This is a genomic window from Mycobacterium sp. URHB0021, from assembly GCF_054057895.1.
Genome location: NZ_JBSRZT010000001.1, coordinates 115,344 through 346,029 on the forward strand (window position 1 = coordinate 115,344; position 230,686 = coordinate 346,029).

At 63.5% G+C, this 230,686-nt stretch carries 187 protein-coding genes and 54 pseudogenes (2 of these 241 only partly in view); 127 read left to right on the top strand and 114 right to left on the bottom strand.

Translation table 11 applies throughout. The annotated features are described in order from the left end of the window. A pseudogene (gene car / locus ACVWWN_RS00470) lies at nucleotides 1–2,659 on the top strand (carboxylic acid reductase) (its annotated part extends 101 nt beyond the left edge of the window); the annotation flags it as partial. 52 nt (nucleotides 2,660–2,711) lie between these two features. Here car (ACVWWN_RS00470) and ACVWWN_RS00475 read toward each other — a convergent pair. From ACVWWN_RS00475 to ACVWWN_RS00490, 4 genes are all read right to left on the bottom strand, one after another. Then, nucleotides 2,712–3,314 carry a helix-turn-helix domain-containing protein gene (locus ACVWWN_RS00475; RefSeq protein WP_457142152.1) on the bottom strand — a complete coding sequence of 201 codons (603 nt, stop codon included), beginning with the start codon at nucleotides 3,312–3,314 and terminating at the stop codon, nucleotides 2,712–2,714. Between the two features lie 4 nt (nucleotides 3,315–3,318). Next, nucleotides 3,319–3,429, bottom strand: coding sequence for a hypothetical protein (locus tag ACVWWN_RS00480; protein WP_457142385.1), 111 nt, complete (start codon nucleotides 3,427–3,429; stop codon nucleotides 3,319–3,321). Nucleotides 3,430–3,503: 74 nt separating this feature from the next. Continuing rightward, entirely contained in the window at nucleotides 3,504–3,629 is a 126-nt protein-coding gene (locus ACVWWN_RS00485) for a tautomerase family protein (protein WP_457142153.1), read from the bottom strand. A 454-nt stretch (nucleotides 3,630–4,083) separates the two neighbouring features. Beyond that, nucleotides 4,084–5,286, bottom strand: coding sequence for a hypothetical protein (locus ACVWWN_RS00490; protein WP_457142154.1), 1,203 nt, complete (start codon nucleotides 5,284–5,286; stop codon nucleotides 4,084–4,086). Between the two features lie 308 nt (nucleotides 5,287–5,594). Here ACVWWN_RS00490 and gndA point away from each other — a divergent pair, with 308 nt between their 5' ends. The 3 genes and pseudogenes from gndA to ACVWWN_RS00505 all read left to right on the top strand — a co-directional run. Continuing rightward, nucleotides 5,595–7,058 carry an NADP-dependent phosphogluconate dehydrogenase gene (gndA, locus tag ACVWWN_RS00495; RefSeq protein WP_457142155.1) on the top strand — a complete coding sequence of 488 codons (1,464 nt, stop codon included), beginning with the start codon at nucleotides 5,595–5,597 and terminating at the stop codon, nucleotides 7,056–7,058. A gap of 265 nt (nucleotides 7,059–7,323) precedes the next feature. Continuing rightward, nucleotides 7,324–7,587: pseudogene (locus ACVWWN_RS00500) on the top strand (isocitrate lyase/phosphoenolpyruvate mutase family protein); the annotation flags it as partial. A gap of 78 nt (nucleotides 7,588–7,665) precedes the next feature. Beyond that, nucleotides 7,666–7,803, top strand: a pseudogene (locus ACVWWN_RS00505) (IS3-like element ISMysp3 family transposase); the annotation flags it as partial. Here the strand turns inward: ACVWWN_RS00505 and ACVWWN_RS00510 are convergent. The 11 genes and pseudogenes from ACVWWN_RS00510 to ACVWWN_RS00560 all read right to left on the bottom strand — a co-directional run bounded on the left by ACVWWN_RS00510 (nucleotide 7,783) and on the right by ACVWWN_RS00560 (nucleotide 17,974). Then, entirely contained in the window at nucleotides 7,783–8,031 is a 249-nt protein-coding gene (locus ACVWWN_RS00510) for a group II intron maturase-specific domain-containing protein (protein WP_457142386.1), read from the bottom strand. The pseudogene ACVWWN_RS00505 and the gene ACVWWN_RS00510 sit on opposite strands and share 21 nt — an antisense overlap. A gap of 6 nt (nucleotides 8,032–8,037) precedes the next feature. After that, nucleotides 8,038–8,553, bottom strand: coding sequence for a reverse transcriptase domain-containing protein (locus ACVWWN_RS00515; protein WP_457142156.1), 516 nt, complete (start codon nucleotides 8,551–8,553; stop codon nucleotides 8,038–8,040). Between the two features lie 720 nt (nucleotides 8,554–9,273). Further along, nucleotides 9,274–9,693, bottom strand: coding sequence for an IS30 family transposase (locus ACVWWN_RS00520; RefSeq protein WP_457142157.1), 420 nt, complete (start codon nucleotides 9,691–9,693; stop codon nucleotides 9,274–9,276). A gap of 423 nt (nucleotides 9,694–10,116) precedes the next feature. Continuing rightward, nucleotides 10,117–12,261, bottom strand: a complete 2,145-nt coding sequence (glgX, locus tag ACVWWN_RS00525) for a glycogen debranching protein GlgX (protein ID WP_457142158.1) — start codon at nucleotides 12,259–12,261, stop codon at nucleotides 10,117–10,119. A 2-nt stretch (nucleotides 12,262–12,263) separates the two neighbouring features. Next, nucleotides 12,264–12,734, bottom strand: a pseudogene (locus ACVWWN_RS00530) (SGNH hydrolase domain-containing protein); the annotation flags it as partial. A 47-nt stretch (nucleotides 12,735–12,781) separates the two neighbouring features. Next, nucleotides 12,782–13,523: pseudogene (locus tag ACVWWN_RS00535) on the bottom strand (FAD-binding oxidoreductase). A 3-nt stretch (nucleotides 13,524–13,526) separates the two neighbouring features. Continuing rightward, on the bottom strand, nucleotides 13,527–14,126 hold the full coding sequence (locus ACVWWN_RS00540; RefSeq protein ID WP_457142387.1) for a molybdopterin-dependent oxidoreductase: 600 nt from the start codon (nucleotides 14,124–14,126) through the stop codon (nucleotides 13,527–13,529). A gap of 528 nt (nucleotides 14,127–14,654) precedes the next feature. Continuing rightward, the gene (locus ACVWWN_RS00545; RefSeq protein WP_457142159.1) at nucleotides 14,655–15,185 is read right to left on the bottom strand and encodes a YkgB family protein; all 531 of its coding nucleotides are present in this window, start codon (nucleotides 15,183–15,185) and stop codon (nucleotides 14,655–14,657) included. A gap of 225 nt (nucleotides 15,186–15,410) precedes the next feature. Beyond that, nucleotides 15,411–16,010 carry a sigma-70 family RNA polymerase sigma factor gene (locus tag ACVWWN_RS00550; protein ID WP_457142160.1) on the bottom strand — a complete coding sequence of 200 codons (600 nt, stop codon included), beginning with the start codon at nucleotides 16,008–16,010 and terminating at the stop codon, nucleotides 15,411–15,413. A gap of 1,551 nt (nucleotides 16,011–17,561) precedes the next feature. After that, nucleotides 17,562–17,825 (bottom strand): hypothetical protein, encoded by a 264-nt coding sequence (locus ACVWWN_RS00555; protein WP_457142161.1) that lies wholly within the window; start codon nucleotides 17,823–17,825, stop codon nucleotides 17,562–17,564. Then, complete coding sequence (locus ACVWWN_RS00560; RefSeq protein ID WP_457142162.1) at nucleotides 17,822–17,974, bottom strand: hypothetical protein; 153 nt, start codon at nucleotides 17,972–17,974, stop codon at nucleotides 17,822–17,824. The genes ACVWWN_RS00555 and ACVWWN_RS00560 overlap by 4 nt, the downstream gene beginning before the upstream one ends. Before the next feature lie 360 nt (nucleotides 17,975–18,334). On the opposite strand from ACVWWN_RS00560, the pseudogene ACVWWN_RS00565 reads away from it, so the two are divergent. The 5 genes and pseudogenes from ACVWWN_RS00565 to ACVWWN_RS00585 form a co-directional block, all read left to right on the top strand. Continuing rightward, a pseudogene (locus ACVWWN_RS00565) lies at nucleotides 18,335–18,781 on the top strand (IS1380 family transposase); the annotation flags it as partial. A gap of 489 nt (nucleotides 18,782–19,270) precedes the next feature. Further along, nucleotides 19,271–21,782, top strand: a pseudogene (locus tag ACVWWN_RS00570) (glycogen/starch/alpha-glucan phosphorylase). 836 nt (nucleotides 21,783–22,618) lie between these two features. After that, entirely contained in the window at nucleotides 22,619–22,798 is a 180-nt protein-coding gene (locus tag ACVWWN_RS00575) for a hypothetical protein (protein ID WP_457142163.1), read from the top strand. Nucleotides 22,799–23,885: 1,087 nt separating this feature from the next. Continuing rightward, complete coding sequence (locus tag ACVWWN_RS00580) at nucleotides 23,886–24,317, top strand: transposase (RefSeq protein WP_457142164.1); 432 nt, start codon at nucleotides 23,886–23,888, stop codon at nucleotides 24,315–24,317. Then, nucleotides 24,314–24,496: a hypothetical protein gene (locus ACVWWN_RS00585; protein ID WP_457142165.1), complete on the top strand. Its 183-nt coding sequence runs from the start codon at nucleotides 24,314–24,316 to the stop codon at nucleotides 24,494–24,496. The genes ACVWWN_RS00580 and ACVWWN_RS00585 overlap by 4 nt, the downstream gene beginning before the upstream one ends. A 57-nt stretch (nucleotides 24,497–24,553) precedes the next feature. On the opposite strand, the gene ACVWWN_RS00590 is transcribed toward ACVWWN_RS00585, so the two are convergent. From ACVWWN_RS00590 to ACVWWN_RS00620, 7 genes and pseudogenes are all read right to left on the bottom strand, one after another. Continuing rightward, complete coding sequence (locus ACVWWN_RS00590; protein ID WP_457142166.1) at nucleotides 24,554–26,476, bottom strand: transketolase; 1,923 nt, start codon at nucleotides 26,474–26,476, stop codon at nucleotides 24,554–24,556. Between the two features lie 51 nt (nucleotides 26,477–26,527). Further along, nucleotides 26,528–26,605, bottom strand: a pseudogene (locus tag ACVWWN_RS00595) (hypothetical protein); the annotation flags it as partial. Next, nucleotides 26,602–26,760, bottom strand: a complete 159-nt coding sequence (locus ACVWWN_RS00600; protein ID WP_457142408.1) for a hypothetical protein — start codon at nucleotides 26,758–26,760, stop codon at nucleotides 26,602–26,604. The gene ACVWWN_RS00600 and the pseudogene ACVWWN_RS00595, both read right to left, overlap by 4 nt. Beyond that, a pseudogene (locus ACVWWN_RS00605) lies at nucleotides 26,753–27,102 on the bottom strand (peptide-methionine (S)-S-oxide reductase); the annotation flags it as partial. The pseudogene ACVWWN_RS00605 and the gene ACVWWN_RS00600, both read right to left, overlap by 8 nt. Further along, nucleotides 27,102–27,260 (bottom strand): annotated as a pseudogene (locus ACVWWN_RS00610) (SDR family NAD(P)-dependent oxidoreductase); the annotation flags it as partial. The pseudogenes ACVWWN_RS00610 and ACVWWN_RS00605, both read right to left, overlap by 1 nt. Before the next feature lie 398 nt (nucleotides 27,261–27,658). Then, entirely contained in the window at nucleotides 27,659–27,880 is a 222-nt protein-coding gene (locus ACVWWN_RS00615) for a DM13 domain-containing protein (protein ID WP_457142388.1), read from the bottom strand. 267 nt (nucleotides 27,881–28,147) lie between these two features. Continuing rightward, on the bottom strand, nucleotides 28,148–28,372 hold the full coding sequence (locus ACVWWN_RS00620) for a hypothetical protein (protein WP_457142167.1): 225 nt from the start codon (nucleotides 28,370–28,372) through the stop codon (nucleotides 28,148–28,150). A gap of 176 nt (nucleotides 28,373–28,548) precedes the next feature. Here ACVWWN_RS00620 and ACVWWN_RS00625 point away from each other — a divergent pair, with 176 nt between their 5' ends. Further along, entirely contained in the window at nucleotides 28,549–28,737 is a 189-nt protein-coding gene (locus ACVWWN_RS00625; protein ID WP_457142168.1) for a hypothetical protein, read from the top strand. A gap of 123 nt (nucleotides 28,738–28,860) precedes the next feature. On the opposite strand, the gene ACVWWN_RS00630 is transcribed toward ACVWWN_RS00625, so the two are convergent. Next, entirely contained in the window at nucleotides 28,861–29,364 is a 504-nt protein-coding gene (locus ACVWWN_RS00630; protein WP_457142169.1) for an IS630 family transposase, read from the bottom strand. 338 nt (nucleotides 29,365–29,702) lie between these two features. On the opposite strand from ACVWWN_RS00630, the gene ACVWWN_RS00635 reads away from it, so the two are divergent. Together ACVWWN_RS00635 and ACVWWN_RS00640 are read left to right on the top strand one after the other, a co-directional pair. Continuing rightward, nucleotides 29,703–29,975, top strand: coding sequence for a hypothetical protein (locus ACVWWN_RS00635; RefSeq protein WP_457142170.1), 273 nt, complete (start codon nucleotides 29,703–29,705; stop codon nucleotides 29,973–29,975). Between the two features lie 236 nt (nucleotides 29,976–30,211). Continuing rightward, a complete protein-coding gene (locus tag ACVWWN_RS00640) occupies nucleotides 30,212–31,678 on the top strand; it encodes an NAD(P)/FAD-dependent oxidoreductase (RefSeq protein WP_457142171.1) in 1,467 nt (488 codons plus the stop codon). 357 nt (nucleotides 31,679–32,035) lie between these two features. Here the strand turns inward: ACVWWN_RS00640 and ACVWWN_RS00645 are convergent, their stop codons facing one another. Next, nucleotides 32,036–32,284: a hypothetical protein gene (locus ACVWWN_RS00645; RefSeq protein ID WP_457142172.1), complete on the bottom strand. Its 249-nt coding sequence runs from the start codon at nucleotides 32,282–32,284 to the stop codon at nucleotides 32,036–32,038. 197 nt (nucleotides 32,285–32,481) lie between these two features. Between ACVWWN_RS00645 and ACVWWN_RS00650 the strand changes: the two are divergent. Continuing rightward, nucleotides 32,482–33,884, top strand: a pseudogene (locus tag ACVWWN_RS00650) (IS1380 family transposase). A 142-nt stretch (nucleotides 33,885–34,026) separates the two neighbouring features. Here the strand turns inward: ACVWWN_RS00650 and ACVWWN_RS00655 are convergent. From ACVWWN_RS00655 to ACVWWN_RS00675, 5 genes are all read right to left on the bottom strand, one after another. Beyond that, complete coding sequence (locus ACVWWN_RS00655) at nucleotides 34,027–36,348, bottom strand: MMPL family transporter (protein WP_457142173.1); 2,322 nt, start codon at nucleotides 36,346–36,348, stop codon at nucleotides 34,027–34,029. 40 nt (nucleotides 36,349–36,388) lie between these two features. Continuing rightward, on the bottom strand, nucleotides 36,389–37,525 hold the full coding sequence (locus tag ACVWWN_RS00660) for a type III polyketide synthase (RefSeq protein WP_457142174.1): 1,137 nt from the start codon (nucleotides 37,523–37,525) through the stop codon (nucleotides 36,389–36,391). Nucleotides 37,526–37,534: 9 nt separating this feature from the next. Further along, on the bottom strand, nucleotides 37,535–37,966 hold the full coding sequence (locus tag ACVWWN_RS00665; protein WP_457142175.1) for a hypothetical protein: 432 nt from the start codon (nucleotides 37,964–37,966) through the stop codon (nucleotides 37,535–37,537). After that, nucleotides 37,860–39,131, bottom strand: a complete 1,272-nt coding sequence (locus ACVWWN_RS00670; protein ID WP_457142176.1) for an AMP-binding protein — start codon at nucleotides 39,129–39,131, stop codon at nucleotides 37,860–37,862. The genes ACVWWN_RS00665 and ACVWWN_RS00670 overlap by 107 nt, the downstream gene beginning before the upstream one ends. 175 nt (nucleotides 39,132–39,306) lie before the next feature. Continuing rightward, a complete protein-coding gene (locus ACVWWN_RS00675) occupies nucleotides 39,307–39,534 on the bottom strand; it encodes an acyl carrier protein (RefSeq protein ID WP_457142177.1) in 228 nt (75 codons plus the stop codon). A 577-nt stretch (nucleotides 39,535–40,111) separates the two neighbouring features. Here ACVWWN_RS00675 and ACVWWN_RS00680 point away from each other — a divergent pair. The 3 genes from ACVWWN_RS00680 (at nucleotide 40,112) to ACVWWN_RS00690 (ending at nucleotide 43,144) form a co-directional block, all read left to right on the top strand. After that, entirely contained in the window at nucleotides 40,112–40,285 is a 174-nt protein-coding gene (locus ACVWWN_RS00680) for a hypothetical protein (RefSeq protein ID WP_457142178.1), read from the top strand. A gap of 568 nt (nucleotides 40,286–40,853) precedes the next feature. Then, nucleotides 40,854–41,519: an ATP-dependent DNA ligase gene (locus ACVWWN_RS00685; RefSeq protein ID WP_457142179.1), complete on the top strand. Its 666-nt coding sequence runs from the start codon at nucleotides 40,854–40,856 to the stop codon at nucleotides 41,517–41,519. Between the two features lie 215 nt (nucleotides 41,520–41,734). After that, on the top strand, nucleotides 41,735–43,144 hold the full coding sequence (locus ACVWWN_RS00690) for an IS1380 family transposase (protein ID WP_457142180.1): 1,410 nt from the start codon (nucleotides 41,735–41,737) through the stop codon (nucleotides 43,142–43,144). A 1,494-nt stretch (nucleotides 43,145–44,638) separates the two neighbouring features. Here ACVWWN_RS00690 and ACVWWN_RS00695 read toward each other — a convergent pair. Then, nucleotides 44,639–45,010 (bottom strand): hypothetical protein, encoded by a 372-nt coding sequence (locus ACVWWN_RS00695; RefSeq protein WP_457142181.1) that lies wholly within the window; start codon nucleotides 45,008–45,010, stop codon nucleotides 44,639–44,641. A 180-nt stretch (nucleotides 45,011–45,190) separates the two neighbouring features. On the opposite strand from ACVWWN_RS00695, the gene ACVWWN_RS00700 reads away from it, so the two are divergent. The 4 genes and pseudogenes from ACVWWN_RS00700 to car (ACVWWN_RS00715) all read left to right on the top strand — a co-directional run bounded on the left by ACVWWN_RS00700 (nucleotide 45,191) and on the right by car (ACVWWN_RS00715) (nucleotide 49,868). After that, the gene (locus ACVWWN_RS00700; RefSeq protein WP_457142182.1) at nucleotides 45,191–45,412 is read left to right on the top strand and encodes a hypothetical protein; all 222 of its coding nucleotides are present in this window, start codon (nucleotides 45,191–45,193) and stop codon (nucleotides 45,410–45,412) included. Continuing rightward, nucleotides 45,409–45,921, top strand: a complete 513-nt coding sequence (locus ACVWWN_RS00705; protein WP_457142183.1) for a cupin domain-containing protein — start codon at nucleotides 45,409–45,411, stop codon at nucleotides 45,919–45,921. Before ACVWWN_RS00700 ends, ACVWWN_RS00705 begins: the two co-directional genes overlap by 4 nt. Before the next feature lie 39 nt (nucleotides 45,922–45,960). Then, a pseudogene (locus ACVWWN_RS00710) lies at nucleotides 45,961–46,238 on the top strand (thiamine pyrophosphate-binding protein); the annotation flags it as partial. A 117-nt stretch (nucleotides 46,239–46,355) separates the two neighbouring features. Continuing rightward, nucleotides 46,356–49,868, top strand: a complete 3,513-nt coding sequence (gene car / locus ACVWWN_RS00715; RefSeq protein ID WP_457142184.1) for a carboxylic acid reductase — start codon at nucleotides 46,356–46,358, stop codon at nucleotides 49,866–49,868. A 240-nt stretch (nucleotides 49,869–50,108) separates the two neighbouring features. Here the strand turns inward: car (ACVWWN_RS00715) and ACVWWN_RS00720 are convergent. The 3 genes and pseudogenes from ACVWWN_RS00720 to ACVWWN_RS00730 all read right to left on the bottom strand — a co-directional run. Beyond that, a pseudogene (locus ACVWWN_RS00720) lies at nucleotides 50,109–50,885 on the bottom strand (LuxR family transcriptional regulator); the annotation flags it as partial. 366 nt (nucleotides 50,886–51,251) lie between these two features. Next, complete coding sequence (locus ACVWWN_RS00725; protein ID WP_457142389.1) at nucleotides 51,252–52,004, bottom strand: cutinase family protein; 753 nt, start codon at nucleotides 52,002–52,004, stop codon at nucleotides 51,252–51,254. A 374-nt stretch (nucleotides 52,005–52,378) separates the two neighbouring features. Further along, a complete protein-coding gene (locus ACVWWN_RS00730; RefSeq protein WP_457142185.1) occupies nucleotides 52,379–52,894 on the bottom strand; it encodes a YkgB family protein in 516 nt (171 codons plus the stop codon). Nucleotides 52,895–54,048: 1,154 nt separating this feature from the next. On the opposite strand from ACVWWN_RS00730, the gene ACVWWN_RS00735 reads away from it, so the two are divergent. Both ACVWWN_RS00735 and ACVWWN_RS00740 read left to right on the top strand, forming a co-directional pair. Next, nucleotides 54,049–54,213, top strand: coding sequence for a hypothetical protein (locus ACVWWN_RS00735; RefSeq protein ID WP_457142186.1), 165 nt, complete (start codon nucleotides 54,049–54,051; stop codon nucleotides 54,211–54,213). Nucleotides 54,214–54,372: 159 nt separating this feature from the next. After that, nucleotides 54,373–55,476: a histidine kinase gene (locus ACVWWN_RS00740; RefSeq protein WP_457142187.1), complete on the top strand. Its 1,104-nt coding sequence runs from the start codon at nucleotides 54,373–54,375 to the stop codon at nucleotides 55,474–55,476. Between the two features lie 165 nt (nucleotides 55,477–55,641). On the opposite strand, the pseudogene ACVWWN_RS00745 reads toward ACVWWN_RS00740, so the two are convergent. Then, nucleotides 55,642–55,804: pseudogene (locus ACVWWN_RS00745) on the bottom strand (sigma factor-like helix-turn-helix DNA-binding protein); the annotation flags it as partial. A gap of 108 nt (nucleotides 55,805–55,912) precedes the next feature. Between ACVWWN_RS00745 and ACVWWN_RS00750 the strand changes: the two are divergent. Next, nucleotides 55,913–57,169, top strand: a complete 1,257-nt coding sequence (locus tag ACVWWN_RS00750) for an IS30 family transposase (protein WP_457142149.1) — start codon at nucleotides 55,913–55,915, stop codon at nucleotides 57,167–57,169. Between the two features lie 83 nt (nucleotides 57,170–57,252). Here ACVWWN_RS00750 and ACVWWN_RS00755 read toward each other — a convergent pair whose 3' ends face one another. Together ACVWWN_RS00755 and ACVWWN_RS00760 are read right to left on the bottom strand one after the other, a co-directional pair. Further along, complete coding sequence (locus tag ACVWWN_RS00755; protein ID WP_457142384.1) at nucleotides 57,253–57,798, bottom strand: transposase; 546 nt, start codon at nucleotides 57,796–57,798, stop codon at nucleotides 57,253–57,255. A gap of 213 nt (nucleotides 57,799–58,011) precedes the next feature. After that, nucleotides 58,012–58,482: pseudogene (locus tag ACVWWN_RS00760) on the bottom strand (IS110 family transposase); the annotation flags it as partial. Nucleotides 58,483–59,409: 927 nt separating this feature from the next. On the opposite strand from ACVWWN_RS00760, the gene ACVWWN_RS00765 reads away from it, so the two are divergent. The 7 genes and pseudogenes from ACVWWN_RS00765 (at nucleotide 59,410) to ACVWWN_RS00795 (ending at nucleotide 65,116) form a co-directional block, all read left to right on the top strand. Next, entirely contained in the window at nucleotides 59,410–60,330 is a 921-nt protein-coding gene (locus ACVWWN_RS00765) for an NADP-dependent oxidoreductase (RefSeq protein WP_457142188.1), read from the top strand. Nucleotides 60,331–60,491: 161 nt separating this feature from the next. Continuing rightward, nucleotides 60,492–60,793, top strand: a pseudogene (locus ACVWWN_RS00770) (cupin domain-containing protein); the annotation flags it as partial. Nucleotides 60,794–60,886: 93 nt separating this feature from the next. Continuing rightward, nucleotides 60,887–61,303 (top strand): annotated as a pseudogene (locus tag ACVWWN_RS00775) (hypothetical protein); the annotation flags it as partial. A gap of 125 nt (nucleotides 61,304–61,428) precedes the next feature. Next, nucleotides 61,429–61,950 (top strand): annotated as a pseudogene (locus ACVWWN_RS00780) (FAD-dependent oxidoreductase); the annotation flags it as partial. 100 nt (nucleotides 61,951–62,050) lie between these two features. Next, nucleotides 62,051–62,866, top strand: a complete 816-nt coding sequence (locus tag ACVWWN_RS00785; protein ID WP_457142390.1) for an FAD-dependent oxidoreductase — start codon at nucleotides 62,051–62,053, stop codon at nucleotides 62,864–62,866. A gap of 182 nt (nucleotides 62,867–63,048) precedes the next feature. Further along, nucleotides 63,049–63,684: a nitroreductase family protein gene (locus tag ACVWWN_RS00790; protein ID WP_457142189.1), complete on the top strand. Its 636-nt coding sequence runs from the start codon at nucleotides 63,049–63,051 to the stop codon at nucleotides 63,682–63,684. Between the two features lie 676 nt (nucleotides 63,685–64,360). Next, nucleotides 64,361–65,116 carry a transposase gene (locus ACVWWN_RS00795; RefSeq protein WP_457142391.1) on the top strand — a complete coding sequence of 252 codons (756 nt, stop codon included), beginning with the start codon at nucleotides 64,361–64,363 and terminating at the stop codon, nucleotides 65,114–65,116. Here the strand turns inward: ACVWWN_RS00795 and ACVWWN_RS00800 are convergent. Continuing rightward, nucleotides 65,113–65,706: pseudogene (locus ACVWWN_RS00800) on the bottom strand (Chromate resistance protein ChrB). The gene ACVWWN_RS00795 and the pseudogene ACVWWN_RS00800 sit on opposite strands and share 4 nt — an antisense overlap. Before the next feature lie 127 nt (nucleotides 65,707–65,833). Further along, nucleotides 65,834–66,863: pseudogene (locus ACVWWN_RS00805) on the bottom strand (IS630 family transposase); the annotation flags it as partial. A gap of 1,014 nt (nucleotides 66,864–67,877) precedes the next feature. Here ACVWWN_RS00805 and ACVWWN_RS00810 point away from each other — a divergent pair. The 4 genes and pseudogenes from ACVWWN_RS00810 (at nucleotide 67,878) to ACVWWN_RS00825 (ending at nucleotide 72,035) form a co-directional block, all read left to right on the top strand. Further along, a complete protein-coding gene (locus tag ACVWWN_RS00810) occupies nucleotides 67,878–68,711 on the top strand; it encodes a DUF4440 domain-containing protein (protein WP_457142190.1) in 834 nt (277 codons plus the stop codon). A gap of 140 nt (nucleotides 68,712–68,851) precedes the next feature. Next, a complete protein-coding gene (locus ACVWWN_RS00815) occupies nucleotides 68,852–71,068 on the top strand; it encodes a LuxR C-terminal-related transcriptional regulator (protein ID WP_457142191.1) in 2,217 nt (738 codons plus the stop codon). A gap of 301 nt (nucleotides 71,069–71,369) precedes the next feature. After that, a pseudogene (locus ACVWWN_RS00820) lies at nucleotides 71,370–71,558 on the top strand (transposase); the annotation flags it as partial. A gap of 9 nt (nucleotides 71,559–71,567) precedes the next feature. Continuing rightward, complete coding sequence (locus tag ACVWWN_RS00825; RefSeq protein WP_457142192.1) at nucleotides 71,568–72,035, top strand: transposase; 468 nt, start codon at nucleotides 71,568–71,570, stop codon at nucleotides 72,033–72,035. 327 nt (nucleotides 72,036–72,362) lie between these two features. Here the strand turns inward: ACVWWN_RS00825 and ACVWWN_RS00830 are convergent, their stop codons facing one another. Both ACVWWN_RS00830 and ACVWWN_RS00835 read right to left on the bottom strand, forming a co-directional pair. Then, entirely contained in the window at nucleotides 72,363–75,161 is a 2,799-nt protein-coding gene (locus ACVWWN_RS00830) for a helix-turn-helix transcriptional regulator (RefSeq protein ID WP_457142193.1), read from the bottom strand. 768 nt (nucleotides 75,162–75,929) lie between these two features. Further along, nucleotides 75,930–76,409, bottom strand: a complete 480-nt coding sequence (locus tag ACVWWN_RS00835; protein WP_457142194.1) for a monooxygenase family protein — start codon at nucleotides 76,407–76,409, stop codon at nucleotides 75,930–75,932. A 204-nt stretch (nucleotides 76,410–76,613) separates the two neighbouring features. Here ACVWWN_RS00835 and ACVWWN_RS00840 point away from each other — a divergent pair, with 204 nt between their 5' ends. Then, nucleotides 76,614–76,844 carry a transposase gene (locus ACVWWN_RS00840; RefSeq protein ID WP_457142195.1) on the top strand — a complete coding sequence of 77 codons (231 nt, stop codon included), beginning with the start codon at nucleotides 76,614–76,616 and terminating at the stop codon, nucleotides 76,842–76,844. Nucleotides 76,845–76,922: 78 nt separating this feature from the next. Further along, on the top strand, nucleotides 76,923–77,348 hold the full coding sequence (locus ACVWWN_RS00845; RefSeq protein ID WP_457142196.1) for an IS3 family transposase: 426 nt from the start codon (nucleotides 76,923–76,925) through the stop codon (nucleotides 77,346–77,348). On the opposite strand, the gene ACVWWN_RS00850 is transcribed toward ACVWWN_RS00845, so the two are convergent. Beyond that, nucleotides 77,343–78,761, bottom strand: coding sequence for an IS30 family transposase (locus tag ACVWWN_RS00850; protein WP_457142392.1), 1,419 nt, complete (start codon nucleotides 78,759–78,761; stop codon nucleotides 77,343–77,345). The genes ACVWWN_RS00845 and ACVWWN_RS00850 overlap by 6 nt on opposite strands. A gap of 195 nt (nucleotides 78,762–78,956) precedes the next feature. Between ACVWWN_RS00850 and ACVWWN_RS00855 the strand changes: the two are divergent. The 3 genes and pseudogenes from ACVWWN_RS00855 to ACVWWN_RS00865 form a co-directional block, all read left to right on the top strand. Further along, a pseudogene (locus tag ACVWWN_RS00855) lies at nucleotides 78,957–79,412 on the top strand (IS3 family transposase); the annotation flags it as partial. Nucleotides 79,413–79,812: 400 nt separating this feature from the next. After that, on the top strand, nucleotides 79,813–80,802 hold the full coding sequence (locus ACVWWN_RS00860) for an AraC-like ligand-binding domain-containing protein (RefSeq protein ID WP_457142197.1): 990 nt from the start codon (nucleotides 79,813–79,815) through the stop codon (nucleotides 80,800–80,802). A 571-nt stretch (nucleotides 80,803–81,373) separates the two neighbouring features. Further along, nucleotides 81,374–81,871 (top strand): hypothetical protein, encoded by a 498-nt coding sequence (locus ACVWWN_RS00865; protein ID WP_457142409.1) that lies wholly within the window; start codon nucleotides 81,374–81,376, stop codon nucleotides 81,869–81,871. A gap of 127 nt (nucleotides 81,872–81,998) precedes the next feature. Here the strand turns inward: ACVWWN_RS00865 and ACVWWN_RS00870 are convergent. The 4 genes and pseudogenes from ACVWWN_RS00870 to ACVWWN_RS00885 form a co-directional block, all read right to left on the bottom strand. Beyond that, nucleotides 81,999–82,794: pseudogene (locus tag ACVWWN_RS00870) on the bottom strand (ATP-binding protein); the annotation flags it as partial. Then, entirely contained in the window at nucleotides 82,791–83,024 is a 234-nt protein-coding gene (locus ACVWWN_RS00875; RefSeq protein ID WP_457142198.1) for a hypothetical protein, read from the bottom strand. The gene ACVWWN_RS00875 and the pseudogene ACVWWN_RS00870, both read right to left, overlap by 4 nt. Before the next feature lie 64 nt (nucleotides 83,025–83,088). Further along, complete coding sequence (locus tag ACVWWN_RS00880; RefSeq protein WP_457142410.1) at nucleotides 83,089–83,823, bottom strand: hypothetical protein; 735 nt, start codon at nucleotides 83,821–83,823, stop codon at nucleotides 83,089–83,091. Nucleotides 83,824–83,881: 58 nt separating this feature from the next. Then, nucleotides 83,882–83,980, bottom strand: a pseudogene (locus ACVWWN_RS00885) (hypothetical protein); the annotation flags it as partial. Between the two features lie 1,276 nt (nucleotides 83,981–85,256). On the opposite strand from ACVWWN_RS00885, the gene ACVWWN_RS00890 reads away from it, so the two are divergent. Then, nucleotides 85,257–85,781: a sigma factor gene (locus ACVWWN_RS00890; protein ID WP_457142199.1), complete on the top strand. Its 525-nt coding sequence runs from the start codon at nucleotides 85,257–85,259 to the stop codon at nucleotides 85,779–85,781. A 386-nt stretch (nucleotides 85,782–86,167) separates the two neighbouring features. Next, nucleotides 86,168–86,596 carry a LuxR C-terminal-related transcriptional regulator gene (locus ACVWWN_RS00895; protein ID WP_457142393.1) on the top strand — a complete coding sequence of 143 codons (429 nt, stop codon included), beginning with the start codon at nucleotides 86,168–86,170 and terminating at the stop codon, nucleotides 86,594–86,596. A gap of 88 nt (nucleotides 86,597–86,684) precedes the next feature. Here the strand turns inward: ACVWWN_RS00895 and ACVWWN_RS00900 are convergent, their stop codons facing one another. Then, nucleotides 86,685–87,026: a hypothetical protein gene (locus ACVWWN_RS00900; RefSeq protein WP_457142200.1), complete on the bottom strand. Its 342-nt coding sequence runs from the start codon at nucleotides 87,024–87,026 to the stop codon at nucleotides 86,685–86,687. A 71-nt stretch (nucleotides 87,027–87,097) separates the two neighbouring features. Between ACVWWN_RS00900 and ACVWWN_RS00905 the strand changes: the two genes are divergently transcribed. The 4 genes and pseudogenes from ACVWWN_RS00905 (at nucleotide 87,098) to ACVWWN_RS00920 (ending at nucleotide 92,448) form a co-directional block, all read left to right on the top strand. After that, the gene (locus tag ACVWWN_RS00905; RefSeq protein WP_457142201.1) at nucleotides 87,098–87,454 is read left to right on the top strand and encodes a phosphoenolpyruvate carboxylase; all 357 of its coding nucleotides are present in this window, start codon (nucleotides 87,098–87,100) and stop codon (nucleotides 87,452–87,454) included. Between the two features lie 1,622 nt (nucleotides 87,455–89,076). Then, nucleotides 89,077–89,436: a hypothetical protein gene (locus tag ACVWWN_RS00910; protein ID WP_457142202.1), complete on the top strand. Its 360-nt coding sequence runs from the start codon at nucleotides 89,077–89,079 to the stop codon at nucleotides 89,434–89,436. Between the two features lie 274 nt (nucleotides 89,437–89,710). Next, a pseudogene (locus ACVWWN_RS00915) lies at nucleotides 89,711–91,781 on the top strand (DUF4118 domain-containing protein); the annotation flags it as partial. Next, a pseudogene (locus ACVWWN_RS00920) lies at nucleotides 91,778–92,448 on the top strand (winged helix-turn-helix domain-containing protein). The pseudogenes ACVWWN_RS00915 and ACVWWN_RS00920, both read left to right, overlap by 4 nt. Before the next feature lie 877 nt (nucleotides 92,449–93,325). On the opposite strand, the gene ACVWWN_RS00925 reads toward ACVWWN_RS00920, so the two are convergent. Then, nucleotides 93,326–94,288, bottom strand: coding sequence for a DUF389 domain-containing protein (locus tag ACVWWN_RS00925; protein ID WP_457142203.1), 963 nt, complete (start codon nucleotides 94,286–94,288; stop codon nucleotides 93,326–93,328). 139 nt (nucleotides 94,289–94,427) lie between these two features. On the opposite strand from ACVWWN_RS00925, the gene ACVWWN_RS00930 reads away from it, so the two are divergent. The 5 genes and pseudogenes from ACVWWN_RS00930 to ACVWWN_RS00950 all read left to right on the top strand — a co-directional run. Further along, on the top strand, nucleotides 94,428–94,625 hold the full coding sequence (locus tag ACVWWN_RS00930) for a hypothetical protein (protein WP_457142204.1): 198 nt from the start codon (nucleotides 94,428–94,430) through the stop codon (nucleotides 94,623–94,625). A 59-nt stretch (nucleotides 94,626–94,684) separates the two neighbouring features. Beyond that, nucleotides 94,685–95,829, top strand: a protein-coding gene (locus ACVWWN_RS00935; protein WP_457142205.1) for an IS3 family transposase whose coding sequence is annotated in 2 segments (ribosomal slippage) — nucleotides 94,685–94,952 and nucleotides 94,952–95,829 — 1,146 coding nt in all. Because the reading frame shifts where the segments join, the coding sequence is not laid out codon by codon here. A 66-nt stretch (nucleotides 95,830–95,895) separates the two neighbouring features. Further along, on the top strand, nucleotides 95,896–96,324 hold the full coding sequence (locus ACVWWN_RS00940; RefSeq protein ID WP_457142394.1) for a class I SAM-dependent methyltransferase: 429 nt from the start codon (nucleotides 95,896–95,898) through the stop codon (nucleotides 96,322–96,324). Nucleotides 96,325–96,512: 188 nt separating this feature from the next. Further along, the gene (locus tag ACVWWN_RS00945) at nucleotides 96,513–96,818 is read left to right on the top strand and encodes a transposase (protein WP_457142206.1); all 306 of its coding nucleotides are present in this window, start codon (nucleotides 96,513–96,515) and stop codon (nucleotides 96,816–96,818) included. A gap of 50 nt (nucleotides 96,819–96,868) precedes the next feature. Then, nucleotides 96,869–97,063: pseudogene (locus ACVWWN_RS00950) on the top strand (hypothetical protein); the annotation flags it as partial. Nucleotides 97,064–97,080: 17 nt separating this feature from the next. Here ACVWWN_RS00950 and ACVWWN_RS00955 read toward each other — a convergent pair. Continuing rightward, a pseudogene (locus tag ACVWWN_RS00955) lies at nucleotides 97,081–97,558 on the bottom strand (helix-turn-helix domain-containing protein); the annotation flags it as partial. 189 nt (nucleotides 97,559–97,747) lie between these two features. Continuing rightward, entirely contained in the window at nucleotides 97,748–97,993 is a 246-nt protein-coding gene (locus ACVWWN_RS00960; RefSeq protein WP_457142207.1) for a hypothetical protein, read from the bottom strand. 710 nt (nucleotides 97,994–98,703) lie between these two features. On the opposite strand from ACVWWN_RS00960, the gene ACVWWN_RS00965 reads away from it, so the two are divergent. Next, on the top strand, nucleotides 98,704–98,880 hold the full coding sequence (locus ACVWWN_RS00965; protein ID WP_457142208.1) for a hypothetical protein: 177 nt from the start codon (nucleotides 98,704–98,706) through the stop codon (nucleotides 98,878–98,880). 375 nt (nucleotides 98,881–99,255) lie between these two features. Next, the gene (locus ACVWWN_RS00970; protein WP_457142209.1) at nucleotides 99,256–99,522 is read left to right on the top strand and encodes a hypothetical protein; all 267 of its coding nucleotides are present in this window, start codon (nucleotides 99,256–99,258) and stop codon (nucleotides 99,520–99,522) included. A gap of 216 nt (nucleotides 99,523–99,738) precedes the next feature. Here ACVWWN_RS00970 and ACVWWN_RS00975 read toward each other — a convergent pair whose 3' ends face one another. The 13 genes and pseudogenes from ACVWWN_RS00975 to ACVWWN_RS01035 form a co-directional block, all read right to left on the bottom strand. Further along, complete coding sequence (locus tag ACVWWN_RS00975) at nucleotides 99,739–100,656, bottom strand: TIGR03564 family F420-dependent LLM class oxidoreductase (RefSeq protein WP_457142210.1); 918 nt, start codon at nucleotides 100,654–100,656, stop codon at nucleotides 99,739–99,741. A gap of 7 nt (nucleotides 100,657–100,663) precedes the next feature. Beyond that, entirely contained in the window at nucleotides 100,664–101,044 is a 381-nt protein-coding gene (locus tag ACVWWN_RS00980; protein WP_457142211.1) for a nuclear transport factor 2 family protein, read from the bottom strand. Nucleotides 101,045–101,584: 540 nt separating this feature from the next. Continuing rightward, the gene (locus tag ACVWWN_RS00985) at nucleotides 101,585–102,250 is read right to left on the bottom strand and encodes a nitroreductase family protein (RefSeq protein WP_457142212.1); all 666 of its coding nucleotides are present in this window, start codon (nucleotides 102,248–102,250) and stop codon (nucleotides 101,585–101,587) included. 103 nt (nucleotides 102,251–102,353) lie between these two features. Continuing rightward, the gene (locus ACVWWN_RS00990; RefSeq protein ID WP_457142213.1) at nucleotides 102,354–102,743 is read right to left on the bottom strand and encodes a RidA family protein; all 390 of its coding nucleotides are present in this window, start codon (nucleotides 102,741–102,743) and stop codon (nucleotides 102,354–102,356) included. A 52-nt stretch (nucleotides 102,744–102,795) separates the two neighbouring features. Beyond that, nucleotides 102,796–103,725 (bottom strand): NADP-dependent oxidoreductase, encoded by a 930-nt coding sequence (locus ACVWWN_RS00995; protein ID WP_457142395.1) that lies wholly within the window; start codon nucleotides 103,723–103,725, stop codon nucleotides 102,796–102,798. Nucleotides 103,726–103,798: 73 nt separating this feature from the next. After that, nucleotides 103,799–105,268, bottom strand: coding sequence for a dihydrolipoyl dehydrogenase family protein (locus ACVWWN_RS01000; RefSeq protein ID WP_457142214.1), 1,470 nt, complete (start codon nucleotides 105,266–105,268; stop codon nucleotides 103,799–103,801). Further along, nucleotides 105,265–105,742, bottom strand: a pseudogene (locus ACVWWN_RS01005) (hypothetical protein). The gene ACVWWN_RS01000 and the pseudogene ACVWWN_RS01005 overlap by 4 nt, the downstream one beginning before the upstream one ends. Before the next feature lie 81 nt (nucleotides 105,743–105,823). Next, nucleotides 105,824–106,270, bottom strand: a complete 447-nt coding sequence (locus ACVWWN_RS01010; protein WP_457142215.1) for a cupin domain-containing protein — start codon at nucleotides 106,268–106,270, stop codon at nucleotides 105,824–105,826. A gap of 122 nt (nucleotides 106,271–106,392) precedes the next feature. Continuing rightward, entirely contained in the window at nucleotides 106,393–107,313 is a 921-nt protein-coding gene (locus ACVWWN_RS01015) for an NADP-dependent oxidoreductase (RefSeq protein WP_457142216.1), read from the bottom strand. A gap of 482 nt (nucleotides 107,314–107,795) precedes the next feature. Then, on the bottom strand, nucleotides 107,796–108,848 hold the full coding sequence (locus ACVWWN_RS01020) for an alpha/beta hydrolase (protein WP_457142217.1): 1,053 nt from the start codon (nucleotides 108,846–108,848) through the stop codon (nucleotides 107,796–107,798). Next, nucleotides 108,845–109,387: a hypothetical protein gene (locus ACVWWN_RS01025; protein ID WP_457142218.1), complete on the bottom strand. Its 543-nt coding sequence runs from the start codon at nucleotides 109,385–109,387 to the stop codon at nucleotides 108,845–108,847. Before ACVWWN_RS01025 ends, ACVWWN_RS01020 begins: the two co-directional genes overlap by 4 nt. A gap of 8 nt (nucleotides 109,388–109,395) precedes the next feature. Continuing rightward, nucleotides 109,396–109,869 carry a phosphoenolpyruvate carboxylase gene (locus tag ACVWWN_RS01030; RefSeq protein WP_457142219.1) on the bottom strand — a complete coding sequence of 158 codons (474 nt, stop codon included), beginning with the start codon at nucleotides 109,867–109,869 and terminating at the stop codon, nucleotides 109,396–109,398. A 1,987-nt stretch (nucleotides 109,870–111,856) separates the two neighbouring features. Then, nucleotides 111,857–113,329 (bottom strand): hypothetical protein, encoded by a 1,473-nt coding sequence (locus ACVWWN_RS01035; protein WP_457142220.1) that lies wholly within the window; start codon nucleotides 113,327–113,329, stop codon nucleotides 111,857–111,859. Between the two features lie 63 nt (nucleotides 113,330–113,392). Here ACVWWN_RS01035 and ACVWWN_RS01040 point away from each other — a divergent pair. Continuing rightward, nucleotides 113,393–113,555, top strand: a pseudogene (locus tag ACVWWN_RS01040) (ATP F0F1 synthase subunit C); the annotation flags it as partial. A gap of 410 nt (nucleotides 113,556–113,965) precedes the next feature. Here ACVWWN_RS01040 and ACVWWN_RS01045 read toward each other — a convergent pair. Both ACVWWN_RS01045 and ACVWWN_RS01050 read right to left on the bottom strand, forming a co-directional pair. Then, nucleotides 113,966–114,208 (bottom strand): hypothetical protein, encoded by a 243-nt coding sequence (locus ACVWWN_RS01045; protein WP_457142221.1) that lies wholly within the window; start codon nucleotides 114,206–114,208, stop codon nucleotides 113,966–113,968. A gap of 431 nt (nucleotides 114,209–114,639) precedes the next feature. Beyond that, entirely contained in the window at nucleotides 114,640–115,110 is a 471-nt protein-coding gene (locus ACVWWN_RS01050; protein ID WP_457142222.1) for a hypothetical protein, read from the bottom strand. A gap of 254 nt (nucleotides 115,111–115,364) precedes the next feature. Here ACVWWN_RS01050 and ACVWWN_RS01055 point away from each other — a divergent pair. Next, nucleotides 115,365–115,888, top strand: a pseudogene (locus ACVWWN_RS01055) (Imm61 family immunity protein). Next, nucleotides 115,885–117,657, top strand: coding sequence for a hypothetical protein (locus ACVWWN_RS01060; protein WP_457142223.1), 1,773 nt, complete (start codon nucleotides 115,885–115,887; stop codon nucleotides 117,655–117,657). Before ACVWWN_RS01055 ends, ACVWWN_RS01060 begins: the two are co-directional and overlap by 4 nt. Before the next feature lie 65 nt (nucleotides 117,658–117,722). On the opposite strand, the gene ACVWWN_RS01065 is transcribed toward ACVWWN_RS01060, so the two are convergent. From ACVWWN_RS01065 to ACVWWN_RS01085, 5 genes and pseudogenes are all read right to left on the bottom strand, one after another. Next, nucleotides 117,723–118,187 carry a hypothetical protein gene (locus ACVWWN_RS01065; protein WP_457142224.1) on the bottom strand — a complete coding sequence of 155 codons (465 nt, stop codon included), beginning with the start codon at nucleotides 118,185–118,187 and terminating at the stop codon, nucleotides 117,723–117,725. A 238-nt stretch (nucleotides 118,188–118,425) separates the two neighbouring features. Continuing rightward, nucleotides 118,426–118,881 (bottom strand): annotated as a pseudogene (locus ACVWWN_RS01070) (glycogen/starch/alpha-glucan phosphorylase); the annotation flags it as partial. Nucleotides 118,882–119,325: 444 nt separating this feature from the next. Beyond that, nucleotides 119,326–119,505, bottom strand: a complete 180-nt coding sequence (locus tag ACVWWN_RS01075; RefSeq protein WP_457142225.1) for a thioredoxin family protein — start codon at nucleotides 119,503–119,505, stop codon at nucleotides 119,326–119,328. A 376-nt stretch (nucleotides 119,506–119,881) separates the two neighbouring features. Further along, nucleotides 119,882–121,273 carry an NAD(P)/FAD-dependent oxidoreductase gene (locus ACVWWN_RS01080; RefSeq protein WP_457142396.1) on the bottom strand — a complete coding sequence of 464 codons (1,392 nt, stop codon included), beginning with the start codon at nucleotides 121,271–121,273 and terminating at the stop codon, nucleotides 119,882–119,884. A gap of 1,058 nt (nucleotides 121,274–122,331) precedes the next feature. Further along, on the bottom strand, nucleotides 122,332–122,748 hold the full coding sequence (locus ACVWWN_RS01085; protein ID WP_457142226.1) for a four-helix bundle copper-binding protein: 417 nt from the start codon (nucleotides 122,746–122,748) through the stop codon (nucleotides 122,332–122,334). A 291-nt stretch (nucleotides 122,749–123,039) separates the two neighbouring features. Between ACVWWN_RS01085 and ACVWWN_RS01090 the strand changes: the two genes are divergently transcribed. Then, nucleotides 123,040–124,268, top strand: a protein-coding gene (locus ACVWWN_RS01090) for an IS3 family transposase (RefSeq protein ID WP_457142227.1) whose coding sequence is annotated in 2 segments (ribosomal slippage) — nucleotides 123,040–123,352 and nucleotides 123,352–124,268 — 1,230 coding nt in all. Because the reading frame shifts where the segments join, the coding sequence is not laid out codon by codon here. 369 nt (nucleotides 124,269–124,637) lie between these two features. Here the strand turns inward: ACVWWN_RS01090 and ACVWWN_RS01095 are convergent. Together ACVWWN_RS01095 and ACVWWN_RS01100 are read right to left on the bottom strand one after the other, a co-directional pair. Next, complete coding sequence (locus tag ACVWWN_RS01095) at nucleotides 124,638–124,952, bottom strand: RrF2 family transcriptional regulator (RefSeq protein WP_457142228.1); 315 nt, start codon at nucleotides 124,950–124,952, stop codon at nucleotides 124,638–124,640. Nucleotides 124,953–125,291: 339 nt separating this feature from the next. Beyond that, entirely contained in the window at nucleotides 125,292–125,693 is a 402-nt protein-coding gene (locus ACVWWN_RS01100) for a nuclear transport factor 2 family protein (RefSeq protein ID WP_457142229.1), read from the bottom strand. 676 nt (nucleotides 125,694–126,369) lie between these two features. On the opposite strand from ACVWWN_RS01100, the gene istA reads away from it, so the two are divergent. The 3 genes and pseudogenes from istA to ACVWWN_RS01115 all read left to right on the top strand — a co-directional run. Next, on the top strand, nucleotides 126,370–127,605 hold the full coding sequence (gene istA, locus ACVWWN_RS01105) for an IS21 family transposase (protein WP_457142230.1): 1,236 nt from the start codon (nucleotides 126,370–126,372) through the stop codon (nucleotides 127,603–127,605). Then, on the top strand, nucleotides 127,605–128,402 hold the full coding sequence (istB, locus tag ACVWWN_RS01110) for an IS21-like element helper ATPase IstB (RefSeq protein ID WP_457142231.1): 798 nt from the start codon (nucleotides 127,605–127,607) through the stop codon (nucleotides 128,400–128,402). Before istA ends, istB begins: the two co-directional genes overlap by 1 nt. A gap of 72 nt (nucleotides 128,403–128,474) precedes the next feature. Continuing rightward, a pseudogene (locus ACVWWN_RS01115) lies at nucleotides 128,475–129,725 on the top strand (IS30 family transposase); the annotation flags it as partial. A gap of 107 nt (nucleotides 129,726–129,832) precedes the next feature. Here the strand turns inward: ACVWWN_RS01115 and ACVWWN_RS01120 are convergent. Together ACVWWN_RS01120 and ACVWWN_RS01125 are read right to left on the bottom strand one after the other, a co-directional pair. Beyond that, nucleotides 129,833–130,159 (bottom strand): annotated as a pseudogene (locus ACVWWN_RS01120) (integrase core domain-containing protein); the annotation flags it as partial. Next, nucleotides 130,132–130,940 (bottom strand): annotated as a pseudogene (locus tag ACVWWN_RS01125) (IS30 family transposase); the annotation flags it as partial. The pseudogenes ACVWWN_RS01125 and ACVWWN_RS01120, both read right to left, overlap by 28 nt. 228 nt (nucleotides 130,941–131,168) lie before the next feature. Between ACVWWN_RS01125 and ACVWWN_RS01130 the strand changes: the two are divergent. Both ACVWWN_RS01130 and ACVWWN_RS01135 read left to right on the top strand, forming a co-directional pair. Beyond that, complete coding sequence (locus ACVWWN_RS01130) at nucleotides 131,169–131,342, top strand: hypothetical protein (RefSeq protein WP_457142232.1); 174 nt, start codon at nucleotides 131,169–131,171, stop codon at nucleotides 131,340–131,342. 16 nt (nucleotides 131,343–131,358) lie between these two features. After that, complete coding sequence (locus tag ACVWWN_RS01135; protein WP_457142233.1) at nucleotides 131,359–131,691, top strand: hypothetical protein; 333 nt, start codon at nucleotides 131,359–131,361, stop codon at nucleotides 131,689–131,691. Between the two features lie 305 nt (nucleotides 131,692–131,996). On the opposite strand, the pseudogene ACVWWN_RS01140 reads toward ACVWWN_RS01135, so the two are convergent. Beyond that, nucleotides 131,997–132,969, bottom strand: a pseudogene (locus tag ACVWWN_RS01140) (IS481 family transposase). Nucleotides 132,970–133,583: 614 nt separating this feature from the next. On the opposite strand from ACVWWN_RS01140, the gene ACVWWN_RS01145 reads away from it, so the two are divergent. From ACVWWN_RS01145 to ACVWWN_RS01160, 4 genes and pseudogenes are all read left to right on the top strand, one after another. After that, nucleotides 133,584–133,889 carry a transposase gene (locus ACVWWN_RS01145; RefSeq protein WP_457142206.1) on the top strand — a complete coding sequence of 102 codons (306 nt, stop codon included), beginning with the start codon at nucleotides 133,584–133,586 and terminating at the stop codon, nucleotides 133,887–133,889. A gap of 14 nt (nucleotides 133,890–133,903) precedes the next feature. After that, complete coding sequence (locus ACVWWN_RS01150; protein WP_457142234.1) at nucleotides 133,904–134,512, top strand: IS3 family transposase; 609 nt, start codon at nucleotides 133,904–133,906, stop codon at nucleotides 134,510–134,512. Between the two features lie 52 nt (nucleotides 134,513–134,564). Then, a pseudogene (locus ACVWWN_RS01155) lies at nucleotides 134,565–135,940 on the top strand (IS30 family transposase). Nucleotides 135,941–135,965: 25 nt separating this feature from the next. Further along, the gene (locus ACVWWN_RS01160; RefSeq protein WP_457142235.1) at nucleotides 135,966–136,232 is read left to right on the top strand and encodes a transposase; all 267 of its coding nucleotides are present in this window, start codon (nucleotides 135,966–135,968) and stop codon (nucleotides 136,230–136,232) included. Nucleotides 136,233–136,669: 437 nt separating this feature from the next. On the opposite strand, the pseudogene ACVWWN_RS01165 reads toward ACVWWN_RS01160, so the two are convergent. From ACVWWN_RS01165 to ACVWWN_RS01185, 5 genes and pseudogenes are all read right to left on the bottom strand, one after another. Further along, nucleotides 136,670–136,966 (bottom strand): annotated as a pseudogene (locus tag ACVWWN_RS01165) (DUF2510 domain-containing protein); the annotation flags it as partial. A gap of 604 nt (nucleotides 136,967–137,570) precedes the next feature. Beyond that, on the bottom strand, nucleotides 137,571–138,389 hold the full coding sequence (locus ACVWWN_RS01170; protein WP_457142236.1) for an isocitrate lyase/PEP mutase family protein: 819 nt from the start codon (nucleotides 138,387–138,389) through the stop codon (nucleotides 137,571–137,573). Between the two features lie 152 nt (nucleotides 138,390–138,541). Next, nucleotides 138,542–138,934: a nuclear transport factor 2 family protein gene (locus tag ACVWWN_RS01175; RefSeq protein WP_457142237.1), complete on the bottom strand. Its 393-nt coding sequence runs from the start codon at nucleotides 138,932–138,934 to the stop codon at nucleotides 138,542–138,544. A gap of 569 nt (nucleotides 138,935–139,503) precedes the next feature. After that, nucleotides 139,504–139,653 (bottom strand): annotated as a pseudogene (locus tag ACVWWN_RS01180) (IS256 family transposase); the annotation flags it as partial. Next, a complete protein-coding gene (locus tag ACVWWN_RS01185; RefSeq protein ID WP_457142411.1) occupies nucleotides 139,605–139,799 on the bottom strand; it encodes a hypothetical protein in 195 nt (64 codons plus the stop codon). The gene ACVWWN_RS01185 and the pseudogene ACVWWN_RS01180, both read right to left, overlap by 49 nt. Nucleotides 139,800–140,575: 776 nt before the next feature. On the opposite strand from ACVWWN_RS01185, the gene ACVWWN_RS01190 reads away from it, so the two are divergent. The 3 genes from ACVWWN_RS01190 (at nucleotide 140,576) to ACVWWN_RS01200 (ending at nucleotide 141,757) form a co-directional block, all read left to right on the top strand. After that, nucleotides 140,576–141,043, top strand: a complete 468-nt coding sequence (locus tag ACVWWN_RS01190; protein ID WP_457142238.1) for a hypothetical protein — start codon at nucleotides 140,576–140,578, stop codon at nucleotides 141,041–141,043. 127 nt (nucleotides 141,044–141,170) lie between these two features. Continuing rightward, the gene (locus ACVWWN_RS01195; protein ID WP_457142239.1) at nucleotides 141,171–141,377 is read left to right on the top strand and encodes a CopG family transcriptional regulator; all 207 of its coding nucleotides are present in this window, start codon (nucleotides 141,171–141,173) and stop codon (nucleotides 141,375–141,377) included. Beyond that, nucleotides 141,374–141,757: a type II toxin-antitoxin system death-on-curing family toxin gene (locus ACVWWN_RS01200; RefSeq protein WP_457142240.1), complete on the top strand. Its 384-nt coding sequence runs from the start codon at nucleotides 141,374–141,376 to the stop codon at nucleotides 141,755–141,757. Before ACVWWN_RS01195 ends, ACVWWN_RS01200 begins: the two co-directional genes overlap by 4 nt. 308 nt (nucleotides 141,758–142,065) lie before the next feature. Here the strand turns inward: ACVWWN_RS01200 and ACVWWN_RS01205 are convergent, their stop codons facing one another. Next, the gene (locus ACVWWN_RS01205) at nucleotides 142,066–142,287 is read right to left on the bottom strand and encodes a hypothetical protein (protein ID WP_457142241.1); all 222 of its coding nucleotides are present in this window, start codon (nucleotides 142,285–142,287) and stop codon (nucleotides 142,066–142,068) included. Between the two features lie 172 nt (nucleotides 142,288–142,459). Between ACVWWN_RS01205 and ACVWWN_RS01210 the strand changes: the two genes are divergently transcribed. Further along, nucleotides 142,460–143,104, top strand: coding sequence for a TetR/AcrR family transcriptional regulator (locus ACVWWN_RS01210; protein WP_457142242.1), 645 nt, complete (start codon nucleotides 142,460–142,462; stop codon nucleotides 143,102–143,104). A gap of 80 nt (nucleotides 143,105–143,184) precedes the next feature. Here ACVWWN_RS01210 and ACVWWN_RS01215 read toward each other — a convergent pair whose 3' ends face one another. Continuing rightward, on the bottom strand, nucleotides 143,185–143,472 hold the full coding sequence (locus tag ACVWWN_RS01215; RefSeq protein WP_457142243.1) for a hypothetical protein: 288 nt from the start codon (nucleotides 143,470–143,472) through the stop codon (nucleotides 143,185–143,187). 1,050 nt (nucleotides 143,473–144,522) lie between these two features. Here ACVWWN_RS01215 and ACVWWN_RS01220 point away from each other — a divergent pair. The 4 genes and pseudogenes from ACVWWN_RS01220 to ACVWWN_RS01235 form a co-directional block, all read left to right on the top strand. Then, nucleotides 144,523–144,936 carry a VOC family protein gene (locus ACVWWN_RS01220; protein WP_457142244.1) on the top strand — a complete coding sequence of 138 codons (414 nt, stop codon included), beginning with the start codon at nucleotides 144,523–144,525 and terminating at the stop codon, nucleotides 144,934–144,936. Between the two features lie 170 nt (nucleotides 144,937–145,106). Continuing rightward, nucleotides 145,107–145,343: pseudogene (locus ACVWWN_RS01225) on the top strand (transposase); the annotation flags it as partial. Between the two features lie 656 nt (nucleotides 145,344–145,999). After that, nucleotides 146,000–147,463 carry a group II intron reverse transcriptase/maturase gene (gene ltrA, locus ACVWWN_RS01230; RefSeq protein WP_457142245.1) on the top strand — a complete coding sequence of 488 codons (1,464 nt, stop codon included), beginning with the start codon at nucleotides 146,000–146,002 and terminating at the stop codon, nucleotides 147,461–147,463. Between the two features lie 110 nt (nucleotides 147,464–147,573). Beyond that, nucleotides 147,574–148,235: pseudogene (locus tag ACVWWN_RS01235) on the top strand (IS3 family transposase); the annotation flags it as partial. A gap of 7 nt (nucleotides 148,236–148,242) precedes the next feature. Here ACVWWN_RS01235 and ACVWWN_RS01240 read toward each other — a convergent pair. Next, nucleotides 148,243–148,474, bottom strand: a pseudogene (locus ACVWWN_RS01240) (transposase); the annotation flags it as partial. 92 nt (nucleotides 148,475–148,566) lie between these two features. Between ACVWWN_RS01240 and ACVWWN_RS01245 the strand changes: the two are divergent. Further along, a complete protein-coding gene (locus ACVWWN_RS01245) occupies nucleotides 148,567–149,067 on the top strand; it encodes a helix-turn-helix domain-containing protein (protein WP_457142397.1) in 501 nt (166 codons plus the stop codon). Between the two features lie 99 nt (nucleotides 149,068–149,166). Here ACVWWN_RS01245 and ACVWWN_RS01250 read toward each other — a convergent pair. Beyond that, nucleotides 149,167–150,262: pseudogene (locus ACVWWN_RS01250) on the bottom strand (acyl-CoA dehydrogenase family protein). Nucleotides 150,263–151,652: 1,390 nt separating this feature from the next. Here ACVWWN_RS01250 and ACVWWN_RS01255 point away from each other — a divergent pair. Next, entirely contained in the window at nucleotides 151,653–152,789 is a 1,137-nt protein-coding gene (locus tag ACVWWN_RS01255; RefSeq protein WP_457142246.1) for an SPFH domain-containing protein, read from the top strand. 421 nt (nucleotides 152,790–153,210) lie between these two features. Here the strand turns inward: ACVWWN_RS01255 and ACVWWN_RS01260 are convergent, their stop codons facing one another. Continuing rightward, nucleotides 153,211–153,483 (bottom strand): hypothetical protein, encoded by a 273-nt coding sequence (locus ACVWWN_RS01260; protein WP_457142247.1) that lies wholly within the window; start codon nucleotides 153,481–153,483, stop codon nucleotides 153,211–153,213. Nucleotides 153,484–154,772: 1,289 nt separating this feature from the next. Between ACVWWN_RS01260 and ACVWWN_RS01265 the strand changes: the two genes are divergently transcribed. Next, a complete protein-coding gene (locus tag ACVWWN_RS01265) occupies nucleotides 154,773–154,910 on the top strand; it encodes a hypothetical protein (protein ID WP_457142248.1) in 138 nt (45 codons plus the stop codon). A 625-nt stretch (nucleotides 154,911–155,535) separates the two neighbouring features. On the opposite strand, the gene ACVWWN_RS01270 is transcribed toward ACVWWN_RS01265, so the two are convergent. Next, nucleotides 155,536–156,048, bottom strand: coding sequence for a hypothetical protein (locus ACVWWN_RS01270; protein WP_457142249.1), 513 nt, complete (start codon nucleotides 156,046–156,048; stop codon nucleotides 155,536–155,538). 61 nt (nucleotides 156,049–156,109) lie between these two features. Between ACVWWN_RS01270 and ACVWWN_RS01275 the strand changes: the two genes are divergently transcribed. From ACVWWN_RS01275 to ACVWWN_RS01300, 6 genes are all read left to right on the top strand, one after another. Continuing rightward, entirely contained in the window at nucleotides 156,110–156,241 is a 132-nt protein-coding gene (locus ACVWWN_RS01275) for a hypothetical protein (RefSeq protein ID WP_457142250.1), read from the top strand. Then, nucleotides 156,238–156,372, top strand: coding sequence for a hypothetical protein (locus ACVWWN_RS01280; RefSeq protein ID WP_457142251.1), 135 nt, complete (start codon nucleotides 156,238–156,240; stop codon nucleotides 156,370–156,372). Before ACVWWN_RS01275 ends, ACVWWN_RS01280 begins: the two co-directional genes overlap by 4 nt. A gap of 271 nt (nucleotides 156,373–156,643) precedes the next feature. Continuing rightward, nucleotides 156,644–158,137 carry an ABC transporter substrate-binding protein gene (locus tag ACVWWN_RS01285; protein WP_457142398.1) on the top strand — a complete coding sequence of 498 codons (1,494 nt, stop codon included), beginning with the start codon at nucleotides 156,644–156,646 and terminating at the stop codon, nucleotides 158,135–158,137. Beyond that, nucleotides 158,134–159,228: an ABC transporter permease gene (locus ACVWWN_RS01290; RefSeq protein WP_457142252.1), complete on the top strand. Its 1,095-nt coding sequence runs from the start codon at nucleotides 158,134–158,136 to the stop codon at nucleotides 159,226–159,228. Before ACVWWN_RS01285 ends, ACVWWN_RS01290 begins: the two co-directional genes overlap by 4 nt. 3 nt (nucleotides 159,229–159,231) lie before the next feature. Continuing rightward, entirely contained in the window at nucleotides 159,232–160,185 is a 954-nt protein-coding gene (locus ACVWWN_RS01295; RefSeq protein ID WP_457142253.1) for an ABC transporter permease, read from the top strand. A 1-nt stretch (nucleotide 160,186) separates the two neighbouring features. After that, nucleotides 160,187–161,845, top strand: coding sequence for a dipeptide ABC transporter ATP-binding protein (locus tag ACVWWN_RS01300; RefSeq protein ID WP_457142254.1), 1,659 nt, complete (start codon nucleotides 160,187–160,189; stop codon nucleotides 161,843–161,845). Between the two features lie 89 nt (nucleotides 161,846–161,934). Here ACVWWN_RS01300 and ilvA read toward each other — a convergent pair whose 3' ends face one another. Next, entirely contained in the window at nucleotides 161,935–163,098 is a 1,164-nt protein-coding gene (ilvA, locus tag ACVWWN_RS01305; protein WP_457142399.1) for a threonine ammonia-lyase, read from the bottom strand. Between the two features lie 59 nt (nucleotides 163,099–163,157). Beyond that, nucleotides 163,158–163,319 (bottom strand): hypothetical protein, encoded by a 162-nt coding sequence (locus tag ACVWWN_RS01310; RefSeq protein WP_457142255.1) that lies wholly within the window; start codon nucleotides 163,317–163,319, stop codon nucleotides 163,158–163,160. A gap of 263 nt (nucleotides 163,320–163,582) precedes the next feature. Here ACVWWN_RS01310 and ACVWWN_RS01315 point away from each other — a divergent pair. The 3 genes and pseudogenes from ACVWWN_RS01315 to ACVWWN_RS01325 form a co-directional block, all read left to right on the top strand. Next, nucleotides 163,583–163,639 (top strand): annotated as a pseudogene (locus ACVWWN_RS01315) (hypothetical protein); the annotation flags it as partial. Nucleotides 163,640–163,646: 7 nt separating this feature from the next. Further along, a complete protein-coding gene (locus tag ACVWWN_RS01320; RefSeq protein WP_457142412.1) occupies nucleotides 163,647–163,898 on the top strand; it encodes a hypothetical protein in 252 nt (83 codons plus the stop codon). Further along, nucleotides 163,895–164,788, top strand: a complete 894-nt coding sequence (locus ACVWWN_RS01325; RefSeq protein ID WP_457142256.1) for an IS3 family transposase — start codon at nucleotides 163,895–163,897, stop codon at nucleotides 164,786–164,788. Before ACVWWN_RS01320 ends, ACVWWN_RS01325 begins: the two co-directional genes overlap by 4 nt. A 141-nt stretch (nucleotides 164,789–164,929) precedes the next feature. Here ACVWWN_RS01325 and ACVWWN_RS01330 read toward each other — a convergent pair whose 3' ends face one another. Continuing rightward, on the bottom strand, nucleotides 164,930–165,331 hold the full coding sequence (locus ACVWWN_RS01330; protein ID WP_457142257.1) for an ATP-binding protein: 402 nt from the start codon (nucleotides 165,329–165,331) through the stop codon (nucleotides 164,930–164,932). Between the two features lie 202 nt (nucleotides 165,332–165,533). Here ACVWWN_RS01330 and ACVWWN_RS01335 point away from each other — a divergent pair, with 202 nt between their 5' ends. Together ACVWWN_RS01335 and ACVWWN_RS01340 are read left to right on the top strand one after the other, a co-directional pair. Further along, nucleotides 165,534–165,680, top strand: coding sequence for a hypothetical protein (locus ACVWWN_RS01335; RefSeq protein ID WP_457142258.1), 147 nt, complete (start codon nucleotides 165,534–165,536; stop codon nucleotides 165,678–165,680). Between the two features lie 348 nt (nucleotides 165,681–166,028). Beyond that, nucleotides 166,029–166,355 carry a hypothetical protein gene (locus tag ACVWWN_RS01340; RefSeq protein ID WP_457142259.1) on the top strand — a complete coding sequence of 109 codons (327 nt, stop codon included), beginning with the start codon at nucleotides 166,029–166,031 and terminating at the stop codon, nucleotides 166,353–166,355. 107 nt (nucleotides 166,356–166,462) lie between these two features. On the opposite strand, the gene ACVWWN_RS01345 is transcribed toward ACVWWN_RS01340, so the two are convergent. Continuing rightward, complete coding sequence (locus tag ACVWWN_RS01345) at nucleotides 166,463–167,866, bottom strand: IS1380 family transposase (protein ID WP_457142260.1); 1,404 nt, start codon at nucleotides 167,864–167,866, stop codon at nucleotides 166,463–166,465. 155 nt (nucleotides 167,867–168,021) lie between these two features. Between ACVWWN_RS01345 and ACVWWN_RS01350 the strand changes: the two genes are divergently transcribed. Beyond that, entirely contained in the window at nucleotides 168,022–168,360 is a 339-nt protein-coding gene (locus ACVWWN_RS01350) for a VOC family protein (RefSeq protein WP_457142400.1), read from the top strand. A 2,304-nt stretch (nucleotides 168,361–170,664) separates the two neighbouring features. Here the strand turns inward: ACVWWN_RS01350 and ACVWWN_RS01355 are convergent. The 4 genes and pseudogenes from ACVWWN_RS01355 to ACVWWN_RS01370 form a co-directional block, all read right to left on the bottom strand. Continuing rightward, nucleotides 170,665–171,129, bottom strand: a pseudogene (locus tag ACVWWN_RS01355) (AAA family ATPase); the annotation flags it as partial. Between the two features lie 679 nt (nucleotides 171,130–171,808). After that, nucleotides 171,809–172,177 (bottom strand): helix-turn-helix transcriptional regulator, encoded by a 369-nt coding sequence (locus tag ACVWWN_RS01360; RefSeq protein ID WP_457142261.1) that lies wholly within the window; start codon nucleotides 172,175–172,177, stop codon nucleotides 171,809–171,811. A 556-nt stretch (nucleotides 172,178–172,733) separates the two neighbouring features. Next, the gene (locus tag ACVWWN_RS01365; protein WP_457142262.1) at nucleotides 172,734–173,297 is read right to left on the bottom strand and encodes an ANTAR domain-containing protein; all 564 of its coding nucleotides are present in this window, start codon (nucleotides 173,295–173,297) and stop codon (nucleotides 172,734–172,736) included. A gap of 669 nt (nucleotides 173,298–173,966) precedes the next feature. Continuing rightward, nucleotides 173,967–174,656: an ANTAR domain-containing protein gene (locus tag ACVWWN_RS01370; RefSeq protein WP_457142263.1), complete on the bottom strand. Its 690-nt coding sequence runs from the start codon at nucleotides 174,654–174,656 to the stop codon at nucleotides 173,967–173,969. A gap of 584 nt (nucleotides 174,657–175,240) precedes the next feature. Here ACVWWN_RS01370 and ACVWWN_RS01375 point away from each other — a divergent pair. After that, complete coding sequence (locus tag ACVWWN_RS01375; RefSeq protein ID WP_457142260.1) at nucleotides 175,241–176,644, top strand: IS1380 family transposase; 1,404 nt, start codon at nucleotides 175,241–175,243, stop codon at nucleotides 176,642–176,644. 330 nt (nucleotides 176,645–176,974) lie between these two features. Here the strand turns inward: ACVWWN_RS01375 and ACVWWN_RS01380 are convergent. Beyond that, nucleotides 176,975–177,540, bottom strand: a pseudogene (locus ACVWWN_RS01380) (transposase); the annotation flags it as partial. Here ACVWWN_RS01380 and ACVWWN_RS01385 point away from each other — a divergent pair. Together ACVWWN_RS01385 and ACVWWN_RS01390 are read left to right on the top strand one after the other, a co-directional pair. Further along, nucleotides 177,539–177,992: pseudogene (locus ACVWWN_RS01385) on the top strand (arsenate reductase ArsC); the annotation flags it as partial. The pseudogenes ACVWWN_RS01380 and ACVWWN_RS01385 overlap by 2 nt on opposite strands. A gap of 103 nt (nucleotides 177,993–178,095) precedes the next feature. Next, a pseudogene (locus ACVWWN_RS01390) lies at nucleotides 178,096–178,419 on the top strand (CoA-disulfide reductase); the annotation flags it as partial. 1,045 nt (nucleotides 178,420–179,464) lie between these two features. On the opposite strand, the gene ACVWWN_RS01395 reads toward ACVWWN_RS01390, so the two are convergent. After that, entirely contained in the window at nucleotides 179,465–180,133 is a 669-nt protein-coding gene (locus ACVWWN_RS01395; RefSeq protein ID WP_457142264.1) for a PAS and ANTAR domain-containing protein, read from the bottom strand. A gap of 289 nt (nucleotides 180,134–180,422) precedes the next feature. On the opposite strand from ACVWWN_RS01395, the gene ACVWWN_RS01400 reads away from it, so the two are divergent. Then, nucleotides 180,423–180,701, top strand: coding sequence for a hypothetical protein (locus ACVWWN_RS01400; protein ID WP_457142265.1), 279 nt, complete (start codon nucleotides 180,423–180,425; stop codon nucleotides 180,699–180,701). Nucleotides 180,702–180,866: 165 nt separating this feature from the next. Here the strand turns inward: ACVWWN_RS01400 and ACVWWN_RS01405 are convergent, their stop codons facing one another. The 4 genes from ACVWWN_RS01405 to ACVWWN_RS01420 form a co-directional block, all read right to left on the bottom strand. Then, on the bottom strand, nucleotides 180,867–181,139 hold the full coding sequence (locus ACVWWN_RS01405; protein WP_457142266.1) for a WGxxGxxG family protein: 273 nt from the start codon (nucleotides 181,137–181,139) through the stop codon (nucleotides 180,867–180,869). Nucleotides 181,140–181,744: 605 nt separating this feature from the next. After that, complete coding sequence (locus tag ACVWWN_RS01410) at nucleotides 181,745–182,566, bottom strand: GAF and ANTAR domain-containing protein (protein WP_457142267.1); 822 nt, start codon at nucleotides 182,564–182,566, stop codon at nucleotides 181,745–181,747. Nucleotides 182,567–182,569: 3 nt separating this feature from the next. Beyond that, nucleotides 182,570–183,064: a hypothetical protein gene (locus ACVWWN_RS01415; RefSeq protein WP_457142268.1), complete on the bottom strand. Its 495-nt coding sequence runs from the start codon at nucleotides 183,062–183,064 to the stop codon at nucleotides 182,570–182,572. Between the two features lie 942 nt (nucleotides 183,065–184,006). After that, nucleotides 184,007–185,023 carry a Ppx/GppA phosphatase family protein gene (locus tag ACVWWN_RS01420; protein WP_457142269.1) on the bottom strand — a complete coding sequence of 339 codons (1,017 nt, stop codon included), beginning with the start codon at nucleotides 185,021–185,023 and terminating at the stop codon, nucleotides 184,007–184,009. Nucleotides 185,024–185,169: 146 nt separating this feature from the next. Between ACVWWN_RS01420 and ACVWWN_RS01425 the strand changes: the two genes are divergently transcribed. Further along, entirely contained in the window at nucleotides 185,170–185,841 is a 672-nt protein-coding gene (locus ACVWWN_RS01425; protein WP_457142401.1) for a Crp/Fnr family transcriptional regulator, read from the top strand. 9 nt (nucleotides 185,842–185,850) lie between these two features. Here the strand turns inward: ACVWWN_RS01425 and ACVWWN_RS01430 are convergent, their stop codons facing one another. Then, nucleotides 185,851–186,114 (bottom strand): hypothetical protein, encoded by a 264-nt coding sequence (locus ACVWWN_RS01430; RefSeq protein ID WP_457142270.1) that lies wholly within the window; start codon nucleotides 186,112–186,114, stop codon nucleotides 185,851–185,853. 18 nt (nucleotides 186,115–186,132) lie between these two features. After that, nucleotides 186,133–186,861, bottom strand: a complete 729-nt coding sequence (locus tag ACVWWN_RS01435) for a GAF and ANTAR domain-containing protein (RefSeq protein WP_457142271.1) — start codon at nucleotides 186,859–186,861, stop codon at nucleotides 186,133–186,135. Between the two features lie 634 nt (nucleotides 186,862–187,495). Here ACVWWN_RS01435 and ACVWWN_RS01440 point away from each other — a divergent pair. From ACVWWN_RS01440 to ACVWWN_RS01460, 5 genes and pseudogenes are all read left to right on the top strand, one after another. Beyond that, nucleotides 187,496–188,086: pseudogene (locus ACVWWN_RS01440) on the top strand (hypothetical protein); the annotation flags it as partial. Nucleotides 188,087–188,115: 29 nt separating this feature from the next. Continuing rightward, nucleotides 188,116–188,694: pseudogene (locus ACVWWN_RS01445) on the top strand (ornithine decarboxylase); the annotation flags it as partial. A gap of 129 nt (nucleotides 188,695–188,823) precedes the next feature. Next, nucleotides 188,824–189,066: an Orn/Lys/Arg family decarboxylase gene (locus tag ACVWWN_RS01450; RefSeq protein WP_457142402.1), complete on the top strand. Its 243-nt coding sequence runs from the start codon at nucleotides 188,824–188,826 to the stop codon at nucleotides 189,064–189,066. A gap of 428 nt (nucleotides 189,067–189,494) precedes the next feature. Beyond that, nucleotides 189,495–190,349, top strand: a complete 855-nt coding sequence (locus tag ACVWWN_RS01455) for a carbon-nitrogen hydrolase family protein (protein ID WP_457142272.1) — start codon at nucleotides 189,495–189,497, stop codon at nucleotides 190,347–190,349. Nucleotides 190,350–190,673: 324 nt separating this feature from the next. Further along, nucleotides 190,674–191,801 carry an APC family permease gene (locus ACVWWN_RS01460; protein WP_457142273.1) on the top strand — a complete coding sequence of 376 codons (1,128 nt, stop codon included), beginning with the start codon at nucleotides 190,674–190,676 and terminating at the stop codon, nucleotides 191,799–191,801. 751 nt (nucleotides 191,802–192,552) lie between these two features. Here ACVWWN_RS01460 and ACVWWN_RS01465 read toward each other — a convergent pair. The 3 genes and pseudogenes from ACVWWN_RS01465 to ACVWWN_RS01475 all read right to left on the bottom strand — a co-directional run bounded on the left by ACVWWN_RS01465 (nucleotide 192,553) and on the right by ACVWWN_RS01475 (nucleotide 196,377). Beyond that, nucleotides 192,553–193,266, bottom strand: coding sequence for a DUF1942 domain-containing protein (locus ACVWWN_RS01465; protein WP_457142274.1), 714 nt, complete (start codon nucleotides 193,264–193,266; stop codon nucleotides 192,553–192,555). Nucleotides 193,267–193,592: 326 nt separating this feature from the next. Further along, nucleotides 193,593–194,484 (bottom strand): annotated as a pseudogene (locus tag ACVWWN_RS01470) (NAD(P)/FAD-dependent oxidoreductase). 489 nt (nucleotides 194,485–194,973) lie between these two features. Next, the gene (locus ACVWWN_RS01475) at nucleotides 194,974–196,377 is read right to left on the bottom strand and encodes an IS1380 family transposase (RefSeq protein ID WP_457142275.1); all 1,404 of its coding nucleotides are present in this window, start codon (nucleotides 196,375–196,377) and stop codon (nucleotides 194,974–194,976) included. A 137-nt stretch (nucleotides 196,378–196,514) separates the two neighbouring features. Between ACVWWN_RS01475 and ACVWWN_RS01480 the strand changes: the two genes are divergently transcribed. From ACVWWN_RS01480 to ACVWWN_RS01525, 10 genes are all read left to right on the top strand, one after another. Then, nucleotides 196,515–197,324, top strand: a complete 810-nt coding sequence (locus tag ACVWWN_RS01480; RefSeq protein WP_457142276.1) for a tyrosine-type recombinase/integrase — start codon at nucleotides 196,515–196,517, stop codon at nucleotides 197,322–197,324. A gap of 861 nt (nucleotides 197,325–198,185) precedes the next feature. Then, the gene (locus ACVWWN_RS01485) at nucleotides 198,186–198,506 is read left to right on the top strand and encodes a DUF2742 domain-containing protein (protein WP_457142277.1); all 321 of its coding nucleotides are present in this window, start codon (nucleotides 198,186–198,188) and stop codon (nucleotides 198,504–198,506) included. After that, the gene (locus ACVWWN_RS01490) at nucleotides 198,506–199,891 is read left to right on the top strand and encodes an AAA family ATPase (protein ID WP_457142278.1); all 1,386 of its coding nucleotides are present in this window, start codon (nucleotides 198,506–198,508) and stop codon (nucleotides 199,889–199,891) included. The genes ACVWWN_RS01485 and ACVWWN_RS01490 overlap by 1 nt, the downstream gene beginning before the upstream one ends. A gap of 166 nt (nucleotides 199,892–200,057) precedes the next feature. Beyond that, a complete protein-coding gene (locus tag ACVWWN_RS01495) occupies nucleotides 200,058–200,312 on the top strand; it encodes a WhiB family transcriptional regulator (RefSeq protein WP_457142279.1) in 255 nt (84 codons plus the stop codon). Continuing rightward, nucleotides 200,309–200,662 (top strand): hypothetical protein, encoded by a 354-nt coding sequence (locus ACVWWN_RS01500; protein ID WP_457142280.1) that lies wholly within the window; start codon nucleotides 200,309–200,311, stop codon nucleotides 200,660–200,662. Before ACVWWN_RS01495 ends, ACVWWN_RS01500 begins: the two co-directional genes overlap by 4 nt. Nucleotides 200,663–200,884: 222 nt before the next feature. Continuing rightward, nucleotides 200,885–201,625 (top strand): hypothetical protein, encoded by a 741-nt coding sequence (locus ACVWWN_RS01505; RefSeq protein WP_457142281.1) that lies wholly within the window; start codon nucleotides 200,885–200,887, stop codon nucleotides 201,623–201,625. A gap of 137 nt (nucleotides 201,626–201,762) precedes the next feature. Further along, nucleotides 201,763–202,056 (top strand): hypothetical protein, encoded by a 294-nt coding sequence (locus ACVWWN_RS01510; protein ID WP_457142282.1) that lies wholly within the window; start codon nucleotides 201,763–201,765, stop codon nucleotides 202,054–202,056. Nucleotides 202,057–202,140: 84 nt separating this feature from the next. Continuing rightward, nucleotides 202,141–202,521, top strand: coding sequence for a hypothetical protein (locus ACVWWN_RS01515; RefSeq protein WP_457142283.1), 381 nt, complete (start codon nucleotides 202,141–202,143; stop codon nucleotides 202,519–202,521). Nucleotides 202,522–202,647: 126 nt separating this feature from the next. Next, on the top strand, nucleotides 202,648–202,902 hold the full coding sequence (locus ACVWWN_RS01520; protein WP_457142284.1) for a hypothetical protein: 255 nt from the start codon (nucleotides 202,648–202,650) through the stop codon (nucleotides 202,900–202,902). A gap of 228 nt (nucleotides 202,903–203,130) precedes the next feature. Then, nucleotides 203,131–204,275 (top strand): IS3 family transposase gene (locus ACVWWN_RS01525; protein WP_457142205.1). Its coding sequence is split into 2 segments (ribosomal slippage): nucleotides 203,131–203,398 and nucleotides 203,398–204,275, totalling 1,146 coding nucleotides; the frame shifts between segments, so codons are not numbered across the junction. A gap of 556 nt (nucleotides 204,276–204,831) precedes the next feature. Here ACVWWN_RS01525 and ACVWWN_RS01530 read toward each other — a convergent pair. From ACVWWN_RS01530 to ACVWWN_RS01570, 9 genes are all read right to left on the bottom strand, one after another. Next, on the bottom strand, nucleotides 204,832–205,875 hold the full coding sequence (locus ACVWWN_RS01530) for a hypothetical protein (protein WP_457142285.1): 1,044 nt from the start codon (nucleotides 205,873–205,875) through the stop codon (nucleotides 204,832–204,834). A 338-nt stretch (nucleotides 205,876–206,213) separates the two neighbouring features. Continuing rightward, nucleotides 206,214–207,998 (bottom strand): AAA family ATPase, encoded by a 1,785-nt coding sequence (locus ACVWWN_RS01535; RefSeq protein WP_457142286.1) that lies wholly within the window; start codon nucleotides 207,996–207,998, stop codon nucleotides 206,214–206,216. A 116-nt stretch (nucleotides 207,999–208,114) separates the two neighbouring features. Then, entirely contained in the window at nucleotides 208,115–208,639 is a 525-nt protein-coding gene (locus ACVWWN_RS01540) for a DUF2510 domain-containing protein (protein ID WP_457142287.1), read from the bottom strand. Nucleotides 208,640–208,883: 244 nt separating this feature from the next. Next, on the bottom strand, nucleotides 208,884–209,150 hold the full coding sequence (locus ACVWWN_RS01545; protein WP_457142288.1) for a hypothetical protein: 267 nt from the start codon (nucleotides 209,148–209,150) through the stop codon (nucleotides 208,884–208,886). A 357-nt stretch (nucleotides 209,151–209,507) separates the two neighbouring features. Beyond that, nucleotides 209,508–210,467, bottom strand: coding sequence for a non-homologous end-joining DNA ligase (gene ligD / locus ACVWWN_RS01550; protein WP_457142289.1), 960 nt, complete (start codon nucleotides 210,465–210,467; stop codon nucleotides 209,508–209,510). 36 nt (nucleotides 210,468–210,503) lie between these two features. Next, a complete protein-coding gene (locus ACVWWN_RS01555; RefSeq protein ID WP_457142290.1) occupies nucleotides 210,504–210,824 on the bottom strand; it encodes a hypothetical protein in 321 nt (106 codons plus the stop codon). Nucleotides 210,825–211,067: 243 nt separating this feature from the next. Next, nucleotides 211,068–211,358, bottom strand: coding sequence for a hypothetical protein (locus ACVWWN_RS01560; protein ID WP_457142291.1), 291 nt, complete (start codon nucleotides 211,356–211,358; stop codon nucleotides 211,068–211,070). Continuing rightward, on the bottom strand, nucleotides 211,355–211,657 hold the full coding sequence (locus ACVWWN_RS01565; protein ID WP_457142292.1) for a hypothetical protein: 303 nt from the start codon (nucleotides 211,655–211,657) through the stop codon (nucleotides 211,355–211,357). Before ACVWWN_RS01565 ends, ACVWWN_RS01560 begins: the two co-directional genes overlap by 4 nt. 33 nt (nucleotides 211,658–211,690) lie before the next feature. Next, complete coding sequence (locus tag ACVWWN_RS01570; protein ID WP_457142293.1) at nucleotides 211,691–211,969, bottom strand: hypothetical protein; 279 nt, start codon at nucleotides 211,967–211,969, stop codon at nucleotides 211,691–211,693. Between the two features lie 732 nt (nucleotides 211,970–212,701). Here ACVWWN_RS01570 and ACVWWN_RS01575 point away from each other — a divergent pair. From ACVWWN_RS01575 to ACVWWN_RS01610, 8 genes and pseudogenes are all read left to right on the top strand, one after another. Then, complete coding sequence (locus ACVWWN_RS01575; RefSeq protein ID WP_457142294.1) at nucleotides 212,702–213,163, top strand: VOC family protein; 462 nt, start codon at nucleotides 212,702–212,704, stop codon at nucleotides 213,161–213,163. After that, nucleotides 213,135–213,419, top strand: coding sequence for a hypothetical protein (locus tag ACVWWN_RS01580; RefSeq protein ID WP_457142295.1), 285 nt, complete (start codon nucleotides 213,135–213,137; stop codon nucleotides 213,417–213,419). Before ACVWWN_RS01575 ends, ACVWWN_RS01580 begins: the two co-directional genes overlap by 29 nt. A gap of 376 nt (nucleotides 213,420–213,795) precedes the next feature. Further along, nucleotides 213,796–214,640, top strand: a pseudogene (gene nadE, locus ACVWWN_RS01585) (ammonia-dependent NAD(+) synthetase). Between the two features lie 187 nt (nucleotides 214,641–214,827). Next, complete coding sequence (locus tag ACVWWN_RS01590; RefSeq protein ID WP_457142296.1) at nucleotides 214,828–214,989, top strand: hypothetical protein; 162 nt, start codon at nucleotides 214,828–214,830, stop codon at nucleotides 214,987–214,989. 244 nt (nucleotides 214,990–215,233) lie between these two features. Next, the gene (locus ACVWWN_RS01595; protein ID WP_457142297.1) at nucleotides 215,234–215,494 is read left to right on the top strand and encodes a hypothetical protein; all 261 of its coding nucleotides are present in this window, start codon (nucleotides 215,234–215,236) and stop codon (nucleotides 215,492–215,494) included. Between the two features lie 431 nt (nucleotides 215,495–215,925). Beyond that, nucleotides 215,926–217,353 (top strand): purine-cytosine permease family protein, encoded by a 1,428-nt coding sequence (locus ACVWWN_RS01600; RefSeq protein ID WP_457142298.1) that lies wholly within the window; start codon nucleotides 215,926–215,928, stop codon nucleotides 217,351–217,353. Then, a complete protein-coding gene (locus tag ACVWWN_RS01605; RefSeq protein WP_457142299.1) occupies nucleotides 217,350–218,741 on the top strand; it encodes a hypothetical protein in 1,392 nt (463 codons plus the stop codon). The genes ACVWWN_RS01600 and ACVWWN_RS01605 overlap by 4 nt, the downstream gene beginning before the upstream one ends. 316 nt (nucleotides 218,742–219,057) lie before the next feature. Further along, nucleotides 219,058–220,374 (top strand): ISL3 family transposase, encoded by a 1,317-nt coding sequence (locus tag ACVWWN_RS01610; RefSeq protein ID WP_457142300.1) that lies wholly within the window; start codon nucleotides 219,058–219,060, stop codon nucleotides 220,372–220,374. A gap of 248 nt (nucleotides 220,375–220,622) precedes the next feature. Here the strand turns inward: ACVWWN_RS01610 and ACVWWN_RS01615 are convergent, their stop codons facing one another. Next, nucleotides 220,623–221,162 (bottom strand): cysteine hydrolase family protein, encoded by a 540-nt coding sequence (locus ACVWWN_RS01615; RefSeq protein ID WP_457142301.1) that lies wholly within the window; start codon nucleotides 221,160–221,162, stop codon nucleotides 220,623–220,625. A gap of 257 nt (nucleotides 221,163–221,419) precedes the next feature. On the opposite strand from ACVWWN_RS01615, the gene ACVWWN_RS01620 reads away from it, so the two are divergent. The 11 genes and pseudogenes from ACVWWN_RS01620 to ACVWWN_RS01670 form a co-directional block, all read left to right on the top strand. Further along, the gene (locus ACVWWN_RS01620) at nucleotides 221,420–221,629 is read left to right on the top strand and encodes a hypothetical protein (RefSeq protein WP_457142302.1); all 210 of its coding nucleotides are present in this window, start codon (nucleotides 221,420–221,422) and stop codon (nucleotides 221,627–221,629) included. Nucleotides 221,630–221,710: 81 nt separating this feature from the next. After that, nucleotides 221,711–222,358 (top strand): phosphate signaling complex protein PhoU, encoded by a 648-nt coding sequence (gene phoU / locus ACVWWN_RS01625; protein ID WP_457142303.1) that lies wholly within the window; start codon nucleotides 221,711–221,713, stop codon nucleotides 222,356–222,358. Nucleotides 222,359–223,136: 778 nt separating this feature from the next. Beyond that, nucleotides 223,137–223,360, top strand: a pseudogene (locus ACVWWN_RS01630) (acyl carrier protein). Nucleotides 223,361–223,594: 234 nt separating this feature from the next. Further along, on the top strand, nucleotides 223,595–223,903 hold the full coding sequence (locus tag ACVWWN_RS01635) for a hypothetical protein (protein ID WP_457142304.1): 309 nt from the start codon (nucleotides 223,595–223,597) through the stop codon (nucleotides 223,901–223,903). A gap of 64 nt (nucleotides 223,904–223,967) precedes the next feature. After that, nucleotides 223,968–224,201 (top strand): DUF7218 family protein, encoded by a 234-nt coding sequence (locus tag ACVWWN_RS01640; RefSeq protein ID WP_457142305.1) that lies wholly within the window; start codon nucleotides 223,968–223,970, stop codon nucleotides 224,199–224,201. Nucleotides 224,202–224,249: 48 nt separating this feature from the next. Then, nucleotides 224,250–225,351: pseudogene (locus ACVWWN_RS01645) on the top strand (M42 family metallopeptidase). A 239-nt stretch (nucleotides 225,352–225,590) separates the two neighbouring features. After that, nucleotides 225,591–226,058 (top strand): hypothetical protein, encoded by a 468-nt coding sequence (locus tag ACVWWN_RS01650; RefSeq protein WP_457142306.1) that lies wholly within the window; start codon nucleotides 225,591–225,593, stop codon nucleotides 226,056–226,058. Further along, complete coding sequence (locus tag ACVWWN_RS01655) at nucleotides 226,058–227,287, top strand: NRAMP family divalent metal transporter (protein ID WP_457142307.1); 1,230 nt, start codon at nucleotides 226,058–226,060, stop codon at nucleotides 227,285–227,287. Before ACVWWN_RS01650 ends, ACVWWN_RS01655 begins: the two co-directional genes overlap by 1 nt. Then, on the top strand, nucleotides 227,284–227,691 hold the full coding sequence (locus ACVWWN_RS01660; RefSeq protein WP_457142308.1) for a PRC-barrel domain-containing protein: 408 nt from the start codon (nucleotides 227,284–227,286) through the stop codon (nucleotides 227,689–227,691). The genes ACVWWN_RS01655 and ACVWWN_RS01660 overlap by 4 nt, the downstream gene beginning before the upstream one ends. Further along, nucleotides 227,678–228,052 carry a PRC-barrel domain-containing protein gene (locus ACVWWN_RS01665; protein ID WP_457142309.1) on the top strand — a complete coding sequence of 125 codons (375 nt, stop codon included), beginning with the start codon at nucleotides 227,678–227,680 and terminating at the stop codon, nucleotides 228,050–228,052. The genes ACVWWN_RS01660 and ACVWWN_RS01665 overlap by 14 nt, the downstream gene beginning before the upstream one ends. 218 nt (nucleotides 228,053–228,270) lie before the next feature. Then, nucleotides 228,271–230,686 carry the 5' portion of a molybdopterin oxidoreductase family protein gene (locus ACVWWN_RS01670; RefSeq protein WP_457142310.1) on the top strand. The gene runs 26 nt beyond the window's last position, so 2,416 of the gene's 2,442 nt are visible here — the first part of the coding sequence; the start codon lies at nucleotides 228,271–228,273; its stop codon lies off the right edge, out of view.

The following is a 230,686-nucleotide window of genomic DNA, read 5'->3' on the forward strand; positions in this document are numbered from 1 at the left end:
CGCCATGCATACCGTGAAGGGGGTCATCACCAATCTTTGGCGTCGGTCCAACGTGTCGGCGGTGAGCAGTGCAGGTGCGCTTCCCGATATCACGCTGAACTATCTGCCGATGAGCCACATCATGGGACGTCGCGTTCTCTACATCACCCTCGCCGCAGGCGGAACGGCGTATTTTGTGGCGCAAGGGGATGTTTCGACGTTCTTCGAAGACCTGGCTTTGGTGCGGCCCACCAAGTTGAGTTTCGTTCCGCGGATCTGGGACATGCTGTTCGAGCGGTTCCAGAGCGAAGTCGACCGCCGATCCGCCGATGGCGCCGACCGGCGGACCGTCGAGGCCGACGTGTTGGCCGACATGCGCACGAACGTGCTCGGCGGGCGGGTCGTCTCGGCGATGACGAGCTCGGCGCCCATCTCCTCGGAGATGAAGACATTCATCGAATCGCTGGTCGACATGCGCTTGACGGACGGGTACGGCTCCACCGAGGCCGGGCCGGTCTTCGTCAATGGGCAGGTGCAACGCCCGCCGGTGATCGACTACAAGCTGGCCGACGTACCCGAACTCGGCTACTTCCGCACCGACCGCCCCCATCCCAGGGGCGAGCTGCTGGTCAAGTCCGAGACTATGTTCCCGGGCTACTACATGCGACCGGAGATCACCGCGGACGTGTTCGATGCCGACGGGTACTACCGCACCGGCGACATCGTCGCCGAGGTGGGTCCGGACCAACTCAGGTATCTCGACCGCCGCAACAACGTATTGAAGCTGTCGCAGGGCGAGTTCGTCGCCGTCTCGAGGCTGGAGGTGGTGTTCGGCGAAAGCCCGCTGGTTGCGCAGGTCTTCATCTACGGCAACAGTGCCCGGCCCTATCTGCTGGCCGTCGTGGTGCCGACCGAGGACGCGCAGTCCCGTTACGGCGCCGACGAACTGAAGCCCGTCATCAGCGCCTCGCTCAAGGTCGCGGCGCGCTCGGCGGACCTGCAGTCCTACGAGATCCCACGCGACTTGCTGATCGAGACAACGCCGTTCACGATGGAGAACGGATTGCTCACCGGCATAGGGAAGCTGGCCTGGCCGCGGCTCAAGGAACGCTACGGCGCCGAGCTCGAACAGCTCTACCTCGACCTGTCCGACGCCCAGGCGGGCGCACTGCGCGCCATGCGGCAGAGCGGCGCCGACCGCCCGGTGCTCGAGACCGTCAGCCGGGCCGCCAGCGCACTGCTCGGTGCAGCCGCCTCCGACGTGCGGGCCGACGCCCAGTTCACCGACCTGGGCGGAGACTCATTGTCGGCGTTGACATTCGCCAACCGGCTCAACGAGATCTTCCACGTGGACGTGCCCGTCGGCGTCATTGTCAGCCCGGCCAGCGACCTGGCCGCCATCGCCGCCTACGTCGAGGCGCAACGCGCGGGCGGCAGCAAGCGACCGACGTACGCATCCGTTCACGGCGCTGACGCGACCGAGGTACATGCCGGCGATCTGACGCTGGACAAGTTCCTGGACTCTGCAACCCTTACCGCTGCGGCGGCCCTGCCGGGCCCTAACCCCGAGGTGCGCACGGTGCTGCTCACCGGCGCCACCGGCTTCCTCGGCCGCTACCTGGCGCTGGAGTGGCTGGAGCGGATGGACCTGGTCGACGGCAAGGTCATCTGCCTGGTCCGCGCCAAGGACGACGCTGCGGCACGCGCCCGGCTGGACGCCACGTTCGACAGCGGTGGCCCGAAGCTGTTGGCGCACTACCGTTCCTTGGCCGCAGAACACCTCGAGGTCCTCGCCGGCGACAAGGGTGAAGCCAACCTCGGCCTCGACGACGCCACCTGGCAGCGGCTCGCCGACACAGTCGACCTGATCGTCGACCCCGCCGCGTTGGTCAACCACGTCCTGCCCTACAGCCAGCTCTTCGGCCCCAACGCACTCGGCACGGCCGAGCTGATCCGCATCGCGCTGACCACGAAGAAGAAGCCGTTCGTCTATCTGTCGACGATCGGCGTCGGCGACGGCATCGAGCCAGGCAAGTTCACCGAGCACGCAGACATCAGGATCGTCAGCGCCACCCGAACGGTCGACGAAAGCTACGCAAACGGCTACGGCAACAGCAAGTGGGCCGGCGAGGTGCTGCTGCGCGAGGCCAACGAACACCACGGCCTACCCGTCGCGGTGTTCCGCTGCGACATGATCCTGGCCGACACCACCTACGCCGGACAGCTCAACCTGCCGGACATGTTCACCCGCATGATGCTGAGCCTGCTGACCACCGGCATCGCGCCCATCTCGTTCTACGAACTCGGAGCCGACGGCAACCGGCAGCGAGCACACTACGACGGGCTGCCCGTCGAATTCATCGCCCAGGCGATCTCCACCCTGGGCACACACGTCGATGGGTTCCAGACCTATCACGTGATGAACCCGTACGACGACGGTATCGGACTCGACGAGTACGTCGACTGGCTCATCGAAGCGGGCTCTCCAATCGAGCGCGTCGCCGGTCACTACGGCGCGTGGTTGCAGCGGTTCAAGACGGCGCTGCGAGCCCTACCCGAGCGACAGCGCCAAGCCTCGCTACTCCCGCTGCTGCACAATTACCAGCGACCGAAGACACCGACCTGCGGCTACAGGGACTACTGTAACCACCGCGAAGTCAACGCCATCATTCGAGTTGGGTGCACGAACCACCATCACTACGACGACGACACATCCCTCGTGACTACGTCGTTCACGATGTCGACCATCCGTCCAGCGAAGCCGGCAACGGCGGTTTCGTCCACTCCCTCGATATCGTCGACGGTACCCGGCCGAGTTGGACGGCGATCCTCCGGATACTCAGGCCCCTGCGGCGGAGGTCGGCGATGGTGATCGGTTCTTCTTCGAGCTGATATCGATTGCTGATTTGGCGCACAGTCAAACGATGTAGCGCGGGCACGAATTGACGACTTCGCCATGCCGATAGGTTGTTGTAGCTGAGGGCTGATACTGGCCGTCGCAGTAACTGTTGCGACCCATGAAGCCCACCGCTGGTCACTCCAGCGCAACACCCGTCGTCACCTGCGGCGGATCGACAAGAATCCGGCCCCATGGGAACCGATCGCCGAGCGACCCACGCAACGGTGGAGTGCTCAGCAGGTCGCCCGCCACCTGCGACGCATATACCCCGAGGACAGGTCGATATGGTTGTGCGGTAAGAACTTCCCCTTTGGGAAACCCGGAGCTTCGACGGCCGGGATATCTGGCCAGCGACCCACGTAGACAGTCGCACCGATCGGCGGAGTCGCCGCCGGAACGGCTTGGTCGGCGTAAGTCGAATGGTGGGGGTGCTCATGGCGTCAGACTCTCTCGTGCGGGACGGGACGGTCTTCTCGAACCCACAGCGTCTCGCCTTCGGACTTAGGCGTCGGTGGCACCAAACCCTGCACCTGCCAGAAGTCGAACGGCATTTCGTCGATGTGGATTTGCCAGTCGTACCGGCGATCCCTCACATGGAGAGCGATCTATGCTTCGATGAGTTGCATCACCGCTTGCGAAGTTCGGTAGTCGGTAGGTGTCGGGCGATGTGCTCTCCGACCAGGCGCACGAAGTTGTTTCGCGGCTCGGCGCCGATCAAGAAGTCCTCCTCGGCGATCTCGTGGAAGAGCACGTTGACATAGAACCTCGGCGGGCCCGCACCAACATGGACGCTCGGCAGAGCAGCAGGGCCTTCTTGTCCTCGGCGCGGTACGCGCCAACCGGGCTGTAGATGTGCACAGGGGCATGCATTACTCTTTGATTCGTGGTCCCGGTCGTGCCGGAACGGCTTTCGCTTCATCGAAGAATTTGAAATTCATTTTCTACCAAAAAGTGCTGGGTCCAGTTGGCGCGGTCAACTCAAGCAGGCAAGGCCACCGGTGAGGGACTTAGAAAACCCCGCACCGGTGGCATGCCACAAAGCCACAACACTTGCGCACCAGACAGGAGAGAGCCGTCATGCAGGTGGTCAGCATAATTCAGCAAACACCACTCCCGAAGAAGCAACGCTGCGAACACCTGCAATGCACCCCTATGGGTACTCTGCGATCCGTTTCCGGGCCGGCTGGGTGTCGTAGAGCCGTCGGTTACTTACCGTGCCTACCGCCGCCATGCGCGCCGCTGCCATTCTTGGCACCGGAACCGCCCGCATGCGAAGACGCTCCAGGCGTGCGGTGGGTCCGCGCGGACGTGCCGGACCGCGTCGAGGGGCCCTTCGCCGCAGATGAGACCGTGCTGTGCTGAGCACTCGACGCTGTCGACCTCGAAGACCCCGTCGACGCTAAATGGGCACTCGGCTTCGCAGTGTCACCCTTGCCGGTGTCAGCCTTCGTTGTCTCACTCTTGGCAGTGTCACCCTTGGCAGCGTTAGCCTTCGCGGTGTCAGCCGCTTTCGTGTCACCCTTGGTGGTGTCCGGTTCGTTGGTGTGACGTTGCGGGGCCTCGACGTTTGTCGTGTCACCCTTGACATCCGGTTTGGCGTGGACAGCACCTGGCTTCTCTACCGATTTCGGTGCCACGTTGACCAAGGACCCTGCGCCGGCGACACGACTCGCCGTACTGGTACCAGCAGCCAGCGTAGCCATAGCGTTGCCACCAAAACCATTGGCATCAAAGCCGAGCGCCGCTCCAATTGACCGGATATCTGCCGACACGTCAGATGCCAGGAGCCCTAGGTCATGCGGAATGACATTCGCGATAGCCCGCAGGTCGTCTTGGAAATCGCCCTGGTGAGTAACCAGGTGGAAAACAAGCGCACCGGTGTTGGAAAGCAGGTTATTCGGGATGGCGAAGAGAGCAAAGGTAATGTCCAACCCAATGTCGGCCACCAGGAGCGGGACGGCGATAAGCGCCGATGGGCTGGCCCCCGCGCCCGCGGCCGACGCTGCGGGATTCGGTTGCACCGCAGCAGCACCCGCCACATGCTGGGAGCTCGGGCCGGCATCCACCGCAAGGGCAACAGTGGCCAGCGCGTGAACAGTTGCCGTCTTTGCGTCCGGTGCACTGACGGCAGCGGTTGCCGCCGACACCGCAGCAGGTGACGCCGAACCGCCCGGCGCCTTCTGCCGCCCGGCCTTTTCAACGTCGGTCACTGGGTTGATTGCCAAATCCGCCACTGCCATCTCGGTTTTCGACAGCGCCGTCGCGGCACTCGACAGCTTGGCATTGGCCGATAAGACATTCGGAAGATGAATCTGCCGCTGCGCTGCCAAGGGACCGATCACCACCGCTCCCGCCACCGCGGTGACCAACCCAGCCGCCACATAGGAACGCGCCGATACACTAACCACACGGACTCCTCGATCGTTTTATGGGTTTCCCGGGAGGGAATAGAAAGGACCATTTGGTCCGTTGAGAGTAACATGTCGCATGGTACGGATCTGACGCCCAGGGAGCTTAAGGTTCTTGGGCGGCCGGCCGTCCGGTTATCGCGCCGTGAGATCGGCCAGCGGCGGCTATCTCGCCGCGACAGCCGTGCTCGTCGTGCCGACCCTGGCGTTGGTGGTGCCGTGACTGACCGAACTACGCCAACTGTTCATCGCCTAAGCACTCAGCTGTCGAAACCACTCGGCCACAACCAAAGATGAAAGGCCCCCGTATGAGCTCGTCTGCAAACTCCGACACCACGGCAACCGCTCAGATCGGGGTCACCGGTCTGGCCGTGATGGGCTCCAACATCGCCCGCAACTTCGCCCACCACGGTTATAGCGTCGCACTGCACAACCGCTCGGTCGCCAAGACAGATGCGCTGCTCAAGGTGCACGGCTCGGAGGGCACCTTCGTGCGTAGCGAGACGATCCCGGAATTTCTTGCCGCACTGCAGAAACCGCGCCGGGTGCTGATCATGGTCAAGGCAGGCGACCCGACCGATGCCGTCATCAACGAGCTCGCCGACGCCATGGAAAAAGGTGACATCATCATCGATGGTGGCAACGCGCTGTACACCGACACCATCCGCCGCGAGAAGACCGTTCGCGAACGTGGCCTGCACTTCGTCGGCGCAGGCATCTCCGGCGGCGAGGAGGGTGCGCTGAACGGGCCGTCGATCATGCCCGGCGGCCCGGCGGAGTCCTACAAGTCGCTCGGCCCGCTCCTCGAGGAAATCTCAGCGCACGTCGACGGCGTGCCGTGCTGCACGCACATCGGCCCCGACGGCTCGGGCCACTTCGTCAAGATGGTGCACAACGGGATCGAGTACTCCGACATGCAGCTCATCGGCGAGGCCTACCAGTTGCTGCGCGACGGGCTGGGCAAGACCGCACCCGAGATCGCCGACGTCTTCGGCGAGTGGAACAAGGGTGACTTGGACAGCTACCTCATCGAGATCACCGCAGAGGTGCTCAAGCAGGTCGACGCCAAGACCGGCAAGCCGCTCGTCGACGTCATCCTCGACGAGGCCGAACAGAAGGGCACCGGCCGCTGGACGGTGAAGTCGGCGCTCGACCTCGGGGTGCCGGTCACCGGTATCGCCGAAGCCGTCTTCGCCAGGGCCCTGTCCGGCTCGGTCACGCAGCGCAAGGCCACCACAGGACTGGCCTCGGGCAACCTCGGGCCCAAGCCGACCGACGCCGCAAGGTTCACCGATGACGTCAGCAAGGCGCTGTACGCGTCCAAGATCGTCGCGTACGCCCAGGGCTTCAACCAGATTCAGGCCGGTAGCAAGGAGTACGACTGGGGCATCACGCCCGGTGACATGGCCACCATCTGGCGCGGCGGCTCCATCGTGCGCGCGAAGTTCCTCAACCGGATCAAGGAGGCCTACGACGGGGACCCGAATCTGCCGACGCTGATCGTGGCGCCCTACTTCCGCAGCGCGATCGAGTCGGCGATCGACAGCTGCCGCCGCGTCGTGATCACCGCCACCGAATTGGGCATCCCGATTCCCGGCTTCAGCTCCGCGCTGTCCTACTACGACGCGCTGCGCACCGAGCGGCTTCCCGCCGCGCTGACCCAGGGCCTGCGCGACTTCTTCGGAGCCCACACCTACGGTCGCATCGACGCCGATCCGAGCCAGAAGTTCCACACCCTGTGGAGCGGGGACCGCACCGAGCTGCCTGCCTAATCGGGCCGATCACCCGCAGACTCGATGAGGACGGGGCACGCAGCAGTCATCAGCGGTGGAGCCGATTGCGGTGGGCCGGCGTCGAGGCGCGAACGGGATTGCGACGTTGCCAGTAAGACGGCGCGACGGATCTGACTCTATCCAGGAGGTACAACCGAGTACATAATCGCCGCGTCCACGGCACCGAAACGACGAGCCACTTGCAGCGAACACTGAACCGCACGAAGAAGGAACTAGAAATGAACGACACCAACTCTACGCGCCGAACCTGCCGGACATGGCCGCCATTAGCGCAGTCATCAGGGCCGTCACCCCCAAACCAGTCAACGTCCTAGTCAGCCCACACGATACGGCTACCCTCGCGGAACTGCAGACGATCGGTGTCCGCCGGATCAGCCTCGGGGTCGATCCCTATGCGCACGCGCTCGGAGCTACACAGGAGGCTGCCGCGAAGCTCGCAAACGGAGACTTGACGGCACTCGCATCAAAACTCAATTTCGGCCACATCATCGACCTGATCAACGGCTGACACAGCCGCTCTCACCGCTGTGGCTGCTATGAACCGTCCCGCATGTGATGCACCTCCTTTCCTGGGAAGGTGCATCACATGCCGAGCAAATACGACCCGGCGACGGGGGCCAAGGCGGTCCGTTTGGGGTTGGAGCATCGCGATGACTATCCAAGCGAGTGGGCGGCGATCACGGCGGTATCCAAGCGGCTGGGATTAAACGCCGAGACGCTGCAGCCAGCCTGCCGTGGCTTGCCTGGTGGTGGGCAGCCGTTTGTACTCTTTGCGAATCCAACGCATCACGTAGGCGTCAATGCGCGACAGGAGGGGATTCAGTGCGGAACGATAGAAGGCTCCGTAGTACTGCATCCATCCCCGCACGACGGGGTTGATCTGTCGGGCGATCTTGCCGAGGTTGAGCCCGATCCAGCGGTGCAGCTGCCATCGGCGGATCTGATCGCTGATCTTGTTCTAGGCCTCCTTGCTAATAGCTGGCTGGAACGCGACGAACATCGTTCCGTGTTTCGTGCGCGCGGTACGGGCACCAAAGGTGAACCGCAGGAACGTAAACGCCGTGAGCCCGTAGTCGAGCCGGCGGTTGGCCTCTTGGCAGTACAGAACTTTCGTCTTGTCGGGATGCAGCCGCGGCCCGACCTGTTCCATCCTGTCCCCGATCGCGGCCACCAGAGTCGCGGCTTGCCGTTCGGTGACGCAGTGCACGACCGCGTCATCGGCATAACGTTCGAGCCGGATGTCCGGATACTCCCGGGCCATCCACATATCGAACGCGTAATGCATGACAAGTTGTCCAGCACCGGCGAGACCGCGGACCCTTGCGGGATGCACCGGTCTCGCTGTCGCACGTCGGGCAGTGCTAGCGGCGCGGACAGTCACCGTCTTTACCATGAGCGAGTGATCCACGGAGTCGAAGAACTTCTGGATATTCAAATCGATCACCCAGTCGCCCTTCCAGTACGGCTGCGGCATGCCGCCACCGCGTCCAGAGCCGACCGGTACGGTCGGTAGGCGTAGGAGTCTGGATGAAGATCGGTTCGACCTTTACCTCCAGCGTGCGGACCCCGCAGTTTGGGCCACTCTCTCCGAGAACGTTGGCACGTCAAGAAGTCTCGTTCCACCGCCGTGGATTTCGGTATCTCCACAGCCTCCACCGGAGGCGGAGGGTACGGTCCCGAGAACAGCCGATTCCAGATTTTGTACAGGTTGTTCTTCAGATCTTCTTAAACACCTCGAGCGTCACGCCATCCACATCCCGGCGTAGCCTGATTGGCCTTCACCTGCCGATAGGCCTCCCATACCTCCCACTTCGAAATATCAATCGAATTACCTGACGGCTTCAGCTTGTCCACCCAACTCCTCCCGGAAAACACGCTCCCGGTTGATCGGACGAACACACCGCAGATGACCCGGCCCCTTTGCTCTACCCCCACCCGCTCCCAGCAGGGGGCTTCTCGGCTACTCCGGGCCGGTCCGCCAGCACGCCCCGCGACGGTACTCAGTGCCTTTAGCATTTCAGCCGCTCGGCAACTCCCTCTCGCCATCCTCGGCAGCAGTGCGCGGCGTGCCTTCCCACGTTCCATGCAAGAGCCGCCGACCGGGCTCACGTCGCCTACATGCCCGACACCGCCTGGCCAGAAAAGCGCACGCCCGCCAGAGTCATCTCGAGCTGACCTACTACACGCCGGATAGTCAACGTCGCAACACTGACGGACCATTCGAGGCTAACAGGGCGGCGAATAAGTCAGCCGGACAACGATCTTGAAGGACCATACGGGGACGCTGGTTGATTTCGCTTTCAACGGCCAACAGGTGCTCCGGTGGATGGTTGATGAGGGTGACACCCTTAGGGAAGTAGTCGCGCAACAGGCCGTTGGTGTTCTCGTTCGTCCCGCGTTGCCAGGGTGATCGGGAATCGCAGAAGTAGACGGGCGCGCCGAGCTTGTCGGCGGTGGCGAGGTGGCGCGCCATCTCGGTGCCCTGGTCCCAGGTGATCGATCGCATCAACGTTGATGGCAGGTCCTGCATGCGAGCGACCAGGGCGGCGTGCAGGGAGTCGGAGTCACTGCGAGGCAGGTGGACCAACCGCAGCATCCGGGTCTGGCGTTCCACCAGAACTCACCTTGCCGCGCCGGGGTCAGATTTCACGTGCCGCCGACACACTCTTCATGCGTGTTGCATACCGCGCCAGTTTCGGCACCGCTCGCAGCAACCAATCGAAATCGTCAAGTTTTGAACTCGCCTTGGATTCGTGGAGATCATGCCGACGGCAACCAGCTGCTTGCGAGTGGAACAACTCGAGGCCGCGTCGGCGTCCCCTCGGTCTATGGACAGACGGCGGTAACACCCACCTCATAATCAACGGTTAACAAACACTCTGATTAACCGGGTGCCCGACCATCAAATCCGCTACAGCGACACAAATTCGTCGTCAGTGAGTCGCAGCGCGCCGACGTCGATCCGCGGGAGTCCTCTGCGCACTGGTTGGATAGCTTATCGAGTGGCAGACTCGCTATGCCTTGCTGCTCTTGATCGCTACTTCAGATTGGTGAACCCGGCAGTCTTGCGCAGCACAAGCAGTGATCGTGCTGGCAACGAGAACTTTTCGCCTGCGTTGGCGACCAGATCGGTCGCTCCGGTGGGGTCGGCGGTGTCTATCGCGCCTAGCCAGTGCCGTGCGTAGTCGCGGTCGGGAGCGATGAAGTTCAGGGCCTTGCTGTGCGCGTTGAAACACATCAGGAAGGAGTCGTCGACCACCCGTTCACCGCGGGCATTAGGAGTCGTGATTGCGTCTCCGTTCAGCAACACCCCGACGCATTGGAATCCCGAGGCCCAGTCCTCGGGGGTCATCTCCTCGCCGGCAGGCGTGAGCCAGGCGATGTCTCGGACCTGCTCACCGGTGCGTATCGGCTTGCCGGCGAAGAAGCGGCGCCGACGGAACACGGGATGCGCCTTGCGCAGCGCGACGGCCTTCCTGGTGAACTCGACGAGGTCGGCGTTCTTCTCACACAATGACCAGTCCATCCAGGACAGCTCGGAGTCCTGGCAGTAGACGTTGTTGTTGCCCTTTTGACTGCGACCGATTTCGTCGCCGTGGCTGATCATCGGCGTGCCCTGCGACAACACCAGCGTGGCCAGCACGTTGCGCATCTGGCGGGCCCGCAACGCCAGGATCGCCGCGTCGTCGGTGGGCCCTTCGACGCCGCAGTTCCACGACCGGTTGTGGCTCTCGCCGTCGCGATTGTCCTCGCCGTTGGCCTCGTTGTGCTTCTCGTTGTAGGACACCAGGTCGTTCAGCGTGAAGCCGTCGTGGCTGGTGACGAAGTTGATGCTCGCGCCGGGCCGTCTGCCCGTCGCCTCGTAGAGGTCGGCCGACCCGGTCAGACGGGACGCGAATTCACCAAGGGTTGCGGGCTCTCCCCGCCAGTAGTCACGCACAGTGTCGCGGTACTTCCCGTTCCACTCGGTCCACAAACCGGGGAAGTTGCCGACCTGATAGCCGCCCTCGCCGACGTCCCACGGTTCGGCGATCAACTTCACCTGGCTCACCACCGGATCCTGCTGGACCAGATCGAAGAACGCACTCAGCCGGTCGACGTCGTAGAACCCACGGGCCAGCGTGGACGCGAGGTCGAAGCGGAACCCGTCGACGTGCATCTCGAGCACCCAGTATCGCAGCGAGTCCATGATCAGCTGCAGGGTGTGCGGATGCCGCGCGTTGAGGCTGTTGCCGGTTCCGGTGAAGTCCTTGTACAGCCTCAGATCGCCGTCGAGCAACCGGTAGTAGGCGGCGTTGTCGATGCCGCGGAAGTTGATCGTGGGGCCGAGGTGGTTTCCCTCCGCGGTGTGGTTGTAGACCACGTCGAGGATCACCTCGATGCCCGCCTCGTGGAACGACCGCACCATGGTCTTGAATTCGGCCACCGCGCCTCCGGCGTTCTGGTTGGCGGCATACTGGTAGTGCGGGGCGAAGAACCCGAAGGTGTTGTACCCCCAGTAGTTTCGCAATCCCAGGTCCAAGAGCCTGTGATCGTGCTGGAACTGGTGCACAGGCATCAACTCGATCGCGGTCACGCTGAGGGACTTGAGGTGCTCGATGATCACCGGATGACTCAGCCCGGCATAGGTGCCGCGTTGGTTCTCCGGGATGTCCGGGTGTGTCTGGGTCATGCCCTTGACGTGGGCCTCGTAGATCACCGTCTCGTGGTACGGCGTCTTGGGTGAACGGTCCGACGCCCAGTTGAAGAACGGGTTGATCACGACGCTGGTCATGGTGTGCCCGAGCGAATCCACCATCGGCGGGGTTCCGCCCGAGGCGAGGTCCGCCGCGTTCAGGTCGTACGAGTACAGCGCCTGGCTGAAGTCGAAGTCGCCGTGGAAGGACTTCCCGTAGGGATCGAGCAGGAGCTTCGACGGGTCGCACCGGTGGCCGGCAGGCGGGTCCCACGGCCCGTAGACGCGGAAGCCGTAGCGCTGGCCGGGCGTGACTGTTGGCAGGTAGCTGTGCCAGACGTAGCCGTCCACCTCGTCGAGGGAGATGCGTTCCTCAGTGCCGTCCTTGGCGATCAGGCACAATTCGACCTTCTCGGCGCACTCTGAGAACAGCGAGAAGTTGGTTCCCGCACCGTCATACGTGGCGCCAAGCGGGTATGCCGTACCCGGCCAGACGGTTGTGACCATCGTCACCACCAGCCGGTCGCTACGGCGACCTGACGGCCAAGTCCGCTGGTCATGGTGCGCATGTAGGTCGCGGAGATGTGATGAGAATCTTTATAAAGCAACACATTTCCCTCCACGGCACGGCAGAAGTCCTCGCGGCACACTGCATCACTCATGTCGAGCGGTTTAAGCATAGGGAACTGCGCGACGAAATCCAGCGTCGGATTGTGGTCGGACAGTACCTTAGAGCGCTTGCCGCAGGAGACGGCATCGCTGTCCTTGGCCAGGCAGTCGGAGGGGAAGAAGGGCCTTCCGTCGCGGACCAGCCACGGGGTGTCACGAATGGCGAGTACCGGGATCCCGGCGTCGGCGGAGTCCTGCCAGATGCCGATGTAGGTGCCCGGCATCACGTCGCCGTCCTTAATGTTCCACGGCCGGGTCGAGGTGGTGAACACATAGTCCGGATGGTCAGAGACAAGCTTCGGCATGACGGCGTTGCCGTCGACATGCGTCGGTTCTGTCATCATTCCTTCTTCCTCGTTTAGCCGCTCGGCCCGAATCGCTCGGTCCGGATGACCGCTGGCCGATGCCCTTGCCCGATCAGCTTCGTGGCCACCGATTCCACGAATCCCGTCGGTCGGCAGGCGTAGATGCGCAATTCTTCGTCGGGGGTCCACCCGGGCATTGCGAGATCACCGACGCCGATCCGGCCGGGCGGGCGGGCGGTCTGGGGGCGCGGCCGCCCGGGTGTAGGTCAGAGCGACCTGCAGCCTGTCACAGTCGCGCTCGAGGTGGGCCAACTCCTTGGCGTAGTAGACGTCGGCTGGACTGCGCACAGAGTAGACAAGCCGAAACTCCGTGCAGCCCATCAGTATACGCTGGCGCAACATCGCCATCAACGGCACAACGCCCGATCCGCCGGTGACCAACAGAATCCGGGCCTCCTCGGTCGGCCGCCACACGAATCAGCCGCCAATGGGTCCGCGTAGTTCAATCTCTTCGCCGGGGCACACGCCCATGAGATAGGGCGAGACCTCGCCCTCGACGATCTGCTGCAAGGTGAGCTCGATGAGCTCACCGTCGGAAGTTCTGCTCAGCGAATAGCTGCGTTGTGCGCAGTACCCGTCCTCAGCTGTTAGCTTGAGATCGATGTGTTGGCCCGCCAAGTGGCCGCCCCAGCCCGGCACGGCGAGCGCGATCGTGCGCGCAGATTCGGTCTCGGGCGTCGAGTCCACCACCCGCGCAACCCGCCACCGCAACTTGCGTGTCAAACCATCGTCCACGGCTCAATCACCAGCGTAGGTTTGTTCCCGCCACGGGTCGCCGTAGCCGTGATAGCCCAAACCCTCCCAGAATCCCGGTATGTCACTGTCGCGCAACTCGATGGATCTCACCCACTTCGCCGACTTCCAGAAATACAAGTGCGGCACCAGCAGACGCGCCGGGCCACCATGCACGACGGGCAGCGGTTGACCCTGGTAACCGTAGACGACCCAGGCCTTGCCGCCGAGGAGATCGGCCACCGGGATGTTGGTGGTGTAGCCGCCGTAGGAACCGATCAGTGCGAATTCGGCCGCCCTGTCGATCGATTCGAAAAGCGTGTCCAACGACACGCCTTCCCATTTGGTATCTAGCTTCGACCACGTGGTGACGCAGTGAATGCCGACAGAGACCCGCTCGCTAGGCAATAGCTTCAGTTGGCCCCAGGTCCATACGTGATCGGCGCCACGCTCGTCGCGGATGGTGAACCGCCAATTGTCGAGATCGATCCGCGGAGTCGGTCCCGCGTGCAGGACTGGGAAGTCCGCGGTCAGATGCTGACCGGATGGCAACTGGCGGCCTGACTCAGCGCGGCGCCCGCCAAAGCCCTTGTTGACGATACTCATTGGTGCTCCCGTCGTGGTGATGATCATTCCAACAAAGAGTTGAATATCTTTCTGCCCCTGCCGCCTTCGGTAGCTTAACGACTTCGCTGGCCGTGAATTGGGCGTCGGCACCGGAAAGGAATCCCATTGACAACACGGTGCGGGCTGTAGCTGGTTTCACTGAGCTCCCGCGATGAGTGCCACTGGCGGCTGGTATCGAATCGGCGAGTGTCCAGAGGGAAAGCCTTAGCAGCGGAATGCCTTTGAGCAGAAACTCGCCCAGCAGCGATGGAAACCCGCCGCCGGCCGGCTCACTACACCTGGAGTGATGAAGAGAAAGGAGCGGTGGACACGACGAGCACGATGGCCGGTAGGCTGCCCACGATGGACAGCTTCGCGGATAGCGGCTTGATCACGAGCAACACCGCCGCCGCGAGCTTCGAGCAGGCCCAGCAGCGCTGCCAACCCCGCAGGTCTACCTCTTCGCCGGGGCCGTTTACTAAATCTTGCCAAGTATTTGACGACAAGTGCCTATCCATCATACGACTGTCATTTCGGTGACTCTCCGTACGCTGTGGTTGACACTGCGCGGCATGCGATCGCCCTCAACGCGTCAGCCAGCGTCAATATCGACACCCCCAATAAAACAATATCCTTGATGAGAAACTGGCCGGTCATGGACAACAGCGGAAAGCCGCCAGCCGACGCCTCTCCCACACCCGGTGTCGTGATGACAAATGTCAATGTGCACACGAAAACCAATATCGCCATCACACTCCCCAACAGCGACACCGCCGGATACCACGGCTTTATTACCAACAGAAGGGCAGTGATTACCTCTACAATGCCAAGCATCAGCGAGAACGTCTCAACGCTAAACAAACTGTAGAGCCACCCCATGAAGGGACTATTGGACACCAGAGGTTGGATGTTGTGAGCCTCGTACGGGTAGAACTTGAAAATTCCGATCCATCCAATAACGATCGCCAATCCATAACGGGAAACATTATTTGCAACCGATCTCACTACCGGCTCGGCATTCAGAAATGCCGCCGGCAACACGGTACTTTTCACGGTCATAGAGAGCACCTCTCAACGAAACGTTCTTGTACAGAAAAGCCTCATCTAAGGTTGCCCGAAAGGGTGACCACAGATTCGGATGAAAATGCCACCTGCCCCTCGCCCCGGAGAGCAGAGATACACTGAAACGGTGGACGTCGCGGCCACGCATCAGCCGAAATCTGCCAAGGCTGAAAGCGCAGCTTAGACCGAGCTCGCGATTTGGTTAGATTTCCTCTTTACGGCTCATATCCGATCATGGGTGGTTCGCAAGAGGGTTCGTAATCGTTGGCGCCCGCGGTGCAGGCGTGACATGACGGTGCCTTCGCAGCACGCCATGATGTCGGCGATCTCTCGGTATCGGAGTCCTGCGACATCGCGATAGTAAACAGCCAGCCGGAATTGCACTGGCAATGTCGCCAACGCGTCGGCGAGTTCGAGGTCGGGCAACGCATCCAGTGCATCGAGTTCGGTCGATCGGGGCCCTTGCGAGAAGTGTCGATCCTGGGCGGCTAGTTGCTGGTCGGTGATGTCGTCGGTGAGGTACTCGCTTGGGCGGCGTTGGGCGCGGCGCAGACCGTTGATGTGGGTGTTGGTCATGATGCGAAACAGCCACGCCCGAAGGTTGGTTCCCTGGGAGAAGGTGTTGAAGCCGGCGTAAGCCCTTAGCATCGTTTCCTGCACGAGATCTTCGGCGTCCACGGCGTTGTGGGTCATTCGGCGTGCGTTGGCATAGAGTTGGCTCAGATACGGGAGCGCTTCGTTGACGAACCGCGCGGCGAGCCCTGAGCTGCGTGAAGCCAGCAACGAGTCGCTGTCTGCCGGGTGGTCAACTGTTGTAGCCATGGGCCTAACCCTGTCTAAGGTCGGGGTGAGTTGTCATCGTCCGGGCCGCAGATTCACCCGGGTGATTCTGCCGCAACGGCTTTCGGCTCCGACGCACCGAATTCCAGCTTCCCGCTCAGCAGCCCAACGCCGACACGACGAACTGTGGAAGCGCATCGAAGGGTGCGCGTGAGACTGCCGATGGTCGCGTTGCCGCTCGCGGGCCGACCGGCGACCAGTCTCGGACCCCTTCGCATACGGCCAATTCCGGTGCGAAGCCTCCAGGCGTGTCAGGTGCCAAGGGTGGCCACGGCGGCAAGGCACTCTCGACGGTGAACGCGATCGCCGTGGTGGCGAGGTCACTGGGCTGGCAGAGGTCGAGGGCTGCACCGCATCTGACCGCCGGTCCAGCCGGGAGCGCATACGTGCTGCCAACACGTTCGCCAGCTGTGTGCCGTGATCATCGCCATCGCGACTCTCGTCGCTTGTCGTGAGGCCGGCCGACGCCGGATATGTTCGGCATTCCGCGAACCTGAGGAGCACGAGAGGCGCTGGGGCGGCATGGAGTATCAAGCCTGTCTGGGGAGCCCTGAATGTTCGGCCTGTCGTGTTCGGGGCGCTCGGGGAGTGGAAGGCTCACCGCTACACAGGCGACATGCGTAGGCCCGACCACAACACGAAGGCTATCGTCATTGCGGTACCCATGACCATGCTTATGGTGGCCGTTGCGCGTCACCAGTGACGAGCACCTTGGTCAGTGTGATCGGGAGTGGCGTGCTGATATTGCCGAACGCGACCGGCGCTGCTCGCCGCATGGAGTCCAGAGGCTTTGCGGCGCAATCAAATTTGGATGCCCGTTTACGGCATTTGCCTGGCACCGTCGATCATCATCGGGTTTGCGACCATACTTGTGCTACCCAAGGGCAGTGGCCCAAACGGCGTGGGATCGACACTCAGCAGCACGCTGCGGCCATCGTCGCCGCTTCGGTGTTCGAGTCGCCGTACATCGGCAGCTTCACCGACGAGCCCGGATATTCGGCAACACTTCAGGTGCCGCCCGAGCTCTTTGACCGCGCCCGCACCGAATTTGATGAACCGATTACCGCCGGGTGCGCCGCGGTCGTTGTCGGCGTATCATGTCTCGGGTCACATTCCGGGTACGCCGTCCCCCGTACGACACGGATTGAGTCGCCACGATCATCAACACTCAACAACCTCGGTGGATTGCCTCCGAGCGTCTGCCTCAACAGAAGTCACTAAATGAGGAGGGCCTCTTGAACCGAGATACTGTGCGAGATGCTGAATCTGTTCATGGACAATGACGAATATTGATCAAATGTGAAGGAAGATGCTGGTGGACAATATTGTTGGCCATGCTTGAACCGTCACATGATTGATAGCTGTACGCGTAATGATGGTAGGTGGCCATCACGAATAGGCCGACGCTTCGCAGCCTCCAGCGCGGAGGTAGCCCGTTAAATTTCGGATAGCAGGCGACAGATCATCGCGCTCGTCATGATCATCTGGAAAGTGCCAACTAGACCGGGAATGGACAGCGGCGTCTTAAGCACTTCAGTCGTTCCCGATGCCAGCTGGCGCGCGACGCAGTCCGCGGCTCAGCCGAAAGGACGGCGCCACAGCCCGCTGGATCGCTTCCACTTGCGTCGGATAGCAGTGGATCACCGCCGCCAGCTGCGCGGGCGTCATCTTCTCGGCCACGGCCAGCGTCAGCAGCGGCACGGATTCGCCTGCGTGTTCCGCCATGTAAGTTGCCCCCACCAACCGCCCGTCGTGCGTGTACAGGACGGCGAAGCCGTGGGCGGCGCCGTCGATCACAGCGCGCTCGACTTCCCCAGTTCCATCCGCTGCGTCTCGATGACCATCCCCCACTGTTCCGCTTCCTGTGGAGTGACCCCAACCTGGGCCACCTCCGGGTCGGTGTATGTGCAGTGCGGGACTAGCTCGGATAACCGCTTCCCAGCCACGATTCGGAGCATCGAAAGGGAGAATTGAAGGGGCGCGGATGTTCTTCTTTTTGGATGACGAAGCGCGAGCGCTCGGACGGGTGCAATCGATGCGGAACCGGGACTCAAAGTCGATAGACCCGCGTATCGCGGTACGCAAAGACGGTAGACGCAGCGGCCGCGGGCAGCGTTGTCTCCCGTTGCCCACGGTCGGCATCGTGACAACAAGACACTCCCTCCCCCGGTGCCGGCGCTCCGGCTCAATGAACTTCCGGCGAGTTGTGCCCGTAGCGCGCGCTCGCCCGGCAGAGTTACTGAGACGAGTCATTTCCATGTTGTGGGATCGGCATGGGTCGTCCCGGTTCGACTAAGCGGCGATGTCGCGTCGTTGCAGCCGCCCGCTTCCGAGACGCCCTGTTCCCGGTGTGGCGGTATCACCCGTTCTTCACCAACACCGACCTCCCGGTCGCCGAAGCCGACATCACCCACCGTCAGCACGCGATCATCGAAACCGTCTTCTCCGACCTGATCGACGGACCTTTGGCCCACATGCCCTCGGGGCGCTTCGGCGCCAACTCAGCGTGGGTGTTGTGCGCGGGGATCGCCCACAACCTGCTGCGCGCCGCCGCTGTCCTGGCCGGGGGCGCGCATGCGGTAGCCCGCGGCGCCACGCTGCGCCGCACAGTCGTCAACATCCCGGCCCGGCTGGTCCGGCCCCAACGCCGAGCGATCCTGCACCTACCCAGTCACTGGCCCTGGACCGATCATTGGCTCGAATTGTGGCGCACCATCATCGGCTACAGCCCACCAACGCCCGCAATCATCTGACCACCGCCGAAAGGCCCGACCGGACAACCACAGGAAAAGCTGGACAGACCAGCGACTACCACCTGCTCACACGCCGGCAGCCCCCGCAATCACCCTCCAACCACACCAATCACTTCAATCCACGGATCCAGGCTAAAGCGTCATGGCTGTGACCCCCCAGCGGGGGATCTGTTCCGCGTCGGCCTCTCACCCGGGTGAAATACGCAGCCGGATGACGACAATTCACCCCACGCGCACAGATAGTGATCGCTGATCCGAGCCGCAACGGCCAAACAGCTGGACCACCTCAACCTTCTGCGCCAGGGAGACAGTGAATCTTCGGCAGGGCCACAGCGGCGCAATGAGATACGAATGGAGAGAGAGAATGTCACACGATCAGGCCACAGGCATGATGGCTGATGAGCCGAGAATCTCCCGAATGACCGCCACGCAGTTCCTCGACGGTGTTGCGTTCACTTTGCGGACGTCCACGCCTGCCACATTCCACCGATGACCGACGTCGTTCCCGCGCCAGCCGGCGACGCTGCCGGCAGCCACGAACACAGTCGCACCGGCCTGTCCGCCGATGCGCTGCGGCGAGGCATTCTCGACCATCTGCGCTACTCGATCGGTCGACCGGCGGCCGCACTGCGGCCCGAGCACTACTACCGGGCGACGGCACTGGCCGTGCGCGACCGCATGCAGGACAACCGGGTGGCGTCCACCCAAGACATCGCTTGATCTCGGCCGCAAGGTGACGTGCTACCTCTCGGCCGAGTTCCTGATGGGACCGCAGCTGGGCAGTAACCTGCTGAACCTCGGAATCGAGAAGCAGACCCGGGCTGCGCTGGCCGAACTCGGCCAGGACCTCGACGAGGTGCTGGCGTGCGAAGAGGAACCCGGGCTGGGCAACGGCGGTCTCGGGCGGCTGGCCGCGTGCTACCTCGATTCGCTGGCCACCCTGGAGCGCCCGGCCATCGGCTACGGCATCCGTTACGAGTTCGGCATCTTCAACCAGCAGATCCACGACGGCTGGCAGGTCGAGAAGACCGACAACTGGCTGGTCAACGGCAACCCGTGGGAGATCCCCAAACCCGATGTGAACTACCTCGTCAAATGGGGCGGTTACGCCGAGCACTACCCCGATGACGCGGGCGAGGACCGGGTCCGGTGGGTGCCCGGGCGGGTCTTGAAGGGCGTCGCCTACGACACGCCGATTCAGGGCTACGGCGTGCACACCTGCAATGTATTGACACTGTGGAGCGCCCGGGCCGTCGAGTCGTTCGCTCTGGACGCCTTCAACACCGGCGACTACTACAAGGCGGTCGAAGACGAGGTCAACTCGGAGACCGTGACGAAGGTGCTGTACCCCAACGACGAACCCGAGGTGGGTAAGCGGTTACGCCTGCTGCAGCAGTACTTTTTCGTATCGTGCTCACTGCAGCACGTCCTGCACATCATGGATGATCTGGCGGACGCGTCGGTGTTGGACCTGCCTGAGCGGTTCGCGCTGCAGCTCAACGACACTCACCCGTCGATCGGCGTCGCCGAACTGATGCGGTTGCTGGTCGACGAACGCCGGCTGGACTGGGACGAGGCCTGGGACATCACGGTGGCCACGTTCGGCTACACCAACCACACCCTGCTGCCGGAGGCGCTGGAAACGTGGCCGCTGCCGATGTTCGGCGAATCGTTGCCCCGGCACCTCGAGATCATCTACGAGATAAACCGCCGATTCCTCGACGAGGTGCGCGCGATGTTCCCCGGTGACGACGACCGGCTGCGCCGAATGTCGTTGATCGGCGAGGACGGCGGCAAGAGGGTGCGGATGGCGCATCTGGCCACTGTCGGCAGCCACGCCGTCAACGGCGTCGCCGCGTTGCATTCCGATCTGCTGAAAACCAGTGTGTTGAAGGACTTTTACGAACTCTGGCCGGAGCGGTTCAGCAACAAGACCAACGGCGTCACGCCGCGCCGCTTCCTCGCGGTGGCCAACCCGGGCTTGCGTGAACTGCTCGAGGAGACCATCGGCGGCGGCTGGCTGTTCAACCTGCAGAAGCTTCGCGGCCTCGAGGCCGTCGTCGACGATGCTGCATTTGGTGCGAAGTGGCGCGCGGTCAAGCGCGCCAACAAGGCGCGCCTCGCCGACTACGTCCGCGCGAACACCGGTGTCGAGTTGGATCCTGACTGGCTCTTCGACATTCAGGTCAAGAGAATCCACGAGTACAAGCGCCAGCACCTCAACGTGTTGCACATCGTCGCTCTCTACCACCGGCTCAAACAGACCCCCCGCCTCGAGATCCCGCCACGGGCCTTTGTCTTCGGCGGTAAGGCTGCGCCCGGGTACTTCATGGCCAAGCGCATCATCAAGCTGATCAACGCGGTCGGCGAGACGGTCAACGCCGATCCGGAGGTGAACCGGTATCTGAAGGTGGCGTTTGTCCCGAACTTCAATGTGCAGAACGCCGAGCTGATCTACCCGGCCGCCGACCTCTCCGAGCAGATCTCGACCGCGGGCAAGGAAGCGTCCGGCACGGGCAACATGAAGTTCATGATCAACGGCGCCCTGACCATCGGCACGCTCGACGGAGCCAACGTCGAAATGCGCGACGAAGCCGGCGCCGAAAATTTCTTCCTCTTCGGGCTGACCGAATCCGACGTCGAGCAGGTCAAGCGTGATGGATACCGGCCGGCGGACTACGTGGACGGCGACGACGAGCTGAAGGCGGTGCTGGGACTGATCGGCAGCGGCGCGTTCTCCCGCGGTGACACCGAGGTGTTCCGCCCCCTAGTGGACAATCTCTGCTACGACGACCCCTTCCTCGTACTGGCCGACTACGCGTCCTACATGCAGTGCCAGGGCGCCGTAAGCGCAGCGTGGCGGGACACGGACGGGTGGACACGGATGTCGATTCTGAACACCGCGCGCAGCGGCAAGTTCTCGTCGGACCGCGCCGTCACGGAGTACAGCGAGGACATCTGGAACGTCTTGCCGGTGACCGTGTCACGGACTGGTTTATAGCGGAGCGCAGGTCGGCGTCAATCCGGAGAAGTGAACTGCAGGCATGCCGTCAACAGTGACGAAATCGGCTCCGGGAGACCCGTTTGTACCCGATTGATCCAGGGCTGAAGGCCTTTGGAATACGCGATCGTCATGTCGGAGTAGAACCGAACGTTCGGCGGGCACGCGGACCTCGTCGGGCGAGCGGGTTCCACGCATGGACGACGATCGGATTGAACACCCGGGTGCTCTGCGCGCAGTTGGGATGGCACTCCAGCGCGCTGTTCGTGCCAGTGCCGCGCGCGCCGTCGGAATCCCGTGACATCCAAGTCATGTCTTGTAGCACACCGGTCGAATCGCAGTTGTACGCGAAGGTGGCGGGTCGTTGCGGTGGGGGCTGGCTGGCGTCGTAGCACTTGCCGATAGCGAAAACGACATCGCCCTGCTTGGTAGGGTCCGCGTGCACCGCACGCTGGCCGCCGACAGCGAACCGGCGCAAGCTATCGCGGTGTTGGCGCAAGCCCAGCAGAACGCAGTCTGCCGCCGCAGCAAAGCAACCAACGAGTTGCGGTCGATCCTGCGCGAGTACTACCCAGGGTTTTTGGATGCCTTCGCCGGAAAGTCCGCCATCAACCTGGCCAAGCCAGAAGCCCGTGCGGTGCTTACCATCGTCTCCACCCCGCGGACACGGCCAAGCTCACCAAGGCCCGTGTCGGGGCCGCGTTGCGCCGCGCCGGACGCAAGGGCGGCATCGACGAGCTCGCCGCCGACATTGTGGAGCGCCTGCGCGCCCCGCAACTGCGCCAGCCGGAACTGGTCGAGAAGGCGATGGGCCGCCAGGCGCTGCCCTGCTGGCGATGCTCGATGCCCCCTGCGCGGGCGCCGACGCACTCGAACAAGCAGCCACCCAACAATTCCGCAACCACCCCGACCACGCCGTCATCACCAATTTCCCCGGTCGAGACTACCTGACCGGCGCACGGATGCTCGCCGAGATCGATGACGGCCGCGCCCGATTCGCCGACGACGGGGGTTGAAGGCATATGGCGGATCCGCGCCAGTCACTCGAGCCTCGGGCAGACTCACCTCGATCACCCACCGCCGCATCAAGAACGACCACTCGCCGCTGTCGGCTAGGTATGGGCCACCTGCGCGCCATCAACTTAAGCCCAGCCCGCGGGCACTACCGCAGACGCCGAGACCATGGCGACCGCCACGCCGCCGCCCTGCGCAACCTATTCAACAAGATGCTCGGCCGGCTCTACCCTGCCTGCAACCCCGCCAAACCTTCGACCCGATCAATGCTTTCGGAAAACCCAGCTTCACACCGCCACAACCGGCTGCCGCTTGACAGTTAGCGGAATCGGAGGTCTGTGGATGAGGCTCGAAGAGATGCAATCACCGCACGCAACCGCAAACAGGGCACCAGCGCCGGCCGTGTTGTAACCGACGACCCAGCCCTTCGCGTGACGCACTGATACCTGCGTAAGCGCGATATAGGACCTCCGGATGGTGCTTTCCTGGCGTTTAGTTATCCGCTCGGAGCGCTACAACGGGCCTTCGTCGCCTTGGGAGGCGCCCTTCTGGAAGCGAGCGGGGTCGACAAAGGGTGCGCACGCTACCACCCATCACACTACTGAGATGTCGATTTTCCGCCGGCGACGCATCAGGGATTCCGACACTTTGGTTTATGTTGTTCCACTCCGGTCAGCAGTCACTCGAGGGCGTCGCCCTCCTACGTCGCTCCGAACCACCACCGCCGCGCGCTCCCTGACCGGCCAACCGATAATAGCGGCTCAGGCATCCAGTGTGGCCGGCGCTGCGCTGGCCAACCCGTCGCGCCAATGGCACAAGCATCGAACATCGACACGCCGAGAGAACACCTATGACTATTCCTAACCGCACCGAACCGCCCCAGGTCGACACCAGGGCCCGGCGCGTCACCCGCATAGCGCCACGCGTACCAGGACACACCGCCGCCACTGGACCCGCCCGAAACCGCATCGCCCCGCTAGGTGACATCATTGCCGTCGCCGGTCGTGGAGCATCGGTGGGCAACCGGGGACGCCTGCATGAGGGCCGCGGCACACGCGACGTCGTACGCACCTATCAGAGTAAGACCTGGTGGTCTATCGATTTACGGTTCGAGAGAAACTGGTCGATGTCGTTGGCCCGTATGTGAATCCGCCTGCGCGCACAGTGGTGTTCAGCTTCGAAGAGAAGACCCACTGCCAGGCGTTGGACCGCACTCAACCTTCGCTGCCGATGAAGGCGGGCCGCGCCGAAACCATGACCCATGACTACAAACGCAACGGCACGATCGACCTGTTCGCCGCGATGAACGTCGCCACCGCCGAGGTTCTCACCGATCTGCGCAAAGGCCACACCGGTGCCGACGTGCTGCGGTTCTTCAAACAGATCGACGCCAGCGTGCCACGCGGCTTGGGTGTGCACGTCGTGCTCGACAACCTGTCGGCTCATTCCACCCCGGAGATCGCGAAAGGGCTTGCACATAAGGACCACGCCGCTGGCACCTGCACTACACCCCGACCTTGAGCTCCTGGGTAAATCTGGTCGAACGATGGTTCAAGGAGCTGACCGACAAACGCCTTCGCCGAGGGATCTTCGCTAGCGTCGCTGACCTCACCGAGGCCATCACGACCTCGGCCACCCACTGGAACGCCGACCCCAAACCCTTCATCTGGAAAGCCACCACCGAGGACATCATCACCTGAGTCCAACGCGGCCGGGCCACCCTGAACCAGATCAAAACGCAGACAGACCACTGTCGATCAACTGGGCGGCGTCGGGGTCGACGCGCCTTGTCTGTCGTTGCCGTTCAGCAATTGTCGGGCGGCCTTTTCGATACTTACCGCGTCGATTTCAGCGGCCGCGAGCAGTTCGGCCGGTTCGCCCGACCCCGGCATGACGCGGACTGCCAGGTGCTTGAGCCGCAATGGGAGTGATTGCTGCCCGGCGAGGACTTCGAGCACGGCCGAGCCGAGTCCGCCCTCGGGATGATGGTCCTCGGCGATGACCATGCGTCCGCCGGTATGGTGCGCGGCCTTGATCAGCGTTTCCCGGTCGATCGGTTTGATGGAATATGCATCGATGACACGGGCGTCGATCCCGTCGCGGTGTAGCGATTCGGCCGCGGCCAGGCATTGGTGGAGGGTGACCCCGGCGCCGATCAGTGTGACCTGATCATCCGTGGACGATCGCAGTGTATGGGAGCCGCCGACGGTGAAGGTCGTTGTCGGCGGGTAGAGGACAGGGTAGGCGCCGCGGGTGGTTCTCAGGTAGCGGATGCCGTCAGTGTTGGCCATGACATCGACCAGTGCGGCGGCGCTTGTCGCGTCGCTGGGATAGAGGACGGTCGCTTCGTGGATGGACCGCATCATGGCGAGGTCCTCCAGGGCCATCTGGGATGGCCCGTCCGCGCCGATTTCAACGCCGGCGTGGGATCCGACCAGGCAGATGTTCGCCCCGGAGACGGCCGCCATGCGGATGAAATCGTGGGCGCGGGTCAAGAACGCGGCGAACGTCGACGCGAACGGAATGAACTGCCGCACACTGAGTCCGACGGCGGAGGCGACGAGTTGTTGCTCGGCGATGAACATTTCGAAATATCGGTCAGGATAGTGATGGGCGAATGCTGCCGTGCCGGTGGAATTGCTGACCTCACCGTCCATCGCCACCACGCGCGGATTGTCTGCGCCCAGCGCGACCAACGCGGCGCCGTAGGCGACTCGCGTGGCGACCTTGTCTCCCAGTGCGTAGTGCGGTCGGCGTTGACCATTCATCTCCCCGCCCAGGCGGGATGGTGGGCTGGCTTGGCGCGGTGCGGGTTTGGGTCCGATGATGGTTACGTCATCGATGTTGCCGAGTTCGGCCAAGGCGCGTTGCGCCATCTCGGGTGGGAGGGCCTTGCCGTGCCACCCTTCCTGGTCTTCGATCTCGCTGAACCCGCGTCCTTTGATCGTTCTCGCGAGGATCACCGTGGGAGTCGTCGTGGCCTGACGCGCGGCGGTGAGCGCGCGGTCGATCTCCTCGAGGTTATGGCCGTCAACAATGATGGCGCGGGCGCCGAAGGCTTCGGCGCGTCGCGCGTATGTCGCCAAGTCCCAGCCCAGTTCGGTCGGTCCGCGTTGACCGAGCCGGTTGACATCGACGATGACGGTGAAGTTCGTCAACGCGTAGTGGCTGGCTTTGTCGAGCGCCTCCCATACTGATCCTTCCGCGGTTTCACTGTCACCGCACAACACCCACACGTGAAACGGCGAGTGCTCAAGGAACTTTCCGGCGAGCGCGACGCCGACCCCATTGCCGATGCCCTGGCCCAGCGAGCCGCTGGCGACGTCGACCCACGGCAGGACCGGGGTGGGGTGGCCCTGTAGGCGGGAGCCGAACTGGCGGTAACCGCTCATCAGTTCGGTATCGGTGATGACGCCGGCCGCCTTGAACGCGGCGTACAACAATGGGGACGCGTGTCCTTTGGACAAAATGAAATGATCGTTGTCCGGGTGGTCGGGCTGGTCCCAGTCGTAGCGCAACTGGCGCGCGAGCAGCACCGCCATCAGGTCGGCCGCCGACATGCTCGAGGTGGGGTGCCCGGAGCCGGCTGCGGTGCTGCAGCGGATAGCGTCCGCCCGCAACTGGGTGGCCAGCTGCCCAACCATGGTCGTGTCGATGTGTCGATCGGCGAGATCACTCAACGGGATCCTCCTGAGTAGATGTGTTGGGCCGTCATCAGGGCACGGTTAGCGGCGGGGCCGGGACAGGTCGTCCAACCACACAGACACCCCGGCCGCCGACGGCGCGGCGAGGATGGGGTTTTGGGTCATCGCGCACCGCCCTCGTGCCGGTATCGGCGCATACCTACAATTCGGGCGATGATCAGCACGGTGGCGAACACGATCACCGGCCAGTAGCCGGCAGCCAGCATCTGCCGATCGGGCGCCGACAGGTGATCACGGCGTGGGGTGCGGCGCTCACTCATGGCGGCTCGCCTCCACCGCGGTGGAAGACGGGTTGCCGGATCCGTTGCGAGAAGCCAGTTTCCAGTCCGGCCGAACGTAGTGGCAGGTGTATCCGTTGGGGTAGCGCTGCAGATAGTCCTGATGTTCTGGCTCGGCCTCCCAGAAGACGGTCGCCGCCGTGACCTCGGTGTCCACCGCACCCGGCCACAAGCCCGATGCATCGACATCGAAGATGGTGTCGCGCGCGATGCGCATCTGTTCGTCATCGAGATAGAAAATGGCCGACAGGTAGCTTGTCCCGAAATCGTTGCCCTGCCGGTTCTTTGTGGTCGGTTATGGATGTGGAAGAAGAACTCCAGCAGCCGGTCAATTCGGCAACGGTCTGATCGACGCGGTCTTTGGAGCGTCCGACGATCACCGCGCTGCCACCGCTATCCACAACATCGACCGCGGCCTGTCGTCCCATCCCAGCGCTCCCACCCACGACAACGACCTTCTTTCCCTCGAACTCTGCGCCCATCGGCGATTCACTTTCCCGGCCATGTTCACCGCCGCGGCGCGTTGAACGTTTGGTTGTCTAGCGCCGAAACAATCTGTCCTCGCCGCACAGGTCTGTCGAGAATCAGCCTGGCCCGCACGTGGGTGAGCTGTCCTCACCCCACAGCACCAATCACCCGGGTGAGGACAGGGCCAAGCCGCGACCCGGGTGATCGGACTGCCCCGGCACGCTGGAAACGCGAATTACTGTCCACGCTCTGAGGTGATATGGCCTCGACGGGCACGATGGAGAACTTTTAGGCAGTGAGTCACAAATGCTGGTGCGCCGCCGCGGGGCCCGGGTCGCCGCGGCAGTTCACGGCAGCACCGCATGACCGCTGTGAGCGACCGGAATGGCTGTGCAGGATGGGCGCCTTGCCGTCAGGGGTGATGCAACGGCGCTGCGCCAAAGGACACACCGAACCGATTGCACCACAGAATCACGCTGTTGATTCCCGCGGTGTCGGCGTCGCCGGGTATGACGTAATTGGTGTTACCGCGGTTGGCCCGCAGGGGCCCGAGATCGATGTGCCGGCTGCGACCAAACCTCCGAAACCGCGTACCTCCGTTCAATACTCGCGCATCGCTGAGCCATACGCGCAGTTGGGGCTTGCGTGGCGTGCAGCTTCTCGATCCGCAGTATCCGTCCGATCGTCGAGCAGGGTCACGAGCCGAGCAGTGCCGGTGGTTCGGTGGATGTGACTGGTGAACTGTCCTAAGTAAAGGGTCTGTGCGTCGGCCGGCAGCGTGTCATCGATTGTGGTCCTAATGAACAACTTCCACGGCTGCAGCCACCCTAAGGCGACAGGCATCGCGACTATGACCAGCGTGGCGGGAATCCCGCGGCGCGTCGGTCAGCACCTCCAGCAGTTAGCCGCGGGCCCGCAGCCGCACCAACGGGAACATTGGATCCGAACGGGTGGCGATCACCAGTTGCAAAGGCTGCGGCATCCGCTCGATCAGGAACGCCACCTGCTGGTGAACGGTTCGGCTTTCAACGAGGTGGTAGTCGTCGAGGATCAACGCGATTCGGTAGTCGGCGGCCAATTCGTTGAGCAGAATAGGCAAAACCACCTGCGAGGGGTCTGCGCCCATTCTGGCGAGCTTGAACGCACACGCAGCCACCCCGGGACAGACCTTCTGCAGCGCCGCGAGTGCGCACGTCCAAAATCGCAGCGGATCGTTGTGGAGGCATCAAGCGACAACCAGCCTGGTGGTCCGTGTGCGTATTGATCTGGTGGAGGGTGTCGCGTCCGCGTTGGACTTTGGCGATGATCTCGTCGGCGGTGGCTTTCCAGACGAATGGTCTGGGGTTAGCGTTCCAGTGCTGGGCCCAGGTCGTGATCGCGGCGGTGAGTTCGGCGACGCTGATGAACACGCCGCGGCGCAAGCGTTTGTCGGTGAGTTCTTTGAACCAGCGTTCGATCAGGTTGACCCAGGAACTGGAGGTTGGCGTGTAATGCAGGTGCCATCGCCGACGATCTTTGTTGGACCAACCATTTCGCGATCTCCGGAGTGGAGTGCGCGGACAGATTGTCCAAAACGACATGCACCCCCAGCCCGCGCGGAACGGCTGCGTCGATCTACTTGAAGAACCGCAGCACATCGGTGCCGCTGTGTCCCTTGCGCAGATCGGTCAAGACTTCCCCGGTGGCGATGTTCATCGCCGCGAACAAGTCGATCGTGCCGTGGCGTTTGTACTCATGAGTCATCGTTCCTGCCCTGCCGGGCTTCATCGGCAGCGATGGCTGAGTACGGTCCAACGCCTGGCATTGGGTCTTCTCATCAAAGGAGAACACCGCCGCCCGGGCGGGCGGATTCACATACAAGCCAACAACATCGACGAGTTTCTCCTCGAACCGAGGGTCGTTGCTGACCTTAAATGTCTCCATTTTCCACGGCTTAAGATTGTGGTCGGCCCAGATCTTGGCAACCGCGTCCTTGCCGATCCCCACCCGCGCCGCCATCGAGCGTGTGCTCCACTGCGTCGACCCGTCAACCGGGCGTTCCTGATGTGTCAGACGCAGCACCTCCTCTACAGTGCCCGCCGACAGGCCAGGCTTGCGGCCTCGGCCCTTCGCGATCACACCAACAGATGCTCATCGTCGAACACCGCCGACGCGGCGGCGAAGTTATGGGACACTTACACCGGAAGTGCCTTTCTGACCTGGTTCGATTGATGCGTAAGGAACACCAATCATCCCAGTTCAAAGGGCACTTTCCTCATTACGACACACGTCGACCATCACAATCCGTCGGTGAATCGAAGCTTAGTAACCGCTACTCGATCGAATCGGTTTCGCGCTGGTGCCCTGGCTTCTGCAGATACTCGGGCGAAATCACCCGGGTGAATCCGCTCGCCGGGTGGTGAGCATTCCTTCCGCGCCGGTGAATCGTGATACAACAGACGGCGACCGGAGGATAAGTGAAGCCGACGATGTACCGGATCTGCGTTCGGGGCCGATTGACCGAACAGCTTGCCGCCGCGTTCGAAGGGATGCGAGTCGAAGCCGGCGGCGCGTGTACCGCGATCACCGGTTGCGTTCGCGATCAGTCTGAACTGTACGGACTTCTCGACCAGGTCAGCGACCTCGGCCTCGAACTCATCAGCGCGCAGCCACTGACATCACCACCTGCATACAGCATGAACTGCGACCCGGTTTCGGCGAGCGTCACGGCGCAGATCGACGACTGTTAACCTCGACCATTGGTTGCTAACACGCAGCGAAGGATCCGCCGGCCGATCCACTTCGCACGGACCATCCGGGTGACGCTGATCGTTGGGTGATGACCACTCACCCCGCGCAGCGGCAGACTCGATCGACAGAGTGCAGACACGGGTTGAGCAACCCGACGGCATACATCCCGTTATAGGGCCCGCAACTGTGGCCGTGCGCGACGGTGCCTGCATGACCAGCGACCAAAGGAGAACACATGCCTCCAACGTGGGCACGTGGCCGTTCGATCAAGAACCGGCAGCGCGAAGGCGCCGTGCCGCAGCCCCGGTCAATCGTTATCGTCGGCAGCGGATTCGCCGGATTCGAGTGCGCACGCAGACTCACCAGGCTGCTACGCCAGCACCGCTCCGACGACATCGTGACCCTGATCTCGCCGGTCGACTACCTGCTGTACACACCACTACTACCCGAGGTCGCCGGCGGAGCGATTGATCCCCGCTTGGCGACGGTGCCCTTAATCGACATGCTGCCGGGAGTGCGGCTCGTTCGGGCTTACGCCGATTCGGTCGACCTATCCGCGCGGACACTGCACTGTCGCGACCAAGAGAACACCTCCCACGAACTGTCGTGGGATCGGCTTGTCTTGACTCCCGGCTCCATCAGCCGCCTGTTTGACATTCCCGGCCTGGCCGAACATGCACGCGGCCTGAAATCGACCGCGCAAGCGCTGTACCTCCGCGACCACATCATCGAGCAGTTCGAACTGGCGCGCATCGACGATGATCGCGAACGCGCTGCCGCGCGCAAAACAATCGTGGTTGTCGGATCTTCCTACTCCGGAACAGAACTCATCGCACAGCTGTGCGCCATGGCCACAGTGGCCGTACACGACTTCGGGTTCCAGCCCGGTGATGTCCGATTGATTCTCGTAGAACGCTCAGGACGCATGATGCCCGAACTCCGACCCGAGTTAGCCGCGCAAGCCGAGCGAGTACTCAGACGCCGAGGGGTGCAGATCCGTGTCGGTGTCACCCTTTCGCGGGTCGCACCCGATCATGTCGTTCTCAGCGACGGCTCACGTATCGGCACCTACACCGTCGCGTGGGTGGCCGGCGTGGTCGCGAGCCCGCTCATCGCAGCCACCGGCCTGGCCACCGAAAAAGGCCGACTCAAGGTCGGATTGGATCTGCAGGTCCCAGGATTCGACGGTGTCTACGCCGGCGGTGATGCCGCGGCCGTGCCAGATGCGACCAACCCCGGAACCATCACCCCACCGACCGCTCAACACGCCAACCGGCAGGCCAAAGTCCTCGCCCGTAACGTCGCCGCCAGCCTGGGCTACGGCAGGCCATCCGAATACCGCCACCGCAACCTGGGAACCGTTGTAGACCTAGGTCCTGGCTTCGCCGTCGCCGATCCGTTCAACATCCAGCTATCAGGATTCGCTGCAAAGCTCGTGACCCGGCTCTATCACCTCTACGCCATACCCCGTAACGCCAATCGCTGGGCCGTCGCCCTGGGATACCTCACCAACCTTCTTTTTGTCCGCCCGCTAGTGTCGATCGGGTTCGCTCAATCGTCACTAGCGCGGTTCTCGGCCAGCGAGGAGTTCGTCGCTGCATCGCCAGTGATGCGCGCACGGGACGAACAGATGCACGCCGATGACTTCCGCTACCAAAAGGCTGCGGCTGACAGCAGCGTCCCCTCGTCGAAGATTGACTGAAGGGACGTTCCAACAGCGGTGGTCTTCATCAGCTGAAACATGTTCCGAGGCAGCCTTTTCACGCGATTAAAAAGTGCTGAAACGTGGTGTCACAACCGACAACCCCTCGCTGAGCTCGCTGAAATGCCACGCGGCTACACATCGGCAACGGTATGACGTTGTTGATCGAGAGTCCGCACGTGCACCACGACCTCTGCGAGAACCCGGGGTAGGCGTCCGGCAGAACTGGTGTGCCCAAGGTCGTCATCTTTGGCGGGGTGACACCAAGCCCCAGAAGGCAGCTTTCAAGGTGACGGTCAAGGGGGCCCGGAAGGACATCGGCGCGCCGCTTACATAGGTGCCCTTGTGTTCCTGGCGCTAACCATGGTCGGTTGCCGGCGGCAGCCCGGCGAAGAAAGGGGCGCCGTCATCGCGGCTCAGATGCAGCGCCGTCGTATCGAGCATGATGATGGGCGGTCGTTCGGAGCGGGGACCGAACAGCGTGGGCAGGGCCCCGAAGAAGAAGTCGTCAGCCAGCATGCCGTCGGCGGGAAAGTGTTGCAGGACTTGCTGTACGACGTCGTGCTGGGCAGGAATCGAGTCGATGAATGTTTCTTTATTATCCACAGAAACCACGCCGCGCCATCGGGATATCCGAGTAGCCCCTGCAGACGCTCGTCAGCGTCGGCGTCGGCGATCTCTAAGCCTGAATTCATGGATGAACTGGCTGGTCATCGGGTGTCGGAATGAGGGAAGTGCCCTCTGAGCTGGAACGATTGGTGTTCTCTACGCAGCAATCAGGTCCGGCGAGAAAGGCACTTCCGGTGCGAGTGTCCCATGGGTTCGCCGCGTCGTCGGCGGTGTTCGATGATGAGCATCTGGTGTCGTGCGCCGGGCTGGTTCCAGTCATGACGCTGGCCACCCAAACTGGGCTGCCACAGCTGTTGGCCGACAAGGTGTGCATCCCTGCGCCGAAGATCAGGTCCGGGGCAGCCAACCCGTCACCGAAGCTGACCACGTTGATCGCCGGGATGTGTGTGGGTGCGGACTGCATCGATGACATCGACGTGGTCCGCTCGGGTGGGATGAAGACACTCTTCAGCGGCGTGTACGCACCATCGACCATAGGAATCGTGCTGGGGGAGTTCACTTTCGGGCATGCTCGGCAGTTGGAGTCGGTACTGCGCCATCATCTGGTGCGCCTGTGTCAGCGGGTGGATCTGCTGCCCGGGGCCGACGCCGCCGCGTTCATCGACATCGACTCACTGCTGCGCCCGGTCTTCCGTTACGCCAAACAAGGCGCGAGCTACGGGCACACCAAGATCGCCGGGAAACAGGTCCTGCGCAAAGGACTGTCCCCGTTGGTGACCACGATCAGCACCCCCGCCGCTGCCCCGGTGATCGCCGGGATGCGTCTGCGCGCCGGGAAGGCCAACTCCGGTAAAGGTGCCGGCCGCATGGTCGCCCAAGCCATCGCGACCGCCCGCGCCGCCGGGGCGAGCGGCCAGATTCTGGTGCGTGGTGATTCGTCCTACGGCACCCGCGCGGTCGTGGGTGCCTGCCGAGGCCACGGTGCCCGTTTCAAGGTGGTGATGACCCGCAACACCCCCATCGACCGGGCCATCGCTGCCATCGACGAGCACGCCTGGACCCCGGTCAAATATCCCGGTGCAGTGCGTGATCCCGACACCGGCGTCTGGATCTCTGATGCCGAAGTCGCCGAGATCGCCTACACCGCTTTCGCGTCCACCAAAGATCGGATCACCGCCGCCTGGTGGTGCGCCGGGTCAAAGACACCCGCTACCGCGACGCACTGTTCCCGGTGTGGCGGTATCACCCGTTCCTCACTGACACCGACCTGCCGGTCGACCAGGCTGACATCACCCATCGCGGCCACGCGATCATCGAAACCGTCTTCTCCGATCTGATCGACGGCCCCCTGGCGCACATGCCCTCGGGGCGCTTCGGCGCCAACTCCGCCTGGGTGTTGTGCGCGGCGATCGCTCACAATCTGCTGCGCGCTGCTGGGGTCCTGGCCGGGGGTGCGCACGCGGTAGCCCGCGGCGCGACGCTGCGCCGCAAAGTCGTCAATATCCCGGCCCGGCTGGCCCGACCCCAGCGCCGACCGATCCTGCACCTGCCCAGTCACTGGCCATGGATAGATCATTGGCTTGCACTCTGGCGCAACACCATCGGCTACAGCCCACCGGTCGCCGCGACCCACTGACCACCCCGCCGAAAGGCCAAACAAACATCACAGGAAATGCTGGGCAGACCAGCGGCTACAGACTGCCCACCACCACCAAAGCACAACCAAAAAATCAGCCCCGCCATACCTCAACGGAGTCGCTCCACGGATCGAAGCTAAACTAAGTCACTGTGTAGGTCGCCATCTGGTCGGGCTCATTTCCGGCGCCGCTGTCCTCTAGTCGCCGAGGCGGTCGGCCACATATCCTCTGCCGGGGCGTTGATGCACGGGCGGATTGACTGATTCCGAGCCGCTCATGCAGCCGCGCAAGCGGTTCGGGTGCCCACCAATTGAATCGGCCCATCACGTGCATGAATGCCGGGACGAGCAGCATGCGCACCAGCGTGGCGTCCCCCAGCACCGCCAGCGTCAACCCGACACCGAACATGCGCATGAACGACACCTGGGCGGCGATCATCGCGGTGAAGGAGATGGACATGATCAGTGCGGCGGCGGTGATCACCCGGCCGGTGTGGGCCAGCCCGAGCGCCACGCTTTCGTCGTTGTCGGCCGGGGTGCGGTTCGAGGCTAGCCAGTGCTCCTGGATCCGCGATACCAGCATTACCTCGTAGTCCATCGATAGGCCGAACGCGATGCAGAACAACAGCACGGGGATGGTGACGACGAGCGTGCCGGTGACGGTGGTGCCAAATGCCCCGAGATGCCCGTGCTGGAAGATCCACACCAGTGCGCCGAAGGCGGCGGTCAGCGATAAGACGTTGAGCGCCAAGGCCTTTAGCGGCAACGCCACGCTGCCGGTGAGCAGGAACAACAACACGAACGCGATCGCGGTGATCACTACGAGCACGGTGGGCAGCCGCGAGGTGACCGCGCGGGCGGTGTCGCGGTTGATCGGTGCTGTCCCGGTCAGCAGTGCCTGCCGGCCGCCGGGACCGGGCACGGCGTGCAGCCGGTCGAGCTGGGTGTCGGAGGCCTGCGAGTACAGCGGTGCGCTGCTGGCCACGGTCAGAAAGGCACTGCCGTCGCGGGCTGCGGTTGCCGCCGTGGGTGGCCCGACAAGCGCGCCGACGACGAACGTGCCGCCCGGCGCGGACACCGACGACACCTCGGGCACCTGGGAGAGCTGTGCGGCGTAGCCAGCCAGTTCGGCGGCCGTGACAGCGGCAGCATCTGGGATGACCACCGTCACGTTCGTCGCCAGGTCGTCAGCGAACTCGGTGCGGAGCTGGTCACCGACCTGGCGCGCCGAGGTCGATGTCGGTAACACGCGATCATCCGGTAAGCCCCACTTGGCCCCGAGGAACGGGATGCCCAGCGTGGCCAGCAGCGCGACGACCGCGAGGCCGATCGGGATGGCCCGGCGCATCACGAATTTCGCTAGGCGGTAAAAGAATGCCTGCTCGGCCGGGCGTGGGACGGGTTCCGGCCGTCGCCGCAGCCGCCGCACCAGCCGGCGGACATCACCGGAGTCGAGTCGTTCGCCGAGCAGCGCAATGGCTGCCGGGGTCACCACGATGGCAGCGACCGCCGCGAACGCCACCACCGCGGCGCCGGCGTAGGCGAATGACTTCAGGAAGTACATCGGAAACAGCGCCGTCGTCGACATCGACAGCGCGAGCGTCACCGCCGAGAACAGCACGGTGCGCCCGGCGGTGGCCATCGTGCGCACCAGGGCCTCGTCCCGGCCGGCGCTGTTGGCCAGCTCGTCGCGGTACCGGCTGACGATCAGCAGCGTGTAGTCGATCGCCAACGCCAGCCTCATCGCGACCGACAGATTCAGCGCGAAGATCGACACGTCGGTGGCGAACGTGATCGCGCGCAGCACCGCCATCGAACCCAAGATCGCGAACCCACCGACCGCCAACGGCAGCGCCGCCGCCACCAGGCCGCCGAACGCCCACACCAGCACCATGAAGCTGAGCGGGATCGCGATGGATTCCATGAGCTTCAGATCTTTTTCGGTCTGCAGGTTGATCTGGTTGTCGATCATCGCCTCACCGCCGGCGCGCACGCTCACGCCGGCACGGTCGTGCACTAATTCGTCGCTCAGCGTCTTGGCGTGATTCTGTGCGCCGTGCTGCCCGCCGGTGATGCCCGCGGCGATCAACCCGGTTTTGCCGTCTTTGCTGACCAACGACCGCGACGCCGACGGCGGCGCGGTCCACGCTGAGGTCACCTGCGCCACAAGGGGCGAGCCCTGAAGCTGATGCACGATGTCGGTGCCGACAGCCCGGGCGGCGCCACCCTCTGCGCCGTCGTTGGAGCTGACCGTGATCAGCATCTGCATGTCACCCTGATGGAATTTGTCGAGCAGCAGTTTCTCCGCGTGCGCGGAGTCCGCGGTCGGATCTTGGAAGCCGGCCGCGGACAGGCTGTTGGCCACCGGGACGCCGAACAGGCCCGTGCCGACCATGACCAGCAGCGCGATGGCGATGATCCGCCGCGGCGCACGAATGGCAAGCCGAGCAAGACCGGCTAACACGTATCCTCCGACCCGGCCGCGACCTGGGCATCGATCTGGCTCAAAAGCGAAGGACCGCGCCTTCGATGGTGAGTCCGGGCCCGAATGTCACCAGGACGCCGTACTCGCCGGGGCTGGGTCGATCGACCGCCAGAATGTTTTCGAGCACGAGCAGCACGGTGGCTGAGGCGCAGTTCCCGGCGTTGGCCAGGATATCCCAGCTGGCGCGTAAGCGCTCCGGCTCCAATCCCAGCCGTTTACCTAGCACTCGCAGGATTTTCGGGCCGCCCGGATGAATTCCCCAGTGACCGATATCACGGTTGGACAGGCCTAGCGGTTGGAGGAGTTTGACGAGGAAGCTCTCGATGTTGTCTTGCAGCGCCGCTGGTACACCGCCGGCCAGCGTCATCCAGAACGACTGGTTGCCGATGTTCAAACTCATCATCGTGTGCTGGTCATAGAGTTGCTCTGTGTGCGTTCGCAGAAAGTGGATGCCGGCGCCCTCAGGTGCCGATCCCATCAGCATCGACACGCTCGCATCGCCAAACAGCGCCTGGGTGATCAGCGATTCCATCGGGTCCTCGTCAGGCATCGGGCTGTTGCGCACGTGAGCGGAGCTGAGTTCGGTGCAGTTGCCGATGACCAGCTCGTCGGGTCTGGCGGCCACACTGTCCATCGCGACCTTGATCACGTTGAGCGCCGCGTAGCAACCCATGTGGCCGATGAACGTGCGTCGCAGATCTGAGCGCAGTCCAAGCGCTTTGGCGATCAGCAGATCGGGCCCTGGATTGACGTAACCCGTCGAGCAGGCCATCACCAAGCTGCCGATACGGGCCGTGTCAAAACCCTCGATCACCTGGTTGACCGACCGGGACGCCACGTCGAGTACCGCCTCGGCATGCGCGGCCATTCGGTCACCGGTGCGCATGGCGCAGACTTGCGGCAACGTATCGGGGTTCCACATAATGTGGCGCTTGTGTACGGCTGTCGACTGAATGATGCGCTGCGCGAACGGAACCGGCGGGGACATATGCTGAAAGAGCAGCTCCCAGCTCTCGTCCATGGTGACCTCAAAGGGAGGGTGCGCCGACGAGATGCCCAGCAGCGTGGGCCGCAGGCGTACAGCCTTGGGCGCCGGGTACCCCGGCGAGGGCGCGCCCCCCGACGGCGCGTCGATAACGGTGTTTGCCTGGTACATTCGTATCCCTTAGCTGGCCGACGGTGCCTTGGCCGCCGTGTGCCGTGTCAATGTTGCGCGCGCGTGGCGCAGCTCTCCGTGGGCCGCCTCGACCAGTAGCCGCACGGCGGAGACCTTGTTGGGAGGGGCCAGCGTCCCGGCCAGCCACTGAGTGCGGGCTTCTCGACGTCGCAGCTTTCCGCTGCTGGTCCGCGGCAGCGTGCCCGGTGCCAGCAACTCCACATGCGCCGGCCGGATGCGGGTGCGTTCCTCGACCCGCGACGCGACATCGTGTGCCAGCGTGGGGGCGGCATCGGAAGCCGTCTCGACCAGCATGGCCAGCGCCTCGTCGTCCTCACCGGTGGGAATGAATCCGAGGGCGACTGCGCATCCGGTGCGGACACCCTGCAGTCCGTCCAGCGCGGCCTCGAACTCCTCGGGGGCGTGGTTGGCGCCGCGCACAATGATGATGTCCTTGTGCCGGCCGCACAAATAGAGCTCGCCGTCGTGGATGAACCCGAGGTCGCCCGAGTCCAGCCAGCCGTCGTGTAGCGCGTGATCGGTCAGGTCGGTCCGGCCCAAGTAGCCCACCATCACGCTGGGCCCCCGAACGACGACGTGACCAACACGGCCAGGCGGCAGCGACCCCGGCCGCGCCACGGATCTCTACCTCCACACCGGCCAGCGGGCGGCCCACGCTGACCAGCTCTTCAGCGCCCGGCTCGACGATGCCCTTGAGCGCCAGTTTCTCGGCATCCACGCCAAGGGTGCGAAATGAGGTGCCGGCCGGTTTGAATGTCACGCCCAACGAGGCCTCGGCCATCCCGTAGCACGGGGTGAGCGCCGATGCACGCAGGCCCCAGCGCCCGAATCGCTCATCGAATCGGCGCTGCGCTGCCGCGGTGACCGCCTCGGCTCCGTTGAGCGAGACTCGCCAGGAGGACAGGTCGACTCCGTCGAGTTCCTCGTCGCGGATTCGTTTCAAGCATAGGCCGAACGCGAAGTTGGGTGCCGCGGTGACGGTGCCCCGGTGTCGAGAGATGGCGCGCAGCCACGCCGCCGGAACCGCGACGAACAGCTCGGGTGGCAGCAGAACCAACTTGGCGGGAACGTAGAAGGCGGACAGCAGATTTCCGATCAGTCCCATGTCGTGGTAGAGCGGCAGCCAGGTGACGCCGACCCGGTTCGGCACTCCCTCATCGGCGAGGTAGCGGTCGATGGCAGCCAGATTGGACAGGAGATTATCGTGGGTTAGGGCCACCGGCTTGGGATCGTTGGTGGTGCCCGACGAGAATTGGATCAATGCCACGTCGTCGTCGGCGACTTCCATCTCGACCGAGGTCGTCGTGCCGCCCAGGCTGGATGCGATCACACAGCCGACGCGTGGAGCTGAGATATCAACGGTCACACCGAGGAACCGCCTGATCCGTTGGTCGGTCACGACCAGGGCGGCATCCACCGCTGCCAGCATGGCGGCGGTCTTGCGGTGATATTCCTCGAGTCGTCCCAGCCGCACCGGCGGATACAGGGGAACCGGGACCGCGCCCGCGTACAACACACCAAAGAAGCACTCCACAAACTCCGGGCAGGTCGGCAACACCAGCGCGATCCGATCGCCCTTGCGCACCCCCCATCCCGTAGATCCGCAGCGATCAACCGCGCGCGCTCCCGAATCCGAGCCATTGGGACTTCGTGGTCCTGTTCTTTGCGGTTTACGAAGAACAGGCTCGCGCCGCTCTGCGCGGCCACGGCGAGCATCTCATTAAGGGTGTCGTACTTCGGATGGATTGCGGGAGCGCCTCTCACAGTTGCTCCTCAATGCGGCGGACCACCACAGCTGCCAGATCGCCAACAGTGCGAACATCGTCCGCGTCCTCGTCGTCAAGGCAGATGTCGTAGCGCGCCTCAATCTCGAAGATGACTGAAACGACCTTCAGCGAATCCAGCCCCCCGCTCTGCAGCGTCGAATCAGCGCTTAGATCCTTAGCCCCCACTTCAGCTTCGACGATGCCGATGATCTGCTGGGTCACCGCTTCAAACGTGACGGCCTCTCGTGTTGGCATATATTTCATTCTCAAACCCTTCTACGTTCGTATGTCATTGCGCCGCTGTGGCCCTGCCGAACATTGGCGGTCTCCTTGGCGCAGAAGGTTGAGGCGGTCCAGGTATTGCCCGTTGCGGCTCGGATCACCGACCACTATCTGTGCGTATGGGGTGAATTGTCGTCATCCGGCAGCGTATTTCACCCGGGTGAGAGGTCGACGCGGAGCTGATCCCCGTTGAGAGGTTCACAGCCATGACGCTTCCAGGCCGGTCGAGCGATCCGCCGCTGCGGTGATGAAGGGCCCGCGCCTACTCCATGATGGCGCGGAGGCTGATCGTCTTGTCACGGGTCATCGCATGTTCGAGACGGTGAACAATCCGACTGCGGCTGTTGAGGATTCCGACGTCCAGCGAGTCCGCAAGCTGATACCCCTGTCTGGGGCGGACTATTTGGGTGCCTGGCCGTCAGCATAACGCTTCAAGTGAACCATCCAGTCCTTTGCGGTGATTTCGTGAGACTAATGTCGATACCGGCGGCCGGGCCGGTGACGAGGAGTAATCGATGTGCGAAGGCGCCCATGTCCACGTGGTGGCGGTACCGACGAGCTGATCACCAAGCCCTTGCGGTTGCGCCCGTGGACGGGTGACGCCGCCAAGGCCGCGCTGGGGATCTTGGGTCGGCGGGAAGTCGCGCGCTGGCTCACCCCTGCGATGCCGCGCGTGGCCGATCGCGACTAAAGGCGGCGACTGCTGACCCCTCTGGATCACCGAACACCACGAAGCTGGGCAGTCACTGGGCCACTGGCGATCGAGATCCGTGACAGCGGCCTCGTCATCGAAGCGGTCTCCCGGCACAACGACAGGACATCGCCGCCGGCGACGTCATCTCGACCGAACCCTGCGTCAAGCACCGGCACGGCGGCACAGCCGATATGGCCATGACCCACATCGCCATTCAAGGACTCGTCGACGGCACGCCCGTCGACTGGATGGAACACGTCACCGACGAGCAGTATCTGCAGTAGACAAAGCGGCGGCGCCCATATTTGAGGTACGGCCGTTCTTATCGGCGGCATCGTGATATTGGCGCAGTTGTCAACCGTCACCGTGACGAACGATCATCCCAAGAGTGCCCCCGACATAGCCCTGCAGCAATCGGTCCGGTGGCTCCTTAGACGGGTTCCAGAATTGACACGAACATGAGAGCGCCGCAGCTCCGACAACCCAACACCACCGACGTCCCCGTTGACCTGCGGCAAAGCAGGACGCCCGTCGACGCGGTTCCTCGAACCGGCACACTAGATTGGTGACGCGGCCCAGCACCGACCTACGAAGCCCCGTGCCGCCAGCGCCGATGTTAGCCCCGGCGGGACAACCGCCCTGTGGTCCGGAATGGGTTGTCGAGTCCAAGTTTGACGGGGCTCGATGCGCCGCGCGGATCGGCGGTGGACGGGCGGAACTGTTCAGTCTCAGTCGTCAAGCCAACACCCTGTCGGCATTCTTTCCGGACGTGGTGTCGGGGTGCTCGGCCGTAGGCCATCGCGATGTCGTTCTCGACGGTGAAATCATCGTCATGAATGACCGCACGCGGCCGAACTTTCAGCTTCTTCAGCGGCGCCTGCACGTACCGCTGCCATCAAAGACGCTGCAGAGCTGGCTTCCCGCTCGCCTCGTGGTGTTCGACGTCCTGCACTTGGATGGCTGTGACCTGACACGTCTCCCATATCAGGAGCGTCGCAGCATCCTCGAGAACCTCGAGCGGGATGCTGTGACGTGTTATCTCGCAACATGGCCGGCCTGGCTTGGCGTCGACGGGCGGGAGATTCTGGCAGCGATGGCCGACGTGGGGATGGAAGGTGTCGTCTGCAAGGTTGCCGACTCGTGTTACTGGGCAGGCCGGCGCAGTCGGCAGTGGATCAAGAACGTTTCTGTCGGAGCAGAGGCGTTTGAACTAGCACCCAAAGCCCAATAGCGGTGGCGGTCAGTCTAATTCGATTCCGCTGGTCGTGCACGACAGCTGTTGCGCACGCGGCATCATCGGCATCGGCAGGGGACTTATTTACTTAGCTTTGATTCACCGACGGATTGTGATGGTCGACGTGTGTCGTAATGAGGAAAGTGCCCTTTGAACTGGGATGATTGGTGTTCCTTACGCATCAATCGAACCAGGTCAGAAAGGCACTTCCGGTGCAAGTGTCCCATAACTTCGTCGCCGCGTCAGCGGTGTTCGACGATGAGCATCTCGTGTCGTGTGCGGGGTTGGTGCCGGTGATGACGCTGGCCGTCCAGACTGGGCTGGCTGGTCTTTTGGCCGAGAAGGTCCATATCGCCGAACCGAAGATCAAGTCTGCGTCGGCGAACCCGGCGTCGAAACTGGCCACATTGATCGCAGCCATGTGCGCTGGCGCAGACTGTATCGAGGATGTCGATATCGTGCGCTCGGGCGGGATGAAGTCGCTGTTTGGCGGCGTATACGCACCGTCGACAGTAGGAACGTTGTTGCGGGAGTTCACCTTCGGGCATGCCCGCCAGTTGGAGTCGGTGCTGCGTGAACATCTGCTGGCGTTATGCGATCGGGCCGAGCTGCTGGCCCGATCCGATGCGTGGGTGTTCATCGACATCGATTCGCTGCTGCGCCCGGTCTACGGACACGCCAAGCAAGGCGCCTCCTACGGGCACACCAAGATCGCCGGCCGCCAGGTCCTGCGCAAGGGACTCTCGCCGCTGGCGACCACCCTCAGCACACCCGGTTCGGCGCCGGTGATCTGCGGAATGCGGCTACGCGCCGGCAAGGCCGGCTCGGGCAAGGGCGCTGGGCGCATGATCGCCCAAGCGATCAGCACCGCCCGTTCCGCCGGAGCAGACGGGCAGATTCTGGTGCGCGGCGATTCGGCCTACGGAAACTGCTCGGTGGTCAGGTCGTGCCGACGCGCAGGCGCCCAGTTCTCGCTGGCGATTACCCGCAACCTGGCTGTCGAACGCGCCATCGCCACGATCGACGCCGACGCCTGGGCCCCGGTGTCCTATCCCGGTGCGGTCCGCGATCCCGACACGGGTGCCTGGATCTCCAATGCCGAGGTCGCCGAAATCCCCTACACCGCATTCGCTTCCACCGCCGATGCGATCACCGCCCGCCTGGTGGTACGCCGCGTCCGCGACGCCCGCTACCGCGACGCCCTGTTCCCCATCTGGCGGTATCACCCGTTTCTCACCAACGCCGAGCTACCTGTCGCCGAGGCCGACCTCACCCACCGCCAGCACGCGATCATCGAAACCGTGTTCGCCGATCTGATCGACGGACCACTGGCACACATTCCGTCGGGCCGGTTCGGCGCCAACTCGGCCTGGGTCCTGTGCGCGGCGATCGCCCACAACGTGCTGCGCGCGGGCGGCGTGCTCACCGGTGCGGCCCACGCGGTCGCACGAGGTGCCACGCTGCGGCGGCGCATCGTCAACATCCCTGCCCGACTGGCCCGCCCACAACGACGACCCGTCCTGCACCTACCGACGCACTGGCCCTGGGCACAGGCATGGACCAGGCTCTGGCACAACACGGTCGGCGCTCGACACCCACCACCGCTGACCACGACACCCTGACCACTCGCCGAACAGGCCCAACCGGAGCGCACAGGAAAAGCTGGGCAGACCAGCGACTATCCCTTGCTCACCACCCGCCAGCCGAAAGAATGACCCCTTGAGCCACATCAATCACTTCAATCCACGGATCGAGGCTTAGATCCGACCGACCGTCAGTACCTGGGATGGACGACTGAGTTTTATCGGACCTTTTGAGGTCTTCTACACACCGACGCGGTTCTCGGGACTGATCGTTGTTCGCCCCCAGGTCTCATTTTGGGGAACCTCGGCGGCAAACACCCTTCGTGCCACCGTAATGCGTGCCGCGTCGGAGTGGCTGGCAGGTGGGTTAAGGTCGTGATTTCAAGCCCGCTCACGCGGAGGCAACGTCTCAGTCTTCTCGAGCCTTCGAGCTCTCGACACAGACCGACGCCGTGCAGGTCACTGGAATCGCGAACAGCTCATCGGAGGGAAGCCCATCGAGGCTCGTAAGTAGAGCGCTGCGCATCCTGCACGGGTCAGAACCCGCCATATCCGCACCACGGTGGGAGGCAATCACACAGACACTGTTCTGCGGCATCGACTGGGCCGAAAGGCACGATGTCGCTAGGCGTCATGAAGAGCAGAACGAGCGGACACCACCGACCGAACAACAGCCGCCCCGCCGAAGCACCCCAGAACATCAGCACTTTTTCAGGTCGAAGTAGCTATACGCCGACCCGGTCCTATAGATCGACCGCTGGGGCGATGTACGGCGGTGCCCGCGCTGCCAACGTAGTCATTGAATTCTGGATCACCGCGACCGCCGCCGCTCAACCGGGAACCGGCGCCATAGAGCATCGATGCAGAGGTTGAGAAAAGTGATGATGAGCACAGTGTTAAGCATTGTTGGTGATGATGCCGGTGGTGTTCGGCGTCGGTGGGTACGTGTTGGTGTCGCGACGACCGTGAGCACGCCAAATGGGCACCGCGAGCGTGCGCCGGAGGTAGTCGCGGAGAACGCATCCGATCTAATCGAGTCTCCGCAATCACCGGTAAGGGCGAGCCTTCCCGGTCCTGTCGGGAACAACGGGGATGCCGGTCGGGAACAACGGGGACGCCGTGAAGCCGGCACATCTCCACGAAGTCGGTCACGTTCCACGATCTCCTCGCCAACCCAGGTCCCTTCCAGGCCCCGGGCGGGCGGTCAAGTTCAGGGACTTGGTGTACGTCGTCGTCCGTGTGATTCTTTGAGGTGATGGTTCAGGCGGTCAGTGCCGCGGGGGCTCACCCGGGCTCAGACTGGTTGCTCGTTGCGGGTTGCGACGGCTGACGCCCGGACAGATACGGAGAGTTTGCGCGGTGACAGTCCAGATGACTTTCGGTGTGCGATGGGTCTGTGCCCGTCGGGTGTGCGAGGGGCAGATCACTTGCGGCCCTGGCCTTAGGCCGGTCTCATTCGACGAGATTCGGGTATTGCTATCGCCCGTCGTGTCGCTCGTTCGAGTCTCCCGGACGACTGCAGCGTGGCCGCCGTTACCGCTGACCGGATGGGTTCTCCGGCGACGTTGCGACCGGGTTCACATCCGACACCGCGGGCTGGCCGGCGTGCGCGGCCCAGATCGCATCGCCAGATGGGCGCGTGGATGGGCCGGTTTGCAGAGGGTCTGGTGTGTCTGCGACGGCGATCGTGTCGGACTCGGGCATGGTGACCGACCCGTTCATTTCTAACGTGGCCCGTCGCCACTTGCTGTAGACCTCATCCACGGACAGGGTGATGCTGAAGGTGCCGTCGAAGGTGGCGAAGGATTCTTCGAATTTGCCATTGGCCGAAACTTTGTCCACACCGGAGAACAGCGCGTTGCGGCACTGCTCCAGTCGCGTGGTGCGCGCCAGGTCGATCAGCACCTGCGGCGTTTCCCGCGTCACCCGCGCCCCGCAGGGTCCCTACGAGATCTCGTACCTGGAGACGTTTGCGAAGGACTAGTTAGTCCATTGTTTGTTATGCTCGGTCCGCGGCCGTTAGACGCTCAACGTACTGTTGCCTCGGCCGTGACCGCGCCCGTCGATTGACAAGGAGGCCAACAGATGTCACGAATAACTACTCCAGCTGATGCCGATTTCCACGCCCACCCGCCCCTCGATGCCGCCGCTGGCCGACTCGGATTCGTGCCGACTACACATCACGCGCTAGGAGCCGGCCACAAAGCTCTTAACACCTGGCCGGATTCGAAGAAGGCGATGAACGCCGCACTGTATGCCGCGAACCGCCAGGGCGGCGCACACGCTGTCGAGGAAGTCAACGCATGAGTGAAACCGGAACCCCCCCACCGCTGACCATTGTCCGCCCAGGCCAGGGCAGGGCGGGCAACGTAGGCCCGCACGGGGTGGTGTTCAAGCTGTGGGGCGAGGACACCGGCGGCGCGGTGGCGATCGTGGAGCACCCGTTCCCTGTGGGCGCCCTCGTACCGCCGCACCTGCACACCAGAGAAGATGAGTACTCGATCGTCACCGAGGGCGAAATCGGCTTCCGCTCAGGTGACCGCGAGGCCGTACTTGGTGCGGGCGGCTACATCACAAAGCCCAGAGGCGAACTACACACGATGTGGAACGCGGGCTCCGCCCCGGCCCGCATGATCGAGGTGATCAGCCCAGCCGGCTTCGAAAAGTACTTCCGCGACCTGGTTGACCTGACAACCGAGGGCGCCCCACCCGTCGAGGCAATCGCGACACTCGCAAAGGCGTACGGACTGCAATTCGGCGAACCCCCATGGCTACCCGACCTTATCGCCCGCTACAACCTCACCCCGCCGAGATGAACGTGAACCAAACCCGCAGGAGCGAAAGGTGTTGCAGCGGTGCCTATTAAGCGGCGGGCGGTCGACCACATCGTCGACCGTCTCGCGTCGATTGGCGGCGACTACTTCTTTGCTGTGGACGGCGCTAACATCAAGATCTGTACGACCCGGCGCACTTGCGGTCCGACATCACCGCGGTGTCGGCCAAGCACGAGTTCTCCGCCGCGACCATGGCTGACGGATACAGCCGCGGCGGGGCAGGGCTGGGCCTGGTCGCAGCGACCTTGGGCGGCGGGGCGCTGAATCTTCTGGCTGCCCTTGGAGAGTCGCTGACAAGTTGGGGTTCCGGTGTAGGCGCTGGTCGGTCAAACTTCGTCCTGAGTAGCGAGGTGCTTCGTCATCGACGTGGCGAGCCGACAGCCGCTGGGACTCTCTACAGATGAACAGGATTGTTGATGTCGACTGACGCCCGAGAAGAACGCCTCCAACGTCGGATCTCCGATCTGCACGCCACCGACCGACAGTTCACCGGTGCGGGACCGAGCGAGGTGATCACGCAGGCGATCGAGTCGCCCGAGCTGCGGCTACCCGAAATCGTTTCGACCATTCTCGACGGCTACGCCGACCGGCCGGCACTCGGGCAACGGGCCGTCCAGTTCGTCGCCGACCCGGCGACGGGCCGGACGTCGGCGGAACTGCTCCCCCGGTTCGACACCATCAGCTACGGCGAGCTGTCGGACAGGGTCGTCGCCGTCGCGGCCAGCTTGACTCGGAATCCGGTGCGACCGGATGATCGGGTCGCGGTCCTCGGAGTCACTAGCACCGACTACACGACCGTCGACATGGCGCTTCTTCGCCTCGGGGCGGTCGCGGTTCCGCTCCAGACCGGCGCACCGCTCACGGCGCTGCGGCCCATCGCCGCCGAGACCGCTCCTGTGGTCATCGCGTCGAGCGTCGGCTTCCTCGACGACGCCGTCGAGCTGGTGCTCACCGGTCATCTCCCGCAGCGGTTGGTGGTGTTCGACTACCACGGTGAGGTGGACGACCACCGCGACGCCGTGGCGGCCGCCGCCACCCGACTCGCAGGAACTGCGGTTGTCGTCGAGACATTGGCCGATGTCATCGCCCGTGGTTATGTGCAGCCGGTGCCGCCGTGGTCCGAGTCCGACAATGATGCACTGGCCCTGCTGATCTATACGTCGGGTAGCACCGGCTCCCCCAAGGGCGCCATGCATACCGTGAAGGGGGTCATCACCAATCTTTGGCGTCGGTCCAACGTGTCGGCGGTGAGCAGTGCAGGTGCGCTTCCCGATATCACGCTGAACTATCTGCCGATGAGCCACATCATGGGACGTCGCGTTCTCTACATCACCCTCGCCGCAGGCGGAACGGCGTATTTTGTGGCGCAAGGGGATGTTTCGACGTTCTTCGAAGACCTGGCTTTGGTGCGGCCCACCAAGTTGAGTTTCGTTCCGCGGATCTGGGACATGCTGTTCGAGCGGTTCCAGAGCGAAGTCGACCGCCGATCCGCCGATGGCGCCGACCGGCGGACCGTCGAGGCCGACGTGTTGGCCGACATGCGCACGAACGTGCTCGGCGGGCGGGTCGTCTCGGCGATGACGAGCTCGGCGCCCATCTCCTCGGAGATGAAGACATTCATCGAATCGCTGGTCGACATGCGCTTGACGGACGGGTACGGCTCCACCGAGGCCGGGCCGGTCTTCGTCAATGGGCAGGTGCAACGCCCGCCGGTGATCGACTACAAGCTGGCCGACGTACCCGAACTCGGCTACTTCCGCACCGACCGCCCCCATCCCAGGGGCGAGCTGCTGGTCAAGTCCGAGACTATGTTCCCGGGCTACTACATGCGACCGGAGATCACCGCGGACGTGTTCGATGCCGACGGGTACTACCGCACCGGCGACATCGTCGCCGAGGTGGGTCCGGACCAACTCAGGTATCTCGACCGCCGCAACAACGTATTGAAGCTGTCGCAGGGCGAGTTCGTCGCCGTCTCGAGGCTGGAGGTGGTGTTCGGCGAAAGCCCGCTGGTTGCGCAGGTCTTCATCTACGGCAACAGTGCCCGGCCCTATCTGCTGGCCGTCGTGGTGCCGACCGAGGACGCGCAGTCCCGTTACGGCGCCGACGAACTGAAGCCCGTCATCAGCGCCTCGCTCAAGGTCGCGGCGCGCTCGGCGGACCTGCAGTCCTACGAGATCCCACGCGACTTGCTGATCGAGACAACGCCGTTCACGATGGAGAACGGATTGCTCACCGGCATAGGGAAGCTGGCCTGGCCGCGGCTCAAGGAACGCTACGGCGCCGAGCTCGAACAGCTCTACCTCGACCTGTCCGACGCCCAGGCGGGCGCACTGCGCGCCATGCGGCAGAGCGGCGCCGACCGCCCGGTGCTCGAGACCGTCAGCCGGGCCGCCAGCGCACTGCTCGGTGCAGCCGCCTCCGACGTGCGGGCCGACGCCCAGTTCACCGACCTGGGCGGAGACTCATTGTCGGCGTTGACATTCGCCAACCGGCTCAACGAGATCTTCCACGTGGACGTGCCCGTCGGCGTCATTGTCAGCCCGGCCAGCGACCTGGCCGCCATCGCCGCCTACGTCGAGGCGCAACGCGCGGGCGGCAGCAAGCGACCGACGTACGCATCCGTTCACGGCGCTGACGCGACCGAGGTACATGCCGGCGATCTGACGCTGGACAAGTTCCTGGACTCTGCAACCCTTACCGCTGCGGCGGCCCTGCCGGGCCCTAACCCCGAGGTGCGCACGGTGCTGCTCACCGGCGCCACCGGCTTCCTCGGCCGCTACCTGGCGCTGGAGTGGCTGGAGCGGATGGACCTGGTCGACGGCAAGGTCATCTGCCTGGTCCGCGCCAAGGACGACGCTGCGGCACGCGCCCGGCTGGACGCCACGTTCGACAGCGGTGGCCCGAAGCTGTTGGCGCACTACCGTTCCTTGGCCGCAGAACACCTCGAGGTCCTCGCCGGCGACAAGGGTGAAGCCAACCTCGGCCTCGACGACGCCACCTGGCAGCGGCTCGCCGACACAGTCGACCTGATCGTCGACCCCGCCGCGTTGGTCAACCACGTCCTGCCCTACAGCCAGCTCTTCGGCCCCAACGCACTCGGCACGGCCGAGCTGATCCGCATCGCGCTGACCACGAAGAAGAAGCCGTTCGTCTATCTGTCGACGATCGGCGTCGGCGACGGCATCGAGCCAGGCAAGTTCACCGAGCACGCAGACATCAGGATCGTCAGCGCCACCCGAACGGTCGACGAAAGCTACGCAAACGGCTACGGCAACAGCAAGTGGGCCGGCGAGGTGCTGCTGCGCGAGGCCAACGAACACCACGGCCTACCCGTCGCGGTGTTCCGCTGCGACATGATCCTGGCCGACACCACCTACGCCGGACAGCTCAACCTGCCGGACATGTTCACCCGCATGATGCTGAGCCTGCTGACCACCGGCATCGCGCCCATCTCGTTCTACGAACTCGGAGCCGACGGCAACCGGCAGCGAGCACACTACGACGGGCTGCCCGTCGAATTCATCGCCCAGGCGATCTCCACCCTGGGCACACACGTCGATGGGTTCCAGACCTATCACGTGATGAACCCGTACGACGACGGTATCGGACTCGACGAGTACGTCGACTGGCTCATCGAAGCGGGCTCTCCAATCGAGCGCGTCGCCGGTCACTACGGCGCGTGGTTGCAGCGGTTCAAGACGGCGCTGCGAGCCCTACCCGAGCGACAGCGCCAAGCCTCGCTACTCCCGCTGCTGCACAATTACCAGCGACCGAAGACACCAATCCGCGGGTCAATCGCCCCGACCGACCGGTTCCGCTCTGCGGTGCGGAACGCGAAAATCGGTCCCAACAAGGATATCCCGCACATCACGCCGCAGGTCATCATCAAATACGTCACCGACCTGCGGCTACTCGGACTACTGTAACCACCGCGAAGTCAACGCCTTGTACTCATCCCCCCGCCTGTACTCTCAGCGGTGTCCTCCAGACGCGGGACGGTGCCAGACCGCGTCTCGGAACCGACACCGTACAGCGCACGCACCTTGATCCGCACCGACCTGACGGTATGCCCATCAGTTACTGGGACGTGGTAGCGCGTGGTCGACGTCTGGACTGCCCAATACCTATCATTCACGACCCAGAGGATGAGGTGGTGCCGGTGTCGGGGTGACCTCGCCGATACCGCTCAACTGCAGCGCTCGGCGGTTCTCCTCTACCCGCCAGGGGGTGCTGTGCTTGGTATGCGTCGGAAGCCGGAGGCGGATCTCAGCCTCGACTTCGGGCGAGGCCGCCCCCGCGAGCGCCACGACGGCCAACTCTTCGGCCTCGCCATAGCGGCTGGCCCGGTTGTGCCACTCCACCGTTTCGGCGACCAATGATCCGTAGTCATGGTGCACGGCGGGCAGTAGTTCCAGTGCGCGCTTGCTCAGGTCCGCGGCCGCGCTGGCATCGCTGTGGCCCACCGATTGAGCGGCCCGGCGCAGCGCATCGACTGCTTCCATGTCTCCGGGCTCGGCGCTGCGAGCGAGCTGAGTTGCGACCTCCTCGGGCGCCGCACCCAACCGCAGCATGACCGACGCCGACTGGCGCTCCATCGCCCGCCGCAATGACTGCGGCAGGGACTGCCGGGTGGCCTCGCGCAGCAAGTCATGCCGAAACCGCAGCCGCTCACCATCGTCGACGAGCAGATCCGCACGCACCGCCTCCTCCAACGCCAACAGCAATGACACCGGCTGACGGTCCAGCATCGCGGCCAACAGTCCGGCCGAGAACCGGTCCGGCAGTACCGCGGCCACCCGCACCACCTCCGAAGCACTATCGGAGAGCAGGTTCAGTCGCTGCCCCATACCGACGCCCAGCCGCCGCGGCAGCGCATATCCGGTGGCCACCGCACGCCCACGGGAGAAATCGAGCCGACCCTCCTCGCCCAGACCCCCGACCAGCGGTCACACGGTTCTGCGCCGCGCTCATTTCGGATTGTGATTCCCCCGTCGTCAAGGTCGATGCGTCGTACCGCAGCTTGGGGACTCGAAGAAATCACGCGATGACCTTCAATCATTCAGCTACGACACGTCGAACCCGGTAATCACGGCCGATTCGTACACCACTCTGCTGGATGCAACCCTGTGCAGGCCCAGGTTCACCATTTGTTCGTGCGCCGGGTCAGCTTCCGGTTCCCAGAGTGAGGACATGAACCAGCAGGTGCAGCCATGGCCTACAGACAGCGCGCCGCGGCTAGATACGGCGAAGACCGGAAGGGCTCCGATAAGGACTCACTTCCGGCCGTCGGTCGCTTCAGCTCGGTTGGTTCAGTTCACGCCGACCTTGCCTGCCGTCTGCACCATCGCCGCTGAGGCAGCGCTGACACCCAACTGGCCGGCCACGAAATCAGCTGCCTGGATTGCCATCCCGTTGTCCTTGTAGGAGCTGTGTGCGGCGCGGCTCAGACCACCCGGAAAACACACCGGGTCACCCGTTGCGCACAGCTGAACAGTCTTGGCCGTGTAGGACTCACCGATGGGGATCGGGGGCGCATCGTGGGCAACCAGATTCAAGAACCACTCATCGGGCGTACCGAACAGGGCGACAGCCGCGACGTGGGACGCGATTCCAGCCGGCATTGGACCGGAGACGCCGGCAGGCAGGACGTATCCGGCAGGTACGACGCTCGACGTGGTGTAGCCAGCCACTGCGGCACCCTGCGAGTAACCGCCCAGCACGATCTTGGTCGCCGGGCAGCTCGCCGCGACCGACTGGATGCGGTTGCTGGCATCGGCGATGCCGTCGACCGCCTGCCCGAAGTTCAACGAGGCCGGGTAGTTCACTCCGTATACGCCGACGCTTTTGCCCGGAAGCTTCGCGGTCAGCGCGTCGACGAACGCCTGCCCGGTCGCGCCGACACCGGGGGGCTCATTGGTGCCGCGGGCGAAGACCACCTCGACGTCGGCACATACGTCGTCCGCGGCGCTGGCTGTCGTGACCGGGCCGGCCAATGAGCCCACCACGATCGCCGCCACCGCTAGCATGGTGAAGACGGTGGACTGAGCGCCCTTGGTGACCATGGTGCCCATCCGGCATAGCTGGGATCTGTTCATGGGTTTGACCCGATTCCTGTTCTCGTTTGCCATCGCTCGGTGCGGTCGTGGCAGCTACCCGCTACAAGCGCTCGCAGACGGCGACGATTCCGCGTGGCAACGTGATGTATGCCACCTGCGTGAGCGGTGATTTTCCGGATTGCTCAGACACGTTTTGGGTGTTGGTAAAGCGATCTTCGACTGCTAGCGAGCTGCCGAGAGCCGCCTTGAGCTACGAATGCGTTGGCGTAGCTGATCTGCCTAATAGAAGTGGGTGCGTCTCGATGATGGCCGAAGGACATTGGTGAGCAGTGCGCGGCCGCCGGCTTCCTCACCGCGGGCATTTTCATCGGTGGGAGCTGTCAGGTTGCTTTGGCGGCTATCGCCCGTCTGCGGGTTGCGTCAATCGCATCCGCCAGCAGCCACAGCGCTAGGCCGAGGTTCGCGATGTCCTTCATCAAAAACTCTCCGTCGGCAGACAAAACGGGAAAGCCACCGGCAGAAGCCTCGCCGACGCCGGGGGTCGTGACCATAAAACTCAGCGTGGTCACGAAGAACAGCGATGCGAATACGCCGCCCACCACGGAAGCCTTCGGGAACCACGGCTTGACCGCCAGCAATGCTGCAACAATCAACTCTATCGATCCGTTCAATCGACCAAAGGCGTCGATGGACATGATGTTGTAGGCCCAACTCAAGAGGGGACTATTGGCTACCCAATGTGAAATTCCCTGAGATTCATAGGAAGTGAACTTCATGGCACCGAACCAGGCCAAGACTATGACCAGACCATACCGCGCCACGAGCGCCGCAACGGCGGTAATTCGGGAGCTTCCCAGCTCATCAGCCATGATGCCTGTAGCCCATTTATAAGACATGCGATCTCCGTTCGTATTTCGTTGCGCCGCTGCGGCCCTGTCGCACACTCTCTGCCTCCCTCACGCAGTAGGTTGATGATCAGTGCTACCGCTCGCGGCTCAGGTCAGCGACCACTATCTGCACACAGCGGGTGAGTTGTCCTCATCCAGCTGTGCAATTCACCCGGGTGAGAAGCAGCGAGAACGGTCCTGCGGCGCAGGTCCTCGCTTGTATGCCTCTGAGGCGGGCGACAGTCACAATCGCCGGCCGGCCGCGTCACCGAGGCTGGCGTCGATGACAGTAGGTCGTCGTTCGGCCGCACTGTCCAGAGCACGGCGATCTGCCCCACAAGCGACCACACCGGGTCGCTAAATACACCACAGTGAGGAGTTTCATATTGCACTGGCTATTGACCTCGCCGCAATGTGGCCGTTGCTCGCCGCGACGTCTACCGCTCCAGTGTGCGTTTCGCCACGGGGCGTGACAGACCGCTAATCCTGGTGGTTGCAAACGGCTTTCTAAAGGAGCACCTGCGCGCCAAGCCGACAGTCGCTCGGCGCCAAGGTGGATTCGGCGCTCTGGCCACCGAATGGACGGCGACCGCTTAAAACGGGCTACTTAGCGCCTGAATGCGCACCTCGAGACCTCTGCCCGAGCAGCTGCGCACACCTAATTCGCGACCGCGATACGCTAACTGCGCTTCAGCGACCGGTTGCCCACACAAGCCGCCGCCCGAAACCTCGAAGTTGCCGACAGGACACGCGCCGTGAAACGCGGCCGCGAGCTCGGCATCCTTTAGCCGCCTGCCCCAGTGATTTTCAGCGCAGCGTGCATTGATCGAGGCAAATCGCCCGGGTGAATCGGGGGGTCGGATGAGGACAACCCACCCAGCTCTCACCGAGTGTTAGGTCATGGCACATGCGGCCAGTCCCAAGCGGCTCCCCACATCGCGGTTCGAGGAAGTTCGCCATGATGGCATTGTGCTGGCTGCTGGCCAGTCGGGAGCACCTGGGACGGCCGCGCTCACAGGGCAGAAAACGGAGTCGAATCGAGGGTGCACATACCGACACCGGGATCACCCGCGATCCAGGCCATTGCGTCCGCGTCCCATGAGTGGTCCACCCCATCCCCGAGACTGTGGTGTAGTGCGCCTTGCCGATTCAAGGAGCCTCACATGCCACCGTTGATCTCCGCTCAAAGCCTGTTTCTGTTTCGGCCCGGGCCCCGATGGGCGCCGCACTGGGCGGTCTGGCCGGCCGAGTGCCGCAACCGCGACGTCGCCCACCTGATCGCCTCCTTCGAATGGTGTCCGACAGATTCGGCCGAGCGGCACATGTAGAGCAGCCACAATGAAAATCGACCAGCCTTTTCGCCGCGTACCGAGATCGCTTACTTTCGTGGCCCGCGTAGGGCGAACCAATGGCCTGACCGGCAACAGGCGCCAGCGTGGGGGGACGTTCTCGCTACGGACCACGTCCGTCTGCGAGTTGTCGACTGCTTGGCCGGACCGCTCGCCAGCATCACCGCCATCGCGGTGCTGACCGCCCTGGCCGTCATGCGCAGCGCGCACGTTCCGGGGTTGTTCGTCCTGGTGCTCTACCTGCTGGTGATCGTGCCGACTGCTATTCTGTGTGATACCAGGGTTGCGGGAGTCATCGCCGTGCTGGGTGCGGCGGTCTACGAAAACGTTTTCACACTGTCCTTTACTCCCTCGGCATTACGAACCCGGAACGTGATCGCGTTGGGCATCTTCCTGGTTGCGGCGGTCGTCGTGGGAAAACTCGCGGTTTCGGTGCGGCAAGCGGCCCGGGAATCGGCGCGACCGAATGAGGCGCAGTCCGCGTTGTTGCGGGTGGCGACGCGAGCGGCGCAGTCAAAGCCGCCGGCGCCGGTCGTCGACGTCGTGTGTCGGGAACTGGGTCCGCTCTACAGCGTCGACCCGGCAGAGCTGTCCGCCTCACGGGCACGGGTGGTCGCCGCGGCCGACGAGGTGCGGCGGCGCCTCGGCCGCGACCTGCATGACGGAGTCCAGCAACGGCTCGTCTCGGTCGGGCTCAAATTGCGCCTGGCTTGCGACGCGGTGCCCGCGCAAATGTCAACGCTGCATACAAACCTGTGGCAGCTCAGCGAGGAGTTCAACGAAGCACAAGAAGAGCTGCGCGAACTGGCACGTGGTCTTCACCCGTCGATTCTTTCCAAGCACGGCCTGGTGCCGGCGCTACGGACATTGGCGCGGCGCTCAGCCATCCCCATGACGCTGCACGTCAACACTGAGGCCAGGTATCCGGCGCCACTGGAGCTAACGGCGTTTTACGTGGTTTCCGAGGCGCTCACCAACACGATTAAGCATGCCAACGCCTCATGGGTACAGGTCGTCGTTGAGGATCGCAGCACCGCGTTGGTGGTGTCCATCCGCGATAACGGCGGTGGCGGAACGGACCCGCGAAGCGGGTCGGGTTTGATCGGGTTGCGCGACCGGGTTGAGGCGATCAGCGGCTCCATGCAAATCACCAGCCTAGTCGCCGCCGGCACAACCATACACATTTCGCTGCCAATCGATCAGATCGACGGCGCGGCATCTGATGCTCGCCGCAACTCCTAGCTTGACGCCGGGCTGGACCACCGCGCGGAGCCAGGATGCCCACTCGGTCCCGACTATCACGAGCAGATTGGCTTCTCACGTGATTCGGCTGAGCCAGTGTCGGATATCGTCAGATAATCCCTGCCAGCTCTTTTGCGTCGGATTTGTCGGCGCCTATGCCGCCACCGACCCAGCCGCAGCACGCTGATACTTCGGCGGCTCATCACAGGCCAACGCCGACTTCACCGTGTTCCGCGAAAATCCCCAACACCCGCGCGATCTCCGAAATCGGCAAGCACTCCGACCGACGCAACCGCCGGATCTCTGCCCAGTCCTCCACGTTCAACACTCGCTTCCTCCCTGGCTCGCCCGAGCCAAGGGTCTCCAGGAAGCTGGTCAATGTTCCCTTGGGTGGTTTCTAGGGGCGGTCGCAACACTTCTCTAGATTCTGGAGGTTGTGTTGTCATCGTCGCGTCGCGTGAAGAAAGGCCCGGGCCGCCGGCCCCAATCGGCCAAGCGTCAGCGGTTTATGGAGCTACGTGCCCGGGGCTGGTCTATCTCGGCGGCGGGGCGGCAAGTCGAGGTGTCCCGTACCTCAGCAAACAACTGGGCGCGAGGTTACAAAACGTATCGGCGTGGCGAAGCCGTCGGATTCGTGCCCGCGCTTGATCGTTTGACTGTGCGCCAAATCAGCGATCGGTATTTGTCCGAACAAGAGCGGATCGACATAGCCGACTTACGCCGCTCGGGGCTCAGTATCCGGGGGATCGCCGCCGAGCTTGGCCGGGCTCCATCGACCATATCGAGGGAGTTGCGCCGCAACAGCCGCCGCGACGGCACCTACCGGCCGTTTGAAGCTCACGGCTGGGCAGTCCACCGCAGAGCGCGTCGTCATCGGCGGCGGATCGACAACAACCCCGTCCTATGCGAACGGATCGCCGAGCTGCTCGCCCAACGTTGGAGCCCGCAACAGATCGCTCGGCATCTGCGGCGCAAGTACGCCGAGGATCAGTCGATGTGGTTGTGCCACGAAAGTATCTATCAAGCGGTCTACCAGCCCCAATCACGCTTGATTCGCTCGCCGCAGGTCAGGTCACCACACCGCGGCCCGTTGCGCACGGGCCGAAGTCATCGCCGCGCTCACCAGCGCCCTGGCCGGCGTCGTCCGCGGTTCGCCCATCCGATGTTGTCGATCCATCAGTGGCCATTCGATCCGGCCGACCGCGGCCAGCCAGGCCACTGGGAGGGTGACCTCATCGTCGGCAAGAATCAACGCTCGGTGATCGGCACCCTCGTCGAGCGGCAGACCCGCATGATCCGGCTGATGCACCTTCCCACTCGCGACGCCGATACCTTGCGCATCGCGATTTCCACGACCATGAGCGGGTTGCCCACCACATTGATCCGATCGATCACCTGGGATCAGGGCATCGAAATGGCAAGCCACACCGACATCACCGCAGACCTGGGCGTAGCGGTCGACTTCTGCGACTCCCGCTCACCCTGGCAGCGTGGCAGCAACGAGAACGCTAACGGTTTGCTGCGACAGTACTTCCCGAAAGGCACCAGCCTGAACACCTACACACCCGACCACCTACGCGCTGTCGAATACGAGATCAACAACAGGCCCCGCCGCGTCCTCGGAGACCGCACTCCCACTGAACTTTTCACCGCGCTGCTAACCTCACCAGACCATCAACTGTTGCGACGTTGACTAGAACCCACCTTGCCGCGCAGTGGTCAGACACCCGATGGTAGTAAGGGCGCAACCTCAGGCGTCACCGCGCTGGTGACGTCTTACGCAGCGGCTGAGGTGCTCGGGACAGCGAATGCCTTGTATGGGTCGTAATTTTGACCAGTCGCAAGGCAGTGGTGTAGCTGACTGAGGAATCGGTTGAACAGGTTGCGTAGCGCCGCGGGATGGCCATCACCGGCAGCGCGGCGGCGGTCGTAGTGGGACCGGGCCTCAGGGGAGGCGGTGAGCGCGGCGAAGGCCCAGACGTATCCGGCGGCGGCCAGACGCTGATTCTTGATCCTGCGTTGCATGACCACGATGCTCTTTCCGGAGGCTCGGGTGACTGGAGCCGAGCCGGCGTAGGCACGAAGATTTCGAGCCTCGGCGAATCGGGACCGGTCATCACCGATCTCGGCCAGGATCCTGGCACCGGTCAGTGTTCCCACGCCGGGGAAGCTGATGAGGATCGCTGCGTCGGGGTGTTCGGTGAAGATCTCTTCGGTTGCCGCGGCGAGATGCTCGGCGGCTCGGCAGGCGGCGTCGAGTTGCAGGACCAATGCTCGGGCCTGTTCGCCGAAGGCGGCTTCCACGCGGGGCAGCTGGCGCATCTGCTCGGCGGCGAAAGCGGTGTGCAGTTGATCGACCCGTGCTTCGATGTTGCGCTGGCGGCCAGCGGCGATGAGCAGTCGGCGCAATCGTGCTTTGGTGAGTTTGGCGGCCAATGCCGGGGTGGGTGCGGCGGCCAGGATGGTGCGCGCCTCGGCAGAGGCAAGTCCTGATCTCGAGTCCTTGAAGGCTTCGATTGCCGCTGGAAAGTATTCTCTCAGAACGGATCTGAACTGGTTGGCGATCTGCTGCCGGTTCCACACGGCGTCCTGGCCGCCACGAGCGAGCACTGCGATCGACTGGACCAGCTCGCTATCTGACGGCAACAGCCGATGAACGTCGGCATCGGTGCGCAAGATGTTGGCCAGCACGACGGCATCGGCGTGATCCGATTTCGCTCGCCACGGTGTGACGCTCTCGATAGCGTGACACCGCCAGCGGATTGATTGCATACATCGGTCGGCCCGTCGCCCGCACAGACGCTACTAACAACCCACGACTGGTTTCGATGCTACCGGGATTGGGTTGGTGGCGTTGTCACCGTGTTCGGCCAGCAGCGTCAACAAGGTCGCCAAACCGGCAGCGTCATCACCAATGTGGCATTTGGCCACCAGCTTGCCGCGCTCGTTGATCAGTGCGACATCGTGGTGGTTTTCGGCCCAATCGATCCCGCAGAACACCTTCATCGAATGCCCCTTTCTCTGTCGTTTTCGGTCATCGAACCGAGTTGGGGCATGCGCCTCACTAATGGAAGGACTCGTCGGTCCGACACCCGATCAGCCGTTCATGACCCCAGCGCACCGCAGGGGCCTCGGCCTTCCACCTCAGCGGTCCAAGAATGGCCGCGCGTCATGAGAAGAGATGGTCCCTGCGGCTGGCTCGACTCAGGAATCGTCCGACCCAGACACCCAGCGCCAGCGCCGACACGCCGACACGCACGCCATCCGTCTGACGCAAGACCGCCGCGCCGGTCTGACCAAAGACGTCCAGCGCCTGTATTCAGTTGGGCGTCGACGGTCTTGCAGCACCATTAGTATTCAGTTGCCGCCGACACACTGCGCCAGGTCGGCGGCTACATCCACGAAGCGACCGGATAACCAAAGGGCCCTGAAGGCATCGATGGTCCGCCGCTGGTTCGATGACGGCACGCCCATACAGATCTGAGTCCTGAACGCATCGCTGGGCCTCACTGTTGATGCTTCGAATCGCCCAATTGTGCCTTTGCACTCACCCGGGTGAATTAGCTCGCCGGGTGATGACCGCTCACCCGACGTCCGTGAATGCTGGCTCAGCAGATGGCGAGCGGAGGGCCGATGCAGGCAGCCATGTACTGGATCGGCATTCGAGGCTGCGTGACCGAGCGGACCGGGTCCGCATTAGAAGGAGTGTGCCTCGAGACCGATTCGGCCGAAACCGTGTTCACTGATGAAATCCACGACCCGTCAGAATGTTACGGACTTCTCGACCGGGGCCGTGACCTAGGCCTTGAGGTCGTCAGCGTGCCTGGTGCCCGGCATCGACGTACCGTTCCAACCACAGCCCGCGACTGAACCCAGAACAGACACGACGAGGCGATCGGCCTCAGGAGCAACCCACCTTAGGAAGGACCTGTAATGCAAGCGATCACTGTTTCAGTTCGTGAGGCCGGTGTCGCTGGCCTGAAGCTGACAGACCTGCCCTATCCCGTGGCGTCCGAAAACGATGTCATCGTGCAGGTACGTGCCGCGGGTTTCACACCGGGGGAACTTGACTGGCCAGACACCTGGACCTACCGCGACGGCCGGGACCGCACACCCAGCGTGCCCGGCCACGAACTGTCCGGTGTCATCGTCGAATTGGGAGATGGGGTAACGGCGTTCAGCATTGGGCAGCGGGTGTTCGGTCTCGCCGACTGGGCCCGCAACGGCTCGCTGGCGGAATACACCGCGGTGGAAACTCGTAACCTGGCACCGCTGCCGGTGGACATCGATCACACGGTGGCCGCCGCGCTGCCGATCTCCGGATTGTCCGCCTGGCAAGGGCTGTTCGAAAACGGCCGCCTCGGCCCTGGACAAACGGTTCTGATCCACGGCGCCGCGGGCGGGGTGGGGTCGGTCGCAGTGCAACTCGCGCGTGAGGTAGGTGCGCGCGTGATCGGCACCGGAGGGACCGCAGATCGAGACCAGGTGCGAGAGCTCGGCGTTCACACCTTTGTCGACCTGGAAACCGAAAAGCTGGAGCATGCAGGGGAAGTCGACGTGGTTTTCGACGTGATCGGCGGAGACGTTCTCGCCCGCTCGGCGGCTTTGGTGCGGGCCGGCGGAACGCTGGTCACCATCGCCGAGCCGCCACAGAACCGGCCGCGCGACGGGCGGGCGTTGTACATGCTTGTCGAAGCTGATCCCGCCCGACTCGTCGACCTGGCCGCGCGAGTGCGGGATGGACGGCTCAACCCGGTCGTCGGCGCCGTGTTGCCCCTGGCTGAAGCTGCCGCCGCATTCGCTTCCGACAAACGCATCCCCGGCAAGACGATCCTGCGGGTGTCCGAAGACTAGTCGTAGTCTCCCAGCTCGTGGCCTGGCGGTGAGGAGAGTGCGACACCACGTGAGTCACCAAATTGTGCGATTGCATCACTAGTCGTCAAGACATCCGAAAAGGGAAGGCAGCGGAAATAGCTCGCAGAACACTATTGGCCGGACTGATCGCCGATGCGGCTCAACCTAGCAACGTTGCGGCCAAATCGCTGAAGGCAGTGACCGTCAGCTATCCGCCAGGAGCTAAAGCCGAAGCTCACGCGAAAGCAGCGTTCATCACGGCCAACGTGATCTCGGTGCGATCCGCAGCCAAGTCGAAGGTGAGCCTGCACGTGTGTATCACGGCGGTGAGACATGGAGTGAGGCTCCCGGTGCGCGGCACGCAATCAGTGAAAATGCCAGCGCCACTGCATCCGCTGAATTACTCGCAGTCTTCCTGATAGATACCGGTGACCTCCCGCTCACGACCGACGACACGACCTAAGCCGCCGCGATAACGATGCAACACCTTAGGCAGGTTCGACGTGAAAGTTTGAAGACCAGGGAGATCCCGCCGTGCGGCACAGCAGGAGGAGCCATGCACGCACCTGATCGCATCTGGATTGTCAGGACCACACTACGTTTGTCGCTCGCGACGGCGTTTCTATCTGCTGTTGCCGAGCGATTCGGTTGGTGGGCGCCTTTTCGACAGGGTAACTGGGGCAGCATGAGGGCCTTCGCCAACTATGCCCACCAGCTTGTTCCGATTTGTCTCTGGATGGTTATTGACCGTCATCGTGTGGACTGCTACCGCCACCGAAGCCCCCCTCGGCGTCTTCCTCCTGATCGGCTGGCGGCCGAAACTCGTGCCGCAGCCAGTTGTTTGGTGCTCATGATATTGGAGACCGCCATGGCTGTATCCCTCGGTGTGGAATCACCGTTGAGCTACAGTGTCTTCTCCGCGGCAAGCGCGGCAGCGGCCTACGCGATACTTGGGACATCATCCCCGCACACCACTGACGCCGGCCGTCGATGCCTACCGGGTCTCGATAATCGAAATCGTCGCAAGCCGAGTGATGGCGCTGCTGCCGGGCTCACACAAACACAGGTGTACGTACCGATCACCGAGAGTGAGGGTAGATGAACGGTGGCAAAGACTTTGACGTGGTCGTCGTGGGCGGTGGGGTGGGCGGTGTGGCCACGGTGCGGAAGCTCGCATCGGTAGGCCTTGCGGTAGCGCTCGTTGAGGATCGTCTGGTCGGTGGGGAGTGTCATTATTTTGCCTGCAATCCGAGCAGAACACTGCTTCGCCCGATCGAGGTGTTCAATCTGGCGAAGGCGGTTCCCGGTGTCCGAGAAGCTATTTCGGACGACAAACTAGACATTGCGGCCGTCTTCGCGAAACGCGACGCGATCATCGAGCACCTCTCAGACCAAGACCGAACTGCATCATTGCGCCAAGCCGGTGTAGCAGTGTTTCATGGGTTCGCCCGGTTGAGCGGCGAACGAACGGTGCGTGTGGCTTACGCCTGGGGAGATACCACCGAAGCCGTCTTGACTGCACGCCACGCGGTCGTGGTGGCTACCGGCACTCGTCCTAACGTGCCCGCGATACCTGGATTGGCGCAAGCACGCCCGTGGACCAATCGGGACTTAACGACCATGACACAAGTGCCACCTCGCACGCTGGTGGTGGGTGGCGGCCCGGTCGCCGTCGAGTTCGACCATCCTGACCGGTTTGGGCTCCGCGGCAACACTTCTGGTGCGTGGGAACACCCTACTTCCCAATTTCGAACCCGAAGCCCGCGAGCTAGTCGCGCAGTCACTACGAAGCAAAGGTGTCATGATTCACTTTCAGACAGAGTTGTCCTCGGTAGCCCGCCCCGTCGCGGGCGGGCCCGTCACCGCAACCTTCGACGGCCAGACCATCGAGGTAGACGAGATCGTCCTAGCCGCCGGACGGCGCACCAACACCGACAACATCGGACTGGAAAGCCTTGGCCTGCGAGGCGGGATCGTTTCTGTGAACGACCATCTACAAGCGGTCGGCGTCGCCGGCGACTGGCTCTACGCCCTGGGAGATACCACCGGGCGGGCTCGGCTGTCTCATATCTCCACCTACCACGGCCGCCTCGTGGCCGACATCATCACGGCCCGGGCCGCAGGGCGAGAACTGTCCGACAAGGAGTTGGCTGCCCGTGATGCCGGCAGCCTTGCGCAGGTGATCTTCACCGACCCTCAAGTAGTCAAGGTTGGGCGCACCGAAAGTCAGGCACGAGCAGAAGGGTTCGCGGTAAGAACCCCAACCGCTCGTTACCCCGACGCGGTGTCATTCCTCGCCCTGTACCGGGATGGCTTCGAAGGATGGGCGAAACTGGTCATCGACGCCGAGACCAACACACTGCTCGGAGCGACATTTGTCGGCCCCGAGTTCTCCGAACTGGTTCAAACAGCCACCCTGGCTATCGTCGCGAAGGTCCCCACCAATCTCCTACGCCACGCTGTCGCGCCACAGCCAACGGTCAATCAGATCTGGGATCCGCTACTCGCACAAGAATCTTGGTTCCCGATACCTTGACAAACAGACGATATTGGTCCTCTAACGGCTGGGTTTCACGCACTGCGCTCCGCGTAGTGCACCACCCGCAGAAGGGGTGCAGCCCGTTCCATGAATTGCCACTACGATACCCAACTCGCCGCTACGACCCACGACTCAACGCCGCCGTACTTCAAGCAATCTCTTCACTCGTAGGAATTACCATGACCGACGGAATCACCATGACTAACCCCATCATCAATAGCCTCGTGAGCCGCAGCACGACGAGCCTGTACGATCCGGCCGTCACCTTGACAGACGACCAAATTCGCGAACTTGTCCGAATCGCCACCGCCGCGCCGACGTCTTTCCACTTGCAGAACTGGCGCTTCATCGCGGTACGCACGCCCGAAGCCAAGGCTCGACTGCGTCCGATCGCGTGGAATCAACCCAAGATCACCGCCGCGGCCGTTACCTTCATCATCTGCGGTCAGTTGATCGATCACAGGGTAGTGCGTCACCGCCTGGCACCTGTGGTCGAAGCGGGCATCATGCCGCCAGAGATGGTGCAGAATTATGAAAACGCGGCACGCCGCTTGTATTTCGGAAAACCGCGGTGCCAACGCGACCAGGCGATATGCAGCGGCGCCATTGCCGCGACGGCCATGATGTACGCGGCCAACGCGCTGGGCCTAGGTTCGACGCCCATGATCGCTTTCGACCCGGAACCGCTCGCCCGCGAGTTCGCACTTGCAGAGGACGAAGTGCCGGTCATGCTGGTGGCCGTAGGGGCGAAGCTTCCGACCAACCGGCCGCAGAAGCCGCGCCGTCCGGTGGCCGATGTGCTGGAACTCGTATAGTCGAAAAGGCTGATCATGAGTTCCTCCGGAAATGGCGCTCGCGACACCGACGCGGTGGCGTGGCGATCACGTTGGAAGTGCCGAACAGTTTGATCGGCCAGGGACAGGTAGCGATGTGCTCATAGGCATCCATCGTTTGTCGCTCGCCACCGGTCCGTGCCAACAACGACACGCCGAGCATCCGATCGAGACAGCGGGGAGCATCGTGACGTGTTGCGCGCTCATATCGTGCTGACCCCGCCGACGGCGCGTCCAACGCCGCGATCGCCCGGACCGTGGGTGTCTGTGATGACGCCGTCCGAAAGTGGCTGCGCCGGTTCTGCCGGGCACGGCATCGACGGTTTACGGGACCGGCCCCATGTCGGACGGCCCCGCCGGTTCCCGGCCAGGGTGGCGGCTGAAGTGAAGGCCCTGGCGTGTTAGCTGCCAGCGAATTCGATGTGCCACCGGCTAAGTGGAGCTGCCCGCACCTGGCTGGTAGGCGGCACGCCGCGGCGTCGTCGAGTCGGTGTCAGCCTCGACCATGCGACGCTGGTTGAGCGCTGATGCGGTTAAGCCGTGGCAACATCGGCCCTGGATCTTCCCGCACGGCAGGTCTTTTTGCCGTCAAAGCTCCCAGGTGCTCGACCTCTACGCACGGGTCTTCGACGGCGAGCCACTCGGCTAGAACGACTACCTGCTCAGCGCCGACGAGAAGCCCGGCGTGCAAGCCCGTAACCGCAGGCATCCCAGCCGCCCGCCGGGACCGGGCCGGCGGCCGATGCGCGTGGAAAGCGAATACCGCCGCCACGACACGCTGGGCTACCTGGCCGCCTATGACGTGCACCGAGCTCATGTCACCGGCCATTGCGCATCCCGCACCGGTATCGAACCGTTCAGCGCGCTGGTCGACAAGGTCATGACCCGCCAGCCCTACGCCTCGGCGCCGCGGGTGCTTTCGGTCGTTGACAACGGCGCCTCGCACCGCGGCTGGACCGCCGCCGCACGGCTCCGAGATGCCTTTCCCCACGCGAGGATGATTCACCTGCCGGTCCTCGCGTCTTGGCTCAACCAGATCGGCATCTTCTGGGGCGCCGAATGCGCGGGGCCCACTGGCCCGGCCAGGACGCCGCGCTGCTCCTGCTGGCCCCGCCGTTGCGCTCTGCGCACTGGCGCTGGTGGTTATCTTCCGCCGCAGGCAACCTGCCGCGCCCGACAGCACCGTCGCGGGAAGGACCCACACATGATCCGCAGAATCCGGGCGTTCGGCGCATTCTGGTACGACTTCGTCATCGGCGATGATTGGCGCGTGGCGCTCGGTGTCGTCGTCGCCTTCGTCATCACATTCGCGCTCAGCCGCACCACCCACCTCCCGGTCTGGTGGATCATCATCGCCGCGGTGGCGATCCTGCTTCCGGTCAGCGTCCGCCACGCCGCGCGCCACGCGCTTTAGCTGCCCTCGTCCTCTTCGAGGTACACCCGGGCCGCGTACTCCTCGAGCGCCACCTCGCACTTGTCCAGCGCCGCCAGCGCCGCGGTCCGTTTGGGAGCCACGTAGACGTCGCGGGCCACGACCTTGCCGTACCAGTTCCGCAGTTTCACCAGCTCGACCTCGTTCTCCTCGAGTTCGCCGTAGGTGAAATGGTTTGCGACGTACTACTTCTCGAGACCGGTGTGAAAATCGGCGCACTTATCGAGGATCTCCCCGTATTCGCTGTCCCTCGCCGCCTGGAACAGCGCCACCACGTCCTGGCCGCCCGCCAACGCCGAACACGACAGCAACACCGCGGAGCCCTGCATCTCCAGGATCTCGCGGCGCAACTTGCGCAGCGCCCGCTCGGCGCCATCGCTGGCGGGCAGCGCGGCCGCCGAATTCTGCAGGTAGTCCGCACCAAGCGATTTCAGCCGGCGCCAGACCGTCGCCCGCAGCCGAGTGGGATCGGACGGAATCCGATACACCAGCAGAAACCAGCTGTCGCAGATTGCAGACACCGGACCCGACGACTCAGCCGGTTCCTCGTCCTCGCCGCCGTCGGCGCTCACCCACCTAGTCTGCCGGACCGGTGAGCAAACGTATTTCGTGGGGCCGCACCGGTGAAGAGCCCGACGAACGGATGTGCATCATTCTGGTGAGGGGTACCCGGCCAGCGCACTGGTGGTCCGTCTGCGTATTGATCTGGTGGAGGGTGTCGCGTCCGCGTTGGACTTTGGCGATGATCTCGTCGGCGGTGGCTTTCCAGACGAATGGTCTGGGGTTAGCGTTCCAGTGCTGGGCCCAGGTCGTGATCGCGGCGGTGAGTTCGGCGACGCTGATGAACACGCCGCGGCGCAAGCGTTTGTCGGTGAGTTCTTTGAACCAGCGTTCGATCAGGTTGACCCAGGAACTGGAGGTTGGCGTGTAATGCAGGTGCCATCGCCGACGATCTTTGTTGGACCAACCATTTCGCGATCTCCGGAGTGGAGTGCGCGGACAGATTGTCCAAAACGACATGCACCCCCAGCCCGCGCGGAACGGCTGCGTCGATCTACTTGAAGAACCGCAGCACATCGGTGCCGCTGTGTCCCTTGCGCAGATCGGTCAAGACTTCCCCGGTGGCGATGTTCATCGCCGCGAACAAGTCGATCGTGCCGTGGCGTTTGTACTCATGAGTCATCGTTCCTGCCCTGCCGGGCTTCATCGGCAGCGATGGCTGAGTACGGTCCAACGCCTGGCATTGGGTCTTCTCATCAAAGGAGAACACCGCCGCCCGGGCGGGCGGATTCACATACAAGCCAACAACATCGACGAGTTTCTCCTCGAACCGAGGGTCGTTGCTGACCTTAAATGTCTCCATTTTCCACGGCTTAAGATTGTGGTCGGCCCAGATCTTGGCAACCGCGTCCTTGCCGATCCCCACCCGCGCCGCCATCGAGCGTGTGCTCCACTGCGTCGACCCGTCAACCGGGCGTTCCTGATGTGTCAGACGCAGCACCTCCTCTACAGTGCCCGCCGACAGGCCAGGCTTGCGGCCTCGGCCCTTCGCGATCACACCAACACCAGCGGTGCCCTGCTCGACGAACCGGGAGCGCCACCGCCGCACGGTGTCCGAGTCCACACCGCAACGGCGCGCAATCTCCTCATTAGCCACCCCGTCACACGCCAACAACAGCCCCTTGGCCTGAACCACCCGTCGATGGGGCAACGACGTAGAGGACGCCATCCGCTCCAACTCAGAACGCTGCTCAACACCCACCGACAAAGCCGCTGCAACCACAACTGCCACACTACAAAACACCGCAATAACTCACAGACAGACCACTGGGCGATTGCCGACCGCAAGTATGCCTTGCTCTCCGAATACGACTTCTTCGACGGCTCCGTCGTCGACCAGCATGGTGATCAACGTCACTGCCGCAGGCTTCCGCGACGTGCGCACCGGCGTTGCGCCCTGCTGGACCACGACCACAGCTGGCTCTCGATACGCTTCGCCTTCGGGCTGTATAGATCGCTGTGCCCAGTGGTTACGTGTACCTAGGTACATGACTAGTTGCACGGTCTATTTCGTTCACAGAGCGACGAGAATTGAATCGGTTCTCAGCGTCTGCTCTGGCGGGCTTCCTCGGCTATACAGGCGATGGCAGTCTATTGTTGCAGGGCGCGGCTGTAACCTTGCCATCAACCGGCCGGCCTCGCGGGGACGCTGCCGTGGCTGCGCTCGCGCTCCGACCGCTGTGATCTCGTAGCTGGTCGGGATCGTACTGCACTGTAGTTAAAAGAACTATGTGGTTCAGAGCGATCGGCTCAGAAAGCTGTCGCTTGCCGTGTGCACTTTGCACGCCAGATCCTCGAACATTGTCTCTGCGCAAGTTGTGTCGGAGCAGGGCACAAAAGCGAACGCCACTTGCCGGAAAGTGACGGGACACCTAAGCTGGACTAAATCGTCCCTTTTTGTACAGTGGACGGATCGAGCGGAGTCATCGGCCGACCACCCGCCGCAACCCGAGGACGGAGCGGAAATGCCGTCCGCCAGAGAGCCTACGGTGGGTGGGCGTCGTTGCGCTAGCGAGTTTGCAACGCTGTGGGTAAGACGGACCCGTCTCACTCTAACCAAGAGGAACAACCGAAACATATGCACCGTGCGTACGGCGGCGAAACGCCGACTCACCTGCAGTGAACGCCGAACCGCACGTAGAAGGAACAAGAACTGAACGACACCAAGCAGTCTGCTGAAGATTTGACGATCCTCGCGAAGCTCAATATTGACTACGCCCGTTCCGATCGGTTCGACGATGTCAAGCGCTTCAGCGAGTTCCTTGCCGAGGACTTCCTCGTGCAGCTTCCGGGCATCACCAGCAACCGTGCCGAGTTCCTTGACTACATCGCTAAGCCGCGCCCCTTCGAGGACCCAACGATGCATGACGTCAATATTCGCATCCTCAGTGGCGTTGCTCTGATCCATGGCCGCGGCAGATACACCATCCTCGCCGATGGAGTGGACCGAGAGGCTCTACACGCCGACACCCACCAGAAGCGTGATGGCACCTGGATCTGTGTCGCACCCTATGCGATCGCCCGGGCGCCTGACCCATATGCGGGAGGGTCCTGGTCGCAAGGCAAATCCGCGTCTCGGGTCAACTGCGTGAGCGCGAATATGCCTCGTGTACCCCGGCAGGCCGGTGCGGATAGCCCGCCACTGCGGCAAGAATTTCGCCCACCTTGGAAGGAGCAGCCCCGCCAGTCTGACATTGCGGCCCCGTTACGTCACGAAGAGTTCGACGAACTTCACCGTGGCCCTAGTACATTCATCATGCCCAACGCATGGGACGGCCCGTCGGCCCTGTTGTTCATGGAGGCAGGAGTCAAGTCCATCGTGACCTCTTCAGCGACCCTCGCCGCGAAGCCCGCCGGCCTTTCTGTGATGCTCGAACTTGCCGCTAGTGACGAGAGCGCGCTGTCTCGTCAACGCGTGTGGCGACGGCTCGGCGTGGAAGGCCTTGATCGGTATCACCAAGACCACGGATCTGCGGTGCGTCACGCCGCCCCAGTACCCCAGGCGCACACTCGATGACACAGCTAGTTGAGCTTGCCCCCTCCGACGCCGGATTTGGGCCGCATCGACATTCGGGACCGGTCGTCGGATACGTACGGCACGGAAGAACACCCTTCGAGCTCGACGGCGAATCATGCTCTGAAGGTGGCGGGCCGCCAGTGCTGCTTGGCGCCAAATCCGCGCTACCGGCCATCCGCCCTCAGCTCATCGAACGGGCGGCGCTGATCGAGATCCTTTCGGCGGAACCCTCTCGCAAGGTCACGTTGCTTAGTGCGCCGGCGGGCTGGGGCAAGACGACGCTTTTGGCGCAATGGGTGATCCGCGGCGATGACCGCCGTCGGCGCGGCTGGCTGTCCCTTGATGCATCTGATAATGATTCGGTGCAATTTTGGGCCGGCGCGATCGCGGCGCTGGCCAAGGTCAGTCCCGGGGTGGCGCCGCGTGCTCTCGAGCTCATCAAGAGGGGCGCAGACCCTCGGCAGGTGGTTCTGCCCACCCTCCTCAACGAGTTGGCCGCCATCGACTACCAGATCGCGTTGGTCCTCGACGACTATCACCTTGTTGAAAATCGGACCGTGCACGAGCAGATGGATTTCGTCGTCGAACGGATGCCTCAGACTTTCCGGCTGGTCATCGCCACCCGCTCGGACCCGATGCTGCCGTTGGCGCGGCTGCGCGCCCGCGGCGAGCTGCTGGAGATGCGGGCCGAGGAGCTGCGCTTTCAGGCTAGTGAAGCCGCGGACCTGCTTGACGGCGTGCTTGATTTGAAGTTGACCGACGCGCAAGTCCAACTGCTGTTTCGCCGCACGGAGGGGTGGGCCGCCGGCCTGTATCTCGCCGGGCTGTCGTTGGCCGGTCGCACCGATGTGGCAGCGGTTATCCAGACCTTCGCCGGCGGCAACCGTCACATCGTCGACTACCTGATCGCCGAGGTGCTCGATGGTCAGCCGCAACACATCCGCAGCTTTCTGCTGCGGACCTCGCTGCTGGGTAGGTTGACCGGGGCGCTGTGCGACGCGGTGCTGCAAACAAGCGGCTCGGCGTCGGTACTGGAGACCATCGAGCGGGACAATCTGTTTCTGTTGCCGCTGGATGTTTCCCGGCGCTGGTATCGATATCACCAGCTGTTCGCGGACTTGCTGCGCACCGAATTACACCGAAGCGAGCCAGGTCTGATCGCCAGCCTCCACCAGCGGGCCTCGGACTGGTTTGCCGGCGAGGGCCTCACTGACGAGGCCATACACCAGCTGGTGGCCGCTGGTGACATGCAAGGCGCGGCAGAGCTGATCGCCGCCAGCTGGGCCACCGCGTTCAACTTAGGCCGACTGTCGACAGTCTCAGGCTGGCTGGACGTGCTGCCACCCTCGACCGTGTCAGGTAGCCCGCGGTTGAGCTTTGCCCGGGCGTGGGTTGCTCTGGACTCGGGCCACCTCGACGACGCCGGCGGCTGGATGGAGACGGTCCAGGCCGCGCGCGCAGGCGTTAGCACAGACGTTGACAACATCGGCGAGAAGGGCGTCGTGCTGCGGGCAGTGCACCGTTTCAGGTCCGGCGACCTTCCTGCGGCACTCGATACGGCGCGACGGGCGATCAGTCTCGACCTTGGCGACGCGCCGGTTGGCGGGCCGGTCGCCTACTGTGTTTATGGAGCTGCGCTGTACTTCTCCGGCGACACCCACGACGCCGAGGGCGCCTTCCGGACGGCCGTGTCACTGGCCGAGAAAGTCGGCAACCTGGTCGCGCACCGCTACGCGTTGGGCTATCTGGCAATGATCTCGGCCCACCAAGGTGAGCTGGCTGCGGCCGACGAATTGATCCGGCGTGCCAGCGGCAACAGCAGGGACTTGGCCGACGGGGAGCACTTCGTGGACATGACCGTGTCTCTTGCGACGGCCATCATCCTCGATATGCGCCGCGATACAGCCGCAGCCGCGGAAGCCGCCGACATGGCTGTCGCGTTGGCACGGCGCGGCGCAGGAATCCTCGAGGTGGCCAACGCGCTGCTTACCCGGGACGAGATCCTCGGACACCTCCAACACTCCCAACGCCAGGCTGGCTGCAACGAGGCGGCGATGCTGTTGCGGCGCTGCACTGATGCCGGCATCGTTGGCAGGCTGCTCACCGCGGCACAGCGCAGTACGGCGGTCAAGGTGGGTGCCGGTAATCCGCGGGTCACGGTCGCAGAAGCGCTCACCGCCAAAGAACACGAGGTCCTTGGGCTGCTGGCCACCCGGCTGTCGCGCCGTGAGATCGGCCAGCGACTCTACGTCTCACTGAACACCGTGAAAACCCACCAACGCGCCCTGTACCGCAAACTGGGCGTTAAGAACCGCACCGCGGCGGTCACACGAGCGCGCGAGCTCGGCCTGCGCTAACCCTGACGTGAGCAGCCTCGCGCCGTAGATCGAGGGGTCGGACAACCCCTCCCGCCGGGGAACGTGCCGTATCGCCCTGCACAAAAAGTCCCGTATGTTTCGGAAAGTCAGCCGGCCCCGCCGGCCGCGGCGCATCGCCAGCATCATCATCGTCGCCTAGGGCGTGTCTGACGAATGTTTCTGGTGTTTCGGCTGAGACTTAGGGGATATCACCTTTACAGTTGCTCACCGATGCCCAGTGGTCGTTGATCGAAGAGCTTCTACCAGCGCGAACCGGTAAGAAGGGCAGGCCTTTCGAGATGCTCGCCAGGTCGTCGAGGGGATTATTTACCGGTACCGGTGTGGGATCGCCTGGCGAGAGGTGCCCGAGGTGTTCGGACCGTGGCAGACGATCTGGACCTGGCACCGACGGATGAGCGCCGAAGGCACCTGCGATGTCGTGCTGGCTCGGTTGCTGGCCACTGCCGACGAAGCCGGGGCCATCGACTGAGCGGTGGCGGTGGATTCCACGATTGCCCGTGCTCACCAACACGCCACGAACATCACCCGCGGCACCAGGGCTGGGTCGAATTACACGAATCTGGCCAGCGCGCCGCCTGACCATGGCATTGGCCGCTCCCGCGGCGGGCTGACCAGCAAGATTCATCACCTCGTCGACGGACGAGGAAGACCTTTGGTAGTGCTCGTGGGCGCCGGCCAAGCCCACGACGGCCCCGTGCTGGAGCATTTGCTTGCGCACTTGAAAGTCGACCATTACCGCGGTGGCCGGCCACGCACGCGCCCGGCCCGCATCCGCGGCGATAAGGCCTACTCCAGCCGAGCAACGCGAACGGCTGCGGCAGCGCGGGATTGTCGCGGTCATTCCCGAACCCTCCGACCAGATCGCCCACCGCAAGCGCCGCGGCGCTCGAGGAGGCCGGCCCCCGGCCCTCAACGCCGAGGATTACAAAGGACGCAACGTCGTTGAACGAAACTTCAATGACGTCAAGCAATGGCGCGGCTTGGCAACCCGCTACAACAAACTCGCTATCGTATACCGCGGCGCAGCAGTCCTACGCGCCATCACCCTGTGGCTGCCCCATTTATTAGACACGCCGCAAGCGGCACCGAGTCACTATCTTGCACGCTGCCGCCGGCGCTCAAGTAGCCCTTCACCCCAGTGACGATCACGACAGAAACTGATACCGACGATATCCAATGGGCACGAGAAGCGCCGCGTGAGGCGGCGTGGAACTGCTCGCTGTAGCACTTCGGCAGTAACGGGCCCGTGGTGAGAAGCGGGGATCGTTGGGTCTCATCGCCGGCTGCGGTGTTCTCCGCTGCCTGCGAGCGTCGCCTTCAGCTGCCTTCTCGAGGCGATGCCGAGCTTTCCGTAGGTTCTGCTCAGGTGCCATTCGACCGTGCGTGGGCTGAGGAACAGCTGCGCGGCGATGTCGATGTTGGAGTGACCCTCGGCAGCCAGTTGCGCGATGTTGGTCTCCTGTCCGGTCAGCTGTTCCGTCAGCGACACCACGGGTGCTTCCACGACGTCCCCGGCGGCGCCGAGCTCGCGGCGCGCGCGTTCCGCGAACCCGTCGGCGCGCACGCGCCGGAATGTTTCGCGGGCCCGCCTCAGCTGGTTGACCGCTTCGTTGCGACGGCGTTGCCGGCGTAGCCATTCGCCATAGAGCAGCTGAGCCCTGGCTTGCAGCACGTCGACTTTGCTGCGCCCAAGGTGCTCGATGGCGGCGCGGTACAGCTCGTCGGCTGCGGCTCCCTGGGCCAGCAGGGCGCGCGAGCGAGCCGCGACGCCGAGCGCCAGCTCGGTCCCCGCCGCACCGGCGCGGTCGGCCAGCTCCCGCGCGGCGTCGGTGGCGATCCGGGTCTCCCCGCAGTGAGCGGCGGCCTCGACCCGCTCCAGGAGAACGTAACCGTACATACCGATGTCGTCGTGCTCCACGGCCCGGTTGGTGGCGGTCAGCGCTTCGCGGTACTGGCCAAGGCTGTTGTGTAGCACGGCTGCCGCGTACTGCACGAACGGGATCACCAATCCCTCGCCCCGCACGGTGGCGCTGTGCAGGCTTGTGCGCACGAGCTGCAGCGTGCGGGCCTGCTGCCCGCGGTAGGCGGCGAGCATCGGCTCGATGTATAACGGCGGCGGTGTACCTGTGGCCTGGCTGATGGCGCCGGACTCCTCGAGCAGTGCGGCGGCTTCGTCGAACCGGCCCGCGTGCACGCACACACCGGCGCGGTAGGCCAGCGCAACAGGCAGCAGCGTCAGCACACCCTGTTCCCGCAGAATCTGTACCTGGCGGACCGCCAGGTCATCCCATGACTGTTGGTCCCACAGGTCGAATGCGATCCGGCCGACGAATGCATACCAGCGCAGTCCGGCGGTGCCGGAGTCGTCGTCCAACCGGAACTGCCGCACGGCGCGCGTGAGGGTAGGGGCCGCGGACACGTAGCCTTTGGTGAACCGCAGCACGAGGCCGTCGAGCAGCAGATCGACCGCCCGGGGCGGCGAAGGCGCCGGCGGGGCCCACTGCGCGGCGCGAGCCACCCCGGCTGAGTTGCAGTCCTGCGCCCATACGAGCCGGCCGGCGAACACCGAAGCCATCAGTGCCTCGAGGTAGGTCTCGCGCGCCAGCGGCGGATCGAGGTCCCGCAGGTGTTCTGCGGCAGACAGAAGTAACGCGGGCACGTCGCGACCGCGGTTCATGGCGAACGCGATCTGCGAGCGCACCACCTCAATCTGGGCCTGCAGCATGGGTTCCGGCGGTGCGGCCTGCGCATGCGCGACCAGCTGCAGCGCCGCGTCCGGAGCCCCGGCGTCGATCTTCGCCCGCGCCGCCGCCAGAGCGCGGCGCGCGCGCTCGACAGGATCCGGAGTTAGCTCGGTCGCATCCGCAAGGAACGCCGAGGCCGCAGCCACTCCGCCGCGGGCTCGGGCGCGCTCGGCCATCCGCTCCAGCTCGGCCGCGATCGCCTCGTCGGGACCCGTCGCCGCCTTACCGCGGTGCCACGCGCTGTGCTCGGCGTCGACCGCGCGATCGATCGCGTCGGCGAGCACTTCGTGTACGCGCCGACGGTCAGCGCCGCACGCCGACCAATAGACGGCGGACCGTACCAGCGGGTGGCGGAACCGCACCCGACGGCCGATGGTGATCAGCTCCGCTGTCTCCGCCGGTTCCGCGGCCGATTCCGCCACACCGAGGTGTTCGGCGGCGCGCCAGAGCAGCGCCGCCTCGCCCACCGGTTCGGCGGCCGCGATGAGCAACAGGAGCCGGGTGTCCGCGGGCAGTGCGGCCAGCTGCGCGGCGATGCTGCGTTCGATGCGTCGCGCCAGCGGCCGTCGTTGGCCAACCAGTCCAAAGCCTCCGGCGAGCGCGGGTGAGTTCGCCGCACGCGGCAGTTCCCACAGGACCAACGGGTTGCCCCGCGCCTCGGCGAGGATGCGCTCGCGCACCCGCTCGTCCATCGGACCGGGTATCGTCGTCGCCAACAGGGCCCGCGAATCCCGGTCGTCAAGCCCGTTCAGGACCAGCTCAGGCAGCCGCTCCAGGTCCGCCAGATGCGGGTTCTCCTCGCCGTCGCGGACGGCGAAGACCATTGCCACGGCATCAGCCCGCAGCCGCCGCGCGACGATCGACAGCGTCCGCACCGACGCACTGTCGAGCCACTGCGCGTCGTCGACCACGCATACCAGGGGCTGCTTGGCGGCAGCATTTGCAAGCAAAGTCAGCACGGCCAGCCCGACGAGGAACCGGTCCGGCGGCCTTCCCTCCTCGAGGCCTAGGGCGGTGGTTAGCGCCGCACGTTGCGGAGCCGGCAGATAATCGAGCCCGTCCAGATGCGGCGCGCACACCTGGTGCACGCCGGCGAAGGCCAGCTCCGCCTCCGATTCGGCCCCCGAGACATGGGTAACGTGTAGATCAGCGACGTGCGCAACCGCCTGGTTGAGCAGCGCGGTCTTGCCGACCCCCGCCTCGCCGCGAACGACCAGCACGCGGCTGTATCCCAGCCGTACCTCGCCCAGCATCTCGGCGAGCATCTCGAGTTCGCGACGCCGACCGATCAGAACATCCCACCGAGCCTCGACAGCCAGTCTTGTCACATCCCCACGTTGGTGATTGCGGTGCAATGCAAGGTCATTCACAGTGATGCGCCCAGTGTTGTTGCAGTAGCGGTAGGAATTCGCCGGCGCGGTAGGCCGGGAAGTGCTTCCGCGCACCATCGAGTGTGGCGACTTCGGTGCTGTCTGGGATCACGTCGCTGAAGTGTGGCGCACATTTGAGGAGGAAGAACACATCGCCGGTTGCCCAGGCGATGAGTGCGGGCAACTTGAGTTGTGCCAGTGGGGTTCTTACAGTGGCCAGGTCGACTGACGACAGGGCTGCGCAACCTGGATGCGGATAGTCCGCAGTCAACCCACGAAACATTAGCCCCGGCGGCTGGCAGCGAGCCGTGGACCCCACTCTCGCCAAGAGAACTAGGCGTCCTGCAGCTGTGACGGGTATGAACGGGGAGTGTGGGGTGTTTCCTTCGGTGTCGCAGTTAGTCAGTGTCAGCGTCGACAATTGGTCGCTGAGGTGAGCGGCGACGTGTTGTGTGACCGGGCCACCAGTGTTGTTGGCCGCCAGGTCAAACGAGCCTGGCCCAGGTGATCGCATAGCTCGACCACCCGTCGTGCCAGGCCGGTCAGTGACAAGTCGCGATGCGGTAGGGAAACGGGCCAACCATCGGGTGTTCAGTTTGGCAACGACTCGGGTCCCCCAAATGCGGTCGTCCTTTGCGGGCGCGCTCCGCTCGGACGTCTGTGTGTGGCTTGGCAGAAATCTCATGGCGCTTTCCCGCCTGGTCTGGCGAGTCTTGTAATCCTGGTCTATGACAACGGGTGGTTTGCAAGCGAGTCGTCCTGGCCGCTCGTCGACGAGATGAGGAGTGCGCATTTCGTGCTGTAATAAGCGGCGCGACACGGGAGGCCTGTTGGATTTGTATCGTCGTAGACCGCCTCTATGCCACCGCTTCTCAGATGCGTTTCGTGCCAAAAAAGGCCGGTTTCGCCGGCTTCCTTAATGAACTGTTGCCACCACAGCCGATGCGGTTCTGAGCGGCACCACCGATTCAAACTGTCGAGGTCGCGCCAATATTGGCACATTCCGAGATGCGGCGGGATCAGCGACCAGATCAGATCCTCGTGGAGCAACAATCCATCAGGTGGCTGGCACCGCGACTTCTGGATTTGGGGACCGAACCTCAGCAACGGCGATAGCCCACGTCGTCGCCGCACCCGCAGGCCGAAATGGATCACGACGAGATCGGGATACTCGCTGAGATCGACCGTTTGGCGGTCGAGAGTCATGAGCCCTCCGTTAAACATGGATTTTTTAGTGGCCAGACACCAGAATCCGACGGCAGCAGCCGGAAGGCTTGTGTGTGAGCGAACCAGTCTTTGCAAAATCACGAACAAGAGCTTGGAACAGTCGCGGCGACCGCGGCTGATGTGCCCCGGGTTGCACGGAGTTGGTTTGCTTGACTTTTGGTCAAGACGTCCGTCGAAGGAGCCGTGTCCGTGCCGAAGCGTTATCCCGAGGAGTTCCGCCGTAAGGTGCTCGATCTGGTGGCCTCTGGCCGCCCCGTCGCCCAGATCGCTGCCGATCTGGGCATCAGTGACCAAACGATCTACGGCTGCCGCAAACAGGAACTGATCGATACCGGGCAACTACCCGGTCTGAACCGCGCCGAACAAGCCGATGCTGACTGCGGCCGCCAAGCGCATCCGCGAGCTGGAGAATGAGGTAGCCATCCTGAAAAGGGCTCGTGAGCTGCTGCGGGAGCCGGATGACCCAAAAAGCGGTATGCGGCCATAGCCACGATGGCCGCAGGAGGACTGCCCGTGCAGCTGGCGTGTCGACTGTTCGGTGGCCGAATCGGGCTATTACGAGTGGCGCTTACGCCCGCCGTCAGCGCAGGCCGTCCGTCATGCGTGGCTGGCCGAACAGATCCGTGCCGTGCACAGCGCCTCACAGGCACCTACGGTGCCCGCAGGGTCCACGCTGAACTGACCCTCGGGTTCGGACTGCAGGTCGGTCACACCCAGGTCGAATTGTTGATGGCGCGGGCAGCGATCAAGGGGCTGCCGGGCAACCGCCGTCCTCGGCCCCGTCACGAGACACCGACGGCCGCCGATCTGGTCGAGCGAATGTTCACACGCGAGGCGCCAAAACGTTGTGGGTCACCGACATCACTGAGCATCGAACCTCTTGAATTCCAGCAGTCGTTGCAACGGTCGGCATTATGACGCGTTCATTAAAGCAGCAAGACGTTCCGTTGGGGTCTGCCAATCGAGTGACTTTCGTGGCCTGGTGTTGAGTTCGTCGGCGACCGCCTCAAGATGCTCGACGGACTGATGCGACAGGTGAAGTCCCTTCGGGAAGTACTGGCGCAGCAACCCGTTCGTGTTCTCGTTGCTGCCGCGTTGCCAGGGAGACGCCGGCTCACAGAAATAGACATCCATGTTGGTCGCGACGGTGAATGCGCGATGCTCTGACAACTCGGCGCCTTGGTCCCAGGTCAGCGTGCCGCGCAGCGTTTCGGGCAGCCGGGAAACGGTCGTGATGAGGGTGTCACGAACAATCTCGGCGCTGCGGTCGCGCCCAACCAGCCCGAGCATCACAAAGCGGCTGGACCGTTCAACCAAAGTGGCGATCGCTGATCCTTGGTTGGCGCCGATGATGAGGTCGCCCTCCCAATGGCCCGGGATGGCGCGATCGCCAACCTCGGCCGGTCGCTCACTGATTGGTTTCATCGGGTCGACGAACCGGGGCCGACGCGCATCGGATCTTCTCTGCGGCTTACGGACTCCGCGACCGCGACGCAACCCGCTAACCAACTCGCGCTTGAGCTCAGCGCGGGCATGCACGTAGATCGCCTGATAGATCGTCTCGGTGCGCGCCTGCATCTCCGGCCGGTCAGGGAAGTCTCTGGACAGCCGATTGCTGATCTGCTCCGGCGACCACTTCTTCTTCAGTTTGGCCTTGACGTAGGCCAGCAGCTCAGTGCTGGCAAGCACTTTCAGCGGGCGCTCGCGAATCCGGCGCTGCGCGGACAACCGATGCGCGGTGTGTGGAAGGTACCCGGACTTGGACACGGTGTTGCGCTTCAATTCTCGGCTGATCGTCGACGGCGCCCGCTGCATCGCGGCCGCGATCTTGCGGATCGAGATACCCGTCGAGTGTAGGTCCTTGAGGTGCTCGCGCTCGAGCAGGCTCAAGTAACGCGGATCAATAACCTTTTCAACCCGGTTCAAGTCGACGGTGCCGCCGATGTGGCGCTTGGGACGTGCAGGCTTCATGGTTGTGATTGTCGGCTCCGGGTAGCGCACAATGCGACCATCCGGGTAGACCCGGCCACGATGGATGATCGTGATGCCTTTATCCCAGTCGGTAGCCGAACGGTTGTCGGCACCGACCTTCCTGGCGGCTTCGCGCCGCGTGAGCCCCTCGGAGCGAAGTCGCAGAAACTCCTCCCGGCGCGGATTGACCTTGCGGGCCTCACTGGTGAAGATCCCGGCCTTACGCGCCCAGGCGTACGCCGTGGGGCGATGAATCCCCGTGTCGCGAGCAGCGGTCGAGATGTTTAGCCGCTCCGCTACCAGCCGTAGAAACTCGGCCTTCTCCTGTTCGGTGTACCTGCGTGGTGCACGCCGCTGCATCACCAGCCCGGCCTGTCGGACCCAGCTATATGCCGCATGGACGTTCACCCCTGCCGCATCAGCGGCCGCCCTTACACTGCCATCTCTGTCGAGCAGCTCAAAGAACTGCGCCTTCTGTTCCTTGCTGTACTTCGGTCCCGACAACATCGCCACCCTTCGTGAAGTGTTGCAACGACTACTGGAACCCAAGCCTACGAAGGCAAGGTGTATTGCGCGGTGGTGCTCGACACCTTCTCCCGCCGGGTCGTCGGCTGGTCGATCGACTCCAGCCAGACCGCAGCGCTGGTCACCAATGCGCTGAGCATGGCCATCGCCAACCGCGATCCGCAGGGCGGTGGCATCATCCACTCCCACCACGTCGTGCAATTCACCTCTTGGGCATTCACCGATCGGGCCAAGCGCTCAGGGCTGGTGCCGTCCATGGGCTCGATCGGGGATTGCTATGACAACGCAATGATCGAATCATTCTGGGACAGAATGCAAACCGAGTTACTCAACCGCAAACGCTGGAAGACGCGCATCGAGCTGGCAAACGCCATCTTCGACTACCTGGAGATCTTTCACAACCGCCAAAGACGTCATTCCGCTCTCGGAATGCGCACTCCGATAAAGTTCGAACTGCACCATCAAACCGCCCAACCCGTGGCCTGAAACCAAGTATGACGACACCACCGAACCCGGGGCACATCAGAGCCTCCGGCAGAACTAGGGCGATTCACTGAGCAGAATGGTCGAGGTTGTGTCGGGGAAGACTCGGTCCGACGACAGTCCAGACGGCGCGGCGAGTGAGTTCTTGTGTCGCTGGGTGCGAGATACGTGCTGATTGCGCAGTCGGGATCGTCGTACGCCGCAACGCTACGGCGACGCCTCCGGCGACCAGTTGGCGGTGCAGGACCACCACAAGGAGGTACCTACGTGGACTATATAGTCCGCGATAGTTTAGACTACCCCCGGGGGACAATTGTGAGTTCGACGGGACGACTGTGAGTTGCGAGTGGCTAGCGATGTACTTGAGAGATGGCGCGAGCATTACAACGCCTCCGCCCTTCCGATGGAGTTTGTGCCGAACGACAGATGTCGTGACTGTCAGTGTAGGTGCAATGACATCGGCTTCCCCTCCGACGGTGGTCTGACTCTGGGAGCGCTCGGATCGCTGCAACTCCAACAGGTCAGGGCCGGCTCGTTCGATGTCCACCGCACCCGCTCGACCATTCGTAGGAGCGACCCAAGCCTGATAAAGGTTGGTGTGCAGATTCGTGGTAATGGACTGCTAGTCCAACACGACCGCGAGGCAGCGCTGACTCCCGGCGACTTTGTCATCTACGAAACAAGCCAGCCCTACGCGTGGCGCTACGAGAACCACTTCACCATGCTCTTCTTGATGATCCCGCGCGATCGGCTCCGACTGCCGTCGAGCGTGGAAACGTTTGCAGCGCTGGCCATCCGAGGTGGCGAAGGCATGGGTTCATTGCTATCTCCGTTATTATCCGGTCTAGGGCAGAGCTTGTCTAACACCGCCGTGTCGGTGCCGCCGCTGTTCGAAGACGCCGTCCTGGACCTCATCTCCGCGACGTTCGGTGGGTACACAATGCAAGTCAGCACCGCACCCGGCGCGGCAGTCCTGCACAGTGCCAAGTCTTTCATCGAGGCTCACCTCGCCGACCCTGGGCTCGACACATCGATGGTGTCCGCAGCACACCACATCTCAGTTCGCTATCTACAAATGCTATTCAAGGCAGAGGAGCTGACCGTGGCCGGATGGATCCGACGACGTCGGCTCCAGCGTTGCCGCCGCGATCTCCACGACCACAGGCTGACCCGAGACAGTATCGGCACCATATGCGCACGTCACGGCTTGGTCGACCATGCGCATTTCTCACGCCTGTTCAAAGAAGCTTACGGGGTGTCACCACGAGAATTCCGGCAGCAGAACAGAGAACCCGCACAACCGTCTGCTGATGCGCACAATAAGACTGCCAACGACTCGTCGACGAATCCCGCCGCCCACCGCGGGGTAACCGTTCAAGCGCAACCAGAATAGGGGTCGTAATTCGGCATGGGATCGGTTCGAGCCGCACCCCGCACGCGCGTAGCCGATTCACGATCGGCTCAACGCCGCAGGCTATCACGCTGTCATCGTTGGCGAGGAGGCAAGTCTGAGAGGAGATTTCAGCCCCGAGAAGAAGGCCAACGGATACCTCCAAGTGTCCGCACTCGCCACTCCCCCGGCGGGGGACGCCACGCCAACGAGATCGGTAACCGAGGATGCGGCATGATGATATGTCAGCTTGGTCCGTATTATGCTGTACTGCAATAGTTTTTCGTCGCCAAACGTGTCCGGTCCAGGTCCATTTTTACAGATGATCATGACAAGCGACGGCGTGTCGCCTGGTATCCGCAATTAAATGCGCATACCTCCACGACTGGAGGCTGCGACGCGTCGGCCTATCCGTGGTGGCTGCCCAACATCAGCATGCGTACAGCTACCCCTGCTGAAATCAATTCGTCACGGTGACGGGTCGAGCACGCTGATGATGTTGTCTGCCAGCACGCCACAAGCACTGGATCACCCTCATCGCTGCTGACCCAGGCATGGCCGACGTCCTCGCCTTGTGCCCGACAACACCGCGCTCATCAAGGAGATCGGCCACAGCGTCAGCAATGAGGACGGCATCGCCGACACCGCGGAGTGGTTCCGCGCTGAGAGTCAGGCGCTGCCTGCCAACACGCGCTCTAGCTCCGCAATCCTGCTTTCCAGCCTGAAAATTGCTTCACCCAGATACAACGTTCAGTCATCAGCCCCAGTGGCAGACCGGCGGTCGGTGCCGTACGACTCCCGCAGTTCGGAGAAGGCTTTTCGCAGATCCCTAGTGATCGGCAAGTCGTCAGGCAGCTCTGCTTTGTGCCACCTGTTGTCCATGAAGGGAAACGTTACCCTCGCATCCGCTACCAAGATTATTCAAGGCACCGGGGTACCTGACCCTCGGGCCTGGTCAGGATTTTGTTCTTTCGCGCAGTTGAAACGCGCCGTGCGCAGCAAACGTCGAGCGCAGGCGAGCGCCGCTAGGATCGAGTTGCGGGCCATGAGTTACATGAGGAGGCGGCAGTGACGAATTGTCGCCTGCCAGGGTGATGGGACCTCTGGTTTGCCATGAGCATGGGACCGGGTTGTTCTGGTTGTAGGCCGTGCGTTGATAGTGGCCGAAAGGGTGGTTGCCGGTCAATCCGACGGAGTCGGAGGGGCCGGCTTTTTCGGTCGGGCTTTTGACGTTGTCGGTAGGACTCGCCTTCGACGACGATTTCGTAGGCCGCTGACTGCAGTCGGTCCCATCGCGGATTGGGCCAGCAGCGGGTCGGCCATCATGGTCAGGATTTCGGGTGGTTCGCGGTTACTGGTGATGACGGTCGATGCGGTGCGGTGGCGTTCGACGATGATTTCGTAGAAGTCGGTGGTCTCGGTGGCTTCCAGGCGGTGCAGCGCGCGGTCGTCGATGATCAGTGGTTCGACGCGGTGCAGTTTGCGCATCTCGTCTTCGTAGCTGCCGTCGAGGCGTGCCCCGCGTAGGCGTTTGAACAGTTTGTCGGCGCGTTCGGTGTGCACGCTGTGATGCCGCCGTACCGCGATGTGACCTAATGCCTTGGCCAGGAACGTCTTTCCCACGCCGACCGGGCCCATGACGAGCACGTTGTAGGCATTGGCGAGAAACCGCAGTGAGGTCAGCTCGGCCCATAACTGTTGATCGAACGCCACGGCGGCGGAGTGGTCCCAGGCCTGCAACTGCATCGCCGGATCGAGGTGGGCGGCCTTGGCGCGCCGTGCCGCGGATTCGCGGTCACGACGGGTGACCTCATCGGCGAACAACAACTCCAGAAAGTCGTGGTGGGGCAGTCGGTTGGTGCGGGCCAACGCCAACCGCTCCGGCAGCGTGTCGAGCAATTGCCCGAGCTTGAGGCGGCGCATCAGGGCTTTGAGTTCGGCAGAGACTTCGATCGGCTTGAGCGCCGGTGCGGCATCGGGACGTTGCGGGGTCATGACGGCCTCCGCACCGCGAAATCCGAGCCGTCCCGGACGAACCGGGACGGCGCACCGTGCGGTTTCGGTATCAGGGGCAGTTGTTCACCGCCGCCGCGGGCCAGGATCAGCTCGATCAGCCCGACGTCGATTACCTCGGCGTCCAGGGCGCAGCGGCACGCATCGTCTACCTCCTCGGCGCCGCGGCGGCGGACCAGCCCGAGCAGCCGGTAGATCGCATAGATCGACACCTCCGAGGGAAGATCGGCCGGATCGGTGTGCCGGCGGCCCGGGCCACGACCGGATGCACCTTGATCAGCTCACCACGCCAGTACAGCTTGACCGAGTGTGCATCAGCACGGGCCTCGATGCTTGCCGACCAGCTCCCCGGGCACCGCTGTAGAGGGCCTTGGTGATCTGCACATGCCGGTCGGGAGCCACCTTCGAATGCGTCCAGACCGGAACGTCGAACACCTCCTCGGGCGCGGGGGTGAGTGTGGGCAACTCATCGGTGGTGAACACCTCGGCCGGACGGCACCGGGTGGTCCCGTGGATGCGCAGCCCGGCGATGTCTGAACACCACAGCTCGGCGCGACTGCGACAGTCGTCGAGATCCCGGAAGTCTTCTCCGGCATAGAAATTCGACCGCACGTACTGCACCATGCGTTCCACCCACGGCTTGTCTTTGGGGCTGCGGACCCGCGTCGGGTCGACGGCGAACCCACGCGTCTGCGCATACTCGCGGAACGCATCGTTGAGCCGGGGCTCGGTCGCGTGCGCGGTGGTGACGATGGCTTTCATGTTGTCAGGGATCACCACGGCGGACACCCCATCGAAGAACGCCCACGCCGCCTCGAACCCGGCGATCACGTCTTTGAGCGCCTGGCGGTAGCTGGGCCAGACGAACATGTGCCGCGAATACACCGCGGTAAAGATCAACCCCTGCACGACCCGGCGCCGACCATCGCTGGCGTCGGTGAGCATCCCGAGGCGGCCGAAGTCGACCTGCACCTCGGCGCCCGGTTCGCAGTCCGTGACCGTCTCCGCCATCGCGGTCCAGCCCACTGGCACGGGCTCGGTCGACGTAGCGTCGCGCCGTTTTGCGGTCGGTGCCCGATAGCCGGGCCACCTCCCGCAACCTTAATCCCTGCAGCCACAGCTGCAGCATTTCTACGATCTCGATCACCGATACCTCCCGGTAGCTCATTGGGCCAATACAGCGGCCCAACAACCGGAGAAACCCGCGCCACGCCGGGGTGGTCCCATAACTGGCAACCCAGCCAGCCAGGTGGTCCCATCAATGGCAAACAGGTGGTCCCATGCTCATGGCAAAACCAGCTCTGAAGTGGTCCCATTCACCTGGCAGCCGACACGAATCCAGCTGACAAGCGCCGAGGGCCAAGGCGGATCTGATCAGGGCAGTGACACGCGGTCTGGATCCGAGGCGACTTCGCCTCCGGATTGGTCGTGGATCGAGTTCGATATCGGGTTCAGGGCCAGGACCCCGACGCAATCTTTCGTAAGGGTTGAGCCGGCCGCGCCACGATGGCTGAGCCGGGTAGCAAGATCTACGCCGCGTTCATCGAGGCTGAGCTGAAGGCCGAAAAACGCCTACGCAGCTGGGTGACTTCGCGCGCTGCTGCCGCCCTCACCGGGGCAACTGGTTTGATGACGTTGGCGCTAGCTGTCTTCGCCGTGCTAGCGGTACGTCTTCACGGGATGGGCGCGCGTTTTCTTAATCGTGGCGTTCGCCTGCCTACCGGGTGCGGGCGCGCGCCGTGCTTGCAGGCTTTCCGTGGCGTCAGGAACTCACCAGCACGCGAACGCTCGAAAAGATGCTCAACCGCATCGCGGGGACTCCGAGGAAGTCGCGCGGGACGCAGTGGCTTACTGCAATGCGGTCGCGATTCAGTCGTTAAGGTCCGGAACGTCGATCAAGGTCGGCTTTCTACTTGCGGCAGGAAGTTGCCAGAACGCAGCCGCCGCGGCTCTCCGTGCTTCCTCGTGGGCGGTTGTCACAGCCCACAGCTGACATGGTGAGCGCCTTTGGCCCTATGGTCTAGCCGCTGGACGTAGGTCGCCGCGATGCCGAGGCAGACGGCCCCCAGCGGCGCGAGGGTCATCGATCGCTGCACCCACGATTGTTCCTTTCACCCATGTTGCATGAAGCAGCTGTCGTCGGGTCAAACGCCGCGCACCGCGACTGTGAATTCCCGAAACCCCCGGGTATCCACAAACCCGGGTTTGCACGTGGTCGGTGGCTGGCCCTTCAGCAAGGGCACGGCCCGCTTCATCACCGGCTCCTTTGCGAGTTCGGTTCGGCATCCGACTACGGCTCGTCGAGGCGCCCGCAAACACTGGGCATCTGGCACCCGGGGTGATCACGGGTTCGGCGGCAGCGTGAGCAATGCGAACGTCGGGGCTACCCGCGAATGGAGACGACCAGGCGGTCAGGCTCAACAACCTCAACCACAGGAGGACTAGTGAACATCACAGCCGCAGTTACCAGAATTGCCAGCAATACATATGCGAGCTCGCCACATCCAGTGCCCGAGACCGAACTTGCCGCACGATTTGAGCGCGACGTGACTCCGCTGCTCGATCGGCTCTACGCCCGCGCAGTGCGCCCGACGCGCACCAAACAAGACGCCGATGACCTTGTGCCGGAAACGATGTCACGTGCGTATGCGGGTTTCCAGTCGTTCCGCGACGGCGCAAACCACGCAGCGTGGTTGTTCCGTAACCTGCACAACACCTGGATCAGTGAGCACCGGAAAAAGAAGCGCAGGCCCGTGGAAGTATCCATCGATCACCTCACCGATCAGCAGCTGACCGGAAATGGGCTCCGCACCAACAACGCAATGCACTCGGCTGAAAGCGCTGCCCTGGAATCTCTGCCGAACATGGAGATCAAGAATCCAACTTTTGGCGTTGCGGGAAGCACAGCGAATGGCCGTCTACTACGCCGACGTGGAAGGCTTCTCCTGCAGAGAGATGCAGCATCATGAACACTCCGGTCGCCACAGTGATGTCGCGGCTGCATCGCGGGCGGCGACAGTTACGGTCGGCCCTGGTCATGCATGACAATCGAAACAGATAACCGGTCCATACCCACCGTGACGCACCTTTGCGGCCGCGAACGGTATTCGGCGCGCCCGACCCTCTAGCGATACATAAGCGCACCGCCAATGAAAATTAGAGCCATACTACGGCCTCTGTTAGTGGTATGACGCCGAGTGGTGGCTCACCGCGAAAACCGTTGCTGCTCTGCTCAAACCCTCTGACCGACAACAAGCACAGCCCGCCACCCGGGCGCGTCACAGGAAAGGAGAATCCCAATGATAGAAACCCCCCTGCCGTCTCCGCTGCATGTGATGGGTACCACCGCCGCGTGATGTTGACGCCTCGGGAGCGTGAGTGGGTGCTTGCCGAGCTGGCTGACCTCAGGCACCGCAGGGACCGGCTCGCGGCGGCGCTCGCCGATGAGATCGGTGATCGTGTGTACCGCGACGGTGATGTTGTCCGTCTCAACGATCGAATGACCGAACTGACCTGCAGACTCGAGACGGCGGCGGCGGAGCCAAGCGCTAGCGTCCCGCTCACCACGCGCAACGAGGGGTGCGCGGTTGGTGAGGAATTGACGGCCAAGGAACTCGAGGTCCTTGGGCTGCTGACCACCCGGTTATCGCGCCGTGAGATCGGCCAGCGGCTCTACGTCTCACTGAACACCGTGAAAAGCCACCAGCGCGCCCTGTACCGCAAGCTCGCCGTAGAAGACAGAAACACGGCAGTCAAACGCGCCCGAGAACTCGGCCTACTCTAACCCGGCTGCGACACCCGCCCGATCCAGGCCGATCCCACATCGACGCGGGGCGAAACAATCCGCCAGTATTCACCCGGGTAAACACACGCTACGGGTAATGACGATTCACCCCGCCCGGCGGAAACCTAAGGGAGATCAGCCGTTGGTCAGTCATGACCACACCGGCACAAACAAAGCCTGGCCGCCGCCATCCCACGTCGGTAAATGCTGACTCAGCAGATGGCGACCGGACGGTAAAATGCAGCCGACCATGTACCGGATCTGCGTTCGGGGCCGCATAAGCGAGCAACGGGTCGCGATGAAGGTGGACGAACTGGCTGCCGTGATCATTGCGTAACGCCATCGCCACATATTGGAGAAAACCAGATGAAACGTCGCCAATTTCAACGATCACCGACTGAATACGGCTGCGGCGCCGCGCGAACACCACGGCTACTGCATCAAATGCGGGGCGCGGCTGCCTTCACCCGGCGATCGGCGCATCGGAAAGGAGATGCGGCGATGGACACCGTCCCGGCGATCGACGATCAACTTCACACGCTGAGGCCCATCTGCAGTACCCAGCGGGTGTCGACCGGCATTCCATGCGGTGCGCCGGCGGGGGCGATCGACGACATACACGCCATCGACGGATGCAACCCGATAGGGCTAAGCCCAGACGGCGACCTCGTCGAGACGCTCTGCCAAGCCTGCCTGGCTACTGTGCATCGGGCGATGGCGACCTACGTGGGCGACAAACGCGAAATGGCGTCCCGGTGCGGCACTCACCCGGTGTGCAGCGCCTGCGGGCGTCCCACTCGATACCTGCGCAGTGTCTTCGCTGTGCGTCCGATCGGGCCCGAGGTACTGGCATCGTGACCCCACTACGCATGACCGCCCTGTTTGTGGCTGTGGTGGCCGGTGATTGCGCGGCCCTCATGTTGATCGACGGTCAGCTAATCGATTTTGCCGTCGCCGCAACCATTTGTGCGGGATCCTCGGTCGCGGGCGGGCTGATCGGCTACGTCGACGACGAGGACGCCCGGCGGCAGCATGAACTGGGCAGACGACGCAAGGTAGTGGCGCGGCGACGAGCGGCCGTCTGGGAGCGCCGTGACCAGCAGGCGGCTATCGCGCCCGACCCACAGTGCCCCTCGTGTGGAGGCGCGCGCCAAACACTAAGTGACTCACCCAGGTTCGCTGACCGGCAGGGCGCGCGCTCATGCGAGGCGTGCGCGACACTGCGGCAACAGCACGTTGCTGATCCCTGATGTGTTGCGGACGTGTTCGAGTTTTACGCACCACGTCGCCGAAGAAAGTCCATACCGGTAGCCCCACGCGCGCACCTTATAGTCCGCTTAGTAGCAGCGCCGATCTACGGCTTGTAGAGCCGATTACTCCAAATCGCCACGGACTTCCGTGGCAACCAGCTATCCAGCGCGACATGTCGACACAAAGGAAGCTGTGTCGCGATTCGCCCGATTAGCTGGCACTTCGATTGGGTAGCGGCGACAAGCGGTCGACGCCACGTCCATGGGTGACAATGGAGCCGCAGCCCCGCAGGAGCAGCAGGAGATCGCGCCCAGGGATCAAGCGTTAAGGACTATTTAGTCCGCTGTCTGTTAAGCTCGCTCTGACTCTCCGAGGCCTCAACTTCTTGTGGCTGCCCAGCCGGCAATCATCGATAGGGTGCGCAGCGCGCTTCGCAACTCGAAGGCAGCGTGGCGTATACCTCGGTCGCTGGCCAAAGAACTTGAGGTGAGCGAGCCTGAGGTCCGAAAGGCCCTCGAATCGATGGCTGATGAAGTGAGACAGCCAATCGCCCCCAGAGGCGATGAGTTGAATTACTACAGGCTCACCAAACGGGGGAAGACCTGGCAGGAGCGACTTAGGTGGGTGCTCCTGGCAATGGGAGGGACGCCACCCCACAAGATTCGATGAACTGGTGGCAGCTATTGCTGTGGGGGCTACTCGGTGGCCTCATCCTGCAGTTCGTTGCTCTTGCCGAGTACCGATTCCACAGGGTGGAGGAGCTGCCTAGCTGGCTTAAGGGACCTGTTTACTGGCCCTTTGCGGCGGGCTTCGTCCTCCTCGGCGGGTTCTCGGCAACGGGCTGGATTCCGCACGGTGTCATCACCGATTTTATGGTCCCCATCCAGGTGGGCATGGCGGCCCCAGCCATCTTGAACATCGGCAGCAGAACAGTGGAACGTCGCACTGGCGTCGGGCCAGCTGACTAGTTCTTCAGCTAAGCCCGCAGATTGGGCTCGGCGTTTACTTTCCGAATAAACACGGCGTCGCCGTTGCGCGCCGCGCAGAATTTGGAGTCGACCACTTCAGGCCGCTGATTGGCTTCCGTTGATGATCCCACGGAACGCTCCTGATGGACGATTCTCGCGTTCACCAACGCGGGCGGAGAAACACCGATCCGGGAGGCTCAGGCGCTGGCCAGCTACCGAACTTTGAGTCCCCCTACCTGCTGGGCGGCGTGGTGGCGTGCCGTGCGGGCGCTGTGGTCGCCGCTGCGGCTCGCTCGGGTGCTGGCCTGGCGTAGGTGGTTGGCGCCGTGCTGCGCGGCCTCGGTGGGGCTCGGCGCGAGCGGCCAGGTTGATCGTCGCGCCAGGCTGGCCGCGCAGCACGGTGCGCAGGTGGGTAGCGGTGCGGGCCACTCCTCTGGACCCGCACCGCACCCGTTGCCGCCGCACCGAACGCCCGCAACAAGTACCTCGACGACTTCGCAACGCTACGTCGACGGAGCCGGCACCGACACCCGCACCGCGGCCGAACTCAACCCCCTCTACGGACTTCTCGACGCTAGCGCTTCGCGAAACGTTTGGGTCGGAAGCCGAAGCTCGCCGTGACGCCCCCTCTGCCAGATACCGACGTTACGTCAACCTAGCGGTGGATACGTTGCTGCGCAGCAGTTTTGTCCGGTCTCGATGTATCTGGCGGTAATCGCACTGAATCCGGCGGGCTTCGGATTAGTCGTGGTTTCTCGGTGGATCTGGCGGTCACAGTTCATCTCCGCGACTGCGACGGCCCCGATCGTTGGTTCCACGATGCTGGGAGCGGCGGACCACAACGATATTGGCCGCTCCCCCGCCGGGATACCGCGCGGGTTTCGACGACGGAACCGACGAGGTCGTTCGCGCCCCCGACCAGATCGAGCTCGTCGAGATCACGCCGGAAGCCTTGCGCCGCAGGCTCGCCCCCGGCAACGTCTACCCTGCGGAGCGGGTGGATGCGGCGCTGTCCCAATTACTTCCGCACCGGCAATCTGACCGCGCTGCGCGAACTCGCGCTGTTGTGGTTTGGCCGACCAGGTCGATGCGGCCCTTGAGCAATATCGGTCCGACAACAAGATCACCGAAACCTGGGAGGCGCGCGAACGCGTGGTCGTCTCGGTCACCGGCGGCCCGGAGTCAGAGACCCTGGTGCGTAGGGCATCGCGCATCGCGTCGAAGTCCAGCGCCGAATTGATGGTGGTGCACGTCGTTCGTGGCGACGGACTCGCCGGCGTATCCGCTCCGGCGATGGGCAGGGTCCGCGAACTGGCCGCCAGCCTGGGCGCCACCCTGCACACCGTGGTCGGCGACGACGTGCCAACGGCGCTACTGGATTTCGTTCGCGAGATGAACGCCACACAGTTGGTCCTCGGCACCTCCCGCCGGTCGCGCTGGGCCTGGATTTTCGCTGAGGGCATCGGTGCGACCGTGGTGCAGCGCTCCGGAACGATCGACGTACACATGGTGACCCACGAGGAGGCCCGCCGCGGCTTCCCGTGGTCGTCGACCTCGCCCCGACAACGGCACGTGGTGTCGTGGCTGGCCGCGGTAGTGGTCCCGTCGGCGATCTGCGCGGTAATCGTCGGACTCCTTAACCGGTTCCTGGGCGTCGGCGGCGAAAGCGCGCTGTTCTTCATCGGGGTCCTGGTGGTGGCGCTACTGGGCGGCGTCGCACCGGCCGCATTGTCTGCCGTGCTCTCCGCGCTGCTGCTCAACTACTTCCTGGTCGAGCCGCGGCACACCTTCACGATCGCCGAACCGGACAGCGCCGTGACCATCGTGGTGCTGCTGCTCGTCGCCGTCGCCGTCGCCGCACTGGTCGACGGCGCCGCAAGCCGCGCCCGGGAAGCCAGGCGTGCGTCGCAGGAGGCCGAACTGCTCGCGTTGTTCGCCGGATCAGTGCTGCACGGAGCGGACCTGAACACCCTGCTGGAGCGGGTCCGTGAGACCTACTCGCAGCACGCGGTGAGCCTGCTGCGCGAAAGCCCCGGTGGGGCAACGATCGTCGCGGGTGTCGGCGAGGACCCGTGTGTGGAGATCGACACCGCCGACACCGCCATCGAGGTGGGCTACGACGAATTCTGGATGCTGATGGCCGGCAAGAAACTGCCAGCCCGAGACCGCCGCGTGTTGACCGCGGTCGCCAAGCAGGCCGCGGGTCTGGTCAAGCAGCGCGAGCTGACCGAGGAGGCCGGTAGGGCCGAGGTCATCGCGCAGGCCGACGAACTGCGCAGCTCACTGCTCTCGGCGGTCAGCCACGACCTGCGGACACCACTGGCGGCCGCCAAGGCCGCGGTGTCCAGCCTGCGCAGCGACGACGTCGACATCTCGGCCGAAGACACCGCAGAGTTGCTGGCCACCGTCGAGGAGTCCCTCGACCAGCTCACCGCCCTGGTCGGCAACCTACTGGACTCGTCGCGGCTGGCCGCCGGCGTGGTGCGACCCAAACTGCACCGGGTGTACCTGGAGGAAACCGTGCAACGAGCACTACTGGGAATCCGTAAGGGCACCAACAGGTTTGGCCGTGCCGGACTCGACCGCGTCAAGGTCGAGGTCAACGACGAGGTGGTGATGGCCGACAGCGGTCTACTGGAGCGGGTACTGGCCAACCTGATCGACAACGCACTGCGATACGCACCCGACAGCCCGGTGCGCATCACCGCCGGCCGCGTCGGCGATCGCGTGCTGATCGCCGTCGTCGACGCAGGACCCGGCATCCCCCGCGGCACCGAGGAGCAGTTGTTCGCACCGTTCCAACGGCTCGGCGACCGCGACACCATAGCGGTGTCGGACTGGGCCTTTCGGTCGCCCGTGGGTTCGTCGAAGCCATGGGCGGCACCGTCACCGTCACCGACACTCCCGGCGGCGGGCTCACCGCCGAAATAGACCTAGCCGCGCCGGCAAAAGACCGCGCGCCATGACCCGGGTGCTGGTGATCGACGACGAGGCGCAGATCTTGCGGGCGCTGCGAATCAACCTGTCGGTGCGCGGCTCCGAGGCGCCGCGACCGGAACCGATGCGCTGCGTTCGGCCGCCGACCACCGCCCCGACGTCATCGTGCTGAACCTCGGCCTGCCCGATATGTCTCGGGAACGAAGTGCTCGCCTGGCCTGGGCTGCTGGCTTACCATACCGGTGATCGTGCTGCGGCGCGCACCGACTCCTCCGACATGGTGAAGGCCCTGAACGCCGGCGCCGACGACTACGTGAGAAAACCCTTTGGGATGGACGAGTTCCTGGCCCGACTTCGCGCCGCCGTGCGACGCGCGGCCGCCTCCGACACCCACGAGCCGGTCATCGAAACGTCGTCGTTCACAATGAAGCTGTCGGCGAAGAAGGTGACCAAAAACGGCTCGGAGGTGCACCTGACGCCTACCGAGTGCGGCATGCTCGAGATGCTGGTGCGCAACCGCGGCAAACTGGTGGGCCGCGAGGAACTACTCAAGGAGATGTGGGGACGCGCGTATGCGAAGGACACCCACTATCTGCGGGTCTACCTGCAGGGCTGCGTCGCAAGCTGGAAGATGACCCGTCGCACCCGGTCCACCTGCCGACCGAAGCCGGCATGGGATACCGATTCCACCAGTAATGTCTCCTCAGCGTCGAGTACCGCCTTCGCGCGAGACATCAGACCCGACCACAAGCTACGCCCCATCGGCGAACCGACGAACGGGCCCTGCTCGCCCGCGTGATCACACGGGCACCCGCATTCGACGCGGCATAACGAGCCACGAATCCGGTCGGCGCGGACGAACTCGCCGCACCGTTGGACTTGCTGACAAGTTCGGCCGTCGGCGTGGCCGAGCGGGTGATGCCCACGTTGCGCGGAGCCGATTCGCGCTGAGCCTGGCCGGGAAGCTACGCCGGCGGCGTCGGGGACAGCCTCACGGGGCCGGGAATTGGTCTCCATTGCCGGGGGTCGTTTCGACGTTGCTCCGGCCAAGGGCGACAAGCGCTTCACTGACCCGGCGTGGCAGGACAACCATTACTCAAGCGGACGATGCAGGCCTACCTGGCCACCTAGGCGACGGTGGACAGTTGTGTTCGGATGTGCGCCAAGGCGTGCAGGTGTTCGCCGTCTCGTGGCGCAATCGCATTGCCGAACAGCAGACGTGGGGGTTCGACACTTACTGGTGCGGTCCTGGACGCGCGTTGGACGCGGTGCAGGAGGTCACTGGCACGGATTGCGCCCGCCTGCAGGGATTGTGTTGCGGCGGTATCCTCGCGGCGATGACCGCGGCGCATCTATTCCTGGCAACGTTATCCCGCTGGGTCCAAGTTAGACCCCGACGGCGACGGTATTGTGGCAAATGCAGTTGACGGCCTGAGCCACAAAGACGCTTGATACTCAAACGTCTCGGTCGGGGTTGACCAATCAGGACGAGTTGTTCGCGTCGCGGGGTGGCTGACCCGGGGAAAGCCATTGCAGCGGAAGCGGTTCAACTGGTGGTGTCCGAGGAGCCGCGTCACAGCATTCGCTTCGGCCGGATCATGGCCTTCGCCCGGCGAACCGACACCCTCGACCACACCGCGTGCTGCAGCGCCAGTGCGGCCCAACCGGCCAGCGCCATACCGGACACGTTGACCAGCAGCTGCAGGGTGCTGCCCCAGATCTCCGCTCCGACGCCAAATGCTGCTCCCAACGCGATGTTGCCGGCGGCCGGCACCGTGGTCACCGAGATGAAGACGCCCGTCAATCCGTCGGACTTCCTCGAGGTGAGTGACAGCACTCCGGCCGTCGCCGCGATGATCGCGACGATAAACGACCACTTGTCCGGGGTGTAGATGAAGGCGGTGGCCGGCCGGGGCCCGATCACATCGTCAAGGGTGATCCAACCCAGTGCCCGCCCTATCAGGGCGAGAACCGTTGTGACGGCGATTGCCACGATGAAACCCAAGATGAGGGTGCGGGTGGCAAGCGCGAGTAGGGCAGGTCTGCGCCGAACCAATGCGACTCCGAGAGCCGCGATGGCCCCGAATTCGGGCCCCAGGACCATTGCGCCGATCACCAGGATCTGTGAATCCAGGACGATGGCGATGGCGGCGATCACCGTCGCGAGCGTCAGAAAGGTCAAGTAGGTCCAATTGAGTTCGGTTTCCTCGTATGAGCGCTGTGCGACCTCGGCCCACACCACCGCGTCCGCGCTGCTGCCAGGAGCTTTCAATTCGCAGTCGAACCCGCCACTGGATAGCCAGGTGGATACCGGTTGGATCTCGATCGTGCCCGCGCGATGCAGGCCCGCAGCGCGCAGCCGCTCAATGACGTCGTTTGCGCCTTCACGGGCAATGTCGGCCAACACCAGGTCACCGGGTGGTCGGACGGCGGCGCCCCGCACCACGGCGAGGCCACTCACGGACGGGTCGTCCTCAAGGATCTGGACCACGTCGTCGGTCAACCGGTTAGGTGACAGAATCCGCAACTGCAACATTGCCTTAGTGTGCGCCGAACATCCGGGCTTCGATGTAGTTGCCGCAGAGCCGCAATCGGTCTCGTCAGCCGCCCTCCCGCGGTCGCTTGATCCGAACCCGTACTGAAGGGTGGTCAGCGTGCCGGGATAACGTTCGCTGATGCGGCTCTCCTCGGTGCAACAAATCTACGGGCATCTCGCGAAAACATATGATCGCGAGCTGCGCGACAACATGGGATACACCGCGTATGTGGACATCCCGCGGCAGATCATCGATGCGTTGGGCGACAGGCAAGCACGCATCCTCGATCTGGGCTGCGGCACGGGGCTGTCGTCGTGGCGTGTTCCCACTGAATGAGTCCAGCAAGTTCTAGAGTCCTGTGGCCCGATGTCGGGCCAGAAGGGACGATGAAACGTATGGCTGGTCGGAAGCGGCATTCCGCGGAGGACATCGTGCGCAAATTGCGCCGTGCGGATGAGCTGACCGCGGAGGGCAAGACCGGCGAGGAGATCGCCGCTGAGCTTGAGGTGTCGGCGGCGACGTTGTACAACTGGCGCCGCGCCTACGGCGGGATGGACACCGACGCCGCCAAGGAACTCAAAGAACTGCGTGAGCAGAACGCCCGACTCAAGCGGCTGCTGGCCGAAGCCGAGCTGGTCAAAGACGCCCTGCGGGAGGTCGCCAAGGGAAAATTCTGAGCCCAACTGCCAAGCGCCGCGCCGTCGACATGCTCACCACCACGTTGGGTATGTCGGAACGGTTGGCGTGCAAAGCCGTTGGGCTAGCCCGCTCCACCTGCCGCCGCCTTCCTCAGGCGCAGACCCCCGCTGATCCCGACACCGAAATGCGGGCCTGGCTTCGCGCCTACGCCACCAAACATCCCTGTCACGGGTTCCGCCGTGCCTGGGCGGCATTGCGTTACGACGAGCGCCGTGAGGTCAACAAGAAGAAGATCCATCGACTGTGGCGCGAGGAGGGCCTGCAGGTGCGGGTGCACAGTCCGCGTAAGCGGGCCGGGGTGTCGTCGATCCCGCCGGTCGAGGCCGACGCCGCGAACGTGGTGTGGGCGATCGACTTCCAGTTCGACTCGACCATCGATGGCAAGGCGATCAAGATCGCCTCGATGATCGACGAACACACCCGGGTCTCGCTGCTCGATATCGTGGAACGGTCGATCACCGCCGACAGACTGGTCGACGAGCTCAAGAAGGTATTCGTGGCGGCGGGCGGGCCGCCGAAGGTGTTGCGGATGGACAACGGGCCGGAGTTCATTTCTCAAGCGCTGCAACAGTTCTGCGACGGCAAGACGGGCATGTCGTATATCCCGCCGGGAACGCCGTGGAACAACGGACACATCGAATCGTTCAACAACCGACTACGCAAGGAGTGCCTCAACCGCAACCACTGGAACACCCTGCTCGAGGCCCGGGTGGTCATCGGCGACTTCAAGGAGGAACACAACCACCGACACCGCCACTCGGCGCTGGGCTACCGCACGCCGGCTGAGTACGCTGCGGTCTGCAGGTGCACCCACACCCCGGTGGCCTGCAGCATCAACTGAATCTGGATCAAACCAACCCGACTCTAGAAACGGGTGGACTAAGAAACGGGGACTCGCCAGTCGCTGCTGTTCTTCGAACAGGGTCATCATGTGACAGGCATCGACGGCGTCGGCGCCATGGTTCGACGAGCGCGGAGGCTGCCCTACAAGAAGGTCATCCAGCAAGACCTCGAATCACGTTGGCGCGTCAAAGATGACGCGTTCGACGCCGCCGTGATGCTTGGAGTCATGGAGTACATCATTTATCCGCACGTGCTGCTGCGACAGGTGCACGACAAGCTTGCTCCAGGCGGTCTGTTTGGATTCACTGTCCCGCACAAGAGTGCACTCTATGAGAAGGACGGACTCAAGTCGTATTACGCGAAGGAGATCCGCCCGGTCATTGTCAAGTCGGGCTTCGAGATCCTGAGGTCGGAGAAGACGCTCGGTTATGTCGATGAAGGCGACAAGGTTGTGTATTGGAACTACCTCGTGCGTAAACGCACACACGCGTAATCAATGCGTTCTCGCCGATCTCGGTCTCTGGTGTGCTGGTGCGTGACGTCGTGGAATCCAGTGGGCTGAGCGTCGCGCCGTGGACGCTGTTTGTGGCCAGCTACGGCATCAGCCTGCTGTTTGAGGCTCCCCCCGAATGGTGGACATCGAGATAGCGGGATGAATGGTCTCGCTGGAAGGATGTCACCATGTCCCGAACCCGCCGGTCGTTCACGACCGAGTACAAGGTCGAGGCCGCTCATCGGGTGATCGATTCCGGGCGCACGATCGCTGAGGTCGCTCGCGAGCTGGTCGTGAACGAGGGTCTGCTGGGACGGTGGGTTGCTGAGGAGCGCCGCCGTGTGGAGGCTGCCGCAACTCGTCAGGACGTGCCGTTGACGCCGGCGGAGCGCGCCGAGCTGGCGCGGCTGCGCAAGCAGGTCGCCGAGCAGGAGAAGGACATCGCGTTCCTGAAAAAAGCCTCGGCGTACTTTGCCGCCAGCCAACCGAAGTAGACCGGTTCGAGCTGATGGCCGCAGAGTGCGCGACCACCGCGATCACCCGAATGGCACGACTGCTGGGGGTGTCCACCTCCGGTTACTACAAGCGTGCGAAGCGTTCGGTAACCACACAATTGACTGATCGAGAGCAGCGGAAGGCCGACCTGACCGTGAACATCATCGACCATCACCGCGACTCCGGCGGGACCTACGGCTCACCGCGGATCACCGCCGACCTTCGTGCCGGCGGCGAGCAGGTCTCAGAAAGGACGGTCGCCAAGATCATGGCCGAGATCGGGCTGGCCGGGATCAGCCCGCGCACGTTCAAGGTGCGCACCACTGTGGTTGATCCGACTGCGTCGTTTCCACCCGATCTGTTGGACAGCTTGAACGTCTCGACCCGGTGCGGTTTGAGGCCACGCGCCGAACACACCTGCTGCACAGTCGATTCGACACTCAGGTAGCCGCGGCCATGGTCCGGCAGCTCCAATGGGTTTCGCCCTCGGGACGGTAGTTCGGTCTCAGATCCACGATCTCATCGATCTTGTCCTGGCGGATCGTCTTCTTGCGACCCGGCCCTCGCGGACTTGGGCGGACTTGACCAGCCCCTCCTCGGCGAACAGGGCGCGCCAGCTGCTGACCGACCCCGGCGACACCGACAACGATTCCGCGATCGCCGTGTTCGCCCGACCGTCGGCCGCCATCAACAACGCCCGCGCTCGGACCACCTCGCGATGCGGCGCGGACGCCGGGCGCCAGCCGACCGCCGGGCGCGCTCCTAGGACGCGACGGACAGCGCGATTGACCTTGTGACGAGGCGGGTCGTTCTGATCTGCACATTTGGCGCTACCCCGGCGACTATTTCACCCGCCCAAGGCGACCCGGGTCCTTTTGCAGCCCGAGGCCTTGTCCGCCGTCAGCCTCCATACGTCTAGGGCGCCGGGTTACCAGCCCAAGCCGATGCCACCAAGACCGATGACCAACCCGCCGCCATACGGCCCGAAGCCGCCGTAGTAACTGTGCTGCTGGGGCGAGGTGACGATTGAAGAGCTGCCGTTGGTCTGGCATTGCGTCGTGCTGGGGGCAACGCTCATGCACTGTGGTGCCGCCGTGGCGATCGGTGCCATCGCGATCGCGGCGGACACGCCTGCCGTCGCGAGGATTGTCAAAACTGGGATTTTGGTTCGCATGGTCGGCCTCCTCTAGGCCATAAAACTATCGGCGGACTTCGCCACCACCTATATCAACGCAGGTTCGTCGAGTCGTAATCCCACGGTTACAGATAGGTTCACCCTAACGGTGAAACTCACGTCCGACGTGGAGAAAGCCAAGTCGAAAACGCCCACGCCCGTAGGCGTCGCCTTCGTGACCAACCAGGAGCTACGCCTGGCCGAGTGCGAAGCACTTGGCAAGGTCGGCTGCAATACCAAAGTCGAGTTGTACCACTTGAAACGCGTCACAACCGTCCTCGACCGCCCACATATGGCAGGGATCCGAGAACAGTTTCTGGGCATCCCGGGGGGACCACCGCCAATCCTGGTTACCGCCGAGGTAATTGGGCACGCGCGCACCTTCCTTCGTGGCGATGACATGTTGGCCGCCTTGGTGGATATCGAGGAGAAGTCGTTGCAGGAGCGCAACGAAGGACTACGAGCCAACCCACCGAATCCGGTGACGGCGTGGCAGGCTGTTTCGGTATTGCGGTCAATGGGCTACGAGGCCTCGGATGAGCCGGCCCAACCGATTTCGGACGAACAGATCGCTGAGCAAGTAGCCACCCTGCGACGCGACCTGGAAAGACGGTGGGCCGCCTGCGAAGATTACCTCGCGTCAATCTGCTGGCCTGGCTTGAGCCTTCACAACCCCAACCAAAGGACAGTCATTCCTCACCAACGTGCAGGTGATTTTGACGTTCCATGGCGCGGACGGCCTCGGGTTCGAAGACATCGACACTTTCGAATGGGAGAAACTCGAGGACCCCGACTGGGAGCTACCGCCGTACGGCCCGTTCGGCAGCATCACCGAGCAGAATTTCAAGCCGGCGCGGCCCGCCGACTACCCCGTCGAACCCAACTGAGCCAGAGATCACACCGGCCTCTGTTGCAGCCAAGTCGAACGATGTTGCTGCGTCACCGATGCACCGCTATCCAATGGCGTCGCTCCGTGCGTATTTCGGGGTGGAAAGCTGCGCGGGGGGTGTGGAGCTGCAAGGCGGCGTAAACGAGATCCCTTATATGCAGCGCTGATTGCGACGTGGGTCATAGCCGCGGACTAGTCGTCCAGCTGCGGCGGGACGAGTTCGTCAGCAAACTCGGTCGGCGAAACTTCCGTTCGTCCATCACGCAGCAACTGGCTTGGCCGGAAGGCCTGGGTTGGCGCCGACCGGTGGGCAGCACATGCCTGCAGCGGCGCCTCACACGCGACATGCAGCCAACACACGAAACCGCCCGTTTTGCAGACAGACCGCGACGACGCTGCCGGGTGGCAGACCAACTTCGCCGCCAGAATCCCGCCGGACACGAAAATAGCGGTGCTATCGACGCGCCTTCGCGCGCGCGCCGACAAGGACATCCCCTTTACCCTCGTCCGCGGCGAGGAAGTACTAGATTTGTTGGCTAGCAACGAATCGACGTTAATGATCATGCTCGTGCCACAGCCGCTGCACACTCAACGGCGTCTGTCTCGCATTGCCGGCCAGGTAGGCAACATCGCCGACTGATCGACCCATCCCCAGCGGAAATGGTCATCGCCGATGCACATTGCCGCCAGACATCGCCGAAGCAATGCGGCTGCACGGTCCTCAGGGTCGATGGGGCGTGCGTCGATTAGCCCACTACCGCCAATGACCACTATCTTCATGACGAAACCTTTCAGAGTTGCAATTGACGTGTTAGCCGCCGAATTTTCTTGGGGGGAAACTAGCCGGCCCGGTCGGTCAGAGCGAGGCGGCGACAGCCCAAAGCTCCTCAGCCGCAGCGGCACCCGCCCACGCCAGTCCGCTCAGCACCACATCGATCGCCCCCGCATCCAGATAGCTCTGAAGCTGCCACCTGACCGCTTCCGCTGAACCCACCGCGGCAAGGTCTGCTGCGCTAGCGACACCCTCTCGCGCAATCACCTTCTGATACGACGGATTGGCCTCGTAGTAGCTCAACTGCTCAGCCGCGAAATCCCCTGCTGTACCAACGTTATCGGACACGATTGCGGGCACCTCTGCAATGATCCTGGGTTTGCGCCGTCCATCGACGGCTGCCGACTTCGCGATAACCGGTTCGATGAACTCGGCGATGGTCCGCGGACCGGCGAGATACGGCAGGGTGCCATCGGCCAGCTCACCGGTGACCTGCAACGCCTTTGGGCCCATCGCGGCCACGAACACCGGGACGGGCGTGCCACCGGCGACCCGCACCGGCCATCCGGGCTGTGCGCTGATCTCGCTGCCGCTGAAGTCCACCGCTCCGGTATCAAAAATCGACCTCAGCACCGTCAAGTGCTCACGAAGGCGTGTGATCGTGTTGGGCCACGACGTCCCGAAGGCCTGCCGCTCCGGGGCGTGCGCGCCGAGACCCAATCCGAGGCTGAAGTTGCCGTGCGACGAGGCCTGCGCCGTCTGTGCTAACGACGCAACGATCAGCGAGTGACGCGGGTTGATCGGCACCACCGACGTGCCGACACCCAGCCCCGGTACGGCCGCGCCAACCACAGCGGCGAGCGCGATCGCGTCATGATCGTGTTGCTGGCTCAGCCAGACCTGTTGGACGCCGAGGTCATACGCACGCGCAGCCTGCGCCACCACGTCATCGACACGATTGCTTGCGTGCGGGTTGGGAAACAACACGATTCCAGTCGGCATAGTGCGGTTATGCGCCCGGAGCGATCGCACAGGCGGCGACGCAGACCCAGGTGCCGTCGCGCTTCTGATAGGTGTCTGTGTAGAGCGCTTCTTGGACCACTCCATCAGCGAGCATGGTGTATGTGGCGCGGGCGTGGATCAGAGCAACGTCACTGAGGATGCGGATATTGACGTCGTGCACAGCGAGATCCTTGAAGGGACGCGGCTTAGCGATGTAGTCGAGGAACTCATCACGGTTCCGGGTGACGCCCGGAGTCTGCACAATGAAGTCTTCAGCGAGGAACTCGCTGAAGCGCTTGACATCGTTGAACTGGTCGGAGTGCACGTAGTCAAGGTTGAGCTTCTCGAGGATCGCCAGATCTTCGGCGGACTGCTTGGTGTCGTTCATTTTCTTGTTCCTTTTCTGTGCGGTTCGGCTTTCGCTGCACGCGGGATGTCGTTTCGGTTCGCTTCTGGTTCTCCTGACGTCTCCTACTCGAACGCCGTTCTTCGTATCGACGACCCGTGAGGCTCAGCTGGGGCGTCGCGCATTGGTGGTGACGATCGCACCGGGTTCTGCCAGTACTGAGACTGCGGCCAGGCCGGGTGAGCTGTCATCACCCCAACCACCTATTCACCCGCGGTGAGGAATCGACCGCAAAGGAACCGACGCGTGAATGGAAAAGGCTGCGCTGGCGCGCGTCGGGCTCTCACGGGGCCACGGCGCATCTCATGCAATACAGCTAGGCAACGGTAGGAGTGCCCTACAGGTAAATGCGGCGGATCGCTAGTGTGTCGCGCCTGAAATTATTCCACCGCCGCATTTTCCGGGCCGCATCGAGGCCGATACCCCGGAGGCGCCGGCCGCAAGGATGGTCATGGTGTCGTTCTTTTCAGCGGGTGAACAATTACTGCGCACACGCCCCGCGGGCCGCCTTCGATAGGCGGCTCACCACCGGTCGTAATGCAGCACGTTGTCGAGCGGAATCCGTTTAGCGCGGCCGAACTGTGTGCCGGTGTAGTAGGCGGTCGGGATGGTTGTGGCGTGATAGACGTTGTCGGGCAGACCCAGGATGGCCCGCATCTCGTCGTCGGCCATTATGGTCACCCCGGTCCACGTGGTTCCCAAGCCCCGAGAGCGCGCGGCGAGCATGTAGCTCCACGTGGCAGGCATGATCGAACTCCAATACTGGTTGGCGTTTTCGCCCGTCAGCGTGCCATCACCGTCGATGACCTCGACGCACGGGATCATCAAGACCGGGACCTCGCCGATGTGCTGTGCGAGATAGGCCGCGCTGTCGGACACTTTGCGCTGCTCCCGGTTGCGGGCGGGGTTGTCCTTAAATCGGTCGGCGACCGCGAACGGGGACGCGACGATCAAGTCCCATGTGCGGCGGTACACATCGGCGATTGCGCGACGCTGTTCGGCATCGGTGACCACGATGAAGCTCCAGTTCTGCACGTTAGCTGACGTCGGTGCCTGCACCGCGATCTCGAGGCATTCCCGGATCAGGCCGATCGGAACAGGTTTGGATAAATCGAGACGTTTGCGCACCGAGCGGGTCGTGGTCAGCAGTGCGTCGGTGGACAAGTCGACGACCGGGTAATCGCTCATGACCTCAGGCGTCCTTTCTGGTGGACAACCGAACCCGTTAGGGGCGCGCCGATACCAGGTACGTCGATGTCGATGCGGCGGACGGTGATGGCGCTCGGATCGCTCATGCCGGCAGGACGGCGGTGACTTCGACTTCCACCCGCAGGTTGGGCCACACCAGCCCGTCGATGATGCTGAGATGGGCGGCGGGTTGGTGGTCGATGATCTCTTTGCTCACCGCAAGGTAGGCGGACACATTGTCACGGCTGGTGAGCCATTGGCGCATGTAGACAATGTCGGTGAGCTTGGCGCCGGCCTTGCCGAGCGCGTTCTCGACGTTGGCCCAGCACTGCCGCGCTTCGTCGGTGAAGTCCTCGGGCACGGTGCCGTCTTCGCGTAGCCCGGGGGTTCCGGAAACGAAAATCCGTGTGCCACCGCCGGATACGGCGACAGCGTCGGCGTAGCGGCCGATGTGAGCGGCTACTCCGGTGAGGATCGGGGTAATGGTTGTCATCTCAAGACTCCTTGGTGGGGTTGGGTTTTTCGATGTGTGATGGCAACTTCGGTCAGATGTCTTTGGTGATGACCACTCCGCTGGACTCGTGTCCTGCGACGACGTGTGCGAGGGCGTTGCCGGCCTGATCCAGGCTGCAGGAACGCGGGGTCGGCATGTTCAACCGGCGGGACGCGAGGAGCGCGGTGAGGCGGTCGAGTTGGGCCCCGTCGGAACGGACGTAAACCGGGTTCACGCTGATCCCGCGGGTGGACGCGGGTGGGTCGGGGGTGATGGTGGCCAGCCGGCCGCCGTCGGCAAGTGCGGTCATTGCCGCAGCAGCACCGCCGGGGGCCGCGTTGGCGACGGCGTGGATGGAGTCCTTCGCCAACGCCCTTGCGTGTTGTGGCCACTGCGGATCGCGGTAGTCGAGTACTTCGCGGGCGCCATTCGCGCGGACTCGGTCGGCGCTGCGCGGGCTGGCGGTGGCAAGTACATCCACCCCGCGCAGGATGGCCAGCTGGACAATGAGCCCACCGGTGATTCCGCCCGCGCCGTTGACGAGCAACGTTTCTCCACACCCAAGGGCCAGCGCCTCGTCGACGACCTGCTCAGCGGTCAAGGCCGGCACCGGAAAGATCGCTGCGGTCTCCCACGAGATCTCGGGCGGCTTGTGGGCAAGCGATCCCACGGGTGCGATCAGAAACGGCGCCCACGTGCCTTGGCCGCGCAGCGGCACAGGGTGACACAGCACCTCATCGCCCACTCCGAATCCGCCAGGGTCGGTGCCGACGGCTTTGATGACCCCGGCAGTCTCGACGCCGAGTGCTAGCGGCGGGCAAATGCCAACGTCCCAGCCGCCGGTGCGAATGATGTTGTCCCAGTTTCCACTCCCGGCACTTCGGACATCGATGAGGACCTCGTCGGCTGCTAACGGTCGCGGCTCGTCCACTTCGAACGTCTCCACGTTGTCGCCGAACGTGCGGACCCCCGCTACAAGCATGGTCACGGTGAGGTGACCGGCCAGTCGTAGGTCATTGTGGTGGTTCCTCTCGTGACTTGATGTCTAAAGTGATTCATCTCAGGTCCTGCTCCGACCCGTTTTTCAGTAATGAGGCAAGTTCGGACTCTTCGGCGAGTAGGGGATCCCAGACCTGATTGACCGTCGGATGTGGCCCTACAGCATGGCGTAGCAGACTGACTGGAATCTTCGCGACGATGGCCAGGGTGGCTGCTTGCACCAGTTCGGAGAACTGCGGCCCGACAAATGTCGCTCCGAGCAGTGTGTTGGTCTCAGCATTGATGACCCATTTCGCCCATCCGTGGAAGCCATCCCGGTACAGGGCGAGGAATGCCACTGCGCCGGGGTATTCGGCAGTTCGGGTCCGTACCGCGAATCCTTCTGCTTGGGCCTGCGTTTCGGTGCGCCCCACCCAGGCCACTTGAGGGTCCGTGTGGATAACCTGCGCCAGATTGCCGGCGTCACGGGCGATCAACTCGTTCTCGGACAGTTCTCGCCGCGCAGCCCGGGCCGTGATGATGTCGGCCACGATACGGCCATGGTAGGTGGAGATATGAGACAGCCGAGCACGCCCGGTGGTATCTCCCAGCGCGTAGAGCCAACCGCCTGTGACGCCGACCGCCTGTAGATGGTCGTTCACAAAAACGACCCCGCCACCCGGCAGGCCAAGGGTTTCCAGGCCGAGGTTGTCGGTATTGGTGCGCCGTCCGGCGGCCAGAACGACCTCGTCTACCTCGATGCTCTGGCGCTGGAAGGTTGCGGTGACAGGCCCGCCCGCCACGGGGCGGGCTACCGCCGACAACTCTGTCTCAAAGTGAACCTTGACGCCTTTGCTTTGCAGCGGCTGCGCGACGAGTTCGCGGGCTTCGGGTTCGCAGTTGCCAAGCAGCGTGTTCTCACGTACCAGAAGTGTCACCGTGGAGCCAAAACCGTTCAGGATGGTGGCGAACTCGACGGCCACGGGACCGCCACCCACCACCAGCGCGCGAGGTGGCACCTGTGTCATGGTCGTTAAGTCCCGATTGGTCCACGGGTGTGCTTGCGCCAGCCCAGGTACCTCGGGCACGTTAGGACGCGTGCCGGTGGCCAGCACGACCGCGTGGCGCGCAGTCAAGGTGGCTTCGGTGGTATCTCCCCAGGCGTAGGCCACCCGCACTGTTCGTTCGCCGCTCAACCGGCCGAATCCATGAAACACTGCTATACCAGCTTGGCGCAGTGATGCCGTTCGGTCTTGGTCCGTGAGGTGCTCGATGATCGCGTCGCGTTTCGCGAAGACTGCCGCGATATCAAGTCCTTGATCCGAAATAATCTCTCGCACGCCAGGAACGGCCTTCGCAAGATTGAACACCTCGATGGGCCGAAGCAGGGTTTTGCTCGGGTTGCACCCCCAGTAACGACACTCACCACCGACCAGACGATCCTCAACGAGCGCTACCGAAAGGCCTGCCGCCGCAAGCTTTCGCACGGCGGCCACACCGCCCACCCCGCCGCCGACGACGACGACGTCGAAGTCTCTGCCCTTCATCGCCCCTCACTTTCGGTATCGAGACCGGATAGGCCCTGAGGGGCGGCGTCAGTGGTGTGTGGCGGCGATGATGTCCCAAGGACCGCGTAGGCCGCGGCCGCGCTTGCCGCGGAGAAGACGCTGTAGCTCAGCGGTGATTCCACACCGAGGGATACAGCCATCGCGGTTCCAAATACTATGAGCACCAAACAACTCGCCGCGCCAACGAGTTTCGGCCACCAACCGGTCAGGAGCAAGACGCCGAGGGAGGCTTCGGGTTGCGGTAGCAGTCCACACGATGACGGTCAATAACCATCCGGAGGCAAAAGGAACAAGCTGGTGGGTATAGTCCGCAAAGGCGCTCATGCTCCCCCAGTAGCCCTGCCCCAACGGCTCCCACCAACCAAATCGGTCGGCAACAGCGGACAGAAACGCCGCAGCGAGCGACAACCGTAGTGCGGTTCTGACAACGGTGATCCGGTCAGGTGCGTGCATGGCTCCTCCTGCTGCGCCGTACCGCGGAATGGGCGTGGTCTTCAAACTACTCACGTCGAACTGTCCGAACGTCTTGCATGGTTATCGCGGCGGCTCAGTTGTCGTGGTGTCGTCGGTGGTGAGGGGAAGGTCGCCGGGATCGACCAAAAAGACTGCGAGTAATTCAGCGGGTTCGGTGGCGCTGGCATTTTCACTGATCGCGTGGTGCGCGCCGGGGGCTTCACTCCATGTCTCACCGGCGTAATAGACACGTGCAGGCTCGCCTTCGACTTGGCTGCGGATCGCACCGGAGATCACGTAGGCCATGATGAAAGCTGATGGTGCGTGGTGGTGAGGTTCGCCTCTAGCTCCTGGCGGATAGCTGACGGTCACCGCTTTAAGCGATTTGCCCGCAACGTTGGTCGGTTGATCGAAAACTGGGCGGACAACGGGGTTTTGACCCGAGTTCGGTGGCACCGGCTCGGCGTGGGCCGCAGGTGCGAGTATCGCAACAGCGATCAGTCCGGCCAATAGCGTTCTCAGAGCCATTTGTTGGCTACCTTCCCTTTTCGGATGTCTTCATGACTAGTGACGCAATCGCACGATTTCGGGTGACCTACGTGGTATCGCGGTCTCCTCACGACCAGGCTGATGTAGCTGAGAGCCTCCGTTTAGTCTTCGGCCACCCGCAGGATCGTCTTGCCGGGGATGCGTTTGTCGGGAGCGAATGCGGCGGCTGCGTCGGCAAGGGGCAACACGGCGCCAACGACCGGTTTGAGCCGTCCATCCCGCACTCGCGCGGCGAGGTCGGCGAGTCGGGCGGGATCAGCTTCGACAAGCATGTACAACGCCCGCCCGTCGCGCGGCCGGTTCTGTGGCGGCTCGGCGATGGTGACCAGCGTTCCGCCGGCCCGCACCAAAGCCGCTGAGCGGGCGAGAATGTCTCCGCCGATCACGTCGAACACCACGTCGACTTCCCCTGCGTCCTCCAGCTTTTCGGTCTCCAGGTCGAGAAAGGCATGGACGCCGAGTTTTCGCGCCTGGTCTCGATCTGCGGTCCGTCCGGTGCCGATCACGCGCGCACCTACCTCACGTGCGAGTTGCACTGCGACCGACCCCACCCCCCCGGCGGCGCCGTGGATCAGAACCGTTTGTCCAGGGCCGAGGCGGCCGTTTTCGAACAGCCCTTGCCACGCGGACAATCCGCAGATCGGCAGCGCGGCGGCCACCGTGTGATCGATATCGATCGGCAACGGTGCCAGGTTACGAGTTTCCACCGCGGTGTATTCCGCCAGCGACCCGTTGCGGGCCCAGTCGGCGAGACCGAACACCCGCTGCCCAATGCTGAAACCCGTTACGCCATCCCCCAACTCGACGATGACACCGGACAGTTCGTGGCCGGGCACGCTGGGTGTGCGGTCCCGGCCGTCGCGGTAGGTCCAGGTGTCTGGCCAGTCAAGTTCCCCCGGTGTGAAACCCGCGGCACGTACCTGCACGATGACATCGTTTTCCGATGCCACGGGATAGGGCAGGTCTGTCAGCTTCAGGCCAGCGACACCGGCCTCACGAACTGAAACAGTGATCGCTTGCATTACAGGTCCTTCCTAAGGTGGGTTATTCCTGAGGCCGATCGCCTCGTCGTGTCAGTCGTGGGGTCAGTCGCGGGCTGTGGTTGTACGCTGACGAGCTCAAGACCTAGGTCACGGACCCGGTCGAGGAGTCCGTAAAGCTGTGACTGGTTGCGGATTTCACCAGTGAAGACGGTTTCGGCCACACCGGTCTCAAGGTGCATTCCTTCTAATGCGGACCCGATCCGCTCGCTAATGCAGCCTCGAATGCAGATCCGGTACATGGTCGCCTGCATTGGCCCTCCGCTCGCCATCTGTTGAGCCAGCATTCACCGACGTGGGGTGAGCGGTCATCACCCGACGAGCAAATTCACCCGGGTGAGTGCAAAGCGAATTGAAGGCATCAAACGGTGCGACGCAGCGATGCGTTCAGGACTCAGATCTGTATGGGCGTGCCGTCATCGCCACCGGCGGTGGAACCATCGATGCCTTCAGGTTTCGCGAGGTTATCCGGTTGCTTCGCGGATGTAGCGGCCGATCTGGCGCAGTGAGCGGGTGGCTTCGGGGATCATCGGCGCGGCGAGTTGGAACACGTGGATTTGGCCCGGCCATATCTGCACTTCGACGGGCACGCCGGCGGTGGCTAGTTGTTGGGCCGCCTGCTGTGCGTCGTGCAGCAGCACCTCGCAACCGGACACATGGATCAGGGTGGGTGGCAGTCCGGGTTTAATGTGATCGAGCGGTTCATAGAGCCCGCCGGGATGCGTGTTGGCGTCGCGGTGTGCTGTGGGGCGGGCGATCATGCTGTGGAAGGCGTCGAATGCTCTGGGCGGAAACATCGCATCCGAGCCGGCGTTAGGGTGCGTCGTTTTGGGTTGTGTGGCCCGTTGCAGCAGCGGTGACATGGCCACCATCGCTGCGGGCTGATCGCCGCACTCGAGCAGGCGTTGAGCCAGCGCTAGCGCCAGGTAGCCGCCGGCCGAATCGCCGGCCAGGACAATCTGGTTGGGCTGATAGCCTTTTCGGCGCAACCACCGGTAGCCGTCGTAGCAGTCGTCGATCGCCTGGCTGATCGAATGTTTGGGAATCTTGCGGTAGTTGGGCACCAGCACGGGGCTGTCGGCGAAACCGGACAGCATGCTGACCAGTCGGCCGTGCGAGTAGGGCCCGCAAGTGAGGAATGCGCCGCCGTGCAGATACAGCACGACCCGGCGGGTGCCGTCGGCCGGTAGCACTCCGGCGGCGCGGATCAGCTGCGCGGTGCAGTGCGTGAGCCCGATGCCGTCGCGCATCGTGCCTCGTATCGGCGTGATGGCCCGGGCAGCGAACTCGACGACACCCCATGGCCACGGCGCCGAGGGCAGATAGCTGCCCACGCTCAGCGTGGGCCGGATCATCAGCCGGGCGCTGAGCCAAGCGAGGCGCCCGGCCATGCTCGGACCGTCTTGAATGACCTCAGCGACGGCGCCCAGGCGGAGCGGATTCCGCCGAGCTTTTCGTGCTCTGGCTGATCTTAGAGTGGGGCGCGGTGACCCCGACCTTGCGATGGGTGCGCTCATGTCGATAATTCCACGCGTGGGTCATCAGGTGTCCGACGCCACCCGACCCGATTCCAGGTGACGCCAAGGCGGGGCTTGTCCTCCCCCGGCGCACCGGGCCGCGTTGCTCGCCCGTCAGAGCTGGCACCCAGGCCGCCCGTAGGCTCATCGGGCCGGCTCTGGGCTGGGGCCGACGCGCATGCCCCGCATAACCGCGATTCCTGGCGGTCAGCGAATCTAGGTGAGTCACTCCGTGTTTGGCGCGCCCCTCCGCATAACGGGCACTGTTGGTCGGCGACGGTAGCTGCCTGCAGGTTGGCGTGCTCCGAGACGGCCGCTCGTCGCCGCGCCAGCGCCGTGCGGCGGCGCCTACTCAGCTCGTGCTGCCGCCGGGCGTCCTCGTCGTCGACGTAGGCGATCAGCCCGGCGGCGACCGAGGATCCCCCACACACGGCGGCGGCGACGCCGAAATGGATTAGCTGACAGTCGATCAACATGAGAGCCGCGTAATCACCGGCCACCACAGCCACAAACAGGAAGGCGATGCGTAGTCGGGTCATGATGCCAGTCACTTTGACCCGACAGGGCGCACGGCGAAGACGTTGCGCAGGTATAGCGTGGGCCGGCCGCAGGTGCTGCACACCGGTTGGGTGCCGTGTCGGAACGCCATCTCGCGCTTGTCGTCCACGTACGTGGCCATCGCCCGTTGCACATTAAACAGGCAGGCGTGGCAGAGTGTCTCGATGACGTCGCCGTCCGGGCTTAGCCCCATCTGCTCGCATCCGTCGATGGCATGTATCTCGGCGACCGCCACCGCCGGCGCGCCGCATGCAATGCCGGTCGACACCCGCTGGGCACTGCAGATAGACCACAGCGTGCGAAGTTGATCCTCGATCGCAGGAACGGTGTCGATCGCGGCATCTTCATTCCGATGCGCCGAACGCCGGGCAAAGGCGGCGGCGTCCCGCAGGCGATGCCGCAGCCATGGTGTTCGCACGGCGCTGGGCTCGGCAGGCGATCGTTGAAATTGGCCACGCTTCATCTGGCTTTCTCCCGTTTGTGGTGATGGCGTTGCGCGGTGATCAACGCAGCCACCTCGTCCACCGGCAATGCGACCCGTTGCTCGCTTATGTGCGAACACATATCCGGTACAAGATCGGCTGCACTTACTCCGGCCATCTGCTGAGCCAGCATTGACCGCCGTGGGATGAGTGGTCATCACCCAGCGAACAAATTCACCCGGGTGATCGGCCGAGTACTGCGAGCGCCACGAGCAACCAGACGAAACCTGCCTGCGGGTGGGGTATTCGCAACGGCATCCCGTAATTGGCCCCCCCCGAGACCTGGCAGCATGTTTGTCGCGGCCGCAGCACGGCGCGAATCGGGAAGCGGTCAACCGCCCCTCGGGTTGTCGCAAAGGGTTGCGGGATTGCACCACATCAACCGCTTCGCCACCCGCAGCGTGTGGGAGCAAAAGCCGAGGGACACGCCGTTTCGCGATGATATTGTTAACCAATGCATTTGGGCTGAAACGCCCAGGGGTGTTACGCGTTGCCCGTAGCCGTTTATCTTGCGGTAGATGTTGCCGCTCGACGAGGCGCGCTCGCCCCTCAACCGTGTGAGCATCCAAGTTGCGGCACAGTTGCTGACTGCGCCAACCTCGCACATCTCGTTGACTGTCTGGGCCTCCGGATGCAATACCGGAACCGAACCGACCACATACACCCGACCGCTCAGATCGACGGGTAAAACGGCCTCGAGGCAGCCTCACTCAATGAATCATTGAATCATTGACACATCAGCGCAGGTGGCCGCATCACCTTGACATCACTCGGCCCGACGTGTCGGCCCCATCCCGCAGACGGGCACTCCCTCACCTGAAACCACTGCCCCAAACCCACAGACCAACAAGTGCTTTGGCCACCACACCAGAGTGGCGCGAAGCATCTGTGATTCATCTGATGAAAACGGCGTACTTATTGATGGATAACATCGTTATCCATGAAATGCTGACGGTGTCATGCACACAGGGGGCTCGTCCGCCCATGCTGAAGGCTCGTGCCCGGAGTGGTTCGCAGCCTTCCTGGCCGACCGTGGGACGCGTAAGCCGTCCGCGCACACGTTAAAGGCCTATCGCCAAGACTTCGACGCGATTGCCCGGTTCGTCATCGGCAGCGACGCTGAAATGTCGGCAATGGCGTTGGGCGACATCACGACTGACGCGATGCGCGGGGCCTTCGCGCGATTCGCCGAAACCCATGAAGCGGCCTCGATCCAGCGGTGCTGGTCGACATGGAACGTGCTGTGTACCTTTCTGTACACCTCGGAGATGATCGTTGCGAACCCGATGCCCTTGGTTGGCCGTCCCAAGATCGCCAAGACGCTTCCGAAAGGACTGCCCTCAACATCAGTGCAGGCGCTACTGGCGGCGATCGATTCGGATTCGGGGCGGCGAGCCAGCGACTGGGTGGAACGCGATCGCGCGTTGATCCTGACTTCCCTGCTGGCGGGGCTGCGCGCCGATGAACTATTGCGCTCCAACGTCGGCGATGTCCGGCGAAGCGAAGACGGTGCCGTTATTCATGTCCGTGGTAAGGGCGGGAAGGATCGACGGATCCCAGTCGGTAAGCCTCGGAATACGTTGCGCCACAGCATAATGAGCGCGCCGATAACCTGCGCGTCTTACCGTTCCGCCAGAGTTGCATACCCGTGTCGCCGCCGCTGTTCAGATTCCTTACTGCTTCGCCAATCATTGCCTGTTCGTCGGCGGCAACTAGCTTCTCAGTGGAACAGCAAAGCGCCGATAAGTCTCGCCGGACGCGATGCGCGCTGTCCCTGCAGTTTTCAACCGCCGCTGGAACATGTCGAACTTCCCGGTAATGATGCATCAGATGAATCGGCTCGGTCTGGCCAGGAGGGATGCGGCAAGGCGTGTCGGAGCGGGCACTCGACAGTAGCGCCGCTCCCCCGCCGGGGGACTGCTGCCGGCGTGAACGTCACCGGGCGTGGGTGGCAGTCCGCTGATTAGGTCATGCTGTTGACCCAGTGGGCTTATTATCGCTGCGCGCGTCGATCACGATGATATCCTCGCGAGCTTGCAGGTCTAGCTCCGTCAACTGCGCAGTGACCCTATGTTGTTCGGCGGCGGTATAGGCGATGATGACGGTGACCGCCGTCGCAGTGTCGTTGGCCTTCTTGTAGATCTCGACCTGGTTCTGCAGGTTTCGTTTAAGCTGGCGATTGCTGGCTAATTTGAACTCGATAAGGGATTTGTCGGCGGCCCCGATGCTGACCTTGAAGTCCACGGGTCCTCGGCCGTTGTTCGGCTCGCGGTTGACGTCGAAAGCGCTGCCGAACCACGCGAGGCCGAAGTACAGCTGGACCTCGGTCTCCTTCGCGAAGACGCCGTCGCCACGGTTGACGAGCTTCCAGCCATCTTGGTCTTCGACGTAGTGTTTGAAAAGCTTTGCGCGGGTGAGTGCTTCGTCGTAGCTGGACCATCCGATCTTGTAGAAGTCGGTGCGCGCGCCGAGGTCGCGCACAAGCTGGGTCAGTTGCTCGACAAAGATCTCGAAGGTGTCACGGACCTTCTCCAGACTCTGCTGCTCAGCCTCGTCGCCATCGTCTTCTCGGAGCCGAATGTAGTAGTCGAGCAACTCAGGGTACTGGCGGACGGTCGCGCCGACCGCAGCCACGACCTGCTCGCGGTTCGGTCTCTCGCCGACGGCTAGTGCGAAGTAGTTGGAAACTTGCGCGCGCAGTTCTTCATTCGGCAATGCCTCTGGGATCGAGGAAAAGCGGCCGACCATGTCGCCGAAGCTGATCCAGGTGTCGTCTCGAGTCAGCATGTCGATCGGCGTCAGCAGGACGAAGTCGCCCCAGAGCACTGGAAGGTAGTAAATTCCCGACTCCCACGCTTCGGTGTCGTAGTTGAAGCGAACATGACGCACGCCAAACTCTCGACACTGTTCTGGGCTCAGGTGCTGGCGATCGAATGTTTGCGTGTACTCCAGCAGGTAGTCCTTGATCAGGTTCGTCGTGAAGTCCGAGATGCCGTCGCGGCCCACACCGGGACGGATCAGGCCGACCTTCTCGAGGTGACTCGACCTTGTGATCTGCTCCGCGCCGAAATCGTTCAAAATGCTGGTTAGCGACTCACGCAGTGCAGACGCGAATTTCGGGCCTAGGCCGAGACCGCCGTTACCGAGCACGGAGAACCCGAGCCAGTTCTGCCGCACCTCCGGAAACCGGAACAAACTCCTGACCAGTGCTGGCTCCAACGGGCCAGATGACGCCTTATCGCGCACGAAACGCAGGTAGCGCAGCACCTCCTCGTGCAACTGCTGGTACTCGGGCTTGTCGCTGTGGAACAGGAGAAACGGGTCGATAAATAAAGGGAGATCGGAAGCAACCGACACATCAAATGCGCCGTACTGCTCGAGCCCGTCGGGCGCGAGGCCGAGGTACTGCGACAGATACAGGCTGAGGTCGTCTTCCGACACGACCTCAGCTTGTCACCTCACGCCGATCAGAACAGGCAACTTGGCGCCCGCGCGGCCGTGACCGGCTCCGCCGGCGGGCAACTCATCGCCGGAGTAGCCCGTCAGCCCGAGGCCCAACAACGAATGTTCGTCCCCTTCCTGATCACCGTGGGCCTCGTCGAAGCAGCGTTCTTCATCAACGTCGCCTTCATGGCTGCTGTTCGTCTTCGCCACACCCGGAAAATAAGTGCCACCAACCTCGAACGGTGACTGAGCCGCCGAGGAATACACCCGCGGCTGCACGGCGCATTCGCCAGCACGATGGCCCTGGCACGGTTCGGCCCCGCCCTCAGTACCCCTACCGGTGTGGTAAGCGACTCCAGGCTGCCTGCGTTGCACGGCCGAGGCCAAGCTGACTGCCACGACGAGTGCCACTTCGTCGGGCCGGTCCACCAACTTGCCCAGCGTCTCGGCGAGTTCCTCGAACCCCCGCTGCATCGCTTCCGTCGACGGGTCTCGTCGCAACCCTTCGGCGAAGTCGGAGCGAAACTCGTCGTCGTAGACGATGCGGCACCGCGGCGTATTGGAGCTCACTTAGCGAATTCTGCCAATCGCCACTGCATCTGAAGGCCCAGACCGTCGACGAGATGCTCGCGGTCAGCCGGCCGTATCAGCAGCGGGGCCGCCAGGCGGTATCACCTGGTAGCTGTACCGCCACTCGACGTCGGTGCCATGCTCACCGCCGACCGGCCGTGATCCGTGGAGATGCAAAAAAGCGACCATGTCATCGTCGCCAACTTGAGCCTGAGCCTTCCGCTCCGCCAGCGCCCTTACTTGGGCCGGGCTCGTCGTCTCGGGCACCACGATGGTGTCGTGCCGCACGTTCGAGGCATCGGCCATTGCGCCAGGCTGCGGCAAGTGAGGGCTTCCGTTTCCCGACGACACGCGCCCTCACACAACCGTGATCGACACGTGCTCGACCTGCGATGCAACCACCGCTACTCGCCATTGACCATGCCGAACGGGCACCCAAGGCAACCGCGAGGACCAGTTGGCGGCAGCGGCGGTGCGTCGTGGGAGGGTGCTGTCGCCTTTGCCGCTATAGGGCTTCACTGCCGCATACGGCGAGAGCGAATATGGCGGGTTGCCGCTAGGCGCAAAATAGGCTCTACTGCAACTACTTTCACGAATTGAGAATCACCGCACATGGTCAGGTTGCGCTGTGGCTACCACCTTGCCGCGTGCTGCTGTCCGCCGCCGACGGAACCGCCAGACCGCACTGTCCGTGATCGATCCCTAATCAGGACCGGAAGCGGCGGTGACGGCCGGGTTTAGAGGATTAGCGCCTTGACGACCGTGAGTGGCGGGTTGCCGGGCACCGGATTGAACTTGTCTGCCTCTACTTGCGCGCGCTCCCTGTCCGGGAATCTCAAGGCCAGACTGAGGTCGGGCGTCAGTCGATGGGTAACGTCCGGCCCGAACTCTTTCGCTGCGATTCCTCGGAGATATCCAACAGCTTGGCCATCTGCGTCGAGTTCGGCGACCACGTAGGTGAAAGCGACCCACTCTCGCGTGGTGTGACCGTCCACGGCGTTGTCGACTTCGCCGCGCTTCTTCAGCTCCGACAGCGTGGTGCTGATGCTGTCCGGGGATGAGGATCCCAGCGCCTCGGCGACCTCCGCGGCGGTGCTGTGCGGATGGGCACGAAGGTAGTCAGGGATACGTTTCGTGAGGGGGCGGTCATCGTCCGGCGGCGCCGAACGGAGGCGGATGGTGACACTGCCGTCCGCTTCGTCAATCACCAAGTCTAATGGAATGACTGTAAGGGTCATTGGAGTATTCTAGGTAATATGACTAAGAATGAGCAATACATCTTGCGGTTTAGGGTCGCGGCTGCTCCAGGGTCGGGCGTCCAAGTCCTACCTGAGCCAGCCTGCACCCCATCCGGAGTGCCGAGCTTCCGATGGCGGCGACTCCCCCGCCAGACCGACGGCTGACTAACGTTCCCGGCGTGATCGCGGCACCAACGTTGAGCAGCGAATGCCGCGGCTGGTTGATGACGGCCGGCTATTCATGCTTCGTGGATGAAGCGACGGCTGCGACGGTGGCCGTGGCGCCGCCAGGCACTTCGGGCACACGCTACTCACTTGCGCGCACGACGCGCGGTCGATTGAGACTCCTCGAGCTAAACGACGACGGCACAGAGGATTTGACGCTGTACGCGGCGGAGGTCGACGTCGTCGAGCGTTTTCTCATCGGCGTCCTGGCCGACGAGATCCGTGACGAGCTCGGGCTGCCTACTTGGAGCTGCCGTGGAGGGCCGAAGACACCGCGACCGGATTCGTCCTCAGTGCGATGTCGGGCGGCTACCGGACGTTGAGCCGGGCCGGCGGCGGCCCCATCGCTGCGGCGCCTGACGCCACGCTGAGCCTGGTGAAGCTCGTCCCACTGTCGCACTTCATTGGCTACGAGCTGCAAGCCCTCAAAGAGTCCTTCCTTGACGAAAACGGGGCTCCCCTGCTTGCTCACGGCGCCTACGCACCCCGTCGCGCACGAGGTCCGAAGTCAGAGACCTCATGACACTGCCAAAGGGCGGATCGGAATCGCCGCTGCCGGCAGCGGGTGGCGGGTCAAACGAGCGTCTGGGGCCGAACTGGTGGCGCACCGAAGCCATCCTCGCGGCTCGGCTGCGCGACCTGGTGACGGGACTCGACAGCATTGGCGCACTGAGCATCCCTTACGGCCGGTTACCGCGACGGCTGGGCATCTACGCCGAAGAGTTTCCTCGATGGGCAGATGTGGCTGACCAAACCCCACAAGCGCTGCTGCTGCGGCCGAAGCTGGGCGTCTCAGCTGTTGAAGCGCTGATCGACGCTGCGCGAGAAGCGGTGCGAATCAACCAGGACGCCATCGCCGCCGGGAAAGTCGGGGCTGTGACTGCTGTCGGTCGCCTCGTCGCACGGCTCGACGACTTCGACCGGACGATCCTGTCGGCGCGGGTATGGACATCCCGCCCGCAGTCGCAGCGAGTGGTTGCTGAGCGCCTTGGCGTCAACCCAGTCTCGGTGCAGCGCAACCAGGCTCGCGCCCAAGCGCGGTTCGCTGAGCTGCTCGCAGATCCGGCGCATCAGGAGGTCACCGAGCATGCGGCCGAGCTCGGCCGACGCCTTGGCCCTTATCTACCCGCCGATCTGCTCGACGCCGAACTTCGCCGCCTGGACGTGGACCCCTCCAATCTGGCCGCGCAATTGTTGCTCCACCTCGCCGGCCCCTACGTGGATCAGGGCCAGTGGCTCGAGAACACGACCACGAAGACCCGCACCAAAGCCGCAGCGGTCCTCGAAGCAGTCTTCGCGCACAAGCCTGCTCCATCCACCGACTCCCTGCTGCGCGCGGTGACCCGACTGGGCATCCGTTCGCCGATCGCGATGGCTTATCTCGAAAGTCGCGCCGAGCTGCGACGTTTCGGCGATGTGTGGGTCCGCGTACCTGACGACACCACCGCCACCATCGCCGAAGCCGCCCTCCATGTCATAGGTGCCCCCGCAACCCCAGTGGCCATCCTCGCCACCATCGGCTCCATATCCAGCACGAGCCTGACCACGCTCAATGGGAAGCTGTCAGAGGACGAGCGGTTCATCCGCGCCAGCCGACGCACATGGGGCCTGCGCGCGTGGGGTATCGCCGAGTACGCCGGAATCGCGCGCGCGATCGGGGCCGCCATCGACGCGCGCGGCGGCAACGCGAGGGTCGACGACCTAATCACCGATCTGCTGGCGAGGTACCCAGACGTGTCAGAACGCTCGATCAGGACATACATGAGCACCCTGGAGTTCGTCACACACGCAGGAATCGTACGACGACGCACCTCGGCCGACGAGTGGCCACCGGTCCCCCCGCTCAGTGCGGTCCGCGGGGCATTCCGCAACGGGCACAATGAGATACGGTTAGCGCTGCCGGTGACGGCCGATCTGCTCCGCGGGTCGGGTCAACCCATTCATCCGGCGGTGGCCACCGCAGTCGGGGTCATCCCAGGCCAGCGACGGACGTTCGCCGGCTCCCATGGTGAGGCCACTGTGGTGTGGAATCTGTCGTCGACCACGGGTGCCAATATCGGCTCGCTGCGCGTGTACGCGGTAGCCGCTGAGGCGGCCGTTGCCGACACTCTTGTGCTGGCGTTCAGGGTCGACGACGCAACGTTGGAGGTGACGCGCGTTGATCCGGACGCCGTCGGCATGCGTCGGCTGCGGCAGCTGCTCGGACGCACGGTGCGCAGCCCGGTCGCGGCGCTGGCGGCCAGCTTGCAATGCCGGCGCAGCGACGTGAGTGCGGTCTTGCGCGCTCGCTGAGACCATGAGCTGGCGGACGGATTGCAAATATCGGAAAGTGCTGTGCGACATAACAACTGACAGAGCTAGCGAGGCGCTGAAGCGACGATCCGGCCGCCCATGTCTCCCTGCAGCTTCTCGCAGTAGGAGCGGGTTTGACAGTTCAGCGACCAGTTTTTGCCGGCGAGTTCGCCGTACTCAACACCTGCTGGCTGAAGTAGGTCGAACTCTTTGAGCTGGGCGTCGACCTGTGCCTCGCTGGCATAGATCGAGAGGAGGATCACCTTGCCGTCGATAGTGCATTTTCCGATGTCGACGGGGTAGTACGCCGCCTTCTCCGGCGTCACATCGGTGCATGTGTGTCCGTGCCTAGTGAGGTCGTCGGCGAGCTCCTGCACCGATTGGTACGCCTGTAGGCCGGACAGCTTTGTCGGCTGGGTGGTTCCAGACGCGTCCTGGTTGGCCGTCTGCGAACCGCCACAGGCGATCAGGGACACCGCTCCGCCACCGGCCAACGCTAACCAGGTCATTCGCCGGGTCGCCCGTGACATGGCGGCACCCTAGCAAGTCGGCAACAGCTCACTAGCCAGTTACGGTCGCTGGGTGAACAGCGGCTCCGACGACAGCCCGGGGGCATCCGGGCCATGTCAGCGGTCGACGCCACAATGAGAGTTGTGACCGAACCCATCGCGCCCAGCCGCAACGTTCCCAAGCGGCCGCCCGCCGCTATCGAGGACCTGGAGCTGCTCGTCAAGGTCACCGGCCGACCGGAGGCTATTCGCGCCTACACATCGCCGGGCGTTCCAGTGTGGCGAGCGAGTCAAGGTAGCAGGCCGCGAGCCTGCCCAGGCCACCGTTACCCAGGCCGGGCTCCTCTTCACGCGCAAGTACCTCATCGAGATCTTGGCCAAGCGATGCCATAGCGGCACGCGCTTCTTCCTCGATCCCGAGATTCAGCAGATTGTTGCCGAGCTGTGGCCCCATCAAGAACTCGGCCGAGAGATAACACGTCGTCTTTCTGGAAAGGTCGAAATAGGTTTGAGCGGTCGCGATCCAGCGGTGCTGCATGCGGTCGCGTACCGCCAGTGCGAGCGCGCGGTAGTAGTGCTCGGGCGTCAGAACGGCAGCCGGGCGTCCAATGGAGTACCGCAAGTGGTCTGTGACGGCTTGCCGTAGGGCATCCACATGCATACCGGTTCGGACGTCTTCGGCTCTACCGGCCGTTGCCTTCGCGACGTCGGTCATCGCTGCGGGTTCCCGGGTGAGTTTGCACAGGTATGAGCCATCTCGTTTCTACTTTCTTAAATCGTCAGGCAGGTTGAGTCGGCAGGGCTGTCCCGGCGATCGTTGTACGGGTGCAAGCAAGGCAACGTTGTGTCGGCACTTTCGGCGTGAGTCAATCGGCACGGAAATTCGCGATCTCGAACTGATCTCGACGCCCCCTGGAAGTCCTGCTACGTACCTTCTAGGATTCTGGCGGGTCATCGTCGCCGCGCCCAAACAATCGTGGTGGAAGGACAAGTACCCAGGCTAGAGCAACTCTTTCAACTCGCTTACGAGCTGAGACTTGTTTCGGGCGCCCACAAACCGGGCGACCGGTGCTCCTGTCGGCGAACAAGATCATCGTGGGTATCGAGCCAAACTCGAACAGTGCCGTCGTCGACGGATTGGCGTCCACGTCGATCTTCATCACTTCAGCACTTCTGCCTGATCATCGGCAAGCTGTTCGAGTACCGGTGCCATGTCACGAGATGGCCCGCACCACGTCGTCGGCCAAAAATCCATGAGGACTGGCTTGTCACTGTTGAGCACATCGACGCCAAACGAAGCGTCCGTCAAGTCAATTGGAGTGCGGGCCGAGTGTGGCATCACTGTTCCCTCGCTCGTGGAATGCCCTCGTAGCGATTCCGAGTTTGGTCTCGGAACCGTTCGGTCAGCTCAGCATCTTTGGTGCGGTGTCAGTGGCAGTCGGTGCTTCACCGAGTCGCCGCCCATGCAGCCATGGAATCACTTCGGCTATCGCCCGGGCCCGACGTCTTCAGCCGCACTAACAGTCACCCGGAGAGCCTCGCCAATTCTCGGCGGGCATTTTCCAACCCGAGACCGGAATGGTTGGAAAACAAAGGAATTCGGTACCCCCCTGGCCGCTGTCGCTCTAAACCCGCCCCAATCTACTTTGGAAGGGGACAACCGATCCGCCCACCGCTCAGCGCTCCAGCGTACGTGCGCGGCCACGCTTGCGAACTCATTCATTCCTTGACCGCAGTTCATCAGCCCTGGCAGCCGCTGCCCGGTAGCCGAGGTCGTCGGCGTACATTCGGTGATCCCGCGGGTAGGTGACCTCCGTGGGTGACATGAACTCCTCGCTGACCGAGAACCGAGACAACGATGCATGGGCGAAACCCATCGACACCAGCGGCCGCGCGAAAAGCAAGTTGGTCAGATATCCCAGCGCAACGGCCCATCGATTAGCGTTACGCGGCATCGCGTAGAGGTGATAGAGGCGAGTGACCACCTTGGCGGCAAACCCGGACAGGGGCACGTTCAACGGATTGGCAACGGCGAACCCCGGACCTAGGTCGACAACAGTTCCCAGGTCGCGATGACGATATTCGCGCGCGCGGCCGTAACCCAGGCTGGCGGCGACGTTGTTTGCCAGAACCTTGCCCTGTCGTGCTGCGTGTTGCGCCGTCGGCGGCGTAATCGATCCCGGATCGGTCAGGACGGGCACTGCCGCCGCATCACCACCCGCATACACACCCTCAACACTTGGAACCTTCAGGTCTAAGCCAACTTTCAGCCGACCCTTCTCGGTGGGCAACGCGGTGGATGCGATCAGCGGGTTAGCCACCACACCGGTCACCCACGCAACTGTGTAGGTACCGATGCGGGTTCCGTCGGTGAGGATCACGTGATCGGCGGCGACCTCGGCAAGCGTCACACCGACACGGATCTGCACTCCTCGATGTCTGAGCACCCGCTCGGCCCGCGCCGCAAGTTCGATGCCGAGCTCGGGCATCATCCTGCCAGAGCGCTCGACAAGGATCAGACGAACACCGCCGGGTTCGAATCCGAACTCATGCACCGCCTCTGTGGCCATCGCGCACAGCTGCGCGATGAGTTCCGTTCCAGTATAAGACGACCCGACGACGACGATCGTTTTGCGGGCGGCCGCGCGGACGGGATCGCCGTCTATGCGCGCCAATTCGAACTGCTCAAGGATATGATCCCGCAGATACAACGCTTGCGCAGTGGATTTGAGCCCACGCGCATGCTCGGCCAGACCAGGTATGTCGAACAAGCGGCTAATGGAGCCGGGAGTCAAAACCAACCGATCCCACGCCACGTCGTGCACGGTGTTCTCTTGATCGCGGCAGCGCAATGTCCGCGCGGACAGATCAACGGAGTCGACGTGGGCCCGGATGAGCCGTACTCCTGGCAGCATGCCAATCAAGGGCACCGTGACGAGGCGCGGATCAATCGCGCCGCTGGCGACCTCTGGAAGAAGCGGCGTGTACAGCAGGTAGTCAACCGGAGAGATCATCGTCACCGTGACATCGGCGTCCTGCCGACCCAACAGCCTGATCAGCCGCCGCGCACATTCGAAGCCGGCGAATCCGCTACCGACGACGACCACATGGCGGGGCGGCCGTGGAACACTCCCGCCGCGCGACTCTCCTACCGAACCACAACCTGTCCAGGTCGCCCGCACGTGATCTCCGTTGATTTCTGGCTACAAAGGGTGCAGCTTTCCCGTCGACCCCGGTTCCCGCGGCCCGACAACCAACGGCAACCGCATTGCGGATTCGTACGTCTTTCTACTGAGGGACTACGGTCAGCGCCCGCCGCTCCCGGTACAGACGCCGTTACGGCCGGTTTGTTCTCAGCTCGGCCGTCTTCGCAACAGCATGCGGCCAAACCGGGTGACCGGTCATCACCCCGCAGCTGAGATCACCCGGGTGAACTAAACGAAGTGCAAACAGCGATCGGCGCGGACGAGGGTGTAGCACCTGCCAACTAACCCTGCCCACTCGACTGTTCGCGATGTGGAATCGCGATGCCGCCGTTTGGCCCGCCCGGCGCACAAGCTGCACCAACACATCGACATCGTGGGGATACGACCGGTGAAGGCACCGGCGCATTGACCATGCAATCACCGAAGTCCGAAGGCATTTCCGCGTTAGCCGCACCACCCATGGGATCCCCCACCCTGGATACGCCCTGATACTCCGGACCGGGAGGGTGACAGGAATCATGCCGCTGGTCACACCTGCGGCGATGCCGAAATCCCACGCCACCAACGGCGGCCAGGTTTGGCCCTCGCGCCGAGCGCATTATCTCGTCCGAGTACCGTGGCGCGTGCGAACCCGTGCGTCCTGAACCGATCCGGATGTGAAGCCAGCGGGAAGTCCAGACACGTCGCCATCTCGAAGACGCCACCATTGGTGATGTTGAACGCTTCGTTAGCCGCGACCGCGGACTGCGCAGCCCACACCACCACTGAGGCAAAACGAGGCCGGCATCGGCACTTCGGCTCCAGGCGTGCGTCCGAATCGGATACTCGATTTCTGCTCGGCCTTGTAGAGCCGATCGCGGAGTCGAAGAGCGCGTTGCGAGGCTGCCGATCGACGGGACGATCCCAGCGTCAATGGGCACTCCGGTGAAGCTGATTGCCGGGTACTGCGCAGGTTCAAACTAGTCCATCGAGGCGAGCAGTTCGCCACATGCCTGCTCGCAGCGGCGACAAACCTCAGCGCAGACACGGCAGTGGTCGTGATGTGCCGCGTGGAGATCGCACTCCTCGGCGCAAGCACGACATGCGACAACACATGCCTCGACTGCGGCGCGTACGACCCCAACATCGGGCTCGGTCTGACGGGTCACCACCCGCGCGGTCGCGTCGCACACGTCGGCGCAGTCGAGGTTGAACCGAACGCACCTCACCAGCTCGGACACGTCAGACTCGCCGAGGCATGCGTCAGCGCAGCTGGCGCACGTGACGGAACACTCGAAACACGCGTCAATGCAGCGCAACAGGACGTCACGATCAACGCTGATGGGCCGAGGATGTCGCTCGATGATGTCTCTGACTGTCACGTCGCCTCCATTCATATCGGCACTTGCCCTCACTAGTCTGCCAGGCGTGCCGCGGGGAGGGCCGTCGCAGGCGGCACGGAGATGGTCGTAGTGGGAGCGGTGCTGTGGGGAGGGTCTTGAGACCGGTCAAAATTACGACCGAGACAAGGCATTCTTATGCGTCTCGCGCTAATGCGCGGCGTTGGCTAGACTAGAAAGGACTGTTTAGTCCGATGACAGTGGCGGTGGAGACAACGCGCCCTGACCCCGTGTGTTGGACACGCTTAATCCCGGAAGATTGCCGGGGAAGCGAGATGATCCAACACGATGGCAAGGAAGAATTACCCTGACGAGTTCAAGCGGGACGCGGTAGCGCTGTACCGAGACACCGAGGGCGCGACGATCACCCAGATCGCTGCTGAGCTCGGCGTCTCCGGTGTGACGCTCTCGGCGTGGTGCAAGGCAGCTGGAGTGTCGATCCGACACCGCAATCCCGCGCCGGTCGGTGAGCCGGCTAACGGCGTCGAGACGCCGGAGCAGGAGCTGGCCCGGCTGCGGGCCGAGAACAAGGCATTACGTGCCACCGAGGCTAGGCTGTCCACCGAGCGTGACATTCTGCGGTCGGCGGCCAAATATTTCGCCGGGGAGACGAACTGGTGAGCCGCTTCCAGTTCGTCGCCGACCACTCCGACGCCTTTGAGGTGAAGTGGCTGTGCGCGGTTGTCGAGGTCGCGCGATCGTCGTTCTACGCATGGCTGGCCGCAGTTGGTGCTCGCGCTGCCCGTCAGGCCGCTGACGAGGCGTTGGCCGCCCGTATTCGCACCGTGCACGATGACGACAGCACCTACGGGGCACCGCGGATCACCGCGGAGCTCAACGACGGCGCACCTGCTGATCAGCGGGTCAACCATAAGCGGGTGGCCCGAGTGATGCGCACAGCTGGAATCGCCGGCTATCGGCGGCGACGCCGGGTGAAAACCACTACACCGGATCAGGCCAACCAGAAGGTTCCTGATCTGCTCCGCCGGGATTTCAACGCACCAGCACCCAACACCCGGTATGTCGGGGACATCACGTACTTGCCGTTGGCCACCGGCTCGAATCTGTATCTGGCGACGGTGATCGACTGCTACTCGGGGCGGGTCGCGGGCTGGGCGATCGCCGAGCACATGCGCACCGAACTCGTGGAGGACGCCCTCAAAGCTGCTGATGCTTTCCGGGTTTCATTGGCTGGTGCGGTGTTCCATTCGGATCACGGAAGTCAATACACCTCAACGGCTTTCGCGAAACTCTGCGGAGAGCTCGGCGTCACTCAGTCTATGGGTGGCGCGGGGTCAAGTGCCGATAACGCGCTGGCCGAATCGTTCAACGCATCCCTCAAACGCGAAGTCCTCCAGGACCGCAGCCACTGGCCTGACGTTGGCATCTGTCGCCGCGAAGTGTTCCGCTGGCTCGTCCGCTACAACATCAAACGACGACACTCCCGCTGCCGCTATTCCAGCCCAGCCACCTACGAACAGAATCACACACCCGCTACGCTGCCAAAAGCCGCGTAACCACAAATCCCGTGTCCACTACATGGGGTCAAGGCCCAACAGCGCGTTGCACGGGTTTGAACCGAAGACCTCTAATGGTGGGTAGCCATTGAAGGTAACGACGGGCTGTTTCGCTGCATGGAGATTGGTCAGTGCGGCGCGGTCGCCGCTTGTCATGGCGATGCCGACTACTCGGCCCCTTGCGCGGTGCAGACCGCGATGGGAAGGGCCGAAAACGCTTGGCGTGCAGCGCTAGCCGCACAGACGCTGGCTGCCCTCCGAGCGGAAGCCGACACGCACGCGCCAGGAGTGGCTGACGCCGTACGCCACGCATTCGGCCGCAGGTAGATAAATTCCTTTTCGTATCCAAGGTGAGGACAAGTACGAGGTTCAATCTAGGCGATAAACATCCTGATTCTGGGTGGCGGCTTCGCGGGTGTCTGGAGTGCTGCGGGCGTCCACGACGTCCAGCAGTGTGATCGACTCCAGACCGCGGGCCAGCCGGAACCCGCCCTGCGCTCCCGGTTCCGAGATGAGTAAGCCTGCCTTAACCAATCGCTGGACCTGCTTGTTCAGATAGGCCGGCGGATGGTCGTGGCCCGACGCCAGAGTCGCCGCCGAGACTGGTTGGTCCCCGCCTGCCCAACTGAGATTCAGCGGGGCGTGCACCGCCCATTCGACTCCCGCACGCAGGTAACCGCACAATCTAGATATTAAAAGTCCTTATTCGAGTGTCAAGACGCTCGACCAGTTCGTGGCCTTCCCACTGCACGGCGACCACCACCATGCCACTGCTCCGGGCGACCTTCGCCGCAGCCGACGAAGAACTGCGTACCGACGATCTCCCGTCGGCGCTACTAACCTCCACCGACGGCACGCGCGTCGAGGCCGACGTCACGATGGGAGCTGACGGCGTGCATTCATACGGTTCACGGCCCGGTCACCGAACCTTCACCGGCGGCCTACTCCCGGATAAGTCCTTTGGCCTTACCGACAGGCGTAGCCCGGTAGCGGAAAAACTGTCGTGTTAGCGCCGTCGACAACTTATGCCGGGACGAGGCGCAACGGCTGAAGTCCCATTTTCTTGGCGAATATTTCCTGGATGAGCACCGCGGAGGTAAGCGGCTGCCATGCCACCTCGATGCTGTCGATCAGACCGTTCTCGTCCAGGTGCAGGTGCTCGTTTCCTTTGATCGTGGTGCCATCACGGGTGAAGGTGAAGAATACGGCCACATCCCGTCCCGATGAAATCGTGAGGTTGACCTCGAGGGTCTCGATCGTCTCGATGAAGCCAGAGAGGATTTTGACGACCGTTTTTTTCCCTGCCGTGGGCTCAGGGTAGATCGGACCGGTGAGAACGATGTCTTCGGACAGGTGCGGGACGATGCCGACCTCGTCCCTGCCGCTCAAGGCCTTGAAGTATTCGTCTACATGAGTCGTGTTCATTGATTTTCACTCCTTTGAGAGATGTCGATCGCGGACCGACTCCTTCGGGACCTTCGGGTTCACCGTCGCGATCGGGCTCACGGTGACCGCGGGGCTGATCAACCTGATCTGGATGCCCCTGCCGGCAGCGTTGGCCTGGCTTCCGGTGCTGTTGTTCGTAGATCCTAGCGTGCTTCCTGCTGCCGGAAAGGCCGGACTTCACGCCTCCGGGTTACCGGAGTGCCGCCCGAATGACGACGGTCGATCGTCCAGCTGCTGGGACAACGGCGGATACTGCATCGGCGGGACGCGCAGATCCTTGCTCTGTGAACTCACAGCTGTTGGACACGCAGACGACGACCGAGGTTCGAAATGACAGGCGCTCGCCCCGGTCTCCACACATTTTCAGGCGCTTCGACGAAGACGAAACAGTCCTCCGTGGGGGCCAACGATCGAATGTCCGTCGAGCGGGTTCTGCGGCTGCTTCCAACGCTGCCAGGTTGGGACAGTGGGCAACGAGGCACCCGGCTCAAACGCATGTGTGGTGCGCGGCAAATACTCGACTGGCTGGTGACTTTAGATGGCGCTGGATGGCAGGAACGATGTGTCGACGGCATCTGAATACTGACCACTGCGCGGCAACTGAAAATTGACCAGCTTCCTGGAGAGCCTTGGCTATGGGCCAGGGAGGAAGCGAGTGTTGAACGTGGAGGACTGGGCAGAGATCCGGCGGTTGCGTCGGGCGGAGCAGTTGCCGATCGCTGAGATCGCGCGGGTGCTGGGGATATCGCGGAACACGGTGAAGTCGGCGTTGGCCTCCGATGGTCCGCCGAAGTATCAGCGGGCTGCGGCGGGATCGGTGGTCGATGAGGTCGAGCCGCGGATCCGGGAGTTGTTGGCGGTCTATCCGCGGATGCCGGCCACGGTGATCGCCGAGCGGATCGGGTGGTCGTATTCGATCCGGACGCTCAGTGAGCGGGTGCGGGAGCTGCGCCCGGTGTATCTGCCGCCGGATCCGGCGTCGCGCACGACCTATGTGGCCGGGGAGATCGCGCAGTGCGACTTCTGGTTCCCCGACGTCGAAGTCCCGGTCGGGTACGGCCAGGTCCGTACCGCCACGGCGTTGCCGGTGTTGACGATGGTGTGCGGGTATTCGCGGTGGGCATCAGCGGTGTTGATCCCGACCCGCACTGCTGAGGATCTGTATGCCGGCTGGTGGCAACACATCTCGATACTTGGCGCCACGCCGCGGATGTTGGTGTGGGACGGTGAGGGCGCGGTCGGACGGTGGCGGGCACGTCGCCCTGAACTCACTGGAGCATGTCATGCATTCCGCGGCACTTTGGGTGCCAAGGTGGTGATCTGCAGACCGGGCGACCCTGAGGCTAAGGGGTTGGTGGAACGGTTCCACGACTACCTGGAGCGGGCGTTCCTGCCGGGCCGGGTGTTCGGCTCACCGACCGACTTCAACACCCAGCTGGCCGATTGGATGGTGCGGGCCAATCACCGTCAGCACCGGATACTGGGATGCCGCCCAGCTGATCGGGTGCTGGCCGATAAGGCCGCGATGCTGGTCCTGCCGCCGGTCGGGCCCAGCATCGGGTGGCGGCACTCGGCGCGGCTGCCACGCGATCACTACGTGCGATTGGACGGCAACGACTACTCGGTGCATCCGCTGGCGGTGGGTCGGCGCATCGAGCTCACCGCAGACCTTGCCCGGGTGCGGGTGTGGTGCGCCGGCACGATGGTCGCCGACCACGAACGGGTCTGGGCCAAGCATCAGACGATCTGCGATCCAACGCATGTGGAGGCGGCAAAGCAGCTGCGTCGTCAACGTTTCGACGTCGTCGGCCCGCCCGCCCACGTCGAGGTCGAGCAACGCCGGCTCACCGACTACGACACCCTGCTCGACGTTGATGGGCCGGTGGCGTGATGGCCACCAAGACCACACCCGGCAGTCGTGACGTGAGCGCGGAGTTGGCGTATCTGACCCGGGCGCTCAAAGCGCCGACCCTGCGCGAGGCCATCGAGCGGCTGGCTGAGCGAGCCCGCGCCGAAACCTGGACCTACGAGGAGTTCCTCGCGGCATGTCTGCAACGGGAGGTATCGGCGCGCGAATCTCACGGCGGTGAAGGGCGCATCCGGGCCGCCCGCTTCCCATCTCGGAAGTCGTTGGAGGAGTTCGACTTCGACCACGCCCGTGGACTCAAACGTGACCTCATCGCCCACCTCGGAACGCTGGACTTCGTCACCGCCCGCGACAACGTCGTCTTCCTCGGCCCGCCCGGAACCGGCAAGACTCATCTGGCGACCGGCATCGCGATCCGGGCCTGCCAAGCCGGGCACCGGGTGCTGTTCGCCACCGCCAGCCAATGGGTCGATCGGCTTGCCGGGGCCCACCACGGTGGCACCCTGCAAACCGAACTCGTCCGGCTGGCCCGCTACCCGCTGCTGGTCGTCGACGAAGTGGGCTACATCCCGTTCGAACCCGAAGCGGCCAACCTGTTCTTCCAACTAGTGTCCTCCCGCTACGAGCGGGCCAGCCTCATCGTCACCTCGAACAAGCCGTTCGGCCGCTGGGGCGAAGTGTTCGGCGACGACGTCGTGGCCGCGGCCATGATCGACCGCCTCGTCCACCACGCCGAAGTCATCGCGCTCAAAGGAGACAGCTACCGCATCAAAGACCGAGACCTCGGCCGCGTCCCCACCGTCACAGCCGAGGATCAATGAACCCGTGCTGGTCAATTTTCAATTGGGTGGTTTCTAGGGGCGGTCGCAACACTTCTCTAGATTCTGGAGGTTGTGTTGTCATCGTCGCGTCGCGTGAAGAAAGGCCCGGGCCGCCGGCCCCAATCGGCCAAGCGTCAGCGGTTTATGGAGCTACGTGCCCGGGGCTGGTCTATCTCGGCGGCGGGGCGCGAAGTCGAGGTGTCCCGTACCTCAGCAAACAACTGGGCGCGAGGTTACAAAACCTATCGGCGTGGCGAAGCCGTCGGATTCGTGCCCGCGCTTGATCGTTTGACTGTGCGCCAAATCAGCGATCGGTATTTGTCCGAACAAGAGCGGATCGACATAGCCGACCTACGCCGCTCGGGGCTCAGTATCCGGGGGATCGCCGCCGAGCTTGGCCGGGCACCATCGACCATATCGAGGGAGTTGCGCCGCAACAGCCGCCGCGACGGCACCTACCGGCCGTTTGAAGCTCACGGCTGGGCAGTCCAACGCAGAGCGCGTCGTCATCGGCGGCGGATCGACAACAACCCCGTCCTATGCGAACTGATCGCCGAGCTGCTCGCCCAACGTTGGAGCCCGCAACAGATCGCTCGGCATCTGCGGCGCAAGTACGCCGAGGATCAGTCGATGTGGTTGTGCCACGAAAGTATCTATCAAGCGGTCTACCAGCCCCAATCACGCTTGATTCGCTCGCCGCAGGTCAGGTCACCACACCGCGGCCCGTTGCGCACGGGCCGAAGTCATCGCCGCGCTCACCAGCGGCCTGGCCGGCGTCGTCCGCGGTTCGCCCATCCGATGTTGTCGATCCATCAGCGGCCATTCGATCCGGCCGACCGCGGCCAGCCAGGCCACTGGGAGGGTGACCTCATCGTCGGCAAGAATCAACGCTCGGTGATCGGCACCCTCGTCGAGCGGCAGACCCGCATGATCCGGCTGATGCACCTTCCCACTCGCGACGCCGATACCTTGCGCATCGCGATTTCCACGACCATGAGCGGGTTGCCCACCACATTGATCCGATCGATCACCTGGGATCAGGGCATCGAAATGGCAAGGCACACCGACATCACCGCAGACCTAGGCGTAGCGGTCTACTTCTGCGACTCCCGCTCACCCTGGCAGCGTGGCAGCAACGAGAACGCTAACGGTCTGCTGCGACAGTACTTCCCAAAAGGCACCAGCCTGAACACCTACACACCCGACCACCTACGGGCTGTCGAATACGAGATCAACAACAGGCCCCGCCGCGTCCTCGGAGACCGCACTCCCACTGAACTTTTCACCGCGCTGCTAACCTCACCAGACCATCAACTGTTGCGACCGCCCCTAGAACCCACCTTGCCGACAACTGGTCAGTTTTCGGTTGCCGTTGACACGATGGAGGGCTGCTGGGTGGGGTCTGCTGCATCGATAGGTGACAGTTACGGTCACGCGGCCTGACTGGCCGGTGTAGTCATACTTGCTTCGTATTCGATCGGGGTCAACCGCCCGAGGGCGGCTTGGCGTCGGCGATGGTGGTAGGTGCGTTCGATCCAGGTGACGATCGCGATGCGTAGTTGTTCGCGGGTGTCCCAGCGACGGCGGTCCAAGACTTTCTTCTGTAGCAGGCTGAAGAAGCTCTCCATGGCCGCGTTGTCACCCGCCGCCCCGACGCGGCCCATCGACCCGACCATCTCGTTGCGGCCCAGGGCGTGGACGAAATTTTCGGCTGCGAAATTGGGCGGATTCAATCGGTGGTCGCAACACCGGCTTGGTGAAGTGAGTGTAGGTGTTCGGTGAAGGCTTCGGCGGGGGTGCGCCAGCCGAGGGTTTTGCGTGGTCGGGTGTTGAGGGTGTGGGCGATCGCGGCGATGTCGTCTGCGGTCCAGCGGGACAGGTCGGTGCCCTTCGGAAAGTATTGCCGTAACAGGCCATTGGTATTCTCATTAGTACCGCGCTGCCACGGACTCTTGGGATCGGCGAAGTACACCTTGACACCGGAGGCGATCGAGAACTGGGCGTGAGCCGATAGTTCCTTGCCCCGGTCCCAGGTCAACGACCGGCGCAACTGTTCGGGCAGCGTGGCGATCGTCTGCTCCAAGGCGTTGGCCATCGTGATGGCGCCGTAGCCGGCCAGCGCTGGCCCGTTCTTGGTCCGCGGGATCACCCCGTAGCCAACTTCGCGCGGGAGATGGATCAGCATGGTGAACCGGCTGCTGCGCTCGACCAGTGTGCCGATCGCGCTGCGCTGCAACCCAATCAGAAGGTCACCCTCCAAATGTCCGGGGACCGCGCGGTCGGCGACCTCCGATGGGCGTTGGCTGATCAACGTCTCCGGGGTGACATGCGCCCACGCCTTCTGCCGGGTCCGGGTCGCGGCACCCGCAACGCCCGACCGCGACGCAGACAGCTGACCAGATCCCGCTTCAACGCGCCGCGTGTTTCGACATACAGTGCCTGATAGATGGCCTCGTGGCTGATCCGCATGGTCTCATCATCGGGGAACTTCAGCGGCAACCGGCGGGCGATCTGTTCAGGACTCCACGCCTGAACCCAGGCGGATCAGCCACGAGGCCATCTATCAGGCACTTCTGCTGGTGGCCGCCAATATGCGCGTAAGCATCACCGTCGTCGGTCCCTTGCTCGGCGACGTCCGCGCCGAACTGCACCTCTCGTCAGCCGCGGCGTCGGCGCTGATCAGCCTTCCCGTCCTGTGCTTCGCGGTCTTCTCACCGATCACGCCCGCGATCGCCAAGTGGCTCGGGATGGGAACGCACCCTCGGCTTGGCGCTGGCGCTGCTCACCGTGGGCATCCTCGCCCGTTCGCTGCCGTTCACACCGGCGCTGTGGGGTGGCACGGTGGTATTGGGCGTCGCCATCGCCGCCATAAACGTCGCCTTGCCCGCGCTACTCAAACGTGACTTTCCTAGCCGCGCAGGACCACTCACCGGCGCATAGAACGCTCTGCGAGCTCATGCGATACGCCTATAGCCGTGAACTCGGCGCTGACTGGCTGTCAACCATCAACAATTCAAATCAGCGACGAACATGGGCAAATCGCTTTCAAAGCGAACAAGGGGTCCGCCCCGGCGTTGCGATACTTCCATCCGAGGGCCTGGCGTACAGCGACTTCGGTGACCTTGTCGCGATCGCCTCCAAACACTGGATACCGCTGGAGCCTGCCCTTGGCCCGAAGATTGAGACGCTCCCTCTGCTCGCCCGCTTCGAACAACTCCGCAATAGCGTCGCACACAACCGCGGCATCCTCATGTTCGACGAAGACCTCCTATCCGGGATTGCTGGCTAGATACGAAACCAGGTGACCATCTTCATGAGTACGCTAGATCCAAGCGGCGATTACTACCCCAGAATCGAGTTGATCACCGACAGCTTCGGCAACCACATTGCACCTGATCCCGGAAAGGTAAACCCGTTCTTAGAAACCGACGGTGTATGTCGGCCCGAACAGGTCCTGCGAGTCGGCGATAGCGTCGAATTCGATTGCGTGGGCACCGACCCCATAGACCGCGAACTTCATTGGAAGGCGCGGTCTGCTGGCGCCCGCGAGCATAGCGAAGTGGCGCCTAGTTGTCGTGACCTGACACGTTGTTGTCAGGCGGTGAGCCGGCTGATGGGTGGTCGTCCGCCTAGGGCGGAGTGGCCTCGTCGAGTGTTGTAGCGGTGAAGGAATTGGTCAAGACCGCGTTTACGCAGGCTGTTGCTGGTCCAGGGGCGGTGGTAGGCCCACTCGTTGAGCAGGGTCCGGTTGAAGCGCTCGGCCTTGCCGTTGGTCCAGGGGCAGCCGGGTCTGGTGAATCGGCGTTTGAGCTGCCAGGCCGAACATACCCAGCCCCAGTCGGTGCCGCGCCGGTAGACCAACGCGTTGTCGGTCAGTAGCCGACACACCCGCACGCCGTGGGCGGCGAACCAGGCCATGGCGCGGTGCAGAAAGCCAGCGCAGGTCGGGTCCTTCTCGTCGGGCAGAACTTCGCTGTAGGCCAGCCGGGTGTAGTCATCGATGGCGGTGTGGACGTAGTCATAGCCGATCTTGATCTTCTTGTGCCGGTTGGCAACTGAGACCGCGGCGGCGCGGCCGTGCAGCCGCCATCCCCCGCCGGAGGGGATGCGGCCGAGCTTCTTGACGTCGACATGGACCATTGCCCCCCGGCGTTCGGTGTTCGTAGCGGTGGGGGCTGCGCCGCGATGAGCGCACCGCCTCGCCGGTGATCGGGTCGATCGCACTCAGAGGTGGCACTTGGTGGCGGGCCAGGATCCGTCCCACCGTCGACGGATTGAGATCGAGTTCGGCGGCGAGCACCACCGCGCCGCGCTGACGGCGTCGCCGGGCGGTGAGTACCTTCTGCTCAACCCGATGGCTGGTGCGGTTGGGCATCCGGATCGGCCGCGACGAACGGTCGGCCAGCGCGGCATCGCCGCCCTGGGCGTACCGGTGCAGCCACTTGTACACCGTTGCTCGCGAAATCCCCAGTTGCTCAGCCACGTGCGCGGCCGGCCAACCGGCGGCGACACGCTCAACGATCAGCCGGCGAGCGAACACATTGGTACGGGCGTTAGCGTGAGACACAGGGACCTCCTACGGGTGAATGCCAGACACATCCACTCCGTCAGGAGGTCCCCCACTTTCAAGCAGGCACGCCGTCAACAACCTCTCAGGTCACAACACCTAGTGGCACCCCGGTACGCCTGCGCTGGACAGCCGGGATTAGCGGTGAAAGGTGTGAGGTACAGATCCACTTGAACAGCCCAAGTCAGTATCACCGCCATTACGGCCACGACGGACTTGTCTGTTTCGTATACAAGGTACTGCCTCCGGCCGATAGCGATGCGAGCGAATGAACGCGGGTGGTCTCCGGAGACATGCGCTCGCCCGCTGGCGGGATCGAACGAGTTTCGAGGGCACACCTTGGGGCTAATGGTTGTCCCAATAGACATTTTCGATACGCCCCCGGCCTAACATCCGGATGTCTGATGGATATAACAGTTACTCTTTTAACCGAATCGACAGAGTTGTATTACCTTGGTGCACAGCGGATTCCGGGGTTTCGACCCCTGTTCGCGCCCGTGCGAGGAAGACTTAGGGGCATGAATGATGATGATTGGATTCGTTCGTTTGAGGCTCCCCCCGAATGGTGGACATCGAGATAGCGGGATGAATGGTCTCGCTGGAAGGATGTCACCATGTCCCGAACCCGCCGGTCGTTCACGACCGAGTACAAGGTCGAGGCCGCTCATCGGGTGATCGATTCCGGGCGCACGATCGCTGAGGTCGCTCGCGAGCTGGTCGTGAACGAGGGTCTGCTGGGACGGTGGGTTGCTGAGGAGCGCCGCCGTGTGGAGGCTGCCGCAACTCGTCAGGACGTGCCGTTGACGCCGGCGGAGCGCGCCGAGCTGGCGCGGCTGCGCAAGCAGGTCGCCGAGCAGGAGAAGGACATCGCGTTCCTGAAAAAAGCCTCGGCGTACTTTGCCGCCAGCCAACCGAAGTAGACCGGTTCGAGCTGATGGCCGCAGAGTGCGCGACCACCGCGATCACCCGAATGGCACGACTGCTGGGGGTGTCCACCTCCGGTTACTACAAGCGTGCGAAGCGTTCGGTAACCACACAATTGACTGATCGAGAGCAGCGGAAAGCCGACCTGACCGTGAACATCATCGACCATCACCGCGACTCCGGCGGGACCTACGGCTCACCGCGGATCACCGCCGACCTTCGTGCCGGCGGCGAGCAGGTCTCAGAAAGGACAGTCGCCAAGATCATGGCCGAGATCGGGCTGGCCGGGATCAGCCCGCGCACGTTCAAGGTGCGCACCACTGTGGTTGATCCGACTGCGTCGTTTCCGCCCGATCTGGTCGAGCGTTGCTTCGATCAGGGCCGCCCCGACGCCGTGTGGAGCTCGGACATCACGTTCCTGACGTGCGGTGAGGGCGACATGTATTTGTGCGCGATCCGCGACGAGCACTCCAAACGGGTGCTGGGCTGGTCGGTGGCCGATCACATGCTCACCGAGCTAGTCACCGACGCGCTGGCCCAGGCGGTCGCAGTACGCGGCGGCCATGTCGGTGGCACGATTATGCATTCCGACCGCGGAGCCCAAGGCGGATTCAAGTAGTCGTTGCAACACCTCGATGATGGAGGTGTTGATGGGCAGGCCAGCGGAATGGATGAAGGGGTTGACGGGGCGCTCGCCGATGAGGTCGCCGGGGGCGCCGTCGCATCGGCGGGAGTTTCAGCGAAAGTTCTGGACTGAGATCGCCAAGGGGTTGCTTCTCGAGGAATGCGCGCACACCGTTGGCGTGTCGCAGGCGGTCGGAACACGGTGGTTCCGTCACGGTGGCGGGATGCCACCATTTTCCTTGAAACCGTGGTCGGGTCGGTACTTGTCGTTCGCCGAGCGCGAGGAGATCGCGTTGCGGCGGGCGCAAGGCGCCGGCATGAGACAGATCGCCCGCGAGTTGGGACGGGCGCCGTCGACGATCTCGCGGGAGCTTCGCCGCAACGCCGCCACCCGTAGCGGCAAATTGGTCTACCGTGCCTCGGTTGCTCAATGGAAAGCCGAACTCGTTGCTCAGCGCCCTAAGACGGCCAAGCTTGTCGTCAATCCCCAACTGCGCGAATATGTTCAGCAACGCCTATCCGGCCAGATAAGCCGTCGCGACGGCACAGCAGTGGCAGGGCCTGCGGCAGGACCATGGACTGGCCGCAACAAGCCCCATCGAGGTGACCGGCAATGGGTGAGGGCATGGAGCCCTGAGCAGATCGCAGCACGTCTAAAGATCGACTTCCCCGATGATGAGTCTATGAGGATCAGCCATGAAGCGATCTACCAGGCGCTCTATATCCAGGGCCGTGGTGCGCTCAAACGCGAACTCATCTTGTGTCTTCGCACCGGTCGCGCTTTACGGGCACCTCGGGCCAGAGCGCGGCGCAAGGCGTGGGCGCATGTCACACCCGAGGCACTCATCAGTGAGCGGCCAGCAGAAGCCGAAGACCGTGCCGTTCCAGGGCATTGGGAAGGCGACTTACTGACCGGGCTGGAACGCTCGGCGATCGGCACGCTGGTCGAACGCACGACCCGTTTCACGATGCTGGTTCACCTGCCTCGAGAGCGGGCTACCGGCACGGGCACAGCGTCAAGAACGGCCCTGCGCTGGCAGGATACGGGGCGATCACGATGAAGAATGCCCTCTCGGCCACGATGCGCACTCTGCCGCAGCAGCTGAAGCGCTCGGTGACCTGGGACCGTGGCAAAGAACTATCTGCCCACGCCGCATTCAAGGTCGAGACCGGGATTCCGGTCTTCTTCGCCGATCCGCATTCACCGTGGCAGCGCGGTACCAACAAGAACACGAATGGGCTTCTATGGCAGTACTTTCCGAAAGGAACAGACCTGACACGATGGAACGTCGAGGACCTCGAAGCAGTCGCTCACGCACTCAACACCCGACCCCGTAAAATCCTCGGATGGAAGACCCCCGCCGAAGCTCTCAACGACCACCTACTATTACTCGAACAAGCCGGTGTTGCAACGACCGATTGAATCCGCCCAATACACTGCGCGGGCAATGGCCAAGGCCTGCGCAGATGCCGGGATGCGTCGCTCGATGGGTGCCACTGGAATCTGCTGGGACAACAGCGGTGCCGAATCGCTGTGGTCGACGTTCAAACACGAGTACTACTACCGTCACACCTTCGCCTCTAAGGCTGAAATCGTTGCAGCAGTCGACAAGTGGATGCACTTCTATAACACTCATAGGCGTCATTCGGTGATCGGAATGCTCAGCCCCATCGCCTATGAACAATCACTGGACGCGGCCACCCAAGCCGCATAAACCCCTGTCCACTTTTCGGGGGGAACCTCAGATCACCAACCGGCCGGGTTCGGTACCAGACGACGTGGAGACCGCCAAGCTGATCCTTACCCACGAAAGCGCCCGCGGAACTGGCCGAGAGCCAGCCAGTCCAGCGCTTGGTGGACCTCGACGTCCTGGAGATGCGCGTCCTGCCTGGCGGTGACCAGTACGAGTATCTGAAGATCGTCCACCAGCTCAACGCCCGCTGGCCGCTGTAGACCGGGGCGTGGTGGGCTGAGCAACCCAGACCCACCACGCCACCCAAGCCCTAGTCGCTCAACTTGCTGTAGCCCGTCGGAGTTCTTTTGCTGGAGCTGCTCTGCACGCTTTTTCGCGCCGAAGAAAGACACCTTCGTGGCGTTAGGGTCCCCACCATGTGCGGGTTTCGCGGGACCAGTCGATGGCGGTTGACCATACGCCGCCGGGACGGTGTGGCTTGTCCACTGTGCACCGCCCCAGTAACGGAGGGTGCCGGGGGCGTGGACGTCTGGATACCATCCGGCCTGGCGGCATCGAGTACGACGCACAGGACGTGGCCGCTGGCGCTGTATCTGACTGGGACCGTTGGCTCCGCATGAATGGTCTTCCGCTGCCCCGAATATGACGGACGCCCCGGGTGCGAACGCACCCGGGGGGTCAGCTGCTCCGCTCGCCTGGGCGTCAGTCCCAGTCGATCGAGTCCGCAATTGACTGGCGTCGCTTCGCCTCCGCATCACCTTCGGCGGCGGCCCGGTCCGCCTCTTCTAGAGCCATTAGTTCCGCTGCCTCCCCTCGGACTCCACCTCGGCAAGGAAGGCCTTGATCTCACCGCTTGCGTCAGCAACCTGTTCGATCGTGGTGCCCGATACAAACATCGTTTATCGGCAGCTTTGATGGACGCCAAATTTGACCCAATGATACTGTGCACCAGCTTCTCAGGCCTGAGTTCGCCCCATCGCCCCATCGTGGTGCACACCCCGGCCGGGCAGGCGCTCCGGCACAGCGGCGTCGCTGCCGCGCGCCAACGACGTGGCCGACGTCTCCGATATGACCGGCGGGTTCGCGCAGTGGGAACCGGGCACCCCGGCCCACGAAAGCCGCCAAACCACGCAAGACGGCGACGTCTTCACGCCGTGCGAGCGCCACCCAGCCGCGCCGCAAGACCGCCGCCAAACGCTAAACCCGCGCCGACACCCTGCGTCTTTGTCGACGTGGATCTTGGCTTCGGTCTCGCCGTTGCTGAACATGGTTTGGTCGCCCCAATAGCGGTAGTAAACCTCAGGTCCGTCCTTGGCCTTTTTCGTGATGTAGTAGCCGCAGGCGGTGAGAGCGGCCGTGTCAGCCCTTGATCAGGTCGATGATGTGGCCGAAGTTGAGAGTTGTTGCGAGCGCCGTCAGGTCTCCCTTTACAAGCTTCGCAGCAGCCTCCTGTGTAGCTCCGAGGGCTTGCGTGTAGGGGTCGGCCCCGAGGCTGACCCGGCGGACACCTATCGTCTGCAGTTCCGCGAGGGTAGCCATATCCTGCGGACTGACGACGTTGACCGGTTTCGGGGCGACAGCCCGGACGACGGCGCTAATGGAGGCCATGTCCGGCAGGTACGGCGCGTAAAGGACGTCAGCTCCTGCCTCTGCGTAGGCGGAAAGGCGGCGGATGGTGTCATCGAGGTCGGAAATGCCCCACACGAAGTTGTCCGTACGGCCGGTCAGGACGATTTGTCCGCGCGCAGCTGCGGCAGCGGCCTCGATGCGGCGCACCGCGTCATCGAAATCACGAATCGGGTTGGAGGGGTTACCAGTGGTGTCCTCGACTCCGATGCCAGCTAGACCCCGGGCAACGGCCGCGTCGACAGTGGCCGCGACATCTTCGGGAGTCTCGCCGTAGCCGTCCTCAAAGTCGCCGTTGATCGGCAATCCACTCACGGACGTCAGTAGCGCGGCATGGTCGAGGTGCTCGTCACGGCTGATGGCGTGGATGCCGTCGATCCGGCCCAGTGTCGCGGCGAGAACCCCTGATGAGGTCGCGATGGACTTGAATCCGGCTTCCTTGAACAGCAGGGCCGACGGGCCGTCCCATACGTTGGGCATGATGAACGTATCGGGGCCACGGTGGAGTTCGACGAACTGTTCGTAACGTGCCTGGGCTGCAATGTCAGACATGGCGCAGCTGTCCCTTCTAAGATGTGCGAAATTCTTTCCGAAGCGGCGGGATATCTGCAGCGGCCTGCTGGGTGACCGAGGGACCTCCTCGGTCACGCCAATGCGTAACCGAGGCCGGATTGCCTCGCGACCAGCAGCCTCGCGGCGATGGGTCAGGCGACCGGGAGTGCGTCGAGTGCACAGGCCGCTACACACACCCAGGCGCCATCACGCTTCTGGTAGGTGTCCGTGTACAAACCTTCCCTGGCCACTCCATCGGCCAGCGTGGTCAACGTGCTGCGGCCGTGGATCAGCGCAACATCACCGAAGATGCGAATGTTGACGTCGTGTACCACAAGGTCCTTGAACGGGAAAGGGCGCGGTTTCGCGATGTAGTCCAGGTACTCGGCACGGTTGCGGGTGACGCCCTCAAACTGGATGAGGAAATCTTCGGCAAGGAGCTCGCTGAAGCGCTTGACATCGCTGTTCTGGTCGGAGTGGATGTAGTCAAGGTTGAGTTGCGTCAGGATCGCCAGGTCTTCGGCGGACTGCTTGGTGTCGTTCATTTCTTGTTTTCCTTCTCCGTGCGGTTCGGTGTTCGCTGCAGGTGGGTTGTCGTTTCGGCGCCGTGGAGGCGGCGCTTATGTGCTCGGTTGTTCCTCCGGTTAGTGTCAGATCCGTCGCGCCGTCTTAGCGACAACGTCGCAATCTCGTTCGCGCCTCGACGCCGGCCCACTGCAGTCGGCTCCGCGGCTGATGGCTCCTGCGTGCTCCGGCCCCGTGGAGTTGCTGCCTGTGATCGGCCAGATGAGTTCGGTCGATCCGTCGACCATGCGGACAAAGGACCATTACGTCCACCTTAGGATGTCGCGGTATCGTACGGCAAGCGTGTGCGCTTGGTTCTGACTGTCCCGAGTTCGCGACCTGCTTCGATCACAGCGACGACAGAGCGGGTGTTCGATGGCCTGGCCTGCAAGTGCACACGATTACTCGCCATCCTCCAACAGTTTTCCGGTCGGTGCATCTGGACTTTAGTGTCCTTTTTTTGGTTAAAATGTAGCAGTGGTCTCGTCAGTAGATCCGGGATCACAGCGGTCTGAGCGCGAGCGCAGCCACGCGAACTCCTTGGGCGGCGGCCGCGAGGACCAGCCCTTGATGGCAGCGCCGCGTCGGCATGATAGGCGTCGGTCATCCTGCGCCCTACAGTGCTGCGAAATCGTTGCGGCAGCTGATCGTTCACGTTCCGAATCTTGTGCAGCTGGCAGCGTCGGATGACCGGGTGATCGCCTCCCCGTCGATGGGGTCTGTGCGCGTACTGGTGAGGTGTTCGGAGATGTAGATCTTGCCGTGGTCGACCACGATCGTCTTCGGCGCGATCGCCGGTCCTGCCCTGCCTTTGCCGGCGGGACGCTCGATCGCTTCGTGGTCCACAAGAACCGACCGTGGCACTCCATGTTCGAGCCACACCGCTCGTGCAGGCCATTCCTCGTTCCCACACGGTTTCCGTTCGGGCGCTGTCAAATTCGACAGCACAACCGCGTGGGCAGTTCGATCGGATCATCGGCCGGCGGGCCGGGATTGGCAGACAGTATCCGGACACGCTCTCCGCCGAACAGTTTTTGAGCGCTATTTGTGCGACCCGCTGCGTCCTGCTGTTGCGCACGATAACTACCGTGCCCGCCGCACTCGGCAACAGCTCAGTGATCTCAACGATTTCACAGTCATAGATGAGGCGAGTCCCCTGATCGAGCGAATGTCACGCCCTGAGTTGGTTGGAATGACTGTTAGAGACGCGATTTCGCACGAGGAGCAGTATCCAGCAGCTATCGCGCGCGGCGGTGATGCATGTTCTGTGGCGTCAGCGATTCACCGTTGACCCCATGCGCCCGCTGAGCGGGGCCCGAGTATTGGAGAGCGTGGTACGAGATCGATTGCTGTCTCGGTGGGAGTGGAGTCCCCGTTGCTGAGTCCGCCCGGTGCGAGCCGATTCGGCCAGCACCCCGGCCACCGTTCGCCCCGCCGTGTTCGACGGGCCAATGCCGTCGCGAAATGAACGCCAGGCACGTGGCGATGAGCACTTGGGCGGAGAGAACGGCAGCGCGATCGCCCTCGGTGACCGGCTCCAGCGCGGGCACAGGGTAGGGGACCGGGGCTGGTTCCGCCGATCCACGCAGTCCCGACGGCGACCGCTCTGACACAGTGAAGATATGACGTTTTCCGAGGCCGATCGCAACTGGCGGATTCCGCTGATCGGACAGGCGCCGAGTGGAGCCCCAGACGAATGGGTCGCAGCGCTAGCAGCAGTTGCGCTGGACCTTCGATGCCGGCGGCATGGCAGAGAAGTCAGCCTCAGCGGGGTCGACTGGGAGCTCACTGTGATGTCTGAGGGCTGGGTGTCCATCGGAATGGTGACGGTGGCTGATGACACGGACTTGTATAAATTTTCAATTGGTCGCGGCCACGCACTCGAGACAACGACTGCGCAGGCGATGGTCTGGGTTGCCGAAGTGGTTCAAGAGGAACTGGCTGGCTACGAGTTTGTGCAGTGGCCTTCCGACGGGCCCCGATTGCTTACTGCTGATCTCAGAGTCTGCGACGCAGTCTGGATTGACCCATCAACCGACGACGTTGTTTCGAACATCGGTGCGTTATGCGGGGCCGGTGAAAATCGCTAGAGGCCAGCGCGTCTGCTCCTCGCGAGAGGTCGTTGTCTTGTGTTTGTGCCGCTAGGAAACCATCAGGCGATTCCGCAGTAAGTACTTCCCACTACCATTTCGTGGTATCAGAGTGATACCATGAGCTATGGGAATGACTCTACGCACCAGCGACGAGCAGACAGAAGCTCTGCGCCGGCAGGCCGCCGCGGAGGGGAGATCGATGCAGGCTGTCGCGCTGTCGGCCATCGACGAGTACATCGCGCGGCGGACGCACAAGACAAGGGTTGCCGATGCGTTGCAGCGCGTGGTGCGTGAGGAGGCCGGGGTTTTGGAGCGCCTCAAGGATGCATGACCGCATACCTGGACCTTGACGACCTACTCGAAATCAGCCGCCAGGCCGTCGCAGGGGACGTCGTAGTCAGGGACTACGGCCTACTCGAGTCGGCCCTGGCACGGCCGCGGGCTTCAATGTTCGGCCAGGATGCCTACCCGGATTTGCACCTCAAAGCTGCCGCGCTGTTGCACTCCCTGGCGCGCAACCATGCACTGGCGGATGGAAACAAACGACTTGCCTGGACAGCCTGCCGGACCTTCCTGGCCATCAACGGTCAATGGATTAGTGCACCAGAGGATGATCGCTTCGACTTCGTGATCCGGGTTGCCACCGGCTCTGAGCCTGATCTCGACACGATCGCCGCACAACTACGCGCGTGGAGCCATCAAGAATCCTGAGTCGTCGGATCGGAGCACGCCGTGGTCCCGCACGACCGCACGCTAGGCGTGCAAGGCCGGGGGTTAGCCGGATCTATTTCGTCACCGTGCCGAAATGCCGCCGTGCGACTCCTCGCCAAATTTCGCGAAATCACAACGCGGCGAGCGCGTTTGGGCGGATAGCATAGGCGCAGTGGCTGAATTGGTGTACACAGTCAGCGGCCGGTGGTGGATCAACGGCTCGTCGCAATGTCCCGGGGCGAGACGTATGTAGCCGCGTATGCAAATTATGCTGCTGCACACCCACAATCGCGCGCCGATCAGCTATCTTATGTCAGATGCAGCCATATTGTGCGACCGCAGCCGCGGCGAAGTCGTGCACGGGTTGGCGGAGCCGAGTATCGCGAGCCACCCAGCGGGATCGTGGTCTCCATCGACGGGCCGTCGTATCGGATGCCCATCAGCAACGCCGCGACGCGTTGCGCCGTGCCCTGCACCGGAGGCCCCGACCATGACCCCTCCCGCAACTGCTCCACATGGGGCACCACCATCACCGCCCACTCCGTCGTGGCGGCCGCGATCGTGTCGCTCCTGACGATGCCTGGCCATCCGGGCGACCGCCGGCGCTCGCTCTCGCAAGCGGTAGCCGACGAATGTTCCAATCCAACGCCGACGTTCGCGGCGCGGCGACCCCCCGGGCAGCGGCGGAGTTACAGTTAGGACGTGCCGCCGCAGACAGACCGCGCAACGCGGCCCAAGTTGACATCCCGCGGCGCAGCTACCCGCAACCGCATCGTCCTTGCCGCCGCCGAGCTGATGCATGTGCAAGGCGTCGCAGCGACGACGATCGACGACGTGCTGGCGGCTAGCGCGACAAGTAAATCCCAGTTCTACCAACACTTCGACGACAAATCGGAGTTGGTGTACGAAGTCATCACCATGCGCGCCGACGAGATCCTGTCGTGGCAGCGGCTGCGGCTCGAGAAGGTGGATTCCTTCCGCGGCCTCTACCACTGGCGCGACGCGATGGTGCAGCGGTGCGCGCTGCGGCGCGGGCTGTGGGGATGCGAACTCGGTTCTCTGGCCGCCGAATTGTCCGATACGGACGACAAAGCCAGGGCGTCGCTCTCCGAGCATTTCACCCAATGGCGAGGCCTGCTCGGCGCGGCGCTCGAGCGGATGCGCGACAACGGCGCGCTCGTCGCCGACGTCGACGTGAAATCCCTTGCGACGGGCCTACTTGCGGCAGTGGAAGGCGGCTACTTACTCTCCCAGACGGGGCGCGACCCGCGGCTCATGCAGTCCGCGCTCAACATGGCGATCGGCCACGTGGCGTCCTACGCGACCGCCGGCACAGCAGTGCGGTGACGGCGGCCGCGATCTGAACCTGATCGACCAGTCTGGCGTTAGATGTCGCCAGGGCACGTGCGAACAGGCCCTGACGCGTTCTACTTGTTGCCGGGTTCGTTGCCGGGAGCCGGCGTCGGCGGTCCGGGCGCCTTCACCGAGGGCGAGAACAGGTTGCCGCCGGTCGGGTTGATCGACTTCTCCGTTGGCGCCGGCGGCGGCGGAGCAGGCGTGGCCGGCGGCGGCGGCGGAGAAGCGGCCGGCGATGTAGTCGCCGGTGTGGTGGGCGTGGTGGGTTCCGGCGCCTTCTGCTCCTTAGCGCAGGCGGAGAGCACGCCCATGGCAATGATCGCGCCCATGCCTGCGGTCGCGACGAGGCGACGAGTCATTCGGCCTGATCTCATGATGCGTCCTATCTGTATGGAAACCTGAACTATATCGTCCAAAAAATCCCACGTCAACGCGCAGATCGCAGCACGCGGAATGCATTGTTGGGGGTTGGGCCAATGCCGTACATAGACGACACAGTCCAACTGTCCGGAGCTGTCAAGAACCGGCCTGGATTGGCAAGACGCACAATCCTTCTTCCCAGTGTCTTTCCAGCTCGCGGTGGGTCGATGGCATAAGGTGCTCGCCGAGCAGTTCAACCAAAGCGTCCTGGCGATGGTGCGAAAGGCAGCTGAACGGGTGTCGCCGGCGGAGACCTTGGGGAACCAGCGGCGCCGGCGCGACGCGCGTCGCCGCCTAGCGCTACCAGCAAGCGCCGGCCGTCGACCAAGCGCAGCAGCCGCTAATCGCCGACCGCGCGTCACCGAAACCCCGTCGTAAACATCGGCCGCACGCAACAGAGCGCGGCGAGCTCTCGCGCCCCAGGCCGTAGTCAGTTCAGTGCCTTCGGCGTCGTAGAGCTTGATGTGTGGCGCTCGACAAAGCCGTCCGCGTATGGCTGCGGGTCGTCGACGTTCAGCCGTTCCAAGCTGTCACGCCGCGTCCGCTTGTTCGCATCGATTCCACCGTGTTTCGTGTGCAAATCCGTGGCCACCCCACCAGGCGTCGTCAATAAGGTGCTCGCACATGCCTGGGTGGTCGGCAACCGGCGCCGTGGCTGCCCGGATTGCGGTCCTCGTCTAGCCGCTCGACGGCCCGTTCGATGCCTCAGCCAGCGCCCTGCGCGAAGCGCTCACCGTACTCGGCAGCCTCTCCGGGTCTGAAGCCCGTGTAGCGATTGGCCCTTTGCTCATCGGGCATTTCGCGGGCGGGTCCTACGGGAATCCGCGTGTCGGGGGCGAACTGCGCAAACCGATGTCAGCGCTCAATGGACCGTGAGCGCGCGCGGTGGCGGTTCGGTTTGCGAGACCGCTTCGGAGTTCGTAGCTACGGTGTCGGGGGAGGATGCGACGATCGGTGGATCAGTTGAATTAGCGTTGGAAGGTGACGCCATGGATGTGCAATTCGTCACGAGCGTTGCAGTGATCACCCCTGAGCCGGCGGTCAGCCGAAGGTTGTACGTGGACGCGCTTGGTCTGCCACTGACCGGGGAAGCCGACGGCTACCTGCACGGTGAAGACATCGACGGTTGCAAGTCCTTCGGCGTCTGGCCCCTGACTCAGGCTGCGCAAGCGTGCTTCGGCACGCCCGACTGGCCAGTTGAGCGGCCGGTGCCGCAGGCCAGCGTCGAGTTCGAGGTCGCGGACGCCGACGCCGTCCAGGTCGCAGCGGACGAGTTGAAGGAGAAGGGCTTCACGCTGCTGCACGACGCACATACCGAGCCGTGGGGACAAACCGTCGCTCGACTGCAGTCCATCGAGGGCGCGATCATCGGCATCTCTTACGCGCCCACGATGCATTCGTAAAAAAGAAATGAGCTTCCCTCGGGTTGCGAAGGCTTCCTTTATGCTGCGGCCGGTTGGTCTGCAGCGAGTCTGTCGTATTAGATGGGCGACATCAATGCGGCGGTGCTGTGTCGGTGTCGGTTGTTGTAGAAGTCATGGCACCAGGCCACCACACCTGGCGTGCGTGGGCTTTGGTGGTGAAGTGCTGCCGGGACAAGACCTCGTGTTCGAGGGTCGAGAAGAACGTGGCGCGGCTGCTGAGGGTCGGCTGCGCGGAGACGGTGCGCAAGTGGGTGCGCCAGGTCCAGGTTGATGGCGGTGCCCGTGTCGGAACCACGACCGAAGAGTCCGCCGAGTTGGAACGCTTGAGGCGAGAGAACCCTGAATTGCGGAGGGCCAATGCGATTTTGCAGACGGCGTCGGCTTTCTTCGCGGCCGAGCTGTGCGCCACGAGGCGCCAGGTGTATCGAGAGGTGGTGAGAGACCGTCTCTGTTGGGCCGTCGCAGCGGCCTGATGAAGCATCGGGGCAGCCGATTGTCGGGAACGACGGTGATCGGTGGCAAGCGGCCCCGAGAAGGCGAGTCGTGCCGGTACTGCCAGACGGTGCGGGATCGTCGAGCGAGGTCAGAAGGTGCAGCGTAAGCGAACCAGTGCTGGACGCTCCGTAACCGCGAAGCCGGCTCCAACCTGGTGGATATGGGCCGGTTTGCAGCGCACGACACCCCAGTGTGTGGGTGTCGACTCCGAAGCCGTTTAGTTCCAGCGGTGGGGAGGCCATGGTGAAGGCCTGCGGCGTAGCCGTGGCGATGCTGCCGGAGTAGAGCTGGGCGCCTCCCTGGCCAATCGATGATCTGGTGAACGTGGGAACCATCCTGCGGGACCGTTCATCTCGACCTGGCATCCCGCCGGGGCGAGGTGAGAAGACTCGGGTTCGGAGTCGAGGACCCGTCACGGGTGGGGCGGAGGCCTCGTAGTAGTCGCGGGCGGTGACGTGCCCGCCGCGGAGACCGAGAAAGGCGGTCGCAGGGCGAAGGGGGCCAGCAAGACAAGCAGTGCGAGAACTGGAAGATCAGGAGGGTATAGATGTCGCCGGTGAATACCGACGAACTCGAGTTGGCGCTGATGCTGGCGCGGCAACGGGTACTGAAGATCCAGACCAAGCTGCACCGTTGGGCTCGCGATGATCCTCATCGCCGGTTCGATGATGTGTTCAATTTCGTTGCCGATCCTGGCTTCTTGCTGGTGGCCTGGGATCGGGTCAGCGGAAACAAGGGTGCCGCCACCGCTGGGGTGGATCGGCGCACTGCGTCGTCCATCGCGGCTACTGATGGGGTCGAGGTGTTCCTCGAGGAGCTTCGGTCTGCCATCAAGGACCGCAGTTTCTGCCCGTTGCCGGTGCGCGAGCGGATGATCCCCAAAACCGGTGGCGCGTTGCGCCGGTTGGGGATCCCGACCGTGGCCGATCGGGTGGTCCAGGCGTCGTTGAAGTTGGTGCTGGAGCCGATCTTCGAGGCGGACTTTCTGCCGTGTTCCTACGGTTTCCGTCCGAAGCGTCGAGCTCATGACGCGGTAGCCGAGGTGCGCTACCTCGCGACCCGACCTCGTTGTTACGAGTGGGTCGTCGAGGGAGACATCAAGGCCTGTTTCGACGAGATCGACCACAGCGCCCTGATGGGTCGGGTGCGTCGACGCGTCGGTGACAACCGTGTCCTGGGTCTGGTGAAGGCGTTCCTCAAGGCGGGCATCCTCACCGAGGATGGCCTGCTGGCGGACAGCACCGCGGGAACTCCGCAGGGTGGGATCCTCTCGCCGTTGTTGGCCAACGTGGCGTTGTCGGTGCTCGATGAGCACATCGCCGCTCTACCCGGTGGCCCGGCCACCGGACCCAATGAGCGTGCGAAGCGACTTCGTCACGGGCAGCCGAACTTTCGGCTCGTCGGCTATGCCGACGACTGGTGTCTGATGGTGCGGGGCACCAGAGCCCACGCCGAAGCACTCAAAGAGGGCGTCGCCGCCGTACTGGCGACGATGGGGCTTGCTCTGTCACCGGAGAAAACCCTGATCACCCATATCGACGAGGGGCTGGACTTCCTCGGGTGGCACATCCAACGCCGCCGTAAACGGGGCACCAGCAACAGCTACGTCTATGTCCATCCGTCTACCAAGGCCGTGGTGGCGGTCAAACGGAAGCTCAAGACGCTGCGCCGAACAGTCGAATCCCACCAGCCGCTCGATGACCTACTCCGTCGAGTGAACTCGACGTTGCAGGGCTGGGCGGGCTATTTCCGGGCCGGGGTGTCCTCGGCGACCTTCTCCTACCTGAGCCACTACACGTGGCAGACGGTATGGCGGTGGTTGCGTCGTAAACACCGAAAGTCGACCTGGAAGCAGCTGCGCCGCCGCTACTGCGGCGGCGGCTGGTGGCCAGCCACCGAGGACCGTGTGCTGATCGATCTGGAGAAGATCACCACGACCCGCTACCGCTACCGCGGTGCGGTTATCCCCTCGCCCTGGCCCGACACCGATGAGGACACCACAGCAGCCTGACCGGATCTTGTGGAGAGCCCGGTGCATTGAAAGGTGCACGCCGGGTTCGGGAAGCGGCCCGGGAAAACGGCACAGTCACAACAACTGTCACCGCGTCCCGGGCCGACTTTCACCGGCCGGCCACAGCAGTGATCACCCGGTTCATCGCCGATCATCAGGGTCACCGCGACGGCCGTGATGGTCTGCGGCGGGGTGTCGAGTCGATCTGCACACAGCTGACCGAGCTGGGTGTGTCGATCGCCCCATCGACCTACTACGATCAGCTCAATCGGGAGCCCAGCCGCCGCCAAGTGCGGGATGAGGACCTCAAGCCGCAGATCGCGCGGGTCCTCGCCGCCAACTATGGGGTCTACGGAGCCCGCAAAGTGTGGTTGGCGCTCAACCGCGAGGAAATTACGGTGGCCCGCTGCACCGTGGAGCGGCTGATGGTCGAACTGGGTCTGGCCGGCGCCACCCGCGGCAAGTCCAGAGGCACCACGTTTGCGGATCCGGCGGCAGCGCGTCCGGCTGATCTTGTCCAACGCCAGTTCGCCCACCGGCACCGAATCGGGTGTGGGTCGCCGACCTGACCTATGCCTCTGCCTGGTCGGGTTTCGCCTACGTGGCGTTCGTGGTCGATGCTTGCGCACGCCGGATCCTGGGTTGGCGGGTGGCATCAACGATGGCCACCTCGATGGTGCTCGATGCGATCGAACAGGCCATCTGGACCCGCCAACAAGACGGTGTTCTCGATTTGACAGATGTTGTCCACCACACAGATCGGGGATCTCAGGGCGGATTCAACTGGTCGTCGCAACACGGTGTCGTGAACTCGAGTGTAGTTGGTCGGCAAGCACTTCCGCCGGTGTCCTCCAGCCGAGTGTCTTGCGGGGCCGGTTGTTGAGTGCATCGGCAACGGCCTGAACGTCTCTGCGATCGTAGCGAGCGAGGTCCGTTCCCTTCGGAAAGTATTGCCGCAGCAGTCCCATTGGTATTTTCGTTCGTTCCCTGTGGCCACGGACTGTTGTTGTCTCTCTTGTGATGGCTGACAGTTTTGTTGCGGGACATCGCTGACACTGAGCTGGCGCTCGATGCTGTGGAGCATGGGGCAGAAAGTGGTGTCGATGGAAGCGAAGCTGTTGGCAGTGTTCTCCAGTGACGTGCCGGTGAAGGTAACGACGCTATGCCGCGAGCTGGGGATCTCTCGTCAGACGCTGTATAAGTACCGGCGTCGGTTTGAAGCTGAAGGTCCTGCCGGGCTGGTAGAACGCTCTCGGCGTCCGTACTCGTCTCCGCAGCGGATCTCTAGCGAGACTGAGGATGCAATCATCCGGCTACGTGAAGAACGTTGGATTCTTCCTCCAAACTTACGCCCATGTTCTCAGGGACGACGTCCGCGACGCAGGCCGATCAAAGGCTGCCGCATTCCTCGTCGGCGACGACGAGCCTGGTATGGGTTCTTGCAGAACAATTCGGGATCGCCAGCGTCGACACGACGACAGGACACGTCCGCCGGCATCGGTTCAGTCGAGTCAATGCGTCCCACGGCTCCTCCGGCCGTTGTGCCGGTCCATAGCTGCTGTCTAACTCGAAGTTCCGGCTTGTCGATCCTCCAATGGGTGTGAAATCTGCTGTCAGACAGTCGACTACAGATCAAGCAAGCTGTCTCTACGCCGGATTGCGAGGTATTTCGCTGGTTGTCCGACTGAACATTGACGTAGTAGTCACACATCGGAGCGCAGGAGTGTCGACGGCACAGGGCGGCTCTGTTGGTCATACTGCTGTAACTCACGGCGCAACTGCCCTTCCGATGGTGACTGGATTGGCAGGAACGCGGCCTCTCGCAATCGCCTGGTTCGTCGCACTGCTCATGGTGTAGCCGGTGCCCCCGGTCAACGTGAACTCGCGCCGGGTGGCTGAAACCGCGGTTGTTGCGGTATCGAGACGCAACCGAATCAGATCCCCGATGGGGCGTTGCGACGGTGCCACACTGAGCGTGTAGAGCAGTTTCCCAAGGTCAGTTATCTGATCGGAGAGGGCCGCAACGTCGTCGGTGAACTGAGCGCTCAGCGGACCGATAATGCCGCGGGCTCCATCGAGTGCAGCGCGGCCGACACCCAGACAGAACGCGGTCTGCAACAGCAGAAGTGTGGGTCGGATCTGCTTGACGAAATCGCGCAAGTCTGTGCTGAGGATCGCGCTGCAAGGCACCTCCACGGCCTGCAGGCGCGCGGAGGTCGATGCTGTGGCCCCCAGTGCCATCAGTGCCGGAGCCGGATTGATCGTCACGCCCGGCGCACGAACATCTATTACGGCGACATACGTGTCACCGGTGACGCTTCGGGCCGGTAGCACGATCAGCGCATCGGCAAACAGGTTTGACGCCCACGGGATAAGTCCAGTGATACGAATGACATCGCCAGAGGTGTCGGCGATCAGCGGCATGTCTCCTAGGCCCGCCAACTGTTTAAGCCCTGGAGCCATGGCGGTTACCCCAAGTCGAGACCCAGACCGCAGCGCGTCAATATGCGGCTCGCGCACACCAGCCGGCGCCCGCCTCAGATATAACAGGGTCATCATGTGCGCCCACGCGGAGAACCCGACAGCGAGGCTCTGAGCGGCAACTGTGTCGATCACACGGACCAAACTCGGTAAACCGTCCTGTTCCAGAGCCGCGTCGAACAATCCTCCTCGTCCCAATCCAGCCAGATCAGGACGGACATCGGTACGCCCGCTGTCGAGCGCAGCGGCGCGAGCACCGACCGACTTGTGCGCTGCTGCTAACGCGGCGCCATGTCGATCAGTCACATTCGTTGTCATAATCTGTCGCTTTCAGTCAGGGCTGGCGGGGATTGCCATTTGCGGCTATGTCCGCGGGCTTCTCCGTGGTTCGCCGGAGTCGATCATTCATGTTTCGGCTTCGAACACCTCTGGTTGTTGCTCCGACACGCAGCCCGGGATCTACACTCAAACCTTCGTCCGGTCTTGAAGAATCCAGGCCAACTACGATTACGACGTATTGCGATACGGCTGGCTAGGTGATTTCACCCAGCGGTCAATTTCGCCGCTTCCTCCATCCCACTGAGAATCCCTAGGCCCCAGGTTCGAGCCCCGGTTGGGGGTACCCGTTGCTGAGAAGGACACCCGGCACCTAACAAATTCAGGAGGCTCCGAGCACCGCGATACCGGCGGCTTCGGTCAGACCATGGGCCATTTCGAGCACTCGAGCGGCTTCCTCCGCTGAAGTACCTTCCTGCGAAGCTCCGCGCGTGCCGGGCGAATGCCTCCGCCTAGTTTCAGGGCGTGCAGCTGCGGATCTTCTCCGGTCTCCGCCTCCGCTGCTGGCCTTGACAGCTTGTCAATACATCGGTACGAGAGCTCATTAGATAACCCGGCCTCAAGACTCGAAGTGCATCAACGAGATCTCAGGCCGTTGAGTCGTTCCGCCGCGTTTCATTCGCAGATCCGTTCACAACAACTTCACAGCAACGCTGTCTGAGTCGACGCGCAGGTCGAACCCAGGACGGGCGTGGTCGTCACCTTGCGGTCCGCCAATCCTCAGCGCGATGCGGTGTGACCGCCGCCGGTTTGGCCACAAGAGTGGTCAAACGGCGAGCAGCTCAGACGAACGACACCGGGTGGGTGACTGGCACAACACCTGCCCTTAAGCGGCTTCGTCGACTAGTCGGTCGGACATTACGGGACACGGGCGCACAGACAGGGCCTGACGTCATAGGGCGCAGCCTTTGTAAAGCAGTATGTCTCCGCGACGGGCGCCCTGGACAGACAGACCCGGCGGCTCAAGCCGGCGTACTTGGCAATGTTCTTGCGTTGCGGCTAGGGCAGCCGACCCGTCAAAGGCCGACCCGCGCAGGGGTTAGTCAGGCCTTTTTGTCGAGTGCAGTGACGGGATGCACGAGTACGGCGTTTTGGAGGAGTATCGAGGGGTGGGTGAGGTCTCGTTGGTCGGCTGCGTCGGGTCTTTGATCGTGGCGACCCGCGGCGTCGCGGGCCCCGGAGAGGTCCTCCTGAATGTGCGCGGGTCGAAGGAGGCCTATCTTGCTTGGTCGGACCAGCCCCTGCCGAGAGGTACCGAGGTCTTGGTGATTGATATCCGAGAGGCGCGCACGCTCCTGGTGGAGCCATGGACCTTGTGAATTTCACACGGCAAATTTCCTGACCAACGACGCGAATCTGCAAGGAGCCCAACATGTTCGGCTACAGAGTGCCCGCACCGGACCAGGCGATGCTAATTTCCGGCGGGCGAGTTGCAAGCAACGCCCCCTTTCGTGTGGTGACTGGTCACGGCGCTTACATCATGCCGTTCTTCCGCAAAGTTCGGTTCCTCACATTGGCAATGTGTGAGGCCGAGGTGGCGGAAAAGTGCGTCACCCAGCAGGGGATCACTTTGAACGTTCGCGCGGTGATTGCCTTCAAGGTCGGCAACGACAACGAAAGCATTGTCAGTGCCGCGCAACGGTTCTTATCGGACCAAAACCAGATGGCCGTCCTCACGGGGCGGATCTTCGCCGGTCACCTGCGCTCCATCATCGGGTCGATGACCGTCGAGCAAATCATCAAAGAACGGCAGAAGCTGGCCACGGAGGTCCTCGACGGTTCCAAGCAGGAGATGATCAAGATCGGATTGACCATCGACGCCCTGCAGATTCAGTCCATCGACGACGGCTCGCTGGGCTACATCCTAGCGATGTCCGCACCACACAACGCGGCCATTCAGCAGCAGGCGCAGATTGCTCAGGCAAAGGCCAATCAGGCCGCGGCCGAGGCCGAGCAGGAATCTCAACGCAACCAGGCCGAGTACGCTCGGCAGACCGCGATCGTGCGGGCGCAGTACAAGGCCGAAGTCGACAAAGCGCAGGCCGAAGCTGCCCAGGCGGGACCGCTGGCCGAGGCGCAAGCCCAGCGCGAAGTGCTCGCGATGCGCACCGAGTTGGCGCAGCGCGCCGCAGAACTGCGGCAGCAAGAGCTGGTCTCGGAGGTAGTCAAGCCGGCCGAGGCGGAGGCAGAACGCGTGCGGATTCTGGCGCTCGCCGACGCTGAGAAGATGAAGATCCAAGCCGAAGCGGCGGCCTCGCATAACCGGGTGGCCTTGGACCGGATGCTGATCGACCAGTTACCTGAAATCGTCAAGCAGGCCGCTCAGGGTCTGTCAGGGGCAAACCTGACAGTCCTCAACGGCGCCGACGGGCTCAGCGAGATAGCCACCGGCCTGGTGGGACAGGGCCTGGCAATCTTCGATTCTCTGCGCGGCGGACTCGGTCAACACACGTCCAGCGATGGGTCCGAACAGATCGAACTCAACCCTCCGCACAACGACCAGCCCTGACCGCTCGGATAGGTTGCGCAGTAGTTACCGACGCGCGGATGCGGTCCGGTGGCCACCGCCGGCTTTGGTGCCGATATCGGCGGCACCATGTGCGGAGCCCTTCGGGACTGCGCCATTCCGGCGGGTGTGGACAGCCCGATGTTGAAAGCTACTTGCCGACGTTGCAGCAGACGCGGCATTCGACATGATCAGGTGGCGTTCCCAGGAAACGAACGTCAAGTTGGGCGCCCTGGCCGAACAGATCCTTAAAGAACGCACGAAGGGGTCGCCACCGCGTTTGTCGCCTGCTGCAGAAGGTTTGGATACAGCCTTAGGATTTGCTTCACCCCGTCCTGTGTCTGCTCCTATAACTGACAGAACAGGCATCGGTTTGACTATTCGCCCACCGTTTCGCATCGTCGTCGCGCTTGGCCAGCTCCCGTTAGACCTCATCGATCGACCTGATCTGACCGTCGCTGATCGCATCCTCGATCTGTAACCACAAGCTTTGAAACACGGTCGGCCGGAACAGATCGCGTCGCCCGTTAAGGATGGCGCTCGTTTCGACCAGGCCGTTAAGACGGTGATCGGGGTGGACCCGTCCGACTCCGGTTCCGGCGATGCGTGCGGGCTGATTGCCGCCCCGCTCACCCGCGATAACGTCGTGGCTCTCATCGCGGATGTCAGCGAGCCGCTGACGGCGGAGATGTGGCACGCCGCCGCAGTCGAGCTGGCGATCAGCGTGGGCGCTTCCGAGATCAGCAGCGAATCGTTCGCAGCCAGGACGACGTATGTCTCCGTGGCCAAGCGCCGTCCGTCGTGTGCGGCCAGAGCGCCCGATCCGAGTCACCGCCTGGCCACCGAAGGACAGCGGTCGCGGCGATGCCGAGGCACGGTCAGCCGGTCTGCGCCAGGCCCTGGTATGTCGGAACGTGCCGAATCGCATACCATTTTTCCGATTTAGAGCAGCAAGCGGCGACGTGGCAGAGCTGGAAGCATCAGCCCGACGCGCTAGCTGCCGCAACGCTCGCGTTCGACGTACTTGCCCACCGCGGGCCAGCGGATGCATATCGCCGGTGCTACCGGTAATCGCCACTGGTCCAACCAGTCCCTCTTGATCAGGCCGCCTTTCGGCTCGGAGGGGACACCGAGGCAGAGGGCCGCCCAGGCGCTGCTGCCGACGGCTGGTTTGATCTCAGCGAACTGTTCGGCTATGCGGCCAAGGGCGCTGACCATCGCCCTAGCTGGCAGTCGATGCAGCGCATCGGGCACACGGACCCGCTTACGGCGGGCACGTTGAAATGCTGCCAGCGGCTGCCGGGCTCGGCCAGCAGTTCCCCGGCCGGATCGTGCTCTTCCACCTTGTCATGAGGATGACGCAGCTCCGCCCCGGATGTAACGGCGACAGCAGCGACGGTGCGCAGCCGAGTCGGCCTCGGCAGCACCCTTGACCGGGTCGTCGACAATGAGCAGGTCGGCCGCGAATCTTGTTGTCCCAGAGAAAATTAATCCCGCCAACATACCGCCACGATGGCCAGCCACCCACCGTTGACGTTGGATTTGTTGCTGCCGGATTCGGTCGAGCCGGAACATCACGCAACGATCGCCAGACTCACAACGAGAGTCAGGACTGCTGCCGCGAAGCCGACCTGCATCCTCAGCGTCGAAGTCCATGTTGGCCGCGCGCGAGTACGCCGGAGCCGCGGGCTTCTTGCTGAATGAAACTTCCCCCTCAGCCCTACCCCCCCTCCTGGTGGCATGCGAGACTCCGCTCGAGCACTTGGCACACGCAGATTTGACGACTCATGCAATCGCGACGCCGCCGCTCTCCCTTCGAGAGTGGTACCGAAAACGGAAACTAGCCAAGGAGACGCAAATGGCCAATGCACCAGCCACGAAAGCCACGGCCAAGGCACCAGCCACGCCGAGCGCCACCCCTGAGCCGCCGAACTTCACCCAGGATGTCGAGGCGGCCGCGGAGCGATTTAACAGACGAGTGAGCGCGTGCTCGAGTTGAGCGAAAAGAATGGCCTCATCTGGCTTGAAGTGTTCGAGAAGGTGTTGGACGGGATGCTCAAGCTCGAGGAGGACACGGCCAAAGTTCTCGGTTCCGACTGGATCGAAAAACTTGTGTCAATGTAAGCCGGCTTTATTCGCGACACGTCACAGGCATACCTCAGTGCAATAAAAGATCGACTGAAGTAGTGCCTGCACCCAAACATCACCCCCGCCGCGGCTGACACCTACGCCCGCGCGAGGTCCACGACGAGGCCTACCGGCGCGGCTTCTGGGAACAGGGAATCCGGATGCAGCAGCTGGCGAGCAAGGTGACGAACGCGGTGGGCTGACCACCGAATCGCCCCCGTACGAGACGAACTCGTCGACCTGTGGCAGTGAGCAGAAGCCGCCGCCAAACCCGACAAGGACCCGTCATGACCAGCCCCAGCGGGCCGATACCGACTCCCCCATCGTGACCCTCGCGGCGCGGTGTGTAGCGGGCCCACCGACGGCTGCGATATCCCGTACTCCACCTATCCACTTGTGACACCGCATCACTATGGTCCAGTTTGGGTTGCTTGCCGCGGCGAACTCAGCAGACACTAGTGATCACCGGCACCGCTGACGCGTTGGTGCCGCCCCGAATGCGAGCATCCTGGCGTGCAGAATGCCTCGAGCCCAGATTCACGGCGTCCACGGGAGCGGGCACCTGTGCTTGTTGGATCGGGCGGCCGAAGTGGGCCCGGTCGTCTCCGCCTTCCTGCGCTCGCTAGAACGTACAGCGATCAACGAGGTCGGCGAGCTCGGCTGAGACACGGCCCTGAAACTGCAACGGCACAAAGTGCGTGGCGGCAAGTTCGACAAACCGACCGTGTGGCGTCTTCTCGCTGGCGGCCCGCATTAGCTTCGCCGAGGTGATCGCGTCCCACGTACTGGCCAGATAAGTGACGGGAATGTCGATCCCGCTCAGGTCAATGGGCGGGTGGTCGCCGACCGCACGGGCAAGGCGGGAATACCAGGGCGAATCGTGGTCGGCGAATCGTCGCAGTACCTTAACGAGGGTTTGGCCGTGAATGACGTCGAGGCCCAACGTTCCTACGCCCCGTGGGTCGAATCCACCCTCCGGCGAACCAGGCAATGCGTCGCCCAGTCGGTTGAGCACCGGCCCGAGGTAACGCATCAGGTGTGATCCCACCCGCCCGGCCCGCGGGCGCAGAAAGCCCGGGAAGGGATGAAGCAACGCTTCGAAGGTACCTCCCGGCACGCCGCCGACGGCGAGCACACCGGCGATCCGCTGTGGCTACCGCCGCAGCTACGTACGCGCCGAAATGAGTCTGACCAGTATGTCGACGGTCACTGCGGCACTCGTGGCGGTTGCGGACTTCACCTCGCACACGTGGATCGGCGATGTCGACGTCCCGGTGTCGGTCCTGGTAACGACGAGGGACTCCGTAGTGCCGCAGGACGGCAGATGAAAGTCGTCGACGCAATACCGCACGCTACCGTCGTCACCATCGAGGACGACCACGCCGTGTTCGTCGCCTCACCCGAGGTGTTCGCCGAGAAGATCCTGCAAGCGTGTCAGGCGGTGAACGCCGCCCGGTAGCCGTCCGGGTCTTTCCCTGGCGTCCTTCCTAACTCATGATTCGAGACAGTCAGCCACTTGGATCGCCGTGGCAACGCACGCTGGCCAATGTCGCCCGAACCGGCGCCGATCCAGCTAGCGTTATGCAATCGGAGTACGACAACGTGCCTACACTGCGCCGTCCCTAGCGTCTCTGGTCGGCGGTAAGCATTTCGCTGCGCTAGCCGCCCTTGCGCTCGTCGTCCCCGGATGCGGACTCGGTCGTCCGGCTGATGCGGTTAGCGGTAACTACCTGACCGTTGGAACCACCGACAAGGTCTCCTCACTCGACCCTGCGGGCTCGTACGACAACGGGTCGCTACAGGTGATGAACCAGGTGTATCCGTTCCTGATGAACTTCGTCCCGGGCAGTGGCGATCTGAAACCGGACATCGCGCAACGCTGCGACTTCACGGCGCCGACGACCTACACCTGCAAGCTCAAGCCGAACCTCAAGTTCGCCAACGGACACGCGCTGATGTCCTCGGACGTCAAGTTCTCCATCGACAGGGAGAACAAGATCAACGACCCCAACGGACCGCAGTCGCTGCTGGCCAACCTCGACAGCGTCGAGACGCCGGATCCGTTGACGGTGGACTTCAAGCTGAAGCTGCCCAACGACCAGACCTTCCCCCAGGTGCTCGCCACCAATGCCGGACCGATCATCGACGAAGAGGTGTTCCCGCCGGACAAGGTGCTCGACGACAACGCCATCGCCGCTGCCGAGCCGTTCGCGGGTCCCTTCACGATGACGACCTACGCCAAGAATCAGCTCATCGGCCTGCGCGCCAACCCCGACTATCAGGGGCTCTTCGGCAAGCCCAAGACGGAACTCGTCGGCATCAAGTACTACGCCAACACCGACAACCTCAAGATCGACATCGAGAACCAGGCCATCGACGTCGCGGCGCGCAGCCTGTCGCCCACCGACATCGAGGGACTCCGGAAAAACCCCAACCTCGTCGTTCATGAGGGTCCCGGCGGGGAACTGCGCTACATCGTCTTCAACATGAACACCATGCCCGGCTCCACCCCCGCGCAGAAGCTGGCGATCCGCAAAGCGATCGCCGTGTCGCTGGACCGCGACGCGCTGGCCCGTGACGTGTACAAGGGCACCTACACGCCGGCGTACTCGGTTATCCCGGACAGCATCCCAGGCGCCAACGAGGCGTTCAAGGACGCCTACGGCACCAAACCCGACCGCACCAAGGCCGCGAAATACCTTGCCGACGCCCAAGTTCCGACGCCGGTCGCGCTGAACCTGCAGTACAACCCCGACCACTACGGGGTGTCGTCGTCGGAGGAATACGCCGCGATCAAGGGCCAGCTGGACGCCACCGGGCTGTTCCGGGTCAACCTACAGTCCACCGAATGGGTGACCTACACCGCCGAACGAGTCAAGGATGCCTACCCGCTCTACCAGCTCGGCTGGTTCCCCGACTTCCCCGACGCCGACAACTACCTGACGCCGTTCTTCACCCCGGACAACTTCCTGGGCAACCACTTCGAGAACCCCGACATCACCGCGCTCATCACGGACGAAGCGACGCAGTCCGACCCGGCCAAGCGGGCAGCGATCATCACCAAGATCCAGGACGAAATGGCCAACAACTACTTGTCGACGATCCCGCTGCTGACCGGAAAACAGATCGCCGTAGCGGGCAAGGACATTGAGGGCATCACCCTGGACAAGTCGTTCAAGTTCGAGTTCGCGCCGTTGCAGAGCTCGGCGAGGAAGGCGGCATGACGGCCACCACGGAGGCGGCGCCGGCCGCCGCCCCGCAACCGGCCAAGCGTGCCGGCGGGCAGTCGCGCTACGGCGCCTTGGCCCGTTATCTCGGCGTGCGGGCGCTGCTGATCATCCCGACCGCGTGGATCCTGGTCACCCTGGTGTTCTTCCTGATGCGTGGTATCGGGGACCCGATCACCGCGTCCGCCGGCGGCCGACTCGCCCCGGCGCAGATCGCTGAGCGCAAGGCGGCGGCGGGGTTCGACCGTCCGCTGCTGTCACAGTACTGGGACTATCTCACCGGCCTGTTCCGCGGCGACTTCGGCGCCACGCTGACCGACAGACGCCCGATCAGCGACCTGATCGTGGTCAACGGCGCCGCCACCCTGGAGCTGGCGGTGTGGGCCCTGCTAATCGCGATGATCGTTGGAATCCCGTTGGGGCTGTTTGCCGCAACGCACCGGGACCGCGTGCCCGACGTAGTCCTGCGGCTGCTGGCGGTGCTGTTCTACGCCGCCCCGGTGTTCTTCGTCGGCATGCTGCTTAAGCTGCTGTTCTCGGTAAAGCTGGGTTGGCTGCCCGCGTCCGGCCGCTTCAGTGCGTCCACCGAGATCGCATTGGCCGGCGTGCGGCCGCAGACCCACATCGCTGTCGTCGACGCCATCCTCTACGGCAACAGCACCTACATCGTCGACGTTCTCAAACACGCGGTGCTGCCTGCGCTGGCCCTCGGACTGCTGACCGGCGGCGTGTTCCTGCGCCTGGTCCGGGTGAACATGCTGCAGACCCTGCGCGCCGGGTATGTCGACGCGGCGCGGGCCCGCGGGCTCTCCGACGGCGTCGTGACCCGCCGCCACGCGTTCCGCAACGCGCTCGTCCCGGTGGTGACAGTGATGGGCATGCAGATCGCCCTGCTGCTCGGCGGCGCGGTACTCACCGAGACCACGTTCGAATGGAACGGGCTGGGACTGCAACTGGCGCGCTATCTTTCGGCGCGCGACTTCGTCGCCGTGCAGGGCATCGTCACGCTCATCGCGATTGTCGTGGCGGTGATGAGCTTCGTGATCGACCTGGCGGTGGCGCTCATCGACCCGAGGGTGAGGTTCTAGGAGATGACGATCGCCGCGGGCGCCGACAGGCTCGTCGTCGAACAGCCGAAGAGCCGCGCGTTCCCGGGTCTGGGGCTGCTGCGTTCCACCCACGGGTTGCAACGCGCCACCCTCGTCCTCGGGTTGGTGCTCGTCGCGGGCTTCATCCTGGTGGCGCTTTTCGCGCCGCTGCTGGCAAGATACGGCTTCGCCCAGACCAGCGCGGACGGCGTCGAATTCGTGCGCCAGCAGGCACCGTCGGCGCAGCACTGGTTCGGCACCTCAGTGCGGGGCGAGGACGTGTACTCGCGGGTGATCTACGGCGCCCGCACCGCGCTGATGGTGATCGTGTTGTCGCTGATCATCTCGCTGCTGCTCGGTGTCGTGCTCGGTCTGGTGTCCGGTTATCGCGGTGGCTGGCTGGACCGGGTGCTGGTGCTGGTGATGGACGCGCTGTACGCGATGCCGTCGCTGCTGCTGGCGATCGTGGTGTCCATTGTCCTTGTGGCCGGGCAGTCCGGCACGCTGGGCGGCATCTTGTCGGCATCCGTAGCGATCATGGCGGTGTTTGTGCCGCAGTACTTCCGCGTGGTCCGCAACGCGACGCTGGCGGTCAAAGTCGAGCCGTTTGTTGACGCCGCCCGCGTCACCGGCGCCAGCACGACGCGAATCCTGTTCCGCCACATACTGTCCAACGTCACCTCGTCACTTCCCGTGATCATCACCCTGAACGGCGCGGAGGCGATCCTGACGCTGGCCGGTCTGGGGTTCCTCGGCTTCGGCATCGAGCCGACTAAGGCCGCCGAATGGGGTTACGACCTGAACAAGGCACTCTCGGACATCTCCAACGGCATCTGGTGGACCGCGGTGTTTCCCGGTACGGCGATCGTGTTGGCGGTGCTGGGCATGACCCTGGTCGGGGAGAGCATTAACGAGGTGCTCAACCCACTGCTTCGCACCCGGCGGGCGGCGAACTGACATGACGCAAGCACCAGAGGCAGCCGCCCTCTCGTATCGTCAGCTTTCCGTGACCTTCAGCACCGACGCCGGTCCGGTACGCGCCGTCGACGATGTCACATTCGACGTGAAACCCGGCGAGGTGCTGGCCGTCGTCGGCGAATCCGGTTCCGGCAAGTCGGTGTCGTCACGAGCCGCGATCGGGCTGCTGCCGGACACCGCCCGGGTCACCGGCACGGTGCTGCTTGGCGATCGCGACGTCGCCGGGCTCTCCGACAAGCAGTTCACCGCGCTGCGCGGTAAGGACATCGCGATGGTGTTCCAGGAACCGGGCGCGGCGCTGGACCCGCTGTTCACTGTCGGCTACCAGATCAGCGAGGCCATCCGCGCGCACACCGACGTCGACCGAAAGCAGGCCCGGGACAAGGCAATCGATCTGCTGCGGCTCGTGCGGCTACCCGATCCCGAACAGCGGTACGGCTTCTATCCGCATCAGCTGTCCGGCGGGCAGAAGCAGCGCGTGGTCATCGCCTGCGCTATCGCCTGCGACCCGCAGGTGATCCTCGCCGACGAGCCGACCACCGCGCTGGATGTCACGGTTCAGGCCGAAATCCTGGAACTGTTGCGCGACCTGCGGGATCGGCTGGGCAGCGCCATCGTGCTGATCACCCACAACATGGGGGTGGTCGCCGACCTGGCAGACCGGGTCGTCGTCATGAACGCCGGCAAGGTCATCGAGATCGCGACTGTGGCAAAGCTTTTCGCTGAGCCGTCGCAGGATTACACCCGCACCCTGCTGGCGGCGGTGCCGCACCTAGGGCAGGGCAACCCCGAACACCAAGCCGGCCCACAGACCAAGACGGAGAACGTGCTGGAGATCGATCGTCTCAGCGTCGAGTTCCCTGGTGCGATCGGCTCGGCGGCGTTCAAGGCGGTCGACGACGTCACGTTCAGCATCGACCGCGGCAAGACCCTTGGCCTGGTCGGGGAGTCGGGCTCAGGCAAGTCCACGATCGGGCGTTGCGTTGCGGCGCTGCAGAAGCCGACGACCGGTACGGTCAAGATTCTCGGCCAGGACATCACCGCCATGTCCGAGAAGCAGCTCCGGCCCGTGCGCGCGAAGTTCGGCTTCGTGTTCCAGGATCCGGCGACCTCGCTGAATCCGCGTCTTCGCGTGGGCGACTGCGTCGCCGAGCCGCTGAAAGTGCACAAGGTGATGCGCGGCGCGGAGTGCACGGCCCGCGTTGCCGAGCTGCTCGACGCGGTGCGGCTGCCCAAAGACACCGCCGCGCGCTACCCGCACGAGCTGTCCGGTGGGCAGCGGCAGCGCGCGAACCTGGCGCGGGCGCTGGCGCTGAGCCCCGACCTGCTGGTCGCCGACGAGCCCACCAGCGCGCTCGACGTGTCGGTCCAGGCGTCGGTGCTCGACCTGTTCGAGGAGCTGCAGCGGGAATGGGCGTTCGCCTGCCTGTTCATCAGCCACGACCTGGCCGTGGTGGACCGGCTGGCCGACGACGTCGCGGTGCTGCGCGACGGCTTGCTGCAGGAGATGGGCCCGCGGGATCAAATCCTGCGTAACCCGCAGACCGAGTACACCCAACGGCTCGTCGCCGCGGTGCCGGTACCCGATCCCGAAGTGCAGCGCCGCAGGCGGGAGGCCAGCGCCGGGCTGTTCGACTGAATCCCCGGCGGTGTCGGCGACCTTCCTGGCCACCGAGCCCATCTCCGGCTCCGTGCTCGGGGAGACGGCCGCCGTCAGGCAGGCGCGCGCTAATTGTCCTCCACGGAGACGACGAATCCCGCGCCGTCGAGGGCGGCCAATACCTCGTCCCGGTGTGCCGGACCCCGGGTTTCGACGGTAAGCATCACCTCAACTTCGTCCAGTGCCAGCTTGGGTGCTGTGCGGGAGTGCACCACGTCGAGCACGCTGGCCCCGCTTTCGCTGACCACGCCGAGCAGTCTGCTGAGCCCGCCGGGGCGATCCGGGATGGTGATTTTCACCGCGAGATATCGTCCGGCTGCGCGCAGGCCGTGGGTGATCACGTGGGTCAACACCAGCGGGTCGATATTGCCACCCGACAAGACCGCGCAAACGGGGCCGTGGAGGCTGAGTTGGGGTGCCGATGTCATCAGCGCTGCCACTGCTGCCGCCCCGGCAGGTTCGACGATGAGTTTCGCACGCTCCATGCAGAGCAACAGAGCGCGCGACAGCGCGTCTTCGCTGACCGTGCGAACCGAGTCGGCGAATGCCCTTACATGGGCAAACGGGATCACTCCGGGCAATGCCACGGCGATGCCGTCAGCCATCGTCGACATCGACTCCGCCCGCACGGGCTGTCCGGCGGCCAACGAACTCGGCCAGGCCGCCGCGTTCGCGGCCTGCACTCCGATCACCCGGACCTGTGGCGCCAGAAAGTGCACCGCCGCAGCAATTCCGGCGACCAGACCTCCACCGCCGGTTGGCACCACGATGGTTGCGACATTTCGAATCTGCTTCAGGATTTCCAGCCCGACGGTGGCCTGGCCGGCGACGATGTCGGCGTGATCGAACGGGTGGATCAACACCGTGCCGTGCTGCTCCGAATATTCACGCGCCGCGACCAGCGCGTCGTCGACCGACTCGCCGATCAGGTGAACTTGCGCACCATACGCCTTGGTGGCCAACAACTTTGGGAGCGGGACGTTGACCGGCATGAACACCGTCGACGCGATCCCTAGCTCGGTCGCAGCCCACGCAACTCCTTGCGCATGGTTGCCTGCGCTGGCCGCGACCACACCGCGAGCCCGGTCCTCGACACTCAGATTGGCGATCCGGTTGTAGGCCCCGCGGGGCTTGAATGACCCAGTGCGTTGCAGGTTCTCGCACTTAAGCCACACCTGTTCGCCCGTGCGATCCGACAGCACCCGCGACGCGATCACCGGGGTTTGTCGCATCACCGGCCTCAGCCGGTCCGCCGCCGCTTTGATCTGATCGAGCGTGAGCAGCTCCACAGCTAGACCCGCAGCTCGCGAACCGCCGCCGGATCCCCCACAGGGTCAGCCGGATAATCGACACCCCACCGCGCGAATGCGGTGGCGGACAGCCGGAGCGCATCACCGTGGGCATCATTGGCAATGATGTCATCGGCGTTCATATTTTGGCCTCGCTTACCCACTCGTCGAAGATGCTGTTCCAAGCCGATGCGTCATCGGGACATAGCCAACGCTAGACCTGTGGACCGTCGCGATAGCGGAACACGCTCACGACTCGTGTTTACGCATGGATGCCTACTTGCCGAGGTGACTACCTCACCGTGGCGAAATCCATCCGAACGCCATCGGATCTCTGTGGGCAGTTACCCACCGCAAGATCTGAGGTTCCCCAGTTCCAGTGGACACCTGAGATAGCGGGACTGTGTCCTGCTGGAAGGATGTCGACATGTCGCGGACGCGTCGGTCGTTCACACCAGAGTTCAAGGTGGAGGCTGCTCGTCGGGTGATTGATGGGGGCCGGCCGGTCTCGGAGGTGGCGCGAGCTCAATCTGCACGAGAGCCTGCTGGGCAAGTGGGTGCGCGAGGAACGGGTCCGGGACGGGGCAGCCAGCGAGGCCCGCCATGGGCCCCCCGAGGGGGACCTGACGGCCCGCGAACACGCCGAGTTGGTGCGGTTGCGCGCTGAGCTTGCCGACAAGGACCGAGATATCGCGTTCCTGAAAAAAGTATCGGCGTACTTTGCGGCACAGCAACATCGGTGAGTCGGTTCGAGCTCATCGCCGCGGAGTGCGCCGACCATGACATCGCGACACTGGCTGAGCTTCTCGGTGTCTCACGCTCTGGTTTCTACGCCTGGGCGGCGCGGCAGCGGCGCACCGAACCCACGTCACGCCAGCAGTGGCGCCGGGATCTGGAGGTCAAGATCCTGGCGCACTGGAAGGAATCGAAGCGTACCTACGGCTCACCGCGCATCACCGCCGACCTGCACGCAGCCGGTATCTCGGTGTCGGTGAACACTGTCGCGGCGATCATGGCCGAGATGGGTATCGAGGGCATCAGTCCGCGGACCTTCAAGGTCAAGACCACGATGGTCGATCCGGCGGCGTCGTTTCCGCCCGATCGGGTGGGCCGTGTCTTCGATCAGGGCCGCCTTGATGCGGTGTGGACCTCCGACATCACCTACTTGACCTGCGGAGAAGGGGACGCCTACCTGTGCGCGATCCGTGACGAGCACTCACGACGGGTGTTGGGCTGGTCAGTGGCCGACCACATGCGCACCGAGCTCGTGCAGCAGGCGGTGGACGCGGCGGTGTTTACCCGTGGTGGTGCGGTGGCCGGCACCATTTTGCACAGCGACAGGGGCACCCAATACACCAGCCACGACCTGGCCAAAGCATGCTCCGATCACGGCCTACTCCGCTCCATGGGCGCCACCGGAATATGCTGGGACAACGCCGGCTCCGAATCGCTATGGTCGACAGTCAAGCATGAGTACTACAAGCGTGACGCTTTCACGTCGCATGCGAATCTTACTGCAGGACTTGACAATTACCTTCGCTACTACAATCGTCACAGACGGCATAGCTCACTGGGAATGACCTCACCCATCAACTTCGAGATCACCTCACGGATCAATCAGCAATCAAGCTAACCGTGTCCACTTTTTCAGGGGAACCCCAATCGCGGTGAACGGACTTCGATCCTCCTGCTGAGCAAGACGGCAGTTGAGATAGCAATCTGTGCGCCGGTCCTACAGGGGGAAGCATTCTCTAGCGTGTGACAAGCACGCTGATCAAGCGCGCCGTGCACGGGGCGCTAGCCAGCCCGCCAGCCCGCCAGCCGCCAGCCGCCAGCCGCCAGCCGCCAGCCGCCAGCCGGGAACGGAAACCCACTCGCCCGCAGATGCCGGTAACCCCCGGGCGTCCCGCTGTGGAGGCGGAAGCCGCTCGAGGCGATCCAGCATCGGCCTGCACAACTGGTGCAGTGCGGCATAGGCGAGTTCCATCTCCGACTCAACGCCGGCGGTGCGGATGAGCCGTGACCCCGTTGCCTGCATCGCCAAGTAGTCCATCAGTGCCGATTTGCCGATGCCCGGATCGCCATGGATAACCAGCACTCGACTTTGACCCGACCGCATGTCCCGCAGCACTCCATCGAGCAGGCTGCGTTCGCTGCGGCGGCCGATCAACTCCATCACAACAGATCTTCGCATCTCAACCGCGCACGTACATCGTTGCGATTCAATGCATGCCCGGTGACATATGAGTCGGCTCGCCACCCTTGGGGATCACTGATGACGGGCTGAACCGTAGGCCAGACGCGGATCAGCGCGGATCGGTTCCCGATTGTCAGCGCGCCATCTCGAAAGCGGCCTCAACCAGCGCCACGCCTAGCTGGTGCGCCTGCCCGGCGGTGAGCGACGGGAACACCTCGGTCCTGACGTCCTGGACCGTGATGACGTACTCGACGCGATCATGCCGTTGATCAGGACGCTGATGTCGTCGCTGTCGCGCTCAACAAGCCACGAGGAACCGACGAAATAGCGGCTGGGGGCGTCCGTGACGTCCTCCGCCGGCCGGATGCGGGATGTCGGCAAGGTCGGAGACGACGGTATTGGTGGTGGACATGGCTGCAACCTTTATGTTGGTTGCCAGCTCGCCGATCGCGTCAGGTCATATTTAGGTCATACACCTCAAATTTTCGCCCAAACGCGCAGGTGAAACGTGGTGCGCGATACTGGGATTGAACCAGTACCTGAGCAAACTTCCTGTATTATGTTGTTGCTGCTACAGCGGGTATTTACCTGCTGATATGCGAAACAGTACCCACAAACAGTTACGAACACAAGAGAACAGTTCTGCTAGGTTAAATGGTGCATATGTGGTGCAACGATGGGTAGCCGCCGAGGATTCGGCCGGGTGCGTCAATACCGCTCCGGCCGATGGATGGCCGCCTATACAGCCCCAGACGGCCGCCTCTACCAGGCTCCGCACACCTACGCCCGCAAGATCGACGCCGAAGCTTGGCTGGTCGGCAGGCGCAGAGAGCTCGACCGCGACCTGTGGAGTCCACCCGCCACATCCGAGCAACGGGCCGCGAAGAAATGGGCCGATATCAAGTTCGCCGCCTACGCGAAGACATGGGTTGGAACCCGACTGGTGAAGGGCAAGCCTCTCAAGCCGCGCACTAAACCTCGATCCACCGATGAATTGGTGTAGCCGTGACTGGGGTGCTTTTGGCGGTCGTTTCTGGTCGTGAGCAGCGGGTATCTGCTGGTCTGGCCAGCTTTTCCTGTGGTGTTGCGGTCGGGCCTGTCGGCGGGTGGTCAGGATGTCGTTGTCAGCGGTGGGCTGTGGCCGATGGTGTTGTGCCACAGTGTGAGCCAGGCTTTTGACCATGGCCAGTGGGTGGGTAGATGCAAGATGGGTCGGCGTTGCGGGCGGGCCAGCCGGGCGGGGATAGTGACGATGCGCCGCCGCAGGGTGGCTCCGCGGGCCACGCTGTGAGTGCCTCCGGCCAGCGTGCCGGCCGCGCGGAGCAGGTTGTGGGCGATGGCCGCGCACAGGATCCAGGCGGAGTTGGCGCCGAACCGCCCGGAAGGCATATGCGCCAGGGGCCCGTCAATCAGGTCGGCGAACACGGATTCGATGATCGCGTGGCGGCGATGAGTGATATCGGCGGCATCGACGGGTTCGTCGGTGTCGGTGAAGAACGGGTGATACCGCCATACCGGGAATAACGCGTCGGGGTAGCGGGCGTCTTTGACGCGGCGCACGATTAACCTGGCGGTCATCGCATGCGGTGTGGAACTGAAGGCGGTGTAGGAAGTTTCGGCGACCTCGGCATCAGAGATCCACTGCCCGGTGTCCGGGTCACGCACAGCACCGGGGTAAGACACCGCAGTCCAGGCAGTATCGGGGATCGCGGCGATGGCTGCGGCCACGGTGCGGTTCTTGTTCAGCACCAGCGAGAACCGTGCGCCGGCGCGTCGGCATGCAGCCACCACCGGACCGTTTCCGTAGGCGGAGTCGCCGCGTACCAGGATCTGGCCGGTGACCCCGGCCGCGCGGGCGGTGGCTACTGCTTGGGCGATCATGCGGGCTGCGCCTTTGCCGGAGTTGGCCTTGCCCGCGCGTAGGCGTGCACCGGCGATCACCGGCACACCCGCCTCGGTGCTGATCGTGGTGACCAGCGGCGACAGGCCTTTACGCAGAATCTGTCGGCCGGCGATCTTGGTGTGCCCGTAACTTGCACCCTGTTTGGCGTGCCCGTAGACCGGGCGCAACAGCGAGTCGATGTCGATGAACGCCCGCTGGTCGGCACCAGCGAGCAACTCGACCCGTTCACACAAGCCCGCGAGATGCTCACGTAGAACTGATTCCAGTTGTCTGGCATGGCCGAAAGTGAACTCCCGCAACAGCGTTCCGACCGTGGAGGGGGCATAGACCCCGCCGAAGAGTGTCTTCATCCCACCCGAGCGCACGATATCAAGGTCATCGATGCTGTCCGCGCCGGCACACATGCCCGCAATAAAAGTGGCCAGCTTCGGCGCCGGGTTGGCCGATCCGGACTTGATCCGCGGCCCCGGGATCCGAATCTTATCGGCCAACAACTGCGCCAAGCCGGTCTGGCCTGCCAGTGCCATCACTGGGACCAGCCCGGCGCACGACACGAGATGATCGTCATCGAAGACAGCCGACGACGCGATGAACCCATGGGACACTTGCACCGAAAGTGCCTTTCTGAACTGGCCCGAGTGATGCGTAGAGAACATCAATCATCCCAGCTCAAAGGGCACTTTCTTCACACCGACACCCACCCACACCAAATAGTTCATCGGTGGATCGAGGTTTAGGGGCCTGCGATATGACTGTGCGCCGTGTGATGCCGGTCTTCACCGTGCCCGACGTCGATGCGGCGCGCGATGCCTACGTGCAGGTGTTCGGACTTCGCGAAGTGATGAACCTTGGTTGGATCGCCACGCTGGCCGACGACGACCTCCGACACCAGTTCAGCTTGATGACAAGGGACGCGACAGCGCCCGTTAACCCGATGGTGTCCATCGAGGTTGATGACGTGGATTCCGCCTACCAATCCGCCGTCGACGCCGGGTTGCAGATCGTGCATCCGCTGAGCAACGAGGACTGGGGCGTCCGACGGTTTTTCTTCGCCGATGCGGCCGCTAACGTCGTCAACGTGCTGACCCATCAGCGAGATCTGTAGCGCGAGCCGACCAATCATCCGGGGCTCCCCTACCGTCGATCTTGGCGGCCTACTCGGACGAGCGGCTACGCAGTCGGCGGTCGACCACGCCGCCTCCCTTTCCCTTGGCTTTCCGCCTACGTGGGAGGTTATGAGGCGAGCCGATTCGGAGCTAACGCCGGCCAACCGACCGATCTGGGCTTCCTGGGGTGTCAGCTGTGGCCCGGTGGCGATGGTGGTGCTCTTGCGCGCGGTCTCACCGGTGGCGGCAAGCTCGCGCCGGGTCCGCTCGGCGAACGCGTCCATACCCATGGTTTCGAACATCTCGTGCGCGATGCGCAGTTGTGTTCGCGCGTCAACGCGGCGGCGCTGGCGGCGCAGCCATTCCCCATAGAGCAGATGAGCGCGGGCGAGGTCGGGCCGCATGCGCGTCCGGCCAAGGCGCTCGATCGCCTCCCAATACAAGCGCTCGGCATCGATTCCATCGCTGAGTAGGGCGCGCGAACGGGCCTCGACGCCCAGCGCCCACTCAGTGCCACAGGCGCTGGTCGTCTCGGCAAGCCGATTCAGAGCTTCGGTTGCGGTGTCCGCGGCACCGCTGCGTACGGCCGCTTCGACGAGCTCGGCGGCGGCCCACTGCGAATGGTCGCCAAACCCGGTCTCTTCGGCGGCGCGTTGCGCAACGGCCATGGCGTCACCGTAGCGGCCGACGCCGTTAGACGAAATCGCGTTCATGATCTCAACCCACGTCAGCGGGCCGCCTTCGCCCCGCCTCATCGCGAGCTGTGTCGTGGCCTCGGTCAGCTGGGTTAGCGCCGTTTGGTCGCCGCGGAACGCAGCGACCGTAATGGCAACGTATGTACCATATTTGAACATGCTGCTGCCGATGGCCTCTGTCACCATTTCCAGCTCCTGGGTCACCGTCGGCAGCTTCTGGACCAGCGTTTGTGCGGCGCTCAATTCACCGGCGAACACATGCATCAACGCACGCACAGTAAGTGCCAGTGGCAGCTCACTTAGCGCGCCGGCGCCGCGAACCACCTCGACGTGGCGTTCCGAGAGCACCTCCCAGCTTGCGTCATCCCAGCCGCGCATCGCCGCAACGACGGTCGGGTACAGGCAACGCAGCTGTTCATCAGGCGACGTGGTGCCGTGGGCCGTGCTGATCGCCCGGCGCAAGATCGGCAGCGCCGCCACGTATCCGTCGATGGCGAATGCGACGAGGCCATCGAGGAGAAGGTCGGGGAGCCGCAGAGTCGACGGGCGCGGCGACCCCTGGGCGGCGCGGGCCACCTCCAGGGCGTTGCCGACGGCTAGTCGGCCGGCGAAAACTCCCGCCGTCAGCGCCTCCAGATACGTCGCACGTGCCAGCGCGGCGTCGATCGGCTCAAGGCATTGCGCGGCCTTCAGCAGCAGCGCCGGAGCGTCGCCGCCGCGGCCGGTGACGTAGGCGAGCTGGGCGCGGATGAGATCAGCGCGCGCACCCTGGTGACCGGTAAGCGGACCGCTCTCGGCCCTGGCCAGCAGGTCCACCGCCGCGGCGAACGCCCCCGCATCCAGGTTGCCCGATGCAGCGGCCAGGGCGCGCTCGGCCCGCAGGCCTGGTTCTAACGTCAGTATCGTCGCCCGCTCCAGAAATGCGGCCGCAGCAGCCAGACCACCGCGCGCCCGCGCACGGCCAGCCGAACTCGCCAACTCGGCGGCGACGTCCTCATCGGGTCCCTCGGCCGCCTGAGCCCGGTGCCAAGCACGCCGATCCGGGTCGCTGTGCGGATCGGTCGCATCGGCCAGCGCACCATGCGCCAGCTGCCTTTCCCGAATAGAGGCCGAGCGGTACACCGCCGAACGCGCCAGCGGATGGCGGAACCGCACCCGGGCACCGAACTCGGCCAGCCCGGCCGCGGCTGCCGGTAAGGCCGCCTCGGCGCCGATACCCGACGTTACGGCCGCCCGCCACAACAACACCGGATCACCCAACGGCTCGGCCGCCGCCAACAGCAGCAGCCGGCGAGTCTGCTCCGGGACGGCCTGCACCCCACGCCGGAAGCTTTCCTCCACCGCCGCTGACAGCGGCTCGGCACCTGGTAATCCGAACCCGCCGGCCAGTTCATGCACACCCAGACCGCGCGGCAACTCCAGCAACGCCAACGGGTTACCGCCCGTCTCGGCCACGAACTGGTCGCGAAGCCGCGCATCGAGCGGCGCGGTCAACACCGCGTCCAACAGCGCCCGCGCATCTGCCTTCCGCAAGCCGATGACCTGCATCTCCGGCAGAGCGGCCAGGTCGGGGCTGACGACACGGCTCGCCACGATCAACGCCACCGATTCGGCGCCGAGTCGGCGGCCGACAAAGGCGAGGGCTTGCGCGGAGGCGCGGTCCAGCCACTGCACGTCATCGACCAGACACAGCAGAGGCTGCTCGTCGGCGACATCAGACAACAGGCTTAAAACGGCCAGCCCGATCAGAAACCGATCCGGTGCCGGCCCCGCGCTGAGCCCGAACGCCGTCCCCAGAGCATCCCGCTGCGGCGGCGGGAGACGATCGAGACCATCCAGCATTGGCATGCACAACTGGTGCAGCGCAGCATAGGCGAGCTCCATCTCCGGTTCCACACCAGCAGCACGAACCAAACGGCAGCCCGATGCTCGGCTAGCCAGATACTCCAGCAACGCCGACTTACCGACGCCCGGATCGCCCTGCAGCACCAACACCCGACTGTGACCCGAACCCACATCCCGCAGCACCCCATCGAGCAGTCTGCGTTCGGTGCCGCGGTCGATCAGCTCCATAACCCACACATAGTCGCACCCTCACCCATGATCTCAACCCTCAAAATCTATTCGGCATCGTGCTCGAGCGGCTGACAACGCGAGCCGAGCCGTGCTCGCCGACGTTCCGGCACGGTTCGACACGTCACCGAGGATGAAGGTGGGCAGACAACCGCTGCAATTGAGCCGTCCCGGCAGTTCCAGGTACTCCCCGGGACGGCAACATAATCGGAACCGTCAAGTAGTTCGACACAAAAACGCGCCTCGAAGGTGCAGTATTTCTGGCGGTTCCCCGCATATAGCCGCCAAATGAATTGGGACCGGACACTGCTTGTCCGGTCTCGATGTGTCTAGCGGTAATCGCACTGAATCTGGCGGGCTTCGAATTATCGTGGTTTCTCAGCGGATTTGGAGGCCACAGTCATCTCCGCGACTGTGACGCCCCCGATCGTTGGTTCCACAATGCTAGGAGCGGCGGACCACAACGATATTGGCCGCTCTCCCCTGCCGGTGGACACCAACAAGTAGAACATCTGGCCAGTTTGTCCGCCGAGCGTCAGTCGATCTGGCGGCTTGCCGCCCTACCCGGACGACCGGCCACGCGATCAGTGATCGACCAGCCGCCGCCCTTTCGTCGGCCTTCCGCCTACGTGGGAGGTTATGAGGCGAGCCGATTCGGAGCTAACGCCTCCAGGTTGGATCAGCCGGTCTTGGCACTGACGAACAGGCGCGCGCCGATATCGGGGTTGGTCAAGCCTTCGCCGGCCAACCGGGCGATCTGTTCTTCTTGGGGTGTCAGCTGCGGCCCGCTGATGGTGGTGCGCTTGCGCGCGGTCGCCCCGGTGGCCCCAAACTCACGCCGGGCCCGCTCGGCGAACGCTTCCATACCCATGGTTTCGAACATGTCGTGTGAGATACGCAGCTGGGTACTCGCTTCAATCCGGCGGCGCTGGCGGCGCAACCATTCGCCATAGACAAGGTGGGCGCGGGCAAGTTGTGTGCGCACACGGGTCCGACCAAGCCGCTCGATCCTCTCGCAATACCAACGCTCGGCCTCGGCGCCCTCCATGAGCAGCGCGCGACCGCGCCTCCACGCCCAACGCCCAATCGGTGCCACAGGCACTGGTCGTCTCCATCAGCCGGCGCAGGGCATCAGCCGCGATGTCAGTGGCACCGCTACGTATCGCGGCTTCGACGAGCTCGGCGGCGGCCCAGTTCGACACGTCGCCAAACCCGCTCTGTTCGGCGGCGCGTTGCGCAACGGCGAGGGCGTCACCGTAGCGGCCCAGGCCGTTGTTCAATATCGCATTCATCGTCTCGACCCGTGTTAGCCCGCCGCCTTCTCCTCGAGTCGTCGCACCCTTCGTTGTGACCTCGGTCAGCTGGGCTGCCGCCGTTTGGTCGCCGCGATCAATGGTCAATCGCGCCCCTGAAGCGATTTTGACACGGGGCTCCGCCGTGATCGCCAGTTCTTCTTGCGAGTGCCGACGACAACAGGCCATCTACGCCCTGTGGCTAGGCAACGGCGTCATATCGCCGGGCGCCTGGAACTTCACTCGGCGCTGAGAACGAGCGCGATGGAGTTGAGGCAGCCGCCAATAGTGGACACGCAGCAGGGCGAATAGTCATCCGTCGGGCTCATCATGCAGTGTGAGTCGGCGGGCGATGATGTCGGCGGCTACGGAGGAGACACGACGACCACAGGCATAGGAATAAGCGCGTAGCCGGTCGACTGCCTCGTCGGGGTTGACCCGCAGATCTATGGCGACCATGCCGGCGGCTACGTGGATTTGTGTGCGGGTAAACGGGTCAGCGGGTTCGCTCAGCGCGGCGTCGTTGGTCGCGAGGGCGTCGATAGCCTGGTCGGCGTTCCCGAAGCGGGCGACGTGGTCATCCCAATTCGACTGCAGTCGGTGAGCGATCGCTGATGCGCATTCCGCGGCCGCAGCGCATTCACCGTCGGGCAGGCTGCCGGTGCTGCGGCGGTACAGCTCGAGCACTCCCATCGGTTGCCGCGGGTGGGGTATGGGAAATGCAAACAGCGCATGCACTCCTAACTGTGCCGCCTCGGCGGCGAACGTAGGCCATCTGGAGGTCTGGGGGGTGACGCTTGCCAGTTCGGGGTGAAACTGGGGGCGAGCGTCGAGGTAGGCGTCAAAGCAGGGACCCTCACCGAGCGTGTATTGCATTTCGTCAAGTTGCTGGGCGACGGTGTCGGTAGCGTACACAAGCTCCCGGGCACCAGCCGACCGGGTTAAGACCGCCAACGCCGCCCCGTCAGCTTTCGTCCCAAGCATCCCGATATCACATATTTCGCCGATCCCGGCGAACAGTGAAACACTGGCGCCGCCAGCTGGCTGCGCCTGAGCACTACCCCGCAGGTCGTCTTTCGGCCGATCATCCGAGAATCTACTCATGCCCTCGGAACCGCCGTTTCGGTGAGGGCGCCGCCGAGCGCGCCGCCGCCGCTCGTTCCCGCGCCGCCACCGATTGTTCGCGCTGCAACGCAGCGTGCTGACGGATCTGCGCGGACATCTGACAGATCGTTCGGGCATTGCTACAGGTTTGACTGCACCGTTGGTCACCGCCTCGATGACCTCGGAGGTCAGCGACAGCTTTCCTTGACGATTCGATGCATCGGCTAGGCGATGGGTCCAAGAGGGAGCGAAGCTAGCAGACGTGTCTGCGTGAGATGGAGGTAGCAGTCCCATCACCCTCGACTACCCGCCAGCGGCCGCAGCAATCACACCGAGCCCATCTTGTTTCTAAAGAATTGAGACGGCAAGTCTGATATCGACTCTTCGGGACAGCCAGTTCAGGTGTCGCAGAAGCGGCCACAAATGTACTGAACGCCAACATCATTCGCGAGGCGAATCAACTAGGCGCTGGGCGACCAACCGCAGGGGCGTGTTGGTGTCCTGCGAGAGTCTGGTGAGCAAGGCGAAGGAGCGGCCGGCATCAAGTTTAAAGCGTTCCATAATGATGCCTTTGGCTTGGCCGATGACGTCTCGGCTGGCCAGCGCCGAGTGGAATTGAGTCTCTTTTTCCGCAGCGATGAGGGTGATTGCTGCGTGGGTGGCCAGCATCGCCAGGGTGGTCTCTGCGTGAAAGTCGAACCCGTGGGGCTGCTTGCTGAGAAGGTTGAGTGCGCCAGAGCCTTGGCGGTGGGTGTACAGCTGAAATGACAGGGTGCTGTGAACGCCCAATGCGATTGCCGCAGCGACGAATCGTGGCCAGCGTTGTTCCTGGCGGAGGTCAGTGCTGCGCACTATCGAGTCGGCCTGCGCCGCTTCTAGGCAGGGGCCCTGATGGTGGCGCATTTGCACTTGGTCTAGATCGGTTACCAGCGTGTCGGTGGGCGCAACGGAGCGGAATTCTCCCTCGTCGACCAGCATGACGTCGGCAAAATCGACGCCGTCAACGAGGTCGACTGCAGCGGTTGTGACACGGATCAAGGTCTGCTCGACATCAACTGGCTTCGAGAATGCCGTGGTCAGTCCGCGCATTGCTGACTCAAGAGCGTCATTGAGGCTGTTGTCCTGGGACATGAAGCACCGGCCTTCCGGGTCGTCAATTGCCCACGCCCATGGCGACTGTTTGCACAATCAACGCGGCGGCGGCAACATCTCACGGCTGGTTTCTCTACCAACACAGAGTTACCCGCATCGGCAGAGAATCGGTGGCCTAGGCAGGCGCTGTGTGGCCAACGCAGGGGACGGCGTCCTCGGACATCTAGCGACGGGAATCTTCCACGCAACCCGGCTAGACCCGTCGCTGCGATCAGCTTACCGTCTCGTCAGTTACCGACGTTCATCTTCACTACAAACGCTTACTTGTCCAGCAACCCTCCGCCCTTCTGCGGTCTACCTCCAAAGCCGCGCTGTTGCTGGCAATCGCCGGGAGGCAGCCTGAACGCATCACTCGGTAGCGGGCTGGGGCCGATCCCTGACTGCCCGATGCGCCGCCTCATTCAGCCAGCGCCCGCTCCCGCTCCGCTCCGATCGCGCTTAGCCTCGATCCACCGATGAACTATTTGGTGTGGGTGGGTGTCGGTGTGAAGAAAGTGCCCTTTGAGCTGGGATGATTGATGTTCTCTACGCATCACTCGGGCCAGTTCAGAAAGGCACTTTCGGTGCAAGTGTCCCATGGGTTCATCGCGTCGTCGGCTGTCTTCGATGACGATCATCTCGTGTCGTGCGCCGGGCTGGTCCCAGTGATGGCACTGGCAGGCCAGACCGGCTTGGCGCAGTTGTTGGCCGATAAGATTCGGATCCCGGGGCCGCGGATCAAGTCCGGATCGGCCAACCCGGCGCCGAAGCTGGCCACTTTTATTGCGGGCATGTGTGCCGGCGCGGACAGCATCGATGACCTTGATATCGTGCGCTCGGGTGGGATGAAGACACTCTTCGGCGGGGTCTATGCCCCCTCCACGGTCGGAACGCTGTTGCGGGAGTTCACTTTCGGCCATGCCAGACAACTGGAATCAGTTCTACGTGAGCATCTCGCGGGCTTGTGTGAACGGGTCGAGTTGCTCGCTGGTGCCGACCAGCGGGCGTTCATCGACATCGACTCGCTGTTGCGCCCGGTCTACGGGCACGCCAAACAGGGTGCAAGTTACGGGCACACCAAGATCGCCGGCCGACAGATTCTGCGTAAAGGCCTGTCGCCGCTGGTCACCACGATCAGCACCGAGGCGGGTGTGCCGGTGATCGCCGGTGCACGCCTACGCGCGGGCAAGGCCAACTCCGGCAAAGGCGCAGCCCGCATGATCGCCCAAGCAGTAGCCACCGCCCGCGCGGCCGGGGTCACCGGCCAGATCCTGGTACGCGGCGACTCCGCCTACGGAAACGGTCCGGTGGTGGCTGCATGCCGACGCGCCGGCGCACGGTTCTCGCTGGTGCTGAACAAGAACCGCACCGTGGCCGCAGCCATCGCCGCGATCCCCGATACTGCCTGGACTGCGGTGTCTTACCCCGGTGCTGTGCGTGACCCGGACACCGGGCAGTGGATCTCTGATGCCGAGGTCGCCGAAACTTCCTACACCGCCTTCAGTTCCACACCGCATGCGATGACCGCCAGGTTAATCGTGCGCCGCGTCAAAGACGCCCGCTACCCCGACGCGTTATTCCCGGTATGGCGGTATCACCCGTTCTTCACCGACACCGACGAACCCGTCGATGCCGCCGATATCACTCATCGCCGCCACGCGATCATCGAATCCGTGTTCGCCGACCTGATTGACGGGCCCCTGGCGCATATGCCTTCCGGGCGGTTCGGCGCCAACTCCGCCTGGATCCTGTGCGCGGCCATCGCCCACAACCTGCTCCGCGCGGCCGGCACGCTGGCCGGAGGCACTCACAGCGTGGCCCGCGGAGCCACCCTGCGGCGGCGCATCGTCACTATCCCCGCCCGGCTGGCCCGCCCGCAACGCCGACCCATCTTGCATCTACCCACCCACTGGCCATGGTCAAAAGCCTGGCTCACACTGTGGCACAACACCATCGGCCACAGCCCACCGCTGACAACGACATCCTGACCACCCGCCGACAGGCCCGACCGCAACACCACAGGAAAAGCTGGCCAGACCAGCAGATACCCGCTGCTCACGACCAGAAACGACCGCCAAAAGCACCCCAGTCACGGCTACACCAATTCATCGGTGGATCGAGGCTTAGGCCACACCCTTCGGCCAGTCCGATTCAGTCCCAGAGTCGTCGGAGCGCGCACTGCAGGCGGTATCACCGGCTGGAATTTCAAACCCCTCTGTCGGTTCCGGTCGAAACGTGAGCAGGTAGTTCCGCCAGAGAGTCAGTATGCGGCCGCCGCGGGAGTGTCCGATAAACGATGGATCTGATCCTGGCATTGGTTAGTTGCCAGTCGCCGTGATCCGGCCGTTGAAGGTGATCGCGAACGCATTGAGTGCGGGCTTCTACCTCATTGCCGATCGCGCCTTACCGCGGCCGGTGGAGTCTAGGGATCGGGTCACCAGGTAGAGGCACTTCATCGCGGCCTGTTCGGTCGCAAAGTGTCCGCGGACCCGAATTGCCCGCCGGTAGCGGATATTCAGTGATTCCACCGCGTTTGTGGAGCAGATGACGCGGCGGACCTCGACGTCGTCGTCCGGGAACGCACGAACCCGCTCCAGGCGTTCTCCCACAGCTGCGTGATCGCCGGGTACTGGGCGCCCTCTTTGGCGGTCAACTCGGTGAAGCGTTCCTCGGCCGCGGCCTCGGTCGCCGCGGTGCAGACCGGGCGGATATCCTTGGCGATCTGATCCCAATATTTGCGTGACGCGTAGCGAAAGGTGTTGCGCAACAGATGAATCACACATATCTGCACGACAGCCCGCGACCACACGGTGTTGATCGCCTCGGATAGCCCCTGGAGGCCGTCGCAGACCACGATGCACACATCGGCGGTGCCGCGGTTTCGCCAACGCCTACACGCCCTGGCCCGGGTGGAAGGCGAAATCAGCGACGGGAAACCCGCCCTGCTGTTCCTGTGCACCCACAACGCCAGCCGCTCACAGATGGCCCTGGGATTCTTCACCCACCTCGCCGGCCGCAGGCAGTCGCCTGGTCGGGCGGATCCGAACCCGGTGACCAGATCAACCCGGTCGCCGTGGCCGCCATGGCCGAGATCGGTATCGACATCACCGGTGAATACCCCAAACCCTGGACCGACGAAATCGTGCAAGCCGCCGACGTGGTCATCACCATGGGCTGCGGGGACGCCTGCCCCATCTTCCCCGGAAAACGCTACGAGAACTGGGACTCCCAGACCCCGCCGGCCAAGACCTCGACGCGGTGCGGCCCATCCGCGACGACATCGAAGAACGCATCCACCGGCTGCTGGCCGACCTGAATGTCACCATCACCCGCTAAACCCGCACCCTCAACCACAATCGGCACCCATTGCGACGCGTCGACCACCGCCCCAGCCGGACACGTCCCGCCCCCATTCCCTTCCGCAGAAGAGAGACATGTCATGCCCGCACGCCATATCGTCGCGATCGGCGGCAGCGACGCCGGAACCAGCGCCGCCCTGCGCATCCGCGAACTCGACCCCACCACCAACGTCACCGTCGTGGTGGCTGACGCCTACCCGAACTTCTCCAATTCCGGCATCCCCTACTACGTCTCCGGGAAAGTCACCCACTGGACCCATCTGGCGCACCGCACCGCCACCGATCTGGCCGCCACCGGTATGCAGGTGCTTACCGACACCACCGCCACCAAAATCAACGTCGACGACCACACCCTCGATGTCCTCGACCTCGACGGCACCCCCCAACAACTCGCCTACGACGCGCGACCGCCACTACCAGTAGTGCGATGGAGAAATAGATGATCAAGCACGCCGCGCTCGGCGTGCTGCTGCAACATGGCGTCAGGTTGCCCCCAGCTTCCGTGCAGCTGAGGGCTATATTTAGGCTAGTTCAAACGATTTTGTGCCCAATACGTACCCAATGGTGGACCGCTACTGTTTTGGCTCGCGGTGGCCGCGGCTGTCACAGCGATGTGACAACTCGCTCCCTCGGCCTGGGCCTAATCGACATCGGCGCTCATTGCCCGAACATGGCGCGGATCGCGGGGCTCGGCTGGCCGGCATTTCGACCCCACCCGGCCCGCTCCTCGGGCAGCCACATATATAGCAAAATGCCGGTCGGCATGCCGTTCAGTTGGGTGTACTCATACGCGGCACTTGAGCTATTTGTGTAACCGGCGGAATATTCTCTGCCTCAACCGGAACCATCTGCTCCGTTCGATCCGTTTGCGCTTTGCACACAACGCATTGCCGACCCAACGTAATCTTCTGAATTCGTTTGTCGGGGAACAACTTATGGAAGCAATCAAAGCAAATCTTCTGAGTCATCAGATCGGATCTTTCAGTCAGAGATCCCGTAGTGGTCGAGGTTCGTGACCCCGGCCTGGCGGCACGACGCGGGTTCGGTGTAGCGGATGCGCAGATCGCGACGCGAGTCGATCGTGGTTCCTAACACCCTTCGCGATTGCGCAACTCAGTCGCCAGCCGTGCGGGCCGCCGGAATACCGGCTGTCCTCCACGACGGTCCAACGGCGAAACCGGCGGGTGGCCGTTGATGACACGGATCCGCCCGGCCTGCGTCCTCTAGTCGGCACTTCTCAAGGGTAAGGCCGCGCAGCGGGTCGGCGCGTGCTGCCCACGCTCCACCCTCCCGGCCCCGGCGATAAAACCCCGATCGCGTGTACTCACGGTTCAACACGCAGCTCGGCGCGCACATCGTGGCGCGCGGCCCGCCATACCAAACGCGCCGAGCCCGATGACGTCGACCAGCGTCGGGCCGGCCCGTTCCCGGTTTCGCTCCCAGCAAGCTTCACTGCCCAACGCGGTCGTGCGTCGTTAGCAGTAGTTGGTCAAAGATTGAGCGTGGCGGCAGCGTGTCGTCGTAATCAAGTGTCCGGAAATCGGCCAGCAGCTGTTCGGCAATCACGCGCAGTTTGATGTTACCTTCCTGCGACCGCCATTTGAGGAGATCGAACGCAGCGTCGGCGTCAACGCGATAGACCAGCATCAAGATGCCCTTGACTTGTTCGATGACGGCGCGGTTCTCGGCTATCTCGGCAACCGCGTCGGTGATGAAGGTTTCGCGCTCCTGGGGCGGGAAGGTTACGTCGACATAGAAGCCGGTCGTTCCGATAACGTCACCGTCTTGGCCGTGTAGCAATTGGGCGACCACGATGACCTCATGGGTGCGTCCTTGGACGTCGATGATGCGGTGGCGGGTGCTGAACGGCTGATGGGTTCGAAGGATGTCGTCGAGGGTGGCGGCTACCCGCTGATCAGCCTCGGGATGCTTATGGGAAAGCACCATGTTCGTTGTGGGTTGGGTGGTGCCGGGTTCATAGCCGTGCAGTCGTTCTACTTCGGGTGACCATTCCCAACGTTCGTCGTCGAAGAACAACCGAAACCACCCCGTGGGGTGCGGTATGCCGCCAGACAGGGCCTGCTCGAGTTCAGAATTCGCGCTAGGACCCTCAGCCATGGGTGGAACCTATCCGACCGCAGCCGAGGCGGTGAATGAACGAACGCTGAGGCACCCAAGCAGTCCATGACACGCGCCCCGCTGGGTGAGGCGGCGATAGCGCGCCTGGCGCTAGCTGCTGAACGCTTGGCGTTGCAACTCCCCCATCGCCTGGCGTGACATCACCTTGGACGCAGCCTGCCTCGCGTCCCCCGCTGCCAGCGGTACAGCCCCACACCAAGATCTGCAAACCCGAACAGTGCCAAATCGCTACTACCGTAACGCGGTGGGACGGTTTTACGATGCGGTAATGGCTACAGATAACTCCGGCGCCGTCGGCGCGGATGCGATTCTGCGCCAACTCGACGCGGAAGCCGATTCAACGAGCATCGAAGTGATGCTGTACCTGCCGTGGGGGATGGCCACCGGAATCACGGTGCCCGACACATACTTCGGCCATTACGTTGCCCATTTCTTCACCAAACACGATGCTGGGGACATCGTCGGCCGGCTTGCGGCGCCGGAAGCCGAGCAAGACAGAGGTTCATCCATCTCCGCAAGGCGAGGTGTTACGTCGCGGGGCAGGTAGTCACGCATCACTCGCTGCGCGTCCGGTTGTCTGACGTGTCGGCGTGGACAGTTGCTGGCGTTGAGGAGCCTCAGCCGGCCCACCATCTATTCGAGGACTTACGGCCGTCGGCCCGCCACCTCAGGGGATGACGGGCCGACCTACTACCGCGCTTGTTCAGGGCTGTCAGGCGCGAGGTGCTGTTCCATAGCCGGGGGTCCCGGGAGCGACCGCCGCCGGGTCGTTGCGCCGCTTGAGGCCCGCGAGGCCCAGCAGGCCGAGCAGGCCAGCAAGCCCCCATAGACCAGTCTTGTCACTGTCGTGGTCGGTGGTGGCGTCATCGGCCAATGTCGTCGTAGTCGATGACGGCATCGACGTGCTGGGGGCGCCATGTGCCACGCCTGCACCACCGAACAGAAGGGCGGCGGTGGTCAAGGTGATGCCCAGGGTTTTACGCATGGTGTGTACTCCATAATTGTTCGGCTCAGAATGAACCGCAGTGAATTCGGACCCGCTGCTTAAGTCCGCCTGATGCGAGGACTTCAGCCTCGCCGCTGCTGTCTATACCCGAGCCCGGCGATAAGAAACCTGTCACACGTTTGCCGGGTCGGGCCCGGGCGTCAGCGGCGCGATACCGTCACCGTGTTGCGCCACGCCGCCCAGAGGCGACAGATCAAGGCCGTGGCCGGTGTCCCGCTCCGGATAGCAAACTTATACTCCGACAATGTTTACCCTGCCGACAGCCTCAGCAGGCAGGCTCGATGAATGTGTAGGTAACCCAATTAGCGATGAAGCGCAGACTTTCGGCTGTCGACGAGCCAGCCGGTTGAGCGCACGGATAACGGGTACGTCGGAGCACTGCACCGGCGGTAAGCAGCACGCGCCACAGAAATATTGATGTCCAGGAGAAGCATGGCGCACGACATATCGTCCAAGGTGGACGAAGCAATTGCAAAGCATGAAAGCGACCCGGCCTACGAGGTGCATCTCGGTGGTGTCGTGGACATCGCCGGGTCAGCCCATCGGGTTGTGTCGATCTGGTTGGAGGGAGTCCGGTGGTCGGGCTATCTCAAGCAAGCAGACCCGCGCGAACTCGAGCCGCCTCCGTCGGCCGGGTAGCCGCGTTGGCGGTCGGCGTCGTAGTCCAAGATTGCCATGTCGCGCTGATCCCCCGCCAGCAGCAGTCGAGCGACCGCTTCAAGCGAATCGTGCTGCTCTGTGGACAATTGCACCAGCACCGACACCGCCTGTGCCACATCTAGATCGAACCGATGCATAAGCCGCTGCTTGGCTTGGCCGACGACGTCCGACCGATGAGCAGATCCGCGCACTATTTTGCGACCGCTCGGTGAGCGCATCACTCGGGTCAGCTGGCGGCCGAATACCAAACCCATTGCCGTAGCGCTCTCGTCGAACGCGTTTGCCTTGTCTGCGTACAGATTCAAGGCGGCGTGGGCGGTGTCGTCATCGGACAGCGGAATCGCAAGAATCGATCGAACCGGCGTGCTTCGCAGCGCCTTCTCAATGAACATGCTCCAACGCGGCTCCCGCTCGAGATCAGGAACAGCGTACGGGCGCTGGTCGTGCGCCGAGTGATAGCACGGCCCCTCGAGGAAGCGTCGTTGCAGGTTGTCCAGAACCAGTGGATGTCCGTCAGTGGCGCCCAGCGACCGGATCACTCCACTGGCTTCGATCAGCGTGATGCCCGCGTGGTGGACAGGTGGGATCAGGTCCACGGCCAGCGCTGTGATGGTCGACAGAATGGAATAGACGTCTCCGTGCCCTTGCCGCCGCGTAGTACGAAGCTCGGCAGAAATGGCCTCATCGATCCGGGCAGTGATGTCACCCGCGTCATCTGCCGATGGCGGCCCCTGAAAACCCGTCATAACCTAACCCCTGGCAACACCCGGCGCATGTGGGCGACTTGCGCGCAGTGCTACCGTCAACTCATACCGCCTCGTGGGTACGCCAGCGCGGGTGCTCAGATCCTCCCCCCGCGACCGTCGGGCGGCGCGGTCGACGGTGTCCCGGCGACCGATCATCAGGGTCAGCGGCACGGCAGCGGCGACGTTGCCGAACGATCGGCGTGCGACCACCGGATGTGGCCGCGGCGCGGCTGTCCGTCGCACCGCCTTCCGTGCATAGCCGAGCTGCATGAGCGCGCGCCGCGAGGCTCCTTGCTGGAGCATCGGCTGCAGCCGGACCTCTTCGGCGCGGCTCTCGAACGTCAGCTGTGCGACGGCGTCCGGAAAAATCAACCGACACAGCTTCCTGAGGTGCTTCGGTGGACAATCGCCGGTCGAGACGTCGATCCCATTCAGCAGACGATTGAAATCCATATGGTCGGGCTTTTGGTGGACCAGAATGCCGCGGGTTCCGCCCATCGGAACTCCTTTCAAGGCCCGCCGGATGCCCCTACATAGTGACTCGAAACATCCACGACTTTCGTTCTTTGACGGTTGTGGCGGTTTTCTCTCCGTGGCGGCCGCCTGAGCAACCGCGGTGGCGTCCGTGCAGTACGACCTTCTGTTTCGGTACCTCCGAGGGCTCGGCCAGAGGCCGGGTCCTCGATCCGATATTCAACTGCCCGACCGGATCCGTCGAAGACGGACGACCTCCGCATCCGCACACGATTCGACAGCGGTTCGGCCGCCTCGCCCGCCCTTGCAGCCGTTCCTTTCGTGGCACTACGCACGCATACGCACCGGGGTGTCAATGTGCCGTATCAGGACATCTTCGACGGCTCTGCGTCAGGACACCCTGTGCATACAAGGAAATCTTGGACGGTGCCTTGCCGGTGAGGAGTCGTCGTCGCAGGTAGGCCTTGAAGCGGGTGATTGTGGCGTAGTCAGGGTCTCGATTAATCGTCGGTCAGCGAGCGCGAGGGCTTGCCAGAACGCCGCGGAGCGCACGGTGACCCGTTGGCCGGTCAAGCAGTGATCCCCGACCCTCGCCGCCGCGAGGATCCGGAGTTCGGCTACCGATACCTGGTCGAGGAAGTGCCCGCGCCGCCGGCGACCCGATGGCCGCGCGCACTGCTGGCGATTCCTGTCGACCCACAGGTTCTGGAGCCTATTCGGAAAGAAGCGCGGCAAGAATGGCGAAGTGGGGTCCACCAGTTCACGACGATCTGCTGGGCGGGACTTCAGCGCCGAAGGTCGAATTATTCTGGACTGAGCGACATCACCGAGCATCCGGCTCGCGAAGCGAGCTCTACTTGTGCGCGATCAAGGATATGTTCTCCCACCCGCATCGTCGGCTACTGCATGGATTCGCAGACGAAGTCGCGTTGGCGACCACCGCCCTGTACAGCACAGGAATCGTCCTCAGTGTCGTTGATCAAGCGCCAATGCGGTCACCGAAGCGACACCGTCGGTTGTCGTGCGCTGCACAGGCTGTAAGGAGAACGGGGGCGAGTAGGTCATCGACTCCAGGTGCCTCAACACAATGCCCTCGCGGAGCGCCCATGGACAGACCTCGAGCGACTCGATGTCCAACGTGGCCATGGTCAACTCCGCAAGCACCGCGCCGGCGAGGATCTGACGACTGCGCGGGTCGGACACGCCGCGCAGCTTCGCGCGTTCGGATGCGCACATCGTGGCCAGCCGTGGCGTCCACGCTCGGACATCGCGCCGAGCGAGCTCACGATGAACGAACGGTCCCTTACGTTGTGGCGCCGCACCGGAGAGCCGCGCGAGCTGCTTGAACGTCTTGGACGTGGCCACCACTCGACGCGGGTCACCTTCCCAGCGGACCCGATCGGCGACTTCACCGAGGGTCTGGCGAATGTGGCGCCGCATCGCTTTGAGCTGAGACCGCGACGGCGGATCGTCAGCGAGGAAGTCACGGGTCAGCCGGCCGGCGCCCAACGGCAGTGAAATCGCCAGCTCGGGTTCGGCGTCGCGCCCGAGCACGATCTCCATCGAACCGCCGCCGATGTCGAGCAGGAGCAGCCGACCAGCGGACCACCCGTACCAGCGGTGCGCCGCCAGGTAGGTCAGCCGGGCCTCCTCGTCACCGGACAGGAATTGCGGACGCACGCCCGAGACCGACCCGATCAGGTCCAACACCTCGTCGCGGTTCGTGGCGTCCCGCACCGCCGAGGTCACGAACGTATACAGCTTGTCGATCCCGTGCCGTTCCCCGGTCCGGATCGCGTTGGACACCGCCGCGCAGACCCGTTCGATACCCGCTTCGCTGATCGAACCGTCCGGCAGTAGCTCGTCGCCCAGCAGCGTCGGCTCCTTGACTGCCTGTGCAGGTAGCGGCGGACCCCCCGCCGCCACGTCGACGATCTGCAGTTGCGCGGAGTTCGAGCCGATATCGAGCACCCCAAGCCTCATCGAGGTGTGGTACCCCAATTCAGGCGTTTTAGCGGACGACTTTTCAGGGGGCGCGTCGTCGCGAGTTTGCCTGGCCGATAGGAGGGTATGGCCTGGACCGTTACTCGGTGCCGGACAGTACTCGCCGATCTTGAAGGAGGTGCGTGGTGGATCCGATCCTTCAGGCTGCCCTCTTTCGAGGTGTCGCAGCGCACTCGGTGATGGCCCTTGCCCGACAACTACACCCCACCACAGTTACGCGCGGCCACGTCTTCTTCACCGAGGGAGATTCAGGCGACCGGATGTTCATCATTGCTTCGGGCAAGGTCAAGATCAGTCGGCGATCACGGGATGGGCGAGATAGCCTTTTCACAGTGCGGGGAGCGTCCGAATCATTCGGTGAACTGACTGTGTTCGATCCGGGCCCGCGGACTTCCACTGCGACTGCCCTCACCGAAGTGTCCGCGGCCCCGGTGGAGGGCGCTATGCTGCGCGCCTGGATCGCGGCCCACCCCAAGGTCGCCGATCAACTGCTGCGCGTGCTTGCCCGGCGGCTGCGTCGCACCGAGGACATCATGTCCGACATCATCTTCACCGATGCGCCGGGCCGTCTGGCACGGCAGCTGCTCCATCTGGCGCAGCGGTTCGGCGTGCAAGAGGACGGCGCGATGAGGCTGAGCCACGACCTGACACAAGATGAACTGGCCCAACTGGTCGGATCAAGCCGGGAGACCGTCAATAAGGCGCTCTCGGATTTTTCCCGCCGTGGCTTGATTCGTCTGGACGGCAAGAGCATTGTGATCAAAGACCGTGAGGACCTTGCGCGTCGTGCGCGTTGAAGCAGCGCATCATCCGAAAATGTCGGGATCGTCGAAAGACAAGCCGACAAAGTCGCCACTGTAGGGTGCGCGCGGAGGGGCGATCTCGTCGAGCCGTTCATTGATCGCATGCGCCAGAATGTCGTGTTGCAACGGGGGCAAGGCGATGGCGCCGTTGAGGTAGGCGTCCAACTCCATTTCACCGGCATCTCCGCCGAGGGCGAAGTAGCGCAGCCACAATTGCGACACGGACAAGCCACTTTTCTCAAAAGCGTCGAGGAAGCGCTGACTCACGGGATCCGACATCGCGTGTCAGCCGTTGTCGGAGCGGCCGGTATCCGAACAGACGATCCGCTCGGCCAGTTGTCTAACGGGAATACGGGCACGGTGCGACAAGGAGATCAGGTAGCGGTATGCAGCATCATGATCGAGTTGTTTACGCGCCATCACCACGCCCCTCGCGATCGCGATGACCTCTCGCCCCCGCAGCGTTTCCTGCAGCTGCGCGCTGAGCTGCTTGGCGGCCTCAACAGTCTGCAGGTTGCTGACGAGGATCGCCGCTTGATCGGCGAAGCGACCAAGGATGTCCTGACTGGTTCCGTCGAAGGTGGCGACGGCGGTGGAGTACACCTTGATTGCGCCCAATGCCCGGTCGGCAGTGCAGATCGCCGCGCTGAGCACCGATCGGGCACCGGCTGCGCTTGCCCGTGCCGACCACACCGGCCAGCGCTCTTCAGACGACAGGTCATCCGAGCAGACGATGGCGCGGTCATGCCACGCCGTCAGGCACGGGCCTTCGTCCAGGTCATATTGCAGCGCGTCGAGTCGTTCGACGATGGGCTCGGTGGCAGCGGAGGTCATTCTGCCTCCCGTTGTACTCATCAGCGTGATACCTGAGCCGGTGCTCCCCACCAGGGTGTCCTTCGCCAGCGAGGTGATCAGTCGCAATGCGGTATCTACTGTCTGTTCGGTCAGCAGCATTCCGGACATGCGGGCGAAGACGCCGGCCAATTCATCGGCAGAGTCGTGCTGTGGCCTCATCGCATGCCCTCCAGGCGGGTTCACGGTCGCACCGGTTAGCGCCCGCCCACTGCTAACTACCACCCGCAGCGACGTCCAAACATGCCGCGCAAGCGGGACCCGACAAGTGACGGCAAAGCCTTAGCCCCCGGGGTCTCATCGATGCGTTGTGCGAAAGCGTCGGTGGCGAAGACCAACCCCGGGCTGTTCAGCGATACCGGCAACCGCGCCAAGCTGAGGCCGTCGACTCTGCGCCAATCGACCACGCTGTCGCAGAACCCGAGATCCGAGACGGCCGGCCACAAGAAGTCCGGCTATTCCTCAGCCTGTATGAAAGAGTCACGAGGCGGCTCGCGTGTGGTGCTTCGCGGCAAACCTCAACTCTCACCACGAATCTGCGACTGTTCAAACCCGCGTTGCCATCCACCAGCGTGTCGCTCGTACCGGTGCCGTCGACGCACCAACGCGCCACCGCAACCAACCAGGCGCTTCTGCCAGTCGTCGGGCGTGCCACGCTGGAGTGGGAAGGACACAAATTGACTGACACGCGAGTGTGCGTGGCGGTCTAACCCTCCGGCGCGGGTTTTCAGGTGATTCTTCTCCAGCGGGGGGTATCCGAGTTCGGTCCGCGACGCTTCACTCGGGAGGTCCGCCCATGGTGCCCAACGCCGGCCCGTTCTCGTGGGGTGTCGACCGTCAACGCCGGAAAAACATCAAGAAGGCTGAGAAAGAGAGCGCGGCAGGTCCTGCGCGGAACGAACCCGACGCATCTCCTATCGGAGAGGCCATCGAGCAGTTCCACCGGCGGGGTGACCTGTCGTTGGGCATCCCGGCGCACCGGTCGGGCACTGGAGGGACTGAACCGGTGGCCGCTCGCTGGGCCGGCATGGATGCGTTTCGAGCCGACGTCGGGATGAACAATGGCGTGGACACCCGTCATCAATCCTGGCAGATCGAACCCACCGCGATGCAGCTGTTCGCCGATGCGGTCGGGGCCGAGGAGACGCTGTTCTCGACGAACGGCAGCACGGAGAACGTTCACGTAGCAATGATGGCCGCGGTGCGTCCGGGACAAAAATTGGTCATGGCGCGCAATGGCCACAAATCCGCGTTCTCTGGACTTGTGTTGTCTGGCGCCATGCCGGTCTACCTCGATCCGGATTACGACGACCATTGGCAGATCGCGCACGGCGTGGACCCACGGCGGCTTGAGCAGGCACTGCAGGAGCATCCCGATGCAGTCGCCGCGATGGTTTTCACACCCACACCTACTACGGCGTCAGCGCCGACATCCGCGCCGTTGCCAGTGTGGCACACTCCCATGACATTCCGTTGGTTACGGACGACGCCTGGGGCTTGGACTACAGCTTCTGCAGCCGCCTGCCGCCCTCGGCTCTCGAATCGGGGGCCGACCTGTGTATCGGCCGCGTGCATAAGACGCTCAACGGCCTGTCGCAAACCTCGGTCTTGAGCAAGCAGGGTGACCGGATCGATTCCTCGCGGTTGTCGCTGGCCTTCGAACTGACCCAGTCGACGAGTGCATCGTCGTTGCTGTTGTCCTCGATCGATGCAGCCCGGCGCCAGTTCGCAGAGCAGGGCGAGGAGTTGCTCGGCCACGCTATCGACTTGGCGTACCGGGTAAGGTCGGCGATCGAGCAGATCACCGGATTGAACCTGATGGGTGAGGAAATCCTCTGCAGCCCTGGCGCTGTCGCGCTCGACCCGACGCATGTCACCGTTGATGTGGTCGGTCTCGGTTTAACCGGCTTTCAGGCCGCTGACTGGTTGCGCGAGCGTTGCGGCGTGCACGTGGAGTTGGCCGATCATCGGCGGGTGATGGCCATCATCACCTACGCCGACACCGATACCTCGGCCCAGCGATTCATCGAAGCCATGAGTGCACTGGCTGACGAGCATGCCGGTAAAACACCGCAAGAGATCAGCGACGCTTTGCCCTTCGGCCTGTTGCGCACCGAAACCGTGATGCTGCCCCGCGACGCCTACCTCGGTGCAACAGAATCGGTTTCATGGAGAAAGGCCGCCGGTCGGATCTGCGCGGAGATGATCTGTCCGTATCCACCTGGCATCCCGGTGATCGCCCCCGGGGAATTGCTCACCGATGCGATCGTTGACTACCTCCAGCAGCAGGCGGCCCAAGGCGTCATGGTGGAGGGAGCCGCCGATGAGTCGCTGGCTGAATTCCGCGTGGTCGCCGGAGGGCCCTAGGTCATAGGAGTGACTGACAGCTCTCAAATGATGGCCACGAAGCTGGGAGCAGACGGTGTGTCTCGTCGATCCAGCGCTCAGCTCCGGCTTGACCAGCAGGCGCGCACCCTGCAACGGCAGCGGCGCCGCTCTTGACTTGTCGCCATGGTGTCGCGGTGGCGATTCCGAGCAGCCCATTTGACGGCCGTGTGGCTTCGGGTACCGGGCTGGTTTCGCGGTACTGGCTCTCGACCGAAATAGTGAACGCCTCGTCGAATAATCGGAACAAATCCGGGTATTGATAAGAGCGCCTCAGGGGTGTTCAGTCCCAGCGCCCGCTACATCAACCGGACCGGGGCGCAGTCACCGGCGCCGCTCGGCCGGCGTCCATAGTTTGCGCCGGTTTGCCCGCCGTTTCTCAACTCAATCACTTCAGGATCGAGAAGGTCATGGCAAAAGAACTGTCTCTCGCTCTCGTACAGGACGACGCCGTCGGTTCGCCGGAGGACTTCGGCCGCCGGATGCAGATCCTGGTGCGGCAGTATCCCGGTACGTCGATGTTCGTGTTCCCGGAGCAACACCTTCTGGGCTCATGGGACCCCTGGGATGCCGAAAGTACGGTCCGGCACGCGGAGCCGCTCGGCGGGCGTCTGTGCCGCGAAGTCGCCCGCCTCGCAGCAGAACTCAACATCTGGCTGGTTCCAGGCAGCATCCTGGAACGTACCGAGTCGGGACTGATCTACAACACGATGGTGGTGTTCTCACCCACCGGGGAACTGGCGGCCAGCTACCGCAAGGTGTTTCCGTGGCGTCCGGTGGAGAAGTGTGAGCCGGGAGACGACTTCGTCACGTTGCCCATCAACGACGTAGGCACTGTCGGTTTGACGGTCTGCTACGACGCGTGGTTCCCCGAAGTCTCTCGCCAGCTGTCCTGGATGGGTGCCGAACTCCTACTCAACGTTGTCCTGACCCCGACCGCTGACCGCGCGCAGGAAGTCGTGCTGGCTCAAGCCAACGCGATCGTCAATCAGGTCTTCGTCGCGAGTGTCAATGCGGCGGCCCCTCGAGGACAAGGCCGCAGCCTGCTGGTCGACCCACAGGGACGCATATTGGCCGCGGCTGTCGGCGCCGAACAGACCGTGCTCACGGCCACCATCGACCTCGATGAAGTCCGTCGCACTCGCGACCACGGTACGGCCGGGGTCACCAAGCCGTGGTCGCAGTTCGCCGAAACCGACCGACCCATCGAGCTTCCCATCTACGGAGGCCGGATCACGCCGCAAACCTGGCGACCGAAGCACTGAGGCCGCCGCAGCATCTCTGGCCCACCGCACACTAGGAAAATTCCATGTCAACTTCCACCGACAGCGCACCCAAGCTGACTCCGAAAGTAGGTCTTGGCGGCCTCGTCTTCTTCGGCGTCTCATATATGAGCGTCACGATCAGCCTTCTGACGTTCGGCATCCTGGCCGTCGCATCCAACAACACCACCGCATTAGCGTTCCTGATAGCGACGGTCGCGATGCTGCTGACGGCGTTGAGCTACGGCGTCATGGCCAAGCACTATCCGACTTCGGGATCGGTTTACAGTTACGCCCGCAACCTGCTCGGCGGCAACCCTGGGATTCTTGTCCGGCTGGGCGCTGATGCTCGACTACGTCTTTCTGCCGATGGCCGCCAACTTCGTCAGCGCGCTCTACCTCAATGCGCAGTTTCCGGCGATCCCGATCTGGGGCTGGTTGGTGATCATCGGGGTGGTGCTTTCGACGATCAACGCCGTCGGCCTCAAGGCAACTGACGCGGTGAACAAGCTTTTCGTGATCGGCGCTGGGACGGTCGTTCTCATCGTCCTTGGCTATTTCATCTCCGCGATGGTCGACGCCCCGCCGACCGACTACGTCGCACCGTTGTGGAACTCGGCGACCACCATCCCAGCAGTCACTGCCGCCGCGGCCATCGCCGCATACTCCTTTCTGGGCTTCGACGCCGTCAGCACACTCAGCGAGGAGGCGAAGGACGCCTCCAGGAACGTGCCCCGGGCGCTGTGGCTGGCCGTTCTTATCGGCGGCGCGATCTTCGTCGTCATCGCCTACGTCGTGCAGCTAGCGGTCCCCCACGTCGACCCCGGAACGGCGGATGTGGCCTGGTATGCCGCGCTGACACCCATCGCTGGAGAGCGAGTCACCAACACCCTCAACCTGCTCATCGTTGTTCTGGGTTCGTCGTCGGCGTTGTCGGTGCAAGCCGGCTCGAGTCGCCTCCTGTATGTGATGGGACGCGACGGCGTGCTGCCACGACGGTTCTTCGGCTACCTCAACCGCCGGTTCGAAACCCCGGTGCTCAACATCGTGTTTCTCGCTGTGATCACGTTGATCGCTGTCACCCTGGACCTCGCGCAGGCGACCTCACTGATCAACTTCGGTGCATTCTTGGCCTTCACCGTGGTCAATATCTGCGTCATCGTGTATTACTACCGACAACGGTCTACCGGCACCCTCGGCGTCGTGCGAGGCCTCGTGCTGCCCGCCCTGGGAGCGATCATTGATGTGTACCTGCTTTTTCAATTGAGCGGGCTTGCAAAGGTTCTGGGCGTCACATGGCTGGCAATCGGCGTGGTCTACCTGGCCGTCCTCACCCGCGGCTTCCGGCGACAACCTCCACAACTGTCGCTCGACCAAAACCGTCCCACCTCCAGCGGCGCCGCCGCAGACCTGCTGCCGACGAACTCACCACGTCGATCCGATCATCCGGCATGAAGCCACGGCACAGTTGGTACGGATAGCGGTTCCACTGCTGGACACTAGGCCACCTGTCACCATCGACATTGGTAGTACCGCCGTCGTGGTCGCCCAAGCGGTTCCGCATGGCTTTCGCCCCGCCCTGGCAGCCTCGTTAGATATTGCGACGCCCACCGTACGACATCGTGTACGTCGCAGGCGCCGGGCACCTGCGGCAGCCTCAACAAACCTATGTCAACCGTCGAACTGTCGAGTCGGCAATTCTGGCCAACGGTGACGAGGTCGAGACGGGCATGGTTTGTCGGATGTCTTTCACCCGGCGGCGGCGATTTGACCCGCCTACTGCGCGGCTGAACGAATCCATTGACGTATTCCGGCGTTTCGACGCCGCGTTCGATTCGCCGACTACACAGACCGCGAGCGCGGCCCCGGACAAGTGAGGCTCATTGACGTGGCTTGCCAGGTGATCCGGTAGGAGTCGTGGCGGGCTGCAGCAACAACGGTCGATACATCGAGATAGTGCAGAGCGGCCACGGCCACCGCGTCCAGCGGATCCAACCATCCGCCTCAGCGGATAGGCCGTCACCAAGCACACGCGGACGCGCTGCCGGCCAGGTTCAGGACCTATCCGGCCAAACCGGGACGCAGATCTCAGCTCGCCTCATGACCGGCGGTCGACGACAAGTCGTCACCGTGGCTTGATCGGTTGCTCGACGATGGCAACGATCGAGGGGCCCTCGGCGCTACCGGCATGTGGTGCAGGACGAAGTCAGCCGGCCCCGCCGCCCGCGGCCCCGCTACCGGTATCTCCGGCGGCTCCGCTGCCACCGGAGCCGGTCGCCCCGCCACCGGCGCCGGGATCATTGCCCGTAACGCCGTTACCCGAATCTCCGCCCGTATTACCGCCCGGGCCAAAGGGTCCCAACTGTGCATTGCCACCGCCGCCGGTCGCACCGCCGTTGGCCCCGGTGGAGGCACCGCCGCCACCGCCACCGCCGGTCGGCGAGCCACCGGGTGAGATACCGGGCGGTTGGATCCAGCCCAAAATGTCTTCGAAGCCATTGTTGAAGACGACGCTGTTGGGCATGTCGCCGACGACATCGAAGTAGACCTTGCCGGTGGAGCTGCCACCCTGCCCGATGGGCGCTGCACTGAGGCTGGAGACATTGGCGAGCGCGCGATAGTTGGCCCCGCTCTCGGCGCGGGCGTTGAAATCCCAGACCGCCGGCATGACCGTACCGACCAGCGCGTCGGCTTTCACCGTGGCCTCATACAGCCGGCCGGCGACCGGGTACGGAACGGGGTCGGAGCTCGGCATCAGGCCCGTGACCGTGTAACCGATCAACGGGCCGTTGACATCCTTGAGCGTTTCGGCCACGCCCATTACTTGAATATTGCTGATCGCCCAGGCTGGTGGAACCGCACCGAGGCCGAACATGGCGGCCGTGGCCGCGACGGCTCCGGCCGTTTTCTTGATCTTCACCTGACTATCCCCCTGTGTTGAGGTGGTGTTATACGGCGACCGGTACCCCCGGACGCGCCGCCGAAACAAGAACTCGACATTTCCTGAAACCCTGTTCGCGAGACCGGCGTCGGTCAGGCGGACCGGGATGGGGTGGCCACCGAGCCGAAGTCGGCCGCGCACCGCCCCCTGCCCGACCGGCGAAGGGCCATGGGCATCGCGGTGGCGTCAGCCGGCCAGTGCGATCTGGGGATGAGGTCTCTCACCGGCCGTGCGTCACCGCGCACACGGCAAATTACGCAATTCCCTTAGATCAGCGGGTCCTGACGATGTGATCAGACGGGCGGCTAGGGCAGGCCGAACTCATCGGCCAGCAGGCTCTGCACGATCATCATCGCCGCCTGCGAGCCCGCGGCGATCACGCCCGCCAGGTGCGGCTGCTCGGTGCAGACGTCACCCGCCGCGAACACCCCGCCCGCGTCCGTTCGATGAATCTGGTCGACGGCAACGGCGTCCGCCGCTACCGGCCCAGGGCCGCACGTCGCGCCCAGCTGCTCGGCCAGCCGTGACCGCTGCCGCAGCGGCGCCTCCACCAGTAGCCCGTCGCGTGCCATCCGCGTGCCGTCGGCGAAGGAAATCTCGGTCAAATGACTGCCGTAGTCATGTAATTCGACGACCCGACGATCATCAACAATCACGTTGGCCGACCGCAGCACGTGCTCGTCGGCAGACGTTGGATCACTACGCCCGTCGGTCAACAACACGACGTCATCGGTCCACCCCCGCAGCATCAGCGCCGAATGCACCGCCTCATCCCCCGTGGCCAGCGACGCCAACCGCTGACCGCGCATCTCCCAGCCGTGGCAGAACGGGCACTGAAATACCGATGTCCCCCACAGCTCGGCCAGCCGGGCAGCTTGGGCGGGCAATACTGCATGCCGGTCGCCAGCAGCACCCGGTGCGCGTGGATATCCTCACCGCCATCCACCTCGAGCAGCAAGCCATTGTCGACACGGCGGCCACCGGCAACGTTGCCTCGCCGATACTCCACGCTCGGATACGACGACAACTCCTGTCGCCCGGCGGCATATAACTCTGCCGGCGGGCGCTGTCAGATCCCAGCAGCCCTCCGATAACCGGGGACACTTGGTTGCTCTGCGCCTCGGCGTCGATCACCACCGTTCGCCGACGCGCCCGGCCCAACACCAGCGCAGCACTCAGACCGGCCGGGCCACCCACTCCACACCCATGGGCTCCTTATTCCCCCCCACGGAACAGCCAAACCTCATGTGATCATCACCATCGGGTACCAGCGGGACGGCCCGCAGCCCCACGATGAGAACCGGGACACGGCGTTGTCCTGTCCGAGACCCTCTCCATCGGGTCAAGGCATCGCCCGAGAGAGCGCCGCGGAACCGACGACGACGCCGCTCGCTTTATCAAGGCTCCATTCGACTTATAACTAGCGACCTGATCGCTACGCGTACAACATCGGCGGCCGGCAGTGCTACACCGACTCAAGTCGACATCGCGATCAAGCACAGCTGAAGTTTGTCCAAAGGGCAGCGGTTGCGTTCGGAGGCTTCCCCTAAACCTCGATCCGTGGATGAGCTGGCGTAGTCGGGGTAGCGCTGGCCTGGATGGTGGTTTCTGGCTGTGAGCAGTGGGTATCTGCTGTCTGCCCAGCTTTTCCTGTGGTGTTCCGGTTTGGGCCTGTTCGGCGGTTGGTCAGGTGGTGACGGCGATGGGTGGGCTGAATCCGATCGTGTTGTGCCACAGAGTGGTCCACGCTGATGCCCAGGGCCAGTGGCTGGGCAGGTGCGGTACGGGTCTGCGTTGAGGCCGGGCGAGCCGGGCGGGGATGTTGACGATGCGCCGCCGCATGGTGGCCCCGCGGGCCACAGCATGACCGCCGCCGGCGAGCACGCCGACTGCGCGGAGCAGGTTGTGGGCGATGGCCGCGCACAGGATCCAGGCCGAATTCGCGCCAAAGCGCCCCGAGGGCATGTGGGCCAGGGGTCCGTCGATGAGGTCGGCGAACACGGTCTCGATGAGGGCGTGGCGGCGGTGGGTGATATCGGCGGCGTCGACTGGTTCGTCGGTGTCGGTGAAGAACGGGTGATACCGCCACACCGGGAACAGCGCATCGGGGTAGCGGGCGTCTTTGACTCGCCGCACGATCAACCCGGCGGTCACCGGGTTGGCGGTGGAACCGAATGCGGTGTAGGTGGTTTCAGCGACCTCGGCAGCAGAAATCCATCCTCCGGTGTCGGGGTCGCGGACCGCCCCGGGGTAGGACACCGGGGTCCACGCGGTCTCGGGAATCGCCGCGATCGCGGCAGCCACCGCACGGGACTTGGTCAGGACCAGAGAGAACCGGGCACCGGCACGTCGGCAGGCGGCCACCACGACACCGTTGCCGTAGGCCGAATCGCCACGCACCAGGATCTGGCCGGTGACTCTGGCGGCGCGGGCAGCGGCGACGGTTTGGGCGATTATGCGGGCTGCACCCTTACCGGAGTTGGTCTTGCCGGCACGCAGCCTGGCGCCGGCGATCACCGGCGCACCGGTCTCGGTGCTGATCGTGGCGACCAGCGCGGACAGCCCTTTGCGCAGGATCTGTTTCCCCGCGATCTTTGTGTGCCCGTAGCTGGCACCCTGTTTGGCGTGCCCGTAGACCGGGCGCAACAGCGAGTCGATATCGATGAACACCCGCCCATCGGCACCAGGCAACAGATCCACCCGCTGACAGAGGGCGGCCAGGTGCTCACGCAGCACCGACTCCAACTGGCGGGCATGGCCGAAGGTGAACTCCCGCAACAGCGTTCCGACCGTCGAGGGCGCGTACACACCGTCAAAGAGCGTCTTCATCCCACCGCTGCGGACCACATCCAGGTCATCGATACTGTCCGCGCCGACGCACATCCAGGCGATCACGGTCGTCAGCTTCGGCGATGGATTGGCCGATCCGGATGCGATCCTGGGTACCGCGATGTTGATCTTGTCCGCCAACAACTGTGGCAGTCGTGTCTGGGCGGCCAGCGTCATCACCGGCACCAACCCGGCACACGACACGAGATGATCATCGTCGAACACCGCCGACGCGGCGACGAAGTTGTGCGACACTTGCACCGGAAGTGCCTTTCCGAACTCGGGTGATTAATGCGTAAGGAACATCAATCATCCCAGTACAGAGGGCACTTTCCTCATATCAACACCCCAAACCCCACACAGTTCATCGGTGGATCGAGGCTAAAGCGCACTACGAGATGCTGCTGGAGAAGCACATCAACCCGACGTTCGGGAAGAAGGCTGTCCGATCCATCACGCGAGACATGGTGGACAAGTGGTATGCCGCGACGCTCGTTGGCAGCCCAACCCTTCGGGCGCATTCCTACTCGTTGATGCGCACCATCCTCGAGACAGCACGCGCTAAGCACCTCATTGACGCCAATCCATGCGCGATTGAGGGGGCCGGCTCCGTGAGTCGGAAAATCAAACCGCGGCCCCTCACTATCGAAGAGCTAGAGATTCTCATCGAAGAGATGCCTGACAACCTCAAAGCGATGACCCTGCTCGGGGTTTGGGGAGCTTTGCGGTTCGGAGAACTCGTAGAACTTCGCCGTGCAGATATCGACGGGGACGTCGTGAAAGTTCGCCGCGGAGCTGTACGTGTCAAAGGCGAATGGGTTGTCGGCCCACCCAAAAGCGATGCGGGCATACGCGACATCGTCATTCCCGCCCACATCCTTCCGGCGCTACAACACCACCTAAAAACACACACTGGGCCGGAGGCAGCCGCACTGCTGTTTCCCGGCAAGAACGGTAGGCACCTCCAGCCGTCAACCCTCTACCGACACTTCTACAAGGCGCGCACCAAGGCGAAGCGTCCCGATCTGCGCTGGCACGACACACGACATTCCGGTGCAGTCCTCGCCGCACGGACGGGCGCCACACTGGCCGAACTCATGTCCAGACTCGGACACTCCACCCCGGCCGCCGCGATGCGCTATCAACACGCCGCCGAAGCCAGAGATCGCGTCATCGCAGAGAAGATGGCCCAGCTCGCCGGGAAGTGAGTATGCCGCGACGAGCAAGATCCATCACGAGGTCATTGCGAAGAGCAAGAACGCCGTAGTTCCTCCGCGACGTGATCGGCGTGCAGGTCCTCGTGCAGGTCGACAACTTCCACCCCCTGAATGCCGTTCACGGCTTGTACTACATGTGTGCCGCCGAGGTGGGCATGTCATCGCCGCCCTGGTCAACCGCCTCGAGGATGAGATCCTCAAGCAGCCGAAGGCCCTTAAACCGCGCGGTTATCAGGTCGCCACCTGCAAGCAAATCCTCTTCCGCCCAGGCCCGCACGGCCGATTTGTGGCCCGCGTCACGCGGTCAGTGTCGCAAGTCGTGTTCAGAATCTTTAGTTCATGACTAGAACCTTTAATTCACACGGGATTCCGGGGCTTCCGGAACTCGTTACAAAGCAACAAGTTATGGCGTTGACCGGCTGGTCACATGTAACCGTGGATCGCCGTCTATCTGACGGCACTCTGGTGGGCTTTCGCCTGGGCCCGCGCGACATCCGTATCACGTTGGAGTCGGTGCAGTCCCTGTTGAAACCCCTTGCTGAGGCCCCCCGCTGGGAAACGGCTTTGACGCGGTCCGGCCCAACGGAGGCTGCATGACTCGGAAACGAAAAAGGCCGGCCCCGCCACAGGACCGGCCCCTTCGTAACACCAGCGATGCCTACGAGTTTAGCGCTGCGCCGCACGAACCGGCAACAGCAGAGGACCGCCACGAACAGAAGGTTCTCCACGAGGCCGCCAGGCTCGGCTACCGACTCGCTTGCCGTTGCTCACGGTGTGGGCAATGGGTCGTGGCGCCCAAATCAGTTCGCCTGCATATGGGTCCAGTGTGCCGCTCAAAGGCGGGGGGCACTGATGAAAGAAATTGAATCCCAACAGGTGGCGTTTTGGCCGGTTCACGAGTTCGTGCAGCGATACCTCGACACCGCCGGGCACTATCCAGCAGCTGGCACACCAGCATGGTGCGAATTGCCTACGGGCGACAGACGCAAGTGGGCCGCATTACTCGACTACGCTCAACACCACGCTCTGCGAGTGGAGATCTCTCAGGAACAGTACTGCGAAGCAGCACAGAAGATTTCGGCTGTATGCGACTGGGCGGCGGTAGCCCAGCGGATCAGACACCGTACCGAGTTTGAATCACAACACCCTTGGCTTGAACGAGGTGCAGCCTGATGTTAGATGTACCTGCAGAGCCCAAATTCACACTAACTAGATTGGCCGATGTTCAGCCCGAAAGGGTTTCGTGGCTCTGGCCTGGCTGGCTGCCTATGGGCAAGCTCGTCACGCTGGACGGGGATCCAGGACTCGGCAAGTCGACGCTCTCTGACGAATTCTCCGCTGTAGTCACCAGTGGCGGTAGGTGGCCAGACGGCACCACCTGCGATCACCAAGGCGCCGTTCTGCTGATGTCCGCCGAAGACGGATTAGCAGACACGGTGCGGCCCAGACTCGACGCCGCCGGGGCAGACGTCAACCAAGTGTTTGCGATCGAGGGTGTACCTGTCGATGACGAAGGAACCTTGCGGCCACCAACTCTGGGCGACGTGCAACTACTCGAGCGAGCGATTACCGAGTACTCAGCACGCCTACTGGTGGTCGATGTGATCATGGCCTATCTCCCGACCGGGACTGACGCGCATAAAGACCAGGACATCAGGCGGGTATTGAACCGCCTCTCATCCCTGGCTGACCGGACCGGCTGCACCGTTCTACTGTTGCGCCACCTGAACAAGGCCAAGGGCGCCGATCCGCTTTACCGCGGTGGTGGGTCCATTGGCATCGTCGGCGCCGCCCGCGGCGGCCTGTTAGTGGCATCCGATCCTGACGACCCCGAGCGCCGGGTGCTTGCGTCCGTCAAATCCAACCTGGGCACGACACCGAACTCGCTCGCGTACCGGCTCGTCGGCGCCGGGGATCACGGTGTCGCACGGGTGCAGTGGGAGGGCCACACAGACCACACGGCACTCAGCCTGCTGGCTGAACCGCACGACGACAGGGGTGCAACAACTGAGGCCGAGCAATGGTTGCACGACTACCTCACCGAGCAAGGCGCAGCATCATCCAAAGCGGCCAAGGCTGACGCGGCCAAGGCGGGCATCCGTGAGCGGACGCTGCAGCGCGCAGTGAAGTCATTGGGTGTGGTCATCGAGAGTCGTGGCTTCCCGCGGCTCACCTGGTGGCAGCTGCCCAGTCGCGCCAATTGCGCCACGGTCACCCCCGTCTCTCAAAACCTTGGCGCGACTGGCGCAACTGGCGACGACCTGCACAAACAGGATGGCGCGACTGAGCCAAATACACAGTCGCGCCAACTGCGTGAGACGGGCGCGACTGCACCAGGTGGTCTCACGGCCAGTACTCCGGGGCAGACCGACCGTGTGCTCCACGCGGTCTCCAACGCGCGTGGAGATCTCAACCTTCAGAAGGCCGAGATCTCGGTCTGCGTGTGTGGTGAAGCCCTACTGCCGGACAACGAAACTGCCCTCTGCGCAGAGTGCGCCTTCGTGGCGCGTCAGGATGCCGTAGCCAGTGCCCAGGCTCGTCTGAACGGGTCCACCTGATGAGCAGAACGGCTGTAGTTCGTGCGCGTCGGCAGCTTGCCGACGGGAAGCAATTGGTATGCGTGATGTGCCCCCTGTGCGACCACCGCCACTGGGTCCGCGCCGCGGCGATGGGCTTCTGTTCACGTCGTGACGGATCGTTCGCCATCGCGGGAGGCGGGAAGCGATGAGCGATTGGGCCTCCTTAGCCGCAGCCCTTGCCGCCCTGCCGGATCTAAGCGGCGCGAAGTGTCTCAACAGGTGGCAGATATTCGACGAGATCGACAACCCCGAAATCACCGAGTACGCCAGCCATTTGTGTCACAGCTGCCCTGTCCTGGATGCGTGCGAAGCGTGGGTTCAGGGACTGCCGCGTAACAGAAGGCCCCGCGGCGTTGTCGGCGGCTGCGTGTACGGCAAGCAAGACAAGGCGGCAGCGTGAAGGCCACACAGTGGCAGATCGAGTGGGCGGTACGCGGGCTCTGGCAGAACATCGAACTGTCGAAACTCCTAGGCATCCGGGTACGGCGTGAACTCCGTGACGTCTGTCAGCAACTCGACGATCTCCTCATGTTCGCCGACGAACATGAATCCGATTGTGGTGCGGAAAGATTAGAGCCGGACTTGATGGGCTCGAAAGCGGTAGCCGCCGAACTACGTTGCACTCCAGAGCATGTGGGGCGCATCGCAAAGGACATTGGCGGCCTGCTAGTCGAAGGGCATTGGGTCTTTCGCCGACACGACGTCAGCGAATATAAGGCTTGGAAGGCGACACTAGATGACTGCGGTTGAGGTATTTGAGCTCGCTGTTTCGTGCTACCTGCGCGAATTGGACGAAGCCGAGTACGCAGCCCTCGTGCGGCGCGTGAGGCCGCCGAAGGATCAGTGCTACCCCGCGAAGCGCCGAAGGGGCCGTAGTACGGCCGTCGATGTGAAGAACGTTGGCTAGCAGCGCCCAGCGACAACCCGCGAAATAACTTGAGCAACCCAGAACCTCATCGGAAGGAACGCAAAGTGCCGGATTATGAAGTCCTCAATGGAGTCGGGTGGACACCGTCCGCGGAAGAACGTGGCTATCGGCCACCCGCACCACCGGAGCCGCCGTTCCAGCCCCCACAAGTCACTGTCCGCGCCGTGAAGGTGGACGGCAGCATTGTTGAGCAAGCCCACGCCGCCTTCAGCCACGCGAAGGACGCGTTCGAAAAGTTCCTCGACGGCATTCCGCGAGAACACTATTCGCCAGAGGGCCTGACCGCGCAGATCGCAAAATTCAGTGACACCGAAGCCGCCAAAGCAGTCGACACCGCATTGGCCAACGTTCGCGCTCGGGCAGACCAGGCGGCCGCCCAGGTCGACAGGATCCGCGCCGGCCTGTCGCCGAACGGCGACGTCGCGGCCGAACTCCGCGCTGGTCGCTACTGGGACCGTACAAAAGCCGTGCTCGACAGCGCCAAGGAAGGTGCTTTCGGTAAAGCGCAAAAGCTCATCGCTGACGCCGACGGCGAACAACTCGGCACACTCCTGCAAGAACTGCCGGCCTACCTGGCGGCACACGGACATCCATCGGATTGGATCGACACCGCCGTCGGGCAAGTCGTACCCGAATACGCCCAGGCCGCAAAGAGGCTGAAGAAGGCAAAGCAAGCCGCCATCATCGCCGAGTTCAACGCCCGGAGCCTGCGCGCATCGTTCGGCAAGGGCCTCGCAACCACCGTCATCACCGACGCACGCGGATACGACCCTGACGCCGCCTAATCCTGGTGTCCGCCGTGGGCGCTCCCCACGTCTCGGACGGGCGCAGCACGCAGGCATCAACGGCGCAGTCGCCAACCAGGCCGGCCTCCAAGCCGTGGCGACTGCGCCACCCAACCAAACAAAAGTAGGAGACACCCGTGATCCGCACCGCCATAGTCGCAGCCGGCGTCACCGTCGGCATCGTCCTGACACCCGGTTCTGCTGCAGCGAACATGTGCGACAAGCACGGCACCGGCCCTGGCCAGATCTACATCCACGCCTGCGCCACAGGTAACGGCGGAGCCGGCCCACTCGTCGCTGTCTGGCATGAGGAGACGGGCAACTATCGCATCATGCGGCAAAGCGCTGTCGCGGACTGGAAGAAGAAGATCGAGGAGGAACGCCGCCGTGCCTCCGCCGAGGACAGTTCAGACCCAGATACGGAGAACTGAGGAATGCGTGCACCCACCCCGCCAGGACCCCTGCGCCCGGGCTCGCGGAAGCCCCGGTAGGTGCTGCGGAAAATGATCTCTGCAATGCAGAACGGAGAAAAAGTGACGAACTCGCAGGTCACTGATTCGTCGGGTGCGGCCCTTGTGGCGCGTCTTCGTGAAGAGATGGATGCCGAGGAGTTGGAGCCTGACGCGAAAGAAGTTGAGTTGCTGTCGATAGCGGAGGCTTTGCAGGACCGCATTGTCGAGTTGGAGGGGCTCATCGATTCGGAGGGGTTGAGCAACACGTCGAAGTCGGGTGTTGTGCATCTGAATCCGGCTGTGGGTGAGGCGACGCAGACCCGTGCTGCTTTGGCTCGGGTGATCTCCGGGATTCAGTTGCGCGATGACGGCAAGGATCCTGTCAAGCAGCGGGCGGCGAATTCGCGTTGGCGTCCTCATAACGAGGCCAAGGGGCGGAGCTAGATGGCTAGGCGGAAGGGCTCGGCGGGCAGCCGGCGGGTTCATGTGCCGGGTGTCTGGTCTGGGGTGATCCGGGAGATGCGGGACAGGGAGTCGACGTCTATCGTCTGATGTCTGGATGATCCGCGGTTGCTGCTGGCGCTCGACACCGCTGAGCAATCGAGGCTGGGCGCGCGCGTTCGAAATGATGCTGAACGGGACTTCGCGGAACGATTGGCGGCCGCGGCCTCTGTGTCGGTCGCCAAGGCTATGCTGCGGGCGCAACGACTCGGTGTTCCAAAAGATGTACTGACGGGGTTACTCCGAGACCGGTCGATTATGAATGTCTTAGTGTTTCCAGACGACACCATGGAGCCGGGAACTCTAGAAATGAATTTGCTGTGACTTTCAACAATGAAGGGCTTCTGGCCCAAAACAGCCACGGAGGGGCGGCTCAACCTGAGAGTATCAGTGCGAATCGCAAGTTTGTATTCGCAAGGAGAGAACTCGAGTGCCTGCCGGTTCGTTGCTATCAGCGTACGCATACCACGTCTGGCGTGTTCCCACTGAATGAGTCCAGCAAGTTCTAGAGTCCTGTGGCCCGATGTCGGGCCAGAAGGGACGATGAAACGTATGGCTGGTCGGAAGCGGCATTCCGCGGAGGACATCGTGCGCAAATTGCGCCGTGCGGATGAGCTGACCGCGGAGGGCAAGACCGGCGAGGAGATCGCCGCTGAGCTTGAGGTGTCGGCGGCGACGTTGTACAACTGGCGCCGCGCCTACGGCGGGATGGACACCGACGCCGCCAAGGAACTCAAAGAACTGCGTGAGCAGAACGCCCGACTCAAGCGGCTGCTGGCCGAAGCCGAGCTGGTCAAAGACGCCCTGCGGGAGGTCGCCAAGGGAAAATTCTGAGCCCAACTGCCAAGCGCCGCGCCGTCGACATGCTCACCACCACGTTGGGTATGTCGGAACGGTTGGCGTGCAAAGCCGTTGGGCTAGCCCGCTCCACCTGCCGCCGCCTTCCTCAGGCGCAGACCCCCGCTGATCCCGACACCGAAATGCGGGCCTGGCTTCGCGCCTACGCCACCAAACATCCCTGTCACGGGTTCCGCCGTGCCTGGGCGGCATTGCGTTACGACGAGCGCCGTGAGGTCAACAAGAAGAAGATCCATCGACTGTGGCGCGAGGAGGGCCTGCAGGTGCGGGTGCACAGTCCGCGTAAGCGGGCCGGGGTGTCGTCGATCCCGCCGGTCGAGGCCGACGCCGCGAACGTGGTGTGGGCGATCGACTTCCAGTTCGACTCGACCATCGATGGCAAGGCGATCAAGATCGCCTCGATGATCGACGAACACACCCGGGTCTCGCTGCTCGATATCGTGGAACGGTCGATCACCGCCGACAGACTGGTCGACGAGCTCAAGAAGGTATTCGTGGCGGCGGGCGGGCCGCCGAAGGTGTTGCGGATGGACAACGGGCCGGAGTTCATTTCTCAAGCGCTGCAACAGTTCTGCGACGGCAAGACGGGCATGTCGTATATCCCGCCGGGAACGCCGTGGAACAACGGACACATCGAATCGTTCAACAACCGACTACGCAAGGAGTGCCTCAACCGCAACCACTGGAACACCCTGCTCGAGGCCCGGGTGGTCATCGGCGACTTCAAGGAGGAACACAACCACCGACACCGCCACTCGGCGCTGGGCTACCGCACGCCGGCTGAGTACGCTGCGGTCTGCAGGTGCACCCACACCCCGGTGGCCTGCAGCATCAACTGAATCTGGATCAAACCAACCCGACTCTAGAAACGGGTGGACTAAGAAACGGGGACTCGCCACCCCTTGCCGAAATCGAAGACCAGGTAGCGGGACGGGTGATCACGTTCTTCCGTGACGACTTACCAATCGTGCGAGAGCGAGTCGAGTCAAGGTTTGGGCCTGTGGAATACATTGCGAAAGAGCCCGAGGAGCCAGACGAGTTCGGTTACGAGTCTGACCACTACATATTCGTAATACCGGAGCACTTGAAGCCTGACGGTTGGGATCTCCAATCGGCACATGCCGACGACGTTCGAACTTCAGCTACGTACGCTTTTCATGCACGCTTGGGCGGAGCCGCAACACGATGTCGGTTACAAGCCTGCCGAAGGTCCGGATGTCGATCGACAGTCAAAGAGGGAGCTTGCGTGGGTCGCCGCCTCGGCGTGGGGCGCGGATCGCATGTTGAACGACGTAGCGAACCGCCTTGGAGCGTTTTAGAACTCTGGCTTCTGCTCAACTGTCGACTTGGCCACCGACCGACAAGCCACGGACAACGCGGTGGGGCGTGTCGGCGCTAAAAGCCCGGCCAGTCGGGTGGCAGATCGAACAGCGCAGGCCCGGAGACAGATGCTTCTGCGGCGGGGAACACTTCGCCTGTGTCGCGCGCGGTGCGCGCTTCAAAGGGAAGTTGTGCCCCCAGTGGCATTTCCGCCCACGGATTGATCCATAGCTTCGGCACTGCAGTGCACACTCTCCACGGGTAAATGTTCTCGCCGTGCAGTACTGCAGACACTCGCGAGCCCCGGATCGGTGGTCCTTGGCGCCAGTATCCATCGCGCCGCCTTACCCACCGAACGGACTGAGGATCTCCTTGGTAATACTCGACCGCAATCGAGCCGAAGAGGGCTTCTGCTACTTCAGTTTCCTCGATGAATCCAGAAGTGTTCAAGATGGCGAGGACCAACGGTTTGTCCGGCAGGCCGTAACGTCCGCCCTTGCGCCTCACTATGCTGCGCACACGCTGCGTCTCGTTGTTGATGAATGCCTCTGACACTGGGTAGATGCCGAGGATGCGGCCCTTCTCGCCTCGGTGCTCAGGCTCCACCGGCCAGGCACTGTATTCGAGTTGCCAGCCTCTAATATCGAGAACTAGTTCGGGTACACCTTTGCCGCTAGCGATTTCGGTAGAGACAGAGTTCGCATCCAGTGATGAGAGCCAGTTTTCCAGCGGCCTTACGATTTCCGACGCCTTTGGGCGTTCAGTCCCGGATCGTCGGATCTCGAGGTCGACGAAAAAATCTGGATTCTTCGCTTGGTTAGTAGCTTCGAAGATCCATGCCTGCTGACCGGATGAGCGTTTGCCTGATCCCGTAACTGCGAAGGAAACAGCGCACTCGATATACGCGCTCGCTTGTCCGCGGCTGACGAGGAAGTCGGGCTGTCGGCTGGTATTCGGCAGTTCCGGGTGGGTAGTGACTGAATAGCCAAGGCGTCGATAGAGGGTGTAGATGTATAGCTCCCACCACGCGCCGTAATGCTGTCCGGCGCCAGGCTCGCGGAAGCGACTTCTCAGATCTGTTTTCGATGATTCTGGGTATTCGCCGTACCAAGCTTCCAAGAGTCGGCGGACCTTTGCCCATTGCGGACGGGCGACCCTGTTCAAGAAGTGAAACGAATCTTCGGTGTCGTAAGCCGGTGCGGGGTCAGTCCGCTCGATGTCGTCAAATAGGCGGGGGCGTTCACGCTTTGAGGTTAGAGATGCGCACGGCCGCTGGCCCATCGAGACACGCGCAATCAGCATTCAACGGCGGCCCGTAAAGCACCGCGATCGCACGTCTAGCATCCGCCCATGTGACATGTCCGTGGCCAGGACATGCCGGGTGTCCAACTTAGACTTGGTTCGGGCGGAGCACACCTAGGCGTTGAGAAGCGAATACTCCGCTATTGTGGGCTCGTCTACAGGGGACTGTCCGGCTCGATGGGAATTCCCGCCGCTTTGAGAAGGCGCTGCGCGTGCTGCCTCGCTTCCTGCGTCTCGTGGACCTTCTCGCGAAGTGCCACAGGTAGAAATTCGGGCCCCTTTGGGGCCTTGACTCTCTTGGCGAAGCGTTCGAGCTCGCCGACCCTGACTACAACAATTCCTAGATCGTCGAGCGCATCAAGTAGTGCGGAAGCTGCCGCTGGGTCGGACCTGAATGCGCGGTCCCCGTACTCCTTCAGTTCACTCCACTTGGTTTTCGGGATCTTGACCGCATCTGCGAGTCTTGCCGCGAGATCTTCGGTGACGATCTCCGTGTCCTCGGTTCGACTAAACACCTCGGCGATCTTCCGCTTCACACGCTCGACCCGAAGCGGCCGCGGTGTGCCCATGAACTCGCTCGTGGCCCGCCTATATAGACCTTCAATGTGATCCCAAATGCCCCCGTGTGCCTCAACTAGGGTGCGAATTCTGGCCTCATTGTTGAGGATGTCCAGATCTGGACAGCCCACCGTGCGAACCCCAAGTTTGATAAGGCGGTCGGCGATCGGCGCAATGTTTTGCTTGCCATTGCTGCCTAGGAACATCAGGTTATGAGCGGGAGGCCGGGGTGTCGCTGCTTCCTGCGCCGAGTCTATAGCGGCCGCGTAGAAGCGGGAGTCGCGATCGTTCTCCGTGACAACGACAGCGCGATGGAACAGTCCGTTGAGCGCATCGCCATAGCGTAGCGTCGCGTCCCTCCACAGCTGTGTGATGTCCTCGGCCGCGAGATGCTTTGCTGTCGTGGTGTTTTCAACGCGATTCAGATGGATGATCGACAACGGCGCATCGCTTTCCACGAGACCCTGAAGAACGTTTTTGTCGTGTGTTGCGACGATTATCTGAGCGCGATTCGCCTTCGCGAGTGAACCCATCTCGGAGCCGATCAACTTGGCTTGCGGCGGGTGTAGGAAGGCTTCCGGCTCGTCGATCAGCGTCAGGGGGTACTCATTTGTGATGAGCGGGATGATGACGCCGAGTGCCGACTTGATCCCGTCGCCCTGGTCGGCCAATCGCGGCAGCTTCTGAACGGCTCTCGTGTAGTGCTTGTCCACCACGTTGACTCGCGGGGGCTCGACTGCGGGATCGCCCACGCGGAAACCGACATTGGTGCTCACTGCGTCAAAGTGCAGGACGATGTCGAACATCCGCTCCGCGAACCGCTGCACTTTTTCGCGTTTGGCGAGGTCACCGTAAAGAATCTGGGACGGATGTTGCGGCGTCGCGTCTGGATCATCAAGCCGGCCCATGGGGTCACAGTTACTGATCCGGTTCATGGGACTTTGGTTGGAGATGAACCAGGGGGCGAGACCGCCCGGGCCGGATAGCTTTCGCGTTTCCGCTGCGTTGTCGAGCGGCATCCGATTAATCGCTCCGCTTCGGCGCACATGCGGGGGGCCGTTCGTCTCGTCGATCTGTCCATTGATGACGAGCCAGGCTCGCAGGTCGGCGAGGGATCCCGACCAAGGTTCGGAGAGCTCTGTTACGACGACTGGCGTCAGCGGTTCTTGGAGTTTGTTGGTCGACAGGCGCTTGTAGATCTGTTCAAGCAGCGTTGACTTCCCGACATTGTTCGCGCCAACGATCGCGATAACGCTGCCCGCTCCCGGCAGTTCTATTAGGTTTCCGTCACCGATTCGGATACCGGTGATCGCAAAGCCGAAATTTGTTGCGTCTCCGCCTTCGAGTGGACCCCAATCCTTCGATGAGTCACGGATAGTCATGCATCACCATGCCGTCGGCTCGATGAGATCGCGCGAGTGCCGGACCGTCGATACATGTGCAATGTGCAGTTGAGCGGCAGCGCATGAAGTATCTCATCGCACTGCCGCCGACATCATTAATTGAGTCGTTCACGAACTGCGTCCATGCAGCCAGCCTCATAATCATCGCGATCAACTTCATCGGAGGACAGTTCGATTTGGCCGCCGTGAATTCCTTCAGACGCCACGGTACTGCTTCGTGCTCCACACTCGAACTCGAAATCACCTGGCGTGGGCGGCAATTGGCCGCCACGTCGGACTGCCGCACCCGCGATGTCGTTACCCCATTCTTGCCCCAGACGATACGATATTCCGTCCTTATCAACACTGTCGGTGCTGGAGATTGCGACGACCACGACGACCCCAATCAGTGCGCCGATCACACCGACCGCAGCCCATGCGTTTTTACGCTTCCAAGTAGCGCGGTTATTAGGGCGTACCGGAGGCCGTTGTGCCCAGTCGCTGTTGGTATTGGGCTGCTGATGTGCTGTCCACTGTTGGCCGTCCCAGTATCGGTGTCCTCCGCAAGCACCTGGATCCGGATACCATCCTGGCGGCGTATGCAGCGGCCCTGTAATCGCCCGTTCTTCCCCCGGATCCATGAGGGCAGCGTACGGCGGCGTTTTCCTGATCGCAGGCGGTTTATCCGCTCGACCGTTACCGCCGCAGAGGCCGATGCTTTCTTGGTCATCACGTGCGGGTAGGCAGACCTCGGAGGCGCCTATCACGAGGGCAGGCGTCGGCTCGCTGCCTATGTTGAGCGAGGGCGCGTAAACCGTGGTCGTCTATCGACGAGACAGAAGCCTGCGTTGACTGGTGGTATCCGGTGTTGCCCGAGGAGATTGCTTAGGCGACTCGACCAACGAGGTCACTTGAAGACTGCGGCGCCCCCGCGCTTCTCGCCCTTCTTGCGGCCAGGCCCATGGTCATGGTCTGCGACGATGTATCCCCATCGTTGGTCCCATAGTGAATTGTCGGCTCTTCGACTCCCTTTTTGACGATGAGTTGGCCGCTGTCGGTGTATCGGTACGTCGCGTCGTCCGAGTAATCGTGGACACCGTTTTGGGTGTGATCGTCGCCCGACATGTACTGCAGATGGATGGTAAACGCCATAGCTGGAGCCTGCCATGAAGGCGGCTTCGAAAGCCTGGATCGACCACAGCGTGTCGCCGTCGAGTCAAAACTCAGAGGGATGCGGTGGATATACGCACGGTGGCCGGCCCATCCAGCACTGTGCAGTGCGTGTTTAACGGCGGCCCGTACAACACCTGATCGCATGTGACGCATCGCCACGTGACGTGACCACCGCCTCCGTGGCCGAGACATGCGGCGTGACCTACCTGCACTTGTTTGGAGCCAAGGGGATGGCCGTTCACGCAGCGGGACGGGGCCTTCGTGATCCATTGCCCGCGAGCCGTCTGCACCAGTTCGCCCAACACTCTTACAGCCTAAGCGCGGCCGGAGACGGGATTAGGCGGGCAGCGCGACGAGATCGCTAGCTACATCGACCCGTAGGCCCTTCCACGACGGATGCCGAAGCGTCGACCGATTCATCTCGCGGTACTCGACGTCTCCGACGAGCACAGGCTCAACCCAGCTCGCATAGGGCGCGATGTCCGAGGGGGTAGCCGCGAAGGGGGAGGTGCTGCGGCGAAAGGGTGTCAGGGCTGACGTAAGGCGTCGTCGCTCAATACCGCTGAGGCCGGCGCCGACAGCTCCACAGAACGTTAGGGAACCATCTGTGGTGTGGGCGCCGACGAGGACCGCTCCCACGGTGTGTCGATTGATCCCCATGCCGGGGAGCCAGCCGCCAATCACGAATTCGCTTCGCTTGCGGTGGGGTGTCTTGATCCAGTCCCGTGAGCGCAGCCCGGGGGTGTAGGGGGAGTCCATGTGCTTACAGACGATGCCTTCAAGCCCCAGTTCTGCTGACGCTGCGAGCACCACTGCGGGATCCGCTCCGGCCCAGTTTGCCGGGAATTGGACGACGCCAACGTCGGTGGACGCGACCTCCTCCAGAAGAGCGCGGCGTGCCGAGTAAGGCTCGCGGATGAGGTCGCGGCCGTCGGCTTGAAGGACGTCGAAGACGAAGTATCGAACAGGCACCCGCCGCAGCAATGCAGCCCGGGGCCGGCGATTTTGCGGCCACCGCTGCTGCAAACGGCTGAACGAAGGAACACCCGACTCGTCGAGCGCCACGATCTCCCCGTCAAGAACCAGGCTGCGATCTGACCGTGCAAGTGCGGTGGTGATCTCAGGAAACGTGCGAGTAATGTCGACGCCATTGCGGCTCAGGAGCGCCACGGTGCCGCGGTCCACCACCGCAAGGCCACGTTGCCCGTCGTACTTCGCTTCCACAGCGAAATCCGCGAACCGTACCGGCGGCCTGCCGAGAGTAGCCAACATCGGGCTGATGGAGCGAGCATTCATCTGACGCGCAGTCTAGTTACCTCAGCCCAAGGGGAATCACCAGATCGTGTAGCCGTCCGCGCCCTGTTCGGCCGCTTGTTCGCGCGCCTCCTGGCGGTGCTTAATGGCCCTGCGCTCCCTGCGCGAGCCATACCTCAGTAAGAATGCGTCACGTTGGCGCTCGTTCATGTCCGCCGTCCGGCGGGCGATGATGGCCTTCCGCACCTTCCTCGGTCCATATGCGAGGAGAAACTCATCCTCTTCCCGCTGGCTGAAGCCAGCCATGTCAGTCGATTCATCCCCCCAGAATCGATCTGTCAACGACCATGCAGTCTCCTGGTCCCAGGGCTGCCTTGGGGAGTCCTCCGGCTTCTTCATCTGCCCCCTCGTTCGCGGCGGGGTCCAGCGCGATACACGCCAGAGCTGACAACGACAATCAGAAGTCGCCGTCGTGGCGTCTGACCTGGACGCATACAGAAAATGTACGTTGTTATCCGCCTGCGGTACACGGGCCGAAGTGCTGCGAAATGGGTTCGGCTAGCCACCTTTGGGGATCTAGGCAGCGGGCCGATGGAGGGAACTTCAGGTTAAGGCGGACGCAGGCCTGTTCTATGCAGAAAACTAGAGTGGCCGCGGTCTGCCTAGCTGTTCGACGGTCGCGAAACGTTTGTCGCCGTGGATGCAGCGCACATAACCGAAAGTAGCGATCTTGACGGTCACTGCCTGCAGCCAAAGCATGACGTGGGTAGTGCAGGCGGAGACACGTTCGCAGCCGTGGACGTCGACTAGCCAGGCCGAGGGCTCGCCGCACTTGTGAACACTCTCGCAGGGGACTTCGTCTCCCCACGCGGCGATGATGTCCTCGAAGCTGATCGTGGAACTGAAGTTACCGGGTGTGGGGGTGCTGGTCATTGCCCAGCCTCGTCGAGGATCTCGCAGGTATCAGCGAGGTTCTGCGGCATCGCCGCGAGCCGGCGCGCATACCGCGGCGTGAAGTCCGCTCCAATGCTCTCGACGGAGGGATGAAGCTGTAGGAGAGCGCTGCGCCCCATTTTGCCGTCCGAATACTGCACACCGCGGATGGCCACCGTTACGTCGCTGACTTCCAGTGGAGGGTGAAGGAAGAACCGACCGCGGTCGTGCCCTTCTCCCTCCCACTCTTCGACACGTACGGCGCCAGTAGGCATCGGCACGTTGGGTGTGGCGGTCATCGCGTAACCCACCCGTCAACCTCGGCTGCCGACTCAAGGAGAAGCCCGCCGCCAACTCGCGGGCCTGGTCGCTCTGTTAAGCGGTCGGCTCTCGCCGAGGTCGTAGACATAGATGTAGGGGGCTTCGATTGCCCCGCCGTCGATACTGCCGTCGGCCCACTGGACCGCGGACGTCGACACCCTCACGGGGTGATCTGTGACGGTTCGGTCAGTGCTGAAGACGATTCGGTAAGGCTGCGGGTCGTCGTCCTGCCACTCGTCGTGTGTTGTGGCACCGAACGGGGTTGCGCCGTCAGGGATTGCGGTGGTCATGTTCGTCCTTCCTGGTCTTCAGGAAGTCCGCTCCAGCGACTGTGGTGCGTATGTGGTGCACCGCTGTCTAGCTGCTCTAGATACACCGTTTGAAGTGCAAGTTAATGGTGCGCGATACTGGGATTGAATCAGTTATCGCGAGCGTCGTCCTTACGCTGCTACCGAATGGTTGCCGCGCTACGCAACACGAGCTCGTCGATTGACCTCTCATGAACCACTCCGGGCTGCCTCCTCTCCCCTCCCCTGTCTGTGTGCCGGCGTTCTGCGAACAGAGGTCGCCGACAAGGCGCCAACGCTGACCGCGCCCGAAGTGGGAGGGCTCGCACCCTTTATGGGTTGACTGCTATTTCCCTGGATTGAGCAACCGGCTGTCAATGACTGTGCTCCACAGCGCATTCGCATGCCGTTAAGCTAGTTTGCGTCAACCTAACGCGAGAGGCGCTGTCCACAGGCGATTAGCATTAGTGATAATTGTCCGTTCTCAGTGAACTTGGCGCTTACCGCATCAAACCTGGCGAACGACGGATTGTGCGCTGAGTCTCGGTCAATTTGGCGGTCGTCGCGCCCGTGAAGGAAACCCATGCTGCGACGTGGCGTCAGAGTGCCCCGAAGGTCGGGCGCAGTACTGTTATTGCTCATGCGGCTGGGCAGGCTCTTGCAGCCCGAGCAGGGCTACCGCTACGTTATCCAGGACGCCGACGACCTACTGGGACCTGCACCGTGCGCCGTGTGATGCCGGTCTTCACCGTGTCCGACGTCGATGCGGCGCGCGATGCCTACGTGCAGGTGTTCGGACTTCGCGAAGTGATGAACCTTGGTTGGATCGCCACGCTGGCCGACGACGACCTCCGCCACCAGTTCAGCTTGATGACAAAGGACGCGACAGCGCCCGTTAACTCGATGGTGTCCATCGAGGTCGATGACGTGGACTCCGCCTACCAAGCCGCCGTCGACACCGGGTTGCAGATCGTGCATCCGCTGAGCAACGAGGACTGGGGCGTCCGACGGTTTTTCTTCGCCGATGCGGCCGCCAACGTCGTCAACGTGCTGACCCATCAGCGAGATCTGCAGCGCGAGCAGACCAATCATCCGCGGCTCCCCTATGGCTCAGATTCGCGCTCGACCCATGGTGTGCACCTGCGTGTCGTTCGCCTATTTTGCCCTTTTGGGCGAGGTAGAAGGCGATACCTCTGACCGCGGCGTCGGCATATCGCTGTCGGCCTTCCGGGGTCTCTGCCTGCGCTGCATCGCCGGCATTATTCAAGTTGGCCACCTCGACACGGATCGCCGGATACTGGGCGAGGTTCAAGAGCGCCAAATCACTTCGGCCATCCAGACCATTGCCGCCATTGGCGGCCGGAATAATGACTTCTCTAACTGGTCCCTCATCGCGTTGGCGAGTTCAGCTGTGCTGCTTTGCAGATTGTTGTCGAGCGTCAGCGAAGGGTAGACAACTGTGAATCCGCGTTCTGACGACGCAGGTCGTCGTCGATCACTGTCCAGTATCGGGTGGCCCGAGGGAAGCCTCACAGGGAATGGTCGCAACTCTCTGCCTCCGACGCCGATTTTGACTGCCAGAACACGACAGCCACCTGACCGAAACGGGTAGAGAACCCGTTGCCTGCCGAATAGGAGGGTCGCCTATCGCAACACTCAGCATCACCGATCAGACGCGGAGGGAAGCCCGGAAGTCCCATCCGAAACTACGGAACGACCGCACCGGACCGCCGGTCTCGTCGACCACCCGCGGCAGCCGCCGCCACGGCACCCGCGCGCCTCCCCGGACGCGGTCACGAACACCGCAGCGTCGTTGCTAGCCTCGCCCCATGACCGACAGGGACACCCAGCAGCTGATCATCGAGGACCTGGAGGTCGTCGCCGACTTCGACGCCGTCTGCGAGACCGAGCGCCGCATCCGTTTCCTCGCGGAGTCCGTGCAGCACACCAGCACCCAGGGCCTGGTGCTCGGCATCTCTGGTGGCGTCGACTCCACGGTGGCCGGACGCCTGTGCCAGCTGGCGTGCGAGCGGGTGCGAGCCGAGGGCGGCGATGCCGCGTTCGTGGCGATTCGGCTGCCGTACGGCCTCCAGAAGGACGAGGCGGACGCCAACCAGGCCATGGCGGCGATCGCGGCCGACGAGGTGTACACGCTCAACATCAAGGGCGCTGTCGACGGCATCTGGGACGCCTGCCGGGCGCCGGCATCTCGATCGCCGACGAGCGGGACGACTTCGTCAAGGGCAACGTCAAGGCGCGCGAGCGAATGATCGCCCAATACTCCGTCGCCGGGGCCCGCAACATGCTCGTCGTCGGCACGGACCACGCGGCAGAGGCGGTCGTCGGCTTCTTCACCAAGTACGGCGACGGCGCCGCCGACCTCACCCCGCTCTACGGCCTCCCGAAGCGCCGGGTCCGCGACATCGGCCAGCACCTTGGCATCCCGGAGAACCTCATCGTGAAAGTGCCCACCGCCGACCTGGAGGAGGACACGCCGCTCATCCCCGACGAGCTGGCCCTCGGTGTTCGCTACGCCGTCGTCGACGACTACCTCGAGGGCGGCGACGTCGACCCTGCCGACGAGGCGACGATCCTGGGCTGGTACCGGCGCACCGGACACAAGCGGGCGCTGCCCGTCACCCCGGCCGGCTGGGAGGTCTCGCGAGGCACCTGATTCGACGTCAATGAGGAAAACAGACCCACTCGACATTCGTCTCGCGGTATCCCAACAGAATTGGCGAACACAGCCGCGCGCAGTAAGAATCGAAGATGACACGCTTGCATTTGGACACCACCGCAGCCATCCAGTCCGGAGGCAAATCCGTCAACTCGGTTCTCAGCTGGCGTCGGGCGGAGCCGAAATGAGCAACGGACGACGGGTGATGGTGGTAGCGGCAGCGGCAGGCATCGGCCTGGCCATCGCAAGGCGTTCGCCGCCAACGGCGATCGGGTCCGTCGGCAAGCACCAAATCGGCCCCGGAGAATCCCGCTACCGCGACACGATGCACGGCGAATGCATGTGATCAATTGGGCAACCACTCTTAGAGCTAGTGTTCGGAACCCAATGGGAGAACACATTGTCGTTAATCAGCGTGCTGCACAATGTATTTCGTCGATGAGAGTGGTCGCGACCGCGGCGCACCAGGAGCCGAGGACCTCCTCGTCTTGCTCGGGGGTGGGGTCCACTAGGCCGCTGCTACCAGCGACGAAGAGACGCGGGGGTCGTGTACGCAATGCCAGGTCGGCGAGAAGATTAGGGAGCTCACCGTGGTCTTGGACCTCGCAGACGGTGACCCCGCTGTGCGTGCGAGAACTACTCGCCGCGGGCGCTCCATCCACGGACGCGACGTCTCCGGCCCCAAACAGCTCGGCCTGCTCCGCCGCATCGAAAACCTCTACACCCGGCTCCCCGAGCACCATGAGCGCCTGCAACGCGAACAGCAAGCCGGGGAGACGCTCATAGGTGGGGCGGAGCAGATCTCCCCACTCCCAATACCTACTGACTCGACTGGGGAGATCACCGGTTGAGGCAACCAGATGTCCTCGATATCAGATACGGGTCGTCGTCGAGGGTGCGCAGGCGCAGCAGGTGTAGGACATCGTTGCCGGGACAAAGCGCGGTGGCGACCTCGGCGGGCGGCGTGATGCGTTCCGCCCGAGAATACGGCCAGCCGGCATCCGGTCACCGGCCCGGAAGAATCGCGCGGTTCGCGAAGCACAACACCGTGGCGACCGTGCCCAGGATGAGGGTTGCTACCCATGGTGAATGGAACTTCGGGTGCACCCCGGCCCAGCGCGGCGTTCACTACGTCCGGCCACGGCGGTCGCGCACACTCGACCACAGAATCTGGGCGAACTGCAGCATGATTGCCCGTTGGGCGGGGCTCACGTTGGGTTTGACGTTCCGCTGTTCGGTAAGCCCCCTGTGTTCGGTAAACCCCCATGTAGGAGGCGAGGCCATGGCAGCTGGGGTATTGACGAGATGGTTCCGTGGACCGACGACGTCGCTGGATGACCAGATCGAAAGCTTCGCCACCGAACGTGTCCCTGGTAACCTCCGCTGGCCGATTCCGGCGATCAGCATGGTCCTGCTCGGCAACGCCACGGCCATGTTCTTCTTCTCATTCGGCGCGCAACAGACCTTCCTGGTCGGCTGGCCGTGGCTGCTGATTCCCATTGGCTACTTCTTCATCGGCGCCGTGCTGGTCGGCATGCTGACTATGCGCGTCGCGTCCGGCGAAGGGCTGTCTCAGAACCTGCTTAGCCGCGGCCTCGGGTTCGGCAGCCGAGGCGCCGCCGTTACGTCGTTCATTTACGCGGTGAACTACATCTACTACTTCCTGTTCGAGGGAACGATCGTCTCGCACGCCATCGCGATCTACTTCGACATCCCGATCAACTCCGTTCGCGGCATCGTGATCTTCGCCTTGGTCGGCTTGTTCACCATTGTCTTTGTCTGGCGAGGCATGCACGCCATGTCGTTCCTGCAGTCGTGGGGCTTCCCGATCTTCCTCGTTCTGCTCGCGTGGGCGCTGATCGAACTGGCGGCCAACCACGACCCGGTCGGAGTGCTGGGGTGGGACGCGACAGGCCCGGTCACGATGGCCGCCATGCTCAGCGCCTTGAGCTTGGCCAACGGGCAGATGATTTTTCAGGGATTGATGGCGACGGATTACGGCAGATTCGCCGACCGCCAGATCCGTTACCGCGGCACGGCCACGATCATGCTGCTCGAACTGATTCCGATGTTCACGGTGATCTTTCTCGGCTGCTTCATCGGCGCGACGCTTTACCACGAACTGACCGGGCCCGATGCGCAGTCCAACGCTCAAGATCCCGGGTTCATGTTTGTCCACATCATGGGCCTGGCCGGGGTGTTCTTCGTGCTTATCACCCAGATCCGGATCAACGTCATGAACCTCTACTCGGGCTCCATCGCGCTCGCCAGTGGCTTCGAGGTAGCGGCGCATTTCAAACCCGGACGGCCGTGGTGGATGTTCCTGGTCTGGTTCTTCGGCGTCGTCTTCTACGCCACCAACGTGATCAACCACCTCGGAACGTTCCTGGCCATTACCGGGGTGCTGACCAACACCTGGGTGCTGATCATCCTTGCGGACTACTTCATCTGCCGGCGCATGATGAAGCTGGGCCGCACGGAGGACATCGAATTCCACGAGTCCGACGTCAGACGGTGGAATCCCTGCGGCCTGCTGTCGCTGGGCATCGCGGTCGCTGTCGGCGCGCTGGGCATCTTGGAGGTCTATCCAATCTACCTGGCCTCGTTCGTGGCGATGATTTTGGGACCGATTCTGCATGTGATGATCACCAAATTCACCGGCGGGCGGTACTACTCGCGCCCGGCCACCGCCGAGGAGGGTGTCCGGTGAAGCCAGACGCTGTGTGGCCGTGGAGTTGTGACACCTTCGCCGTGCGCCCGACCACCGACGCGCGGACCATACTTGGCAAGAACAGCGACAGGCCGGCACGAGAATGCCAGCCGTTACGTCGGGTGCCCGCCCGCCCAGCCGGCACGACCCAGCATCTCGCCTACGTCGACATCGACGACACCGTGGAGACCCTTGCGCATTTGGGCTCGTCTCCGTATTGGTGTTGGGGACACGAGATGGGCCTCAACGCCGCGGGTGTGGCGATCGGCAACGAAGCGCTCTTCACCCGCGACCTCGCCACCAACGTCATGCGGGCCGAGGCCGGTGACGAGCCGCGGCCGGGCATCCTGGGCATGGAATTGGTCAGGCTCGCCCTGGAACGCGCCCCGACCTCACACGACGCCGTTGCGGTGATGGCCGATCTCGTCGAGCAGTACGGTCAGTGGGGGGAAGGTACCCGCGGCGCCAGCCGCGCCGGAGCCGCCTACGACAACGCCTATCTGATCGCCGACCCTCGCCAGGTGTGGGTTTTCGAGACGAGTGGATCGCGCTGGGCGGCACGTCAAGTCGTGGAGCCGTCGTGGTCGCTGTCCAACGAGGCGACGATCCGCGGCGACTGGGACGAGTGCGCCGGCGATCTGCGCCGCCACGCCGATGCCCACGGTTGGACGGTCGGACCCGACAAGCTCGATTTCGCTGCGACATTCTTGGATCCCAAAGTGCCGCTGCAGGTTTCCCACATTCGGCTGCAGCGGTCGCGTCAGCTGCTTGACGACACACTCAAGGCGCACGGCCGGGTGCGGTTTGGTGACGCGCGCCGGGTGCTCAGCGACCACTACGAGGACACTTTCCTGGCCGGTCCCTTGTTCAACCCGGCGCGGCCCGATTTCCTCACGCTGTGCATGCATGACCACCCCGCCGGGTTCACCTGGGGCAACACCGCGGCCTCGATGGTCGCCGTCCTTCCCGAGGCTGCAGAGCCCTTCATGTGGTGGGCCGCGGCCACTCCGTGCACCAGCGTCTATCTCCCGGTCTCGGTGATGGCGCCCGATCTGCCGGCAGTTCTGGCCAAGGCAGGCACGCAACATGGCGCCGGACCGAACCCCGAAGGTGCGGCGGCCGACACGTTTTCGACGGACTCCTATTGGTGGATGTTTCAGCGGCTGTTGGAAACCGTCGCAGGAGACGATCTGGGCAGCGCCTACCTCGAGCGGCAGCCCGTTGTCCGGCGGCGATTCGACCCACTCCAGCAGCGGTGGTCCGACGAGGTCAACATCAGAGCCACCGACGCCAGCGCGCAGGATTGGCTGGAGTTGACCACACGCTGCACCAATGAGGCCCTACAGGTGGCGCGCGAGCTGGTCGCAAACTTCAATGGCAGTGCATAGGCGGCCCTTGGCTCACCACCGCTATTGAATGTCGGCACGTCGATCCGTGCGCGAACCGACTATCGGGCACCCGACGAGCGAATCTCCCCCGAACCATCAGTCGAGACGCCTCGCGTCGCAAGCCGTGCGGTGGGACTCCAACCCGAGTGGGTGATGAGATCTTGATGCACGTGACACACACGATGGGCAGGTTCGCTCAATAAAAATGGGGCTCTTCGCAGATGAGGGTGTGGCGACCGGCGCGTCGATATCTGGGTAGAGGTCGAGGTCTTCCGATGATGGGAGTTCTCACGCTGCCCATCCGAAAGACCTCGACGTGCACGACGCTACCTCTGGTGCGGGCTTCGCTTGCGCTGATGTGACCACTTTCTGCCGCCTCGACGAACTCGGGCTGGAGGTGACCGGACAACGCCTGCGACCCGACCGGGCCGTGCTGGCGTGCCGGCTCACCGATGAGGATCGATGGTGCCGGTGGTGCGGCGAGCAGGGCAGCGTGCGTGACAGCGTTACCCGCCAGCTCGCTCATGAGCCATTCGGGTGGCGGCCCACCACCTTGCTGGTGACCGTGCGCCGCTACCGCTGCATCGGCTGCCGTCATGTGTGGCGTCAAGACACCAGCAAGGCAGCCGAACCGCGGGCCAAGCTGTCGCGGCGTGCGCTGCAGTGGGCGTTGGAAGCCATTGTGTGTCAACACCTGAGCGTGGCCAGGGTCGCCGAAGGACTGGCAGTGTCGTGGAACACCGCCAACAACGCGGTGCTCGCCGAAGGCAGGCGGGTACTCATCGCCGATCCGGCCCGCTTCGACGGTGTGGCGGTGATCGGGGTCGACGAACACGTCTGGCGCCACACCCGCCGCGGCGACAAATACGTCACCGTGATCATCGACCTGACCCCGGTCCGCGACAAGACCGGACCGGCGCGGCTGCTCGACATGATCGAAGGACGTTCCAAGCACGCCTTCCAGCAATGGCTGGCCGCCCGGCCACGAGACTGGCGTGATGGCGTGGAAGTCGTTGCCATGGACGGATTTTCCGGCTTCAAGACCGCCAGCGCCGAAGAGCTGCCCGATGCGGCCACGGTGATGGACCCCTTCCACGTAGTCCGGCTGGCCGGCAACGCCCTCGACCAGTGCCGGCGCCGCGTCCAGCTGGCCACCTGCGCGCACCGCGGCCGCAAGAGCGACCCGCTCTACCGCGCGCGGCGAACCTTGCAGACCGGAGCCGATCTGCTCACCGACAAGCAAAGAGCCAGGCTGGCGGCCTTGTTCACCGTCGACGCCCACGCCGAGGTCGAAGCCACGTGGTCGATGTACCAGCGCACCGTAGCCGCCTACCGACACCCCGACCGCAAGAAGGGCGCCACGATGATGGCGGCGCTGATCACCACGCTCAGCGCAGGCGTTACCAAGCCCCTGCAGGAGTTGATCACCCTCGGACGGACACTGAAGAAACGCGCCGCCGACGTCCTGGCCTACTTCGACCGACCCGGCACCTCCAACGGGACCGAAGCGATCAACGGCCGCCTCGAACACCTCCGCGGATCGGCCCTGGGATTTCGCAACCTCACCAACTACATCGCCAGATCCCTACTCGAAACCGGCGGATTCAGACCCCAACTACACCCTCGATCATGAAGAGCCAAAAATGGCCACAGCAGATGATGACTTGCTGACGGGCCTCGGCACGCTGGGCGGCATTATGCGCCGTGACATGCGTCGTCTCCGACTCCCCGACTGAGCCCATGCTGGATCCATCTCCGCACCCGAGTCAGCCGATGCTGCTTCATGCGAGAGCTCAACCTACTGAGCGCCGTCCCAACTACCACGGCGGCTCATTGGTCTCCTCGGGACCGCGGGGCCGGGCGGGCGTTTCAGGGGGTGAACTATGCCGTGCACTCGGCGGCGGGCACGATCTCGGCGCTCATGTTGCGCTGCATCATTTTCAGCGCGGCGTCACCCAGGTCGGCGTCGATGTGCGCCACCGCATCCGGCGGGACCACGACGGTGAAATGGCGCACATAGGCATCCAACGCGGTGTAGAGGATGCACTGCTCGGTCACCTGCCCGGTAAGGATCAGCCGTTTGGTCTTTAGCCGACCCAGCAGATAGTCCAACGAGGTGGCGTAGAACGCGCTGTGCCGTACCTTCCTGAGAAAGCGGCAGTCCGTATCGGGCACGATCGGTTTGACCAGATCGGGCCGCGCACCCTGCAAGGCGGATCGGACGATGTCGTCGTGGTCGGCGGTGAAATCGCCGTAGTTGTCGTTGACGTAGATGAGATCGACACCCTCGTGTTCACGCGCCACCGAGACGAGCCTGGCCAACGGATCGATGATATCGCCCACGTTGGGAATCAGGAGTTCGGCGTCCTCGTGCTGGTAGGCGTTGAGCATGTCGATGATGAGTACCGCGGTGTCACTCACGAAGTGGTCTCTACCCCGCCATCCGACGTTCACACGAGAAAGCCGACGATGGAAAATGATCAACTCCGACTCGGCCTACCGCCACGGCTTCGTGCGGCCATCCCGACGCGTTGCATCCGAACACCTCGGATGCGACTCTTAAGCACGACACGCAGGACTCGCAACGACGAGCTCGAGCTGCGCGAACAGGAATGATCAGGGACAAGGCCGGGGGAATGAATGCCCCAAGCTTAATCGGCAACGAGGAGGAGCCCGGGATGGCTGCGAAGAAGACAAAGACGGAAGCGGTGGCGGCGGAGAAGCCGACCACCGGCAACGCGACGTCGACAGAAGCCGCGGCGCGGGAGATCACGCAGGAAATCATCGCCGAGCGCGCCTATTATCTTTCCCAATCCGGAGAAGGCGGGACCGACGAGGAGAACTGGCACCGGGCCGAGGCGGAGCTGCGGCAGGGCTCGCAGCGCTAGCTTCCGCGCGCCTTGCCGCGACCCACCCACTAGCGCGGACCCTCAAGGCCAGCGGGCTGTCGGACCAATAGAGTTTTGGTTGTGCGTAATGCCTTTCATGAGCAGCTCGATGCGCTCATCAAGAACTTGAGCCGGATGTGTGGTCTGGCGGGGGTGTCGATGGAGCGGGCGACGCACGCACTCCTGCAGGCCGACCTGGTTCTGGCCGAACAGGTCATCACTGACCACGACGAGCTTGTCCGGATGCGTAAACGCGCCGAAGACGCGGCATTCGTCCTGCTGGCCCGCCAGGCCCCCGTGGCCGGGGACCTGCGCCTGGTCGTCGGATCCCTACAGAACTTCGCCGATGCCGAGCGAATGGGCGGCCTGGTGGTCCATGTCGCCAAGATCGTGCGCCGTCGCCATCCCATGCACGCCCTCCCCGAGGAAGTAAACGGCTACTTCGCCGAGATGGGCCGAACCGCCGTTCTTCTCGGCAACAACGCCAAGGAAGTGGTGCGTACCCGGGACCCGGAGCTGGCCGCGCAAATCAGCCGCGACGACGACGCCATGGACGCGTTGCACAAGCACCTGTTCACCGTGCTCCTGGACAAGGAATGGACACACGGTGTCGCAGCCGCCGTCGACGTGACCCTGCTCGGCCGCTTCTACGAGCGTTTCGCCGACCACGCGGTCCAGATCGGGCGACGAGTTGTCTTCGAGGCCACCGGGACACCGCCATCGGACTAATGTCGCCCTGGTCCTGGGCACTAGTATTGGCCTGCCAGGTGGTGACCCTCGTCGCCATCGGCTTGTTCGTCTTGCTTTTCCTGGCAACCGGGGTGCTTCTGGTGCTGAAGATCATGGGCGTATTTGGTTGAGGGCCTCGCTACGCCCTCGGTCGGTGGCCGATAGTCATCAAGCGGTATCGCCAATAGTCTGCCTGGCAGTCATTTCCAAAAGTGGTCTCGCCAGTCGTGACGCATTTGTCGCCCCCATTGGGTCCCTGGTCGGTTGGGCTTCAGGCGTAGTTGGGATGCGATGCCACGCGCATTAGCGGAGCTATAGCCGCCGTCCAGGATCGCGGTTGGCTGTGCTGCACCGGTCGTTCTCGACGAGAGCTCGGCGGCGTGGTGGCGTCACGCTACGTAAATCGACCGTGCAGACGGATCGCTGTGGTGCTCACCAGGGCATCGGCTCCGAGGAGCCCTTGATGGCCGCTGATGCGGTTGATCCCGGTGAAGCACGATGGCCGGCGCAGCTGTCTCAGATGGGTGCCGACGGTATAAATGCCTTTGCTGATGGCCGCGCAGTCCTCGGGTCTGTTTGCAGTTTTGGGCGCACGGGGCGGCACTGGTCAATAGTTCGATTCCTAAGCGACAGCGTCGACCGCCTCGCGGCCAGCACTCAGCGCCGACCGGGCGCCCTGACGAACGCGTCGAGCCTTCGAGGTCGATTTTCTCGGCGTGCGGTTCATCCGGAAGTACCCGGGTATTTCGGGCGTTTCAGGCCGATCAAGGAGGACACCATGGCCACTGGAGAAACCGGGTTCGATGACGTTGCGATCTCGTTTCGGTTCAATATCATTCGCTGAAAGCGGGTCATGACCCCGGCCAATATGTGCGTGATGCCAAAAATGCTGGTCTGGAAGACGTAGCTTCAATCTTCGAAGAAGTGATGGCCCAGGACTCCGATCGCGCCCACAAGTGTCACGACTTCCTCAAGGAAGTGACCGACTCCTCGCAGTCCTAGCCACACGCCTGATCCAGGCGCTCCGTAGGGTTGCGCCCGGAACGGCAAGGACAACCCGGCACCCTGCCAGGGTGTCTGGACGGTGCCCTTCCGGCGTCAAGAGGCCGCCGTCCGCGGGTCGCAGTGTGACGGTGGTGGATCCGGAAAGTGACTTGCCCCGCGACACCGACCACCCGACCGGATCGAAGCAGGCGACCAAGAACGGCCGACAGCGGTTTCGACGACGGTAGGCGGATGTCGGACACTATCGCCGCACTGCAAGGAGCTGGGCAGGGACCGCTGGTCTACCGGTACAGCAGAGCGCAGTCCGCAGGAGAAGGCGCGTTCCTTGCCTGCTCGTTCTGGATGGTGTCCGCCCTTGATCACGTCGGACGATCGCAGCAGGCGCGCCAGCTGATGCACGAGCTGGTGGCGCTAAGCAACGACGTCGGAACGTTCGCCGAGATGATCGACTCTGGCACCGAGGCGTTTCTCGGCAATCTGCCCCGAGGTCTGAGTGATCTGTCCTTCGTCGGAGTAGCACTCGACCTCGACGACACCTAGGCGCGTCGGGTGTCCCCGCCGCAGGAATGGGGTATCCGGGCTACGTGTAAAGGAGGCGTGACAAATGGTGAAAGATCATGGATCAAGCGTCAAGGACGATAAGCAATACGAGGGACTACGCAAGAAGGGCATGAGTAAGTCTCGTGCGGCGGCGATCGCCAACTCCCCAGATGCCTCCAGCAAGGGCGGCAAGAGTTCGGGTAGCAGCCAAAGTCGGCGCAGCAGCGGCAGCGGCAGCGGCGGAAACCAGTCGCAGAAGAAGGCCGCCGGCCGCAAGGGCGGAAAGAAATCGAGTTAAGCCTTGACGGGCGAGATATCCGGCGAACTTGCGCCAGACCACAACGAGATAGCCGTGTCCGAGCGGACTGTGCTGGACCGGGGTTTGCTCCAAGAACTGTTGTGGGCCTACGGGCCGTCCGGCCAGGAGGACGCGGTAGGCGACATTTGTCGCCGCGAACTCGGCACTTGCGTCGATGAAACGTGGATCGACCCAGCCGGAAATCTCATCGGTCACATCCAGGGCAGTACGAGCGAGGGCAGTGCCCCCGCCATCAAGGTCATGGCCCACCTGGATGAGCTATCCATGCTCGTCAAACGAATCAAGCCCGAGGGTTCTCTTCACCTGACGCCGCTGGGAACCATGTATCCGGCCAACTTTGGTCTGGGACCCGTTGCGGTGCTGGGCAATAGCCAAACACTGTGCGGGGTGCTAGTACTGGGCTCGGAGCACACAACCCAAGAAAGTAAGCGAATTTGGGAGACTAAACCTGACCAGGGCGATAGGGCGCTGGACTGGACGCACGTCTATGTTTTCACCGGTTGCTCCCCCGAACAATTAGCCGCCGCCGGCGTACAGCCCGGAACGCGGGTGTGCATCGAAAGCAGCAAGCGGACGTTGGTCGAGGTCGGCGACTACCTCGGCTCCTATTTCATGGACGACCGCGCGGCGGTGACTGCTCTGCTGCTGGCGGCGCGCGCGCTGCGAGAAAAAGAGCAGCGCCCACCGGCAGACGTCTACCTGGTTTTCACCACCAGCGAGGAAATCGGCGGCGTAGGCGGCTCCTATGCGAGCCGCACGCTTCCCGGTGAGCTCACCCTAGCTCTAGAAGTGGGCCCCACCGAGGCGGAATACTCCACCAGCGTCAGCGCCGGACCGATCATCGCCTACAGCGATGCGCAATGCATCTACGACAAAGAGGTCGCGCCGACCGTTTGATGACCATCGCCGCAGCACTCGATCTGTCGCCCCAGCCCGCCGTGCTGGGTGCCTTCGAATCCGAGGCATCACACGCCAAGGCAGCCGGGCTTACGCCCCAGGCCGGCCTGCTCTGTCTGCCGACCTTGAGTACTCATGGCTACGAAGTCATTGCGCGCGAAGCCATCCGGCCATGACAGATGTGCTCGTCGAATTCGTCCAGACCTACGCCGCACAGCGCACAAGCCGCTAAACGCGTCAGCGACAGGGCAGAGGTTTCTGGCTTCTTCGGCCAATCGTCGCAGCCGTGCCCGACGGGTGCGGCCGCCCATCGGCGGTGAGGGACCCGCGGATAGCACGGGTGCCCGCGATCGGCTCATACGATTCTTCGCCGCAGCCCTGAACGACCTCCAAAAAGGCCGATCGAAGCCGGTGTGCGACACGCCGACCTCATCTCGTCTCCAATCACGTGGGTGGGGCGACGATGGGTCGATGTCGACGTTGACCGGTCGCGCTCCGGGGCTGATCCGGGCGGCCTCTTTGGTCGTGGTCGTGATCGCGCTACCGCTACTCATCCTGACCAGCGGCCCCGCTAACCGGGATGGTATGCCCGGCCGGCTAGCCGCGGCGATGGAGGAGACCGTCGCGGCGGCGCGCTCGGGTGCGCTCGCGTTGCAGCTGTGGACCCAGGACCGCTCTACCCGACAACTGGTCAATGTGCAACTGACCGACGCCCGCGACGAGGTCACCAAGGCCTATCAGGGCATCGGCGAGCTGCGCGCCGAGGACCCCGCCGATGTACGCCGCCAGGCGATGCTGACCGCATCGATGACCACGTTCATCGGTGACCTCAACGCCGCCTCCGCCGCGGTGCGTGGTTTGGCCGACCAGCCCGACCCGCAGGTGCTGCACCGGCGACTGCTCGACGGCGCCGACACACTGGAACGCGAATACCGCTGATGACAAGGATTTTCGCGGTCGCGCTGGGCATCTTGACCGCCATCGGCGGCTTCCTCGACATCGGCGACCTGGTCACCAACGCCGTGGTCGGATCCCGGTTCGGGCTGGGGTTGGCCTGGGTGGTGGTCGTCGGTGTGATCGGGATCTGTTTGTATGCGCAAATGGCCGGCCGGGTGGCCGCGGTCAGCGGCCGCGCCACCTTTGAACTCATCCGGGAACGCCTCGGGCCCCGCATGGCCGCCGCGAACCTGGGCGCATCTTTCTTCATCAACTTGATGACCGTGACCGCCGAGATCGGCGGTGTGGCGTTGGCCCTGCAACTGGCGACCGACGTGGGACCGCTGCTGTGGGTGCCGGTCGCCGCCTTCGCCATCTGGATCGTGATTTGGCGGGTGCGCTTTTCCATCATGGAAAACGTCACCGGCCTGTTGGGGCTGTCCCTGATCATCTTCGCGGTCAGCCTATTCGCGTTGAAACCCGACTGGACACAACTGACCCATCAGGCGCTCGCACCGGTAATCCCCGACACCGAGTCTGCGGCCACCTACTGGTACTACGCGATCGCGTTGTTCGGCGCCGCGATGACCCCCTACGAGGTGTTCTTCTTCTCCTCCGGCGCCGTCGAGGAGAAGTGGACGGTCAAGGATCTCGGCACCTCTCGGCTCAACGTGCTGGTCGGTTTCCCTCTGGGTGGGGTGCTGTCGGTGGCGATCGCCGGCTGCGCCGCGGTGGTCCTGCTACCCGGCCAGATCGAGGTGACGTCTCTGTCACAGATCACCATGCCGGTGCTGGAGGCCGGCGGCCAGCTTGCCTTGGCGTTCACCATCATCGGGATCGCCGCCGCGACGTTCGGCGCCGCTCTGGAGACCACGCTGTCCTCCGGGTACACGCTGGCGCAGTTCTTCGGCTGGGCGTGGGGTAAATTCCGCCGCCCCGCCGACGCGGCCCGCTTCCACGTGGTCATGCTGATTGTGGTGGTGGCGTGCGCTGCGGTGCTGTTCACCGGTGTTGATCCGATCCTGGTGACCGAATACTCGGTGGTGTTCTCGGCGATCGCGTTGCCGTTGACCTACCTGCCGATCCTGATCGTGGCCAATGACCCCGGATACATGGGCGAACACGTCAACGGTCGCGCTCTCAACATCGCAGCGTCGGTCTACCTTGTCATCATCCTCGCCGCCTCGCTGGCCGCCCTCCCGCTGATGATCGTCACCGGAGCGGGCCAATGACGTCCTCACGCACAGATTTTCCAGACGCACCGCGCCCGCAGGGACGCCTGGTCGACGCGCGCCTGCACCTACTGGACCGTCAGCTATTCGATGCCGACGAAGCGCCGGTCGGCATCGTCGACGACCTCGATATCGACATCCCCATGGATACCGACCTGGCTGTCTCGGCCCCCGCGCCGCGGGTGACCGGGATCCTGACCGGGCAGGTGCTGGCGACCAGAATCTTCGGCGGCCGGCCCCCACGTTCCAAGCTACAAGCGGTTCCGTGGCGGCTGATCACGAGGATTGGTACCGTGGTCCAACTCAGCTCGGACGCAGAGGATTTCGACTCCCTGTGGCTGGAGCATTGGTTGCGCGATCACATTATTCGGCGCATTCCGGGAGGCTCCCGTGCAGCTCAGTGAGCTCCTCGAGCTGCCGGTGCGCGACGCCGCCGGCCGGCAGGTGGGCACAGTCGTCGATGTTCGTCTGGCGATCGAGGGTGATCTCGACGACCGCCCAGATCAGCCGAAGTTGTTCGGACTGATCATCAGCCCGCACACCGAGTCGTCGTATCTGGGATACGAACGCGCCGACGCTCGACGTCCGAAACTCCTGGCCGCGCTGCTGCGCTGGCGCCACCGCGGCACGTTCCTGGCGCTCTGGCACGACATCGCGAATGTCAGCGCCGAGTCCGTCGGATTGCGGCAGCGCTTCGAGCGCTACTCACCGGTGCTGCGCGACGACGACCAACGCTCGAGCGGCGAACACCAAAATCCCAACTGAGCCACCAGCGAAGCACACCTCGCTCGTAAGCGCGGTTGTCAGTGCGATCACAAGCGGAAGCGACCGCGCGCACCATTTACCAGCCATCTGCGCTTGCGGAGTTCGCAGACCAGCACCATTCATTTCCACACGCAACCCTTGCGGCTATGCAATCAGCTGCCCGCGTGTGGGGAAGCCGCGGACGGGTATCCAGCCGGTGTCGACTACGGGAGCTCCTCGTGATGATCGATCGCATTGCCGAGCCGTGGGGCAGCCGAACGCCCGACGGCCGTGGTGAGCCCTGGCCGCGGCGGATCGACACATATCTGGAGCCGGAACTGCACCCGAATGACGTCGACCGCTGGGTGCAGTCCGCAGCAGTACTGCACTCCAACGGCGACGGGCTGGACATCGCCGTCAAAGACGGCCGCATCGCCGGCGTCCGCGGCCGCGGCGTGGACCGCATCAATCACGGCCGACTCGACCCCAAGGATCTGTTCGGTTGGCAGGCCAACGCCTCAGCCGACCGGCTGACCGCTCCGTTTGTGCGCCGCGGCGGCAAGCTGGTCGAAACCGACTGGGACACCGCGATGGAGCGCATCGTGACGCGCAGCAAGCAGCTGCTGGCCGATCGCGGGCCCAGCGCGGTCGGCTTCTATACCTCCGGGCAGCTGTTCCTCGAGGAGTACTACACCCAGGGCGTCATCGCCCACGGGGCGATCGGCACCAACCACGTCGATGGCAACACGCGGTTGTGCACCGCCACCGCCGCTGAAGCGCTCAAGCAGTCATTCGGGTGCGACGGTCAGCCCGGCTCCTACACCGACGTCGACCACGCCGACGTGATGGCGCTGTACGGACACAACGTCGCCGAGACGCAGACGGTGCTGTGGATGCGCCTGCTCGACCGGCTGGCCGGGTCCAACCCGCCTGCGCTGCTGTGCGTGGACCCGCGCCCCACGCCGGTGGCCCGGCATGCCACCGTGCACTTGGCACCGTTGCCCGGAACCAACGTCGCGCTGATGAACGGGCTGCTTCATGAGATCCTCGCCCATGACTGGGTGGACCACGACTACGTCGAAGCCCACACCGTGGGCTACGGCGAACTGCACGAGCGCGTGGCGGATTTCCCTCCCCCGCGGGTGGCCGAGATCTGCCGCATCGACGCCGGGGAGCTGCGCCGCGCGGCCGAGCTGCTGGGCACTGCCGACCGGCTGCTGTCGACGGTGCTGCAGGGCTTCTACCAGTCCCACCAGGGCACCGCCGCAGCCGTCCAGGTCAACAACGTCCACCTGGTGCGCGGCATGCTCGGCCGGCCCGGCTGCGGGGTCCTGCAGATGAACGGCCAGCCCACCGCGCAGAACACCCGCGAATGCGGCGCCGACGGCGATCTCGCAGGTTTTCGCAACTGGGCCAACGACTCCCACGTCGAGGAACTGGCCCGACTGTGGAACGTCGACCCGATGCAGATCCCGCACTACGGGCCACCCACCCATTGCATGCAGATGTTGCGCTACGCCGAGGAAGGCAGCCTCCGCATGCTGTGGGTCACCGCGACCAACCCCGCGGTGTCATTGCCCGAACTCGCCCGGATCCGGCGCATCCTGTCCCAGGACCGGCTGTTCCTCGTGGTGCAAGACATCTTCGCAACCGAAACCACCGAACTCGCCGACGTGGTGCTGCCCGCCGCGGCGTGGGGCGAGAAGACGGGGACCTTCACCAACGCCGACCGCACCGTCCACATCTCGGACAAAGCCATCGACCCGCCCGGTCAGGCTCGCGCCGATCTCGACATCTTCCTCGACTACGCACGCCGCATGGACTTCCGCGACCAGGACGGCCGGCCCCTTCCGCCGTGGACCGCCCCGGAGGAAGTATTCGAGGCATGGAAGGCGTGCAGCGCCGGACGCCCCTGCGACTACACGGCATTGAGCTATGAGAAGTTGCGGGGCGGCAGCGGCATCCAATGGCCCTGCAACGCCGACCATCCCGACGGCGCTGAACGGCTGTACACCGACGGCCGGTTCTGGGCGCAACCAGATCATTGCGAGACCTACGGCAAGGATCTCATCACCGGAGCGCCGCTGGAGCCCACCGAGTACCGCGCGATGAACCCCCATGGCAAGGCCATCATCAAGGCCGCCGAGTACGTCACACCGCACGAAAGACCCTCCGCGGACTTCCCGCTCGTCCTCATCACCGGGCGCACGCTCTACCAATTCCACACGCGCACCAAGACCGGCCGGACAACACAACTGCAGGCCGCGGCGCCGCAGGTGTGGGTCGAGCTCGCAGATGGCGACGCGCGACGGGCCGGCATCACCGAGGGTGACCTGGTGGAGATCCGCACGCCGCGCGGGTCCGTGACGGCCGCGGCGCGGATCACCGGCATCCGAGCCGGCGTCGTCTTCCTGCCGTTCCACTACGGCTACTGGGACACCGAATCCGCCGGACATCGCCGCGCCGCCAACGAGTTGACGCCCACCGACTGGGACCCGGTGTCCAAGCAACCGATCTTCAAGACAGCCGCCGCGGCGGTGCGGCGGGTCGCGCCGGGCCGCGGGCCCGCCCCGGCACCCACCACCGCTGCCTCCGCCCCCCTGCACGACGGAATTTCGGCGACCACAGGAGGCCCGCAGGCCGAGGTCGACGAAG

What these genes read in the sequence shown, in the direction of transcription:
- ACVWWN_RS00475 (WP_457142152.1), bottom strand. Translation starts at nt 3,314, where the DNA reads ATGAGCACCCCCACCATTCGACTTACGCCGACCAAGCCGTTCCGGCGG.
- ACVWWN_RS00480 (WP_457142385.1), bottom strand. Translation starts at nt 3,429, where the DNA reads ATGCCGTTCGACTTCTGGCAGGTGCAGGGTTTGGTGCCACCGACGCCT.
- gndA (WP_457142155.1), top strand. Translation starts at nt 5,595, where the DNA reads ATGAGCTCGTCTGCAAACTCCGACACCACGGCAACCGCTCAGATCGGG.
- ACVWWN_RS00515 (WP_457142156.1), bottom strand. Translation starts at nt 8,553, where the DNA reads ATGCCGCAGCCGTACTGGAAGGGCGACTGGGTGATCGATTTGAATATC.
- glgX (WP_457142158.1), bottom strand. Translation starts at nt 12,261, where the DNA reads ATGGTCACAACCGTCTGGCCGGGTACGGCATACCCGCTTGGCGCCACG.
- ACVWWN_RS00540 (WP_457142387.1), bottom strand. Translation starts at nt 14,126, where the DNA reads ATGAGTATCGTCAACAAGGGCTTTGGCGGGCGCCGCGCTGAGTCAGGC.
- ACVWWN_RS00545 (WP_457142159.1), bottom strand. Translation starts at nt 15,185, where the DNA reads ATGACCGTGAAAAGTACCGTGTTGCCGGCGGCATTTCTGAATGCCGAG.
- ACVWWN_RS00550 (WP_457142160.1), bottom strand. Translation starts at nt 16,010, where the DNA reads ATGGCTACAACAGTTGACCACCCGGCAGACAGCGACTCGTTGCTGGCT.
- ACVWWN_RS00575 (WP_457142163.1), top strand. Translation starts at nt 22,619, where the DNA reads ATGCTCGATGCCCCCTGCGCGGGCGCCGACGCACTCGAACAAGCAGCC.
- ACVWWN_RS00600 (WP_457142408.1), bottom strand. Translation starts at nt 26,760, where the DNA reads ATGAGTGAGCGCCGCACCCCACGCCGTGATCACCTGTCGGCGCCCGAT.
- ACVWWN_RS00620 (WP_457142167.1), bottom strand. Translation starts at nt 28,372, where the DNA reads ATGGGCGCAGACCCCTCGCAGGTGGTTTTGCCTATTCTGCTCAACGAA.
- ACVWWN_RS00625 (WP_457142168.1), top strand. Translation starts at nt 28,549, where the DNA reads ATGATCTCGTCGGCGGTGGCTTTCCAGACGAATGGTCTGGGGTTAGCG.
- ACVWWN_RS00640 (WP_457142171.1), top strand. Translation starts at nt 30,212, where the DNA reads ATGCCTCCAACGTGGGCACGTGGCCGTTCGATCAAGAACCGGCAGCGC.
- ACVWWN_RS00660 (WP_457142174.1), bottom strand. Translation starts at nt 37,525, where the DNA reads ATGTACCAGGCAAACACCGTTATCGACGCGCCGTCGGGGGGCGCGCCC.
- ACVWWN_RS00700 (WP_457142182.1), top strand. Translation starts at nt 45,191, where the DNA reads ATGTCACGAATAACTACTCCAGCTGATGCCGATTTCCACGCCCACCCG.
- ACVWWN_RS00705 (WP_457142183.1), top strand. Translation starts at nt 45,409, where the DNA reads ATGAGTGAAACCGGAACCCCCCCACCGCTGACCATTGTCCGCCCAGGC.
- car (WP_457142184.1), top strand. Translation starts at nt 46,356, where the DNA reads ATGTCGACTGACGCCCGAGAAGAACGCCTCCAACGTCGGATCTCCGAT.
- ACVWWN_RS00725 (WP_457142389.1), bottom strand. Translation starts at nt 52,004, where the DNA reads ATGGTCACCAAGGGCGCTCAGTCCACCGTCTTCACCATGCTAGCGGTG.
- ACVWWN_RS00730 (WP_457142185.1), bottom strand. Translation starts at nt 52,894, where the DNA reads ATGTCTTATAAATGGGCTACAGGCATCATGGCTGATGAGCTGGGAAGC.
- ACVWWN_RS00735 (WP_457142186.1), top strand. Translation starts at nt 54,049, where the DNA reads ATGCCACCGTTGATCTCCGCTCAAAGCCTGTTTCTGTTTCGGCCCGGG.
- ACVWWN_RS00755 (WP_457142384.1), bottom strand. Translation starts at nt 57,798, where the DNA reads ATGCGCCAGCTGCCCCGCGTGGAAGCCGCCTTCGGCGAACAGGCCCGA.
- ACVWWN_RS00765 (WP_457142188.1), top strand. Translation starts at nt 59,410, where the DNA reads ATGCAAGCGATCACTGTTTCAGTTCGTGAGGCCGGTGTCGCTGGCCTG.
- ACVWWN_RS00790 (WP_457142189.1), top strand. Translation starts at nt 63,049, where the DNA reads ATGACCGACGGAATCACCATGACTAACCCCATCATCAATAGCCTCGTG.
- ACVWWN_RS00835 (WP_457142194.1), bottom strand. Translation starts at nt 76,409, where the DNA reads ATGACTCTCGACCGCCAAACGGTCGATCTCAGCGAGTATCCCGATCTC.
- ACVWWN_RS00845 (WP_457142196.1), top strand. Translation starts at nt 76,923, where the DNA reads ATGGCCGCAGGAGGACTGCCCGTGCAGCTGGCGTGTCGACTGTTCGGT.
- ACVWWN_RS00850 (WP_457142392.1), bottom strand. Translation starts at nt 78,761, where the DNA reads ATGCAGCGGCGTGCACCACGCAGGTACACCGAACAGGAGAAGGCCGAG.
- ACVWWN_RS00860 (WP_457142197.1), top strand. Translation starts at nt 79,813, where the DNA reads ATGGAGTTTGTGCCGAACGACAGATGTCGTGACTGTCAGTGTAGGTGC.
- ACVWWN_RS00880 (WP_457142410.1), bottom strand. Translation starts at nt 83,823, where the DNA reads ATGGCGGAGACGGTCACGGACTGCGAACCGGGCGCCGAGGTGCAGGTC.
- ACVWWN_RS00895 (WP_457142393.1), top strand. Translation starts at nt 86,168, where the DNA reads ATGTTGACGCCTCGGGAGCGTGAGTGGGTGCTTGCCGAGCTGGCTGAC.
- ACVWWN_RS00905 (WP_457142201.1), top strand. Translation starts at nt 87,098, where the DNA reads ATGGACACCGTCCCGGCGATCGACGATCAACTTCACACGCTGAGGCCC.
- ACVWWN_RS00925 (WP_457142203.1), bottom strand. Translation starts at nt 94,288, where the DNA reads ATGTTGCAGTTGCGGATTCTGTCACCTAACCGGTTGACCGACGACGTG.
- ACVWWN_RS00930 (WP_457142204.1), top strand. Translation starts at nt 94,428, where the DNA reads ATGCGGCTCTCCTCGGTGCAACAAATCTACGGGCATCTCGCGAAAACA.
- ACVWWN_RS00945 (WP_457142206.1), top strand. Translation starts at nt 96,513, where the DNA reads ATGTCCCGAACCCGCCGGTCGTTCACGACCGAGTACAAGGTCGAGGCC.
- ACVWWN_RS00960 (WP_457142207.1), bottom strand. Translation starts at nt 97,993, where the DNA reads ATGCGAACCAAAATCCCAGTTTTGACAATCCTCGCGACGGCAGGCGTG.
- ACVWWN_RS00975 (WP_457142210.1), bottom strand. Translation starts at nt 100,656, where the DNA reads ATGCCGACTGGAATCGTGTTGTTTCCCAACCCGCACGCAAGCAATCGT.
- ACVWWN_RS00980 (WP_457142211.1), bottom strand. Translation starts at nt 101,044, where the DNA reads ATGAACGACACCAAGCAGTCCGCCGAAGATCTGGCGATCCTCGAGAAG.
- ACVWWN_RS00985 (WP_457142212.1), bottom strand. Translation starts at nt 102,250, where the DNA reads ATGAGCGATTACCCGGTCGTCGACTTGTCCACCGACGCACTGCTGACC.
- ACVWWN_RS00990 (WP_457142213.1), bottom strand. Translation starts at nt 102,743, where the DNA reads ATGACAACCATTACCCCGATCCTCACCGGAGTAGCCGCTCACATCGGC.
- ACVWWN_RS00995 (WP_457142395.1), bottom strand. Translation starts at nt 103,725, where the DNA reads ATGCTTGTAGCGGGGGTCCGCACGTTCGGCGACAACGTGGAGACGTTC.
- ACVWWN_RS01000 (WP_457142214.1), bottom strand. Translation starts at nt 105,268, where the DNA reads ATGAAGGGCAGAGACTTCGACGTCGTCGTCGTCGGCGGCGGGGTGGGC.
- ACVWWN_RS01010 (WP_457142215.1), bottom strand. Translation starts at nt 106,270, where the DNA reads ATGGCTCTGAGAACGCTATTGGCCGGACTGATCGCTGTTGCGATACTC.
- ACVWWN_RS01015 (WP_457142216.1), bottom strand. Translation starts at nt 107,313, where the DNA reads ATGCAAGCGATCACTGTTTCAGTTCGTGAGGCCGGTGTCGCTGGCCTG.
- ACVWWN_RS01020 (WP_457142217.1), bottom strand. Translation starts at nt 108,848, where the DNA reads ATGAGCGCACCCATCGCAAGGTCGGGGTCACCGCGCCCCACTCTAAGA.
- ACVWWN_RS01025 (WP_457142218.1), bottom strand. Translation starts at nt 109,387, where the DNA reads ATGACCCGACTACGCATCGCCTTCCTGTTTGTGGCTGTGGTGGCCGGT.
- ACVWWN_RS01030 (WP_457142219.1), bottom strand. Translation starts at nt 109,869, where the DNA reads ATGAAGCGTGGCCAATTTCAACGATCGCCTGCCGAGCCCAGCGCCGTG.
- ACVWWN_RS01045 (WP_457142221.1), bottom strand. Translation starts at nt 114,208, where the DNA reads ATGGCCGATGCCTCGAACGTGCGGCACGACACCATCGTGGTGCCCGAG.
- ACVWWN_RS01060 (WP_457142223.1), top strand. Translation starts at nt 115,885, where the DNA reads ATGACACTGCCAAAGGGCGGATCGGAATCGCCGCTGCCGGCAGCGGGT.
- ACVWWN_RS01065 (WP_457142224.1), bottom strand. Translation starts at nt 118,187, where the DNA reads ATGTCACGGGCGACCCGGCGAATGACCTGGTTAGCGTTGGCCGGTGGC.
- ACVWWN_RS01075 (WP_457142225.1), bottom strand. Translation starts at nt 119,505, where the DNA reads ATGCCACACTCGGCCCGCACTCCAATTGACTTGACGGACGCTTCGTTT.
- ACVWWN_RS01085 (WP_457142226.1), bottom strand. Translation starts at nt 122,748, where the DNA reads ATGAATGGAGGCGACGTGACAGTCAGAGACATCATCGAGCGACATCCT.
- ACVWWN_RS01100 (WP_457142229.1), bottom strand. Translation starts at nt 125,693, where the DNA reads ATGAACACGACTCATGTAGACGAATACTTCAAGGCCTTGAGCGGCAGG.
- istB (WP_457142231.1), top strand. Translation starts at nt 127,605, where the DNA reads ATGGCCACCAAGACCACACCCGGCAGTCGTGACGTGAGCGCGGAGTTG.
- ACVWWN_RS01135 (WP_457142233.1), top strand. Translation starts at nt 131,359, where the DNA reads ATGCGATACGCCTATAGCCGTGAACTCGGCGCTGACTGGCTGTCAACC.
- ACVWWN_RS01145 (WP_457142206.1), top strand. Translation starts at nt 133,584, where the DNA reads ATGTCCCGAACCCGCCGGTCGTTCACGACCGAGTACAAGGTCGAGGCC.
- ACVWWN_RS01150 (WP_457142234.1), top strand. Translation starts at nt 133,904, where the DNA reads ATGGCCGCAGAGTGCGCGACCACCGCGATCACCCGAATGGCACGACTG.
- ACVWWN_RS01160 (WP_457142235.1), top strand. Translation starts at nt 135,966, where the DNA reads ATGGCCAAGGCCTGCGCAGATGCCGGGATGCGTCGCTCGATGGGTGCC.
- ACVWWN_RS01170 (WP_457142236.1), bottom strand. Translation starts at nt 138,389, where the DNA reads ATGTCTGACATTGCAGCCCAGGCACGTTACGAACAGTTCGTCGAACTC.
- ACVWWN_RS01175 (WP_457142237.1), bottom strand. Translation starts at nt 138,934, where the DNA reads ATGAACGACACCAAGCAGTCCGCCGAAGACCTGGCGATCCTGACGCAA.
- ACVWWN_RS01190 (WP_457142238.1), top strand. Translation starts at nt 140,576, where the DNA reads ATGACGTTTTCCGAGGCCGATCGCAACTGGCGGATTCCGCTGATCGGA.
- ACVWWN_RS01195 (WP_457142239.1), top strand. Translation starts at nt 141,171, where the DNA reads ATGGGAATGACTCTACGCACCAGCGACGAGCAGACAGAAGCTCTGCGC.
- ACVWWN_RS01200 (WP_457142240.1), top strand. Translation starts at nt 141,374, where the DNA reads ATGACCGCATACCTGGACCTTGACGACCTACTCGAAATCAGCCGCCAG.
- ACVWWN_RS01205 (WP_457142241.1), bottom strand. Translation starts at nt 142,287, where the DNA reads ATGGTGGTGCCCCATGTGGAGCAGTTGCGGGAGGGGTCATGGTCGGGG.
- ACVWWN_RS01215 (WP_457142243.1), bottom strand. Translation starts at nt 143,472, where the DNA reads ATGACTCGTCGCCTCGTCGCGACCGCAGGCATGGGCGCGATCATTGCC.
- ACVWWN_RS01220 (WP_457142244.1), top strand. Translation starts at nt 144,523, where the DNA reads ATGGATGTGCAATTCGTCACGAGCGTTGCAGTGATCACCCCTGAGCCG.
- ltrA (WP_457142245.1), top strand. Translation starts at nt 146,000, where the DNA reads ATGTCGCCGGTGAATACCGACGAACTCGAGTTGGCGCTGATGCTGGCG.
- ACVWWN_RS01245 (WP_457142397.1), top strand. Translation starts at nt 148,567, where the DNA reads ATGGAAGCGAAGCTGTTGGCAGTGTTCTCCAGTGACGTGCCGGTGAAG.
- ACVWWN_RS01255 (WP_457142246.1), top strand. Translation starts at nt 151,653, where the DNA reads ATGTTCGGCTACAGAGTGCCCGCACCGGACCAGGCGATGCTAATTTCC.
- ACVWWN_RS01275 (WP_457142250.1), top strand. Translation starts at nt 156,110, where the DNA reads ATGTCGACGGTCACTGCGGCACTCGTGGCGGTTGCGGACTTCACCTCG.
- ACVWWN_RS01280 (WP_457142251.1), top strand. Translation starts at nt 156,238, where the DNA reads ATGAAAGTCGTCGACGCAATACCGCACGCTACCGTCGTCACCATCGAG.
- ACVWWN_RS01290 (WP_457142252.1), top strand. Translation starts at nt 158,134, where the DNA reads ATGACGGCCACCACGGAGGCGGCGCCGGCCGCCGCCCCGCAACCGGCC.
- ACVWWN_RS01295 (WP_457142253.1), top strand. Translation starts at nt 159,232, where the DNA reads ATGACGATCGCCGCGGGCGCCGACAGGCTCGTCGTCGAACAGCCGAAG.
- ACVWWN_RS01300 (WP_457142254.1), top strand. Translation starts at nt 160,187, where the DNA reads ATGACGCAAGCACCAGAGGCAGCCGCCCTCTCGTATCGTCAGCTTTCC.
- ilvA (WP_457142399.1), bottom strand. Translation starts at nt 163,098, where the DNA reads ATGCGACAAACCCCGGTGATCGCGTCGCGGGTGCTGTCGGATCGCACG.
- ACVWWN_RS01320 (WP_457142412.1), top strand. Translation starts at nt 163,647, where the DNA reads ATGGGGGCCGGCCGGTCTCGGAGGTGGCGCGAGCTCAATCTGCACGAG.
- ACVWWN_RS01330 (WP_457142257.1), bottom strand. Translation starts at nt 165,331, where the DNA reads ATGGAGTTGATCGGCCGCCGCAGCGAACGCAGCCTGCTCGATGGAGTG.
- ACVWWN_RS01340 (WP_457142259.1), top strand. Translation starts at nt 166,029, where the DNA reads ATGGGTAGCCGCCGAGGATTCGGCCGGGTGCGTCAATACCGCTCCGGC.
- ACVWWN_RS01350 (WP_457142400.1), top strand. Translation starts at nt 168,022, where the DNA reads ATGCCGGTCTTCACCGTGCCCGACGTCGATGCGGCGCGCGATGCCTAC.
- ACVWWN_RS01360 (WP_457142261.1), bottom strand. Translation starts at nt 172,177, where the DNA reads ATGGAGGGCGCCGAGGCCGAGCGTTGGTATTGCGAGAGGATCGAGCGG.
- ACVWWN_RS01365 (WP_457142262.1), bottom strand. Translation starts at nt 173,297, where the DNA reads ATGCAATACACGCTCGGTGAGGGTCCCTGCTTTGACGCCTACCTCGAC.
- ACVWWN_RS01370 (WP_457142263.1), bottom strand. Translation starts at nt 174,656, where the DNA reads ATGTCCCAGGACAACAGCCTCAATGACGCTCTTGAGTCAGCAATGCGC.
- ACVWWN_RS01395 (WP_457142264.1), bottom strand. Translation starts at nt 180,133, where the DNA reads ATGGCTGAGGGTCCTAGCGCGAATTCTGAACTCGAGCAGGCCCTGTCT.
- ACVWWN_RS01400 (WP_457142265.1), top strand. Translation starts at nt 180,423, where the DNA reads ATGGCTACAGATAACTCCGGCGCCGTCGGCGCGGATGCGATTCTGCGC.
- ACVWWN_RS01405 (WP_457142266.1), bottom strand. Translation starts at nt 181,139, where the DNA reads ATGCGTAAAACCCTGGGCATCACCTTGACCACCGCCGCCCTTCTGTTC.
- ACVWWN_RS01410 (WP_457142267.1), bottom strand. Translation starts at nt 182,566, where the DNA reads ATGACGGGTTTTCAGGGGCCGCCATCGGCAGATGACGCGGGTGACATC.
- ACVWWN_RS01415 (WP_457142268.1), bottom strand. Translation starts at nt 183,064, where the DNA reads ATGGGCGGAACCCGCGGCATTCTGGTCCACCAAAAGCCCGACCATATG.
- ACVWWN_RS01420 (WP_457142269.1), bottom strand. Translation starts at nt 185,023, where the DNA reads ATGAGGCTTGGGGTGCTCGATATCGGCTCGAACTCCGCGCAACTGCAG.
- ACVWWN_RS01435 (WP_457142271.1), bottom strand. Translation starts at nt 186,861, where the DNA reads ATGAGGCCACAGCACGACTCTGCCGATGAATTGGCCGGCGTCTTCGCC.
- ACVWWN_RS01450 (WP_457142402.1), top strand. Translation starts at nt 188,824, where the DNA reads ATGCTGCCCCGCGACGCCTACCTCGGTGCAACAGAATCGGTTTCATGG.
- ACVWWN_RS01455 (WP_457142272.1), top strand. Translation starts at nt 189,495, where the DNA reads ATGGCAAAAGAACTGTCTCTCGCTCTCGTACAGGACGACGCCGTCGGT.
- ACVWWN_RS01480 (WP_457142276.1), top strand. Translation starts at nt 196,515, where the DNA reads ATGCTGCTGGAGAAGCACATCAACCCGACGTTCGGGAAGAAGGCTGTC.
- ACVWWN_RS01485 (WP_457142277.1), top strand. Translation starts at nt 198,186, where the DNA reads ATGAAAGAAATTGAATCCCAACAGGTGGCGTTTTGGCCGGTTCACGAG.
- ACVWWN_RS01490 (WP_457142278.1), top strand. Translation starts at nt 198,506, where the DNA reads ATGTTAGATGTACCTGCAGAGCCCAAATTCACACTAACTAGATTGGCC.
- ACVWWN_RS01495 (WP_457142279.1), top strand. Translation starts at nt 200,058, where the DNA reads ATGAGCGATTGGGCCTCCTTAGCCGCAGCCCTTGCCGCCCTGCCGGAT.
- ACVWWN_RS01515 (WP_457142283.1), top strand. Translation starts at nt 202,141, where the DNA reads ATGCAGAACGGAGAAAAAGTGACGAACTCGCAGGTCACTGATTCGTCG.
- ACVWWN_RS01535 (WP_457142286.1), bottom strand. Translation starts at nt 207,998, where the DNA reads ATGACTATCCGTGACTCATCGAAGGATTGGGGTCCACTCGAAGGCGGA.
- ACVWWN_RS01540 (WP_457142287.1), bottom strand. Translation starts at nt 208,639, where the DNA reads ATGGATCCGGGGGAAGAACGGGCGATTACAGGGCCGCTGCATACGCCG.
- ACVWWN_RS01545 (WP_457142288.1), bottom strand. Translation starts at nt 209,150, where the DNA reads ATGGCGTTTACCATCCATCTGCAGTACATGTCGGGCGACGATCACACC.
- ligD (WP_457142289.1), bottom strand. Translation starts at nt 210,467, where the DNA reads ATGAATGCTCGCTCCATCAGCCCGATGTTGGCTACTCTCGGCAGGCCG.
- ACVWWN_RS01555 (WP_457142290.1), bottom strand. Translation starts at nt 210,824, where the DNA reads ATGAAGAAGCCGGAGGACTCCCCAAGGCAGCCCTGGGACCAGGAGACT.
- ACVWWN_RS01560 (WP_457142291.1), bottom strand. Translation starts at nt 211,358, where the DNA reads ATGACCAGCACCCCCACACCCGGTAACTTCAGTTCCACGATCAGCTTC.
- ACVWWN_RS01565 (WP_457142292.1), bottom strand. Translation starts at nt 211,657, where the DNA reads ATGACCGCCACACCCAACGTGCCGATGCCTACTGGCGCCGTACGTGTC.
- ACVWWN_RS01570 (WP_457142293.1), bottom strand. Translation starts at nt 211,969, where the DNA reads ATGACCACCGCAATCCCTGACGGCGCAACCCCGTTCGGTGCCACAACA.
- ACVWWN_RS01575 (WP_457142294.1), top strand. Translation starts at nt 212,702, where the DNA reads ATGCCGGTCTTCACCGTGTCCGACGTCGATGCGGCGCGCGATGCCTAC.
- ACVWWN_RS01590 (WP_457142296.1), top strand. Translation starts at nt 214,828, where the DNA reads ATGAGCAACGGACGACGGGTGATGGTGGTAGCGGCAGCGGCAGGCATC.
- ACVWWN_RS01600 (WP_457142298.1), top strand. Translation starts at nt 215,926, where the DNA reads ATGGCAGCTGGGGTATTGACGAGATGGTTCCGTGGACCGACGACGTCG.
- ACVWWN_RS01620 (WP_457142302.1), top strand. Translation starts at nt 221,420, where the DNA reads ATGGCTGCGAAGAAGACAAAGACGGAAGCGGTGGCGGCGGAGAAGCCG.
- ACVWWN_RS01635 (WP_457142304.1), top strand. Translation starts at nt 223,595, where the DNA reads ATGTCGGACACTATCGCCGCACTGCAAGGAGCTGGGCAGGGACCGCTG.
- ACVWWN_RS01640 (WP_457142305.1), top strand. Translation starts at nt 223,968, where the DNA reads ATGGTGAAAGATCATGGATCAAGCGTCAAGGACGATAAGCAATACGAG.
- ACVWWN_RS01650 (WP_457142306.1), top strand. Translation starts at nt 225,591, where the DNA reads ATGTCGACGTTGACCGGTCGCGCTCCGGGGCTGATCCGGGCGGCCTCT.
- ACVWWN_RS01655 (WP_457142307.1), top strand. Translation starts at nt 226,058, where the DNA reads ATGACAAGGATTTTCGCGGTCGCGCTGGGCATCTTGACCGCCATCGGC.
- ACVWWN_RS01660 (WP_457142308.1), top strand. Translation starts at nt 227,284, where the DNA reads ATGACGTCCTCACGCACAGATTTTCCAGACGCACCGCGCCCGCAGGGA.